Origin of the sequence: Streptomyces sp. NBC_00461 (genome assembly GCF_036013935.1) — a bacterium.
Lineage (GTDB): Bacteria > Actinomycetota > Actinomycetes > Streptomycetales > Streptomycetaceae > Streptomyces.
Genome location: NZ_CP107902.1, coordinates 3702176 through 3930816 on the forward strand (window position 1 = coordinate 3702176; position 228641 = coordinate 3930816).

The 228641-nt window shown below is 68.4% G+C and carries 208 protein-coding genes, 5 tRNA genes, 1 other RNA gene and 4 pseudogenes (2 of these 218 running past the window's edge); 95 read left to right on the forward strand and 123 right to left on the reverse strand.

Going from position 1 to position 228641, the window contains the following annotated elements; translation table 11 throughout:
• Positions 1 to 636, forward strand: partial view of a hypothetical protein gene (locus OG870_RS17345; protein ID WP_327691078.1) — the 3' portion only. Its footprint begins 90 nt before the window's first position; only the last 636 of its 726 coding nucleotides appear in the window; its start codon lies beyond the left edge, outside the window; its stop codon occupies positions 634 to 636.
• 493 nt (positions 637 to 1129) lie between these two features.
• On the opposite strand, the gene OG870_RS17350 is transcribed toward OG870_RS17345, so the two are convergent.
• The 6 genes from OG870_RS17350 to OG870_RS17375 all read right to left on the reverse strand — a co-directional run bounded on the left by OG870_RS17350 (position 1130) and on the right by OG870_RS17375 (position 5134).
• Positions 1130 to 1852 (reverse strand): hypothetical protein, encoded by a 723-nt coding sequence (locus OG870_RS17350; RefSeq protein ID WP_327691079.1) that lies wholly within the window; start codon positions 1850 to 1852, stop codon positions 1130 to 1132.
• 7 nt (positions 1853 to 1859) lie between these two features.
• Positions 1860 to 2477, reverse strand: a complete 618-nt coding sequence (locus OG870_RS17355; protein WP_327691080.1) for an RNA polymerase sigma factor — start codon at positions 2475 to 2477, stop codon at positions 1860 to 1862.
• A 699-nt stretch (positions 2478 to 3176) separates the two neighbouring features.
• Positions 3177 to 3359 carry a DUF397 domain-containing protein gene (locus OG870_RS17360; protein ID WP_327691081.1) on the reverse strand — a complete coding sequence of 61 codons (183 nt, stop codon included), beginning with the start codon at positions 3357 to 3359 and terminating at the stop codon, positions 3177 to 3179.
• Positions 3360 to 3368: 9 nt separating this feature from the next.
• Positions 3369 to 4223, reverse strand: coding sequence for a helix-turn-helix domain-containing protein (locus tag OG870_RS17365; RefSeq protein WP_327691082.1), 855 nt, complete (start codon positions 4221 to 4223; stop codon positions 3369 to 3371).
• Between the two features lie 7 nt (positions 4224 to 4230).
• On the reverse strand, positions 4231 to 4755 hold the full coding sequence (locus tag OG870_RS17370) for a DUF6879 family protein (RefSeq protein ID WP_327691083.1): 525 nt from the start codon (positions 4753 to 4755) through the stop codon (positions 4231 to 4233).
• The gene (locus OG870_RS17375; protein ID WP_327691085.1) at positions 4715 to 5134 is read right to left on the reverse strand and encodes a hypothetical protein; all 420 of its coding nucleotides are present in this window, start codon (positions 5132 to 5134) and stop codon (positions 4715 to 4717) included. Before OG870_RS17375 ends, OG870_RS17370 begins: the two co-directional genes overlap by 41 nt.
• A 191-nt stretch (positions 5135 to 5325) precedes the next feature.
• Between OG870_RS17375 and OG870_RS17380 the strand changes: the two genes are divergently transcribed.
• The 6 genes from OG870_RS17380 (at position 5326) to OG870_RS17405 (ending at position 10209) form a co-directional block, all read left to right on the forward strand.
• On the forward strand, positions 5326 to 5685 hold the full coding sequence (locus tag OG870_RS17380; RefSeq protein ID WP_327691087.1) for a hypothetical protein: 360 nt from the start codon (positions 5326 to 5328) through the stop codon (positions 5683 to 5685).
• 439 nt (positions 5686 to 6124) lie between these two features.
• Positions 6125 to 7252: a radical SAM protein gene (locus tag OG870_RS17385; protein WP_327691088.1), complete on the forward strand. Its 1128-nt coding sequence runs from the start codon at positions 6125 to 6127 to the stop codon at positions 7250 to 7252.
• Positions 7249 to 7416: a hypothetical protein gene (locus tag OG870_RS17390; protein ID WP_327691090.1), complete on the forward strand. Its 168-nt coding sequence runs from the start codon at positions 7249 to 7251 to the stop codon at positions 7414 to 7416. Before OG870_RS17385 ends, OG870_RS17390 begins: the two co-directional genes overlap by 4 nt.
• 82 nt (positions 7417 to 7498) lie before the next feature.
• Positions 7499 to 8365, forward strand: a complete 867-nt coding sequence (locus tag OG870_RS17395) for a GNAT family N-acetyltransferase (RefSeq protein WP_327691091.1) — start codon at positions 7499 to 7501, stop codon at positions 8363 to 8365.
• 192 nt (positions 8366 to 8557) lie between these two features.
• Complete coding sequence (locus tag OG870_RS17400) at positions 8558 to 9172, forward strand: hypothetical protein (protein ID WP_327691093.1); 615 nt, start codon at positions 8558 to 8560, stop codon at positions 9170 to 9172.
• Between the two features lie 5 nt (positions 9173 to 9177).
• Complete coding sequence (locus OG870_RS17405; RefSeq protein ID WP_327691094.1) at positions 9178 to 10209, forward strand: helix-turn-helix domain-containing protein; 1032 nt, start codon at positions 9178 to 9180, stop codon at positions 10207 to 10209.
• 65 nt (positions 10210 to 10274) lie between these two features.
• On the opposite strand, the gene OG870_RS17410 is transcribed toward OG870_RS17405, so the two are convergent.
• Together OG870_RS17410 and OG870_RS17415 are read right to left on the reverse strand one after the other, a co-directional pair.
• A complete protein-coding gene (locus tag OG870_RS17410) occupies positions 10275 to 10529 on the reverse strand; it encodes a hypothetical protein (RefSeq protein ID WP_327691096.1) in 255 nt (84 codons plus the stop codon).
• A gap of 435 nt (positions 10530 to 10964) precedes the next feature.
• Positions 10965 to 11708 carry a hypothetical protein gene (locus OG870_RS17415; RefSeq protein WP_327691097.1) on the reverse strand — a complete coding sequence of 248 codons (744 nt, stop codon included), beginning with the start codon at positions 11706 to 11708 and terminating at the stop codon, positions 10965 to 10967.
• A gap of 507 nt (positions 11709 to 12215) precedes the next feature.
• On the opposite strand from OG870_RS17415, the gene OG870_RS17420 reads away from it, so the two are divergent.
• On the forward strand, positions 12216 to 12548 hold the full coding sequence (locus OG870_RS17420; RefSeq protein ID WP_327691098.1) for a histone-like nucleoid-structuring protein Lsr2: 333 nt from the start codon (positions 12216 to 12218) through the stop codon (positions 12546 to 12548).
• A 210-nt stretch (positions 12549 to 12758) separates the two neighbouring features.
• Here OG870_RS17420 and OG870_RS17425 read toward each other — a convergent pair whose 3' ends face one another.
• The 3 genes from OG870_RS17425 to OG870_RS17435 all read right to left on the reverse strand — a co-directional run bounded on the left by OG870_RS17425 (position 12759) and on the right by OG870_RS17435 (position 14554).
• A complete protein-coding gene (locus tag OG870_RS17425) occupies positions 12759 to 12962 on the reverse strand; it encodes a DUF6417 family protein (RefSeq protein ID WP_327691100.1) in 204 nt (67 codons plus the stop codon).
• Between the two features lie 122 nt (positions 12963 to 13084).
• Complete coding sequence (locus OG870_RS17430) at positions 13085 to 13576, reverse strand: AbfB domain-containing protein (protein ID WP_327691101.1); 492 nt, start codon at positions 13574 to 13576, stop codon at positions 13085 to 13087.
• 486 nt (positions 13577 to 14062) lie between these two features.
• On the reverse strand, positions 14063 to 14554 hold the full coding sequence (locus OG870_RS17435; protein ID WP_327691102.1) for a hypothetical protein: 492 nt from the start codon (positions 14552 to 14554) through the stop codon (positions 14063 to 14065).
• 477 nt (positions 14555 to 15031) lie between these two features.
• Between OG870_RS17435 and OG870_RS17440 the strand changes: the two genes are divergently transcribed.
• Complete coding sequence (locus tag OG870_RS17440) at positions 15032 to 15703, forward strand: hypothetical protein (protein ID WP_327691103.1); 672 nt, start codon at positions 15032 to 15034, stop codon at positions 15701 to 15703.
• Between the two features lie 272 nt (positions 15704 to 15975).
• Positions 15976 to 16236 carry a hypothetical protein gene (locus OG870_RS17445; RefSeq protein WP_327691104.1) on the forward strand — a complete coding sequence of 87 codons (261 nt, stop codon included), beginning with the start codon at positions 15976 to 15978 and terminating at the stop codon, positions 16234 to 16236.
• Positions 16237 to 16657: 421 nt separating this feature from the next.
• On the opposite strand, the gene OG870_RS17450 is transcribed toward OG870_RS17445, so the two are convergent.
• Positions 16658 to 20824 carry a trypsin-like peptidase domain-containing protein gene (locus OG870_RS17450; protein ID WP_327691106.1) on the reverse strand — a complete coding sequence of 1389 codons (4167 nt, stop codon included), beginning with the start codon at positions 20822 to 20824 and terminating at the stop codon, positions 16658 to 16660.
• Positions 20825 to 20866: 42 nt separating this feature from the next.
• Positions 20867 to 21169 (reverse strand): trypco2 family protein, encoded by a 303-nt coding sequence (locus OG870_RS17455; protein ID WP_327691107.1) that lies wholly within the window; start codon positions 21167 to 21169, stop codon positions 20867 to 20869.
• A gap of 357 nt (positions 21170 to 21526) precedes the next feature.
• Between OG870_RS17455 and OG870_RS17460 the strand changes: the two genes are divergently transcribed.
• The gene (locus OG870_RS17460) at positions 21527 to 22204 is read left to right on the forward strand and encodes a hypothetical protein (protein WP_327691108.1); all 678 of its coding nucleotides are present in this window, start codon (positions 21527 to 21529) and stop codon (positions 22202 to 22204) included.
• A 415-nt stretch (positions 22205 to 22619) separates the two neighbouring features.
• Here the strand turns inward: OG870_RS17460 and OG870_RS17465 are convergent, their stop codons facing one another.
• Positions 22620 to 25676 (reverse strand): NACHT domain-containing protein, encoded by a 3057-nt coding sequence (locus tag OG870_RS17465; RefSeq protein ID WP_327691109.1) that lies wholly within the window; start codon positions 25674 to 25676, stop codon positions 22620 to 22622.
• Positions 25677 to 25844: 168 nt separating this feature from the next.
• On the opposite strand from OG870_RS17465, the gene OG870_RS17470 reads away from it, so the two are divergent.
• Together OG870_RS17470 and OG870_RS17475 are read left to right on the forward strand one after the other, a co-directional pair.
• Positions 25845 to 27302, forward strand: a complete 1458-nt coding sequence (locus OG870_RS17470; RefSeq protein ID WP_327691110.1) for a hypothetical protein — start codon at positions 25845 to 25847, stop codon at positions 27300 to 27302.
• Between the two features lie 619 nt (positions 27303 to 27921).
• Complete coding sequence (locus OG870_RS17475) at positions 27922 to 28200, forward strand: hypothetical protein (RefSeq protein ID WP_327691111.1); 279 nt, start codon at positions 27922 to 27924, stop codon at positions 28198 to 28200.
• Positions 28201 to 28266: 66 nt separating this feature from the next.
• On the opposite strand, the gene OG870_RS17480 is transcribed toward OG870_RS17475, so the two are convergent.
• Positions 28267 to 29910: a pentapeptide repeat-containing protein gene (locus OG870_RS17480; protein ID WP_327691112.1), complete on the reverse strand. Its 1644-nt coding sequence runs from the start codon at positions 29908 to 29910 to the stop codon at positions 28267 to 28269.
• A gap of 561 nt (positions 29911 to 30471) precedes the next feature.
• Between OG870_RS17480 and OG870_RS17485 the strand changes: the two genes are divergently transcribed.
• The 6 genes from OG870_RS17485 to OG870_RS17510 all read left to right on the forward strand — a co-directional run bounded on the left by OG870_RS17485 (position 30472) and on the right by OG870_RS17510 (position 35875).
• A complete protein-coding gene (locus OG870_RS17485) occupies positions 30472 to 30669 on the forward strand; it encodes a hypothetical protein (protein ID WP_327691113.1) in 198 nt (65 codons plus the stop codon).
• Between the two features lie 63 nt (positions 30670 to 30732).
• Complete coding sequence (locus tag OG870_RS17490; RefSeq protein WP_327691114.1) at positions 30733 to 31023, forward strand: hypothetical protein; 291 nt, start codon at positions 30733 to 30735, stop codon at positions 31021 to 31023.
• Between the two features lie 666 nt (positions 31024 to 31689).
• Entirely contained in the window at positions 31690 to 31893 is a 204-nt protein-coding gene (locus OG870_RS17495) for an acyl-CoA carboxylase subunit epsilon (RefSeq protein WP_327691115.1), read from the forward strand.
• A gap of 467 nt (positions 31894 to 32360) precedes the next feature.
• Positions 32361 to 33584, forward strand: a complete 1224-nt coding sequence (locus OG870_RS17500; RefSeq protein WP_327692318.1) for a PP2C family protein-serine/threonine phosphatase — start codon at positions 32361 to 32363, stop codon at positions 33582 to 33584.
• Positions 33585 to 33890: 306 nt separating this feature from the next.
• On the forward strand, positions 33891 to 35315 hold the full coding sequence (locus OG870_RS17505; RefSeq protein ID WP_327691116.1) for an FAD-binding oxidoreductase: 1425 nt from the start codon (positions 33891 to 33893) through the stop codon (positions 35313 to 35315).
• Between the two features lie 275 nt (positions 35316 to 35590).
• A complete protein-coding gene (locus OG870_RS17510; protein WP_327691117.1) occupies positions 35591 to 35875 on the forward strand; it encodes a hypothetical protein in 285 nt (94 codons plus the stop codon).
• Positions 35876 to 36073: 198 nt separating this feature from the next.
• Here OG870_RS17510 and OG870_RS17515 read toward each other — a convergent pair whose 3' ends face one another.
• The 10 genes from OG870_RS17515 to OG870_RS17560 form a co-directional block, all read right to left on the reverse strand.
• Positions 36074 to 37768, reverse strand: a complete 1695-nt coding sequence (locus OG870_RS17515; RefSeq protein WP_327691118.1) for a recombinase family protein — start codon at positions 37766 to 37768, stop codon at positions 36074 to 36076.
• A 117-nt stretch (positions 37769 to 37885) separates the two neighbouring features.
• A complete protein-coding gene (locus OG870_RS17520) occupies positions 37886 to 38101 on the reverse strand; it encodes a hypothetical protein (protein WP_327691119.1) in 216 nt (71 codons plus the stop codon).
• Between the two features lie 73 nt (positions 38102 to 38174).
• On the reverse strand, positions 38175 to 39158 hold the full coding sequence (locus OG870_RS17525) for a DUF932 domain-containing protein (RefSeq protein WP_327691121.1): 984 nt from the start codon (positions 39156 to 39158) through the stop codon (positions 38175 to 38177).
• 93 nt (positions 39159 to 39251) lie between these two features.
• A complete protein-coding gene (locus OG870_RS17530) occupies positions 39252 to 39434 on the reverse strand; it encodes a hypothetical protein (RefSeq protein WP_327691122.1) in 183 nt (60 codons plus the stop codon).
• Positions 39435 to 39546: 112 nt separating this feature from the next.
• Complete coding sequence (locus tag OG870_RS17535; protein ID WP_327691123.1) at positions 39547 to 40134, reverse strand: hypothetical protein; 588 nt, start codon at positions 40132 to 40134, stop codon at positions 39547 to 39549.
• A gap of 145 nt (positions 40135 to 40279) precedes the next feature.
• Positions 40280 to 40510, reverse strand: a complete 231-nt coding sequence (locus OG870_RS17540) for a hypothetical protein (protein ID WP_327691124.1) — start codon at positions 40508 to 40510, stop codon at positions 40280 to 40282.
• Between the two features lie 113 nt (positions 40511 to 40623).
• On the reverse strand, positions 40624 to 41439 hold the full coding sequence (locus OG870_RS17545) for a replication-relaxation family protein (RefSeq protein ID WP_327691125.1): 816 nt from the start codon (positions 41437 to 41439) through the stop codon (positions 40624 to 40626).
• A gap of 149 nt (positions 41440 to 41588) precedes the next feature.
• Positions 41589 to 43877 carry a type IV secretory system conjugative DNA transfer family protein gene (locus tag OG870_RS17550; RefSeq protein ID WP_327691126.1) on the reverse strand — a complete coding sequence of 763 codons (2289 nt, stop codon included), beginning with the start codon at positions 43875 to 43877 and terminating at the stop codon, positions 41589 to 41591.
• Positions 43878 to 44181: 304 nt separating this feature from the next.
• Entirely contained in the window at positions 44182 to 44334 is a 153-nt protein-coding gene (locus OG870_RS17555; protein ID WP_327691127.1) for a hypothetical protein, read from the reverse strand.
• A 6-nt stretch (positions 44335 to 44340) separates the two neighbouring features.
• Positions 44341 to 44616 carry a hypothetical protein gene (locus OG870_RS17560; protein ID WP_327691128.1) on the reverse strand — a complete coding sequence of 92 codons (276 nt, stop codon included), beginning with the start codon at positions 44614 to 44616 and terminating at the stop codon, positions 44341 to 44343.
• Between the two features lie 261 nt (positions 44617 to 44877).
• On the opposite strand from OG870_RS17560, the gene OG870_RS17565 reads away from it, so the two are divergent.
• The 3 genes from OG870_RS17565 (at position 44878) to OG870_RS17575 (ending at position 47631) form a co-directional block, all read left to right on the forward strand.
• Positions 44878 to 45660 carry a hypothetical protein gene (locus tag OG870_RS17565; protein WP_327691129.1) on the forward strand — a complete coding sequence of 261 codons (783 nt, stop codon included), beginning with the start codon at positions 44878 to 44880 and terminating at the stop codon, positions 45658 to 45660.
• Between the two features lie 244 nt (positions 45661 to 45904).
• Positions 45905 to 46150, forward strand: coding sequence for a hypothetical protein (locus tag OG870_RS17570; RefSeq protein ID WP_327691130.1), 246 nt, complete (start codon positions 45905 to 45907; stop codon positions 46148 to 46150).
• 89 nt (positions 46151 to 46239) lie between these two features.
• Positions 46240 to 47631, forward strand: coding sequence for a deoxyguanosinetriphosphate triphosphohydrolase family protein (locus tag OG870_RS17575; RefSeq protein WP_327691131.1), 1392 nt, complete (start codon positions 46240 to 46242; stop codon positions 47629 to 47631).
• Positions 47632 to 47727: 96 nt separating this feature from the next.
• On the opposite strand, the gene OG870_RS17580 is transcribed toward OG870_RS17575, so the two are convergent.
• Complete coding sequence (locus OG870_RS17580; RefSeq protein ID WP_327691132.1) at positions 47728 to 49002, reverse strand: J domain-containing protein; 1275 nt, start codon at positions 49000 to 49002, stop codon at positions 47728 to 47730.
• A gap of 93 nt (positions 49003 to 49095) precedes the next feature.
• Here OG870_RS17580 and OG870_RS17585 point away from each other — a divergent pair.
• Positions 49096 to 49193 (forward strand) — tRNA-Lys (locus tag OG870_RS17585).
• Positions 49194 to 49761: 568 nt separating this feature from the next.
• On the opposite strand, the gene OG870_RS17590 is transcribed toward OG870_RS17585, so the two are convergent.
• Positions 49762 to 51075 carry a M6 family metalloprotease domain-containing protein gene (locus OG870_RS17590; RefSeq protein WP_266584304.1) on the reverse strand — a complete coding sequence of 438 codons (1314 nt, stop codon included), beginning with the start codon at positions 51073 to 51075 and terminating at the stop codon, positions 49762 to 49764.
• A 283-nt stretch (positions 51076 to 51358) separates the two neighbouring features.
• Here OG870_RS17590 and OG870_RS17595 point away from each other — a divergent pair, with 283 nt between their 5' ends.
• Complete coding sequence (locus tag OG870_RS17595; protein WP_266515007.1) at positions 51359 to 53242, forward strand: putative bifunctional diguanylate cyclase/phosphodiesterase; 1884 nt, start codon at positions 51359 to 51361, stop codon at positions 53240 to 53242.
• Here OG870_RS17595 and OG870_RS17600 read toward each other — a convergent pair.
• From OG870_RS17600 to OG870_RS17610, 3 genes are all read right to left on the reverse strand, one after another.
• A complete protein-coding gene (locus OG870_RS17600) occupies positions 53221 to 54309 on the reverse strand; it encodes an LLM class flavin-dependent oxidoreductase (RefSeq protein WP_266584302.1) in 1089 nt (362 codons plus the stop codon). The genes OG870_RS17595 and OG870_RS17600 overlap by 22 nt on opposite strands.
• A 192-nt stretch (positions 54310 to 54501) precedes the next feature.
• Entirely contained in the window at positions 54502 to 55233 is a 732-nt protein-coding gene (locus OG870_RS17605; protein WP_266515011.1) for a maleate cis-trans isomerase family protein, read from the reverse strand.
• Complete coding sequence (locus OG870_RS17610) at positions 55230 to 56027, reverse strand: maleate cis-trans isomerase family protein (RefSeq protein ID WP_266515013.1); 798 nt, start codon at positions 56025 to 56027, stop codon at positions 55230 to 55232. The genes OG870_RS17605 and OG870_RS17610 overlap by 4 nt, the downstream gene beginning before the upstream one ends.
• 214 nt (positions 56028 to 56241) lie before the next feature.
• On the opposite strand from OG870_RS17610, the gene OG870_RS17615 reads away from it, so the two are divergent.
• Together OG870_RS17615 and OG870_RS17620 are read left to right on the forward strand one after the other, a co-directional pair.
• A complete protein-coding gene (locus tag OG870_RS17615; RefSeq protein WP_266515015.1) occupies positions 56242 to 57195 on the forward strand; it encodes a D-2-hydroxyacid dehydrogenase in 954 nt (317 codons plus the stop codon).
• Between the two features lie 23 nt (positions 57196 to 57218).
• On the forward strand, positions 57219 to 58628 hold the full coding sequence (locus OG870_RS17620) for an amidase (RefSeq protein WP_266584300.1): 1410 nt from the start codon (positions 57219 to 57221) through the stop codon (positions 58626 to 58628).
• On the opposite strand, the gene OG870_RS17625 is transcribed toward OG870_RS17620, so the two are convergent.
• Entirely contained in the window at positions 58609 to 59103 is a 495-nt protein-coding gene (locus OG870_RS17625) for a DUF3830 family protein (protein ID WP_266584298.1), read from the reverse strand. The two genes, OG870_RS17620 and OG870_RS17625, sit on opposite strands and share 20 nt — an antisense overlap.
• A 47-nt stretch (positions 59104 to 59150) precedes the next feature.
• On the opposite strand from OG870_RS17625, the gene ehuB reads away from it, so the two are divergent.
• The 6 genes from ehuB (at position 59151) to OG870_RS17655 (ending at position 63410) form a co-directional block, all read left to right on the forward strand.
• The gene (ehuB, locus tag OG870_RS17630) at positions 59151 to 60065 is read left to right on the forward strand and encodes an ectoine/hydroxyectoine ABC transporter substrate-binding protein EhuB (protein ID WP_266515021.1); all 915 of its coding nucleotides are present in this window, start codon (positions 59151 to 59153) and stop codon (positions 60063 to 60065) included.
• Complete coding sequence (gene ehuC / locus OG870_RS17635) at positions 60062 to 60784, forward strand: ectoine/hydroxyectoine ABC transporter permease subunit EhuC (protein WP_266515023.1); 723 nt, start codon at positions 60062 to 60064, stop codon at positions 60782 to 60784. Before ehuB ends, ehuC begins: the two co-directional genes overlap by 4 nt.
• Positions 60781 to 61431, forward strand: a complete 651-nt coding sequence (gene ehuD, locus OG870_RS17640; RefSeq protein WP_266515026.1) for an ectoine/hydroxyectoine ABC transporter permease subunit EhuD — start codon at positions 60781 to 60783, stop codon at positions 61429 to 61431. The genes ehuC and ehuD overlap by 4 nt, the downstream gene beginning before the upstream one ends.
• Before the next feature lie 7 nt (positions 61432 to 61438).
• Positions 61439 to 62218, forward strand: coding sequence for an ectoine/hydroxyectoine ABC transporter ATP-binding protein EhuA (gene ehuA / locus OG870_RS17645; protein ID WP_266588406.1), 780 nt, complete (start codon positions 61439 to 61441; stop codon positions 62216 to 62218).
• 232 nt (positions 62219 to 62450) lie between these two features.
• Positions 62451 to 63209, forward strand: coding sequence for an IclR family transcriptional regulator (locus OG870_RS17650; protein WP_266584296.1), 759 nt, complete (start codon positions 62451 to 62453; stop codon positions 63207 to 63209).
• 127 nt (positions 63210 to 63336) lie between these two features.
• Positions 63337 to 63410: transfer RNA gene (locus tag OG870_RS17655), tRNA-Lys, on the forward strand.
• 107 nt (positions 63411 to 63517) lie between these two features.
• Here OG870_RS17655 and OG870_RS17660 read toward each other — a convergent pair.
• The 5 genes from OG870_RS17660 to OG870_RS17680 all read right to left on the reverse strand — a co-directional run bounded on the left by OG870_RS17660 (position 63518) and on the right by OG870_RS17680 (position 69150).
• The gene (locus OG870_RS17660; RefSeq protein ID WP_266584294.1) at positions 63518 to 65143 is read right to left on the reverse strand and encodes an AMP-binding protein; all 1626 of its coding nucleotides are present in this window, start codon (positions 65141 to 65143) and stop codon (positions 63518 to 63520) included.
• Between the two features lie 40 nt (positions 65144 to 65183).
• Positions 65184 to 65699 carry a hypothetical protein gene (locus OG870_RS17665; RefSeq protein WP_266515035.1) on the reverse strand — a complete coding sequence of 172 codons (516 nt, stop codon included), beginning with the start codon at positions 65697 to 65699 and terminating at the stop codon, positions 65184 to 65186.
• Between the two features lie 157 nt (positions 65700 to 65856).
• Positions 65857 to 66462: a lytic polysaccharide monooxygenase auxiliary activity family 9 protein gene (locus tag OG870_RS17670; protein WP_266515038.1), complete on the reverse strand. Its 606-nt coding sequence runs from the start codon at positions 66460 to 66462 to the stop codon at positions 65857 to 65859.
• 143 nt (positions 66463 to 66605) lie between these two features.
• Positions 66606 to 67727 carry an SPFH domain-containing protein gene (locus OG870_RS17675; protein ID WP_266515040.1) on the reverse strand — a complete coding sequence of 374 codons (1122 nt, stop codon included), beginning with the start codon at positions 67725 to 67727 and terminating at the stop codon, positions 66606 to 66608.
• Between the two features lie 76 nt (positions 67728 to 67803).
• Positions 67804 to 69150 (reverse strand): peptidoglycan-binding protein, encoded by a 1347-nt coding sequence (locus tag OG870_RS17680; protein WP_266515043.1) that lies wholly within the window; start codon positions 69148 to 69150, stop codon positions 67804 to 67806.
• A gap of 190 nt (positions 69151 to 69340) precedes the next feature.
• Here OG870_RS17680 and OG870_RS17685 point away from each other — a divergent pair.
• The 4 genes from OG870_RS17685 (at position 69341) to OG870_RS17700 (ending at position 74552) form a co-directional block, all read left to right on the forward strand.
• Positions 69341 to 69414, forward strand: a tRNA-Lys gene (locus tag OG870_RS17685).
• Positions 69415 to 69558: 144 nt separating this feature from the next.
• On the forward strand, positions 69559 to 70275 hold the full coding sequence (locus OG870_RS17690) for a FadR/GntR family transcriptional regulator (RefSeq protein WP_266584292.1): 717 nt from the start codon (positions 69559 to 69561) through the stop codon (positions 70273 to 70275).
• Between the two features lie 318 nt (positions 70276 to 70593).
• A complete protein-coding gene (locus tag OG870_RS17695; protein ID WP_266584290.1) occupies positions 70594 to 72618 on the forward strand; it encodes a glycosyltransferase family 2 protein in 2025 nt (674 codons plus the stop codon).
• Positions 72615 to 74552 (forward strand): kelch motif-containing protein, encoded by a 1938-nt coding sequence (locus tag OG870_RS17700; protein WP_266515052.1) that lies wholly within the window; start codon positions 72615 to 72617, stop codon positions 74550 to 74552. The genes OG870_RS17695 and OG870_RS17700 overlap by 4 nt, the downstream gene beginning before the upstream one ends.
• Positions 74553 to 74798: 246 nt before the next feature.
• Here OG870_RS17700 and OG870_RS17705 read toward each other — a convergent pair whose 3' ends face one another.
• The 8 genes and pseudogenes from OG870_RS17705 to OG870_RS17740 all read right to left on the reverse strand — a co-directional run bounded on the left by OG870_RS17705 (position 74799) and on the right by OG870_RS17740 (position 82088).
• Positions 74799 to 75818, reverse strand: a complete 1020-nt coding sequence (locus OG870_RS17705) for a glycoside hydrolase family 6 protein (RefSeq protein WP_266584288.1) — start codon at positions 75816 to 75818, stop codon at positions 74799 to 74801.
• 473 nt (positions 75819 to 76291) lie between these two features.
• A complete protein-coding gene (locus tag OG870_RS17710) occupies positions 76292 to 76969 on the reverse strand; it encodes a class F sortase (RefSeq protein WP_266584286.1) in 678 nt (225 codons plus the stop codon).
• A 4-nt stretch (positions 76970 to 76973) separates the two neighbouring features.
• The gene (locus OG870_RS17715) at positions 76974 to 77621 is read right to left on the reverse strand and encodes a hypothetical protein (protein WP_266584284.1); all 648 of its coding nucleotides are present in this window, start codon (positions 77619 to 77621) and stop codon (positions 76974 to 76976) included.
• Between the two features lie 112 nt (positions 77622 to 77733).
• Positions 77734 to 78513, reverse strand: a complete 780-nt coding sequence (locus OG870_RS17720) for an HAD-IIA family hydrolase (protein ID WP_266515062.1) — start codon at positions 78511 to 78513, stop codon at positions 77734 to 77736.
• A 153-nt stretch (positions 78514 to 78666) separates the two neighbouring features.
• Positions 78667 to 79035 (reverse strand): annotated as a pseudogene (locus OG870_RS17725) (HAD hydrolase-like protein); the annotation flags it as partial.
• A gap of 51 nt (positions 79036 to 79086) precedes the next feature.
• On the reverse strand, positions 79087 to 79842 hold the full coding sequence (locus OG870_RS17730) for a GntR family transcriptional regulator (RefSeq protein WP_266584283.1): 756 nt from the start codon (positions 79840 to 79842) through the stop codon (positions 79087 to 79089).
• A gap of 56 nt (positions 79843 to 79898) precedes the next feature.
• Positions 79899 to 80744, reverse strand: coding sequence for a hypothetical protein (locus OG870_RS17735; RefSeq protein WP_266584281.1), 846 nt, complete (start codon positions 80742 to 80744; stop codon positions 79899 to 79901).
• A 171-nt stretch (positions 80745 to 80915) separates the two neighbouring features.
• Entirely contained in the window at positions 80916 to 82088 is a 1173-nt protein-coding gene (locus OG870_RS17740) for an ROK family transcriptional regulator (RefSeq protein ID WP_406349413.1), read from the reverse strand.
• 67 nt (positions 82089 to 82155) lie between these two features.
• On the opposite strand from OG870_RS17740, the gene OG870_RS17745 reads away from it, so the two are divergent.
• From OG870_RS17745 to OG870_RS17755, 3 genes are all read left to right on the forward strand, one after another.
• Positions 82156 to 83229: a Gfo/Idh/MocA family oxidoreductase gene (locus OG870_RS17745; RefSeq protein ID WP_266840226.1), complete on the forward strand. Its 1074-nt coding sequence runs from the start codon at positions 82156 to 82158 to the stop codon at positions 83227 to 83229.
• Positions 83226 to 83729, forward strand: a complete 504-nt coding sequence (locus tag OG870_RS17750; protein ID WP_266584277.1) for a heme-degrading domain-containing protein — start codon at positions 83226 to 83228, stop codon at positions 83727 to 83729. Before OG870_RS17745 ends, OG870_RS17750 begins: the two co-directional genes overlap by 4 nt.
• 90 nt (positions 83730 to 83819) lie before the next feature.
• A complete protein-coding gene (locus OG870_RS17755) occupies positions 83820 to 84719 on the forward strand; it encodes an LLM class F420-dependent oxidoreductase (protein ID WP_443063433.1) in 900 nt (299 codons plus the stop codon).
• A gap of 300 nt (positions 84720 to 85019) precedes the next feature.
• Here OG870_RS17755 and OG870_RS17760 read toward each other — a convergent pair whose 3' ends face one another.
• The 4 genes from OG870_RS17760 to OG870_RS17775 all read right to left on the reverse strand — a co-directional run bounded on the left by OG870_RS17760 (position 85020) and on the right by OG870_RS17775 (position 87859).
• Positions 85020 to 85877, reverse strand: a complete 858-nt coding sequence (locus tag OG870_RS17760) for a fumarylacetoacetate hydrolase family protein (RefSeq protein ID WP_266584273.1) — start codon at positions 85875 to 85877, stop codon at positions 85020 to 85022.
• A gap of 176 nt (positions 85878 to 86053) precedes the next feature.
• A complete protein-coding gene (locus OG870_RS17765) occupies positions 86054 to 86779 on the reverse strand; it encodes a YidC/Oxa1 family membrane protein insertase (protein ID WP_266840221.1) in 726 nt (241 codons plus the stop codon).
• A gap of 92 nt (positions 86780 to 86871) precedes the next feature.
• Positions 86872 to 87186: a DUF6412 domain-containing protein gene (locus OG870_RS17770; protein WP_266584272.1), complete on the reverse strand. Its 315-nt coding sequence runs from the start codon at positions 87184 to 87186 to the stop codon at positions 86872 to 86874.
• A gap of 91 nt (positions 87187 to 87277) precedes the next feature.
• The gene (locus tag OG870_RS17775; protein WP_266584270.1) at positions 87278 to 87859 is read right to left on the reverse strand and encodes a winged helix-turn-helix transcriptional regulator; all 582 of its coding nucleotides are present in this window, start codon (positions 87857 to 87859) and stop codon (positions 87278 to 87280) included.
• Positions 87860 to 87927: 68 nt separating this feature from the next.
• Between OG870_RS17775 and OG870_RS17780 the strand changes: the two genes are divergently transcribed.
• Entirely contained in the window at positions 87928 to 89346 is a 1419-nt protein-coding gene (locus OG870_RS17780) for an MFS transporter (RefSeq protein WP_266515095.1), read from the forward strand.
• A gap of 57 nt (positions 89347 to 89403) precedes the next feature.
• Here the strand turns inward: OG870_RS17780 and OG870_RS17785 are convergent, their stop codons facing one another.
• Positions 89404 to 90219, reverse strand: coding sequence for a class E sortase (locus OG870_RS17785; RefSeq protein ID WP_266840218.1), 816 nt, complete (start codon positions 90217 to 90219; stop codon positions 89404 to 89406).
• 233 nt (positions 90220 to 90452) lie between these two features.
• Here OG870_RS17785 and OG870_RS17790 point away from each other — a divergent pair, with 233 nt between their 5' ends.
• The 4 genes from OG870_RS17790 to OG870_RS17805 all read left to right on the forward strand — a co-directional run bounded on the left by OG870_RS17790 (position 90453) and on the right by OG870_RS17805 (position 97785).
• Positions 90453 to 91925: a beta-1,6-galactanase gene (locus OG870_RS17790; RefSeq protein ID WP_266840216.1), complete on the forward strand. Its 1473-nt coding sequence runs from the start codon at positions 90453 to 90455 to the stop codon at positions 91923 to 91925.
• A 60-nt stretch (positions 91926 to 91985) separates the two neighbouring features.
• On the forward strand, positions 91986 to 93194 hold the full coding sequence (locus tag OG870_RS17795) for an MFS transporter (RefSeq protein WP_266840214.1): 1209 nt from the start codon (positions 91986 to 91988) through the stop codon (positions 93192 to 93194).
• A gap of 178 nt (positions 93195 to 93372) precedes the next feature.
• Positions 93373 to 94383: an SEC-C domain-containing protein gene (locus tag OG870_RS17800; RefSeq protein ID WP_266840212.1), complete on the forward strand. Its 1011-nt coding sequence runs from the start codon at positions 93373 to 93375 to the stop codon at positions 94381 to 94383.
• 333 nt (positions 94384 to 94716) lie between these two features.
• Entirely contained in the window at positions 94717 to 97785 is a 3069-nt protein-coding gene (locus OG870_RS17805; protein ID WP_405626771.1) for a DUF3427 domain-containing protein, read from the forward strand.
• A gap of 5 nt (positions 97786 to 97790) precedes the next feature.
• Here the strand turns inward: OG870_RS17805 and OG870_RS17810 are convergent, their stop codons facing one another.
• A complete protein-coding gene (locus OG870_RS17810; RefSeq protein WP_327691135.1) occupies positions 97791 to 98006 on the reverse strand; it encodes a hypothetical protein in 216 nt (71 codons plus the stop codon).
• Positions 98000 to 98717 (reverse strand): annotated as a pseudogene (locus OG870_RS17815) (ATP-binding protein). Before OG870_RS17815 ends, OG870_RS17810 begins: the two are co-directional and overlap by 7 nt.
• 217 nt (positions 98718 to 98934) lie before the next feature.
• On the opposite strand from OG870_RS17815, the gene OG870_RS17820 reads away from it, so the two are divergent.
• The 12 genes from OG870_RS17820 (at position 98935) to OG870_RS17875 (ending at position 107147) form a co-directional block, all read left to right on the forward strand.
• Positions 98935 to 99783 carry a helix-turn-helix domain-containing protein gene (locus OG870_RS17820; protein ID WP_266924437.1) on the forward strand — a complete coding sequence of 283 codons (849 nt, stop codon included), beginning with the start codon at positions 98935 to 98937 and terminating at the stop codon, positions 99781 to 99783.
• 32 nt (positions 99784 to 99815) lie between these two features.
• Positions 99816 to 100001 (forward strand): DUF397 domain-containing protein, encoded by a 186-nt coding sequence (locus OG870_RS17825; RefSeq protein WP_266842178.1) that lies wholly within the window; start codon positions 99816 to 99818, stop codon positions 99999 to 100001.
• 225 nt (positions 100002 to 100226) lie between these two features.
• A complete protein-coding gene (locus tag OG870_RS17830) occupies positions 100227 to 100868 on the forward strand; it encodes an HAD family hydrolase (RefSeq protein ID WP_327691136.1) in 642 nt (213 codons plus the stop codon).
• A 188-nt stretch (positions 100869 to 101056) separates the two neighbouring features.
• A complete protein-coding gene (locus OG870_RS17835; RefSeq protein WP_266840202.1) occupies positions 101057 to 101266 on the forward strand; it encodes a hypothetical protein in 210 nt (69 codons plus the stop codon).
• Positions 101250 to 101783: a DUF6879 family protein gene (locus OG870_RS17840; protein WP_327691137.1), complete on the forward strand. Its 534-nt coding sequence runs from the start codon at positions 101250 to 101252 to the stop codon at positions 101781 to 101783. Before OG870_RS17835 ends, OG870_RS17840 begins: the two co-directional genes overlap by 17 nt.
• Entirely contained in the window at positions 101767 to 102597 is an 831-nt protein-coding gene (locus OG870_RS17845; protein ID WP_266840198.1) for a helix-turn-helix domain-containing protein, read from the forward strand. The genes OG870_RS17840 and OG870_RS17845 overlap by 17 nt, the downstream gene beginning before the upstream one ends.
• 561 nt (positions 102598 to 103158) lie before the next feature.
• On the forward strand, positions 103159 to 103383 hold the full coding sequence (locus OG870_RS17850) for a DUF397 domain-containing protein (RefSeq protein ID WP_266840196.1): 225 nt from the start codon (positions 103159 to 103161) through the stop codon (positions 103381 to 103383).
• Between the two features lie 90 nt (positions 103384 to 103473).
• Entirely contained in the window at positions 103474 to 103941 is a 468-nt protein-coding gene (locus OG870_RS17855) for a hypothetical protein (RefSeq protein WP_266840194.1), read from the forward strand.
• Between the two features lie 85 nt (positions 103942 to 104026).
• Positions 104027 to 104632 carry a DUF5753 domain-containing protein gene (locus tag OG870_RS17860; protein ID WP_266840192.1) on the forward strand — a complete coding sequence of 202 codons (606 nt, stop codon included), beginning with the start codon at positions 104027 to 104029 and terminating at the stop codon, positions 104630 to 104632.
• Between the two features lie 53 nt (positions 104633 to 104685).
• Positions 104686 to 105105: a pyridoxamine 5'-phosphate oxidase family protein gene (locus OG870_RS17865; RefSeq protein ID WP_327691138.1), complete on the forward strand. Its 420-nt coding sequence runs from the start codon at positions 104686 to 104688 to the stop codon at positions 105103 to 105105.
• A 136-nt stretch (positions 105106 to 105241) separates the two neighbouring features.
• The gene (locus tag OG870_RS17870) at positions 105242 to 105544 is read left to right on the forward strand and encodes a hypothetical protein (protein ID WP_266515128.1); all 303 of its coding nucleotides are present in this window, start codon (positions 105242 to 105244) and stop codon (positions 105542 to 105544) included.
• 157 nt (positions 105545 to 105701) lie between these two features.
• Positions 105702 to 107147 carry an alginate lyase family protein gene (locus OG870_RS17875; RefSeq protein WP_443063463.1) on the forward strand — a complete coding sequence of 482 codons (1446 nt, stop codon included), beginning with the start codon at positions 105702 to 105704 and terminating at the stop codon, positions 107145 to 107147.
• 123 nt (positions 107148 to 107270) lie between these two features.
• On the opposite strand, the gene OG870_RS17880 is transcribed toward OG870_RS17875, so the two are convergent.
• Positions 107271 to 108809, reverse strand: coding sequence for an MFS transporter (locus OG870_RS17880; RefSeq protein ID WP_266840186.1), 1539 nt, complete (start codon positions 108807 to 108809; stop codon positions 107271 to 107273).
• Positions 108810 to 109037: 228 nt separating this feature from the next.
• Positions 109038 to 110405 (reverse strand): DUF445 domain-containing protein, encoded by a 1368-nt coding sequence (locus tag OG870_RS17885; RefSeq protein ID WP_405624460.1) that lies wholly within the window; start codon positions 110403 to 110405, stop codon positions 109038 to 109040.
• 231 nt (positions 110406 to 110636) lie between these two features.
• On the opposite strand from OG870_RS17885, the gene OG870_RS17890 reads away from it, so the two are divergent.
• A complete protein-coding gene (locus tag OG870_RS17890) occupies positions 110637 to 111971 on the forward strand; it encodes an SGNH/GDSL hydrolase family protein (RefSeq protein WP_266840182.1) in 1335 nt (444 codons plus the stop codon).
• Positions 111972 to 112020: 49 nt separating this feature from the next.
• Here OG870_RS17890 and OG870_RS17895 read toward each other — a convergent pair whose 3' ends face one another.
• Genes OG870_RS17895 through OG870_RS17910 form a run of 4 tightly spaced genes read right to left on the reverse strand, consistent with a single transcriptional unit; the run spans position 112021 to position 115532 of the window.
• Positions 112021 to 112866 carry a DUF1707 SHOCT-like domain-containing protein gene (locus OG870_RS17895; RefSeq protein WP_266515141.1) on the reverse strand — a complete coding sequence of 282 codons (846 nt, stop codon included), beginning with the start codon at positions 112864 to 112866 and terminating at the stop codon, positions 112021 to 112023.
• A 44-nt stretch (positions 112867 to 112910) separates the two neighbouring features.
• Entirely contained in the window at positions 112911 to 113912 is a 1002-nt protein-coding gene (locus OG870_RS17900) for an ABC transporter ATP-binding protein (protein WP_266584212.1), read from the reverse strand.
• 5 nt (positions 113913 to 113917) lie between these two features.
• Positions 113918 to 114682 (reverse strand): ABC transporter permease, encoded by a 765-nt coding sequence (locus tag OG870_RS17905; RefSeq protein WP_266588400.1) that lies wholly within the window; start codon positions 114680 to 114682, stop codon positions 113918 to 113920.
• A 49-nt stretch (positions 114683 to 114731) separates the two neighbouring features.
• Positions 114732 to 115532, reverse strand: a complete 801-nt coding sequence (locus OG870_RS17910; RefSeq protein WP_266584210.1) for an ABC transporter permease — start codon at positions 115530 to 115532, stop codon at positions 114732 to 114734.
• A 203-nt stretch (positions 115533 to 115735) separates the two neighbouring features.
• Here OG870_RS17910 and OG870_RS17915 point away from each other — a divergent pair, with 203 nt between their 5' ends.
• Complete coding sequence (locus tag OG870_RS17915) at positions 115736 to 118189, forward strand: transglycosylase domain-containing protein (protein ID WP_266840179.1); 2454 nt, start codon at positions 115736 to 115738, stop codon at positions 118187 to 118189.
• A gap of 16 nt (positions 118190 to 118205) precedes the next feature.
• Here OG870_RS17915 and OG870_RS17920 read toward each other — a convergent pair.
• The 3 genes and pseudogenes from OG870_RS17920 to OG870_RS17930 form a co-directional block, all read right to left on the reverse strand.
• Positions 118206 to 118558, reverse strand: a pseudogene (locus OG870_RS17920) (DMT family transporter).
• A 200-nt stretch (positions 118559 to 118758) separates the two neighbouring features.
• Positions 118759 to 119061, reverse strand: a complete 303-nt coding sequence (locus tag OG870_RS17925) for a GroES family chaperonin (RefSeq protein WP_405626776.1) — start codon at positions 119059 to 119061, stop codon at positions 118759 to 118761.
• 70 nt (positions 119062 to 119131) lie between these two features.
• Positions 119132 to 119461 (reverse strand): DUF3618 domain-containing protein, encoded by a 330-nt coding sequence (locus OG870_RS17930; protein ID WP_266515152.1) that lies wholly within the window; start codon positions 119459 to 119461, stop codon positions 119132 to 119134.
• A 93-nt stretch (positions 119462 to 119554) separates the two neighbouring features.
• On the opposite strand from OG870_RS17930, the gene bcp reads away from it, so the two are divergent.
• Both bcp and OG870_RS17940 read left to right on the forward strand, forming a co-directional pair.
• Entirely contained in the window at positions 119555 to 120022 is a 468-nt protein-coding gene (gene bcp / locus OG870_RS17935; protein ID WP_266515155.1) for a thioredoxin-dependent thiol peroxidase, read from the forward strand.
• 523 nt (positions 120023 to 120545) lie between these two features.
• A tRNA-Leu gene (locus OG870_RS17940) sits at positions 120546 to 120630 on the forward strand.
• A gap of 52 nt (positions 120631 to 120682) precedes the next feature.
• Here the strand turns inward: OG870_RS17940 and rdgB are convergent.
• The 4 genes from rdgB to OG870_RS17960 all read right to left on the reverse strand — a co-directional run bounded on the left by rdgB (position 120683) and on the right by OG870_RS17960 (position 123000).
• On the reverse strand, positions 120683 to 121285 hold the full coding sequence (rdgB, locus tag OG870_RS17945) for an RdgB/HAM1 family non-canonical purine NTP pyrophosphatase (RefSeq protein ID WP_266515161.1): 603 nt from the start codon (positions 121283 to 121285) through the stop codon (positions 120683 to 120685).
• A gap of 88 nt (positions 121286 to 121373) precedes the next feature.
• A complete protein-coding gene (locus tag OG870_RS17950; protein ID WP_266584204.1) occupies positions 121374 to 121781 on the reverse strand; it encodes a hypothetical protein in 408 nt (135 codons plus the stop codon).
• A gap of 142 nt (positions 121782 to 121923) precedes the next feature.
• A complete protein-coding gene (gene rph / locus OG870_RS17955; protein ID WP_266515167.1) occupies positions 121924 to 122661 on the reverse strand; it encodes a ribonuclease PH in 738 nt (245 codons plus the stop codon).
• A gap of 105 nt (positions 122662 to 122766) precedes the next feature.
• Positions 122767 to 123000, reverse strand: coding sequence for a glucose PTS transporter subunit EIIB (locus OG870_RS17960; RefSeq protein WP_030666975.1), 234 nt, complete (start codon positions 122998 to 123000; stop codon positions 122767 to 122769).
• Positions 123001 to 123144: 144 nt separating this feature from the next.
• Here OG870_RS17960 and OG870_RS17965 point away from each other — a divergent pair, with 144 nt between their 5' ends.
• Positions 123145 to 124437 carry a PTS transporter subunit EIIC gene (locus tag OG870_RS17965; RefSeq protein ID WP_266515176.1) on the forward strand — a complete coding sequence of 431 codons (1293 nt, stop codon included), beginning with the start codon at positions 123145 to 123147 and terminating at the stop codon, positions 124435 to 124437.
• A gap of 212 nt (positions 124438 to 124649) precedes the next feature.
• The gene (locus tag OG870_RS17970; protein WP_266515179.1) at positions 124650 to 125966 is read left to right on the forward strand and encodes a PTS transporter subunit EIIC; all 1317 of its coding nucleotides are present in this window, start codon (positions 124650 to 124652) and stop codon (positions 125964 to 125966) included.
• Positions 125967 to 126037: 71 nt separating this feature from the next.
• On the opposite strand, the gene OG870_RS17975 is transcribed toward OG870_RS17970, so the two are convergent.
• Positions 126038 to 126790: an MBL fold metallo-hydrolase gene (locus tag OG870_RS17975; protein WP_266515181.1), complete on the reverse strand. Its 753-nt coding sequence runs from the start codon at positions 126788 to 126790 to the stop codon at positions 126038 to 126040.
• Positions 126791 to 127023: 233 nt separating this feature from the next.
• Here OG870_RS17975 and OG870_RS17980 point away from each other — a divergent pair, with 233 nt between their 5' ends.
• Complete coding sequence (locus tag OG870_RS17980) at positions 127024 to 127476, forward strand: type II toxin-antitoxin system PemK/MazF family toxin (protein WP_266515184.1); 453 nt, start codon at positions 127024 to 127026, stop codon at positions 127474 to 127476.
• 49 nt (positions 127477 to 127525) lie between these two features.
• On the opposite strand, the gene OG870_RS17985 is transcribed toward OG870_RS17980, so the two are convergent.
• The 7 genes from OG870_RS17985 to clpS form a co-directional block, all read right to left on the reverse strand.
• A complete protein-coding gene (locus OG870_RS17985; RefSeq protein ID WP_266515187.1) occupies positions 127526 to 128476 on the reverse strand; it encodes a PLP-dependent cysteine synthase family protein in 951 nt (316 codons plus the stop codon).
• A gap of 6 nt (positions 128477 to 128482) precedes the next feature.
• Entirely contained in the window at positions 128483 to 128761 is a 279-nt protein-coding gene (locus OG870_RS17990; protein ID WP_266515190.1) for a MoaD/ThiS family protein, read from the reverse strand.
• A gap of 88 nt (positions 128762 to 128849) precedes the next feature.
• Positions 128850 to 128945 carry a putative leader peptide gene (locus OG870_RS17995; RefSeq protein WP_323178087.1) on the reverse strand — a complete coding sequence of 32 codons (96 nt, stop codon included), beginning with the start codon at positions 128943 to 128945 and terminating at the stop codon, positions 128850 to 128852.
• Positions 128946 to 129024: 79 nt separating this feature from the next.
• Positions 129025 to 129447 carry a M67 family metallopeptidase gene (locus tag OG870_RS18000; protein WP_266515193.1) on the reverse strand — a complete coding sequence of 141 codons (423 nt, stop codon included), beginning with the start codon at positions 129445 to 129447 and terminating at the stop codon, positions 129025 to 129027.
• Between the two features lie 76 nt (positions 129448 to 129523).
• Entirely contained in the window at positions 129524 to 130951 is a 1428-nt protein-coding gene (locus tag OG870_RS18005) for an amino acid permease (protein ID WP_266584193.1), read from the reverse strand.
• Positions 130952 to 131296: 345 nt separating this feature from the next.
• Positions 131297 to 131899, reverse strand: a complete 603-nt coding sequence (locus tag OG870_RS18010; protein ID WP_266515199.1) for a DUF2017 domain-containing protein — start codon at positions 131897 to 131899, stop codon at positions 131297 to 131299.
• A 12-nt stretch (positions 131900 to 131911) separates the two neighbouring features.
• The gene (gene clpS, locus OG870_RS18015; protein ID WP_266515201.1) at positions 131912 to 132220 is read right to left on the reverse strand and encodes an ATP-dependent Clp protease adapter ClpS; all 309 of its coding nucleotides are present in this window, start codon (positions 132218 to 132220) and stop codon (positions 131912 to 131914) included.
• Positions 132221 to 132286: 66 nt separating this feature from the next.
• Here clpS and OG870_RS18020 point away from each other — a divergent pair, with 66 nt between their 5' ends.
• Complete coding sequence (locus OG870_RS18020; protein ID WP_266584191.1) at positions 132287 to 133633, forward strand: nicotinate phosphoribosyltransferase; 1347 nt, start codon at positions 132287 to 132289, stop codon at positions 133631 to 133633.
• Between the two features lie 97 nt (positions 133634 to 133730).
• Positions 133731 to 134321, forward strand: a complete 591-nt coding sequence (locus OG870_RS18025; protein WP_266515213.1) for a nicotinamidase — start codon at positions 133731 to 133733, stop codon at positions 134319 to 134321.
• A gap of 137 nt (positions 134322 to 134458) precedes the next feature.
• Here OG870_RS18025 and OG870_RS18030 read toward each other — a convergent pair whose 3' ends face one another.
• Both OG870_RS18030 and OG870_RS18035 read right to left on the reverse strand, forming a co-directional pair.
• Entirely contained in the window at positions 134459 to 134803 is a 345-nt protein-coding gene (locus OG870_RS18030; protein ID WP_266515216.1) for a hypothetical protein, read from the reverse strand.
• 121 nt (positions 134804 to 134924) lie between these two features.
• Positions 134925 to 137282: an immune inhibitor A domain-containing protein gene (locus tag OG870_RS18035; RefSeq protein WP_266584189.1), complete on the reverse strand. Its 2358-nt coding sequence runs from the start codon at positions 137280 to 137282 to the stop codon at positions 134925 to 134927.
• A 335-nt stretch (positions 137283 to 137617) separates the two neighbouring features.
• On the opposite strand from OG870_RS18035, the gene OG870_RS18040 reads away from it, so the two are divergent.
• Complete coding sequence (locus OG870_RS18040; protein WP_266515221.1) at positions 137618 to 137893, forward strand: hypothetical protein; 276 nt, start codon at positions 137618 to 137620, stop codon at positions 137891 to 137893.
• 35 nt (positions 137894 to 137928) lie between these two features.
• Here the strand turns inward: OG870_RS18040 and OG870_RS18045 are convergent, their stop codons facing one another.
• Positions 137929 to 138591, reverse strand: coding sequence for an RDD family protein (locus OG870_RS18045; RefSeq protein ID WP_266840171.1), 663 nt, complete (start codon positions 138589 to 138591; stop codon positions 137929 to 137931).
• Between the two features lie 89 nt (positions 138592 to 138680).
• On the reverse strand, positions 138681 to 140216 hold the full coding sequence (locus OG870_RS18050; protein ID WP_266515226.1) for an RDD family protein: 1536 nt from the start codon (positions 140214 to 140216) through the stop codon (positions 138681 to 138683).
• Between the two features lie 243 nt (positions 140217 to 140459).
• Between OG870_RS18050 and OG870_RS18055 the strand changes: the two genes are divergently transcribed.
• Positions 140460 to 140873: an SsgA family sporulation/cell division regulator gene (locus tag OG870_RS18055; protein ID WP_266515228.1), complete on the forward strand. Its 414-nt coding sequence runs from the start codon at positions 140460 to 140462 to the stop codon at positions 140871 to 140873.
• A 16-nt stretch (positions 140874 to 140889) separates the two neighbouring features.
• Here OG870_RS18055 and OG870_RS18060 read toward each other — a convergent pair whose 3' ends face one another.
• Positions 140890 to 142305 carry an FAD-binding oxidoreductase gene (locus OG870_RS18060; protein WP_327691140.1) on the reverse strand — a complete coding sequence of 472 codons (1416 nt, stop codon included), beginning with the start codon at positions 142303 to 142305 and terminating at the stop codon, positions 140890 to 140892.
• A 92-nt stretch (positions 142306 to 142397) separates the two neighbouring features.
• On the opposite strand from OG870_RS18060, the gene OG870_RS18065 reads away from it, so the two are divergent.
• Positions 142398 to 143918 (forward strand): tetratricopeptide repeat protein, encoded by a 1521-nt coding sequence (locus OG870_RS18065; RefSeq protein ID WP_266515234.1) that lies wholly within the window; start codon positions 142398 to 142400, stop codon positions 143916 to 143918.
• Here OG870_RS18065 and nthA read toward each other — a convergent pair.
• The 5 genes from nthA to hppD all read right to left on the reverse strand — a co-directional run bounded on the left by nthA (position 143881) and on the right by hppD (position 147193).
• Positions 143881 to 144462, reverse strand: coding sequence for a nitrile hydratase subunit alpha (gene nthA / locus OG870_RS18070; protein WP_266515236.1), 582 nt, complete (start codon positions 144460 to 144462; stop codon positions 143881 to 143883). The genes OG870_RS18065 and nthA overlap by 38 nt on opposite strands.
• A complete protein-coding gene (locus tag OG870_RS18075) occupies positions 144452 to 144748 on the reverse strand; it encodes an SH3-like domain-containing protein (RefSeq protein WP_323178400.1) in 297 nt (98 codons plus the stop codon). The genes nthA and OG870_RS18075 overlap by 11 nt, the downstream gene beginning before the upstream one ends.
• Positions 144741 to 145031, reverse strand: coding sequence for a hypothetical protein (locus tag OG870_RS18080; RefSeq protein ID WP_323178401.1), 291 nt, complete (start codon positions 145029 to 145031; stop codon positions 144741 to 144743). Before OG870_RS18080 ends, OG870_RS18075 begins: the two co-directional genes overlap by 8 nt.
• Before the next feature lie 9 nt (positions 145032 to 145040).
• Positions 145041 to 145919 carry a phage baseplate protein gene (locus OG870_RS18085; protein ID WP_327691141.1) on the reverse strand — a complete coding sequence of 293 codons (879 nt, stop codon included), beginning with the start codon at positions 145917 to 145919 and terminating at the stop codon, positions 145041 to 145043.
• Between the two features lie 128 nt (positions 145920 to 146047).
• Positions 146048 to 147193 carry a 4-hydroxyphenylpyruvate dioxygenase gene (gene hppD, locus OG870_RS18090; RefSeq protein WP_266515251.1) on the reverse strand — a complete coding sequence of 382 codons (1146 nt, stop codon included), beginning with the start codon at positions 147191 to 147193 and terminating at the stop codon, positions 146048 to 146050.
• 128 nt (positions 147194 to 147321) lie between these two features.
• Between hppD and OG870_RS18095 the strand changes: the two genes are divergently transcribed.
• The 7 genes from OG870_RS18095 (at position 147322) to OG870_RS18125 (ending at position 152509) form a co-directional block, all read left to right on the forward strand.
• Positions 147322 to 147816: an Lrp/AsnC family transcriptional regulator gene (locus OG870_RS18095; protein ID WP_266515254.1), complete on the forward strand. Its 495-nt coding sequence runs from the start codon at positions 147322 to 147324 to the stop codon at positions 147814 to 147816.
• Between the two features lie 86 nt (positions 147817 to 147902).
• A complete protein-coding gene (locus tag OG870_RS18100; RefSeq protein ID WP_266515256.1) occupies positions 147903 to 148550 on the forward strand; it encodes an ABC transporter permease in 648 nt (215 codons plus the stop codon).
• Positions 148543 to 149829, forward strand: a complete 1287-nt coding sequence (locus OG870_RS18105) for a betaine/proline/choline family ABC transporter ATP-binding protein (protein WP_405624464.1) — start codon at positions 148543 to 148545, stop codon at positions 149827 to 149829. Before OG870_RS18100 ends, OG870_RS18105 begins: the two co-directional genes overlap by 8 nt.
• A 53-nt stretch (positions 149830 to 149882) precedes the next feature.
• A complete protein-coding gene (locus OG870_RS18110) occupies positions 149883 to 150677 on the forward strand; it encodes an ABC transporter permease (RefSeq protein ID WP_266520305.1) in 795 nt (264 codons plus the stop codon).
• Positions 150674 to 151633 (forward strand): glycine betaine ABC transporter substrate-binding protein, encoded by a 960-nt coding sequence (locus OG870_RS18115; RefSeq protein WP_327691143.1) that lies wholly within the window; start codon positions 150674 to 150676, stop codon positions 151631 to 151633. The genes OG870_RS18110 and OG870_RS18115 overlap by 4 nt, the downstream gene beginning before the upstream one ends.
• 89 nt (positions 151634 to 151722) lie before the next feature.
• A complete protein-coding gene (locus OG870_RS18120) occupies positions 151723 to 152313 on the forward strand; it encodes an ArsR/SmtB family transcription factor (RefSeq protein WP_266584177.1) in 591 nt (196 codons plus the stop codon).
• Positions 152314 to 152326: 13 nt separating this feature from the next.
• On the forward strand, positions 152327 to 152509 hold the full coding sequence (locus OG870_RS18125) for a hypothetical protein (protein ID WP_266584175.1): 183 nt from the start codon (positions 152327 to 152329) through the stop codon (positions 152507 to 152509).
• Here the strand turns inward: OG870_RS18125 and OG870_RS18130 are convergent.
• From OG870_RS18130 to OG870_RS18140, 3 genes are read right to left on the reverse strand one after another with little or no spacing between them, the layout of a single operon-like run.
• Positions 152506 to 153297, reverse strand: coding sequence for a S16 family serine protease (locus OG870_RS18130; protein WP_266515268.1), 792 nt, complete (start codon positions 153295 to 153297; stop codon positions 152506 to 152508). The two genes, OG870_RS18125 and OG870_RS18130, sit on opposite strands and share 4 nt — an antisense overlap.
• A gap of 42 nt (positions 153298 to 153339) precedes the next feature.
• Positions 153340 to 154449 carry an o-succinylbenzoate synthase gene (gene menC, locus OG870_RS18135; protein ID WP_266584173.1) on the reverse strand — a complete coding sequence of 370 codons (1110 nt, stop codon included), beginning with the start codon at positions 154447 to 154449 and terminating at the stop codon, positions 153340 to 153342.
• Positions 154446 to 155222 carry a chorismate synthase gene (locus OG870_RS18140; RefSeq protein ID WP_327691144.1) on the reverse strand — a complete coding sequence of 259 codons (777 nt, stop codon included), beginning with the start codon at positions 155220 to 155222 and terminating at the stop codon, positions 154446 to 154448. The genes menC and OG870_RS18140 overlap by 4 nt, the downstream gene beginning before the upstream one ends.
• 173 nt (positions 155223 to 155395) lie before the next feature.
• Here OG870_RS18140 and OG870_RS18145 point away from each other — a divergent pair, with 173 nt between their 5' ends.
• On the forward strand, positions 155396 to 156934 hold the full coding sequence (locus tag OG870_RS18145; protein WP_266515277.1) for a PucR family transcriptional regulator: 1539 nt from the start codon (positions 155396 to 155398) through the stop codon (positions 156932 to 156934).
• A 158-nt stretch (positions 156935 to 157092) separates the two neighbouring features.
• On the opposite strand, the gene OG870_RS18150 is transcribed toward OG870_RS18145, so the two are convergent.
• Positions 157093 to 157734, reverse strand: a complete 642-nt coding sequence (locus OG870_RS18150; protein WP_266515280.1) for an IclR family transcriptional regulator — start codon at positions 157732 to 157734, stop codon at positions 157093 to 157095.
• 351 nt (positions 157735 to 158085) lie between these two features.
• Positions 158086 to 159876 (reverse strand): DEAD/DEAH box helicase, encoded by a 1791-nt coding sequence (locus tag OG870_RS18155; RefSeq protein ID WP_266515283.1) that lies wholly within the window; start codon positions 159874 to 159876, stop codon positions 158086 to 158088.
• A gap of 329 nt (positions 159877 to 160205) precedes the next feature.
• Between OG870_RS18155 and OG870_RS18160 the strand changes: the two genes are divergently transcribed.
• Positions 160206 to 160277 (forward strand) — tRNA-Cys (locus tag OG870_RS18160).
• A gap of 283 nt (positions 160278 to 160560) precedes the next feature.
• A complete protein-coding gene (locus OG870_RS18165; RefSeq protein ID WP_266584167.1) occupies positions 160561 to 160776 on the forward strand; it encodes a hypothetical protein in 216 nt (71 codons plus the stop codon).
• A gap of 114 nt (positions 160777 to 160890) precedes the next feature.
• Here OG870_RS18165 and OG870_RS18170 read toward each other — a convergent pair whose 3' ends face one another.
• From OG870_RS18170 to OG870_RS18225, 12 genes and pseudogenes are all read right to left on the reverse strand, one after another.
• Positions 160891 to 162051: an SUKH-4 family immunity protein gene (locus OG870_RS18170; RefSeq protein ID WP_266584147.1), complete on the reverse strand. Its 1161-nt coding sequence runs from the start codon at positions 162049 to 162051 to the stop codon at positions 160891 to 160893.
• A 198-nt stretch (positions 162052 to 162249) separates the two neighbouring features.
• Positions 162250 to 162812, reverse strand: a pseudogene (locus OG870_RS18175) (phosphotransferase).
• A 13-nt stretch (positions 162813 to 162825) separates the two neighbouring features.
• Positions 162826 to 162954 carry a hypothetical protein gene (locus OG870_RS18180; protein WP_266515292.1) on the reverse strand — a complete coding sequence of 43 codons (129 nt, stop codon included), beginning with the start codon at positions 162952 to 162954 and terminating at the stop codon, positions 162826 to 162828.
• Positions 162951 to 165260: a xanthine dehydrogenase family protein molybdopterin-binding subunit gene (locus tag OG870_RS18185; protein ID WP_266515294.1), complete on the reverse strand. Its 2310-nt coding sequence runs from the start codon at positions 165258 to 165260 to the stop codon at positions 162951 to 162953. The genes OG870_RS18180 and OG870_RS18185 overlap by 4 nt, the downstream gene beginning before the upstream one ends.
• Entirely contained in the window at positions 165257 to 167053 is a 1797-nt protein-coding gene (locus OG870_RS18190; protein WP_327691145.1) for a 2Fe-2S iron-sulfur cluster-binding protein, read from the reverse strand. Before OG870_RS18190 ends, OG870_RS18185 begins: the two co-directional genes overlap by 4 nt.
• Positions 167050 to 167943: an FAD binding domain-containing protein gene (locus tag OG870_RS18195; RefSeq protein WP_266515300.1), complete on the reverse strand. Its 894-nt coding sequence runs from the start codon at positions 167941 to 167943 to the stop codon at positions 167050 to 167052. The genes OG870_RS18190 and OG870_RS18195 overlap by 4 nt, the downstream gene beginning before the upstream one ends.
• Before the next feature lie 250 nt (positions 167944 to 168193).
• Positions 168194 to 169834 carry a beta-N-acetylhexosaminidase gene (locus OG870_RS18200; RefSeq protein ID WP_266927680.1) on the reverse strand — a complete coding sequence of 547 codons (1641 nt, stop codon included), beginning with the start codon at positions 169832 to 169834 and terminating at the stop codon, positions 168194 to 168196.
• 37 nt (positions 169835 to 169871) lie between these two features.
• Positions 169872 to 170711, reverse strand: coding sequence for a carbohydrate ABC transporter permease (locus OG870_RS18205; RefSeq protein WP_266927682.1), 840 nt, complete (start codon positions 170709 to 170711; stop codon positions 169872 to 169874).
• Between the two features lie 5 nt (positions 170712 to 170716).
• Positions 170717 to 171604, reverse strand: a complete 888-nt coding sequence (locus OG870_RS18210; protein ID WP_266515303.1) for a carbohydrate ABC transporter permease — start codon at positions 171602 to 171604, stop codon at positions 170717 to 170719.
• A gap of 4 nt (positions 171605 to 171608) precedes the next feature.
• Positions 171609 to 172901: an extracellular solute-binding protein gene (locus OG870_RS18215; RefSeq protein WP_266584143.1), complete on the reverse strand. Its 1293-nt coding sequence runs from the start codon at positions 172899 to 172901 to the stop codon at positions 171609 to 171611.
• A 229-nt stretch (positions 172902 to 173130) separates the two neighbouring features.
• Positions 173131 to 173415: a DUF3039 domain-containing protein gene (locus tag OG870_RS18220; protein ID WP_266515309.1), complete on the reverse strand. Its 285-nt coding sequence runs from the start codon at positions 173413 to 173415 to the stop codon at positions 173131 to 173133.
• A 30-nt stretch (positions 173416 to 173445) separates the two neighbouring features.
• A complete protein-coding gene (locus OG870_RS18225) occupies positions 173446 to 174018 on the reverse strand; it encodes a YqgE/AlgH family protein (protein WP_327691146.1) in 573 nt (190 codons plus the stop codon).
• A gap of 252 nt (positions 174019 to 174270) precedes the next feature.
• Between OG870_RS18225 and murA the strand changes: the two genes are divergently transcribed.
• Complete coding sequence (murA, locus tag OG870_RS18230; protein ID WP_266515314.1) at positions 174271 to 175617, forward strand: UDP-N-acetylglucosamine 1-carboxyvinyltransferase; 1347 nt, start codon at positions 174271 to 174273, stop codon at positions 175615 to 175617.
• Between the two features lie 280 nt (positions 175618 to 175897).
• On the opposite strand, the gene OG870_RS18235 is transcribed toward murA, so the two are convergent.
• The 6 genes from OG870_RS18235 to OG870_RS18260 form a co-directional block, all read right to left on the reverse strand.
• Positions 175898 to 176179: an HU family DNA-binding protein gene (locus tag OG870_RS18235; protein WP_007382399.1), complete on the reverse strand. Its 282-nt coding sequence runs from the start codon at positions 176177 to 176179 to the stop codon at positions 175898 to 175900.
• A 344-nt stretch (positions 176180 to 176523) separates the two neighbouring features.
• Positions 176524 to 177936: an NAD-dependent malic enzyme gene (locus OG870_RS18240; RefSeq protein WP_266515317.1), complete on the reverse strand. Its 1413-nt coding sequence runs from the start codon at positions 177934 to 177936 to the stop codon at positions 176524 to 176526.
• A gap of 300 nt (positions 177937 to 178236) precedes the next feature.
• A complete protein-coding gene (locus tag OG870_RS18245) occupies positions 178237 to 180609 on the reverse strand; it encodes a HelD family protein (protein WP_266584141.1) in 2373 nt (790 codons plus the stop codon).
• Between the two features lie 69 nt (positions 180610 to 180678).
• Positions 180679 to 181500: an anti-sigma factor family protein gene (locus OG870_RS18250; RefSeq protein WP_405624466.1), complete on the reverse strand. Its 822-nt coding sequence runs from the start codon at positions 181498 to 181500 to the stop codon at positions 180679 to 180681.
• Positions 181500 to 182021: a sigma-70 family RNA polymerase sigma factor gene (locus tag OG870_RS18255; RefSeq protein ID WP_010039908.1), complete on the reverse strand. Its 522-nt coding sequence runs from the start codon at positions 182019 to 182021 to the stop codon at positions 181500 to 181502. Before OG870_RS18255 ends, OG870_RS18250 begins: the two co-directional genes overlap by 1 nt.
• Positions 182022 to 182338: 317 nt before the next feature.
• Complete coding sequence (locus OG870_RS18260) at positions 182339 to 182938, reverse strand: CGNR zinc finger domain-containing protein (RefSeq protein WP_266515325.1); 600 nt, start codon at positions 182936 to 182938, stop codon at positions 182339 to 182341.
• Between the two features lie 175 nt (positions 182939 to 183113).
• Between OG870_RS18260 and OG870_RS18265 the strand changes: the two genes are divergently transcribed.
• The gene (locus OG870_RS18265; RefSeq protein ID WP_327691147.1) at positions 183114 to 183671 is read left to right on the forward strand and encodes an anthrone oxygenase family protein; all 558 of its coding nucleotides are present in this window, start codon (positions 183114 to 183116) and stop codon (positions 183669 to 183671) included.
• A gap of 210 nt (positions 183672 to 183881) precedes the next feature.
• On the opposite strand, the gene OG870_RS18270 is transcribed toward OG870_RS18265, so the two are convergent.
• From OG870_RS18270 to OG870_RS18285, 4 genes are all read right to left on the reverse strand, one after another.
• Complete coding sequence (locus OG870_RS18270; protein WP_266584137.1) at positions 183882 to 185042, reverse strand: uroporphyrinogen-III synthase; 1161 nt, start codon at positions 185040 to 185042, stop codon at positions 183882 to 183884.
• Positions 185043 to 185166: 124 nt separating this feature from the next.
• Positions 185167 to 186546: a nitrate/nitrite transporter gene (locus tag OG870_RS18275; RefSeq protein ID WP_266515334.1), complete on the reverse strand. Its 1380-nt coding sequence runs from the start codon at positions 186544 to 186546 to the stop codon at positions 185167 to 185169.
• Between the two features lie 281 nt (positions 186547 to 186827).
• A complete protein-coding gene (locus OG870_RS18280; protein WP_266584135.1) occupies positions 186828 to 187790 on the reverse strand; it encodes a hypothetical protein in 963 nt (320 codons plus the stop codon).
• A gap of 560 nt (positions 187791 to 188350) precedes the next feature.
• Complete coding sequence (locus OG870_RS18285; RefSeq protein ID WP_266584133.1) at positions 188351 to 188731, reverse strand: winged helix-turn-helix transcriptional regulator; 381 nt, start codon at positions 188729 to 188731, stop codon at positions 188351 to 188353.
• 142 nt (positions 188732 to 188873) lie between these two features.
• On the opposite strand from OG870_RS18285, the gene OG870_RS18290 reads away from it, so the two are divergent.
• A complete protein-coding gene (locus tag OG870_RS18290) occupies positions 188874 to 189281 on the forward strand; it encodes a RidA family protein (protein ID WP_266584131.1) in 408 nt (135 codons plus the stop codon).
• A gap of 285 nt (positions 189282 to 189566) precedes the next feature.
• Here OG870_RS18290 and OG870_RS18295 read toward each other — a convergent pair whose 3' ends face one another.
• The 4 genes from OG870_RS18295 to OG870_RS18310 all read right to left on the reverse strand — a co-directional run bounded on the left by OG870_RS18295 (position 189567) and on the right by OG870_RS18310 (position 195205).
• The gene (locus OG870_RS18295; protein ID WP_327691148.1) at positions 189567 to 190862 is read right to left on the reverse strand and encodes an acyltransferase family protein; all 1296 of its coding nucleotides are present in this window, start codon (positions 190860 to 190862) and stop codon (positions 189567 to 189569) included.
• Positions 190859 to 193066 carry a glycosyltransferase gene (locus OG870_RS18300; protein WP_266515352.1) on the reverse strand — a complete coding sequence of 736 codons (2208 nt, stop codon included), beginning with the start codon at positions 193064 to 193066 and terminating at the stop codon, positions 190859 to 190861. The genes OG870_RS18295 and OG870_RS18300 overlap by 4 nt, the downstream gene beginning before the upstream one ends.
• Complete coding sequence (locus OG870_RS18305) at positions 193066 to 193914, reverse strand: hypothetical protein (RefSeq protein ID WP_327691149.1); 849 nt, start codon at positions 193912 to 193914, stop codon at positions 193066 to 193068. The genes OG870_RS18300 and OG870_RS18305 overlap by 1 nt, the downstream gene beginning before the upstream one ends.
• Before the next feature lie 319 nt (positions 193915 to 194233).
• On the reverse strand, positions 194234 to 195205 hold the full coding sequence (locus OG870_RS18310; protein ID WP_327691150.1) for a LysR family transcriptional regulator: 972 nt from the start codon (positions 195203 to 195205) through the stop codon (positions 194234 to 194236).
• Positions 195206 to 195301: 96 nt separating this feature from the next.
• Here OG870_RS18310 and OG870_RS18315 point away from each other — a divergent pair, with 96 nt between their 5' ends.
• The 7 genes from OG870_RS18315 to OG870_RS18345 all read left to right on the forward strand — a co-directional run bounded on the left by OG870_RS18315 (position 195302) and on the right by OG870_RS18345 (position 206097).
• Entirely contained in the window at positions 195302 to 196648 is a 1347-nt protein-coding gene (locus OG870_RS18315) for an MFS transporter (RefSeq protein WP_327691151.1), read from the forward strand.
• 130 nt (positions 196649 to 196778) lie between these two features.
• Positions 196779 to 198074, forward strand: a complete 1296-nt coding sequence (locus OG870_RS18320) for an ABC transporter substrate-binding protein (RefSeq protein ID WP_327691152.1) — start codon at positions 196779 to 196781, stop codon at positions 198072 to 198074.
• Positions 198071 to 199030, forward strand: coding sequence for a carbohydrate ABC transporter permease (locus OG870_RS18325; protein ID WP_327691153.1), 960 nt, complete (start codon positions 198071 to 198073; stop codon positions 199028 to 199030). The genes OG870_RS18320 and OG870_RS18325 overlap by 4 nt, the downstream gene beginning before the upstream one ends.
• Positions 199027 to 199851 (forward strand): carbohydrate ABC transporter permease, encoded by an 825-nt coding sequence (locus tag OG870_RS18330; protein WP_266515369.1) that lies wholly within the window; start codon positions 199027 to 199029, stop codon positions 199849 to 199851. Before OG870_RS18325 ends, OG870_RS18330 begins: the two co-directional genes overlap by 4 nt.
• A 10-nt stretch (positions 199852 to 199861) precedes the next feature.
• Positions 199862 to 202120: an alpha-xylosidase gene (gene yicI / locus OG870_RS18335; protein WP_266584119.1), complete on the forward strand. Its 2259-nt coding sequence runs from the start codon at positions 199862 to 199864 to the stop codon at positions 202118 to 202120.
• Complete coding sequence (locus tag OG870_RS18340) at positions 202114 to 203121, forward strand: LacI family DNA-binding transcriptional regulator (RefSeq protein WP_266515374.1); 1008 nt, start codon at positions 202114 to 202116, stop codon at positions 203119 to 203121. Before yicI ends, OG870_RS18340 begins: the two co-directional genes overlap by 7 nt.
• Positions 203122 to 203178: 57 nt before the next feature.
• On the forward strand, positions 203179 to 206097 hold the full coding sequence (locus tag OG870_RS18345) for a glycoside hydrolase family 3 protein (RefSeq protein WP_327691155.1): 2919 nt from the start codon (positions 203179 to 203181) through the stop codon (positions 206095 to 206097).
• On the opposite strand, the gene OG870_RS18350 is transcribed toward OG870_RS18345, so the two are convergent.
• The 6 genes from OG870_RS18350 to ftsE all read right to left on the reverse strand — a co-directional run bounded on the left by OG870_RS18350 (position 206084) and on the right by ftsE (position 211560).
• The gene (locus OG870_RS18350; RefSeq protein WP_266584115.1) at positions 206084 to 207070 is read right to left on the reverse strand and encodes an extracellular catalytic domain type 1 short-chain-length polyhydroxyalkanoate depolymerase; all 987 of its coding nucleotides are present in this window, start codon (positions 207068 to 207070) and stop codon (positions 206084 to 206086) included. The genes OG870_RS18345 and OG870_RS18350 overlap by 14 nt on opposite strands.
• Positions 207071 to 207548: 478 nt before the next feature.
• Positions 207549 to 207935, reverse strand: a transfer-messenger RNA (tmRNA) gene (ssrA, locus tag OG870_RS18355).
• Between the two features lie 110 nt (positions 207936 to 208045).
• Positions 208046 to 208588 carry an SsrA-binding protein SmpB gene (gene smpB, locus OG870_RS18360; RefSeq protein WP_266520312.1) on the reverse strand — a complete coding sequence of 181 codons (543 nt, stop codon included), beginning with the start codon at positions 208586 to 208588 and terminating at the stop codon, positions 208046 to 208048.
• 76 nt (positions 208589 to 208664) lie between these two features.
• Entirely contained in the window at positions 208665 to 209846 is a 1182-nt protein-coding gene (locus OG870_RS18365) for a S41 family peptidase (protein ID WP_266584113.1), read from the reverse strand.
• 67 nt (positions 209847 to 209913) lie between these two features.
• A complete protein-coding gene (ftsX, locus tag OG870_RS18370) occupies positions 209914 to 210834 on the reverse strand; it encodes a permease-like cell division protein FtsX (RefSeq protein WP_266515385.1) in 921 nt (306 codons plus the stop codon).
• 36 nt (positions 210835 to 210870) lie between these two features.
• Positions 210871 to 211560 carry a cell division ATP-binding protein FtsE gene (gene ftsE, locus OG870_RS18375; protein ID WP_266515387.1) on the reverse strand — a complete coding sequence of 230 codons (690 nt, stop codon included), beginning with the start codon at positions 211558 to 211560 and terminating at the stop codon, positions 210871 to 210873.
• Positions 211561 to 211824: 264 nt separating this feature from the next.
• Here ftsE and OG870_RS18380 point away from each other — a divergent pair, with 264 nt between their 5' ends.
• Positions 211825 to 212016 (forward strand): hypothetical protein, encoded by a 192-nt coding sequence (locus OG870_RS18380; RefSeq protein WP_266515389.1) that lies wholly within the window; start codon positions 211825 to 211827, stop codon positions 212014 to 212016.
• A gap of 106 nt (positions 212017 to 212122) precedes the next feature.
• Here the strand turns inward: OG870_RS18380 and OG870_RS18385 are convergent, their stop codons facing one another.
• From OG870_RS18385 to OG870_RS18400, 4 genes are all read right to left on the reverse strand, one after another.
• Positions 212123 to 212755 (reverse strand): hypothetical protein, encoded by a 633-nt coding sequence (locus tag OG870_RS18385; RefSeq protein WP_266584111.1) that lies wholly within the window; start codon positions 212753 to 212755, stop codon positions 212123 to 212125.
• 299 nt (positions 212756 to 213054) lie between these two features.
• Complete coding sequence (gene prfB, locus OG870_RS18390; protein WP_266584109.1) at positions 213055 to 214161, reverse strand: peptide chain release factor 2; 1107 nt, start codon at positions 214159 to 214161, stop codon at positions 213055 to 213057.
• A gap of 174 nt (positions 214162 to 214335) precedes the next feature.
• A complete protein-coding gene (locus OG870_RS18395) occupies positions 214336 to 215574 on the reverse strand; it encodes a serine/threonine-protein kinase (protein WP_266584107.1) in 1239 nt (412 codons plus the stop codon).
• A 118-nt stretch (positions 215575 to 215692) separates the two neighbouring features.
• Positions 215693 to 217339, reverse strand: a complete 1647-nt coding sequence (locus tag OG870_RS18400; protein ID WP_266584105.1) for a serine/threonine-protein kinase — start codon at positions 217337 to 217339, stop codon at positions 215693 to 215695.
• A gap of 355 nt (positions 217340 to 217694) precedes the next feature.
• Between OG870_RS18400 and OG870_RS18405 the strand changes: the two genes are divergently transcribed.
• The 6 genes from OG870_RS18405 to OG870_RS18430 all read left to right on the forward strand — a co-directional run.
• Positions 217695 to 221333: an FHA domain-containing protein gene (locus OG870_RS18405; protein WP_327692319.1), complete on the forward strand. Its 3639-nt coding sequence runs from the start codon at positions 217695 to 217697 to the stop codon at positions 221331 to 221333.
• Between the two features lie 483 nt (positions 221334 to 221816).
• Positions 221817 to 223196 carry an ABC transporter substrate-binding protein gene (locus OG870_RS18410; protein WP_266584103.1) on the forward strand — a complete coding sequence of 460 codons (1380 nt, stop codon included), beginning with the start codon at positions 221817 to 221819 and terminating at the stop codon, positions 223194 to 223196.
• A 10-nt stretch (positions 223197 to 223206) separates the two neighbouring features.
• A complete protein-coding gene (locus OG870_RS18415) occupies positions 223207 to 224556 on the forward strand; it encodes a carbohydrate ABC transporter permease (protein ID WP_266584101.1) in 1350 nt (449 codons plus the stop codon).
• Positions 224553 to 225434, forward strand: coding sequence for a carbohydrate ABC transporter permease (locus OG870_RS18420; protein WP_266515409.1), 882 nt, complete (start codon positions 224553 to 224555; stop codon positions 225432 to 225434). Before OG870_RS18415 ends, OG870_RS18420 begins: the two co-directional genes overlap by 4 nt.
• A gap of 133 nt (positions 225435 to 225567) precedes the next feature.
• Entirely contained in the window at positions 225568 to 227775 is a 2208-nt protein-coding gene (locus OG870_RS18425; RefSeq protein ID WP_266584099.1) for a bifunctional glycosyltransferase/CDP-glycerol:glycerophosphate glycerophosphotransferase, read from the forward strand.
• Positions 227776 to 227931: 156 nt separating this feature from the next.
• A protein-coding gene (locus tag OG870_RS18430; RefSeq protein WP_266584097.1) for a bifunctional glycosyltransferase/CDP-glycerol:glycerophosphate glycerophosphotransferase crosses the window boundary here: on the forward strand, positions 227932 to 228641 show its beginning. Its footprint extends 1489 nt past the window's final position; 710 of the gene's 2199 nt are visible here — the first part of the coding sequence; the start codon lies at positions 227932 to 227934; the stop codon falls past the right edge of the window.

Sequence of the window (228641 nt, forward strand, 5' to 3'; positions counted from 1 at the left end):
CCACTCGTCGTGGAATTTGCAGGAAGCCCCAAGGCCGGTAAGTCCTCTACCATCGACACAGTGGTTCACTTCTTCAAGCGCACTGACTTCCGCGTCTTTGCGCCAACGGAAGGAGCCAGTAAACGTACTCCCGAGCAGCTCCGTCAAGACAAGGTTGCATTTAACGTCTGGACCATTAACGACGCTATTTCGCAACTTCTCGCCGCATACCATGAAGGTCAGTCAGACCTAATCATCCTAGATCGCGGCTGCTTCGACTCAATAGCCTGGTGCGATCTACATGTAAAACAGGGAAAGCTCAGCCCTGAAGAGGCAAAGGTAATTAAAGACTTCGCTATCCACCCACACTGGATAGGCTACATCAGTCGTCTATACCTGTTCACTTGCGCCCCAGGGGTGTCAATGCAGCGCGAGACAGCGGCCACATTGACAAGCCTGGAGGGGAGCACCATGAACTCGAATACGCTCGCAGCCTTGCTCCAGGAGTATGACGGGCTCGTGCAGACCTTGAGTGACGAGTATGAGGTGCGTAAGCTTGACACAACCAGCCCGGGTTCCCCACGAGCCTCTGGATACTTCATCGCGGATGACATTCTCAAGATCTGGGAATCAAATCTCCCAGGTGAACTAAATTGACCTAATTAGCCAGGATTGCATAATGCGACTCCGCGTGTTTTACTTGACAAGATGCATTACGCATCAATAATTGTCATGACTACAGCAAGGGATCTCTGGGTCTTATGTGTGTAGACGTTAAAGTCACGCGCCGTGCACTCCTCGTTAGGAACTTCGAGAGCTCCGTATACAGTCGAGTGCTAGCGGATGACCTGTCGGTACGAGCGCGATGCGAACAGATGATTTTCATCAGGCGCAATCGACTCCGTGAGGTTGGCTGGTCTGATACAGAAATTCTCGCGTTTGAGCTTGAGGTCGAAGAACGCGCTTGGGCTCACCGGAAATGGCTCCTCCATCTGGAGGGTTCGAAAGTGAGCTAGGATCTCCATCTCTTTTCTCCGCTTAGTTGTTTTGGCTAGGCGGATTTTTTTGTGATCGTTAACCCGACTCTTGGCAATGTGCAACTGCTAGTTGGCCTTGGAATTGGGCGCCATTGCAATGACGCCCAATTTTGTCAGCGGAAGGCGGTGACGAGGTCCTCCAGCTGGTGAGGCAGCTCAGGGCTGGGCTGGGGAATGGCACCGAACTCGTCTATGAGGTCGACGTCCAGATCCTCCAGTGCGTCTCTGACCGCGGCCTCCGGTACAGCTACTTGATGGTCCGGTAGGTCGATGAGGACAGTGACGCCCCCGGTGGCGGAGGACGTTTCGACGATCTCGTGGGCTATGGGCGAGTACTGCCACGGCTCGTGCTCGAGACGTGCCATCTGCCTCGCCCAGTGCTGGGCGTCGCGCCACTCACCTCGGCGCAAGTGGAGCAGGTACAGGCAGAGCGCTCCCGTAGCTTGGCCACCGCCGGCCGCAAACTGCAGCCAGAACTGAGCCCCCTCCTCTCGGTCGGCCAGCATGAGCAAGCAGGCAAACGCGAGGGCGCCACCAGGGTCGCGCGCGGTGTCGAAGCGGGCCAAGCGGCGGGCGGCATCGTCGTCATGAATGACGCCTTGGCACAGGGCTCGTAGGTCGTGAGCTGCACGCTCATGAAGCATCAGAGGTGCCCACGCCGAATGACTCCCAGAGCTTGGCATGGGGGACGCCAATGCCTGCATCCAGCGCAATTCGAGCAGCTGCTCGGTGATGCGTTGTCGGGAGCTGTCCAGGTCTGCTCGTGTGTACTCGCCAGCAAAGACGCGAGACCGCGCAAGGGCTTCTTCGATGGTGCGCGGGCGTTGCGAGCCCATGACTATGTCACTCCTCATCATCGACGTCCCCGATTTCGTCGATCTTCAATCCCAGGTCCGCGGCCAGCCGGCGTTTGGCGGCGCGACGGGTCGAGCGGACCGTCGCCTCGCAGATGCCCATCACCAGCGCAGTGCGCTTGGTGGGGAAGCCGAGGGCGAACTGGAGCACCATCACATCAAACTGGCGCTCCGGTAAGCGGGCCATTGCCACATACAGGCCCAGGCTGTCCTCAAGTTCGGTAACCTGCGCACGAAACTCCTGACGGAAGCTGTCCAAGATGGGATCGCAGGCCGCGCGTATGGCGCGTTCGAAGGCCAGTGTTTCCGAGGCTGCTGGATCACGGCCCTGCGCTTCCAGCTCGCTGGCGACCCGCTCCTTGAGCAGGGTCCAGGCGAATGCGCCGGGGTTCTCTTGGGCGGTTACCTGGTGCCAAATGACGGCCAGGAAGACGAACGTTGTGTCCACCAGCCGGTCAGCAGAGACCTTGTCGCCCAGCTGCACGTGGGCGTACTCGAAGTACGCCTGGTGGTACAGCTCATGGAAGGCCCAGAAGGCCGGAGGCATCACGTCGCTCGGTTCGCGCAGAGCGCGCTCGTCGCGATCATCCGGGGGCTGTGCGTTCATCGCCGGCCCCCTTCATCGAGCCCAGGCTGGTCAGGTTGGGCGACGGGCTGCTGCTGTTGGATGAGAGTCGCAGCACCGACCCGTACGCCAGCGCTCAGGAGGCGCCGGAAACCGGAGCGCACGTCGGGCGCAAACGCCCGTGCGGCGGCGGCCGAGGCCAGCCCAAGGCTGGCAACGTCGTCGAGTGTCACCTGGTGGTCCTCTTGATCTCACACGGCGCCAGTCTGCAGCTCGTCCCCGCTCGTCAACTCTCAGCGCCTGGAGCCTCGTTGCTCCTGCCGAGAAGCAAACCGTGTGAGGGGGCCGGTTCGTGCAGAGCACCTCACCACCACTTTTTAACGGATAGTAGCTTTCCGGTTACAGCAAATCCCGTACAGGGGTTCGCACCATCCCTCGCCCAGTCGCGCCACCCCATGCGCCACGCCTGCCACCTGCGGGACGGTCGGCACGACCTGTGATCTGCCATGATTTGCGCAAACTCTGAGTGACCACCCAACTACGCTGGTGTGACAGAGGTCACGGTCGGCGACTGGCTTGTGCGACCCTTCGGCCAGGGTTACGAGGCGTCGACCAAGCACGGCGAACGCGGATCAGGGGGCAGCGTCCCGGTCCCCCTCGGAGACATTGGCTGGCGGCGCCAGCGGTGACGGACGCAGCTGGCGCCGGACTCCCGTGAGGGCAGTCGCCTGAAGGCCTGCGCTATCCCCGCTTAGCGAAGGCCACGAACGCTGCCCAGGTGGTCGGCTGGACGGCCATGACTCCGCGGTTGCGTGCCTTCGTGTCCCGCACCATCACCTTCGTCGGTTCGTTGTCGGCCACTTCGATGCAGTTCTCGGTTCCGGTGTAGGTGCTGGTCCGCCAGTTCGGGGCGACACGCTGCATGGGGTTCTCCTAGTCGCTCGGCATCTGATCGAAGGACTGGATGGCGGTGAGGATGAGGTCGCGGACGGCGGTGCCGTAGACCGCGGACTGCTTCAGGAGGGCGAAGGCCTTGGTGTACAGCTCGATCTCTCGGGGCTGGGTGACGGAGAATTCCGCCGAGTAGGTCTCCACGAGGACGAGTTTGTCGTCGAACATCGAGAACCCGTGACCGAGCCAGATCTCCGTGGCCGCGGCACGCGGGACGATGCCCAAGCTCACCCGGGGCAACCCCATCAAGGCCAGCAGCCGGTCGAGTTGGGCCTTCATGACCTCTGGCCCACCGACGTTGGAGTACAGGGCCTGCTCGCCGAGGAGCACGTTGTAGATCCGGTTGCCCTCGTAGAGGTACCGCTGACGTTCGAGCCGCTTCCCGACGGCGGCCTCGGTGTCATTGGGAAACTCCAGGAAGCGAACGGCTTGTTGGAAGATTTCCGCGGCGTAGTCGGCCGTCTGGAACGTTCCCCAGATCAGGTTGGGGTGCCAAATCCGGAAGACCTTGGTCTTGGCATAGACGGGCAGGGATTTCTGCTGCCGACGCTCGGCGCCTGTCTGCACCTGCCGGCGCCACTCAAGCCATAGCTCGTCGATGTGGCGCACAGTGGCAATCAGGTCAGGGATGTGCTCGTCCTGCCGGGTCGCCATGCACCAGGCCCGAATGTCTTGCTCGCTGACGTTCTGCTTTCCGTGCTCGAGTCGGGAAACCTTCGATTCCTGCCAGCCGAGAGCACGCGCAAGGGCCCGACCGCTGGTGAATCCAGCATCCTTTCGGAAGCCGCGCAGCCGGGCACCCAGTGCCTCGCGCGTTTCTTGTGCTTGGTTGCTCACGGATGGTTCAGGGCTTGTACTCGCGGTGGGGGGTCGCCAGGTCCCACAGCAGATCCCGGACGCGGACACATTCGGCAACAGCGTCGGGAGCCTCAACCAGCTCTGATCCGAGCACCCGGCCGTCGCTATCGAAGTGCCCTACGGCCAGGAGCCGGCTGTCGAACAACCACCAGTCGTTGCCGCCGGCAGGGAAGACGAGCTCGCCGGGGAGGAAATGACGGGGCAGCCACCGGATCTGCTCGCCCGCCTCCTCGTTATAGCTGGTGGCAGCGTGCTCCCACTGGATGTAGGGCGTGTGCGGTTCGGTGACGACGCGGACGCGCCGGACGGTCTTGCCCTCCCCGGTGACCCGCTTGATCAGCTGCGTCCATGGCTCCATGTAGGAGTAGTCGACTGTTTCTCCGCGGAGCCAGCTCTCGTACGGACCGTTCTCATCGGGAACGGAGTAGTCGTCCCTCAGCTCCAGATGGAAGGCGTCCTCGGTGAAGGTCTCAAAGAGCCGGTTGCGCTTGGCGCTGGAGATCAACTCCACGCGGTTCCTCCAGTAGGGCGGTGATCGCGTCCTTGGGGACCTCGACCACGATCTCGTAGTCCGGAATCTCCATCTGGGCCAGGGCCTCGGGGTCGGTCACCTCCAGGCCCTGGACGACGTAGGTGCCGCCGGGCGTGAGGATCATGATCGGGTCCTCGATGCGCCTGAACTCGCCGACTGCCAGCCCGTCCCCCTTCAGGAACTCGAACAGCTCCGTCGGTACTTCCACTGCCGTCTGCCCCTCGGGGATGTCGAGCTGCATCAGCAGGTCATTGGCGAAGATCTTCCAGCCTTGGACGAGGTACGTGTCCCGATCCGTGGCGTACAGGGTCGGGCAGTCGCCCACGGTGGAGTTCTTACCAAGGAACCGTAGCTTCATGGCGCTCTCCTGTCTGCTGCCTTGCGCTTGTTTGCGCGACATCACGATGGTCGAGGGTCCGTTCAGGGTCGTCAATCGACTTGCTGCAAACTCGCGCAATCTCCTTGGGAGTTGAATAACGGCCGCTCTACGGTCGTCATCGAACCCAAGTCCGCGCAGGCAGCGTCGAGGGGAGAAGCGTGGTGGCGAGCGTGACCGAGGAACCCGAGGCCGGCGTCGACAGCTTGCCCATCGATGTGGAGCTGATCTCGGACGTCACGGATGACGTGCTGAAGATGGAGCTGAGCACGTCGACCCGAAAGGACATCGACTTCAAAACGACGAGGGTCGTTGGTCTCCTGAGTGTGCTCCTGGCCGAAGACCTGGGCGCGGACGCCGATGACGAAGTCTTGGAGCTGTTCCGTCGGGCGTACAAGCTGCTGGAGCTGACCAACCGTCCCGGCAGACAGACGCCGAGCTTCACGGCCTTCTTCTTCATGCGCGACGTAGCCAACCTCACCCGGCGCCTGCTGTGGGTCTACGTCGAGAGGAACGGCGGGGTACGGCAGTGACTGACAGACAACTGCCTGGCGTGGGTGACGAGGTCGAGTACCAGCCCGGATGCCGAGCGATCGTGACAGACGTCAGCCATGGCGTGCCCATCCTCCGGACCGCTGCTCGTTCCGAGTGGCCAGCCGACAATCCAGACCAACTCGTTGTGACGCGCACTCGGCAGAAGCGCACCGAGGCCGGAGCATGACCCCTCGCCAGTGGGTCAGGGGGACATGTCTGCTCTGCCGTCGCTCCGATCAACTCGTGATCTTCATAGGCCCGGTCGAGGTAGGCGGCTTATCGGCCCCGGCATTCGCTTGTGGCGACTGCTGCGAGTGGTGTCGCCACATCGTCTGCTCCTACAACCAGCGGCGGGACGCGCGTCCTGCCATATAGCTCCCACCCCGGCTCGGTTCCCCCGTACGAGCCGGGGTGGGGCTCAGCCCCAGGAGGTATCGGATGCACCAGCTGATCGTCAGCCCGTTCCTCGACGGCTACCTGGCCGTTCGACCGGGGGGTACCGCTTGCGTACGCCTGCCGGCCGAGCTCTACGAAGACGTACGACAACGTGCTGGCACCGACGACCCCGTGCCCGAATGGCTGGCCACCACCGCGGCTGAGGCGTGGGATCTCGACCTGGACGGCCAGACCGCTGGATCGGCGTTGCTCGTACGGGAGCCGACCGAACTCGCCTTCGCGCGGGCGAGTTGGGAGATCAACCTCTACTGCAACTTCGGCTGCAAACACTGCTATCTCGGCGAACGGCCCCTGGCCGGCTTGAGCTGGGAACAGAAGGTCAGGCTCATCGACATCTTCTGTCACTCAGGGGTCCTCTGGCTGCAGATCACGGGCGGCGAACCGACGGTCGATCCCGACTTCGAGGGCGCCTACCGATACGCCTACCGCCAGGGCATGATGCTCACGGTCTCGACCAACGCCTCGCGTCTGTGGAAACCCGAGGTGTTGCGGCTGTTCCGGGACTGCCCGCCGTATCGCGTCGTCGTCAGCATGTACGGCGCCACGGAGGAGTCCTTCGACGAACTCACGCAGCGCAAGGGCGCCTGGAAGAACTTCCACAGGGGCATGGTCGCGGCCCGCAACGCCGGTCTGCCCCTGCGGGTCTCCGTCGTGGTCACCGAGGACAACGCCCACGAGGTCGACGCCATGGTGGCCCTGGTCCGCAGCTGGGGCCTGGACCACCACGTCTACACCAACATGCAGCCGACCTTCTCCGGCACCGGCGAACCCCTGCTCGTGCAGTCCACTGAGCATCTGCGCAAGCGCCCGGTCTTCCAGGGCTGCAACGCGGGAGTGACCTTCTTCCACGCCGACCCGCACGCCAAGGTCTCGATCTGCAAGATCGGCCGAGACGACCAGATCGACCTCATAACGGAGGGCATCGACGGACTTCGCCGACTCGGAGCGATCTCCGATCGGCTGATGCTTCGCACCGGTGGCTGCTCGGGTTGCTCGCTTTCCGGCTCCTGCCGGGTATGCCGACCGCTCGCCAAGGTCTACCAGGAGGCGAAGGCACCACTGAACACCTACTGCCAGCACGGAGACACCAAGGAGATGGTCCACTCATGAGTTCTGTTCTCGTCGAGATCCTGACCCGCCGCCCGGCGGTCGTCCGTCCGGCTCTGCCCTCCACCCTCGTCGCGACCACGGCGGTCGTCATCGAGGCCGACGCCGACGCCCTGATGGAGGGCAGTGCCTGCTCCTGCGCGGCCGGCGACGACAACCCGAACTGACCCCTTCGGTCACCTGCGCTCAGGCCCTGGCGCGTCAGCGTCGGGGCCTGAGCTCTGAGCGCGAAATGAGTACCTTAAGCACATGCGATTCCGCTGGGACTGGCTACGTCCAGTGGTGCTGGCGCCCTACGTGCCGACGATCGGGCCGGTCCACCCGTCCGTCCTGACCGAGGACCTCTTCACTGACACCCTGATCGCGGCTTCCACCGACCGGAGGTTCTTGCGCTACGACAAGGACATCCGCTGGTCCGACAGCAAGGTCGAGACCGTTCTCGTCGAGGCCGTCGTTCACCGGCCTGGTGAGACGTTGATTCCCACGCTGTCCCGGCGAGGCGCCGGCATGGTCAAGGTTCATCTCTACGGCATCGACGACAGCGCCCTCGCGGCGACCGAACTGGCTCAGAAGCTGGCCGCCGAGCATGGAGCGGCGAAGGCACGCATCGTGCGTTTCCTCGGCCCCGAGGCACCAGACGGGCGCGGTACGCGCATCCAGCTTCAGGACTTCAGGGCGACCATCCGGCCGGCAGGCGATGGCCCCGTCCGCTCCTTTGACGAGTGGCCGGCGAATGCACGAGGCACCTTCGATGACTTCGCTGAGGAGATGGCCGCAGACGGCTTCGCCTTCCTCTACGAACAGATGCAGGCCGGAACGGTCGGCCCGGTCCTGACCGCCGTCTTGGGCGGCCGGGTGGCCGGTGCCATCGGCCCCATGGAGATCCGGCCCGACGCGATCGGCACCCCACAGCTGATGCCGCAGTACTTCGGTGTCCTCCCAGAGCACCGTGGCAGGGGTCTAGGCCGCCTGCTGTGGCGAGCTGCGATGCACTGGGGGCAAGCCAACGGAGCTGCCTACCAACTCCTTCAGACCGAGGTCGGTGGCGCTTCGGATTGCCTCTGCCGGTCCGAAGGGCTGATGTCACTCGGCTTCACGTACTGGCAGGCCAGCTGAACTTACCGCGGGCTGCTTCCGAGCAACGATCGCCCCGGGGAGTTCGATGAGAACCCGCTACCCGCGCCCTGGTAGCCCAAGACCTGACATCTCCGGGCGGCGAGGGTAGCTTCGGTCGAGTCGCACTGAACTGCGAAAAGAATAGCTCGTGGAATAATTGACAACGGTTGGTTAAGTCGGCAGGATGCCGGTGTGACGCAACCGATCTCGGCTGAAGCCGCCACCCGGATCTTGTCCCCACACCTCGACAGCATCGGTTTATGTATCGACCAGGGCTGGAAGCGCTGGCGGGCGCTACTTGCTCGCGATGCCGAACTGGGCGTCATCATCAGTAACCGCTCCCGCGCAAGCCTGGTCTACGACTTCATCCGCTACGAAGCGATGAACACCTTCGATGGGAACCCGAAGGTAACCGTCAGTGACAGCAGAGGGTTCCTTCTCCTCACGTTCGCCGACAAGATCGTGATGCGGTTCAAGAAGTTCCGCGACGGCAGTCTGCGCACCAGCAGCATCCCGACGCAGCAGAGCATCGAGTACGCCAACCAGGTGCTGCCTGGCATGGACGAGTTGACGCACCTGGTGGCTGGTTACTTGCCAGATGAAACGGGCCTTGACCTGCGCTTGGCGGCCATCACCTGCACTTTGGACAAAGATCAACTCTGGGTTCTTGACCTGGACCTCGGGATCGACCAGGCCGCGCCGGTCACCCCCATCCCGCTTGCAAGCACGCAAGATCAGCTGGATACCATCGTCCGGCCCAAGACGGCCGCAAAAGACACAGGCCAAACCGCTTCGGAAGAAAGGTAACCACCATGAACCCGCGCCTGCTCCAACTCGCGCGGGAGTCACGCGGACTGTCGCAGTCCAAACTGGCCAACCTGGCGGGCATTTCCCAGGCAGCACTGTCTAAAGCGGAGAACCAAGTCGGACCCTTGTCACCTGAACGGCTGGCTGCTCTCGCCGACGTACTGGGCTACCCCCAGGAGCTGTTCGACTGGCCTGATGAGCCCGTAGGCCTGGGACCATCGGGCTTCTACCACCGCAAGCAGTCGGGTCTGGGTAAAACAGCGCTGCAACGCATCGAGGCCGAGGTAAACCTTCTACTGATGCAGCTCCGTCGGCTGGAAGCCAGCGTGGAGATCGACCCGCCCTTCCGTCTCCCTGTGCTGGATGCCGAGGAACACGAGCCAGAGGAGGCCGCCGCGAAAGTACGCGCGAGCTGGATGATTCCAGACGGGCCGGTGCACGACGTCATCCGCACCGTCGAGCGGGCGGGCATCGTGGTGGTACGTCGGGACCTAGAATCCCTGAAGATCTCCGGCCTTAGCGTCCACCCGCCCAACGGCCTTCCGGTGATAATTCTCAACACGGGGATGCCACCCGCTCGGGAGCGGTTCACTGTCCTACACGAGCTGGGACATTTGATCATGCATCAGATCCCCAGTGACGATGGAGAGCGCGAGGCGGACCGATTCGCGTCTGAGTTCCTCATGCCGGCGCGCCTAATCGGTCCCCACTTGACCGGTCTGAACCTTCAACGTGCTGTTCAACTCAAACAGTATTGGAAGGCGTCGATGGCCGCGATCATCCAGACCGCACGCCGTCTCGACAAGATCGACGACCGCAAGTTCAAAAGCCTCCAGGTGCAGATGTCGCAGCACGGCTATCGCCGCAACGAACCGGCCGAGCCGGAGAGGGAAGAGCCCCGCATCCTGCCGAGCATGCTCGATCTACACCGCAGCGAGCACGGCTACTCGGATGCCGAGCTCGCGAAGGTGGTGGGCCTGCGAGTTCGCGAGTTCCATACCGAATACGGCGCGGCCCGCGGGCTTCGCGCCGTCTGACCCCGCGCACCCCCCCCGCTGCCTCCCTGGACGGCGAGGACCGTCGTCACGTCCGCGCGGTTTCCTCACGGAACAACCTTTGCGACCTCGGTGAGCGCTCTCTTGATCGGCAGCTTGGCGAAGTAACCAGCACCGAAAGCGACGCACATCAGGACGTACCAGAAACGCTCCGCCCCGGTCATCTCGCCGTATCCGAAGTCGGCAAGTGCTTTCTTGGCGGGGACCTTGGCGAAGTACGAGGCGCCAAAGGCGATGCAGCCGAGGACGTACCAGAAGCGCTCCGCTCCGGTCATCTCGCTGCGCGTGTGGACCTGGTTCATAACGTGTCTGCCTATTCATATCGCTGCGGATCAGAAGCGACTAGGGCACCTGGGATGGACCTTTGAGTCCGGCTCATACCGCCTGGTCGAGTCCCCTTGGAGTCTGACTGAAGTTGGGGCGAGAGCACAGACCTGCCTCACCGACCCACGCAGAAAGTCCGAGGAGCCCTTACTGAGGGCGGTCCGCAGGCCCTGGCCTCGAAGAGACCGGCCTCGCTGCCGCGCGCAATCGATCCCCGATATCCAGCTGAGACGTCTACGGGCTTCTCGTTCTCTCTTTCGCCACAAGTGACCACTTGATACTTGACTTCTTGAAGGGCCGCCACTTGGACAGCGGTGCGATTCTCGCTACCGTCCCATGCCTATGGTTCTACAGCACCTTCGATGGGCAAGAAAAGGCACTCCCACCATCGCTCAATCAAGTTCAGCAGCCACCTACGAATTCTCGCACTTGCTACCGTTTATCCGCCACACAGGGAACTGCCTAACGACAGTCGCCTTATCTGGCAACCATGTTAGATTCAGATTCAAGGTCTTGGGGATGACCATCCTTTCCATAGCACTGCTGGTCTGCTCCGAAACCAGAAACACTACGATCCAGAACGTGCGGCTGTCATTTGCTTCGCCGATCCAGAATTTATTGGTGTACCAACTCGCGGTTTCTTTAGTAGCCTTGCGCAAACTCATGAGCTGAGTCGCATCGGGATGCCCACCGCTGTCATAGGCATTCCCTATCCATAGCTCCAGGCCGTCAGGAACCCTCCCAGTGCCGGAGACAACTTGGCATGATTGCAGTCGATCTTTCGGCTGCGGATAGGTCACCTCCAAGGACGCAGAATCCGGCTTGGCATTGTCCCGCGAGGTGCGTGAAGTTTTATTGACGGCTTCCGCTTGAAGGCCGGCAAGACCAGGTCTCGCGTGCACAGCGAAGCCGCCCGCGGCAAGGATGCCAACGAGCACTAGGCAGATTGCCAGGGCTCTCTTAGTCGCCACGATGTGAGCGGCGGTGGTGCGTCGCAGCACCCACGCCGCAGCTAACACAGTAGCCACAACCACCAAGCTGACCGTGAGCCACTCAGGCAGAGAAGCAATAGCCAGGTAGACGGATACAGCGGCGGTTACGAGAGAAGCTACAAGATCAACGTTCTGCTTGATCCGATCCCAGGTCGGCGATGGCATGAACTAGCAATAACTCGCATAGCCCCACCAAACCTTCCTCTTTGCTCATTCATGGCCATTCTGAGTCAGATTTGACACATACCGACCATCATTCGTAGCGAATATATTGGACTTAAGTGGTACTAGGACTCACCCTCACCGAGGTCTGCTACAGCATGAACTGTGCTGTCGAACAGATCAGATGGTGTTTGCGGCGTCCGCTAGCACTTCCAATCGTTCAGCATGCTCAGCACAGGCCGAGTTATAGCCATCCCGCTGGGTTCGTAAGAAGAACGTCAGACGGTCCCAAATCGAGCTTGGGATGGCGAGGATGTAGCCCACCGATGTGTCGTGGGCGCCTACTGACGCACGCCCACCCGTTCAGTTCATAACTAACGGGGTTCTTCCGGCACGAACAAGTTGCGCAATATGTCAGCCTTGACGCCAAGGCATGCCCACGCCGATGGCGAAGCTCACCCCTCCAGGCTATTAGACTCCTTGCAGTCCAACTGGAAAGAGGAAATTTCTATGGTTCAGCGCACCGTAACCATCTTCACCGACGATCTGACGGACACCGAGGGTGAGGACATCGCAACCCACACTTTCAGTCTCGATGGCGTCAGCTACGACATCGACCTCAACCCTGACAGTTACCAGCAGCTGTTGGATGCCTTGGGACCCTTTGTGAAGGTCGGTCGCAAGAGCGGCGGCACCTCTCGTCGGGGTGGAGGCGGCAGGAAGGCTGCTGGAGGACCGGACCCCGTCAAGGTGCGTGAGTGGGCTCAGGGGCAGGGCATCGAGGTCAGCGCCCGCGGCCGTGTGCCGCGGACTGTCATTGAGCAGTACGAAGCAGCACATTGAGCATGGGGCACTCGCTCGGCCTGGCTCGGGCGACTTTGGTGAACGCCGACGGTTTCCTCAGCGCGAAATGGGCTTTCGAGAAGCGTTGAACGGGTGGACCCCTCTGTCGGCAACGTGTCAACCAAGCGACAGAGGGTGCCCGTCACCCTTGCATCTGGGTCTGGGCCTTGGAACGCCGAGACTCCGGAACTGCTGATCGCCGCGCGAGTTTCAGTCCTCCGAGGGGATGCGTGCGGCAATCTCTCGAGCCCACCGAGCGGCATCTGGCGATTCGGGGCCGCCTTCCTGCGCGACGGCGAGCAGCAGCCGGCGCAGATCGCGCGCTTCGTTCAAGGTGAGCAACGCGAGTCGGTCCGTCATGGGCTCCATGTCGAAGTCGATCTCATCCAGGTCGAGGTGGCCGTAGTCGTCCATGCCTGGCCAACGGCATCAGACACAAGCGGGTCACGGAACCAGACCAGAGGCAGGTCACGCCCGGCTACGGAGTGCGCCACCCAATCCGGCTCTGGCTCCGGTAGGGACCTGCCGGACAGTCCCTAATGCGGTCCCGGCGGCTCCGGGGACAAGCCGGGGACCACCGTGAACGTCGCGTCCTTCCGGCCTAGGTCGCTGTCCACCTCTTCGACGAAGAGGTGGAAGTCCCTGTGCCGCAGGAACCGGTTGGGGAAATTGAAGGACCGGAACGACACCGCGTTTGGGTTCGCGAGTCCCGGGACCATGGCGAACGTGGCGTCCTTCCGCATCAGCTGCATGTCCGGGGACTCGGGCGGGGGTGCCGACCCGGGGGGAACGAGCGGGGGGTTCGGGCCTTCGTGGAGTTTGACGCGGAAGTCCTGGTGCCGCAGGAAGTGGAGAGGGAAGTTGACGGACCGGAAGGACACGAGGTTGTGGTCCGCCAGGCCGTTCACCATGTCGAAGGTGGCGTCGGCGCGGTCCAGGTCGCTCGCAATGGCCGACAGCTCGCCCAGGAAGTTCGCGTGCCGGACGAAGTGATTGTCGATGTTGAAGGACTTGAGCGAGGAACCCATGGTGTGCACTCCCTTGCGGCCGTCGGAGGGAATCGCTTATCAGGGCAACGCCCTGAGGAAAGCGTCTCTCCGTCCGGTCGGTCCCACCAACCCGGATCGTCCTTTTCCTGCGAATGGTGGCGGTGAGAGTGCCTCTCTGCGGGTGCGGGCGTAGTATGCGGTCGCCCTGGACCCGCAGAAGCGCTACACGGTGCAGAAGCAGCCAGCTGCGGGCTCCTGCCACTATCGCTACGAGAAGGGGGAGCCACTGGCGTTCGAAATATTGGCCCACATCGCCAGGAATTCAGGACGCCCATCTGCCCGGTGGGGTGCCGATATTAACCTGGGCTGAATGTGACCCGCACGGTCGAATCAGTAGCTGCGGAACGTCGATCTGCTCGTTGAGGAAGTCCGGGTTGTAGCCCTGCAGGGGCTGTACCTCTTCGGGAGACGGCTGCTGCAGCCAGACCTTCCACGTGACCTTCTATGCTCGGCGCAGACGCTGCATCAGCCGTCAGCCGCCGCCTGGGCAGCCATCGCAGGCGTACCGGTTGCCAGCGTGTTCGCCAGTGCCGGATCGGGATCCTTGGTGGCAGCGCCGACGGCTGCAGTCCTAAGAAATCGCTTGTCGACTTCACTGGTAATGATTCGGGCACCTCCGACACCGGCCAGGAGCGCACCCATTAGCGCAGTAACTGTCAACGAAGCAGTGACCTCTCCTGATGGGCGCGTGCCGATTAGTACCGCATCCTTGAGGGGTCCGTAGAGACCCCAGGTTACAAGGGCCGCGAAAGCACCGAGGACCACGTTACCAAACACGCCGGGGCGGAGAATTCCTCTCTCCATCTTCGGCACAATGAAGCCGTTATCGGTGATCAGTGCGTTGATGATGCCACCCACAGCACCGGCGCCGACGACAGCGCCGAGGATACGCCAAACTTCGGGTGAGGTATTTCCCTGTGTAGCGGCCGCAAGCAGATCCGCAGTCTGAGTGGTCATCTCGCCCCTTCCAAAGGATGGTCATGGTTTAGCATCGGCTCGACCGTGCCCAAATGATTGACGTACCGCATGACGGAAATGCATTCATGTGGCAAGAATTCGACACACTAGGCGGACGGATTCTTCGGCTGGTTGAGCTGCAAACAGAATACTCCGCGCATTGCCACCAGCTTTGGATATCTCATCATCAGCGTGCCGCTGCGTGCGACTGGTTAGGTTGGCCACAACAACAAGGCGCGGCGCGTCCTCTACCGGCCAGGACGCCGAGGTGGTTGTGAGAGACCTGGTTGTCGTCGAACCGACCCGGCTGAACGACTTCCTCGCCCAGTTCGCCGTTGGGGCCCTGGAGTACGTGCCAGTTGCTCAGTAGCGCAGGCTGCACACGGGCGTGCCTCTTTGCGCGGTACCCCGCTCGGTAGGACTGGGCGGTCATGGGGGAGCATCTGCTCAATCATCGCCTGCCCGTGAAGGATCGTCATGCGTTCTGCCCGCCGTGCCGTACCGCCCGTCCTGCTCGCCTGCCTGCTGCTGGCGGGCTGTTCGTCCGTCAAGCTCGGCACGTCGACGTCGTCCGCAAACCAAAGCCCGGCAGAAGGAGCTTCGGGATCGGCCGCGCAGGCTGGGGCAGGGAAGCCGATCGCGGTGGGGGCGGGCCCGCAGAAGCACTACACGGTCCAGCAGCAGCCGGCCGCCGGCTCGTGCCACTACCGCTATGAGCACGGCGAGCCGCTGGAGGATCCGAAGTGCACTCCGGGTGCGATCTCCCCGGCGGTGACGCAGGCGAACCTGAAGTCGACGATCTGCCGCAAGGGCGGCTACACCTCCGGCGTACGCCCCTCTGCGTACGTGACGGGCAAGGAGAAGAAGCTGAACGCCGCATCCTACGGCTACACCGGCCGCATGGGCGATGCTGAAATGGACCACTTGATCAGCCTGCAGCTGGGAGGCGACCCCAACGACGCGCGCAACCTGTGGGTAGAGCCTGCCGACCCAGGCCACAAGAAGGGCGCCGGGGTGAACAACAAGAAGGACCCGGTGGAGACCAAGTTGCACACCGCGGTCTGCGCCGGCCAGGTATCGCTCTCCGCCGCGCAGAAGGCGATCGTCGCCGACTGGACCACAGCATTGACCGTTCTTCACCTCGGCTGAAGAGGCCCCGGCGCCACCGCACCAGTTGCGTCACACAGCTGTGGCACCTGTCCGGGACGGTGATGTGGGTGCCAGGCCTCGTCGGCAGTCTAGTTGTTAGCCATGGGAACTCCAAAGGAAGGAAAGGGGGGTTGGGGTGAGAGAGAGCCGGGGACTATGAGCCCTCCCCAGCAGAGGTGAGTCATTTGCATCTACGCCAACCGGGGTGAAGACTGGACGTAGAGCGCCCGATCAAGTAGGACGCGCCGTCTCGAACCAGAAGGGAGACGGCAATGACGAACTACAATGATCCAAAGTCCATAGAAGAGATGGCCCAGAAGAATCGGGAATTGGCCGATCGCCAGCAGGAAGCACTCGACGCTAAACGTCGGCGAGGAGAAAAGCCATCCGAGGGAGAAGAAAGGGGCATCAGGCGACTTCGGGAGCAAGCGGCGAGAGATGAAGAGGTAGCGCAGAGAATGCGCTACGGCCCTTCCGCGACGCATGAAAACCAAAGTTCCTTGCATCACCAGGCCGAGAGGTATCGCTTTTGACAGGCGAGGGCCCGGCTCGGCTGAACCCTCCCGGCAGGGACAGGAAATGTTGCCGCCGTACCAGCTGAAAGAGACACGGCTGCGTGGGGATCGAGTCTCTGGACACCACCTCCGGCCGAGAGCTCGGCCTCAATGAGGTCTGCTACAGCCTGAACTGTGCTGCCGAACAGATCAGATCGCATTTGCCGCGCCCACTAGCAATTCCAATCGCTCAGCATGCTCAGCACAGGCCGAGTTATAGCCATCCCGCTGGGTTCGTAAGACAGACGTCGGACGGTCCCTGAGGAATGCAACACTCACAAGACCCGTTTCCGTTGATCGGCGGGGATCTCTGCCCGCACTGTCCACGGCGCGGCCGGCCTTGCTTTGCACCTCGCCAACGGCGGCCGTCGCAAGCGTCAAGACCGTGTGAGGCGAGTAGTCACACACGGAACAACCTATCGGTGTGATCGACGAACGTGGCGAGGCAGAGCTGCGCCGACTCAGGGCTGATCAGAGTGGCCGCCAGCAGAAGGTCCGCAGTGATACCGCAGGCCAACCCTTTACCCAAGAGGCCGGGAGTACGCTCCGGAGCGGCTGTGGCGGCGAGACGGGCCAATGTGCCGAGAGCACGGGCACGCATCTCGGTCGGTAGCTGTTGCGCCGCGCGCTCTGCGGTGGTCCACAGTCCCGCCTGCGCTGCTGTCACGAGCAAGTCGTACGTCTGTTGTTGCTCGCCTTCCCATCTCCACCAGGCCGCAGCCCCGTACCCCGAGGGATTAGGCGGTGGCGGTACGCGCTCGACCAGCACAATCGCGCTGTCCGCGTCGACCTTGGCGACGGTCTCCACCAGGTGGCGAAACACCAGGGACAGGTCGTGGACGTGGGCCCACACCGGGCCGTCCTCCAGCAGCCCCAGATCCCTGGCCGGTTGCACGTTCCCCAGTTCGGCATGTAGCTGGGCGCAGGTGATCAGACCCTCGCCCTGGAGCCGCGGATCACGCTCGCATCGCACATGCGCGTCATAGGTGTCCAGCAGCGTGCGTGCTCTGTCCGTCTTCCCCGCTTCATGGTGGGTGCGGATCACCGAAGGGAGAAGTGCGCGCCAGGTTTCGCGGTGGCCGCGCAGAGCAAGGGCTTCGGCACCCGAGATCAGCTTGTCGTAGCGGACCGAGTCGCCCAGCAACAGCGCTGTGGACGCCAGATGGCACAGGATGCGGCCGGCACCGTCGGGGTAGACGACCCAGTCGCAGATACGTTCCGCGCGGTCGATCCCGTCGATGGCACCGGAGACGATGCGTGCCTGTGCGCAGTGTCGTGCATAGACGGACCAAGCCCATACCCGGGACTCCGGCAGCATGAGGCTGTCGGCGAGCAAGCGTGCACTCTCGTCGAGACCGGCATCGACACAGCCGGCCACCGCGGCGACGATGGCAGTCTCCACATGCGAGGCGAGATCCCGCTCCTCGCCTTCGCAGTAGGCCAGGTAGGTCTGCAGAAGCTCGAAACCCGCATCCTCCATGCCGGAGCCGAAGGCTGTGTCCAGCGCGCTGGCCACCACGTGTGCGGTCGTCAGCCTGTCCGGATGGGCGCTGGCCAGGAGATTGACTCCCTCCGCCCAGAGATCGGGGTCGTCGGCCCAGATCTCGGAGATCCTTTGCTGGCAGTGAGCGGACAGGACATCGTGTTTCACCTGACCAAGGAAGTGGCGCGCCAATTCCGTCTCCTTGGCGTCTGCCGCCCCCAGGGCTGCGGCAGACCTCCTCAGTACGCTCGCCTCGTGATCGAAGCCGTCATCGTTCCCTTGTGTGATGGTATGTCTGGCCGTGCTGCCGAACTGGTTGGTGCGGATCATGAGGCTGACAAGGTCGGCGAATGCATCCATCGCCTTTTGGTCGTCGCTCCAGCAGTAGGAGGGATCGTGCTCGTGCACGCTCTCAGCGCACCGACGCTGCGCCGCCTCCAGGACGTCGGCCACCTTGGGGTGCTCCGGATGTTCATGCACGAAGACCAGAGCGATCTCCGCGAGAGCCTCACGTTGGGCCTGTCCACCGATGTTGGTGACTCCGAGAACGCTGTACAGGTTGAGTGCCTCGATCAGGCCGAGGAGTGCGTCAACGTCACCTCGCTCCGCTGCCGCTCTGGTGAGCTGCCACAACTCCATACGGGCGGTGTCCTGTCCGGGTCGGCGCCGCCGCTCCCAGGCCGGCCTGTCTGCACGCCCATGTGCCAGGAACAAGAATTGCGTATGTAGGTCTTTGGACCACGTCGCTTCTGGAGGCATGGGCGCCGGATCCATCTGCGGGATCGCGAAACTGCCGTCCTGGAGTGCACCTAGAACCGACGACGCGGCACCCGCGCTGAGGACTCGATGCGCTGTTGCCGCCAAAAGCGCACGCAGATCAGTCGTGTCCTCCTCGCGGCAGTTCTTCAGCATTTCTATTGCCGTGTCCAGGAGGCGTCGGGCATGAGCGCGTTCCGCGCGCTGGTGTGTCAGGAGGCAGAGGTAGGTCATGAGCCGTACGCGGTGATCCGGCTCTTCCAGATGAAGCGCGATGCGCTCCGCTCGGGCCAGGTGCCCGGCCTCTGCCCACGCCCGCCCCAGGTCCGCAGGTAGGCCAGTCACCGGGCGTCGTAGTTCCTCCAGGTCCAGCGCCCGACTGGTCATCCGCAGCACGGGGGGATGGGGCGAGGCGGCCAGAGCGGACAGATAACGCTCGTTGTCCTCCAACAGCCGTACATGCGAACCTGTGCGCTGGTGCAGCAGGGCTGCCCACCGCTCGGACTCCAGTAGCTTTCCCCACGTGTCGAGTTTGCCGGAGAGTTTCAGATAGTCCGGGTACAGCTCGGTGACCCAGCGGGGTGTTGCATCGGGCCAAGCATCCGCCCACGTGCGGACCGCCGTCTCTATCGCACCGTCGAGAACCGTCCGCCGCTTCTTGTCCATGTCCTTCAGGAATGCCTCGCGCAACGTGTCGTGGGCGAAGGCGAACACCGTCGCGCCGCAACGATCGCTGGCGTGCACCAGACGCCGGATCGGCGGGGACGTGAGCACTCGCGTGACTTCACGCTTCGTCAGGTCGCAGTCCATGAAACCGCTCAGCGTGTGGAGGTCATCCGTATCCAACGGTCCTAGCACGGCTATCTGTCCGAGAAGTACATGAGCGGGAGTGGTGTCGCTTTGACTCAGGATATCTGCCATGTCATGGCTAGCTTGCTGCTCGGCTGTGCGGGCGTGATCCGTGGGAGACAGGACGACTTGCGCCGCTCTCAAATGCGGCGGAGCGAAGTCCACGCCTTCGTCCCGTGGTTCGGCGAACGGGAACGACTCCAGCGGTGTCCGGCTGAAGAGCAGTACGTGTGTGCCTTTCTGATGTCCGCCGGGAAGTGACGCCAGCAACGCATCGGCGTCCTCCATTTCGTCGATCCCGTCTATGAGCAGAACGAGATGGCGTCCTTGCTCACGGGACTGATCCAGCGCTCGTGTCCACAGTGAGTGGAACCGTTCCATCGTGGGATCCAGAGCGAAAGGATCACCCACGAGGGCCGCGAGTTGGTCGTTGACCGCGGACCACAGCTCGGAGCGTGGCATACGACGGACACGGGAGCAGAAGTACGACACGACGTCCACATCGGGCGGTGGGCCGCAGGCGAACGCCGCTGCCAGAGACGTCTTGCCCGACCAGGGCGGTCCGGTCCACAGCGCGAAGCGGCTCGACGAACGTGCCCAGTCGGCCAGGTCGTGCCACTCGTGCTCCCGGTCCTCAAGCCGTCCGGTCCTGCGCGTCAACTCCTCGACCGTTGCCGCGTAGAAGGACCGCCGCCGGGCGATCGGCAGCGTGCCCGCAGAATCGTCGTCCGCGGAGGGCACGACCCCTGCACCTGCCAGCAGCTGCCACAGGGCCACACTGTTGGACCGTGGCTCTCCCAATGGCCGTCCCTGATGCGTGACGGTGGGCTGTTCATGTCCCGTCGCGAGAGCGACGGGCACAGCGATCAGTTCCTGACGCCCGCTCCGGGTCACGGCCTCCACGACCACGGCGGTGAGGAACCCGAACGCAAAGACTGGCGCTCCCGACATGCCCTGCCAGGAGCCATGCCCGCCTTCTGTGCTCTCCACGGAGAGGCGAAGCCTGCCGTCGCGTACGGACGTCGCCAGTGGTACATGCGCCTGCACTTCGAACGCGTCGACATACGGAAGGGGAGGATCACGCAGCTGTCCGCGGGCAAAACGGGGGAAGCCCAACGCCGTGCACGGCATCGCGGCTCCGCCTCCGTCCCTGTGCACCCGGGCCAGGCGGACGTCGGGGGCGTGAGGGAGTGCCTCGCGATCCGCGTCGGCCAGTCGCAGCACCGCGATGTCGGTGAAGGTTCCCTGACCGCGCCAGCACACCTGTGCTGACACGGTCGGGCTTCCCGGCGCCAGCCCGAACTGGACCTCCGCCTCCTGGGAATCGCCCATCACATGCCGAGCCGTCAGGACCAAACCGTCCGCGATCAGGCAGCCGGTCCCGCGAAAGACGAAAGGGTCCTGTCGCGAAGCGCGGCAACGCACGGCCACTACGCAGCGCGCCGGGTAGTCGTCGAACGATTTGGTCCCATCGCTCATCTACTCACCCTCCGCAGGACAGGGACCACCGGCCAGAAGGCGTCAGAGGCTCTCCTCGGCGTCGGGGTACCGCACGAGAGTCCCCTCCTGAGGCAGCAACGTCATACGAACCCGCTGGGTGCGCGCAGAACTCCTCCTGACACCCGTCCCCGCTTCCGTCACCCAGAACCGCAGCCCGGCCCTGCCGTCGACCTCACGCGTGGTGCAGACGTCAAACTCAAGGTCAATCGGCCCCAACTCGAACTTCAAGGACTCGTCCTCGGCCGCCTCCTGAGCCGCACGCAGCTCAGCACGCAGGGCCGTCAGCCAGTCCGCGAGTGGTATGTCCCCCGCGCTCTTGGCCACAGTTCCCCCTCCGCCTCTGCCAGGCCCCCAAGATGTCTTTCACTGCTCGCTACGGACATACGCCAAACCTCGCACGAACGTAAATACGCCGTGACTCAGCCGAGCCAAGCGTCCGGCGAGCCGTGCACCACAGCCTCTCAGAGCCAGTCCCGATCATCTGTCAGCGCTCCCGAACCAACCAGCCGCAACAGCTGTTGCTTCTGGGGCAAAAGGGCTGTTGGATCAGGTCCCCGGCGTGATCGACTCCGCTGGGCGAGCGCGTGGCGCCAGGCGGCCGCAACTGCCTTTGGAAACAATCATCCAGCTCAACACCCAGATGAGGTTGCCCCAGCCGAACGTCGGTCGGACTATGGCCTCATGGACTACCGTCCTCTAATCGCTCAGCACGCTGTCGAGCTCACGCACGACGTACCGCGATGGGACGAAGCCGCACGTGTCACCGGGCTCGATCCCTACGTGTGCAAGGCGTCGTACATATGTGGTGCCATGCGCGAGCTCATGCAGGCCTCCGGGCTCAACTTCGAGGCCGACTACCACCTGGGGTCGCTCTTCCTTGCCCTCGATGCCACCGAACTGCTGGGCCGGGTCGTCAGCGGTAAGCGTGGAACAGACCACGTCACGGAAGTACTCCGGACAGGCGTGAGGTACCTGGAGGGGCACGCTGAGCCGGAGACGGCGCCCCTGCCGCACTCCCAAGCTCAGTACGCGAAGCTAAGGAACTTTGCTGGGCACGGCGCGTCTCAGCTCCCGCGAAGCGTGGTCTTCGGCCCCGACTCAACCCAACTACTCCTCCGTCACTTGGCCTACGTGCTGAACACGATGTGGAAAGACCTGGCTCTGCCGGCCAAGCTGGCTGAGGCTGAGATCCATCCGGTGTTCTCGGCGATCAAAGGGAGTCGGCAGCCGGTATACGTGAACGAGATCCAAGAGCATCTCAAGACACGACAGCCCGCCGACGGTCTAGATCACGAATCCTGGCGATACGACATCGTGCGCATGGACAACTCCTCTCCTCCGGTAAGCGGTACCGGGTAGCCCGGGCATCTGCAAGGGGAGGCCACAAGAAATTTCGCTCACGATCATTTTGCGAGCTCTTCGCTAGCCCCAGATGATCGCAGTTCATCAAGTCGAATCTGTAACTCAGCCGGTAACTCAACTTTTGCGTGGATCGCTCTCCCTCTTTCAATCTGCTCCCCAACGAGGTCTGCGACAGTCTCTATTCTCGTGCACCAGGCACGAGATCACTCTCTCAAGTCCCCGAGTTCATTCCACTCGGGCAGATCAACGCTTTCAATATTGACGTCCAGGATAGTTCGAACATCGTCTACTATGGACTGGGCAGAGAAAAGACGATTGGCAAAATAGTCAACGTTTAGCTGTACAGAGCCAAAGTCTTCGGAGTTTCGGGGTTCTAACCCTAGGACTTGATTCGATCCCTAAATATGCCGTCTCATGGGGTTGGTGTCGCGTTCTCAGGTGGGTGTGGCAGTTCGTCGAGCAGAGGGTCGTACCCCGCGTTGTCCGAGTGCGCGTCGATCAGGTTGTGCGCCCGATCCACCCAGTCTTCCGGTACGGGATGTCCGGCCAGCTCCCATTGGTGCAGCACCACGGCCAGATAGCGTTTGATGAAGTCCGTCGCGTCCGGGTCGAAGCAGAGCAGCGCCGCGCGCACGGCGTCCCGGTGCACGGGCGAGAAGTGGCCGCCCGCGCTCCACAACCGGAAGAGCAGCCGGGCGCCGGATACCGCCTCTCCGTCGGGCAGTACCCCGTAGCCGGTGAGCGCCAGTTCGAGGTCGAGCTCTTCCAGACCCTGGGCCAGGTGCAGCAGTGCGTCGGTTCCTGTGTCGCACCGCAGGTGGGCGTCTCGCGTCACCGTATCGGGGCTGGCGGTCTGCCAGCCGATGTAGCGGCGCTGTTCCTCACTGCCGTGGCCGTGGGTCCAGTGTGGGTTCACCGCGTGGGGATCCTCCGGGTTCTCTCCCAGCCCGATTGTGATGGCGCGCCTCTCCCCGTCCCACACCCGCTGCAGCCGCAGCCGGTCCGCCAGGGCCCGCCACTCCTCCGCGTGCAGCTGTGACTCCAGCAGCAGCATCGTGCCCCGCCATGCGCTGACCGGGTCGGGGTCTGTGGGGAACAGCTCTCGTCCTGACACCGCCTCCTCCGCCACTATCAGCAGAAGCAGCAACAAGTTCGCGCGGTAGAAGGCGGGAGCGGCCGGAGCAGGGTGCCGGCGCGGCTGGTAGGAGGCGTAGGAAGAGACGGGGCGATCATCCAGGGAATCGTGGAACAGTCTCAGGAGCAACTGGCTCAGCTCCTCGCGGTTCCGCGTCGGCAGCGGGCGCAGCGCCTCTGTCAGGAACGCCACCACCGGCCCGCGCCCCGCGCACGCGGCGAACGACAGCAGCGCGTACAGGAACGAGTCATCGGTACGGGAGCGCCGGGCCCGCTGGGTCTCCGCCCGCTCGGCCGCCAGCAGGTCCTGAAGTTCGTGTGCGACAAGCCGGGCGACAAAGAACTCGCCGAAGGTCGCGTGCAGAAATTCGTACGAGTGCAGCCGCACGCCGTCACGAAATGCTTCCGCGCGGTGGATGAAGAAGAACCGGCCGATGGTCGTTTGTGCCCCGCTCAGCGTTGCCCGCAGCCCCGTAGGCAGGGATGTCTGCTGAGGCAGCAGCTCCTGCAAGTCGGACTCCAGCTCGTCTTCGGTGACCCACTGCTGGCGCCGGTTGAACATCCCGAAGGCGGCTACCGACAGCCGCAGCAGCTCGTACTCGATCGCCTGCGCCATGTCCTCGTCGGTCAGCCGCGCGTCGTGCTTGAGTACTTCCCGGAGTGCGAACCGGGCGAGCAGCCGCTCGTACAACTCGTACCCGGCGAGCGTGCCCGCCTCGCGCTGGTAGAGGTTGTCCTGGGCGTCGTACAGGGCCAGCATCAGCAGCAGGAGAGGCTGGCTCGCGAGGTCGGGCTGGGCAAGGGCCTGCTCGGGGGTGAGCGGGCGCAGGCCGTGGCGGCTGAAGTAGGCGGCGTTCTTGCGGTTCCACAGCTCCAGCCACTGTCCGGTCTGCGTAGCGCTGAAGGATTCGAGCCGGATAGCGATCCCGCCGGGCGTCAGCCGGGCCCGGTCCGCGACGACGGTGCGGCTGGTCACCACGATGGCGAGCGGTCGGCCGAGCGCGGCTTCGCGCTCCTGGAAGACCCCCACCCGTTCCAGGTAGTCGGACTGGTGCAGCCCGGTCGCCTGGAGCAGCTCGTCGAATCCGTCGAGGAGGACGACGGGCAGGGCATGGCCGGCCGCGCGGACGACGTCCGCCCAGTCCATGGTTCGCTCGCCAGTAGCCTGCCGGATCGCCGCCTCGATCTGGTCCTGTACGCCTGTGTCAGCGGGCACGTCCCGCAGCGGGACCCGCACGACCAGGAAGTCCTCGGTAGGAAGCCGGGCCGCGAGCACCTTGGTCAGGAGCGACTTGCCGGAGCCGGGAAGTCCCAGCAGCAGGATCGGCACCTCAACCGCCTTGGGCGCGGTCAGGAAACCCTCCAGAAACGTGTCCAGGCCACCGCGCACCTCGTGCTGCCGCCACCATGCCTCGCTGGTCAGCCGGTCCGCCTTGCCGAACCCCGCCACCCGGAAGTCCGCGCTCACGTACGCCTCGCGCAGGCTTGGGATCGCCATCCCCGCGGCGGTCTCCTCCGCGCCCAGGATCGGCCCGTCGAGCAGCAGGGCCCCGGCGCGGCGCAGTGCGGTCAGTCGGCCGGCCGGAAGATCTCCGTCCGCGAGCCGCGTGACCGTCTCCTCCAGACGGCGGACCGCGAAGCGGGTCGCCCGGTGGTCAACCCTGTCGGCCCAGATCCCCACGTCCGGGAAATCCACGGCCAGTTGGCGGAACATCTCCTCGTAGAAAGTCAGGGCGATGTCTGGGACGTGATCGTGGAGGGTCGCTCGCACCTCCTCGCACGCTTCTGTGGTCAGCCGGTCCCAAACCGCCAGCCCAGACACGTATGCCTCCATGTGCCCGGACATGGAGGCATAGAAGCCACGCAGCGCGGTCAGAGTCGTCTCGTACGGCTCGTGCGGCGAGGGCAGGGGCAGATGCGAACCCAAGAGGTGATCGGCGACAGCGGCAAGACGGCGAGACTCAGGGGCGTCACCGGTGGCGAGCCGCACTGAATCGGTCCGGGTCGTGGCCAGTTCTCGCACCTCGAAGGGCAGTTGTGCCTGCGCCATCGCGTCACCGTAGGCGGCCACCACGATCACCGCGTGGGCGGCGGCCAAGCGCTCGGTGCGCTCGAACCGGCCCAGGCCCTGAATCCGTTCGGCGGCCCTCGAAACCAACGAGCGGCTGAGAGCGGCCAGTTGGGCATCGGCCCCGAAGAGCGAGAGGATCAATTCCGGCGCGGGTCCGACGGCGGTCGTGAGGGCACCGCCCAAAACCCGGTCCAGCGCGTCAAGAGCCGGTCCGTTCCCTCCGAGCAGTTGAACAGCATCGGCGTAGCGCAATGGTCCTGGCATCCCCGCACCCCCTCGGGAGCCAGAATGCCCACACAGACGCCATGCGGAACCACAGCCCGGTCGTCTCTACCGGGGGAAGAGGACTGGCCCCGTGTGCGCGATTCGGCTGTGCTTGATGGGCTTTCAAATGCGGTGCGGTACCCACCTGGGTTAGGGGATCATCGAGGCATGGGCGCTGCCACATCATCAGGCGGCTGGATCCCGTTCGAGCCGCCCGCACCATTGACCCCCTCCATCACCGCCTACCTGTCGGTTGCAGGCTGGCAACACCGTCGCGATGGGGCGGTATATAGGCTGCGCACGCAGGAGTCCTACACCCGGCAGACGCCGGTTCTACTCGACGCGAGGCACATCCCTGCCAGAGGCACGGACGCTTTCGGGCACCTCGCTTCTCTTTCGGAGCAGCCGCCGAGCTGGGCGCCGCCCGCTGAAGCACTGCGGCGGTTGCACGAGCAGGATGATCTACCGGCGCGTGCCGCCGAGTTCCAGCTGAACTTCCTGACGACACGACCCGACGGCCTTCCCCATGCGATGCGAACGTTCTTCGCCGACCGTGCGGTGCCGGCCTTCCCGGACTCCCAACTCCTGGTCGTCGCCATGGCCCAGGAACTCGCCAGCCGGTACGCGCTCGTCAGGGGCCTGGTATCCCTGGAGAACGACCCGACGATCGCCCTGGGTAACGGGCACGAACTTCCCGCAGGCCGGGCGCTGGCCACCAGTGGCATCTTCGGGGCGCAGTCCTACCTTGGCGCCGCGCTGAACGTCCTCGCCCCCTACGTCTACGCCGTACCGGCCCCGCGGATGCGCGCCGTCGGGATCTGGGTTTTCGGCGACCTCACACCCGGTGCCACCTGGCCGAGCAACCAGCTCGTCGACGCCCTCAAAATCAGCGACGACCGCTTTACTGGGCCGTCTCTACGCGGCGGCCAGAACCGCCCGAACCTCACGAGCAGCCAACTCCACACCTTCCTCACCTGGTGGATCGCCCGGGTCAACGATGTCCTGGCGCTCGCCACCGACCCGGCGCGTTTCTTCCTGGACAAGTCCACCCCCACCTACGACCCGGGGCTGCACTGGCAGTACCTGGCCAGCATCGAACGCGTTCTCCGCGACGTTGCCGAGACTATGCTCGACTCCGAGCAGAACGAGACCGCCCGGCTCCGCGCCGCCTACGACGCGCTGGACGCCATGGAAGGCATGAAACTGGTGGGCTTCGATGCGGCCGTCACGCCAAGCAACGCGCGCAAGGCTTACGACTGGCTCAACCAACAGCTCCCCGCCGATGTTGCCGCAGTAGCCTTGCCAGCTTGTCTCCGAGGGGTCGAAGCCCTCGACCGGGTCAAGGACGGCTTCAGTCCTGGGAGATACGTCGGTACGGACGGCCTGGTCAACCTCCCGGGAAAGAACGGACCAGTCAAGCGCTCCTGGGACGGGGCGACCGCCGGGTACCTGCGCCTGGACCGCAACAGCGCGCACTCCTTCTTGAACCAGACCGCCGAGCAGAAGGCCGTCCTGTTGTCTCACAACGGTCACCTGCCGCGTGGCCTCGCCAACATCGCCCTGCTGTGGCTGATACGGCTACTCGCTGACCCGACGCAGCTTGCGGTCAAGTTGCCCGTGGTGTGAACGTGCCGTGAGGTGCACAGTGCAGGCCTGCCTGACGCTGCGTCTACCACCAGGACCGCATTGCGCAAGTCGCTGACCTGGCGTGGTGAGTTCCCTCGGGATCTCACCACGAGTCAAGGAGAACTCACCACGGTCTGGAAGGGCAATTACTACGCCGCAGAGGAGGGTAGGCGCCGGTGCGGGCCCCCTTCCTCTTTCGTCAAGGGGCTAGGCTGTTGATTTGTTATACAGCTTCGTCAGCCATGAGCCCTGCCCCAAGGTCCTTCAAAGCATTCAGTCGACTTTGCAGCTCAGGCGGCAGCTCAACTGCTATATGGACTGTCCGACCGCTCTTGACTTCTTCACCAACAAGGTCTGCGACAGTCTCCATTCTCGTGCACCAACTGCAAGGCAGTAGAAAGATGCCCAGGCCTGGCCACCACCGAATCCGGCGGGGGATACGGATCCGAGTGATGACAAGCCAAGAGGTATCAACAGATACGGACTATTGACTTTCGATTGAGAAGAGAGTTCGCATACTGTCCCTCAGCCCCAGCAGTTTCAGCAGGCGATTCCACGGCTGCACTCGACAGGATTCGCGGGTACCACGCGGGTCTCAGCGGAGCGGGTAGCGGTTCGCGTGGAGAAGTCAGGAAGCACCGTCTACGCACTTGATATCTACCCCGGTGGCCTCAGCGACGGCACGCTTGCCTTCAGCCTGGATCAGCACCGTCTGGGCGGGAGCGGTATGCACGCCTTCGCCACTCCCCTCTACGATCGCGAGGCCGGTGGTCCGAGGCTGGAGCTCACTAACTTCTCGCTCCTCGACATGAGCGGAGGCGTCAGCCGAACCATGACCAAGGAGGAGCTGTTCACTGCCATTTGGGATCGTCTGATTGAGCAGATCGAGCGGCGGTGATGAACTCGACTCTCTCCATGCCTGCTCGTCGAAAGCGCGGTCCTCAGAGAACCGGCGAGGTGGTACCTACCGCTTCACCCGGCTGCGGACCGCGAGGACTACCAGACCGAGGAGGACTGGCTCCGTCAGCCGGGAGAGCACTGTGATGTAGGCGCCGGCGGTGGTGAGGTCCTGGCCGGATGAATGGAAGACGACCGAGTTGATCACCACGCGCAGGCTCTTCTCGAACCGCCCGCTCGATATTCGCTCGTGTAGCGGGCTGGTGGGGTTGGTTGAGCCGGGGGTGTCGGTGATGAGCCGGATCTCCTGGCCGGTCACCTTCCCGGTTGAGACCGACTTCGGGTCGTCGGCGGGAAGGCCCCACAGCATCATCGCCAGCAACGTTGCGGTCATGGCCAATAGCAGCCACACCAGAGCGCGGGTGGCCCTTAACCCGTAGCCGGACAACGCCCAGTAGGCCACGAGCAGGCCACGTTCGGCGCAGGGGGTAGCGGAGTCATGGCGGCGCATCTCCATCTCGCCGTAGTAGAAGTCGGCGGCCCCCGGCTCGTTCTTGCTGTCTTCGAAGGATTTGCGCAACGCCCGGTACACCGGCGCTACTTGCCCAGGCTCGACGTGTCCGACGCCGAACACGGCCGTGTTCCATCCCCGGATCGCTGTTGGACGGCTCGCTCGCCAATGATGCTCCTCGGCCAGGGTGCGGCGCTGTGTGAACCACACTGGGCGCCCGCGTCGCCAGTGCGTACCGGGCGGAATCACTTCGAACAAGCAGATACCTTCCAACCGCAGCTGATCCAGGTGAACGGTGCCGGTGAACAGACAGCGCGACAGGTCGACGTCCGCGAGGACGAGATGTGCAGCATCCACGCCTCGAAGCGAGGCCATCCAAACCGTGGCATCGGGCTCGCTAGAGAGAACCTGTTCATCCACCAACATTCCGTCAGAGAGACGGAAGAGGCCGGGTTCCGCAGCGATCGTGAGCGGGTGTTCGAAGACCGAGTGGGCGAAGTCGACTGTGGCGTACCGCAGCTGCAACACGGCCGTTGACGACCAATGCGTCCGCCAACACTCCAGACGTCTCGCGGCGATCGTGATGGTTACAGGACTGCTGAACACTGCCCCGGACAGCGTCACCTGCCCTGCGCACACCAGCGGTCCCAGACCAGCCGACCGTTTGAAAACCGTTGACGTGAACCGGACGTTGCCCTTGAAGACTGCCGCTCGAAAGTCGGCATCGGCCTTGAAGGTCGCTGATCCGAATCGAGCGTTGCCCTCGAAGACTGCCGACCTGAACCGGGCGTTTCCCTCGAAGACCGCGGACTTGAAGGCAGCATCTTTGAAGAACACTGACCTGAACCGGGCGTCGCCCGTGAAGGTGACCGACGTGAACCGGGCGTCGCCTCTGAAGATCGCCGACCTGAAGTCTGTGTAGCCCTCGAAGGTCGCCCACTCGAACGAGGCAACGTCTTCGAAGGCCGGCGATACAAACGCGGCGTCTCCTTTGAAGATCGCCGCCGCGAACCCAGCGGCTCCCCTGAAAGTGGTCAACTCGAACCAGGCGTTGGCCTCGAAGGTTGCCGACCCGAACCAGGCGGCGCCCCCAAAGGTCGCCAAAACGAAATTAGCGGTGCCCTTGAAGGTTACCGACCGGAAGTCGGCATCGCCCTCGAAGGTCACCGACCGGAAGTCGACGGCATCCTCGAAAGTCACCCACCGGAAGTCGGCATGACCGAGGCGCACAGCTCTGGTGACAGGATCGCGCAAGGCATCTAGCAGCTGTACAAGCAAGGGCGCGTCCAGCTCAGTGCCGCGATGGTCCAGGGCGTTGCCGGGGCCAAGGCCACTAAAATAGTCTGCGCGTTCGCCATCGCTGAGATGACGCAGGCACCGCCCGTAGGGCTCGGTCCTGTGACCGCGGCAGCCGACCGGATCATCCGAGCCTCCGCCCTGAGCGCAGTGCGGCCATGACGGCTGGGCGGCGGCAGGCAGGAGCGGGGACGTCATACCAAGAAGAGACGGCGGAGAAGGCTAAAGAGTTGCGTACAAAGGTCGGGGCGAGCCAGCGAAGCGCGGGCTTCAGCTGCTACCCACCTCAGCCGCCTCGCTCGGCCATTCCAGCACGCCGCGACCCGGTGGATTCGGGATCAACCACCTTCCTCACTGGGTAACCGTAGTAGCTCACCCATTTGCCTTTCATGAGTGGCATAACTGGTCTCCGATCATCAATCTTGAGAAGCATGCCTCAGTGACTCCAAGCGATAGGTGCTGCCAATGAACGAGGAACAGGCCATTGAGGCCGCCAAGCAGATCGGCTTGAATATCGGCGAGCATGTGATTATCCAGAACGATGGACAGATCACGCATCCGCATACCAGCGACTCTAGCGACTTTCGTCATGTAGACGGCTGGAGAGTCGAGCGTACTGGCGAGGACGAGTACGAGGCAGAAAAGGTCCACGGGCCAGCCTAAGAAGGCTTACGCTGGACGCATTACAACCCGCTCTATATGATCTGATCATGAAAGGCGGGCTGTATGGCCAAACTGAATCTCGCAGATGCGCACTATAACGATGAAGCCAACTTCCTAGATGGCCTCCTCGCTTTCCATCCTGAGTTGTTCAAACATCTCAGTCCAGAATCACGCCAAGCCCTAAATGACTACTATTCGCTTGATCGAGAGCTGAAGGTTGATTTTCGTCGCTACCGCCAGGAAGCTATCACACGGGACGCCACCCTGGAAGCAACTGCCAAGCTAGCTTTCTCCGAAGTGCTTCGGTTAGCCGAGATCGACAGCTTCATATACACAACACCCGCCGAAGACTAGCTGACGCCAAAAGCAATCGGCCGACCCCTCTTCCAGACGGGGAATACTGGAAGGGATCAGCCGAGCTAGGTCCAGAGTGCGGCGTTAGCTATTGACGCCAGTCATGAACAATGTTCGAATATTGGCCCACATGGCCAGGACTTCGGCGTACTCGCATGACACCCGGTTCGTGATCATCCGAGGCCGAGGAGTGCGAGGGGGCGGCGAGGGTCGCGGGCGTTGCGGCGGAGGCCGGCTGCCGTGTTCTTCAATGCGGCCATGCGGAGGGCTCCGATAGCGAGGTTGCGCCAGGTGGCCATCGCGCGGGGCGTGTTGCCGGTCCGCAGCTGAGAGGCGTCCAGGATCGTTCGGGCGCCTTGATGCGCATGCGCGAGGCAGAGAAACCACCTGAACGGCCCACGTTCCCGGTCGGCGTGCGAGATGACCCATTCGGCCGCACGTTTAACTCCACTGCCGGTACGCGACAGGTGTGATCACGCTCCGTCCGGGAGGCATCGTGATCCTCATAGCTCTTCTTGTCCCGATGGCGCTGCTTCTGGTGATGGTCGCACTCGACGCGTTCGAAGACCATCTGTTCCCTCCACGCCAACCTCCGCCGCTGGAGAACACCATTCCCGAGCAGTCAGAACTCGACTGAGCAGTCCATCGAAGACGGGAGAAAGAACCATGAGCACTCCTTGCGGAAACCTGCTCCGCGTCGAGAAGGGTCATGCCGAGGCCGAGGAGCTGGCCGCCATCGTCGCGGTCCTGATGGCCCGTGCTGCCACCCTGCCCTCAGCCGCCCCGACCCGCCGCGGCCGCTCCAGGGCCGGCTGGTGTCGTCTTGAGCGCACCCCGGGCTTCCGCGCCCCGCACAGCTGGCAGGACTGACCAAGGCGCTCGATCACGCGCCCGGGTGAGGTCCGTCTCGGTCGGCGTCGGAGTCCGGCTCCGGTTCCGGTTCTTCGCCTGGCTCGGGCCACCGCCCGAAGGGGCCGATGGGCTGCTCAGGGTGACACCGAGCACGCCGGGTCCCTTTGTACGGTGCGGTGGCATCGGGATCACGAGTCCTCACCTTCATGTCGGGCCTGCGCCAGCAGCGCTGTCACGACGTCGTTCGCTTGGTCCGCGGTCTGCTCATCAACCGGGGTCAGGAACCTGGAACCCCCGGCGGCTCGGAGCGGGCGGCACGAGCCCGCTCCGGCCGAGAGGACAGCCCGCGTGAGCTCCGCAACTGCGGATGGCGCGGGCCGACATGCCACGCCTGGCGTAATGAGTCGCTCCGGCTGCTTGACCAGGTCACGTTGTGCGCAGGCAGTATCCGGAGAGGGGGCAGGAAGGTGGTGGCGTACCGGGCCATGGACGAGGAGAGCGTGGACCGGTCGGAGGGTTTCGGGGAGCGGCTGCTCGGTGTGCTGCTGGACAGAGCGCGGGTGTTGCCGCCGCAGCTGATCGCCCCGCTCATCGCGGAGGAGGTGGCCAGGATCGGCGGCCGTGACGTGTCCATCCTGCTCCAGGACTATGCGCAGGAGCTGCTGGTGCCGCTGCCGGGCAGGAAGCTGCACGTGGGCCAGCCCGAGCCAGTGGTCGACTCGCCCGCTGGCCGGGCCTTCCAGCGAGCGGAGGCCGTCGAGGTGCCACAGGCCGGCGGCGTGCGAATGTATCTGCCCCTGCTGGACGGAAGCGATCAGGTAGGCGTCATCGCCCTGACGCTGGACACGGTCGGCGACGATGACCGGCGCCTGCTACGCCGGTTCGCCGGACTGGTCGCCGACATGTTGGTCACCAAGAACGCCTACACCGATCAGTTCTTTCTGGCCCGGCGTCGGGAGCCGATGAGCGTGTCCGCGGAGATCCAGTGGGGCCTGCTGCCGCCGCTGACGATGACCGTGCCGCAGGTCGAGGTGGCAGGCATCCTGGAGCCCGCCTACCGCGTCGCCGGTGACAGCTTCGACTACGCCCTCAACGACAACATCCTGCACATGGCCGTGATCGATGCGATGGGCCACGACCTGGATGCCGCCGCGATGGCGACCATCGCCATCGGCGCCTACCGCCATGCCCGGCGCGTGTTCGTCAGCCTGGCCGAGAAGTACGCGTTCATGGACAGTGCCATCTCCCGGCAGTTCGGCGCCGACCACTTCGTCACAGCGCAGCTGATGCACCTGAACATCGCTACCGGTGAGATGGAGCTGGTCAACGCGGGCCACCCGGCGCCCCTGCTGATCCGCGACGGCCAGGTCGTGCGGCAGTTGGAGACCGCGACGACGCTGCCCGTCGGCTTCGGAGGTGAGACGCCCCGCGTCAGAGAGCACACGCTCCAGCGGGGCGACCGGGTGCTGTGCTACACCGACGGCATCATCGAGGAGCGCGTCGACGGCGGGGAGCCGTTCGGTGAGGATCGCCTCATCCGCTGCGTCAACCGCCTGGGGCAGGAGCCGTCAGAGGGGATGCGGGCGGACCTGCGCCGGCTCTCCCACACGCTGAAGAAACAACGGGGCGGGCGCACTAGCGACGACGCCACCCTCTTCATGATCGAGTGGCACGGAGGCGCCGCCGACCATCTCGTAGTCCTTGACTGAACACCTGGGACGTCGACCGGGACGCTTGAGTGGACGTCCAGGAGCAGACAGAACGCAAGTCGATCTCGCTTTTCGAGCGGGCCGTTCCGATCCAGTTCGATGAGCTAATTTTCGCCGTGGCCTCCGTCTGAATTGCGAGGAATGGTGGCCGGAAGGAAACTGAAAGGTGGGCAAGGCCCTGTCCGGCGGTATGGATCTGAAGCGCGAACGGATTCACAACCATGCCCTCTCCGGGGGATCCGCTCGGATGTCGCGCGCCCTCATCCGTCCGTGAGTGTCCCCGTTCTTCCCACAGGGGTGTCAGCCATGGGCGGTTTCAATGCATCGATTCTTGACGGGCTTCGCGAGGCGCTGCGGGGTCCCGTCCTCGCTCCCCAGGATCCGGGCTACGACGAGGCCCGCAGCATCTACAACGCCATGATCGACCGACGTCCCGCCGCCATCGCGCAGTGCGTCGACGCCGCGGACGTGAAGGCCACGATCGCCTTCGCCCAGGACACCGGGGCGGAACTCGCCGTGCGCGGCGGCGGCCACAGCGGGCCGGGCCTGTGCCTGGTGGACGGCGGACTCGTGCTCGACCTGTCGCCCATGCGTTGGGTGCGCGTGGACCCGGCGACGAGCAGCGCACAGGTGGGCGGCGGCAGCCAGCTGGGGGACGTGGACCACGCGACCCACGCCTTCGGCCTCGGCATGCCGGCCGGAATCATGTCGACCACCGGCGTCGGAGGTCTGACACTGGGTGGCGGCCACGGCCACCTGACCCGCAAGTACGGGCTCACCATCGACAACCTGCTGGCCGCCGACGTGGTCCTGGCCGACGGGAGGTTCATCACCACGTCGGAGAAGGACTACCCGGACCTGTTCTGGGCGCTGCGGGGCGGTGGTGGGAACTTCGGTGTGGTCACGTCCTTTACGTACCGGCTGCACCCTGTGCATACGGTCGGGGTCGCGGTGACGGTGTGGCCGATCGACCGGACGGCGGAGGTGCTGCGGTGGTACCGGGAGTTCCTGCCTGGCGCGGACGAGGACCTCAACGGCTTCTTCGCGGTGCTGGTCGTGCCGCCCGGGCCGCCGTTCCCGGAGCCGATCCACGGGCAGAAGATGTGCGCCGTGGTGTGGTGCTACACCGGCGACCTGGACGCCAACCGCCTCGAAGAGGTACTGGCCGTCGTCAACGAACCGGCTCCGCCCGCCTTCCACTTCGCCACCCCCATGCCGTACCCCGCCCTGCAGACCATGTTCGACGAACTGATCCCCAAGGGGCTGCAGTGGTACTGGCGCGGCGACTTCTTCGACGCCATCTCCGACGAGGCGATCGAGGTGTTCCAGCAGTACGGCGAGAACATCCCCACCGACCTGTCGACGATGCACCTGTACCCGGTGGACGGGGCCGCCCACCGGGTGAGTGCCGACGACACCGCCTGGGCCTACCGCGACGCCGTCTGGTCCGGCGTGATCGGCGGAATCGACCCCGACCCCGCGAACGCCGATCTGATCCGGCAGTGGTGCGTCGACTTCTGGAACGACCTCCACCCGCACTCCATGGGCGGCTCCTACATCAACTTCCTGGGCGAGCAGGAAGGCCCTGAGCGGGTGCGGACCACCTACCGCGGGCACTACGACCAACTCTCCTCGATCAAGAGCACCTACGACCCGGACAACTTCTTCCGCGCCAACCAGAACATCCCGCCATCAGCCGGGCAACGCGGCGCAGCGTCACAGACGGCCTGATGACCGACCCGCCAGCTCACGAACTGCTTCGGTGTGAGTTAGACAGCCCGTGCGGGGGACGTCGGCTGGCTCATATTTCCGATGTAGTGGCCCGCGTTCTATCTGTTGACTGTTGTAGTCAAAAGTAGTCCGAATAGATCGGACCAGTCCCAGCGTGCATCAGTCCCAGGCCAGTCATTACTGGTCAGCAGCTAGCCCACACAGACATGTTTTACGCTCAACCTTGCATTCGATTCGGAGTTGCGCAATAGTTAACACACTAAGCGGAGATTCCCATGAAAGAGTTCGATGACGCCGCCCTGCAAGAGCTGGACGAGCAACTTCCCGAATGGATAGGCGACGTGATAGCCGCCCGAGAAGCCGGAACCGGGATACAGATAGATGTCTGGGGTTTCGGTGAGCCCGATCTTCTCTATAGCGCGCTGATGCTTGCCGCCAGTGCGGGAGTCCCAGTATCGACTGCACCAAGCCAGGAATGGTTAAATAAGCGCTACGACATATCGAATTTGGAGATGCGCGACCAAATTCGCCTGGACAGGGAACTATGGTCCTCTAACTAGAAGCAGAAAACGCTCCTAGCCGTCTTTCAGGCTGCCGCGCAGTGCATCAAGTCGAGCTTGCAATTCTGTGGGCAACTCTACCTCCGCATGGACTGTCCGGCCGCTCTTGACTTCTTCTCCAATAAGGTCTTTCATAGTGTTTAGCCTCGTGCGCCACAGCATACGCTCAAGCGCCAGGCAGGTCTCTCGCATCTATTTCTAAGTGACATTGCCAAAATCGGGATGATCATCCTCTATGAGCCGAGGAATGGAGCCGCCCGAAGAAATCTCCGCCTCGATAAGGTCTGCCACAACGTTGACTGTGGTCCACCAATTTGGAATCATCAACGCCAAAGAGCCAGGTCTTTGCTCTGTAGAGCCTTTTTCAGAGGTTCTAGCCTGAAGATATATAGCTTCCTCGGGTGAGTAGCCTTCCCGGATCTTGTGGTACCACTTTTTAGCTTGCAGAACCACTTTTCTGTCATGCAGCAAGAGGTTCGAGCCAAGGGTGAGCAGCATACGCCTTTTCACGGCTGGGGTCGCACGACGGAACGTATCGTCAAGTTGAGTAAGATCTTCGAACAGCCCCATGGCGGCCTTAAGAACTTGACCTCGAACGGCAATATCCCCAGTCTCCATACGCTTCTGTAAGCTTTCCATCGAAGTCTGGTACTCATCCTTTCGAGCCATGAACTCCTCAGAGGTAATCTCCCCGTCGGCTCTCATGTCAATAAGTCGCTGTATTCTGCCTCTCATCCTCTCTAGCTCCCGCCGTTGTGAAGCCTTGACAGCTTCAACCTCGCCCACCTTCCCAACATAGCGATCCTCTAGAATTTCGAGGGCTACGTCACGAAACTCAGGTATGAGCCGGTATTTTTCGACCTCTTCCTCAAAGGAGGAAACGAGACCCGCGTTAGTGACGGCGGGTTCATGACATTCAGTAGACCTCTTCTTGTGAGTACAGTGGTAGTACAGATACAGGGCATCTCGATTCGTCCCGCTGTAGTGCTTCCACTTCTCAGTGACAACAACCGCACCGCCACAAGTAAGACAACGTAAGAGGCCCGTATAGTTGACGTAGCTGCGTTTCGTGTAACGGCGGTATTTTCCTTGGCTGTGCCTCGCCATGATGTCCAGCAAGCGCCTGTGCTCATCGAGAGTGATGACAGCAGGATACGTACCCTTGTTGTGGTAAATTCGGCCGTTCCACTTGAAATATCCTGTGTAAAAGATACTCCTGAGCATATCGCTGACCTGGTTGTAGCTCAGTGGTCGGCCCTTGCGTCCAGTGAAGCCCCAACTGTTGATGGTTCGCCGAATCTCGGCAACTGTATAGTCGCCGGTTAACGCGAGCCTCAGAGCACGCTCCACTAGAGGCAGCCGTTTCTTATCGGCATAGACGAACCTCTCTCCCTTGTTGACTGCTGGTCCTGAATTGAGGTATCCGGGAGGCGCTTGGGCCGGAAAATGCCCTAGCTCAGCTTTGTCCGCCATACCTTGTTTACAAATCTGCTGAAGTTTGCCAGATTCATACTGAGAGTGGGACATGAGGCCCTGCAGTGCCATCAGCCCCTCGATGGAGTTTTCAAAGTTGTAGGCGGTGAACTTAAGGTTTGCCAACTCTCCGGTCCGCAACATGTAACTAATGGTCGCAGCGTCGATTTCGTTTCGAGAGAGACGATTTGGGTGCCAGGCTACGATGCCATCGGCTTCACCCGCCTTAATGCGGGCAATCATGTCCTCAAAGATCGGCCGGACGTAAGGTTTGAACGCACTCTTACTCTCTGCGGGAAGAAAAGTAATGTCCAGATCGGGAAACGAATCCTGGATGCGCCTAATCTGCCCCGGAAGGGATAGGATCTGCCGCTCCTTGGACTCGGTGGACTTGCGAACATAGGCAAAATATTTTGGCACTGCATTGAATCTCCGTTTAGCTCAAAGGCGGCCGACCGCGTTCGGTTCCCAGGGTCAGCGACTGTTGAACTACACCGAGAGACGCGCCTCAGTCAAAGGTCCCCATTTTATATTACATTATAAACCCTTCACGCTTCTCTTCCGAGAAGGCTTTTCTTTCAAGGCTGAATTTTCCACGTCGATGCGATCCTGAAGTTCGGGGTGATACATCAAGCTCACCATAAAGATGAGCTCGTTTAGCTCTTCGGCGGCTTGGCCGGGCTCAACATCCTCGTTAAAATACTTCTGACACAGATCCTGATACCTCTTGATATCTTCATCGGTATAGGTCATGGGGTCCTCCTCGGGGTTTGATGGCTAAAGAAAATGGGGTGCACGGTATAGCCGTGCACCCCTGGCGGACAAGTCAGGCAGCCACCAGCTCCCGTGCCAGTTTCAGGGCGCGGGCTTTCAGCGGCTCCGGCTTGATGAGCGTCCGATTGAGTTTGGTTTCCCAGGTGCGGGAACGTCGGACGTGGTCCAGGTACTCTCCTGCGGCCTGTACGAGCCCGTAGGCAGTGTGGGCGATGGGAGCGGCAGTCGGGGAAGCCAGGATGGCGCGGACGGCCTGGCGGGCTTCCTCGACGTTGTTGGCAACTCGATCCGTGACGAGGCCGGCGGGCGGCATGGGAATGAACTCCCTGACGAACAGCTCACGTTGCCGGGTAGAGATGGGCAGCGTCAGCAGTTCGCGGGCCAGTTCCTCGTAGGCCCTCATCTCGCGGCGTGCGCCAGTGACGGCGTCGCGGGCTTCGTCGACGCGGTTGCGCCAGCCGTGCTTGTGCACGAACGAGAAGGTGGTGCCGGTGCGGTCGCCTTCCAGTTCGGCGGCGCGGAAGGTGTTGCCACAAACGATGCGCACGGCGGTCGCGCGGGCCGTGCAGCCTCCGGGTAGTCCGTGCCGGTTGGTGATGCCGAGGTACGGCAGTGTGACGGTGTCGTCGCCGGGCAGGACTATGGGCTCGTCCAGCAGGGCCAGGCACCAGACGGAGCGGCCTTCGTCGAGAACGCCCGCAGTTTCCCAGGTGACGTTCGGCTGGGCCAGAACGGCTTCGACAATCTCGCCCATCTCCCCGTGATCGATGACGGCGTAGGAGTCCCGGTTGATCCACAGGGTGGCGCTGGTGTCGGAGCGGGCTATGCGCTGCCAGCCCTTGATGGGCTCGTACAGCGGTTGGCCGGCTTCGTCGATGCCGCGGAGCTCATAGACGGCCTCGGTGATGGGGTCCCAGGTGAGGCCGGCGAGTTGCCGTGCCTCGTCCCAGGTTGTGGGGTGCTGGTCGAGGACCAGGCCCTCGCGGTGCCAGGGCATCTCCCTGACGGAGAACATCGACTCGACGTTGGCAGGCATTAGTGCCGTCCTTTCGTAGGCCGAGAAATGGGACCGGGGAGCCTGAGCACCTGGTGGTGCCCGGACTCCCCGGATGGGATGTGGAAGGTGCGGTCAGTCGGTGTCGACGTATGTCAGCTCGGTGATGTGGAAGCTGGCAGCTGGATGGAGGGCGTTGGCGTAGCCGGTGATGGGCAGGCCGGTGAAGAACCGGATCTGCTCAGCCAGCCAGCACCGGGCGAGCAGTACGTCTGACCCGTCCTCAGGCTCGAAGGTGATCTTCAACGTGAGGTCCATGGCATGGCTCCTCTCTGTGGGGATGCCAAGGGACTGGGGGAGACACCAGCGACAGGCGGGGCTTCCCGCCGCTGATGTCAGAGGGGCCGCCTCAAGAGCAGCCCAAGGCGGGCTACACCTCCGAGACCTGGATCCCTGAGACCTCGTACGTGGTGGTGTCGTCATCGACGTCGTCCAGGCCCGACAGGTCAGGCTGGAGGCACTTCAGGGCGTCTTCTTCCGCGGCGGCCTCGCTGCTGGGATCGACCTCGTAGCTGCCCGTGATCGTGTACTCCACCCGAACCCGGGTCACGTATGAGGCGAGACCGAAACTGGCCAGGAAGTCGTCCAGGCCGTCGCGGCAGATGTCTCCCTCTTCGTGCCGGTCGACGGCGTACTGCCGGATGGCGTCCATCACCAGCTCGTTGGAGCGGTGCTGCTCGGCGTGCTTCTCGATGGCCACCTTGCGGCAGATGGCCAGGGCCTCGATGGCTTCGCGCAGCGTGGCCTCACGAACGGCCGGGTCGGTGATGGGCTGGATCTGGAGCACCTGGGTGCTGTACGTGGTGATGCGGCCGGCGAAGTAGAACTCGATCAGGTCGGTATCGACGAGTCGTAGGAGGACTCCAGCCCGCTCCCCGGTGTAGACGGGGGCCGGCAGATGGGTGGCGAGATCCTGCGGCGCGAGGCTGCGCAGCATCTCAACGGTCAGCTCTGACATGGCTGACCTCCTTTGTGACAGGTACGAGCGCTGATTTCGGTAATGAGGCTCAAGCGCTCTGGGGCCCCGGGCAGACGCCCGCCCGACCAGCCAGCAGATGAATCACATGCGGCTGGTCGAGTGGACGTCCGCCCACCGAGGCTCGTTAGAGCTTTCTGTGGCAGAGGCCGCAGCGTTCGCTGTCGAGTTGTTCCTCCGGGCCGATGGGCTTGGGGAACTGGTAGGCGCTGAAGCTGTTCTCGTCGTAGCGGTTGATGCCTCGCTCGCGAGCTACGAAGTCGAGGACCTGCTCGACGGTCGGATCGTCATCGATCAGGTCGAAGGGTAGGAACAGGTCGCGGATGCAATCGGTGCAGTAGGCCTGCTCGCCGAACATGTAGCCCGTGATGTCGCTGGTGGAGACTGAGGGTCGTTCGCGGGTGGAGGTGTGGGAAGAGATGGCAGTCTCCTTTCGTGGTTGCTGCTTGATGGGTGCGGACTGGGACGCGATCAGCTGATGGTGGTTCCCAGGACGGTCGGGGCATCGGCATCGGTGGCGACCATGAACAGTCCTTGGGCTTCGGCCGGCTGGTGCTCGATGACGCGCTGGATGACGCGAGCTCGGGCGCTGGTGGGGACGACGAAGAGAACCCCAGGGAAGACGCCATGCCGCCGCTGCTCGACGTCAGCCAGCTCGTAGGCGGTGTAGGCCCGGCACTTGGCGGTAATGTGCGACGGCCCTTCCGTGCCGCGATCGATCTCGACGAACCAGGACAGTTCCTGGCCGCCCGAGATCAGTCGCACGAGGGCATCCGCCTTGATCACGAGGGACTCGCCGGCGTAGCCGGTGTAGTGCCGCCAGCTGTCGGGTTCCGACCTGAACTCCCGCACGGTAGGGCCGCCTGCACGAGCCTGCTCGACCAGCCGGACGTACAGCTCGGAGATGGCGAGCCGATGAGCGAGGTAGGCGTCGTTGGGCTGCCAGCTGCCGCGCTGGCGTCGGCGCGGCGTGCCGTCCACGCCGCTGAGCGACAGACCAGCGTCGGTGAGCTTCAGGATGAACCCGGGCGGTCCGACCTTGCGGTCACGGGATCGGTTGACGAAGCGGTGCATGAGTCCGAAGCGCACCAGGCGTTGCGTATGGCGTTGTCCGAGTCGTCTGGCTGAGGCGGGCTTGTATTCGCCGAAGACCAGCCGACTGAGTTGCCCGGTGGTGGCGAGGTGGAGTGTGGCCAGTTCGCGGAGCATCTGGTGTTCCCGCGCGGTGAGGTCGACGGCCAGCTGGGCCAGGCGACCGCCGGTGAAAGGGCGTTGGACAGCAGGCATGACATGGGGCTCCTTTTGGATGAGTCAGGAAAGCAATGAGTAATGAGAGGGACATACATTCGTACACACGAATGGCCCAAATAGCAGGGTTGACCAGGTGTGACGTGCAGCGGGGCCGCGCCACGTTGCGACAGGGTCGATGACAGGCGTCATTGGGCGGCTCGGGACTGCCGAGGGCCGGAGCGAGGGTGGCCGGCTGGTCGCCGGGCGGCAATCTCTTGCTCGACTTCGGTCCGGTCTCGGCCGTAGGTCAGTCGGGATGCTGCTCGGGCCAGTCCGCCCCAGCCGGTCGGTATGGGTGGTGGGCTGGTGGTGATCGTGACGGGCGGCGTGACCCGTCCACCGACCACCACGGTGGCCACGGCGGTGCGGGGCTCCAGGGTCAGCAGGTCTTCCGGGTTGACCGTGGGTCCGAGGGCCCGAGCCAGGGTGGTCGCATCGTCGGCGCCGGGCTGGAGCACGATCTTGGTACGGGCCTCGCTGAGCAAGGCCGCTCGCAGATGCGGTGGTACCTGGGTGATGTGCTGGAGGGCCGCGATGATGCCGAGGAAGTGGCCGCGGGCGCGGGCCAGCATGTCGGTCAGATCGGCCCCGCTGCGCAAGAAACGAGCGGCTTCGTCGATGTAGAGGAACGTGGGCCGGCGCTGTTGACGCTCAACGGCGGCGCGGCGCATGACCGTGTTCCAGACCATGCTGACCAGCAATCCGCCGAGCAGGTCGACGGCGTACGAGCCGGCCAGACCGGAGGGCAGCGCTACCAGGAGGATCTTGTTCTGGTTAATGACCTCCTGCATGGTCCAGGCGGGCTTGGCCTGGCCGAGCATGGCGCGCAGCTGGCGCCGGTCCGTCAGGGGCGACACCTTGTTGATGACGGCCGAGACGGCCTGGCCGCGTTCGCCTTCGCTCCAGCTGTTGAAGCGTGAGAAGAAAGCTCCCACAGTCGGGGCGAAGGCAGGGTTGAGCCGGTTCAGGAGCGAGGCGCGGAAGCTCTCGTCAATCAGGACGGCCGGGAGTTCCACCAGCGTCATGCCGGGCGTGGCCGCCAGCAGAACGAGGCTGGCCTTGAGGACTTCCTCCAAGCGAGGGCCCCAGTTGTCGGCGCTGGCGCGGATGAGTTCCAGAACCTGGTCGGCTACCAGCTCGGCGTCTTCTACGGCGCAGGCCAGTGGGTTGACGCCCACTGGGCGCTCGTCGGCGGCGTCGAGGTAGATCAGGTCACCGATGCGGTCTTCCGGAATGCGGTCGGCCACGTCGCGGGCCAGGTCGCCGCCGGGGTCGAGCAGGATGACACCGCGGCCGGCCTCGATGTCCTGCGTCAGCTCATTGAGCAGCAGCGTCGACTTCCCAGAGCCCGTAGGTCCTGTGACTAGTTGGTGCATCAGCGCATCGACGGGCGTGATGGCGACCGGTCGACCGAGGCCTTCGTACGCAGCCTGGCCGAGAATGCGCCCACGAGTGGGCAGCTCAGCGACTGGTGGAAAGGTCCGGCCGCCTTTGAGGATCAGCCCGGGCAGGGTCGGGCCGCTCAGGGGCCAGGCCACCAGCGTGGCAGCCTCCCGGGCATTGACGTGCACGGGTGGTACCGATGAGCCAGTGGCGGCACGAGCCAGCCAATCGGCGGCCCGGCTCGGCAGCCAGCGAGGAACGAGGGCAGCCCCGTTCTGATCCAGCTGGTGCAGGGTGGCCATGAGCCGACCCACTAGGAAGTGGGCCCGCCGATGGTCAGCCGCGTGAGCGCCGACGGTGCCGACGACGCCGAACCAGGGCTCGGCAATCTTGGCCTTGAAGTCGGCTGCAGCCTGCTTGTCCAGCGTGGCTGGGGGCGCGGTAGTCAAGAGCCGGCCCAGCTGGCGGGCCCACGCTGGTAGGGCTCCGTCGAGGAGGCCGGAGCGCTGCGGTCGTGGCAGCTCAGGCGTCCGGACGGGATAGACCACCAGTTGGTAGAGCAGCAGCTCCTCCCGGCCGACTGGCTGGAGCGTGCTGAGCAGACCCGTAGCGAATGTTTCCGGAGCATCCGTCCGCAAAGGGCGGGCGGTGGTCGTCAGACGGATACGCCGGAGCCACTGTGCCTTGGGCAGTGCTGGGCTCTCAATGGGGGTGGTGCGCAGATTGGGCACGATGCCGCGTAGCTGCCGGAGCAGTACGTCGGCCTGGTGCTCCGGAAGGCGCAATCGATACTCGATCCGGCCAGGTCGACCAACCCACTCGAACACCACGCTGTCGCGACCGTAGAGCCAGCCTCGCGACGGCCGCAGCCGGGTGAGGGCGTGCATAAAGGCCGTCACCTGTTGGATGGTCAGGTCACGTGGGAAGTCGAGCCGGTAGGTTACGCGGCTGCTATCTCGGACAAACTGGTCGCGGGAACGAAGATAAAGAATGAGTCCCATGGTCGCGCTAAAGAGCGCGGTGCTCGCGACGAGCAGGGTGCTGTCTGTCATGGACGTCCTCCGGCAAACGGAGAACCCGGACGAGAGACAGTTACCGAGACGGTTCGAAGATTGTGTGGAGCTTCATCGAGCATCCACCCCCCTTGGCCACGCCAATCTATGACTACAGATTGGGTGACAATTACACTGTGCACAGTTTCTTCCACTGCAACTCAGCCCACTAAGTTTAGCATGGCAGAGCCAAAAAGTCAAGATCTTTAAGGCCTGCTATCTGTTGGCTGGCGAGATTTTCAAGCCTTCCGGAGCGGATTATGTGGGATTAGCGAATGCGCCCCGGACTTGCGCCCCACACCGCTTAGCGGCGACCACCGAAGACTCGGATGGCTAGCAGGTACACGATGACGAGGCCGACGAAGTAGCCGTAGACGCCGCGCAAAAACTGCCCGGCCAGGATGACGGCGTAGCCCGCTGCGAGGATGCGTATAGCGGTCTTTTCGTGCGGTGACATAGTCGTTCACCCCTCGCTGTCGAAGTCAGCCAGTGTCTCTGCCAGATCTTCGAGGAGGCCGAGGATGATCGTGACTTCGTCGAACGCCGCCTCCAGCAATTCGCTCGGCTCCGCACTGATGAGCTGCTTGGTCATGATGACGGCCCGCAGTCGGCAGCCGGCCATCGTGAGGGCGGCAGTGCCAAACTGCATGTTGCCGCGCAGCTCTTCGTACCGGGCGATGGTCGCCTTCAGCTCAGCCACGTGATGGTCGTGGTTAGCGAAGGCGGGATGTTCTTCCATGACGTGCATTCCTCTAACAGACGGCCCAAGGCGCACGGGTAGTGCGGACAGGGACCAGGATGGGAATCGAGAAGGATGGCGGCGGAGGTACACCGGCCACCTCTCCTACCGAGAATTCGGCAGGACCAGGATGACCAAATCTGCTAGCGGAAACCAGTAGGTAAATCCATCAATTCGCCTCCGGACCGGCACGGCTGTGCCCGTCACACGGCGAACGGGCAAGATCTTGCCGAGTCAGTCCGGCAGCCTCACGATGAAGCTGTGTCAGACGAGCTTCGTGTCCTGGTCGCTTCCGCGCTGGGCAAACTTCTCGGCCAAGTCCTGAAGGAAGCGCTCCCCCACGCCACCATCGTCGTGGCCACCGACCCCTCAGCTGTCCACCACGCCGTCGTAGGCCGGGTCCGCTTCGACGCCGTCGCAGCCGACCTGATCTGGATGGACCCCACCTACGAATACGACTTCGACGGCCTGGACGTTCTCAAGCTCCTGCGGGACAGCAACCGCAGCGCACCCATGGTCGTGGCTCTACACGGCCACGGCATCGAGCGGGACCATCTGGAGGAAGCCGTCACCCAACCCGAAGTCGTCGGCGTCGTCCAGAAAGCGGCAGGCTTCGAACCACCGGTCGAGGCCGTCCAGATCGCGGCGGCCGGCCGCACCCTGCCGAAGACGAAGTTCCCGATCGGCCAGCGCTTGATCTCCCCGTCACTCGACAGCTACTTCCGCAGTAGACGACGCGGCCACACCGCGGCCCTCCTGGCTGGAGCCATCGCCGCCGGACGAGCCACCGATTACCAGTCCCTCGCTGCTGCCACCGGTATGCCGCTCAACACGGTCAACAAGCTCGTGAGCTACCTCGGGCCTCTCATCGAGGCGCGCGGCGAACATGATCCTGGACTGCCGATGAACTCGCAGGCTGTGTACCGCTGGTGCGGCGAGCATTCGCGCTATGTCTCTAGCTGGTGTCGCCGGGCAGGGGTGGAAATCGCGCGAGGACCATGTGGGACTCGACGAGTGAGGGACAAGTCGCGTAGCTCACGTTGAACGGGGCAACCAACTCATCCTGTGCGAGGATGCACCACTGATTCCCCAATACCAGATGTGATCTTGTTTTTCAAGATCACATGACATATCATCAAAACATAGGTCTAGACCACCTTGCACCTTGCGCGAGCCCCCCGTGCCGAGTTGCGCCAGCCCTGAAGCTGTGGCGCACTTGCAATAAAGGGCAGTCAGACCAACCTCAAGCGCACTAAGCGCGATAGACAGGACAATCCGAAAGGTCGACATGTCCGAGATTGCCAACTGCCTTACAGACGAGATCATCGAGCGGCAGCATTTCGGCCAAGCCGTAGAAGCGCTTCGCAATATCATCCGAGAAGAATCAGCTCCGTGGCTGTTCTCTGACCTCCAGGAAGAGATTATGAGGCGGACCGGTTTGGAAAAATGGCCTGCTCGTCAAGCCATTTGGAATCTCGTGAGCCGCGGCGAACTTTCGTCCACCCAACAGCACGGTTACCTCGTGCCACGATAAATAGCCCCCGAAACCCCTCGAATTTAATCAAGGGGTTTTCTATAGGGCACCTTTCCCTTCTATAGGGCACCTTTCCCTAGGAGTGTGAGATGTCTGCTCCGAACGAAAACAAGGAATACTTTGAGTCGTCTCAGCACCGACGCCGTCACGATACTCAGGGAAAGAGCGAGGGTGGATATGCTTGTAGGTATGACGAAGACCGAGATCGAATATTCTACTCGTCTGCTTTCCGCAGGCTCGCCGGTGTAACCCAGGTTGCCCCGGCAACTGAGAGTCGGCTGCTCCATAATAGGCTCACTCATAGCGTCAAGGTCGCGCAGGTTGGGCGACGATTGGCGGACCTTCTCATAAACGACCCAACGCTTGGCAAGAAAAGCCACAAAGACATCATCATTCCCTCAATCATTGAGACAGCTGGACTCGCACACGATCTCGGCCATCCGCCGTTCGGTCATGTGGCCGAGACAGTGCTGGATGATCTTATGTCCGCCGTTGAAGGGCTCGAAGGATTTGAGGGAAACGCTCAAACATTCCGTATCGTCACAAAACTGTCGGTCCGGAATGACGAAGAGGGTGGGTTGGACCTGACTCGGGGAAGTCTCGACGCCATCCTCAAGTACCCGCGCCTCAAGGAAAATACTTCCGACGAGGAAGCAGGTAGCGGTAGGGAGTGGTCTAACCGCGAGTACGGCACCAAGTGGGGCTGCTATGAAAGCGAGGCTGATTACCTCGACTGGGTACGAGGCGAGAACACGGACGACAGCCGCTGCGCCGCTGCCATGCTGGTTGACTGGGCAGACGACATCACCTACGCGATTCATGACGTAGAAGACTACTACCGCGCAGGTTTGATCCCTCTTCACAAGATCGAAGATGACCTCGGAAAAATCGCAACTCACGGCGCCGCACGCCTCACAAAGGCAGGCCATAAGGGTTTTAATGACCAGAAATTCCATAAATCACTTGAGAGCCTGCTTCAAGACCTCCCATTCAAGCGCCCCTTTACTGGAACTCGATATGACCGTCAACGCCTATACGACTTCATGGACTCAAAAATGCGCCATTTTGTCTGTGGAGCCGTCGCCATCAAGCAAGCACCCTATGTGAAAATTCGCGAGACTTTCCAATACGAAGTAGAGGCCTTGAAGGAGCTAACCTGGTACTACGTGATCCACCATCCCTCTCTCGCTCTGGCGCAAGAAGGACAAAAGAAGGTAATCCGTGAGCTCTTTAACACTCTGGCGGACTGGCTCACGTCGGACGTAGAAAGTCCCCGGATTCCACGAGATCTAGCTGATCTCTATTCGGCCATCGGAGACGATCACGAGGTTGGCGCAAAGATCTCGAAAAGCAAGGATGCGAAGATCGCGCGGGCCGTGTGTGATTATATCTGCACCCTAACCGATCAACAAACATTCGACATGTATGAACGGTTGCTCGGAATTTCACGAGCTTCAATATTCGGCTCCATGATCAACTAGAGCTTGGGCCCTTTACACCGCCATGAGTAGGCGTCATTCGAATCTCCCGCCGCCACCCTCCTCCCCGGATACTGCTCCTGACATGCGGCGTCAAAGTCACGTCAGCTTGGGGCCATGTCGTCCGCAGGACCAGGTGAACGCGGCCTGCGGAGCGTGGATGCGTCGGCCGGATAGGCCGCTGGCGGAGCGCTGACCAGGGAGCCACGCCACTTTGGGCCAGCAGTACGTGTCCAGGTTCACGCTGTAAGTAGTCGGTGGATGCTGATCGTGCCCCTGACTCCATGGGGCTGCATTCAGCAGCTCGTACGCGCCAGCGAACAAGAGCGATCCCAGTAGCACCAAAACACTGAGGAGCATAAACAAGCCCAGGACCGTCAGTCGAAAGTCGCGCCAGTTGGCGAAGGTCAGTGGAGGCGCCGGCGGCTTCGTGATGAAGGCGGTCACGCCGACGGTTTCGGTGACACCGTCCAGGTGGATCTGCAGCCGCTCGGTGAACCGGCCTTGAGCGCGGGCGGGTGCAACCGGTCCACCCTTGATACAGATGATGAGGCAGGCCGTGTCACGCACGACAGGCTCGGACACCACATGCCAGAACGAGCCCGTCGTGTTGAGGACTCGCGCAATGCCAATGGGTGAGCCGTCAGCGAAGCGGGCCTCTACTACCTGCTCCTGCGCCTCGGCACCAGTCCAGACCGACCCCAGGTTGATGTACCGGTGATTCAGGACGATTGTGCGGGGCTTCGGTGGTGGCGCCGGAGGAGGGGGCTGCGGAGGCGCTGTCACCACGTTCAAACAGACCGGCACCACCGCCATGAGATCGTCAACCATGATCTTGAGCCGGTCGCTGCGGAGCCCAGGCACCTCATGCGCTGACAGCGGCCGGACTCGAAGCCGCAGCCTCACGGATGAGACGTCGCGGTATGGCTGCGGCTCGACCACCTGCCAGAAGTCTCTGCGGTCCGTCAGTGCCCACGCGTAACGGATGATCGAATTGTCGCTGAGCCTCACCGTGATGACCTGGTCGCGCAGCATTCCGCCGATGAAGACGGACCCGAAATCCACAACCTCGGGATCGACAACGATGACTCGCGGCGGAGGAGGCGGTGGTGGTTGACGGTGCTGCTCGCGCTTGGCGTTACGTGCTGAACGGCGGTCGAGGTCATAGACAGCACGTTTGCCAGGGTCACTCAGCGTCTCGTACGCCAGGTTTAGCAGAACCATCTCCTCATGGGCCGCTGCGGCCTCCGCAGGCGGACGACTGTCTGGATGGGTCTGCCGTATGCGGGCGCGGAAGGCTTTGCGGATGGCGGCCCCGTCCGCAGCCTCCGCGACCCCGAGCACGGCGTACAGATCGATGGACGCAGTGTTCACGAGCGCCCCCGTGCTAGCGCGGGGCTAACGGCGCCGCCGGACGATCCTGAACTACCTCGGATGAGGCTGGCACAGTCACACCGCTGCTGACCTGCGAGAACGAACGATTCCGGACTCATTCGGCATCATCCGGCTCGTCGTCCGGCTGACTCTTAATCAGCGGGTCCGGGGTTCGAGTCCCTGGCGGCGCACGTTGGCGATGGCGAGGCATGTTCGCGGAAAGCGCGAACCGGCCTCGCCATCGTTGTTTTTGCGCGGCTTCGCCGCGCGTTGCGGGGGCTTCGCCACCCACACCCCCCAACCCCGTCGGCCGGCGTGAGCGTCGGCCCGGGGGCTGGACTCTGGGGTGGAACGGGGCCCCTTGGCGGGGTGGGCCAAGGATCACCGGGGTGCGGGGCCGGGCCCGTCATGACCGGGGCCTCTCTCTTGCTCACCGCGGAGGCGATCCGTCACGGGCCACGGGCCAACGCTCGCCATAGACACGGATCCATCGCGCCCACGGGCTCGCACTCACCATGGACGTGGACCCGTCGTGACCGCCCACCCGCTCACACCGTGGACGCGGGCTGCCGCTTGCCGTGGATGTCGACCCACCATGACCACCCTGGCCGCCGTGGCCGCGGCGGCCCTCATCGCCGTCGTGGCCATCGCCCCCATGACCCCCGTGACCCCCGTGACCCCCGTGACCCCCGTGACCCCCGTGGCCGGCGGCCGCGGCGGCCGCCGTGGCCGCCGGCCGAAGGATGCCCTCGCCGTGGGCTACTGGCCGTCTGCGGTGATCTTGACCCTCCAGGCGCCCGTGGACGTTCGGGCCTCCGCCTGTACCCGGAGGTTCTCGCCCGGGACCGTGAAGGTCTCGCCCAGGCCGATCGGGGCGTCGGCGAGGGGTGGGTAGACGGAGTTCTCCCAGCAGGCCTCGGTGTGCGGGTGGGCGTCCAGCACCTCGATCGGGCCGTCGCCCGACTGTGCGCCGCCGCGCACCCGGTAGACGAGAATCCCCGCCCGACAGGACCCCGTGTCGTTGCCGACCGGTCCGCGCGCCTCGAAGGCGATCACGCTGTCCCGGCCGGTGCGCACCACGCCGAGCTTCACGCCCTGCCCGATCCCGAGGGCCGGCGGCCCCGCCACGCCCGTCTCCGAAACCCCCGGCCCGGCACCCAGCGGCTCCAGCGTCAACCGCGTGACGCCCGACTCCCGCACGCACACCACCTGCCGCGGCGCCAGCCACCCCAGCTTCCACTTGTGCCAGCCGAACAGATCGGGGGCCAGTCCGAACTGGCTGCCCATCAGGTCCCAGTCGCCGACGTACGTGTCCCAGTCGCCCTTGCCGTCGTCGGGCCGGTGGTACAGGTCCGGCAGGTCGAAGACGTGCCCGGTCTCGTGGGCCAGCACGAGTCGGTCCGGCGGGTGCTTCTCGAACACGGTGACGACCCGACGGAGGTCCGTGCCGTCGGCATGCAACGGGGTGTCCAGGTTGACGACCTTCGTCGCGTCCGAGTCCACGCCGGGCGCGTCCGGGTCGGCGACGAAGTACACGACGTCGTAGCGGGAGAAGTCGACCTGCGGGTCGGCGGCGGCCAGCGCGTCGTGCAGGTACGCGGCACGGCGGTCGGCGCTCCAGTCCCGCTGTATGGCGTACGCCGTCGACGCCTTCGGCATCCGGATCCAGTGCCGCAGCGGATGCGCGCGGAGGGTGAACTTGCCGTAGGAGGCCTGTTCGAAGAAGCGGCTGGTGGCCGGGAAGTGGTCGGCGGCCAGCTGGGCGGGCGTGGTCCGCGGGACCGCGTCCGGGAAGGACAGGAAGACCATCACCGCGTTCAACGAGCGGGTCGGCCGCGGGTACGCGGCGTTCCAGGTGTCGAGGCCTTCCGAGTGATGGACGCCCTTGCGTTGCAGCGCGCACGGCACCGCCGAGAACGGTTCGGCCACCGAGGGCCCGGTCACCAGCGAGGTCGCGGCGACGGCCGACAAAGTGGTGAACACGGCGGCGGTACTGCGCAGTCGGGGACCCCTGAATCCCTTGAGGGGAGACGGTTGCAGCACAGGGACCTCCGGGAGCGGTACACGGGACACCGCACCCAGCCTGTGTGCATTTGTAGTACTACGCCCTGTTTGCCTGCCCCAGACGAGTGAGGCAGCCGAAGGTCCGTCAGTGCCGACACCCCCGAAACGCTCACGGAACGTCACAAGTGATCGGCAGCCTCAAGAACCCGTCCAGCTGCGGGCAGAAACGATCTGTCAGAAGTGCCGCTCGATCCGGGACACTGGACAGTGGCTGGAAGGCCCTTGGGTCTGCCTCTATGATCGGCACACTTTCCTGCACGGACAGAGATCGAGTGCACTGCGGGAGCGAGCGGTGAGCGGAACGTCCGAAGGGCCGGCGCCCACGGCAGACCTCGACCGGGGCGCCGTAACAGAGAGTGACGCCTGTGCGTCTCCTCGTACCGAGCCGTTGACGACTCGAACAGAGCCGCCGGCGTACCACTCGGTCTTCACAGCTGCCCCCCTGGCCATGGCGGTCGTCGACCGCGAGGGCCTGGTGGTCAGCGCCAACGACGGGTTCGGGGCCCTGCTCGGCAGCCCCCCGGACACCCTGGTCGGCCGGATCGCCGCCGACCTGATGGACCTGGCGTCCGACGCCCGCACCTGGCACGCGTACCGCGAGATGCTGCGTGGCCGCGAGGCCAGACTGCGTTGCACACGCCGTCTGAAGCACCCCGACGGCCAGTCGGCCTGGGTGCAGGTGACGGTCTCGCCCCTGACGACCCACGACGAGGGGCTCCTGATGTCCGTCACGGACATCAGCGCCCATCGCGAACTCCAGGGCCGGCTGCGGCACTTGCAGATGCACGACCCGGTGACCCGGCTGCCCAACCGCACCCTCTTCTTCGAGCGCCTGACGGCCGCGCTGGAGGCGGAGTCGTACGAGGAGAACGGCACCGGCCGGATCGGCCTGTGCTATCTCGACCTGGACGGCTTCAAGGCCGTCAACGACACCCTCGGCCACCGGGTCGGCGACCGGCTGCTGGCCGCCGTGGCCGAACGCCTCACGCGCTGCGCCGACGAGGCGGGTTACGCCAGAGCCAGCGCCCCGCTGGTGGCGAGACTGGGCGGCGACGAGTTCGCCCTGCTGGTGGAGGACTCCACGGGCACGGACCAACTGGCCGATCTGGCCGAGTCGGTGCTGGAGGCGGTCCAGGCACCCTTCGACCTCGCCGGACAGCGGGTGTCGGTGTCGGCCTCCATCGGCGTCGTGGAGCGGCAGGCGGCCGGCACCTCCCCCACCGCCCTGATGCAGGCGGCCGACACCACCCTCTACTGGGCGAAGGCCGACGGAAAGGCCCGCTGGACGCTCTTCGACCCGGAGCGCAACGCCCACCGCATGACCCGTCAGGCTCTCGCCTCCACCCTCCGCCCGGCCATCGAGCGCGGCGAATTCGTCCTTGAGTACCAGCCGTTGGTGGGCATGGACAACGGGCGGCTGCGGGGTGTCGAGGCGCTGGTGCGCTGGAACCACCCGCAGTTCGGTGTCCTGACGCCGAATCGGTTCATCGGATTGGCGGAGGAGGACGGTTCGATCGTCCCACTGGGCCGCTGGGTCCTCGTCACGGCCTGCCGGCAGGCGCGCCGCTGGCAGTTGGAGCACCCGGACGAGCCGCCGCTGTTCGTGAGCGTCAACGTGGCGGTGCGTCAGGTCTGGGACTCGGATCTCGTCGCCGACGTGGCCGAGACCCTCGCTGAGACGGGCCTCGCCCCCCATCTGCTGCAGCTGGAGCTCACGGAGTCGGCGGTGATGGGGTCCTCGGGCCGCCCGCTGCAGGTCCTGCAGGCCCTCAGCGAGATGGGTGTCGGCATCGCGATCGACGACTTCGGCACGGGCTACTCGAACCTGGCGTATCTCAGCCGGCTTCCGGTGTCGGTGCTGAAACTGGACGGCTCCTTCGTGCGCGGCTTCCAGTACGAGAGCGACAAGGAAGGGGCCGTTCCGCCGAACCCGGCCGACGAGGTGGTGGTCGAGGCGATGATCCAGCTCGCCCACCGGCTCGGCCTGACCGTCACCGCGGAGTGCGTGGAGACCTCCGCCCAGGCCTCCCGGCTGCGGCGGATCGGCTGCGACACCGGCCAGGGCTGGCTGTACTCACGGCCGGTGTCGCCGGATCGCATCGCCGAGCTCCTCAGTCCCGGGACCGACAGGGCTCAGAGCCCACGCGCCGGGGATCAGGTGGTCGGCAACCCGTAGGCGTCCGCGACGAGTTCGTACGAGCGCAGTCGCACATCCGCGCTGTGGGCGTTGGCGGTGATCATCAACTCGTCGGCGCCGGTGCGCTTTTGCAGGTCGTCCAGGCCCGCGCGGACCTCGTCGGCGGTGCCGTGGATGACGTTGGAGTTCCAGGAGGCGATGAACTCCCGCTCCATCGGGCTGAATTCGTATGCCTCGGCCTCCTCGGGGGTGGGGACGAGACCGGGCCGTCCGGTGCGCAGCCGGACCATGTTGAGCGCGGCGGCCAGGACCTGGCGGCGGGCCTCCTGCTCCTCGTCGGCGGCGAGGGCGGAGACGCCGATGAGGGCGTAGGGGGCGTCCAGGACGGCGGAGGGCTGGAAGGACTCCCGGTAGAGGTCGAGCGCCGGGACCGTGTTCTGCGCCGAGAAGTGGTGCGCGAAGGCGAAGGGCAGGCCGAGCACGCCTGCCAGGCGGGCGCTGAAGCCGGAGGAACCGAGCAGCCAGACCGGCGGGCGGTGCGGGGACTGGACGCCGCCGGGGGACGTCGCCTGGATCGGGCCGGGTACCGCGTGGATACGGCGGTAGGGGTGCCCGTCGGGGAAGTCGTCGTCCAGGAAGCGGGTGAGCTCGGCGAGTTGCTCGGGGAAGTCGTCGGCGCCCTCGTTCAGCCGGTCGGTGCGGCGCAGGGCCGCCGCGGTGGCGCCGTCCGTGCCGGGGGCGCGGCCGAGGCCGAGATCGATGCGGCCGGGCGCCATGGCCTCCAGCGTGCCGAACTGCTCGGCGATGACGAGGGGCGCGTGGTTGGGGAGCATGACGCCGCCGGAGCCGAGCCGGATGCGGCCGGTGTGGGCGGCGAGGTGGGCGAGGATCACGGCGGGGGACGAGGAGGCGACCCCCGGCATGGAGTGGTGCTCGGCGACCCAGTACCGGTGGAAGCCGCGGCGCTCCGCGAGGCGGGACAGGGTGACGCTGGTGCGGAGGGCGTCGGTGGCCGTGCGGCCCGCTCCGACAGTCACCAGGTCCAGTACGGACAGGGGTACGGGGGCGGTGCCCTGTGCGGTGCCCCGGATCTCGTCTGCCGTCACGTGCTGCCTCCGTCGGTTTCGCCGTGTGCGTGGTCCGTCAGGCGCTAACAGGAGGCACTCTCCGCTTTATTCCCCGGGGCTCCGGCCCCAGGCCCCCCGTCGGCCTGAAGGAACCTCGTCCTCAAACGCCGGACGGGCTGATTTCAGCCCCTCCGGCGTTTGAGGAGCGGGGGTCCGGGGGGCGAGGAGGAATCAGACTTGGACGAGCGGCTCCCTCGTGAACAGCGACCCGAGCATCGGCGCGTTCACCCTCCGGTCCACGAGCCGCAGCGCCTCCCACACCGTGACCTGGTTGGCCGTGAGGACCGGCTTGCCCAGTTCCTTCTCCAGGGCCGGGATGTGCGCCGCCGTGTGCAGGGCCGTGTCCGGCAGGAGGAGGGCGTCCGCCTCGGGGCGGTCGGCGTCCCGTGCCAGCAGGAACACCTCCGCCTCGCCCCAGGTGCCGACCTCCGCCGCCGTGATGATCCCGGCGCCCCGGACGGAGGTCACCTCCGCGCCGCCCGCCCGCAGAAACTCCGCGAACAGCCCGGCCACGTCGTCGGGGTAGGTCGCGCCGACCGCCACCCGCCGCACGCCCAGCTCCTGCAGCGCGTGAGCGAAGGCGAAGGACGTCGAGGACGCCGGCAGCCCTGCCGTAAGGGCGAGGGAGCGCACCTGCTCGTGGGCGCCCTCCCAGCCGTAGACGAAGCTTCCGCTGGTGCAGGCCCACACCACCGACTCGGCGCCCGCCATGCGCAGTTCCGCGACTCCCGCTGCGAGCCGCTCGGCCGAGCCCATCTGCAGCAGGGCGTCCACCCGGTGCGCGTCCTCGCCGATGTCGGTGTGCACGACGTCCAGCCGGATATCGCTGCCCAGCAACTGCTCGATGCGTGGGTAGTCGTCCTCCGCGGAGTGGCCCGGGTAGAGGAATCCGAGTGCGGTCATGGCCTGCCTTCCTGCTGCTGTTCACCGTCCGGGAGTTCCGGCAGTACGGGGCCGGAGCGCGCCGCCGGATCGATCAGCGCCTGATACGGCCCCACTGCCCGGGTACCCAGCCGGGACAGCGCGGCCCACATCGTCACCTGGTTGGCCGAGATCACCGGGATGCGCAGTTCGGCCTCCAGCTGGGGGATGACGTCGTACGTCGGAAGGTTGGTGCAGCTGATGAACAGCACATCGGCGTCACCCTGTACCGCCTGGTGGGCCATGTCGACCACATCGCGATACGGCACCTTCCAGATGTGCCTGGTCAGGCCCATGTACGCGCATCCGGTGACCGTGACGCCCGCCTCGGCGACGTACTCCTCCAGTGCGCGTGTCACCGAGACGGTGTACGGGGTCACGAGAGCCACACGCCGCGCGTCGAGCGCCACCAGGGCCTCAAGGAGTGCACCCGAGGTGGTGACCGACGGGACCTCGCCGGCGCGTGTCATCGCCGCGCACATCGCCCGCTCCCCGGCGATCCCGGCGACGAAGCTGCCGGACGTGCAGGCGTACGCGACGACTTCCGGGGTGATCGCGGTCAGGGTGCGGACCGCGTTGTCGAGCGTCTCGTGCTCGCTCACCAGACGGGCGAGGTCGAGACTCACCTCGACCGGCACGAACGGCGTGCGCGTCAGATGCAGTGAGACCTCGTCCGGAACCCAGCGCCACAGCTCGCGGTCCAGGGCGAAGTCGAAAGGGGCGACGACACCGACACCGCGTTGCGGGCGGGGTCCACCCAGAAACGACACCTCCATACAGGCACCGTCCTCACAGCGAGAAAGGGGTGGGCAACGGACTGTCAGCACGCCCGTGTTGACGAAGGTAGGTTCTGGTGCGAGCGTGGTCAATCCGCGCATGTCGACGCTTGTGTCACGTCCGTGTTCCGCCCGTGTCAACGCCCGTGTCCGCCCATGTCACGGGCGGTGCGGTGCCCTCCCAGGACAGCCGGCCCCCGGAGAAAATATCCGTATGAGCGACCCCGCCCCCACCCTTCTCGTCCTGGATGCCGACCCCCCGCCCCGTCTCGGCCGGCTCACCGGCCGCGCCCTGATCGAGCACGCCGACGAGGCGAGCCTCGCCGAGCGTCTGCCGCACGCGGACGTGCTCCTGGTCTGGGACTTCACCTCCCGGGCCGTGCGTTCCGCCTGGCCGGGCGAGGGTCCGCGGCCGCGCTGGGTGCATACGGCGAGCGCGGGCGTGGACCACCTGATGTGCCCCGAACTCGCCGCGTCCGACACGGTGGTGACCAACGCGCGCGGTGTCTTCGACCAGCCCATCGCCGAGTACGTCGCCGCCCTCGTCCTGACCATGGCCAAGGACCTGCCGGGCACCTGGGAGCTGCAGCGGGAGCGGACCTGGCGGCACCGCGAGACACAGCGGGTCGCGGGCACCCGCGCGTGTGTCGTCGGATCCGGGCCCATCGGCCGGACGATCGCCCGCACGCTCAAGGCGCTCGACGTGACGACGGCACTCGTCGGACGCACTCCGCACACCGGCATCCACGGCCCCGACGACCTCGACCGTCTGATCGCCCGCGCCGACTGGGTGATCGCCGCGGCCCCGCTGACGGAGCAGACGTACGGCATGTTCGACGCGCGGCGTTTCGGCGTCATGCAGCCGTCGGCCCGCTTCATCAACATCGGGCGCGGCGGGCTGGTCGTCGAGGACGCGCTCGCCCAGGCGCTGGCCAAGCGGTGGATCGCGGGTGCCGCCCTGGACGTCTTCGAGCACGAACCCCTCACCCCGGACAGCCCGTTGTGGGAGGTGCCGGGCCTGATCGTGTCCCCGCACATGAGCGGCGACACGATCGGCTGGCGCGATCAGCTCGGCAGCCAGTTCGTGGAGTTGTACGAGCGCTGGGCAGCGGGCAGACCGCTCCTGAACGTGGTCGACAAGAAGCGTGGGTACGTACCAGGACGCTGAACCGCTCAAGCGATGGAGGGCAGATGACGGACCCCGGCCTGACCGAGCTGACCGCCGCACGACTCGTCGAGGGCTATCGCAAGGGCGAGTTCAGTCCGGAGGAGGTCACGCGGGCCGCGCTGGAGAGGTCCGAACGGATCCAGCCGAAGGTGAACGCGTTCGTGCGCCTGCCGGCCGACGAGGCCCTCGCGCAGGCCCGGGAGTCGACGGAGCGCTGGCGGCGCGGCGAGCCGAAGGGGCTCGTGGACGGGGTCCCGACGACGGTCAAGGACATCCTGCTGCTGCGCGGCGCACCCACACTCAAGGGCTCCAGGACGATCCCGGAGAGCGGTCGCTGGGACGAGGACGCCCCCTCGGTCGCCCGGCTGCGTGAGCACGGCGCCGTGTTCCTCGGCAAGACCACGACACCGGAGTTCGGCTGGAAGGGCGTGACGGACTCACCGCAGTCCGGTGTGACCCGCAACCCGCACGACCTCACCCGCACTTCGGGCGGCTCCAGCGGCGGGGCGGCGGCGGCCGTGGCGCTCGGCGCGGGCCCGCTCGCCCTGGGCACGGACGGCGGCGGCAGCGTCCGCATCCCGGCGGCCTTCTGCGGGATCTTCGCGCTGAAGCCGACGTACGGGCGCGTGCCGCTCTATCCGGCGAGCGCGTTCGGCACGCTGGCGCATGTGGGCCCGATGACCCGGGACGCGGCGGACGCGGCGCTGCTCCTCGATGTGATCGGGGCGCCGGACGAGCGCGACTGGTCGGCGCTGCCGGCCGCGCCCGGGTCGTTCGTCGCCGGGCTGACGGGCGGGGTGCGGGGCCTGCGGGTCGCCTACTCGCCGTCCCTCGGCGGACAGGTGGCGGTGCAGCCCGCGGTCGCCGCCGCGGTGCGCCAGGCGGTGGAGCGGCTTGCCGAACTCGGCGCGTACGTCAGCGAGACCGACCCCGACTTCACCGACCCGGTGGACGCCTTCCACGCCCTGTGGTTCTCCGGGGCGGCCCGGGTGACCCAGCAACTCGGGCCGGAACAGCGGAAGTTGCTCGATCCCGGGCTGCGGGAGATCTGCGCGGCCGGCGCGCGCCTGAGCGCCCTCGACTACCTCGCCGCGGTCGACGTCCGTATGGAACTCGGCCGCCGCATGGGCCGCTTCCACGAGTCCTACGACCTCCTCGTCACGCCGACGCTGCCGATCACGGCGTTCGAGGCGGGCGCGGAGGTGCCGAAGGGCTCCGGGCACCGGCGCTGGACGGGGTGGACCCCGTTCACGTACCCGTTCAACATGACCCAGCAGCCGGCGGCGACCGTCCCGGTCGGACGCGACGGGGACGGTCTGCCCATCGGCCTGCAGCTCGTGGCCGCCCGGCACCGGGACGACCTGGTGCTGCGGGCGGCGCACGCGCTCTACGAGGCGGGGATCGCCTCCCCCGTCACTTCCGGCGGAAGCTGAGCGTCTCCCCTGCCGCCCCCGACCGCCACAGGTCGTTGCATCCCTCGGCCATCTCCTCCAGTCCTTCGACGATCTGGCCCCAGACGATGCCGGGTACCCAGCCCACGTCGGCGTTCAGAAGGAGGTTGTTGCGCTCGTAGAAGAGGGCGAGGTCGACGAGCGTCGTGCCGGCGCGGACCTCGCGGTCGTAGCCGTACGCCTTGGTGCCGAGTTCCGATCCCGCGAAGGAGAAATAGCAGAGATCTCCGGGAATCGGGGTGACTGTCGGATTTTCCAGGGGTGGCTCTGATGTCGCGAAAGGAGAGAAGAGGGCATAGATCTCGTTTCGGGCGTATTTCGCGTGATAGACGTCGCTGCCCAGTGGAAGAGCGTCCCACACGGCCGCGCAGGTGAGCGGAGCGCGGTCGTCCAGCAGTTTTGCCGTGCAGGTGATTCCACGCTTGACCAGCGAGACTTCGATGTAGCGGTCAGCCATGCATCCCATGGTGCATACATCGCATGCTCTCGGGTAGCCGCGCCGCCATGGCTCCACCTTTTGGGAACGACAGACACACACCCGGGTCACCCGGACCCAGCCGCCGATCGCTGCTCGCGGGGGTGGCGGCGCTCGGTGCGCTGGGCGCCGCGGGATGCAGTCGGGTGGCCACCGCGTCGACGACGAAAGGCGGTGATCTCCTCGACCGGCTCAGGGCGTCAGGCGTCGTACGGCTGGGCATCGCGGGTGAGATCCCGTTCGGCTACATCGACAAGAACGGCGATCTGACCGGCGAGGCACCGGAATTGGCCAAGGTCGTCTTCAAACGGCTCGGCGTGGACCGGGTGCAGCCCGTGCCCACGGAGTTCGGCTCGCTGATACCGGGCCTGAACTCGCAGCAGTTCGACGTCGTGGCGGCCGGGATGTACGTCAATCCCGAGCGGTGCGCGCAGGTCATCTTCGCCGACCCGGACTACCAGATGCTCGATTCCTTCATCGTGCGCAAGGGCAATCCGAAGGGTCTGCACAACTACAAGGACATCGTCGCGAAGAAGGCCAAGTTCGCGACGGGGACCGGCTATGCGGAGCTCCAGTACGCCGTCGAGGCGGGGTACAAGGAGAGCGACATCCTGGTCGTGCCGGACCAGGTCGCCGGACTGAACGCCGTCGAGGCCGGACGCGTCGACGTCTTCGCCGGTACGGCGCTCACCACCCGGGAAGTCGTCAAGAAGTCCTCCAAGGCCGAGGCGACCGCGGCGTTCGCGCCGCTCGTCAAGGGCAAGCCCCATGTCGACGGGGGCGCCTTCGCCTTCCGGCCGACCGAGACGAAGCTGCGCGACGCCTTCAACGTCGAGCTGCGCAAGCTCAAGAAGAGCGGCGAACTGTTCCGCGTCCTGCGGCCGTTCGGCTTCACCAAGGCCGAGATGACCGATCTGACCGCGAAGGAGCTCTGCGGCGGATGACCTCAGGACTCTGGGAACTCGTACTCAAAGGGATCTGGATCACCATCCAACTCCTGGTCCTCAGCGGACTGGTGGCCGCGGCGGTCGCCTTCGGAGTCGGCATGGCCCGCACCCACCGGTTGTGGATCGTCCGCTTCCTCGCGGGCTTCTACACCGAGGTCTTCCGCGGGACCTCCGCCCTGATCATGATCTTCTGGGTGTTCTTCGTGCTGCCGATCGCGTTCGGCTGGCAGCTGGTGCCCTTGTGGGCGGGCACGCTCGCGCTCGGACTGACCTACGGTGCGTACGGCGCCGAGATCGTGCGCGGCGCGCTGAACTCGGTCGACCCGGCGCAGCGCGAGGGCGGCGTCGCCCTCAGCTTCACACCCTGGCAGCGGATGCGGCTGATCCTGCTGCCGCAGGCGGTGCCGGAGATGATCCCGCCGTTCTCCAACCTGCTGATCGAGCTGCTCAAGGGCACCGCGCTGGTGTCCGTGATGGGCATGGGCGACCTGGCCTTCAGCGCCAACCTGGTGCGCCTCGCGCTGCAGCAGAGCGCGGAGATCTACACGTACGTCCTGCTGATCTACTTCGTCATCGCCTTCCTGCTCACGCGGGGAATGCGCGGACTGGAGCGCAAGCTCAAGGCGGGCCTGGGCAAGTCGGTCGGGCGCACGCCCGAGCAGGAGCTGCGTCGTCCTGAGACGACCGGCGTGGGCGCGGGAGGTGCTCTCGGATGAAATGGGACTGGAGCGCTGTCGCCGACTTCATGCCGAAGTTCTGGGACGGTCTGCTGGTCACCCTGCAGATCCTCGCCATCGGCTCGCTGATCTCGTTCGTGCTCGGGCTGGTGTGGGCGCTGCTGATGCGCACGCCGTCGCGCTGGGTACGCTGGCCGGTCGGTGTGGTCACGGAGTTCATCCGCGACACCCCGCTGCTGGTGCAGCTTTTCTTCTTCTTCTACGTGCTGCCCGAGTGGGGCCTGACCTGGTCGGCACTGACCACGGGCATCTGTGCGATCGGACTGCACTATTCGACGTACACGATGCAGGTCTACCGCGCCGGCATCGAGGCGGTCCCCGCCGGCCAGTGGGAGGCGGCGACCGCGCTGAACCTGCCGGTGCGGCACACCTGGACCGCGGTGATCCTGCCGCAGGCGATCCGCCGGGTCGTCCCGGCCCTCGGCAACTACGTCATCGCGATGCTCAAGGACACCCCGATCCTGATGACGATCACCGTCATGGAGATGCTCGGCGAGGCGCGGCTGTTCTCCCAGGAGCACTTCCAGTTCACCGAGCCCCTGACGGTGATCGGTGTGGCCTTCATCGTCATCGCCTATCCGGCCTCCCTTCTCGTACGAGCCCTGGAGCGACGCCTTGTCCGCTGACACCCCATTGACGAAAGAACCCGACGCGAGCACCAACCGGCCGGTGGACGGCAGCGAGCTGATCCGGTTCGAGCAGGTCACCAAGCGGTTCGGGTCGAACACGGTCCTCGACCACCTCGACTTCTCCGTGAACTCCGGCAAGCACGTCACCCTGATCGGCCCGTCCGGCTCCGGCAAGACGACGATCCTGCGGCTGCTGATGACTCTGGCCAAGCCCGAGGAGGGCACGATCACCGTCGGCGGGCTGCAGCTCTTCCCGGCCCCCGAGAAGCAGATCCGCGAGGTCCGCAAGAACATCGGGATGGTGTTCCAGCAGTTCAACCTGTTCCCGAACATGACCGTCCTGCGGAACATCACTGAGGCCCCGGTCACCGTCCTCGGCCTGTCCAAGGACGAGGCGGAGGAGCGGGCGCGCGGGCTGCTGGACCTGGTAGGGCTCGCCGACAAGTGCGACGCCCGCCCGACCCAGCTCTCCGGCGGCCAGCAGCAGCGGGTGGCGATCGCCAGGGCGCTGGCGATGCGGCCGCAGGTGCTGCTCCTGGACGAGGTGACCTCCGCTCTCGACCCGGAGCTGGTCGCGGGCGTCCTCGACGTGCTGCGCGACATCGCCCGCACCACCGACATCACGATGCTCTGCGTGACCCACGAGATGAACTTCGCCCGGGACATCTCGGACCAGGTGCTGATGTTCGACTCCGGCCGGGTCATCGAGTCGGGACCGCCGGAGAAGATCTTCAGCGAGCCGGAGAAGGACCGGACGCGAGAATTTCTCAGCGCGGTGCTCTGACGTCAGGAGTTGAACGCGGTTCAACCTTCGAGGTCCGGGCGCCGGGTCAGTCCGCTGGCATATGCCAGCGTGCCTGCGCTCCTGTTGAGAGCGGTGGGCGGGGGTCGGAATCTCGTCAACAGCCGCTCACAACAAGCCTCTTGACCGCTATCGTGGAAGGGATTCGCTGTCCGGATTACGGCCCAGTAGTAGTGCCAGCAGCAGTGCGACCGAGCGAGCGCAGGGGGACACCGTGGCGCTGAAGCACGAGCCGACCGCGCCGTACCACTCGGCCCAGGACGCCCTGCGCGTCCTGGAGACCGTGGCGCGGCACACCACCGGAGTCACCGACACCGAGCTCGCCCGGCTCACCGGCCTCACCCCGGAGCGGCTGACCACCCTCCTGAGGATGCTGCGCCGCGAGGGCTACGTCGAGCAGATCACCGACGGGGCGTACATCACGGGCGACGCCCTCACCCGACTCGGCTCCGCCGAGGGCCGTGAGCAGGCCCTGCGCGAGAAGCTCCAGCGCACCCTCGACCGGCTGCGCGACTCGGTGGGCGCCGCCGTGTACCTCAGCCGGTACGTCGACGGCGAGGTCAGGATCTCCCAGTACGCCGACGGGCCCACCACCCCGGTCGTCAACGAGTGGGTCGACTTCCGCTTCTCGGCGCACGCGACCGCGATCGGCAAGAGCCTGCTTGGCCAGCTCGACCACAACAGCAGGCGCGACCACCTCTCCCGCCACAAGCTGGCCCGCCTCACCTCGCGCACCATCACCAGCGACAAGCTTCTGCTGTCCCGTCTGGAGACCCAGCCGCCCACCGTGCCCCATCTCGACCTCCAGGAGTACGCGGTCGGCACGGTCTGCGCGGCCGTCCCGATCAGCGCCGGCTCCGCGGTCGGCTGCCTCGCCCTCTCCCTCCCGGTCGAGCACGCCCACCGTCTCCGCCAGGCCGCGGACACACTGAACCGGAGCGCGGCGCCGGTACTGCTGTCCATGGCGATCTAGCAGATCCAGTCGATCCAGGGGCGCTCCGGACGGCACCGGCCGTTGGTCCGGAGCACCCCTGGAGACCGGGTAGTATTTTCTTCGTCGCCGCCCGCGAGACACAGATCACGCGGTCGGCGAGAGTCATGCGCCGCTAGCTCAGTTGGTTAGAGCAGCTGACTCTTAATCAGCGGGTCCGGGGTTCGAGTCCCTGGCGGCGCACGATGTCGATGGCGAGGCGTGTTCGCGGACAGCGCGAACCGGCCTCGCCATCGCTGTTTTTGCGCGGCTTCGCCGTCGTTGTGGGGACTTCCGCCACCCACACCCCCTCAGGACGAGCCTCGCGTGGGAGCCGGCGCCCCCTCGACGTCCTCCCGGGTCAGCCTCCGGTACGCGTACCCCTGCTCGCCGGGCGGGCGCCACCACACCGGATCCGCGCACCGGACCCCCTCCCGTCTGAGCAGCGCCCGGTGGATCTTGTTCGTCGCGGTCACCGGCATCCGCCGCACCACCCGCACGAACCGCGGCGCCATCTTGGTGCCCAGGTCCGGCTGGGCGGCCAGGAACGTGCCGAAGTCCTCCGGGTCGAACCTCCCCGCGACCGTCGCCATCACCTGGTCCCCGGTCACCGGATCCGGCACCGCGTACACGGCGACCGCGTCGGCACCCTCGTACCGGGCGAGGATGTTCTCGATCATCGCGGCGGCCAGGTTCTCGCTGTCGACGCGGATACGGTCGTCGGTGCGGCCGGCGAAGTAGAGATAGCCGTCGGCGTCCCGGTAGAAGAGGTCGCCGGTCCAGTAGGCGCCGTCCCTTCGCCGCTCGGCCTCCGCCTCGGGGTTGCGCCAGTACCCCTCGAAGGGGTTCGGGCCCCGGTTGACCAGCTCGCCTATCGCCTCGTCCCCGTTCAGCAGCCGCCCCGCCGCGTCGAAGCGGGCCGGCCGGCGGTCCTGACCCGTGTCCGGATCGAGTACGACGAGACCGGGCGCCGCCTTTCCCACCGCACCGCGCGGCGTCCCCGGCGACCACTGCACGGCGGCCCCGCCCTCCGAGGACCCGTACCCCTCCACCAGCCGAACCCCGAACCGCCGCTCAAAGGCCGCCGCGTCCACCACTCCCGCCTCCGTGCCGAAACCGAGCCGCAGCGGGTTGTCCCGGTCGTCGTCGCGCGCCTCGGTGGCCAGGATGTACTGCACGGCCCGCCCCACGTACGTGAAGTAGGTCGCCCCGTGTTTCCGTACGTCCGCCAGGAACCCCGACGCCGAGAAGCGCCGACGCAGCGCCACGCCCGCCCCGGCCGCCAGCGCGGGTGCCCAGTCGGCGATCACCGCGTTGCCGTGGAACATCGGCATGCAGATGTAGTGCACGTCGTCGCGGCGCACCCCGAACTGGCCGACCAGGGACGCCCCGGCGGCCGCCAGCCGGCCCTGGGTGCAGATCGCGGCCTTCGGGGCGCCGGTCGAACCGGAGGTGAAGTACAGCAGCAGACGGTCGTCGGGGGTGGCGCGGGAGGCGTCCGGCTCGGCCGTCGTATACGGCGCCAGCAGCGCGGCGTACTCCTCGGTGTCGGTGACCAGGAGGCGTACGCCGGGGAGTTCGAGGCCGGCGAGGAGGGGGAGGTGGGTGCGCTCGGTGACGACGGTCCGGCACCCGGTGTGCAGGATGTCGCGGGCCAGCTCCGCGCCCCGGCGGGTGGGGTTGATGCCGGCGACCGCCGCTCCCGCCAGCGCCGCGGCTCCCAACCACAGGGGGTATTCAGGGGTGTTGTCGAGCAGGACGCCCACATGCGGCTCGGCGCCGGGCGGCAGCAGGTCGGTCAACAGGGCCGCCCTGGCAGCGGCGCCGGCGGCCACCTCGTGATGGGTGAGGACCAGGTCCTCGCACCACAGGGCCGGACGGTGGTCGCCCCACCGCCGGGCCACGAGTTCAGCGACCGTACTCCTGTCGGACTCCATGGCGGGGCACGGTAGTTGATGGACCGTCAGATGTGGAGGGTCAGGGGGTGATCGTGACGCCGTCGACGACGACGGTGTTGGTGGTGTCGTCGGTGCCCTCGCCGAAGCCGAACTCGTCGGACATCTGGCTGAACGTGACCATGAAAGCGACGCAGAACACGACGATCACCCCGAGGAACGTCAGGATGGCGATGGTGGACGCCGCCAGCCCGGCGCGGCGCGGCGCCTTGGCCGTGGCGATCACTTCGCGGCCCTCGGCGTAGTAGACGGTGACGAAGTCCCCCTCCAGGATCGTCGCCGGGCCGTTCTCCTCCTCGAAGCGGACGAGGCGGCCGTCGCGCGCGGTGAACTCGAAGACGTGGTGCAGCGTGGTGCTCACCGACGTGTCATGGCCGCCGCCGTGCGTCGTCGTGAACATCCGCAGACAGCGCGCCTCGGCCGTCAGCCCGCTGTTCCAGGCGCTGCGGATCTGCAGCGAACGGCGCAGCACGCGGTACGCGCCGAAGAGGACCAAGGCCATGATCAAGCAGGGCACGAGGTAGAACAGCACGTCCATGGGGTCCCCCGGATCTCAGGTCACCGCCCTACCCATCGGTAGGGCGGTGACAGGAAGGTACCCGCAGGCGGCGCCCGGTTCGCTCAAGTAAGGCTCAGAGTTCGGGCGCGTGCGCCGGGACCGAGCCTCCCGGCGCACGCACCCTGTCCGGCGGGGGTCAGAACGTGACGTCCGAGCAGGCGTAGAACGCGTTGCCCGTGTCGGCGATCGTCCATACCGCGAGGATGACGTGGTGGCCGCTCAGCCCGGACGGCAGTGTGCCGCTGTGGGAGAGGGTGGCCGGGGGGCGCTGTCCGTTGTACGGCACCGTCAGGAACGGTGTCGTGTTGAGGTCGGAGCGGGCCAGGTTGTGGTTCTGGTTCCAGCCCTGCCGGGTGACGTAGTACTTGAAGTCGGTGGTGGCGTGCATGGCGGTGAACTGCCAGCGGAACGTGTAGCTCTGACCACCCGTCACCTTCGTGGTGGGCCAGGCGCCACCGGACGGCGTCCTCGCGCTGTCGAGCTGGGAGAAGCGGGAGTTGCCGCCCGAGCACAACGAGCCGTCGGCCGGTCCGGCCGCGGGGAAGCCCTTGGGGCCCTCGACGCTCTGCGGCTCCCACTGGATGTCGCCGCAGTTGGTCACGGTGCCGTTCTGGCAGAGCTTCTGCCGGCTGATGGGGAGGTCGGTGTAGCCGTGGCCGCTCGCACCGCCGGCGGAGAGCACGAAGGCTCCCGCCGTGGTGAGTCCGAGCACGGCGGCGTACCACTTGGTCTTTTTGCGCATGCTGCCGCTCCTGAAGAACGTGGGGGAAGTTCCATGAGGCGTGCAGGTCTAGACCAAGTGTCAGAATATTGCCGTTACTTGGCTGTGTCCATATCAAAAGCTGGGTCCTTAACCGGTCCATGGCCATCGGAGAGCGACAGCGATTACGGCCCCTGGTCTCCCCGCCCCGCGCAGAACGCCACCGTCAAGTCCTTCACCAGCGCATTGCGTTCGTAGTCGTCCAGCTCCACAAGCCCGCGCACGGTCAGCCGCGTCACCGTGTCCTCCACCGAGTCCACGACCGACGTGAGCACACTCGCCCGGTGCTGGGCGTCCAGCGCGGCGATCCGACGGCGGTGCATCGCGGCGGCGACCTCGGGGGCGTACTCCACCCGGACCGGCTGCACCGAGAACACCTCGATCCCGACCGGCGCCACGTCCGCCGCCGTCAACCGGGTCAGCGCCGCGGCCGTGGAATCGGCTGCCTCCACCGGTCCCCGTCCCCCGCCGGGCGTCTCCACCGCGACCCGCGCCAGGGCCGCCTCCACGCACTCACGCAGATAGGTCTCGTGGTCCTCGATGCCCAGCAGCGCCCGCGCGGTGTCCCGCACCCGCCACACCACCAGCACCACCACGCGCAGCGCGACGCCGTTGCCGTCGGCCGCGGGCATCGGCTCGCTGCGCCAGTGCCGCAGCCGTACATCGACCCGGCGGCGCAGCAGCAGGGGGTTGACCCACATCAGACCGGTGCGCCGGACGGTCCCCCGGTAGCGGCCGAACAGTCCGAGCACCCAGGCCCGTCCGGTCCGACCCCGGGCGAGCCCGCCGAACCCGAACATCCCGAGCGTGCCGGCGCCCGCGTAGGCCGCCCACTGCGCGGGACCGAGCCCGGCCCCCGCGTACGCCGGCAGCCGCAGCGCCGCCGCCGCGAGCGGGGGCAGGACTCCCGCCCACCACGAGGTGGCCACGCACCCGGCCGCCCCGCAGGCACCGGCGAGCACGCCCGCCGCCCCGGGCAGCACCCGGGCGGGCCGCTCGGCCAGGTCGGGGTCGGCCTGCGGTGCGGACCTCGGCTTCGCCGGGGTCGGCCGCCGGAAGCGCGGCTGTTCACCCGTCCCCTGCCGGCGGCCGACGACGGTGGGTCGCAGCGGCACGGACACCGGGTCCGGGTCGTCGCGGAACAGCAGATGGACGGGGATCTCGGTGGTCGCCTCGTTCTGGATGAGGCGAGCCGGTCTGCCCGGTCCCTCGGACTCGGGCGTCTGTGAAGTGGTCGTCGTACTCATGCGTGCCTCCAGCCTCCGCGCCAGATGCGTCACAACAGGTGGGTCGAGTCACAACAGATGGGTCGGGCAGACCCGCTCAGGAGAAGAGGCGCCTCCAGGTCTCCGGCCCCGGATAGCCGTCCGCCGCGCCACCGCGCCACCCCTGGGAGCGCTGGAAGGCCTCGACGCTGCGCCGGTCCGCCTCGCCCCAGTGCGGCCCCGGCCCGGTCGTGTAGTGCTTGCCGAACCCCTTCTTCACCAGCTGCCTGCCCAGCCGGGTGACGTACTCGTTGTTCGCACCGGGCCTGAACAGCGCCCGGCCCGGATAGCCCCGCACCCCGTGGGACGCGGGCGCGGGCGGACCGGCCGCCCCGTCCGCCGGGACCGACTTGCCCTTGCCGGAGACCAGCAGTTCCCAGGTCCGCGGCCCCGGCAGCCCGTCCGCGTCCTGGCCCTGCCAGCCCTGGGCCTGCTGGAAGGCCTGGGTGGCCAGCCGGTCCGCGTCCGACCACCGCGGCGCGGGGCCCGACGGGTAGAAGCGCCGGGCACCCCGCTCGATGAGCAGCTGCCCGAGCTGGGTGACGTACTTGTTGTTCGCACCGGGGCCGAAGTACGCCGCTCCCGGGTAGGGCGTCGCGGGTTTCGGATCGGCGGGCGTGCTCGGCTGGGCCGCCCCCGGCGGGTCCGCCGCGAGCCCCTTGTACCGGTAGGGGATATAGCGGTCCGAGTAGCTCCAGTAGGCGTACGGGGTGGCCTGCCGGCGGGTGTGCGGGGGCGTCTGCTCATAGGCGATGTACGAGGCGTGCGTGTAGTCCGTCCAGCCGCCGAAAATGACGACGTGCGAGCCTTTCTCCGGGTTCTCGGGATTGTGGAACAGCAGAATGTCGCCGGGCTGCAGTTCCTCCTTGGTGATCTGCTGCGCGTACTGGCCGAGGCTGCCCGTCCATTCGTTCCCGGGCAGGCCCCAGGCCATCGAGACATAGCCCGAGCAGTCCTGCCGGTAACCATCGGACCAGTACAGGCTCATGCTGTACGGCACCTCCGCGTCGACCCATTTCCTGGCCCGGTTGATGATCTCCGCGCGGGTGGTCGCGGGCGCCCTGAGCGCACCCGCGAACTTGGTCGGCCCACCCCTCCCGCCGTGCAGCGGGGCCTTGTGGCCCTGCGGGGTACCAGGCCCCTCACCTGCGGGAACACCTGGGCTGGGCGGAGCGTGCGGGGCCGCGAACGCCGGCGCCGCACAGGCCGCGCCAAGAGCCGCGGAGGTGGCCGCCGCCACGATCACGGCCATCGGGGTGCCCCCGCCCGGCCGAAGCCGGGAGTGGGTGTGGGCGGCCGGATGGCGGCCGGTGCCCGAATACGGCAGGACGCGGCGCCAGTGCGCGCACCCGGGGCAGTCGCAGTCGCCCGCCGGATCGAATTCCTCGAATACCGGAGTCGCCATGCGATTCCCCTCACACTCCAGATGAAAAAGACCGCGCCTGTCCACGTTGATCAGTTTCCCAACCGTCTTCCCGACGCGCATGTTGACGGTCCGAATGATGTACAAGGACCGCCCGGGACCGGTGCCTGGCACCGGGCACCGTGTGGTCGAAGGCACCCCTGGGCGTCCGGTAGAGTTACGACGTCAGCGCGCGCCGCTAGCTCAGTTGGTTAGAGCAGCTGACTCTTAATCAGCGGGTCCGGGGTTCGAGTCCCTGGCGGCGCACGATGGTGATGGCGAGGCGGTTCGCAGAGAGTGCGGACCACCTCGCCATCGTCGTTTCCGAAGGCGCAGCGCGACGGCGTCGGCGGGCGAGGCCTCTCGTGCAAGCGAGGCCCTTACCCCTGTTTGGCCGGATACTCTCTGGCCATGGCAGCGCGTGACCTCCAGGAGCGGATCAAGAAGCTCATCATCGACCGCAGACTGCCCTCCGGGGCCCCGCTGCCGACCGAGCCCGAGCTGATGGAGTTCCTGGGCGCGAGCCGGAACTCGGTGCGCGAGGCGCTGAAGGCGCTGCAGGCGATGGGCATCGTGGAGATCCGGCACGGCTTCGGGACGTACGTCGGCCCGATGTCGCTGGCCCCGATGATCGAGGGCCTCGCCTTCCGCACGGTCGCCGGGCACTACCGGGGAGAGGACTCCCTCCTGCAGCTGCTGGAGCTGCGCGAGGCGGTGGAGACGGGGCTCGTCTCCCGGCTCGCGGGGCGGATCCCGGATGCGGACCTCGTTGAACTCGACACGCTCGTGACCCGTATGGAACAGCAGGCCGCGCAAGGAGGCGCCGGTCTCGCGGACACCGACCGCGCCTTTCACGCCACCCTGTACCGGGGGCTGGACAACGTGCTGCTAGGCGAGGTCCTGGAGGCGTTCTGGGACGCGTTCCACCGTGTACAGACGGACCTGGGAGGCGCATCGCCGGACCACCAGGTCACCTGCCGGCAGCACCGGGACATCCTCGACGCGGTGCGGTCGGGCGACTCGGCCAGGGCGGAGGTGGCCATAAGGGAGCACTTCGACAACCTTCGCGTACGGCTGTCCACAACGCATCCACAGGACCCCCACACGCGCCACAATGAACGCGTATGACCGGTAAACACCGCGTTTCGCATCTTGCGATCATGATGAACGCCGTAGAACCCTGTTTTCCAAGATGCTGCGGATACGCGGCAGTTGGGGGTCAAGTAAGCGGTTGCCGGTTCTGTGGGGATAGGGGGCCCCGTTCACGGGACGATGCCGAGGGGGGCATCATGCAACCGGAAGGTCGCGGTTCCATGTCTATGCGTGTGCGAGCTGTGGTGACTGCGGCCCACCAGTGATACGTCTGTGAAGAGTCGAGGGGGCTCGACACGGGCGGAAGGAACCGACACAACACGCGGGTGGCCTCGCGTGTGGGGGGAATGACTCATGACGTCGACGCCGACGGGCGCCCGGCACAACTTCGACTCGTCAGAAACGACCCAACTCAGAGTGCCGTCCCACCGGAACAGCCAGACGGGCCAGTTCCGCCGGATCAAGAAGAACCTGCCGAGATACGACTACGAGCACTACAGCCGGCTGGCCGGTCCCCTCACCCAGCCCGACCCGAACAAGCCGTACAAGGTGCAGTACCGCTCGCTGCTCTCGCAGGAGCCGCACCGCCTGCGCGCCGCCCTGATGCTGGGCGCCGCTCCGCTGCTGTCGCTGGTCCTGCTCGGCTGGCTGCTGCAGCCCGAGCACTGGACCGAACGCGAGTACCCCGCCTTCGACTTCCTGCCGGCGCTGGACGTCGTGATGCTCGTCTCGATCGGTCTGATCGAGTTCTTCCGCTGCATGAACGTGCTGTCCAACGCGCACGCCACGCTGGTCGCCCGCGACCCGATCCCGGTGGTGCCCGAGACCGGCACGAGAGTCGCGTTCATCACGACGTACGTGCCCGGCAAGGAACCCCTGGAGATGGTGACGAAGACCCTGGAGGCGGCCATACGGCTGCGCCACCGGGGGCTGCTGCACATCTGGCTCCTTGACGAGGGCGACGACGCGGAGGTGAAGGCGGTCTGCGCGCGCCTGGGCGTGCACCACTTCTCCCGCAAGGGCGTCGAGAAGTGGAACCGGCCCAAGGGCCCGCACCGCGCCAAGACCAAGCACGGCAACTACAACGCCTGGCTGGACGCCCACGGCGACGACTACGACTTCTTCGCCTCCGTCGACACCGACCACGTGCCGCTGCCCAACTACCTGGAGCGGATGCTCGGCTTCTTCCGCGACCCGGACGTCGGCTTCGTCATCGGCCCGCAGGTCTACGGCAACTACGACAACCCGATCACCAAGGCCGCCGAGTCCCAGCAGTTCCTCTTCCACGCGCTCATCCAGCGTGCGGGCAACCGCTACGGCTCCCCGATGTTCGTCGGTACGTCGAACGCCGTACGGATCAGTGCGCTGAAACAGATCGGCGGCCTGTACGACTCGATCACCGAGGACATGGCCACCGGTTTCGAGATCCACCGGCACCGGAACCCGGCGACGGGGAAGAAGTGGCGCTCGGTGTACACACCGGACGTACTGGCCGTGGGTGAGGGCCCGGGCGCCTGGACGGACTTCTTCACCCAGCAGCTGCGATGGTCGCGGGGGACGTACGAGACGATCCTGAAGCAGTACTGGAAGGGCTGGTTCTCGCTGCCTCCGGGCAAGCTCTTCAACTACACGATGATGATCATCTTCTACCCGATGTCGGCCCTCAACTGGATCCTGGCGGCGCTGAGTTGTGCGCTGTTCCTGGGCCTGGGCGCCTCGGGTGTGAACATCGACCCGACGGTCTGGCTGATGCTGTACGGCAACGCCTCCGCGCTGCAGATCGGCCTGTACATCTGGAACCGCCGGCACAACGTCTCGCCGCACGAGCCGGAGGGTTCGGGCGGTGTGGCGGGCATGGTGATGTCCGCCCTGTCGGCGCCGATCTACGCGCGCTCGCTGATGGACACCGTGCTGCGCCGCAAGAGCAAGTTCGTGGTCACGCCCAAGGGCGACTCGGCCAGCCCGGACACACTGTTCGGAACCTTCCGCATCCACCTGTTCTTCATCCTGGTCTTCGCCGGCTCGATCGCCGCCGGCATCACACTCGGGCACTCGCACCCGGCGATGCTCATCTGGGCCACGTTCGCCCTGCTGATCACCGCGTCGCCGATCTTCGCCTGGCGGTACTCGCTGCGGCAGGCGAAGAAGAGGCCACCCGCGCCGGCCGCATCGGAGCCGCAGAACCCGGCGGCGCCCGGGACGGCGTACCAGCCGCAGCCGCTGCCGGCACAGGCCGCGCCGCACTCGCCGCACGGCTCGGGGCACAAGCCCAGCTGGGCCGCGGCGAGCGGGGGCACAGCCCAGAGCGGGGACCCGAGCGCAGGTAACGACCAGACGATGCAGATCGCCCTGGGTGGATTTGGGGGACGTAAGGAATGAACGACCGTGCAGGCCACCGCCGCGCCCGTCGACTCGCGATCGGTACGGCGGTGGTACTCGCGCTGGCCGGGATGAACGGGCCTTGGCTCTACCGGGTCGGGACAGAGAAATACCACGAGTACCAGATCAACAGACCCGAGTACAAAGCGGACAACGGGCACTGGGACATCGTCGAGTTCCCGAAGGAATACCGCCAGGACACCATTCACGCGGCGCTTCTGCGCACCGGCAAGGTGCTGCTGATCGCCGGTTCGGGCAACAACCAGGACAACTTCGACGCGAAGAGGTTCGACACCCGGATCTGGGACCCGGTGAAGGGCACGATCAAGAAGGTGCCGACCCCGAAGGACCTGTTCTGCACCGGCCACACGCAGCTCGCCAACGGCAATCTGCTGATCGCGGGCGGCACCAAGCGGTACGAGAAGCTGAAGGGCGACGTCACCAAGGCCGGCGGCCTGATGGTGGTCCACAACGAGAACCCGGACAAGCCGATCACTCTGCCCGCGGGGACGAAGTTCACGGGCAAGGAGAACGGCAAGACGTTCGTGTCGAAGGACCCGGTTCTCGTCCCGCGCGCGAAGAAGGTCTTCGACAAGACGACGGGGAAGTTCCTGCGCAACGACCCGGGGCTCGGCCGCATTTACGTCGAGGCGAAGAAGAGCGGCACCAAGTACGAGACGGGGACCCAGGACAACTACCGCATCCAGGGCCTGACCGGCACCGACGCGCGCAACACGTACGGCATCGCGCAGAAGCTCGCCCTCGACAAGAAGGACTTCCAGGGAATCCGGGACGCCTTCGAGTTCGACCCGGTCGCCGAGAGGTACATCAAGGTCGACCCGATGAACGAGGCCCGCTGGTATCCGACGCTCACCACCCTGAGCGACGGCAAGATCCTCAGCGTCTCCGGCCTCGACGACATCGGGCAGCTGGTGCCGGGCAAGAACGAGGTCTTCGACCCGAAGACCAAGAAGTGGACGTACACGTCGACGATCCGCCAGTTCCCGACGTACCCGGCGCTGTTCCTGATGCAGAACGGGAAGATCTTCTACTCGGGTTCGAACGCGGGTTACGGGCCGGACAACGTCGGCCGTATTCCGGGTATTTGGGACGTCGACACCAACAAGTTCAGCAAGCTGCCCGGGCTCAGCGACGCCAATGAGATGGAGACGTCGGGGACGGTGCTGCTGCCGCCCGCGCAGAACGAGAAGTTCATGGTGATCGGCGGTGGCGGGGTCGGTGAATCCGCGGCGACCAGCAACAAGACGCGGCTGATCGACCTCAAGGACAAGAACCCGAAGTTCACGGACGGGCCGACGCTGGAGAAGGGGACGCGTTATCCGCAGTCGTCGATCCTGCCGGACGACTCGGTGCTGGTGTCGGGCGGCTCCGAGGACTATCGCGGGCGCGGTGACTCCAACATCCTGCAGGCGCGGCTGTACAACCCGGACACCAACTCGTTCGAGAAGGTCGCCGATCCCGAAGTGGGGCGCAACTACCACTCGGGGTCGATCCTGCTGCCGGACGGCCGGGTGATGTTCTTCGGATCCGACTCGCTGTACGGCGACAAGGCGAACACCGAGCCGGGGAAGTTCGAGCAGCGGATCGAGATCTACACGCCGCCCTATCTGTACCGGGATTCGCGGCCGTCGCTGTCGGGCGGGCCGCAGACGATCGCGCGGGGCGGGTCGGGGACGTTCACGTCACCGCAGGCCTCCGCCATCAAGAAGATGCGGCTGATCCGGCCCAGTGCGTCGACCCACGTCACGGATGTGGATCAGCGGTCGATCGCACTGGACTTCACGACGTCCGGGAGCAAGATCACTGTGACGGTGCCGAAGAACAAGAACCTGGTGCAGTCGGGGTGGTACATGCTGTTCGCGGATGACGATCAGGGGACGCCGAGCAAGGCACAGTGGGTGAAGGTGCCTTAGCGCTGCCGCTGGGTGCGTGGTGGGGTGCGGGTGCGGGGATGTGGGCGCGGTCGGGTGCGGGTGCGGGTGCGGGTAAGTGGGCGCGGTCGGGTGCGGGTGCGTTGGGGCTGGTCGCGCCCACGCGGCGGAGCCGCATATTGACACAGTCCCGCGCCCCTCAGGATGTCGAGTGCGGGTGCGTTGGGGCTGGTCGCGCCCGGGCGGCGGAGCCGCGTGTTGACGCAGCTCCGCCGCCCCGCGCCCCTCTCAGGGCGTTGACGCCTTGGCTAGTTTCAGTGCGTAGGCCGGCCACCAGTCGCCCGCCTTGGGGCCGCCCTTGCAGGTGCCGTCCGACTCTCCCGGGCGCTTGACCCAGAGGTACGCGTCCACCAAGGGGTCGGCCGTCTTTGTCGTCGGGCTCTCCCCCAGGGCCCGGCCGGGCGGGTTGCACCAGCGTTCGCCCTCGTCGCCGCCCGTGTAGGGGCCGTTGCCGTTGCGGCTGGTGTCGATGACGAAGTGCTTGTTGCCGACCTTCGCGGACAGCTGCTTGCCGTACGCGATGGAGTCCTTGGTCGAGTAGAAGTTGGAGACGTTGACCGCGAAGCCGTCCGCCCGGTCGATGCCCGCCAGTTGGAGGGGCTGGAAGATCTGGTCGGGGTGGCCCCAGCCGGCGTTGCCCGCGTCCAGGTAGACCTTGGTGTTCTTCAGGGACTTGAGCTTGGTGACGGCGCCCTTGAGGAGGTCGTAGCGCTCCTCGTGGAACTCGTCCTGGGTGCAGCCGTCCACCAGGTGCAGGATGGCGTCCGGTTCGAGGATCACCGTGGCCGCGCGGTCCCCGATGCCCGCAGCGACGCCGTCGATCCAGGTGCGGTACGCGTCGCCGTCGGCCGCGCCACCCTGCGAGTACTGGCCGCAGTCGCGGTGCGGGATGTTGTAGAGGACGAGCAGGGCGGTGCGGCCCGCCTTGTCGGCGGCCTCGGTGAAGCCCTGCGCCTCCTGCTCGGGGTTCTCCGGGCCGATCCACTCACCGGTCGGCTGCTCGGCGATCTTGCGGATCTGCTCGGCGTCGTCGCCCTTGCCGGACTTGTCGTATCCGGCGACCTGGTGTGCCGCGTTGCCGTCCGGGTTGACCCAGAACGGGTCGCTCTCCTTGGGCTGCTGGGTGATCTTCGCGCCGGCGTCGTCGTTCTTGTCGCCGTCGCCCCCGGAGGAACATCCCGCGACGAGAAGTGCCGCCCCCAGCACCGCCGCGGAAGCCCTCATCCCGGCCCCCCTCATGCCGTACATCCAACTCCCCCTTGGGTGCACTGGTCCGAGGCTCAATCCTGACATACGCCTCGTGGCGCCCACGAGATCGCCCGAACCTTGTCGGCGAGCTGTTACAGCCCTTGGTGATCGAGCGGGGGCGGGCGGCACCGAGCTGCGCCGTCAAGCACCGGGAGGCCGGCCCCGGGAGCACCATGGCCGTCCGGAGGGCGTCGTACAGCCCTGAATCACCAGTGGGTATGACGGAGAGCCACCGGAGCGGAACCTGGCGTCATTCAGCCCCTAGGCTCTGGCGCTCATCCGTTCTAGAGTCGTCCCAGACGGCCCGAGTCCCCGGCCGCTTCTTGTCTCTGTGGCCCCCTGAACCTCCCGCGCCGGTCGCCGGGTTACTCCCGCAGCCCGTGCGCCCGCGGTTGAGGACCAGCCCGGTCGGCGGCTTCGGGGGGAGCAGGCCGCCGACCGGGCCCGGTACGGGCGGCCCGGTGGTGACGGGTTCACAGGCCGGTACCGGTGAGGTAGGCCGAGACGATCACGTTCGCCGTGTAGCTGCGGCTGACCCGGTCGAAGGTGCCGCCGCAGGTAATCAGCCGCAGTTCGGCGCGCCCCGACCGGCGTTGCCCGTAGGCCTGTCGGGCGTCGAAGCGGTCGCGGTCCTGCACCTGTACGTCGTCGACGGTGAACTCGGCGACCTTGCCGTCGTCGCGGACGACGCGGACGCTCTCGCCGGGCCGTATGGTGCTCAGTTTGTAGAAGACGGCGGGCCGGGTCTCGGTGTCGACGTGCCCCACCATCAGCGCGGCCCCGGCGGCCCCCGGTCTGGCCCCGGCCGCGTACCAGCCGACGACGCCCGCCTGGTCGTAGGGCGGCGGGTCGATCGCGCCCTGCCGGTCCAGGCCACGGGCCACCACGGGCGCCTGGACGCCCAGGTCGGGAATGTCGATGCGCTGCGGCAGCGCGTCGCCCAACGGGCGGGCCGCGGGCGGAAGTTCCGCATCCGGCGGCCGTCCGACCGAGGCCAGGTCGCCGGCGCCGGGCGCGGTGGCGGCGCCCTGCCGTATGTCGGTCACCTGCCGCCCCCACAGCCACAGCCCGAGCAGCAGCACCGCCCAGGCCGTACCCATCAGCACGCGGGCAGAGCCGGAGGAACGCTCGTGGTCGGCGTGCTCGGACATCGGCTCAATCCGTCCCGCGGCTCCGGCGCGCGCTCAGAAGCGCCACGGCGGCCGCGGCGACGCCCGCGAGGACGAGTCCGGTGACGGCCTGCCCGGTGCCGGGTCCGGCCGCACTCACGTCCACGGTGGCGAAGTGCGCGGTGCCGCCACCGCCCGCGTGAACGGGGGCGACGGGGGATGCCGGGGCGGCGGGCGAAACCGGGGCGAGGGGCGCTGCCGGGACGGCGGAAGAGTCGTCGGACAGCGACTCGGCCTCCGGCTGCGACTGCGCCTGCCCCTGGGACTCGGGCTCCGACTGCGACTGCGACTGCGATACGACGGTGATCCTGCTCTTGACCAGGAAGCTGCCGCACGTGATGTTCACGTCGTACGGGCCGGGCTCGGCCGAGGCACGGACCCGGGTGTCCCCGGCGAGGGTGCCCTCGGTGCCCGCGAGCCGGGCGTCCGCGACGAACGCCGTGGAGTGGGCGGTGGCCGTCCTTTCGGCGCAGCCGGTCACCCGGAGCGCGAGGTCGGCGCCGGGAGCGGGGGCCGACGGGGTCACCGAGAGGCCCGCTCCGCCCCCGTCCGCTCCGTCCGCCGCGTGCGCCGTCGGCGTGAGGGCGCAGGCGGCCAGGAGCCCTGTGCAGAGAGTGAGACGTAGTGAGCCCATCGTGAACCTCCAGATACCTGGAGGCTCCCCCTCGGGCCCGGGCCCCGCATCCTCAGCGGCGCCGCACTGCTCCAAACGGGTTACGAAGGGTTTCGGAACCGCCCTGACCAGGTCAGATCCGGTCGACCAGATCCGCGATCGAGTCGACGACCTGGGACGGCCGGTACGGGAAGTCCTCGACCTGCTCGGGCCGGGTCAGCCCGGTGAGCACCAGGAACGTCTGCATCCCGGCCTCCATGCCGGCCAGCACGTCGGTGTCCATGCGGTCGCCGATCATCGCGCTGGTCTCGGAGTGGGCGCCGATCGCGTTGAGCCCGGTGCGCATCATCAGCGGGTTGGGCTTGCCGGCGAAGTACGGCTGCTTGCCGGTCGCCTTGGTGATCAGCGCGGCCACCGCGCCGGTCGCGGGCAGCGCGCCCTCGGCGGAGGGGCCGGTCTCGTCCGGGTTGGTGCAGATGAAGCGGGCGCCGGCGTTGATCAGCCGTACCGCCTTGGTCATGGCCTCGAAGGAATACGTCCGCGTCTCGCCGAGGACGACGTAGTCGGGCTCCTGGTCGGTGAGGATGTACCCGATGTCGTGCAGTGCGGTGGTGAGCCCCGCCTCACCGATGACGTACGCCGACCCGCACGGCCGCTGGTCGTCCAGGAACTGGGCGGTGGCGAGCGCCGAGGTCCAGATGGACTCGACCGGCACGTCCAGGCCCATGCGCCGCAGCCGGGCGTGCAGGTCGCGCGGGGTGTAGATCGAGTTGTTGGTGAGGACCAGGAAGGGCTTGCCGGACTCGCGGAGCTTCTTCAGGAAGGCGTCGGCGCCGGGGATCGGAACGCCCTCGTGGATGAGCACACCGTCCATGTCGGTGAGCCACGACTCGATGGGCCTGCGGTCTGCCATGTGCGGGATCTCCTGCCGTACGCGGTACTGCGTGGCCCCAGCCTAACGATCAGCTGTCGGTCGCAGACTTCCATTCCTCAACGTAACTCTGACTGTTTCAGGCGATCTCGGTCCAGTGCGGTTCGAAGAGTGACACGCCGTCCATCAGCCTGGTCAGGGCGCGAGCAGTCCCGGCAACCGGCCGACGGAGTCGAGCACATGGGTCGCCCCGGCCACCCGCAGCGTGTCGGCGTCGTGCGCCCCGGTGCGGACCCCGGCGACCACACCGGCGCCCGCGCGGACACCGCTGAGCATGTCGTACGAGGTGTCGCCCACGACGGCGATCTGCCGTACGCCGTCCGCGGCCGCCGTACGCAGGAACGCGGTCAGCACCATGTCGGGGTACGGGCGTCCGCGACCCCCGGCGTCGGCGGGGCACAGCGTCAGGGGCACCAGGTCCTGCCAGCCGAGCGCGGCCAGGATCGCGTCCTGTGTGGTGCGCGCGAAGCCGGTGGTCAGCACGACCGTACGGCCCTGGGCTAGACCCGTTATGCTTTTGTGATGCGACGGGGAGGTGGTGACAGGGAGCGCGACTCAGCCTTGGAGGTGCGCGGTGAACGAGAACCGGTCCCCGCGGTACAGCGTCCGCACCCGCTCCAGCGGCTGCCCCTCGGTGTCCCGCGAGATCCGGTGGATCAGCAGCATCGGAAGGGCCGGCGGGGTCCCGACGAGCAGGGCCTCGCGGGGCGTGGCAAGCACCGTCTCGATCCGCTCGTCGGCGTCCCCGAAGGCGATGCCGCGGTCGAGGAGGTAGCCGTAGAAGGAGGAGTCGGGCGCGAAGTCGGTGTCGAGGCGCGGGACGCGGGACGCGGCGACGTAGGTGCTCTCCAGGCCGATCCGCTCGTCGTCCGCGAGCAGCACGCGCTCCAGGTGCCAGACGGGTTCGCCGCGTTCGAGGCCGGTCTCGGCGGCGAGCGCGTCCGGGCAGGGGAAGCGGTCGAGGGTGACGAGGCTGCGGCCGGGGGTGCGACCCTGCCGCCGTACGCCCTCGGTGTAGCTGGCGAGGGAGAGGGGCTGTTCGAGCTTGGGGCCCGCGACGACGGTGCCGCGTCCCTGCCGGCGCAGCTTGCCCTCCAGCACCAGCTCGCGCAGCGCCTGTCGTACGGTCTCCCGCGCGACCCCGTACTCCTCCGACAGGTCGCGCTCGGTGGGGATGGCGCCGCCCTCCCCCAGCTCACCGACGAGGCGGTCGATGCGCGCCTTCACCGCGTAGTACTTCGGGATGCGGCCGTGTTCCGGGATGCCGGAGCGGACGGGGGCGCCGGGGGCCTGGTCGTTCGGGTAGTCCACGGGAGGGATCGTCGCAGACGCCACGCCACGCCGGGTACGGCCTCGAACCCGGGCCGTCAGCGCCGCCGCCGCACCCGTGGCCTGAGGGCCAGGAGTACGGCGCCGACGGTGACGAGGAGGACGGCCGCGGCGGCGAGGAGTCCGCCCGCGGTGCCGAGGCCGGTGCTGGCCAGCTCGTCGGCGAAGGGGAGGCCCGGGACGCGGTCGGGTGAGGGGGTGGCGGAACCGGAGGTGGCGGGAGAGGCACTGGAGGTCCCGGAGATGCCGGAGGTGCTGGAGGTGCTGGAGGTGCTGGAGGTGCTGGAGGTGCTGGAGGCGGGGCTCTCGGACGGGGCCTCTGTGGGGTCGTCCTGGATGCGGAAGGGGTAGTCGTTGGACTGCCCGACCCAGTCGCCGTCGTCCTTGTGCCGCTGGATGACGGCGGCGTTGACGGTGACCTTGTTGGGCACGGCGTCCGCGGTCAGGGCGAGCCGGACCTTCACGGTGACGGTCTTTCCGGGGCCGACGGTGAGGCCGGGGGAGCCGTCGTCGAAGGCGCCGACGAGCTCCTCCTCGTCGGTGGCCTCGAAGCGGACGGGGTGCGGGTGGCCGCCGTCGTCGTAGAACTCCAGGCGGGGCTGGGCGGGCTTCAGTGCGCGCTTGTCGTCGACGAGTACGACGACCGGGTGGATGTCTCCGCAGGTCCGGCGGGTGGTGTTGGTGACATCCAGGTACCAGGTGCCATAACCGCCGCCCGCCTCGTACGCGTCCGGGCCACCGTGGATATGACTGGTGAGGGGGAAGCGGCGGTCGTCCGGAGCGGCGCAGGCGGGACCGGGGGCCGCGTGCGCCGGGGTCGCCACGGAGACAAGGGCGGCTGCTGCCAGGCAGAGGGAGACGGGCGTGCAGAGTCGCATGAACATGTGACTGTGCCGGGTGGGGACGGCCGCGATACGGCGCCGCTCCGCACGACCCCACAAGACCCCTCGATCAGCGCACCCACGCCCACGTCCGCCGCCTCAGCCGTCAGCCGTCGGCCGTCAGCCGCACAGCCATCGGCCCGCCTGCACCAATCCGCCCGCCCGCCCGCCGCCTCAGCCATCGGCCCGCCCGAACAGCGGTGCCAACACCAGCTGCGCCGCGCCCTCGGCGACCCCACCCGCGGCAACCCGCACCGACACCGCCGGCTCGCCCACCCGCCGGGCACGCTCGTCGAGGACGGTGCCCACCCCCCGTACGAAGACCTCCGGGGCGGCGGTGATGGTGCGACCGCCGAGGAGGACGAGGTCGATGTCGAGCAGGGCGACCAGGTTGCCGGCCGCGGTGCCGAGCACGCGTGCCGCCTCGTCGACCCGGCCGCTTGCCACCGCGGTCAGACACAGCGCCTCGACGCAGCCGCGATTGCCGCAACCGCACAGCGGTCCGTCCAGCTGGACGACCTGGTGCCCGAACTCACCGGCGCCGGTGCGGGCGCCCCGGTGCACGGTCCCGCCGAGGACGAGCCCGGCACCGAGTCCCGTACCGAGATACAGATAGGCGAAGGACCCTCCCTCGCCCTCGACGGCCAGCCGGAGCGCGGCCGCGTTGGTGTCCTTGTCCACGACGACCGGCACCCCGAGCCGCCGCGCGAGCGCGTCCCGCAGCGGGAAGCCGTCCCACTCGGGGAATCCCGTCACCCGGTGCAGAACACCGCGGGCGTGGTCGAGCGGACCGGGCAGGGCGACACCGGCACCGAGGAGGGACCCGGCGCCCAGGCCGCCCGGCACCGCGCCCACCAGCGCGTCCGTCTCTCCCGCGACCGCCGCCACCACGGCCTCCGGCCCCGCCCCCAGGTCCAGCGAGGTACGCCGCTCCCCCACCACGGCACCCGTGAGATCGACCAGCACCGCCCGTAGTTCGTCCCGGTCCAGATGCAGCCCGACCGCGCACCCCGCCTCGGGCACCAGCCGCAGGACCGTACGGGGCTTGCCGCCGGTCGAGGCGCGGCGGCCTGCCTCCGCAGCGAGCCCGTCGGCCCGCAGCCGGGCGGTGATCTTGCTGACGGCCTGCGGGGTCAGCCCGGTCCGCTCGGCGAGTTCGAGCCGGCTGATCCCGTCCGCACCGGCCGTGCGCAGCAGGTCGAGCACGAGCGCCATGTTGTGGCTGCGCAGCGCCGGCAGATTCGCGCCGACAGGCCAGGACGCACCGGCCACCCCGCCGGTCACCCCAGCCACCTCGGTCACTCCGGTCGCTCCGGTCACTCCCACTGAACCTGCCGCCCCACTCATCCTGTCCTCCACGCCGCCATTGTCCCCCGCGCTTGCACTTTGGCAACAGCGTTGCGAAAGTGGAGGCATGACTCGTACTCCTCTCCGTGTGGGCCTCATCGGCTACGGCCTCGCGGGCTCCGTCTTCCACGCGCCGCTGATCGCCGCCACCGAGGGTCTCGCTCTCGACACGGTGGTCACCTCGAACCCGGAGCGGCAGAAGCAGGCCCGCACCGAGTTTCCGGACGTGGGCGTGGCGGCGACCCCCGACGAGCTGCTCGACCGCGCCGCCGAGCTGGACCTGATCGTCATCGCGTCCCCGAACAGGACGCACGTCTCGCTGGCGACGGCCGCCCTGAAGGCCGGTCTCCCGGTGGTCGTGGACAAGCCCGTTGCCGGTACGGCGGCCGAGGCGCGCGAGTTGGCCGCCCTCGCCGAGGAGCGCGGCCTCCTCCTCTCCGTCTTCCAGAACCGCCGCTGGGACAACGACTTCCTGACCCTCCGCAAGCTGCTCGCCGAGGGCGAGTTGGGCGACGTATGGCGCTTCGAGTCCCGCTTCGAGCGGTGGCGCCCGCAGACCAAGGGCGGCTGGCGCGAGTCCGGCGACCCCGCAGAGATCGGAGGTCTGCTCTACGACCTCGGCAGCCATGTCGTCGACCAGGCGCTGGTCCTCTTCGGCCCGGCCGCGCAGGTGTACGCCGAGTCGGACATCCGCCGCCCGGGCGCGGAGGCCGACGACGACACGTTCATCGCGATCACGCACAAGAGCGGTGTGCGCTCCCACCTGTATGTCTCCGCGACGACCGCCCAACTCGGCCCGCGTTTCCGGGTGCTGGGCTCGCGGGCGGGTTACGTGAAGTACGGCCTCGACCCGCAGGAGGCGGCGCTGCGCGAGGGCAGGCGCCCGGGCACGGCAACCGACTGGGGCACGGAAGCGGAGTCCCTGTGGGGCCGTGTCGGTGCCGGTGAGTCCCCGCTGACCGGCGGTGGTCGCCCCGAGCCCACCCTCCCGGGCGACTACCCCGCGTACTATGCGGCCGTGACCAGGGCTCTCACCGACGGCGGTCCCAACCCGGTGACCGCTGTCGAGGCGGCCACCGCCCTCGACGTACTGGAGGCGGCCCGCCGTTCGGCCCGCGACCAAGTGGCGGTGACGCTGTGACGCGCAACCAGGAGATCACCCCGAAGTTCCACCCGGAACTCACCCCGCCCCTGGAGGAACTGGAGGCGCAGGAACGGCGCCTGGTCTTCAGCCAGTTCACCCACGACGACGCGTGGGCCCTGGGGTCGCTCCTCGTGGAGCTGGCCCGGGAACGCCAGGCGCCCGTCGCCGTCGACATCCACCGCTCGGGCCAGCAGCTCTTCCACGCCGCGCTCGCCGGCTCCACTCCCGACAACGACGCCTGGATCGCCCGCAAGCGTCGCGTGGTCGAGCGCTACGGCTCCGCCTCCTACCTGGTCGGCGCACGCTTCCGCGCCAAGGGCAGCACCTTCGAGGACTCCTCCCGCCTGGACCCGGACGTGTACGCGGCCCACGGTGGCTCCTTCCCGATCAACGTCCTCGGCGTGGGCGTGATCGGCGCGGTCACCGTGTCCGGCCTGCCGCAACTGGCGGACCACCGGCTCGTGGTGGAGGCGCTGGAGGAGTTCCTGAAGCGCTGAGCGCCGTGACGGGGACTACGGAGATTGCGGAGACTGCGGAGACTGCGGAGACCACGGGGATTATCGCGAGGCACCCTCCGGTTGGCACCGATGGACAGCGCACCGACCGGAGGGACCGAACCCGTGAGTGACACCTTGAAGGCAACCGTCGGCCGGTACGGCATCTGGAGCGTGGGTCTGCGCTCGGAGGACCCGTCCCGGCGCTCCGAACTGGCCGACGCCGCCGCGGAGTTGGAGCAACTCGGGTACGGTGCGGCCTGGCTGGGCGGCAGCAGCGCCGCCCGCCACGCCGCACCGCTCGTCGCAGCGACCTCGCAGCTCACCGTCGGCACCAGCATCCAGTCCATCTGGCAGTACGAGGCCACCGAGAGCGCGGCCGCCTTCGCCGAGCTGGAGTCGGCCCACCCCGGCCGTTTCGTCCTGGGCCTGGGTGTCAGCCATGCCAAGTTCGCGGACCAGTACCGGCGCCCGTACTCGGCCCTGGCCGCCTATCTCGACGCCCTGGACGGGGCCGGTGTCCCCGCCGACCGCCGCGTCCTCGCCGCCCTCGGCCCGAAGACCCTGGAGCTGGCCCGCGACCACGCGGCCGGCTCGATCCCGTACCTGGTCACCCCCGAACACACCGCCTACGCCCGCGAGATCCTGGGCGAGACCCCGCTCCTGGCCCCGGAGTTGAAGGTCGTCCTGGAAACGGACCCGACCCGGGCCCGCACCCTGGCCCGCGACTATCTGGCCATGTACCTGGCCCTCCCGAACTACACCAACAACTTCCTCCGCCACGGCTTCACCGAGGAGGACCTGGCGGAGGGCGGCAGCGACCGCCTGGTGGACGCGGTGTTCGCATGGGGAGACGAATCCCGGATCCGCGCCCGCATCGACACGTTCTTCGAAGCAGGCGCAGACCACGTGGCCCTCCAGGTGGTGGACGGCGCCGACCGCGATTCCCTTCCGCGCGAGGCCTGGCGCAGGCTGGCTTCCCTGCTCTCTTAGGGGCGCGGGGAACTGCGCACCTCTCAGGGGCGCGGGGAACTGCGCACCTTTTAGGGGCGCGGGGAACTGCGCACCTTTTAGGGGCGCGGGGAACTGCGCACCTTTTAGGGGCGCGGGGAACTGCGCACCTTTTAGGGGCGCGGGGAACTGCGCACCTTTTAGGGGCGCGGGGAACTGCGCACCTTTTAGGGGCGCGGGGAACTGCGCATCTTTCAGGGGCGCGGGGAACTGCGCGACAAGCCACAGACGGCCCGCAGCCGACAAACGACCGCAGTCCCCCGGCTCTCCCCAGCGGAGCGCCTACGCGTCCTTGAACTCCTGCCGCTGCCGCCCGAGCCCCTCGATCTCCAGCTCCACGACATCCCCGGCCCGCAGGAACGGCTTCGGCTCGGGCTCTCCCAGCGCGACCCCCGCCGGCGTACCGGTGTTGATGACATCGCCCGGGTACAGGGTCATGAACTGGCTGACGTACCGCACCACTTCCGCCACCGGGAAGATCTGCTCGGCCGTGGTCCCGTCCTGCTTCAGCTCCCCGTTGACCCACAGCTTCAGCGACAGGTCCTGCGGATCGGCGATCTCGTCCGCGGTCACCAGCCACGGCCCGAGCGGGTTGAACGTCTCGCAGTTCTTCCCCTTGTCCCAGGTCCCGCCCCGCTCGATCTGGAACTCGCGCTCGGACACGTCGTGCGCCACCGCGTACCCGGCGACGTGGCCGAGCGCGTCCTGCGCCGACTCCACGTACCGGGCCGTACGCCCGATGACGACCGCCAGCTCGACCTCCCAGTCGGTCTTCACCGACCCTCGCGGGACCAGCACCGTGTCGTGGGGCCCGACGACCGTGTCCGCGGCCTTGAAGAAGATCACCGGCTCGGCGGGCGGCTCGGCCCCGGTCTCGCGGGCGTGGTCGTGGTAGTTCAGCCCGATGCACACGATCTTGCCGATCCGCGCGAGAGGCGGCCCCACCCGCAGCCCAGCCGCGTCCAGCGCGGGCAGCTCGCCGGCATCGGCCGCGGACCGGATCCGCCCCAGCGCCTCGTCGTCGGCGAGCAGCGCTCCGTCGATGTCCGCGACGACACCGGAGAGGTCCCGCAGCACCCCCTCGGCGTCCAGCAGCGCAGGCTTCTCCGCTCCCGCCGTACCGACTCGCAGCAGCTTCATGATCACACTCTCCACTCGATCGCGGGCGCCCGCCCGACGGGTGCAGCCATCGGAGGACTGGTCGATCCTCCAAGGTCGCAGTCCAGTCCGCAATACCCGGTTCACGGACTGGACCGTAACCTCGCGCCCTCGCGCCCTCGCGCCCTTCGGGCGCCAAGCGATCGGGGCCTCGGCGCCTAGCGGTAGAGCACGGCCCGTTCCACCGCGCTCCACGTCGTACTGGTCACCACGTACAGCGCGGCGGCCAGTGGCACGACGGCCACCGTGAACAGCGTGAAGAAGGACATGAACGGCATCACCTTGCTCACGGCTCCGAGCCCCGGCACCTGCTGCTCGCCGTCGCCCACGGGAAGCGGGCTGTTCGTGGCCATCATCCGCTTCGTACGCAGGTAGTTGAAGGTCACGACCCCGGCGACCAGGGCGAACAGCGCGAGATAGACCAGCCCCGCCGCCCCGAAGGCCCCGCCGGCGCCCAGGGCGTCGGCCCACCGTCCGGCGAGCGGGGCGGCGAACAGCTGGTGGGCGAGCAGACCGTTGCTCCGGCCGCCGATCGTCGTGTTCGAGAACAGGTGGTAGAGGAGAAAGAAGGCGGGCAGCTGCAGCAGCCCGGGCAGGCACCCGGACACCGGCGACACCTTCTCCTCGGCGTGCAGCTCCAGCACCGCCTTCTGGAGCTTCTCGGGTTCCTTCGCGTGCTTCTTCCGCAGCTCGGTGATCCTCGGCTGCAGGGCGGTGCGGGCCTTCTGTCCGCGCGCGGACGCCCGGGACAGGGGATGGACGAGCAGTCGTACGAAGGCGGTGAACAGGACGATCGCGGCGGCGGCCGCGGTGGCGCCGAACAGCGGCTGGAGCAGGTCGGCAAGGTGCTCGACCAGATCGGCGAACACGGAGAAGACGGACATGGGTGAGCCCTCCGGGGGTCTCGTCGTGCCGGTATCGGGACATGGCGGCATGACGACCCGCGTGGGGTCACCGAGGTGTGTGTGGGTGAGCCCTACGCGACGGTCGCCGGGAGGGCGGATCCGGGGGCTCGGGGGCGGGTGCGTCCCTTGGCGTCGGGGTCGCGTTGCGGCAGGAAGGCCGTACGGCGGGCCCGGTCGCGGATGGCCGTACGCACCCGGGTGGGCGGCACGGCGGGCGCGCAGCGCGCGGTGATGACCGAGCAGAGGGCGAGCGCGGAGCCGGCGGCCGCGGTCGCGGCGAGCGCGACGGCGGCGGTGAGGCTGCCGTTGTCGACGAGCAGCACGGCCTGAAGGACCAGGAGCAGCAGTACGGCGGCGGGGCGCAGGGACGTCCGGTTACGGATCATGACTGCTGCTCCCCCTCCTCGCACACGCTGGTCCTCACACACGCTGGTCCTTACACATACTGGTCCTCGCGCATGCCGGTCCTGCTGTCGGTTATACAGGATCCGGCTGTACGACATCCGGCTGTGCGAGCTGTACGAGATCCGGCTCGGCCGTCGGCTGTTCGATGGGCTCCAGCAGTCGCTTGGGCCTGAGCAGCGCCCGGCTGACCGGATTCGTCGGGTTCGGGTCGGCTCCCGGCCCCGGCTCCACGAGGACGTCCTCGACGGGTACGACGGCACGGCAGGCGGGGCATTCGCCGTACGGCCCGAGTTCGGTGCCGCAGTCGACGTGCCGGAAGTAACGCAGCTGACTCTCGGAGAAGTGCTCCCGGCCCCATACCCCGAGCGAGCGCAGCGTCGGCCACAGGGCGATGCCGCGCTCGGTGATGACGTACTCGTCGCGCGGCGGCGACTCCTGGTACCGCCGCTTCTCAAGGATCCCCTCCGCTGTGAGCGTCTGGAGGCGGGCGGCCAGGACCGCGCGCGGGATGCCGAGATGGACCAGGAAGTCGTTGTAGCGCCGCACGCCGTAGAGCGCGTCGCGCACGACGAGCAGCGTCCAGCGCTCGCCGATGATCTCCAGCGCGCGGGCGATGGAGCACTCCTGTGTCGCGTAGTCCTTGCCCAGTGCCATGCCGCCCACTGTAACCATTTACCTGGCATCGGTTCAATGACCGAACCTACTATGTTACGGTGCCGCACATGACTAGGTTCAATGAACGAACCCTCCCCGAGGTCGACGCCGCACCCCCCGCGCCGCACGCCCGGCCGGCATCCCTCGCGCAGGCGCCCCCGCACCCACGCGCCACCCTCGCCCTGACCAGCGCGGCCACCGCCGTGACGCTCATGACGTACACCGCGCCGGTCGTCACCCTCCGCGACACCGCGCTGGCCCTGCACACCCCGCTCTCCGCGCAGGCCTGGCTCATCAACGGCACTCCGCTGGGCCTGGCCGCCGTCCTCCTGGTCGCCGGCAGCCTCGCCGACGACTTCGGCCGCCGCCGGATCTTCCTCCTCGGCACCCTCACCCTCGGCATCACCACGGCCCTGGGCGCGCTGGCCTCGTCGACCCTGCTGTTCACGCTGGCCCGTATCGCGCAGGGCGCGGCGAGCGCGGCGATCCTGGCGAGCAGCCTGGGCCTGATCGTGCACGCGTTCCCGACCCCGCGCGGCCGGCTGCACGCCACCGGCGTGTGGGGCGCCTTCGTGAGCGGCGGTATCGCGGCCGGGCCGCTGGTGGCGGGCGCGATGCCCAACTGGCGGATGTCGTACGGCGTTCTGGGCGCGGCCGCGCTGGTGGTGGCGGCCCTGTCGACGCGTGCGTTGTCGGAGTCCCGTTCGCCGAGAGGCGGACGCCCCGACATCCTGGGCGCGCTGACCTTCGGCCTGGCGCTGGTCTCCCTGGTCGCCGCACTGACCCTGGGCCGGGACGGCTGGCTGCGCGGCGAGGTGGGCCTGCTGTTCCTGGCGGCCGTGGTGCTCGTCGGCGTGTTCGTCCTGGTGGAACGCCGAACGGCGACCCCCATGATCGACCTGGGCCTGCTGCGCCGCCCCGGCTTCCTGGCCTCGTCCGCCGGCGGCCTGTTCACGGGCCTCGCGGTGATCGGCCTCTTCAGCTTCCTGCCGGTCCTGTTCCAGCAGGTGCTCGGCCTCTCGCCGATGGACACCGCCTGGCTGTTCCTGCTCTGGTCGGGCCTGTCCTTCGCGGTCGCCCTCCAGGCCAAGCGACTGGCGGGCCGCGTCCCGCCCCGCCACCAACTGGCCGTGGGCTTCGCCCTGCACGCGGCCGGCGTCCTGACGATGCTCGGCGCGATCGACTCCGGCTCCTGGCACCGCCTCCTGCCGGGCCTGATCCTGGGCGGCATCGGCAGCGGCCTCCTGAACGCCGCCCTGCCCCTGCTGTCGGTGGAGTCGGTACCCGCGGCCCGCGCGGCCATGGGCTCGGGCGCCCAGCAGACCTTCCGCTACATCGGCTCCTGCGCCGGAGTCGCCCTGACGATCGCCATCGTCACGTCCTCGGGCAGCGGTCTGGGCCACGGCGCGAACATCGCGCTGGCCGTGTCGGCGGGCCTGGCGGCGCTGGCGGCGGTGGCGGTACTGGCACTGCGGGAGCGGGCGTGACCGCCGGGGCGCGTCTCACGAGGCGCGTTTCGACGCACGCGCCTCGACGCACGCGCCTCAACGGGGCCGCATGGACACCAGCTTCCCCCACACCACCAGCCGATATCTGGACGTGTACTCAGGAGTGCAGGTCGTCAGCGTGATGTAGTAACCGGGCTCGCTGTACCCGTAGCGCGGCTTGACGACGGAGCGCGGAATCGGACGTACGACACCGGAGTCGCGAGCCGAGGTCTGCGGCAGGGTCCGGTCGACGGCGTACGTGTACGTCGCGCTCCTGGTCTCCACCTCCACGACGTCCTTCGCCCGCAGCCGGTTCAGGTACCGGAAGGGCTCGCCGTGGGTGTTCCGGTGCCCCGCGAGGGCGAAGTTGCCCGCCTGGCCGGGCTGCCCGGTGCCGCGGTAGTGGCCCACGTACCCCTTGTTGAGGACGTTCTGCTTGCTGACGCCCTCGGCGACGGGGACGCGGAGGCCGAGGCGGGGGATGCTGAGGACGGCGTAGGCCTGGGACCAGGTGGGGCGCGACTGCCGAGCGGTGACGGCCTGTTGACCGGTACGGGTGTCTCGGGTGTCAGGGGTGTCAGGGGAGCCGATGCCGTCGCGCGGCCGGGCCGGCGTCGACGGGACGGACGTAGCGGAGTCGTCGCCGTCGCCCGTCCGGTTACCCGCCCCGCCGCCGCCCCACTCCCGTTCCAGCGCCTCCACCTTCCGCTCGGCGCCGCGCCGGGCCTCGCGGTTGGTCCACCACAGCTGGTGGACGACAAGGAGCAGGAGTACGAGGCCCACGGTGACGAGGACCTCGCCCCCGGCCCACCACACCCGCCGGCGCCGGGCCAGCCGCCGCCGACTGCTGTGCTGCACGACCGGAACGCGCATCCGTACGCCTCCTTCGCTTCCGTACGCCTGCTTCGCGGGCGTACGCCCGCTCACCAGGCCGCCCGCACGATAGGGGTCGTGGCCTGAAGTAACCAGCCGTAAGCGCTGTTCGGTACTTCGTACATAGGTTTTAGAAAGCGCTGTCACAACTCTCGACAACCCCACGCGCCACACCCGATGCTTCGTCGTGGCACGAGTGGCATACACGGGACATGCAGCGAAGCGGAGTAGCCATGATCCGACGCAGAACCCTGCTGACCGCAGCGGGCGGCACCCTCCTCGGCAGCGCGCTGGCGACCGGCACCGCACGCGCGGATGCCACGATCAGCATCAACCCCCGTACGTCGTACGGCACTTGGGAGGGCTGGGGCACCTCCCTTGCCTGGTGGGCCAATGTGTTCGGCGCGCGTGACGACTTCGCCGACATCTTCTTCACCACCAAGTCGACGACGTACAACGGCACCTCGCTGCCCGGCCTGGGCCTGAACATCGCCCGCTACAACCTGGGCGCGTGCAGCTCGAACACCGTGTCCGGCGATAAAATGGTCGCCTCCCCCAACATCCCCGCCTTCAAGCAGATCGAGGGCTACTGGCAGGACTGGAACAACGAGGACCCGACGTCCTCGGCCTGGGACTGGACCGCGGACGCCACACAGCGCGCGATGCTGGTGAAGGCGGCGAACCGCGGCGCCACCACCGAGCTGTTCGCCAACTCCCCCATGTGGTGGATGTGCCAGAACCACAACCCCTCCGGTGCCTCCGGCGGCGGCAACAACCTCCAGACGTGGAACTACCGCCAGCACGCCTCCCACCTCGCCGCGGTCGCCCTCCGCGCCAAGAACAACTGGGGCGTGAACTTCGCGACGGTCGAGGCCTTCAACGAGCCCAGCTCCAACTGGTGGACGGCGACCGGCACCCAGGAGGGCTGCCACATCGACGCGACGGTCCAGTCCGCCGTACTGCCGTTCGTGCGCAGCGAGTTGGACAAGCGGGGCCTGACGGGAACCAGGATCTCGGCCTCGGACGAGACCAGCTACGACCTGGCCCGTACGACGTGGAACTCCTTCTCGTCGACGACGAAGGGGTACGTGAACCGGGTCAACGTCCATGGCTACCAAGGCTCGGGCGGCCGCCGGGACCTGCTCTACACGGACGTGGTGACGACGGCCGGCAAGGCCCTGTGGAACTCGGAGACGGGCGACAACGACGGCACGGGCCTCACGCTGGCGAGCAACCTGCTCTCCGACTTCCGCTGGCTTCACCCCACCGCCTGGGTCTACTGGCAGGTGATGGACCCGTCCTCGAACTGGGCGATGATCGCGTACGACGCCAACACCCTCCAGGCGGGCGCGGTCCAGACGAAGTACTACGTGATGGCACAGTTCAGCCGCCACATCCGCCCGGGCATGAAGATCCTCGACACGGGCGTGAGCAACGCGGCGGCGGCCTACGACGCGAGCGCCAGGCGCCTGGTGATCGTGGCCGCGAACACGTCCTCGTCGGCCCAGACCCTGACCTTCAACCTCTCCAACTTCACGACGGTGAGCGGTGGTTCGGGCGGCCTCGTACCCCGCTGGAACACGGTGACGACGGGCGGGGACACGTACAGGTCGTACTCGGACACGCACCTGAGCGGGAAGACGGTCGCCGTCCCCTTCGCGGCGAAGGCGGTGCAGACGCTGCAGATCGACGGGGTGGTGATCTAGCTGGAGCCGCGGGCCGCGACCGGCACGGGCGCCTCCCACGGCCCGGACCCCGGACACCCCTTGACCCCCGGCCGCGGCCCCGGACTCGCCCTGGGTGCGCTCGCGCTCGGCGGTTTCGGAATCGGGCTGACCGAGTTCGTGATCGCCGGGCTCCTGCCCCAGGTGGGCCGCGGTCTGCACGTGTCCGAGGCCGCGGCGGGCCGCCTGATCTCCGGGTACGCGCTGGCGGTGGCGGTCGGCGCGATCGCGCTCACCGCCGCCACGGCCGGCCTGCACCGCAAGGCCGTCCTCGTAGGCCTGGTGGCCCTGTTCGTCGCGGGCAACCTGCTGTCCGCCGTCGCTCCCGGCTACGAGGTGATGCTCCTCGGCCGCATCGTGGCCGCCCTGTGCCACGGCTCCTTCTTCGGCATCGGCTCGCTGGTGGCCCGCCGCCTGGTACCTCCTGAACGGGCCTCTCGGGCGGTCGCGACGATGTTCGCCGGCCTGACCGTGGCGAACGTACTGGGCGTTCCCTTCGGCGCCCTGGTCGGCGAACGCTGGGGCTGGCGCGCCACGTTCTGGGCGATCACGGCGATCGGGCTGGCCGCGCTGATCGCCATCGCCGTACTGGTGCCGTCCTGGGCGGGCACGACCCCGGCGGCGTCCAGAAGCGACCTCCGCGCCCAACTGCGCGCCTTCCGCTCCGCCCAGGTGTGGCTGACGCTGGCGGCGACCGCCCTCGGCTACGGCGGAATGTTCGGCGCGTTCAGCTACATCGCCTACACCCTCACCCGGGTCACGGGCTTCTCCGACACCGACGTGGCCTGGCTGCTCGTCGTCTACGGCACGGGTCTGGTCGCCGGCAACGTGGCGGGCGGACGCGGAGCCGACCGCAACCGCGACCTCACCCTGATCGTGTCGCTGACCGGCCTGACCACCACACTCACCCTCTTCGGCCTGCTCGCCGACAGCGCCGCGGCCTCCGTGATCCTGATCTTCCTCCTCGGCCTGTTCGGCTTCGCCGCCGTCCCGGGCATGATCACCCGCGTGACGGACGAGGCGGGCGGTGTCCCCCTCGCCGCAAGCGCCAACGTCTCCGCCTCCAACATCGGCAACGCGCTCGGAGCCTGGCTGGGCGGCCTCGCTATCAGCACCGGTCTCGGCTACACCTCTCCCCTCTACGTCGGCGCGGGCATCGCCCTGACGGGCCTGGCGGTAATGGCCTGCGCGGCACGCGGCCGCGCCCGACCAACGCCCAAGGACCGAGCGCCCCACAGTGAATCGTCCTGACGGTCCCGACAGTCCCGACAGTCCCGACGGTCCTGGCAGTGACGGCGCACTCGGCACGCAGCTCCGCCCGGCTGACACCCCAAGACCGGGCGACGCCACGGTGACGGGACCGCCGGACCTGCGCATATCTCACCCCTTGTCTCCGCCTCCGTAAGCCATCGGCAGTACGGTGTCGTCCATGCGCCCCGACACGCCCGCCGAGAACGTCGACCACACCGCCGAAGCGGCACGCCTGGAGCGGACCGCCGACCGGTATCCCGAGGACGCCGAAGCCCTGCTCCTGCAGGCCGCGGCCCACCTGGAACTGTCCGGCGACCGCCCCGCCGCGACCGCGCTCTACGACCACCTGCTCTCCTCCCGGACCGACCTTGAGGACCCCTACCTGGTACGAGCCCTCAAGGCCTCGAACCTGTGGGAGTACGGCCACGAGGCCGAGGCCCGCGCGATCATCGACGGCGTCCGCGCCGCGGCCCCACGGGACCCGGCTCCCTGGGTGATCGTGGCGGAGTCACTGGAGTCGCACGACGAGCTGGAGGCGGCCCAGGAGACGTTCACGGAGGGAGCCCGCGTCCTCCTGACAGACGTGGACGAGCCCCCCTACGCGACACATCCGCTGCTCTTCGGCCGCCACCGGGTGAGGCGGATGCTGGGGCTCGCCCACGACGAGTGGGACACGGTGGCGGACCTCCTGCACTCGTCCCCGGTCTCCCTGGACGAACTCCACGACCCCAAGCGCGTGTGGTCCCTGGGCTCGGACAACCCGGCGGAGCTGGCGGCGGAAATCTCGCGGCTGCGGGCGGAGTTGGGCACCTTCCGCGAGGCCCTCTCCCGCCCGTTCCCGGTGGCGGTCCTGCACTGGCCGCAGGAGGAACTGGCTGAGCTGCTCGCGGGCTACCCGACCCTGGCCGACGAGTACCCGTCCCATGCCGACCACCTGGCGACGATAGAGGGGTCACTGCGGGAACTGGCGGCCAGCGGAACGCCGAACCTGGGAATCGTGACGGGCACGGTCCCGTCATACGAGGCCTTCGCAGCTTCGGAAATGGCCTCCCCCGGGGAGACGGAACTGCTGCCGCAGTATGCGACGACGCTGGCGGCGAGGGGGCGGGCTGCGGAGTGGCCGCCGCAGCGGGGGGCTGGGTGTTGGTGTGGGTCGGGGCGGGAGTATGGGGAGTGTCACGGGGTGTAGCGGCCACGCGGGCCCATTTCTCACCAGTCGAAGTGCCCCCACTCAGCGGACGACATAGCCGACCCGGCCGGCCTCCGAGTTCTGAGGGCCACGCAGGGCGCTGACGGCTTTCGCGCCAGCTCAGGCCTGGTTTCCCAAACTTGCCTGTCCGAAAACGATCACCTTGCAGCAGAAGAGCTTCGATTGTCGGTGGCTGCTGTTAGAACAGATCCGTATCGACGTGAGAGATCAATCGCGAGGGATCAGGGAGCAGCCGTGGCGGAATCGGGGGACCGGGCGCAACCGGTGGCGGGTGTTTACGAGCAGCTGATCACGCGGACCCTGCACGACCGGATGGAGCGGCTCGAAGCCGCTGGCTGGAAGGCAATCGACGAGGAAGTCAGCGAAGAGTCCGCGCCCCACGTGCTGGCACGCCACATCGGAGAGGCCGTGGGGCGCAGGCTCAGTCAACTGCCGCAGAACAAGCAGGTGACCGTTGCCAACCAGATCCTGGAGTCTCTGGCCACGCATGCACCGGATCCGGACTCGGATGAGGTCGTAGGCGCCATCGCCGATGGCCCCCGGCAACTCCTGGCGCTCGCTGAGCAGGAGGCTCCCGGCGTCTACGCGATTCGCCCCCTCACGCCCCTCTCCGAAACCGCGCTGATCACCAACGCCCCGGACGACCCCAACCTGGGCGCCGAACTGCGGGCGGAGCTGGCCACGGCCGATCACATCGACCTGCTGTGCGCGTTCGTGAAATGGCACGGAATACGAGTACTCGAAGGCTCGCTCCGCGCGGCCAAGATGCGCGGAGTCCCCATCCGGATCATCACGACCACGTACATCGGGGCCACCGACAGACATGCCTTGGACCGCCTGGTCCGCGAGTTCGGCGCCGAGGTGAAGGTCAACTACGAGATCCGGTCGACGCGTCTGCACGCAAAGGCTTGGCTGTTCCGCCGCGAGACCGGCTTCAACACGGCCTACGTGGGCAGCTCCAACCTGTCCAAGGCCGCGCTCCTCGACGGCCTGGAGTGGAACGTACGGCTCTCATCCGTCGCCACGCCCAGAGTGCTCGAAAAGTTCGAGGCGACGTTCGAGGCGTACTGGGATGACCCAGCCTTCGAGTCGTACGACCCCGATGAGGACGGGGAGCGCCTCGCCGAGGCACTGGCCCGAGCAGGAGGCAAGGGGTCGGGCGACGACCTCAAGATCAACCTATCCGGCCTCGAAGTACAGCCCTTCCCCCACCAGCGGGACATGCTGGAACGTCTCCGCGTCGAGCGCGAGATCCGCCATCACCACGAGAACCTCCTGGTCGCCGCCACCGGAACGGGCAAGACCGTCATGGCCGCCTTGGACTACCGCACCATGCGCGACCAGCGCGGTGGAGAGCTCCCTCGGCTGCTCTTCGTCGCTCACCGCAAGGAGATCCTGAGGCAGTCTCTGCGCACCTACCAAGAGGTGCTCGCCGACGCTTCGTTCGGTGAGCTGCTCTACAACGGCCAGGAACCCCGTGACTGGACCCACGTCTTCGCCAGCGTCCAGTCCCTCAACCTCCAGCGGTTGGAGCAGCTCGATCCCGGCCACTTCGACGTCATCGTCATCGACGAGTTCCACCACGCCACGGCGAACACGTACCGCCGCGTACTCGAGCACTTCGCGCCAACCGAACTGCTCGGCCTCACCGCGACGCCGGAGAGGATGGATGGGCTCAATGTGCAGGACGAGTTCTTCAAGGGCCGGATCGCCGCCGAAATGCGGCTGTGGGAAGCCCTGGAGGCCGATCTGCTGTGCCCGTTCCACTACTTCGGTATCCCCGACGGCACGGATCTGACACGGCTCAAGTGGCGATCGGGCAACTACGACCGAGACGAACTCGCCAACGTCTACACGGCCGACGACGGACAAGCCCGCATCGTCCTCAAGCAGGTCAACAACAAGATCTCCAACCCTGCAGCCATGCGCGCCCTGGGCTTCTGCGTGAGCAAGGAGCACGCCCATTTCATGGCGCAACAGTTCAACAAGGTGGGACTCCGGGCTGCGGCCCTGGACAGCGACTCGTCTCCCGCGGAGCGAGAACAGACACTGGGCGACCTGAAGAACGGCAAGGTCCAAGTCATCTTCTCCGTCGACCTGTTCAACGAGGGCCTGGACATCCCCGACGTCGACACCCTGCTTCTCCTTCGCCCCACGAACAGCGCGACCCTCTTCCTCCAGCAGTTGGGACGCGGTCTGCGCCGTACGCCGAACAAGCCGGTACTGACGGTGCTGGACTTCATCGGCCAGCACCGGGCAGAGTTCCGCTTCGAGGAGCAGTTCCGCGCTCTGACGAACCTGTCCCGCAACCGCCTGGTCGACGGCATCGAGCGCGGTTTCCCGCAGTTGCCCTCCGGCTGCCAGATCATCCTGGAGGGCAAGTCCAAGGACCTCGTCCTCGCCAACATCCGCACCCAACTCAACGCCACCATCAACACGTTGGCGAAAGAGGTCCGGGACTACAGCACGCCCAAGCTGGAGGCGTACCTGCGCGAAAGCCGGCGGGACATCAAGGAGCTCTACAAGAGCGACAACTCCTGGACCAAGGTCCTCCGCAAGGCGGGGGTCATCAAGGAGGCCCCGCTGCCGAGTGAGGAGGACCTCCTCAAGCGCGTCCACGCCTTCCTCCACGTGGACGACCGGGACAGGGCCGACACGTACCTCCGCCTCCTCGCGGACGACGCCCCCGGCTACGGCTCCCTCTCCCCAACCGAGCAGGCGTACGCACGCATGCTCTTCTTCAACCTCTGGGACAAGGCGGGCGGCTTCTCCAGCTACCGAGAGGGTCTCGAATCCCTCCGCGCCCAACACCTCGTCCGCGACGAACTTCAACAGGTCCTGTCGTACGTCCTCGACCGCACCGACCACTACCCAGTCCCCGTGGACGGGCTACTCGGCCACCTTCCGCTGAAGATCCACAGCGCTTACAACCGCTCCGAGGTCTTGTCAGCGCTCGGGGTCGCGCGGTTGGGCGGACAGATGCCCGGGGTGTTCGCGCAGGGGGTGACCTGGGTCGAGGAGATCAAGACCGACGCGTTGCTGATCACCCTGGAGAAGAACGAACGGGACTTCTCCCCCAGCGTCCGCTACAAGGACTACGCGATCAGCCCCACCCGCTTCCACTGGGAGTCGCAGAGCACCACCCCGGAGAGCTCCAAGACCGGCCTGCGCTACCAACACCACGCCGAGCGGGGCAGCCATGTCCTCCTGTTCCTGCGCCGCTACAAGTCCAACGCCATCGGCAAGTCAGAGCCCTGGATGTTCCTTGGCCCGGCGACCTATGTGAAGCACACGGGCAGCAAGCCGATGGCGATCACGTGGGATCTTCAGCACGAGCTTCCGGCTGATGTGTGGACGTATTCCGCCATCGCGGCCGGATAGCCGATTCAGCCGAGCAGTTCTCGGGCGAGGGCGGAGGCGACTGTCCAGGCCATCCGCGCATAATCGGTCTCGACATCGTCGTACGGAGACAGAAGAGGAACAGGCACCTCACCCCGCTCGCCCGTGAACTCCTTTGACTCCTGTGCCCAAGCCTCATCGATCTCCTGCACTTCGAGAGCGAGCTCTCGAATCCGGGCCATGCGATGCGAGTCGGTCACCATGCCGCCGTGGTCGGGGCCGTCCCTCCTTTCGCTGAGCCGTTCCGGAGGGCTCCCCACCGCAGAACTTGGCATGGCGCGCCTCCGTTTCGCGAAGCCAGCACCTCGAAGCCGGTCTGAGCACTGTCCAGAACCTCGTCCTCGTCGCAGCCATGCCCGAAGACGACGGAGGAAGTTCGTGATGACATCGATCACCACCTCTTGAGCCACCGTCCTACTCAACCTGCTCAGGTCCGCTTCGCAGGAGCGCTTCGCCTCTGCGTGGAGGTTCGACAACGCTTCTGCCCGCATGACACCGGCTCCGTCCACATGGCCGTTCGGCCTGGTGAGCCCCGTCGCCAGCTCACACCAGGTCACCTTCCGATCGGGGTGAAGCAAGACGCCCCAGCGGTCGGCGACCCCGGCGACCAGAGCCATGCCTCGTCCGCCCTCGGAGTCGGAGCTCGCGTCGACGAGGGTGGGTAGGGCTCGCGTATCGGGATCGTGGACCTCGATGCGCAGGTGGGTGCCGTTCATGGAGACGACGAGCATGGCCGGGGTGCCGCGGCCGACGTGCGTGATGACATTGGCCACCAACTCGCTTACGCAGAGCTGCGCTTCGTCGGCGACGTCATCCAGTCCCCACATCCCTAGGTGCAGCCGCATGATGCGCCGCAAGGCACCCACTTCCTCGGGTTCGGCCGTGAAGGCCAGGTCCCAGGGCTTTCGAGACATACACGGTTCCTGGACCACGCAGACCCCTCTCGTTGCACGCCCACTCCACGCGATGAGCGGAGCGTTACGCACCCTCACGGTGAGTGGCGTTATGAATCAGGGTGACGCGCGCCTATCCCGTTGTGCAATGTGCAGGAAGAGATTCCCACTTCTGAGTGATTGGCAGGCAGACACCTTGGCGCGAGACTGAACACCCGCTAATCAATGGAGGGTTGAGATGGCCGGATCACCCACGGCACGCCGTCGCCGTCTCTCGATCGAGCTCAAGAAGCTCCGCGAGATGAACTCACGCACCTGCGCGCAGGTCGGCGAGGCCCTGGACTGGAGCGGCTCCAAGGTCAATCGCATGGAGACGGGCAGCGGCCGGGTCCAACCCTCGGACATCGATGCCCTCTGCCGTTTTTACGACACCACCGACGAACTCCGCGACTTCCTCAAATCACTCGCTCGGGAGGCCAAGACGCGTGGCTGGTGGCAGGTGCACGGCTCCGGTGTCCCCGAGTGGTTCAACATCTACATCGGGCTGGAGCAGGAAGCCTCCACGTTCCGCCAGTACCAGTGCGAGCTGATCCCCGGCCTCATGCAGACCGAGGCGTACACGTGTGAGCTTCACAAGACGGGGGCTCACATGTCGGCCGAGGACATCAACAGGGCAGTCCGTGTACGCATGGAACGCCAGGCCCTACTGACGCGGGCCGGAGCGCCCGACGCCTGGTTCATCGTGAACGAGGGCGCCTTGCGCAACGTCATCGGGGACCCGGCGCTGATGCGTGAACAGCTTGAACGCGCTTTGGAGACGGCCGAGTTGCCAAGTGTGACCTTGCAAGTCCTCCCCTTCGACTCAGGAACCTATCCGGCCACCGGCTCCTTCACGATGCTCGGCTTCCCCGACCAGGAAGACCCTGACCTGGTGTACCGGGACGGCATCACCGATGCCGTCTACTTGGAGGGCGAGCATCATGTTCGTGAGTACACAAGGGCGTTCGACGGCTTGCGAGCCGCTGCCCTCAGTCCTCAGCGTTCCACCCAGCTGATCAACTCCATCCTGAAGGAACACACAAGGTGAGCATTGCAGAGCCCCCGGACGACGGCCGCCTGATGTGGTTCACGTCTACGTACAGCAATGGCGCGGGGGGTGAGTGCGTCGAGTGCGCCCTGGTCGATGAGAGCGCTCTTGTACGCGACTCCAAAAGCGCGAAGGATCCTGTGGTGCCGGTGGTCACGATCCGAAGTGGTGCGTGGTCTTCCTTCGTGCAGGCCTTGAAGGACTTCAAGTTGACCTAGCCGCCAAGACGCCCCGCACTTTCGCAAACCTGACATTCGGTCGATCGTTCCTGCCCGGCACGCCGGTTCAGTCTGACGTGAGATCGGACCGCATACCGTGCGAAGGACGTTGAGTGCGCTTGTGCAGCAGCATTCGTGACACACAACCGAAGAAGCCGAACCAACAACCAACAAGGCAGTCGGATTGCCCTTTGCCCGGAGCATGGCCTCCGTAGGCTTCCGCAGGTGATTGAGACCATCGTCCTCGACATCGGCGAGACCATCACCCACGACGACCGCTACTGGCACTCGTGGGCCGACTGGCTAGATGTTCCCCGGCACACGCTCTCTGCCCTCGTCGGTGCCGTCGTCGCTCAGGGGCGTGACAACGCCGACGCTGTACGACTCGCCCGACCCGGTATCGACATCGCTACCGAGTACAGCGCTCGCGAAGCCGCGGGACAGGGTGAGTTCCTTGACGAGTCGGATCTGTACGACGACGTCCGGCCGGCGCTGTCCGCGCTCCGCAAGCTCGGCGTCCGCGTCATCGTCGCCGGAAACCAGACGTCCCGCGCGGGCGAGCTGCTGCGCGGGCTGGACTTGCCCGCCGACCTCATCGCGACCTCGGGCGACTGGGGCGTGGCGAAGCCGCAGCCGGAGTTCTTCGCACGGGTATTGGAGGTTGCTCAATCCACGCCAGAAGGGGCCGTTTACGTCGGTGATCACCCAGCCAACGATGTGTTTCCCGCGAAGGCGGCCGGACTGCGTGTGGCGCACATCCGGCGTGGGCCGTGGGGGCACCTCTGGGCCGACGCCCCGGAGCTGCCGGGCGGGGCGGACTGGCGGATCGGCAGCCTTATGGAACTCGTTTCGATCGCTGGGGGCTGACGGAACCCGACGGCAGGATCGTGGAGCACTCCGTGACGGCCGAACCGGACCCGGATCCTGGCTTCCGCTCGCGAGATCATTTATGCCAGATCGGGAATAGTTCAGAGTTCACGTGGACGAGCAACGACGTGCTCCGTAGCGTCATCCATGAAGGCCGCCCATCTGGGGCGGAACCAGAAGGGGGCTCCATGGCGCGCGAGGATCTGACTCGACTCACTGGGACTGTCAACGGGCCCAACTGCGATGACGACGATTGTCCGAACGTCTACCGCACGGCAACCGGATCTATCGTGGTCCAGGGGAACGTGACGGCGGCCTTCCGGACTCCGGAGGGTGAGGCCCTGGTGGAGATCCCTGAGTCGGTGCTCAAGGAGGCCGTACGTGCTCTTGGATGGTGACGAGTGGCGGAGGACGTTTGACGCCTACGAACGTGACGCGTGGCGATTCGAAACCCAGCCCACGTACACCATGCCCAGAGAAGCTGAGAACGTCGCCCGCTTTCTTCGCGGTGAGCCGAAGCCCGATCAGCACAATGCACGCTGGCATGAGCGGGTACGCGGATACGTGGCGTCGGGCCGCACGATTGGGCGCGTGCGGGTCGTGCGGCAGCCATTGACGGACTACCAGCGATACCAGTTCGCATGGGGAATTCCCGCAAACATAGCGGCTGGCGAGGATATCCGGATCCTGGATGTCACGCGGGAGGACTTCGAACTCCCTCTGTCGGAAACCGACTGGTGGATGTTCGACGAGATGCGCATCGTGCAACTGAACTACCGACCGGACGGCACGCAGATCAATCGAGAGATATTCACGGGTGACACTGCCCCGTACTTGGAGTGGAAACGCATTGCGATAGCTCACTCGGCGCCGTTCTCCGAGTACGTGAGAGAATTCGGTGACCTTCGAACCTGAGCAGCTGGGGCAGTCGAGAAGCGACCTAGCACAAACGCTCCGCGAGTTGCGAAAGCGAGCCGGTCTCACGGGGGACCGGCTCGCTCGGCGTTGCAACATGTCGCAGAGCCAGATCAGTAAGTTTGAGACCGGCAATAAGACTCCGAAGCTCGTGGACGTCGAACGCATCCTTCGAGCTCTCGACGCTCCCGCCGGCATAGTTGCGGAAGTTACCGCTCTCGCACGCATCGCGAATACCGAGTGGCAGGACAAACGCTCATCCTGGCGCCGCGGCAAGGAGAAGCGACAGACAGAACTTGCCTCGCTGGAGAGTGAGGCAACAGAGCTGAGATATTTTCTCCCCGCCATGATTACGGGTCTGCTGGCCACGCCTGACTATGTTCGGGCCAGCCTGATTCACACACCGGGTGACTCGTCGAAGACGGTGGCGCGCAAGCTGGAGCGCCAGGCTGTTCTTTACGACACGTCAAAGGCCTTCACCTTCGTCCTAACGGAACAGGCAGTGCGGTGGTCGATCGTGCCGACGCCAGCCATGGCCTTGCAGATCGATCGTCTGGTGTCGCTGTCCCATCTGCCAAATCTACGCATCGGCGTCATTCCAGTGGGAACGGTCATGCCACGGGGACCGATGAACACGTTCACGGTCTACGACAATCGGCTGGCTACAGTCGAGAACTTCACTGGCCGTATGGTGTTTCGGGATTCTCGTGATGTCTCGGAGTATCTTGCCGTGTTCTCTTCTTTCGAGGAGCAGGCTCGCTTCGGTGATGAGGCAAGGGCCTTGCTGCTCCAGTGGGCAAACGCCTGCCGGTGATCTTTAGTCCGTAACAGGAATATTGCTCGAACCCCGCGCTTCTCCGGTGGATCATAGATTCGCAATGAAGCCGGGGAGGATTAATGACGAGCCCGCAGAAGCCTCAGGAATACGGCCTTACGGAACTTCCTGTGGAACCAACAGCAGTGCCCGCTTGTAGCGCCTGTCTCGGCATTTGCGTCCGCCGCAGTAACGCGCGTTCCGGAGGCGACTACAGCGCTGCATCTGACGCGAATGTGGATCTGCGTCGACACCAGGCAGAGGTTCACCCGGCATGAGCAAGGGAAAGGAACCAGGCCTCTTTGCCGACCGTCCGTTGATGACCATACGCGTCTCTCGTGATGCCGGGCGGACCTGGGGATCTGAGCGGGCCATCTTCCCTACGGATGATCTGGCCCCCCTGGTCACCACGGAATGGCCTCCGTGCGAGTGCCCGCGCTGTACGTGACGCCGGGTGCCCTTCAAACACGAGGCGCTGGCTTCACCCCCATGGACTCCCGCTCTGTACGGGGCGGCGGCGGTCGGCACTGGCCGCGACAGTTGAACAGAAAGGTGCCGTAAATGCTGGACGGAAGCGATCTGTACGGGCTGGACATCAATGGGGCCTCCTTCGTGAAGGCATGCGGGGGGCCCTGCACGGAAGGGTGCGTGACCCTGGCCCGTATCGGCGACGATGCCTGGGCCTTGGGCGACAGCAAGCGGCCGGACGCGGAGCCGCTCCGGTTCACCACGGAAGAGTTGGACTCGGCCGGCATCGACCCGGCGAGGTTCGGCCTGCCTGTCTGACCAACTCTCCCCTCCCCAACCGGTCCCGCTTCCACTGAAGGAACCGGGACCGGTTTCCCCTCGATCTCCGACACCAGATGGGGACGACCGGTGCACCATCACGGATATCTATGGGCAGGCCCGAAAGAACGCTTCGACAATGAAGCACTGCGGCGCCCTCCACATCCTGAACCTCCCCCGACCGGGGGCAAGCCGGAAGCGGTCCAGCGCTATCGCGAAGTGGCGGCAGGGTTCCAGACCGTGGACCTTCCACCTCTGGAAACGGCGTACTGGCTCGTCAAACCGCGTGCTTTGGTTCGCGGCACATGGCATGAGGCCAAAGAGGCTGCGGCCTGGCTCGCCGAGACCTTGGCCGAGTACGCGTTCCGTTTCGCTTCAGAGGCGGACCGCGACGTCGCCCGTCTGGCTTCCCTCGTCAACTCCGCTGCTGCGAGGTTGAATTCAGGAGCCGACGTCGCCTTCGGTTACTACCTCGAACGACCCTCGTATCTGTCGCTCGCAGTAGTGACCTGCTCTCCAAACCGCTCGATGCCCGAACTGCCCTGCCCAGTACGGTAACTGGGGCTCCAAGGGGGCCTGCGCCCGGGTACTTCAGTGTGCGGCGTACGCCCACCGACGCACTCTGCCCAAAGGAAGGAACTCAATGACAAGCTCGATCCCGTGGCAACAGCGGCTGTCCACCGGTACGGAAGACATTCAGGACGAGGTGATCCGCTGGTACCAACAGACCCGGCACGGCAAGTCGTACGTCCCCGAAATGATCTGGGGCACGCTTCAGACCGAGGCGTACGCGGCCGTGATCCTCGGTCGAGTCGTCGCGTTTCTCGGCGTCCCGGACGACGTACCCGCGGGGGTGGCGAAGCGGATGGAGCGCCAACAGGTCCTGCACGACGGCGAGCACCACTACGACGTGATCCTCGGCGAACAAGCCTTGTACGCGAACGTCGGGGGACCCAAGGTGATGAGCGAGCAGTTGGAACGACTCCTGCGCGATATCGACCTCCCCTCTCTTCGCCTGGGAATCGTGCCCGCCACCGCCGAAATGAGCCTGGTTCCGAAACCCGGCTTCAGCCTGTACGACGGAGGCCGAGCCCACTACGAGCTCGTCTCCTCCAGCGTGGACATCACCGACCCTGCGGAACTCGCCCTTCATCACCGGGCATTCGACGCCATCAGCGACGCAGCGCACTACGGCGACGCCGCCAAGGAGCTGATCAACAAGGCCCTGGCGTTCTGGAGCAACGCGTAGGAGAAGGCGAACGCGTCCGTTCGTGCGCCGCGCGGTGCCGATACCTTCGGCGAATGGACCGAAATGCCCTTATTCAGTACGTCCGCGCCCGTCGGCTCGCCGTCCTGGCCACCCTCTCCGCCGACGGGCATCCGCAGGCCGCGGTGGTCGGGATCGCGGCCACCGATGCGGGCGATCTCGTCTTCGATACGACGCGGGGTTCCCGAAAGTTCGCCAACCTCAGTCGGCAGCCGCGCGTCGCGCTGGTCGTCGGGGTCGACTGGGGAGACGAGCAGACCGTTCAACTCGAAGGCACCGCAGCCGAGATCCCCCAGGACGACCCGGCCGTGGCCGCGTACTACGACCAGATCCCGACCGGGCCGGAACGGGCCGTGTGGCCGGACATCGTCTACGTCCGGGTACGGCCGGACTGGGGGCGCCACAGCGACTACCGCCCCGGCAGTTTCGGAGTGCAGGAGATCCCGCTGGCCTGAGAGGAGGCGTGGGGCCAGATCGCCCCATTCGCCCACGTGACCGGCCAAACTTGACACTCCTCGACTCAGGTTCGGGCCGGCCGTTGCCGGGAGGGTTAGCCTCGGGGCAGATCAGTCAAAGCGGTAGGAGGCAGACATGGCCAGGGTTCCCAGCGCGGTGGTCGCCGCGGGTGGGCTCGTCGGTGGGTACGGCGTGGCCCGCTGGACGAAGAAGCGGCAGCTGGGCGGGGTCGTGCTGGCCGTCGCGGGAGCCACGGCCGCGACGCGGTGGCGGCAGCAGGCCGGCGGGAAGGCGGCCGGGGCGCTGACGGCCGCGTATGTCGCCGCCTTCGGGGCGTCCCATCCGCTGGCCAAGAAGGTGGGCTCCTGGCCCGCCGTGTTCGGGGTGGCCGGTGCGGTGGCGCTGGCGTCCTGGGCCGTCGCCGACCGGCACGCGTAGCGCTCACGCGTGGAACGCCGGCGTAGAAACTCACTCGTAAGCCGGCACGGGGCGCACACCTCGACGTGCGGAATGGGTCCCCCCAGTTTGTGTTATCGGGGCGGGTCCCGCCCGTCTCCTGGGCATGCATGCGACACGACAGATCAGCCGCCGCACCATGCTCAAGGCCACGGGCGCCGCAGCCGGGACCGTCGGGGTCGGGGCGGGCGTCGGTGCGGCCCCCGCAGCGGCCGCCGGTACGTCCTTCGCGCACCCGGGGCTGCTGCACACCGGCGCCGACCTGGCCCGTATGGCCGCCAAGGTGAAGGCCGGCGCGTCCCCCTACACCGCCGGGTACGCGAAGCTGACCGCCAACCGGCATGCGCAGAGCGGCTGGACGGCCAATCCGCAGGCCGTCGTCTACCGCGGCGGGGCGGCTCCGCAGAACTACCCGACCCTCTACAACGACATCCACGCCGCGTACCAGAACGCCCTGCGCTACCACGTCAGCGGCGACAGCGCCCACGCCGACACCGCCGTCGCGATCCTCAACGCCTGGTCGGCCAGGCTGACGGCGGTCCAGGGGTCCGCCGACCGGTTCCTCCTGGCCGGACTCCAGGGCTACCAGGCCGCCAACGCCGCCGAACTCGTGCGCGACCACGGTGACTTCGACCTCGGCCGCTTCCAGGAGATGCAGAGCAAGGTCTTCGGCAAGGTCAGCGACAACTTCCTGGCCCAGCACAACGGCGCCTTCACCTCCAACTACTGGCCCAACTGGGACCTCGCCAACATGGCCTGCGTCCTGGCCACCGGCATCTTCTGCGACGACAAGGCCCAGGTCACCCGCGCCGTCGACTACTTCAAGCACGGAGCGGGACTCGGGGCCGTCAAGAACGCCATCCCCGTCGTGTACGACGACGGGCTCGCGGAGTGGCTGGAGGCCGGCCGGGACCAGGGGCACTCGCTGCTCGGCGTCGGGCTGATGGGCACCTTCTGCGAGATGGCCTGGAACCAGGGGATCGACCTCTACGGCTACGACGACAACCGCTTCCTCAAGGGCGCGCAGTACGTGGCCAAGTGGAGCATGGGCGGGAAGGTGTCGTACACCGCCAACACCCGCAGGAAGGGCGCGCCCGGCGTCTGGTCCGGCAGCGAGACCGCCGCCGCCGCGGCCGGGGTGGACCCGAACTTCCAGCGGCCGATCTGGGCGATGATCGCCAACCACTACACGAAGCGGCGCGGGCTGTCCGCGACCTACCTCACGCAGATCGCCGCCAAGTCCGCGCCCGAGGGCGGCGGCGGGGACTTCGGGCCCAACAGCGGTGGATACGACCAACTCGGCTTCGGGACACTGGCGTTCACGCGCGACAAGTCGTCGACCCCTACGCCCGCGCCGAAGCCCGGCGCTTCCGGCTCGGCCCCGGCATCCGGTGGCGGCTCCGGCCCGCGGCCGCAGACCGCGGCGACCGCTTCGGCCTCCGTGTCCCCGGCCGCCGGCGGCGACCTTGCCGCGACCGGCTCCGAGGACGTCCTCGGGTGGGCCGCCGCCGGAGTCACCGCCGTCGCCGGTGGGCTGCTCCTGCTGCGACGCCGTGACCGGGTCCTGCGGGACGGCGCTCAGTAGGAAGGGAGCAGGAGGGGAGCAGGAGGGGAGCTGGAGCCGAGTCGCAGGCTTGCATGTCGGCTCACTGCACGACCGCTGCTCATGCACGGCTGGCCGAGGCCGGGCCCGGCCGTCAGGCCACGTCTACGCCGTGGCCGTCCGCGACCGGTCCCGCCCCTCCTTCGCCGACCGCCCCTCCTTCGCCGACCGCGCCCGCTCGCTCACCGCCGAGGCCGCTGCCGTGAGCGGCTTCGCGATGTCCTCCAGGGAGCGGCGTTCCGCGCGTACGGCCAGGAATGCCGCCACCAGGCCGGCCGCGCACATCAGGCCCGCGCCGATCTGGAAGGCGAGGACCGTGTCGCCGACCTTGCCGGTTCCGGTGAGGTCGGCGAACAGCAGCGGGCCGCTGATGCCGCCGGCCGCGGTGCCGAGAGCGTAGAAGAAGGCGATGGACATGGCGCGCGTCTCCATCGGGAAGACCTCGGAGACCGTCAGGTAGGCGCTGGACGCGCCCGCGGACGCGAAGAACAGGACGGCGCACCAACAGGCCGTCATCGTCGTCGCGGTCAGCGAGCCGCGGTCGAACAGCCAGGCCGTACCGAACAGGAGCAGCCCCGACAGCAGGTACGTCGACGAGATCATCACCCGGCGGCCCACCGTGTCGAAGAGCTTGCCCAGCAGGAGCGGGCCACAGAAGTTGCCCACCGCGACGACCGCGAAGTAGTAGCCCGTGTTGCCCGTCGGGACATCGAAGAACTGGGTCAGGATCGCGCCGAAGCCGAAGGTGATCGCGTTGTAGAGGAAGGCCTGGCCGATGAAGAGGGAGAAGCCGAGGATCGACCGCTTGCGGTAGGTCGAGAAGACCGTGCGGGCGATCTCCAGGAAGCCGATGCTCTTGCGCTGGTGGATGGTGATCTCGGACTCGGGTTCGCCGAGCCGTTCCCCCGTCTCCGACTCGACCTTCTGCTCGATGGAGGAGACGATCCGTTCCGCCTCCTGCTCCCTGCCGTGGATCAGCAGCCAGCGTGGGCTCTCCGGGACGTGGCGTCGTACGAGAAGGATCACCAGGGCGAGCACGGCGCCGAGTGCGAACGTCAGTCGCCAGCCCACGTTCTTGGGCAGGATCGCCTCGTTGAGCGCGACGATCGACAGCAGTGAGCCGAAGACCGCGCCCACCCAGAAGCTGCCGTTGATGGCGAGGTCCACGCGGCCGCGGTACTTCGCCGGGATCAGCTCGTCGATCGCGGAGTTGATGGCCGCGTACTCGCCGCCGATGCCGAAGCCGGTCAGGAAGCGGAAGGCGAAGAACCACCAGGTCGAGAAGGAGACGGCGGTCAGCGCGGTGGCCGCCAGGTACACGACCAGCGTGATCATGAAGAGTTTCTTCCGGCCGAAGCGGTCGGTCAGGCGGCCCCAGAAGAGGGCGCCGATGCAGGCGCCGGCCACGTAGAGCGCGGCTGCGAGGCCGGTGATCTGGCCTGAGGTGATCGGCAGTCCGCTGCCGGGCTCGGACAGGCGGCCCGCGATGTTGCCGACGACGGTGACCTCCAGGCCGTCGAGGATCCACACGGTGCCGAGGCCGATCACGATGGTCCAGTGCCAGCGCGACCACGGGAGGCGGTCCAGGCGGGCGGGTATGCGGCTGGTGATCGTGGCGCTGCCGCTGGGCTGGGCGGTGGGCATGGGCTCCCTCCTCATTGAGCGAACCCGTGCCGGGTATCCCCGACCGGCGGCCCTACGCCCCGGCGTTGATGAGTCACCCAGCGTTGGTGCCGCCCTCGCTGGGGGCTACCGCCCCCGGGCCCCCGCTTCGGCCTGAACGGCCTCGTCCTCAAACGCCGGACGGGCCGGCTGATGTCGGCCGACGCCGGACGGGCCGGCTGATGTCGGCCGACGCCGAGAAGTGCGCCCCTACGCCCCCAGCACCCGCGTCACCGTATAGATCAACAACCCCGCCAGCGAACCCACCACCGTGCCGTTGATCCGGATGAACTGCAGGTCGCGGCCGATGTGGGCCTCGATCTTGCGGGTGGTGTGTTCGGCGTCCCAGCCGGCCACCGTGTCCGTGATCAGGGAGGTGATCTCCTTGCGGTAGGTGGTGACCACGTACACCGCCGCGCCCTCCACCCAGCCGTCGACCTTCGCCTGCAGCTTGGGTTCGACCGCCATCCGCGCCCCCAGCGACAGCAGCGAGGCCCGCACACGCAGTCGCAGCTCGCTGCGTTCGTCCTCCGCCGCCGAGACGATCATGGAGCGTACGGCGGTCCAGGCGGAGGCGATCAGGTCCTGGACCTCGCCGCGGCCCAGCACCTCGCCCTTGAGGCGCTCCACTCGCGCGCGGGTGTCCGTGTCGGACTGCAGGTCGGAGGCGAAGTCGGTGAGGAAGCGGTCGAGGGCGCCGCGGGCCGGATGGGAGGGCATGTCGCGCATCTCGGTGACGAAGCGCAGCAGTTCCTTGTAGACGCGCTCGCCGACCTTCTTGTCGACGAACCGCGGGGTCCAGCCGGGGGCGCCGCCCTGCACCGCGTCCATGATCTCCGCGTCGTGCCACACGAGCCAGTCGTGCGCCCGCGTGACGATGAGGTCGACGACCCGTCTGTGGCCGCCGTCCGCGACGATCTTGTCCAGCATCTTCCCGATGCCGGGCGCGATCTCCTGGGCGTCGGCCCGGCGGGTGATGGCCTCGCCGACGACCGCCTGCACGTCGGAGTCGCGCAGGACGGTGAGGGCGCCCCGCAGCGCGGCCGACAGCTCGGCGGTCACCCGGTCCGCATGCTCGGGATCCGCCAGCCACGCGCCGAGCCGGCTGCCGATGCCGACGGCGCGCAGCCGCTGTCGTACGACGTCCCCGGAGAGGAAGTTCTCGCCGACGAACTCGCCCAGTGACACCCCCAGCTGGTCCTTCTTGGTCGGGATGATCGCGGTGTGCGGGATCGGCAGGCCCATGGGACGGCGGAAGAGGGCCGTGACGGCGAACCAGTCGGCGAGCGCGCCGACCATGCCGGCCTCGGCGGCGGCGGCGACATAGGACGCCCAGGCGCCGGCACCGGAGTTGTCCGCCCACTTGGCGAGGACGTACACCAGCGCCACGAACACCAGCAGCCCGGTCGCCGTGAGCTTCATGCGGCGCACTCCGCGCTGCTTCTCCTCGTCGGCGGCGCTGAAGGTCGTCATCGTGCGTGCGGCCGCCGCGGGGGCGGTGCGGTTACCCGATCCGCCCGGCCGGGAATGCTGAACCACGTCGCCGCCACCCGCTTCATCCGGATTCGTGCGTTCCATCCACTCCACCCGTTCGTGATCCCCTGCACACATTGTCCCTTCCTGACCGACTCCTGGAACGGAACAAGAGTTCCCGGCGTCTGTCGGAAGGGGAGAGCTGAGCGTGAACTCCGGCGGCCCAAAGGGCGGCCCACAGGGGGTCCTGTTCAACCACCCATCACCCCATGACGCATCATGGGATGATCACATCGGAGCCTCGGGCTCCCATTCGTCCGAGGAGACCCGCACCGCATGACCAAGCGTCATGGTTATGCCCTGCTTTCCGCGATCATCGCCGTGATCGTCGGCCTTTCCGCTGCGATATACGTCGGCGTCGCGGCCGGCGACGGCAACGCCGGCACCAACGCCCTCGACAAGGGCCGCGCCCGGCACAACTCCGCCGCCCCCGCCTCCACCGGCATCTGGGTCGGTTCCTGGTCCGCGTCCCCGGCGGGCGCCGAGCCCGGCACCGAGACGAGCGGCATGGCGGGGCGCTCGGTGCGCAACGTCGTGCACGCGAGCGTGGGCGGTACGAGTGCCCGTATCACGCTGTCCAATCTCTACGGCCAGTCGGCGCTGACCGTCACCCACGCCTCCATCGCCGTCGCCGTCGCCTCCGACACCGCGGCGGCGAGCGCCGACACCATGCGGCGGCTGACCTTCGGCGGCAACACCGCGATCATCATCCCGGCCGGGCAGCAGGTGCTGAGCGACGCCGTCCGCATAGTCATCCCGCAGGGCAGCGACGTACTGGTCACCACGTACTCGCCCAGCCAGTCCGGCCCGGTCACCTATCACCAGCACGCCCGCCAGATCTCCTACGTCGCCGAGGGCGACCTCACCGAGGACGTGACCGGCGCCGGGTACACCGAGCAGACGCCGTACTGGCGCTACCTGACCGCGCTGGACGTGCTGAGCAACGAGTCGGACGGCACCGTCGTCGCCTTCGGTGACTCCCTCACCGACGGCATAACGTCCACCCAGAACGCCAACCACCGCTGGACGGACATCCTTTCGGAGCGGCTGCGCACCGCGATCGAGTCCGGCCAGGACCTGCCGCGCTACAGCATCGTCAACCAGGGCATAAGCGGCAACCAGATCCTCGCGGGGGGCCTCGGCCGCCCGGCCGACAACCAGAGCGGTCTGCTGCGCTTCTCCCGTGACGCCCTCGCCCGTACGAACGTCAAGGTCGTCGTCATCGACCTCGGCGTCAACGACATCCTGCGCAACCCCCGGCTCGCCGACCCGGACAAGATCCTCGACGGCCTGCGCACCATGGTCGGCCAGGCCCACTCCCGCGGTATCAAGGTCATCGGCGCGACCCTGATGCCCTTCCAGGGCCACCGCGGCTACACCCCGGCCCGCGAGGCGGTACGGGAGGAGATCAACGCGGAGATCCGCTCCGGACGGGTCTACGACGCCGTGGTCGACTTCGACCGGGCGCTCCGGGACCCGTACGACCCGCGCAGGCTGCGCTCCGACTACGACTCCGGCGACCATCTCCACCCCAGCGACAAGGGATACGCGACGATGGCGCAGATCTTCGACCTCAAGGGCCTGAAGGGCTCGGCGCCGGCCGAACTGTAGGGGCCGAACGGTGAGGGCCCAACCGCAATGGCCGCGTGGGCGGTTCGGGTCAGTAGTCGTCGCGGCGGCGCCTGTCCCGATCCTCCCGGCGCTCCCGGTGCCGCTCGCGCCGCTCGTCGTGCCGCTGCCGACGCTCCTCGTGCAGATCGCGCCGCCACTCACGGTGGCCCTCAAGCATCCGGCGGTGATCGGCGAACCCCTCCCCCAGCGCGTGCCCGGACCTGCCCTCCAGCCTCTCCTGGCGGCGCTCCTCCTTCAGACGGCGCCGCTCCTGCCGGGTCAGCTTCCGCTCGACGCCGACGCCGCCCCAGAAGGCGAAGCCGGTGATGATCACGCGCGGGGCGCCGGGCTCGGCCGGCACGCCCTCCTCGCGGTGGTCGAACCCGCCCATGATCCCGATGCCGCGCACGACGACCTCGACGCCGGGCGGCACGATCACGTTCATCCCGCCCATGATCGCCACGCAGTTGATCTCGACCTCGTGGTCCGCGAAGTTCGCCTCGCGCAGGTCGAGTTCCCCGCCGCCCATGAAGGCGAAGCAGTTGAACCGCTTGGGCACGGTCCAGCGCCCCTTGCGCTCGAAGCCGGACATCACGGCGACCGCCCACGACGAGGACCCGTCGCCGCCGACGACCCGCCCCGCCCAACTCCCGCTCTGCTCAGGCTCCTTGACCAGCGAGATGGCAGGGGGCGGGGTGATCCCGGCGACCGGCAGATCGCGGGTGATCGGCGTCAGCTCGCCGTACGTCCGTGCTTTGTAGGTGGCCTCAAGGCGCTCCTCGAACTCCTCCATGTCGAGACGGCCCTCCGCGAGGGCGTCCCGCAGGACCTCGGCGACTCGTTCACGATCGGCGTCGGATGCGCGAAGCTCCGGGACTGCGGCGTCGTCCGTCATGGACAGCAGCCTACGAGTTCCCCCGGCAAGAGGCTACGAGACGTCTACGAGACCGCTTTCTCGGCCTCGCCGGCAGCCCCGCCGGCGGCCTCGCCCGCGTACATCTTGGCGATCACCGCCTCGATGTCCGGCTCCCGCACCGAGAGGTCCGCCAGCGGGTACTCCGCCGCGATGCGCGCCACCAGCGCCGCCGCCGACTGTCCCGCCGGGAACGCCAGCCACTGCCGCGGCCCCTCCACCTTCACCACCCGGGCCGGGGCCACCTCGATCGGCGCCGTCTCCCGCTCCAGGTCCACCACCAGGGTGCGTTCGCTCTCGCCCACCTCGTGCAGACCGGCGAGCGCACCGTCGTACATGAGCCGCCCGTGGTCGATGACCATCACCCGCGAGCACAACTGCTCGATGTCCTGGAGGTCATGGGTGGTCAGCAGCACCGTCGTGCCGCGCTCGGCGTTCAACTCCCGCAGGAACTGCCGCACCTTGGCCTTCGAGATGACGTCCAGGCCGATCGTCGGCTCGTCGAGGTACAGCACCTCCGGATCGTGCAGCAGCGCCGCCGCGATGTCCCCGCGCATCCGCTGCCCGAGCGACAGCTGCCGCACCGGGACGTCCAACAGGTCGGCCAGCTCAAGGAGTTCGACACACCGGTCGAGGTTCTCGCGGTAACGGGTGTCCGGGATCCGGTACATGCGGTGCATCAGCTTGTACGAGTCGATCAGCGGCAGGTCCCACCACAGCGTCGTACGCTGCCCGAACACCACCCCGATGCGATGCGCGAGCCGCGTTCGCTCGCGCGCCGGATCGATGCCCGCCACCCGCAGCCGCCCGCCGCTCGGGGTCAGGATGCCGGTGAGCATCTTGATCGTCGTCGACTTCCCGGCGCCGTTCGGACCGATGTAGCCGACCATCTCGCCGCGCGCCACGGTGAAGGAGAGAGAGTCCACGGCCCGCACCTGCCGCCGCTCACGCCTGAGGAAGCCGGTCTTCCTGCGCACGTCGAAGACCTTCTCGACACGGTCGAGTTCGATGAAGTAGTCGCTGTCCACTGCCGCTAGCTCCCTGTACTCCGATAAGTCCGCAGCCCTGCCCGCCAGGCCAGCCCCGCCAGCGCACAACACCCCACCGCCACCAGCGGCGAGGCGAAGGCCACCCACCGCGGCAGGTCCAGCGGGAGCGGCCGGTCCAGCACATAGGCCGCGGGCAGCCAGTTGACGAAGGCGAGCGGCAGCAGGAACGTCACCCCGCGCACCAGCTCCTTGCCGAACACCGTCGGCGGGTACTGCAACATCGTCGTCCCGCCGTACGTGAACGCGTTCTGCACCTCGGACGCGTCCTGCGCCACGAACTGGAACGCCGCACCGGCCACGAACACCGCGCTGAAGATCGCCGCGCCGCTCACCACTATCACCGGCATCAACAGCACCTTCAGCGGCGTCCAGTCGATGTCGACGGTGGCCAGCGCATACCCGAGCACCAGCGACCCCTGGGTGATCCGGCCGAGCCGGCGCAGCGCGAACCGGTCGGCCGCCACCTGCGCGAGGACCGGCGCCGGACGCACCAGCAGCGTGTCCAGCGTGCCGTCGCGCACCCGCTGCCCCAGCCGCTCCATCGAGCCGATCGCCAGATCCGCGAGACCGAACGCCACGCACGACAGCCCGTACAGGAAGGCCACTTCGGGCAGCGGCCACCCGCCGAGCACGTCGATCCGCGAGAACATCAGCAGGATCGCCACGAAGTCCAGCCCGGTCACCGCGAAGTTCGCGAACGTCGTCATCGCGAAGGACGCGCGGTACGCCATCGTGGAGCGCATCCACATCGCCCCGATCAGACGGTACGCGCGCAGCCCGTCCGCCAGCCGGCTCACCTCAGCCACCCTGTACGACCACCCTCCGCGTCGCCACCGACTGCACCAGCCGCCCGGCCGCCAGCAGCGCCACGGCCCACGTCCCCTGGAAGGCGAACGTGCTCCACGGATCGGCCTCCCCCAGCAGCACGTCCGCCGGCTTCTGCAACAGCGCCGACCACGGCAGATCCCGTACGACATCGCCGAGCGTGCCCGGGAACACGTTCAGCGGCAGCACCATCCCCGAGCAGAAGAACCCCGCCAGCATGGTCATGTGCGTCACACCCGTGCCGTCCATCAGCCAGAACGTGAGCAGCGCTACCAGATACCGGATGCCGAAACTGACCGCCATCCCCAGCAGCACGGCCACCACGAACGCCGCCCATTTCGCCGCGTCCCCCGGCAGCGCCACGTCGAAAACCAGCGCGCCGAACAGGAACGGGATCACGCCCCGCCCCAGCAGCTGGAACAGCGCCCGCCCCAAGTCGGCCGCCAGCCACCACAGTTGCAGATCCGCCGGCCGGTAGAGATCGATCGCGATGTCCCCGGTCCTGATCCGCTCCATCAGCTCGACCTCGACACCGCTGCCGCCGATCGCGAGCGTCGACAGCAGCGCCTGCCCCAGCCACACATAGGTGACGGCCTGCGCCTGGTCGTAGCCCCCGAGGTGGGGTTTCTCGTCCCACAGCGCCAGATACGTGTAGACGAGGATCAGGCCGAAAACGGTGTTGGTGAACACTCCGGCGGCAGTGGCCGCCCGATACGTCGCGTACCGTCTGAAACCACCCGCCGCGACGGCCCCGTACAACCGTCCCGCGCCCACGTCAGTCAACCTCCCGAACCGCCCGACACCGAAGCGCAGGAGCCTAGTCCGCAGGCAGTGACGTACGCCACGCATTTTCCAGACGGGACGCGTGCCGTGATCCGGGAACGGAACGCATGGTGCGAGAGTCTTCAAGAGGGGGCGCAAATGGCGTACGAGGGCGTACGGGAACGTACGACGCGAAACAGGAGTCCGTGCACGAGATGAGCGACCAGCCGCAGCCGCAGCAGCCGAACCAGGGCTGGGCACCGAGAGAGCCGCAGGGTGCTGCCGAGCCGGCCGCTCCTCAGCCGGGGAGTCCTGGGCCCGGCGTTCCCGAGCCCGGGGGGAAGAAGCCGAAGCGGCCCAGGCGCACGGGCTGGCGCCGGCTGATCCCGACCTGGCGCATGGTCCTGGGCACCTTCATGATCGGCGTACTGCTGCTGATCGGCCTGTTCTACCTCGGCTACTCGATGGTCAACATCCCGCCGGCCAACGCCCTCGCCACCAAGCAGTCCAACGTCTATCTGTACGCCGACGGCTCCCAGCTCGCCCGCGACGGCGAGATCAACCGGGAGAACGTGTCACTCGCCCAGGTCTCCAAGGACGCCCAGCACGCCGTACTGGCCGCCGAGGACCGCGACTTCTACAGCGAGTCCGCGATCGACCCCAAGGCGATGCTGCGCGCCGGCTGGAACACCGCCACCGGCAAGGGCAAGCAGTCCGGCTCGACGATCACCCAGCAGTACGTGAAGAACTACTACCTCGCGCAGGAGCAGACCGTCACCCGCAAGGTGAAGGAGTTCTTCATCTCGATCAAGCTGGACCGCACGCAGTCCAAGGACCGGATCCTTGAGGGCTACCTCAACACCAGCTACTTCGGCCGCAACGCCTACGGCATCCAGGCCGCCGCCCAGGCCTACTACGGCCGGGACGCCGCCGACCTCGACCCGGCCCGCGCCGCCTACCTCGCCGCCCTCGTCAACGCCCCCAGCGAGTACGACGTCGTCGCGCACCCCGAGAACAAGGCCCCGGCGCTGGCCCGCTGGAACTACGTCCTGGACGGCATGGTCAAGAAGGGCTGGCTGACCGAGGCCGAGCGGACCGGCCTGAAGTTCCCGATGCCCAAGGAACAGACCGCCTCCACCGGCATGTCCGGGCAGCGCGGCTACATCGTCACCGCGATCAAGGACTACCTCACCAAGAACAAGATCGTCACCGCGGACGAGCTGGAGGCCGGCGGCTACCGCATCACCACCACCCTGCAGAAGAGCAAGCAGGACGCCTTCGTGAAGGCCGTGAACGACAAGGTGATGGCCAAGCTCGACAAGAAGAACAACAAGGTCGACAACTACGTCCGCGCGGGCGGCGCCTCCGTCGACCCGAAGACCGGCAAGGTCGTCGCGATGTACGGCGGCATCGACTACGTCAAGCAGTACACGAACGGCGCGACCCGCGGCGACTTCCAGGTCGGCTCCACCTTCAAGCCCTTCGTGTTCGCCTCGGCCGTCCAGAACCACTCCGAGACACAGGACCGCCAGGTCATCACCCCGAACACCTACTACGACGGCACCAACAAGCGCCCCGTACAGGGCTGGTCGGGCGGCGCCTACGCACCGGAGAACGAGGACCAGACCTCGTACGGCAACGTCACCGTGCGCACCGCCACCGACAAGTCGGTCAACGCGGTGTACGCGCAGATGGCCGTGGACGTCGGCCCCGAGAAGGTCAAGCAGACCGCGATCAGCCTCGGCATCCCGTCCAGCACCCCCGACCTGACCGCGACCCCGTCGATCGCCCTCGGCGTGAACACCGCCAGCGTCCTCGACATGGCGGAGGCCTACGCGACGCTCGCCAACCACGGCAAGCACGGCGTGTACACGATGATCGACTCGATCACCAAGGACGGCAAGGACGTCGTCGAGCTGCCGAAGGACACGAACTCCCAGGCCATCAGCCGCGAGGCCGCCGACACCACCACGTCGATCCTGCAGAGCGTCGTCGACAACGGCACCGCGACCGCCGCCCAGGGCGCCGACCGCCCCGCCGCCGGCAAGACCGGCACCGCGGAGGAGGACAAGGCCGCCTGGTTCGCCGGCTACACGCCCGACCTCGCGACCGTCGTCTCCGTCATGGGCCAGGACCCGGTGACGGCCAAGCACAAGTCGCTGTACGGCGCGATGGGCCTGCAGCGCGTCAACGGCGGCGGCCCGCCCGCCGAGATCTGGGCGCAGTACACCAAGGCCGCGCTGAAGGGGAAGCCGGCCACGGACTTCGACCTCCAGCTGCAGCCCGGCGCCGAGGTCACCCAGCCGCCGCCGGCCACCGGGACCCCGCAGCAGCCGGGCACGGGCGGCCAGGACAACGGCGGCACCACGACCACCGGCGGCCAGGGCGACCAGGGCCAGACCCAGGGCCAGGACAACGGCGGCACCACCGACGGCGGCACGAACACGACGGGCGGCACGGCGAACGGCGGCACGACGGGCGACCCGACGACGGGCGGAACCACGTCCGACGGCGGGACGACCACGGGCGGCACGACCGGAGACCCGACGGACGGCGGAGCGACGGGCGGCACCGACGCCGGAGGCACGGACGGCGGCACGACAGGCACCGACACCGGAGGAGCGACCACGGGCGGCCCGGCAGGCCCAGGGTTGACCAGGAGACAGTGACGGGCGGGGCTGCCTCTCAGTGACCGGAGGTCGCCTTCAGCCCCACCACGGCGATCAGCAGCAGACACACGAAGAAGATCCGGGCGGCGGTGGCCGGCTCACCGAGCACCACCATGCCGAGCACCGCCGCACCGGCCGCCCCGATCCCGACCCACACGCCGTAGGCGGTGCCGATGGGGAGGGTCTTGGCGGCGTGCGACAGCAGCATCATGCTGGCGACGATTCCGGCACCGGTGAGCAGACTGGGCACCAGGCGCGTGAACCCGTCGGTGCACGGGGGGTCTGGGGGTGTCCCCCAGATGAGCACAGCATCCCGATCGACCAGCCGACCTCAAGCAGACCGGCGACAAGCAGCAGAACCCAGGCCATGACGGCACCTCCGAGAACAGGCGTTACAGGGGGTGCGTCGTCTTTGCTGTTACCGCTGACTACTGCTGACTACTGCTGATGACCGATGTCCCGGTACGGCGCGTCTCGTCGGGCTCAGGCTTGGACTTGACTCCAAAACTAGCAAAGAAACGACAAAAAGGGCTGGTGACGATGGCCACCAGCCCTCTTCGACCGTTGATTCAGAGGTACAGGCCCGTCGTGTCCTCGGACCCCTCGAACCGGTCGGCGGCCACGGCGTGCAGATCACGCTCGCGCATGAGCACGTAGGCGACACCCCGCACCTCGACCTCGGCCCGGTCCTCCGGGTCGTACAGCACCCGGTCGCCCGGCTCCACGGTCCGGACGTTCTGCCCCACGGCGACGACCTCGGCCCAGGCCAGCCGCCGCCCGACCGCCGCCGTGGCGGGAATCAGGATGCCCCCGCCCGACCGCCGCTCACCCTCACCGGTCTCCTGCCGCACGAGAACTCGGTCGTGCAGCATCCGGATGGGCAGCTTGTCGTGCTGGGTGCTGTTCTTGTTGGCGCTCACGCCCCGAACCTACAGCTCTCCCTCAGCCTTTGCGCCGCCGGGTACCTAGGGCGAGCAGCCCCACGAGCCCCACGGCGACGACCGCCACGGGCACCACCCGCTCCAGCCGGGGCGCCCCCTCCTCGTCGACGAACTGCGCCTTCACATCGGTCACAACCTTGTTGATCCCGACGTAGGCCCGCCCCAGCGTGTGGTCGATGTTCGACACGACCTTGGCCTTGGCGTCCCCGACGATCGTCTTCGGATGCACCCGCACCCCGATCTCGTCGAGCGTCTCGGCCAGCACCTCGCGGCGGCGCTTGATGTCCGCCTCGATCTGCGCCGGGTTTCTGGTGTCCGACGTGTCCGCCACGGTAGGGCCTCCGAAGTGGTTGCTGCTTGTTGCGGACAGTCTGTCAGTTCTGCCCGGGCCTGCACTGTCAGGACCCCCGGTTACGCTAGCGAGATGAGCGAGCGACTCCAGCCCGGGGACGTGGCCCCCGACTTCACCCTGCCGGATGCCGACGGCAATGACGTATCCCTGTCGTCCCACAAGGGCCGCAAGGTCATCGTCTATTTCTACCCGGCGGCCCTCACGCCCGGCTGCACAAAACAGGCCTGCGACTTCACGGACAACCTGGAACTCCTGACGGGCGCCGGCTACGACGTCCTCGGCATCTCCCCCGACAAGCCGGAGAAACTGGCCAAGTTCCGCGAGAAGGAGTCCCTGAAGGTCACCCTCCTGGCCGACCCGGAGAAGACCGTCACGGAGTCCTACGGCGCATACGGCGAGAAGAAGAACTACGGCAAGACCTACATGGGCGTCATCCGCTCCACGATCGTCGTGGACGAGGAGGGCAAGGTCGAACGGGCCCTGTACAACGTCCGCGCGACAGGCCACGTGGCGAAGATCATCAAGGACCTCGGCATCTGAGGCCCACCTGCTTCCGCTGCTGAGCGGCTCGCACCGGGGTGACCCGGTGCGGGCCGCTTTACGTTTCGGGCGTGACTGTCCGATTAGCGGTTCGTTACTCCGTGCGAGATCACGAACTGTCAGTCGAGACGGGGGAACACGTGGGCGTGCGGAGCGCATCGGAACGATCGGGCACGTACAGCAGGGAACGGCTTGCGCCAGAGGTGGCCAGGGCGCACAACTGGACCGACCTGATGCGACGTCTCGGACTCAGCCCGAGTGGTGGCCAACGGCGGGTGCTGCAGCACCAGGTGACGCGTCACGGACTTGATACCAGAGTGGCGGGGACACCTCATCACTTTGCAGATCGACCATGTCGACGGAAACTGGCGGGACAACCGCCGGGAGAACCTGCGGTACCTGTGCCCCAACTGCCATGCGCTGACAGAGACGTGGTGTCGCCAGAAGGGCAGAGTCGCCTCGCCGGGTGAGCCGACTGTCCGTACACTGAGTGCTGCCGGTCGAGCGTGATGACCGTTTTTGAGCGGCCGTGATGGAATTTGGCAGTCATGCTGGGTTTAGGTCCCAGTGGGTTAACACCCGTGTGGGTTCGAGTCCCACCGGCCGCACGCGAACGGAACAGAGGGGGCCGCCCGGCCGGGCGGCCCCCTCTTCCACACCTCAGCCCAACAACTCCCGCACCACCGGCACCAACGCCCTGAACGCCTTCCCCCGATGGCTGATCGCGTTCTTCTCCTCCGGGCTCAGTTCCGCGCAGGTCCGCGAGTCGCCCTCCGGCTGGAGGATCGGGTCGTAGCCGAAGCCGTTCGTGCCCACGGGCGCGTGCCGCAGCACACCCCGCAGCCGGCCCTCGACCACCCGTTCAGTGCCGTCCGGCAAGGCGAGTGCCGCCGCGCATGCGAAGTGCGCGCCCCTGTGGGTGTCGGCGATGTCGCCGAGCTGGGCCAGGAGCAGGTCCAGGTTGGCGCGGTCGTCGCCGTGCTTGCCTGCCCAGCGGGCGGAGAAGATGCCGGGGGCGCCGTTCAGGACGTCGACGCAGAGGCCGGAGTCGTCGGCGACGGCGGGCAGGCCGGTGGCCTGGGCCAGGGCGTGGGCCTTGAGCAGGGCGTTCTCGGCGAACGTCACGCCCGTTTCCTTGACGTCGGGGATGTCGGGGTAGGCGTCCGCGCCGACCAGTTCATGGGGCAGGCCCGCGTCGGCGAGGATGGCCCTGAGTTCGGTGATCTTTCCGGCGTTGCGGGTGGCGAGGATCAAGCGCGTCATGGGGTCCAGTATTCCGGTCCCCGTCCCCGTCCCCGTCCCCGTCCCGGACCCGGTCCCGGACCCCGTTCCTGTCCCGTGGGACGGGCTGCTACGAGGTGCACACCTTGGTGAGTTCGCCGGCCGCGTCGGTGACCGGGCTGATGTCCGGGGTGTTGTCGCCGTTCTTGACGGCCGTACGGACGTTGCCGACGGCCTTGTTCAGGTCGTCGACCGCCTTGTTGACGTCGGCGTTGTCGGTCTTGTCGCCTATCTTGTCGAGGTTCTTGTCGATGGAGGCGAGGGATTCGTCGAGCTGGCCGGGGTCGTTCGAGGCGTTCTCGACTGCCTGTTGGAGGTCGGTGACGCTGTCGGCGATGGTGTCGGCGGTCTGGACGCAGTCCAGGGCCTTGTCGACGGCGTCGCAGCCGGTGGTGAGGCCCACGGTCAGCCCGATGGCTGCCAGTGCTGCGACGGTGGTGGAGATGCGGCGACTGCGGCGGCCTCGGCTCGCGGCCATGACTGTGGTCCTCCCGTGTCCAGGCCCGTAGGCCCCCCGTGCTGGTCGGGCGCACGGTGGTGTGCCGTGCGCCCGCATCCGTACAGACGCGGGGGCGGGCGTCGGGGTTGCCCCGGCTGCCGCCCCTTTCTTGGTGCGTCCTTTACTTTTCGAGGACCGTATCAAGAGCCTTGCGCTGAAGGACAGCGAGTTCTTCGCAGCCCGAAACGGCCAGGTCGAGAAGGGAGTTGAGCTCCTCGCGGGCGAAGGGCTCGGCCTCGGCGGTGCCCTGGACCTCGACGAAGCGGCCGTCGCCGGTGCAGACGACGTTCATGTCGGTGTCGGCCTTCACGTCCTCCACGTAGCAGAGGTCCAGGAGGGGGACGCCGCCGACGATGCCGACCGAGACGGCCGAGACCGTGCCGGTGAGCGGCTGGCGGCCGGCCTTGATCAGTTTCCTGCCCTGGGCCCAGGCGACGGCGTCGGCCAGGGCCACGTAGGCGCCCGTGATGGCCGCGGTGCGGGTGCCGCCGTCGGCCTGGAGGACGTCGCAGTCGAGGACGATGGTGTTCTCGCCGAGCGCCTTGTAGTCGATGACGGCGCGCAGGGAGCGGCCGATGAGGCGGCTGATCTCGTGGGTGCGGCCGCCGATCTTGCCGCGTACGGACTCGCGGTCGCCGCGGGTGTTGGTGGCGCGGGGAAGCATGGAGTACTCGGCGGTGACCCAGCCCTCGCCGCTGCCCTTGCGCCAGCGGGGGACGCCTTCGGTGACGGAGGCGGTGCAGAAGACCTTGGTGTCGCCGAAGGAGACGAGGACGGAGCCTTCGGCGTGCTTGCTCCAGCCGCGTTCGATGGTGATCGGGCGGAGTTGTTCGGGGGTGCGACCGTCGATTCGAGACATGCGCCGAGCCTAGTCGCAGTAGCGGAAAGGGCCCCTCCCGCGGTGGGAAGGGGCCCTTTCACGTGAAACGGGGGTTCACGAACCGGGGGTTCACGAACCGGGGGTTCACATCATGTCTTCGATCTCCGCTGCGATGGGGTCGGCGTCGGTGCCGATGACGACCTGGATCGCGGTGCCCATCTTGACGACGCCGTGTGCGCCGGCGGCCTTCAGGGCTGCCTCGTCGACCTTGCCGGCGTCGACGACCTCGGTGCGCAGGCGGGTGATGCAGCCCTCGACCTCTTCGATGTTGTCGATGCCGCCGAGCCCGGCAACGATCTTCTCAGCCTTGGTGGCCATTTCTGTCTCCTTACGCAACGCACGGTTGGCTCAACTTCGCGAGCGATTGCGTCGTGCGTACCGAAGGATGACGTCACAGCAGCCGTATCGCCCGTAACTGGTCTACACCACCTGACAGGCGGTCGCCAACCCATGAGCGAGTCCATGAGTGCCGGCACCGGGGTCACGCCTGCACGCAGACGCTGGAACGCCTTGTTCCAGGGGCTGCAGAAGATGGGTCGCAGCCTCCAGCTCCCCATCGCGGTGTTGCCGGCCGCGGGCATCCTGAACCGGCTCGGTCAGCCGGACGTGTTCGGGGCCGACGGGCTGGGGTGGACGAACGTCTCGAAGGTGATGGCCGGTGCGGGCGGCGCGCTGCTCGACGGTCAGCTGGGTCTGCCGTTGTTGTTCTGCGTGGGCGTGTCCATCGGCATGGCGAAGAAGGCGGACGGGTCGACGGCGCTGGCGGCGGTGGCGGGGTTTCTCGTCTACTACAACGTGCTGCTGCAGTTTCCGAAGGACTGCCCCGCCGGTTCGACGGCGGTCACCGGCATCGGCTGCCAGGCCACGGTCGACCAGTCGGTGGTGGCGTTCACTTTCCAGAACCCGGGTGTCTTCGGCGGCATCGTCATGGGTCTGCTGACGGCCTTCTTCTGGCAGCGCTATCACCGCACCAAGCTGGTGGACTGGCTCGGGTTCTTCAACGGGCGGCGGCTGGTCCCGATCATCATGGCGTTCGTGGCGATCGCGTTCGCGGCGTTGTGCCTGTGGATCTGGCCGCCGATCGGTGACGGGCTGGAGAGTTTCTCCGACTGGCTGAGTGATCTGGGCGCCTGGGGCGCGGGCGTTTTCGGTGTCGCGAACCGGGCGCTGCTGGTGATCGGCCTGCACCAGTTCCTGAACGTGCCCATCTGGTTCCAGTTCGGCAGCTACACGAAGCCGGACGGGTCGGTCGTCCACGGCGACATCAACATGTTCCTGGCGGGCGATCCGAACGCGGGCCAGTTCACCTCGGGTTTCTTCCCGATCATGATGTTCGCGCTGCCGGCGGCGGCGCTGGCGATCACGCACTGTGCGAAGCCGAACCGACGGAAGGAGATCGGCGGGCTGATGCTGTCCGTCGCCCTGACGTCGTTCGTCACGGGGATCACCGAGCCGATCGAGTACTCGTTCCTGTTCGTCGCGCCGGTGCTGTACGCGATCCATGCGGTGCTGACGGGTGCGTCGATGGCGGTGACGTGGGGGCTCGGGGTGCACGACGGCTTCAGCTTCTCGGCCGGTCTCATCGACTACATCATCAACTGGAACCTGGCGACGAAACCGTGGGCGATCATCCCGATCGGCCTGTGCTTCGCCGCCGTGTACTACGTGATCTTCCGTTTCGCGATCACGAGGTTCGATCTGAAGACTCCTGGGCGGGAGCCGGAGGATGAGCGGGAGGACGTCACGAAGGCCTGACAAGGGCCGTACACCAGAAGGAAGTTGGGCCCTCGGACCGCCGGTCCGGGGGCCTTCGTCATGCCGTGCGAGGGCTGAGGGAAGATCGTTCGAGCTGCACGGCGCGTAGCGCTCCGGTTGCAGAATTCGCGGGTTCCTTTATGCGGACTTCATCTGCTACAACAGGTCTACACCACTGAGTGGTGTAGACCACCACCCGATGGAGGAAGTCTATGAGCACCGCCACCGCGCCAACGGCGGCCCCCACGAAGAAGTGGGGATCAGGCCTGATCCAGGGCCTGCAGAAGGTAGGCCGCAGCCTGCAGCTTCCGATCGCCGTGCTGCCGGCGGCGGGTCTCCTGATGCGCCTGGGCCAGCCCGACGTCAAGGAAAAGCTGCACCTCCCGACTGACGTCGCGAAGGTCTTCGCCGGAGCCGGCGGCGTCCTGTTCGACAGCTCCTTCGGGCTTCCGCTGCTGTTCTGCATAGGTGTGGCCATCGGCTTCGCGAAGAAGGCCGACGGCTCGACGGCACTCGCGGCCGTGGTCAGCTTCCTCACCTACTACGCGGTGATCCACCAGTTCCCGATCAAGGACGGGCACGAGGGCGCCACCTACACGCCGGTCGCTCCCTTCGGCGGCTTCTGGCAGAAGGGCCACGAGGCCGCCACGGCCGCGACCTTCCAGAACCCGGGCGTGCTCGGGGGCATCATCATCGGTCTGCTGACCGCCGTTCTGTGGCAGCGCTACCACCGCAAGAAGCTCGTGGACTGGCTCGGCTTCTTCAACGGCCGCAGGCTGGTGCCGATCATCATGGCCGTCGTCGGAGCCGCCCTCGGTGTTCTGGTCGTCCTCGGCTGGCAGCCCATCGGTGACGTCCTCACCAGCTTCGGTGAGTGGATGACCGGGCTCGGTTCCTTCGGCGCGGCCCTCTTCGGTCTCATCAACCGTGCGCTGATCCCGATCGGCATGCACCAGTTCGTGAACTCGGTGGCCTGGTTCCAGATCGGCGACTACACCAACTCCGCCGGCACCGTCTTCCACGGCGACCTGCCACGCTTCTTCGCGGGCGACCCGCACGCGGGTATGTTCATGACCGGGTTCTTCCCGATCATGATGTTCGGCCTGCCGGCCGCCGCGCTGGCCATCGCGCACTCGGCTCGCCCCGAGCGCCGCAAGGCCGTGATGGGCATGATGGTGTCGCTGGCGCTGACGTCGTTCGTCACCGGTGTCACCGAGCCGATCGAGTTCTCGTTCATGTTCATCGCCCCGGTGCTGTACGCGATCCACGCGGTGCTCACCGCACTGTCGATGGCCGTGACGTGGGCGCTGGGCATGCACATGGGCTTCAGCTTCTCGGCCGGTCTGACCGACGTGCTGATCAACTGGGGCATCTCCACCAAGCCCTGGCTGCTGATCCCGGTCGGGCTCGCCTTCGGCGCGATCTACTACGTCGTCTTCCGCTTCGCGATCACCAGGTTCAACCTCCCGACCCCGGGCCGCGAGTCCGACGAGGAGTTGGCGGAACTGCAGAAGGCCGAGGCCAAGTAGTCCCGCCCCGCCCAGCACGCACGAAGGCTCCTGGAACACTTCGTTCCGGGAGCCTTTGTGATGTTCGGCCTCTAGATCTCGTACGACCGCCTCGGCGCCGCCAGGTCAACCGGTCCGGCGAACACCGAGCGGGCGTCGGCCAGGTTGGTCTGGGGGTCGGTCCACGGGGGGATGTGGGTGAGGACCAGGCGGCGGGCGCCTGCTCTGGCCGCCGTCTCTCCCGCCTCGCGGCCGTTGAGGTGGAGGTCGGGGATGTTCTCCTTGCCGTGGGTGAACGCGGCCTCACACAGGAACAGGTCCGTGTCGCGGGCGAGTTCGTCCAGGGCGGGGCTGATGCCCGTGTCGCCGGAGTACGTCAGGGACGTCCCACCGTGCTCGACGCGGATGCCGTACGCCTCGACGGGATGGGCCACGCGTTCCGTGTGCACCGTGAACGGGCCGATCTCGAACGTGGACGGCTTGACCGTGTGGAAGTCGAAGACCTCGCTCATCGAGGAGGCGGTGGGGGTGTCGGCGTAGGCCGTGGTGAGGCGGTGCTCGGTGCCTTCGGGGCCGTAGACCGGGAGGGGGTCGCAGCGGCCGCCGTCGTGGCGGTAGTAGCGCGCGACGAAGTACGCGCACATGTCGATGCAGTGATCGGCGTGCAGATGGCTGAGGAAGATCGCGTCGAGGTCGTAGAGACCGCAGTGGCGCTGCAGCTCGCCAAGGGCGCCGTTGCCCATGTCGAGGAGCAGCCGGAAGCCGTCGGCCTCTACGAGGTAGCTCGAACAGGCCGATTCCGCGGACGGGAACGACCCCGAGCAACCGACGACGGTGAGCTTCATAAAGCAGAAACCTCCGCTGGCGGGAACTTTTCCGGGAAGGAGACGGGGGTCGTGCGGTTTGTCGAGCGTAAGGCGCAAAACCCTGGGTCGCTCCTCCGGCAAGGGCTGTTGTGGGCGAACTCACCTGTGGTGTCACCGGTTCGGCTGGATGCGGGGCGGGTGAGGCGCGAGTTGGGGTGCACGGGTTTGAAAGGGGGCGCGCGTCGCTGATTGCGCGCCGGTACGGTCTCCGTATGGACACGTCATGGTGGTTGGCGCTGGCGGCGGTGGTCCTGCTCGCGCTGGTCGCCACGCTCGTCGACGGCTGGGGGCGGGGGCGGCGGCCCGCGGGGCGGCGGACGCGTCCGCCGGGGAGGCCGGAGGCGCGGAAGGCGACACGGCCGCGGCCGGCGGAGATCTGGTGGGCGAACGTGCCCTACGAGGACGGGCCCGGTGTCAAGGACCGGCCCTGTCTGGTGCTGGTGGTGCACGGGGAGCGCGCGGTCGTCGCGAAGATCACCAGCAAGTACCACGACGAGCGGCGGGGGGTGATCCCGCTGCCTCCCGGTGCCGTGGGTGACGCGCAGGGGCGCGCGAGCTTCCTGGAGACGGACGAGCTGCGCGAGGTGCCGGTGTGGGACTTCCGCCGGCGGGTGGGTGTGGTGGACCCGGTCCTGTGGGACCAGGTCCGTCACCTGGCGACATAGCTCCCGGGCACGGAATCCCCGTCAGGACATCGCGCTCAGGAAATCCCCGTCATGCCCAGAGCTGGCCCTGCAGCGTCTCGATCGCTTCCTCTGTCGTCGCCGCGGTGTAGACGCCCGTCGAGAGGTACTTCCAGCCGCCGTCGGCGACGACGAACACGATGTCCGCGCTCTCGCCCGCCTTGAGGGCCTTGTGGCCGACGCCGATCGCGGCGTGCAGTGCGGCGCCGGTGGAGACGCCCGCGAAGATGCCCTCCTGCTGGAGCAGTTCGCGGGTGCGGGTGACCGCGTCCGCCGAGCCGACGGAGAAGCGGGTGGTGAGGACGGAGGCGTCGTAGAGCTCGGGTACGAAGCCCTCGTCGAGGTTCCTGAGTCCGTACACCAGGTCGTCGTAGCGCGGTTCCGCGGCGACGATCCGGACGTCCGGCTTGTTCTCGCGCAGGTAGCGGCCGACGCCCATCAGCGTGCCCGTCGTCCCCAGACCCGCGACGAAGTGGGTGACCGAGGGGAGGTCGGCGAGGATCTCCGGGCCCGTGGTCGCGTAGTGGGCGCCCGCGTTGTCCGGGTTGCCGTACTGGTAGAGCATCACCCAGTCCGGGTGCTCGGCCGAGAGCTCCTTGGCCACCCGCACCGCCGTGTTGGAGCCGCCCGCGGCCGGGGACGAGATGATCTCCGCGCCCCACATGCCCAGCAGGTCACGCCGCTCCTGCGAGGTGTTCTCGGGCATCACGCACACCATCTGGTAGCCCTTGAGCTTCGCCGCCATGGCCAGGGAGATGCCGGTGTTGCCGGAGGTGGGCTCCAGGATCGTGCAGCCCGGGGTCAGGCGGCCGTCCTTCTCCGCCTGTTCGATCATGTGCAGGGCAGGACGGTCCTTGACCGAGCCCGTCGGGTTGCGGTCCTCGAGCTTGGCCCAGATCCGCACGTCGGAGGACGGCGAGAGCCGCGGCAGGCGCACCAGAGGGGTGTTGCCCACCGCGGCCAGCGGGGAGTCGTAACGCATCCGGGATCAGGCCATGCCGCCGGCCACGGCCGGCAGGATCGTCACGTTGTCGCCGTCGGCGAGCTTGGTGTTGATGCCTTCGAGGAAGCGGACGTCCTCGTCGTTCAGGTAGACGTTGACGAAGCGGCGCAGCTCGCCGGCGTCCACGATGCGGGCCTGGATGCCCGCGTGCCGGGTCTCGAGGTCGGCGAAGAGCTCTGCGAGGGTGTCCCCGTTGCCCTCCACCGCCTTCTGGCCGTCGGTGTAGGTGCGGAGGATGGTGGGGATGCGGACCTCGATGGCCATGGTGGCGGGCTCCTGTCGGGAAGTGTTCTGGTCGGTGGGCGCACGACGACGCGCGCCGCGGCTCACGGCCGTACGGCGGCAGGGAACGTCAACAGATGGCGCTGTTCAGCCTGCACAGGTCGACGTGCAGCCGCGCCACGAGCAGCACGCTCGGCGCCTTGTCGCTCACGTCGTCCACAACCATGGGCTCATCGTATCGATTCCCGATCCCGGTCCCGGAGTGTGATCTCGCATGCTGGATGAATTCTGACCGAATTGCGAGATCAGTACCCCTCTACGACCGTGACCTCCTCCTCCGTGACCTCGCCCTCCACGATGCGGTACGAGCGGAACTGGAAGTCGCCGAGGCCGTCGGTGTCCGCCGTCGACACCAGGACGTAGTGGGCGCCCGGCTCGTTGGCGTACGAGATGTCGGTGCGGGAGGGGTAGGCCTCGGTCGCCGTGTGCGAGTGGTAGATGACCACCGGCTCCTCGTCGCGGTCGTCCATCTCGCGGTAGAGCTTGAGCAGATCACCGGAGTCGAACTCGTAGAACGTGGGCGACATGGCCGCGTTCAGCATCGGGATGAAGCGCTCGGGGCGGTCCGAACCGGCCGGGCCCGCGACGACGCCGCACGCCTCATCGGGGTGGTCCTTGCGCGCGTGCGCGACGATCTGGTCGACGAGGGCCTGGGTGATGGTCAGCATGTTCGCCAGGATATGCAGAAGGGCCGTCCCGTACCGAGGGGTGGTACGGGACGGCCCGGATGCCGGACGTGACCTGTCAGCCGACCTTCTCCAGCGTCGGCTCGCGGCGCTGGGTGACCTCCGGGTTGCGGGCCTTGAGGATCGCCCAGCCGATGCCGAGGGCGACCGCCCAGCCCGCCATCACGTACAGGCAGACGCGGGAGTCGGCGTCGTAGGCGATCAGGCCGGTGACGAAGAGCAGGAACGCGATGGCGATGTACGAGCACACCGCGCCGCCCGGCGCCGGGAAGGACGAGGCGGGCAGGCGGCCCGCGACGACCGCGCGGCGGTAGAGGACGTGGCTGATCAGGATCATCAGCCAGGTCCAGATCCCGGCCGCGGTGGCCACCGAGGTGACGTAGCCGAAGGCCTTCTCCGGGACGACGTAGTTCAGGATCACGCCGATGCCCATGAAGAGCACGGAGACGGTGATGCCGAGCGCCGGGGTCTTGGTGGCGGACAGCTTGCTGAAGGCCTTGGGGGCCTCGCCGTTGTCGGCCAGGTTGCGCAGCATGCGGCCCGTGGAGTACATGCCCGAGTTGCAGGAGGACAGGGCCGCGGTCAGCACGACGAAGTTGACGATGCCCGCGGCGGCCGGGATGCCGATCAGCGCGAAGGCCTTCACGAAGGGGCTGACGCCCTCCGCGAACTGGGTCCACTTGACCACGCACAGGATGACGGTGAGCGCGCCGACGTAGAACAGCGCGATGCGCCAGGGCAGGGTGTTGATCGCCTTCGGGAGGGTCTTCTCCGGGTCCTCGGACTCGCCGGCCGTGACGCCGACCAGCTCGACGGCGAGGTAGGCGAACATGACGCCCTGGAGGGTCATCAGGGACGAGCCGACGCCGTGGGGGAAGAAGCCGTCGAACTGCCAGAGGTTGGCGACGGAGGCGGTGTCACCGGCGGCGCTGAAGCCGAAGGTGAGGACGCCCAGGCCGATCACGATCATGCCGATCAGGGCGGTGACCTTGACCATCGAGAACCAGAACTCCAGCTCACCGAAGAGCTTCACGGAGATCAGGTTGACCCCGAAGAGGATCACCAGGAAGACCAGGGCCGTGACCCATTGCGGGACCGACGGGAACCAGTAGTTGACGTAGATCGCGGCGGCCGTCAGTTCGGCCATGCCCGTGACGACCCACATCAGCCAGTACGTCCAGGCGGTGAAGTAGCCGAAGAACGGGCCGAGGAACTCGCGGGAGTACTCCGCGAAGGAGCCCGAGACCGGGCGGTACAGGAGCAGTTCGCCGAGCGCCCGCATGATGAAGAAGATGATCACGCCTGCGAGGGCGTACATGAAGATGAGGCTGGGGCCGGCCTTGGCGATGTTCGCCCCGGCGCCCAGGAAGAGGCCGACGCCGATGGCGCCGCCGATCGCGATCATCTGGACCTGACGGCTGCCGAGCCCGCGCTCGTACCCCTCTTCGGAACCCTGCTCCGACGTGTCGACCTGAGCGGAGGTCATATGTGGTCTGCGCCTTTCTCCATGGCCGAACCGGGCCTGTCGTCGGCCTCGGATCGGTTCTCGATCCCCCCGGATGGATGGAGCTGGGCGGGTTTTTGCGGACCCGCCCGTGCCTGGCCGGCGATCCGCCGGCTGGTGGCGCACCCGGCCGAACATGGGTGGTGTTCGGCGGGCGGTCGTGAAGATTTATCACGGCCGCAACATGCACGAACGGCGCGACATGTGGCGCAGGCCACAGGAAGAAGCAGACAAAAGGGCACCCAGGGATGCATAGAAGGCCGCGGCGGTGACGGGATCGTTATCCGGATTTGAGCGTCCTCTGAGCGAACGAAGAACCGTCGCGGATCAGGGCATAAGGGTCGAGACGAGCGTCTCCTGGAGACCGCCCAGCCACAGGTACGCCATCACCATCGGCTTGCGCGGGTCCTCGTCGGGGAGCCGGTAGAGGAGATCGGTGTCGTCCTCGTCGGTGATCTCCAGCCGGGAGCCGATCGCCAGGCGCAGGTCATTGAGGGCGCCCAGCCACTGCCGGGACTCCTCGGCCGACAGCTTGAGGACCGCCCCGCCGTCGACCGCAGGTGTCAGCGCGTCGAGGCTGCGGACCACCGCGAGCGCGCTCTCGCGCTTGCCGGCCCGCAGGTCGTTCTCGGTGAAGCGGCGGAACTCGGCGGAGTGCGCCTGCTGTTCCTCGGCCTCCGCGGGGCCGGGAGTGCCCTCCGGGTCGCTGTAGGCGTCCGGGAAGAGCCGCCTGAGGACGGGGTCCTTGGGGGGCTCGCTGGGGCCCTCGGCGAAGAGTTCGGCCAGCGGGTCGTCCGGGGCGTCCTCGCCGGGGCCGGGCCCGACGAGCTCCAGGAGCTGGACGGCCAGCGACCGGATGATGGAGATCTCGACGTCGTCGAGCGCGACGGCCGCGCCGCCGCCGGGGAGCGGTTCGAAGTGTCCGGGCATCAGGGGGTATCGCTACTTCCGGTCCTGCTGGAGGGTGGCCCACAGACCGTAGCCGTGCATCGCCTGCACGTCGCGCTCCATCTCCTCGCGAGTGCCGCTGGAGACGACCGCCCGGCCCTTGTGGTGGACATCGAGCATGAGCTTGGTGGCCTTGTCCTTGCTGTAGCCGAAGTACGCCTGGAAGACGTAGGTCACGTAGCTCATGAGGTTGACCGGGTCGTTGTGCACGATCGTGACCCAGGGGACGTCCGGCTCGGGTACGGCGAAGACCTCCTCCGCCGACTCGGTTCGTTCGATCTCAAGGGGAGCGGGTGACGTCACACAGCCATGCTGCCATGCCCCCCACAAATCGTCACACTGACGCGAAGGGGTGTAGCATCACCTGCCATGAACACAGCGGACCTTGGGCTGCCGGTGGATGTTCCGTCGACGGCGCTCTTCACTGATCAGTACGAGTTCACGATGCTGCAGGCCGCCCTCAAGGCCGGTACCGCCGAGCGGCGGAGCGTCTTCGAGGCCTTCACCCGGCGGCTGCCGGACGGGCGGCGCTACGGCGTCGTGGCGGGCACCGGGCGAGTCCTGGACGCCGTCGAGAACTTCCGTTTCGACGCGGACGTCCTGGGCTTTCTGCGGGAGCGCGGCATCGTGGACGAGGCGACCCTGCAGTGGCTCGCCTCCTACCGCTTCAGCGGTGACGTGTGGGGCTATCCCGAGGGCGAGGTGTACTTCCCGGGCTCGCCGATCATGCGGGTCGAGGGGTCGTTCGCCGAGTGCGTGCTTCTGGAGACCGTGATCCTGTCCATCCTCAACCACGACTCCGCGATCGCGGCCGCCGCCTCCCGGATGTCCTCGGCCGCGGGCACCCGCCCGCTGATCGAGATGGGCGCCCGGCGCACGCACGAGCTCGCCGCCGTCGCCGCGTCCCGGGCCGCCTACCTCGGCGGTTTCGCCTCCACCTCCGACCTCGCGGCCGGCTTCCGCTACAACATCCCCACCGTCGGCACCTCCGCCCACGCCTTCACCCTGCTCCACGACCGGGAGCGGGACGCCTTCCAGGCACAGGTGAACTCGCTGGGCCGGGGCACCACCCTGCTCGTCGACACGTACGACGTCACCGAGGCCGTCCGGATGGCCGTCGAGGTCGCCGGGCCCGAGCTGGGCGCCGTGCGCATCGACTCCGGTGACCTGCTGCTGGTCGCGCACCGGGTGCGGCACCAGCTGGACGAGCTGGGTGCCACCGAGACGAAGATCATCGTGACTTCGGACCTCGACGAGTACGCCATCGCCTCGCTGGCGGCGGCGCCCGTGGACGCGTACGGCGTCGGGACGCAGCTGGTGACCGGCTCGGGGCACCCGACCTGCTCCATGGTGTACAAACTGGTCGCCCGCGCCGAGTCCGCCGACCCGAAGGCGCCGCTGGTGCCGGTGGCGAAGAAGTCCAGCGGCGGCAAGACGTCCGTCGGGGGCCGCAAGTGGGCCGCGCGGCGGCTGGACGCGGACGGGGTCGCGGAGGCCGAGGTCGTCGGCACGGGAGCCGTGCCGGGCGAGCTGGCGGACCGGCAGCTGCTGGCCGAGCTGGTCAAGGGCGGCACCGTGGTCGCGCGCGAACCGCTGGACGTCGTACGCGAGAGGCACGCGGCCGCACGTGCCAACCTGCCGCTGTCGGCGATCCAGCTCTCGCGGGGGGAACCGGTCATTCCGACGGAGTACGTCGTGGGGCGCACGGGCAGCTGAGTCGGGTGCCCGGCCGGGCGCCCCCCGACGCCCTCTCCCGCACGGCCCCCGAAGTCTCTAGGCTCGTAAGTTCACTCTTAGTCGAAGGACACCCACCATGCGCCGCGCCTTGATCGTCGTCGACGTGCAGAACGACTTCTGTGAGGGGGGCAGTCTCGCGGTGTCCGGCGGGGCCGACGTGGCCGCCGCCATCACCGAGCTGATCGGGCAGACGGGCGGCTCCGGCTACCAGCACGTGGTGGCCACCCGCGATCACCACATCGCGCCCGGCGGCCACTTCGCCGACAACCCCGACTTCGCCCGCTCCTGGCCCGCGCACTGTGTCGCTGGCACGGAGGGCGTCGGCTTCCACCCGAACTTCGCACCCGTCGTCGCCTCCGGGGCGATCGACGCCGTCTTCGACAAGGGGGCGTACGCGGCGGCGTACAGCGGCTTCGAGGGCGCCGACGAGAACGGCGTGAAGCTGGCCGACTGGCTGCGGGCCAGGCAGGTCGGCGAGGTGGACGTCGTGGGGATCGCCACCGACCACTGCGTGCGGGCCACTGCCGTGGATGCCGCGCGGGAAGGCTTTCGGACTCAGGTGCTACTGGACCTGACGGCCGGGGTGGCGGCGGAGACCACGGAGCGGGCGCTGGAGGAGCTGCGCTCGGCAGGCGTGGAGCTGTCCGGAAAGCCCGTGGTTGCCTGAGCCTGCGCGGTCCGGTGTGCCGCGATGGGCTGTCGGGCGTGCACAGGTTCGGCGTGGCTTGTCGCGCCCGCGCGGCGGAAGCCGCGTATTCAACGCAGCCCCGCGCCCCTCTCGGGGGCGCGGCCGTGCGCGTCCGGTCATGCCGGAGCCGTGGGGCGCCTCAGCAGGGCCCTGATGGGGTGCCACAGCTCCTGCGGGAGCTCCGGGCCGGGGACGACACCGATGTCAGGTGCCGTACGCCATATGAGGCCGTCGGGATGGTGCAGGACCGCGGTGATCTCGTCCGGAGTCGGCGGGGCGCCGTTGCCGCGCAGATACACGGCCCGCATGCCGACGTTGCGCAGCCTGGTCAGGGCGCGCGCCCGGTTGCGGGCGTGGACGAGTACGCGCACGCAGCCCGTGCCGTCGGCGGTCGGGCTGGGCAGGTTCAGCGCCACCACCACGCTGCCGGTCGGCAGCTTGCAGAAACCTCCTGCGGCCATGCAGTCACACCCCCGTGCGAGTCGGTGTCAATAAGAGAAGCACAGGACGCACCTAAACACGATCGGCGGCGACCCGCCAGGGGGTCACCGCCGATACGCTTCTGACCTGCAGAAATGCCGACTACTTCGCCGCGGGGCCGACCTCGACCTTGATCGTCGAGCCGTCCTTGGCCTCCCGGACGATCTTGATCTTGGTGTTGGTGTCAGTGACGCGGACGCCTGCCAGCGGGTCCGACTCGTCGTAGTAGGTGCTCGTGTGGTCGTTGAAGACCGGCACACCCTTCGACGACTTGATCCGGGTCGCGACGTCCGCGTTGTGCAGCGTCATGCCGTCCGTGCCGTACAGGCTGAACGGCGAGTCGTACGACTGGATGCGGCCACGCATCAGCGTGCCGTCGGACCACTTCAGCGCGGCCGGGTGGGAGTCGATCGGCAGGACCAGGCCGGCACCGGGGTGCTGGCTGGTGTTGTTGTCCTGCTGCGACGTGTCCCACTTCCAGATCAACAGGCCGTTCTGGTACGGGTAGTGCTCCACCCAGCCCGGACGGGTCGTCGAGAAGCCGAAGTTGTACGGGCCGACCTTGAGGGTGTTGTCGTACGACACGTACTGGCGGTTCTCGGCGAGGTAGTACTGCTTGTAGTCCTTGGTGAAGGACGCGCCGATGCGGGAGAAGCCGGCGGCGGTCCACGCGGCGTCGGCGGCCTCGGCGTTGTCGGAGAAGAGCGCCGTGCCGTCCGCGGTCACCGTGATCTCGTCGGCCGCGAAGCCCTTCTGGGCCACACCGCTGTCGGTCTGGTAGCGGAAGCGCAGGCCGATCTTCTTGCCCGCGTAGGAGTCGAGCGAGTACGACAGCTTCTTGTAGCCGTCGACCGTGCCCGTCAGCGCGGGCTTGTCGCTGCCGTCGCGCGGGATGGCCTGGCCGTCCACCGTGCCGTCGAGCGCGGTCCAGTTGGCGCCGCCGTCGGTCGACACCTCGGCGTAGAGGTAGTCGTAGTTGGCCTCGATGTCGTAGTAGCCGTCGAGGGTCAGCGTCGCCGCCGACTTGCCGGTGAGGTCGACCGACCGGGTCAGGGTGTTCTTCAGGTCGTTGCCGCTGCCGCTCCACCACTGGGTCGCGCCCTGCGCCGGGTTGACGACCTCGGTGGTGACCGCCTTGTCGGGCAGCGAAACCACCAGGGCCTGCTTGTTCTTGGTGTTGTAGGCGGAGACGCCCAGCGTGAGCTTCGACTTCGTCCCGGCCTTCGCCGTGCCGTAGTTCAGCCAGCCCAGCTGCAGCTTGTCCCAGGCGCTGAAGCCGCCGGGCAGATCGCCGATGGCGTCCTTGCCCCGGCCGAGCCACGAGCCGGAGGACATCAGCGTCCAGAAACCGGTGGAGTTGTCGCCGCCGCCGGTCGTGTCGTAGTGGTCCGGCAGGCCCAGGTCGTGGCCGTACTCGTGGGCGAAGACGCCGAGTCCGCCGTTCTCCGGCTGGATGGTGTAGTCGCCGACCCAGATGCCGGTGTCGCCGATCTGCGCGCCGCCCAGCTTGTTGCCCGTCGGGCCGGTGGCACCCGCGTCGGTGCCGAACGCGTACCAGCGGTGCGCCCAGATCGCGTCCTTGCCCTGGGCGCCGCCGCCCGCGGACTCGTCCTCACCGGCGTGCACGATCTGGAAGTGGTCGATGTAGCCGTCGGGCTCGTTGAAGTTGCCGTCGCCGTCGTAGTCGTAGCGGTCCCACTGGTCGAACTTCGCCAGCTCCGTCTTGATGTCGGCGTCGGACCTGCCGGCCGCCTTCTGCCCGGCGACCCAGGCGGTGACGCCGTCGCTGACGACGTTCCACACGCTCGGGCAGTTGGTGGAGCCGCAGGCGTTGTTTCCGTAACGGGCCTCGTTGTAGGGGACCTTGACCCAGTCGGCGACCGCGCCGTCCACCGAGTAGCGGCCCGAGGACTGCTTCTCGTAGAACTTCTTCATCGACTCGGTGTTCTTGCCGGTGCCGAAGTAGAGGTCCTGGAAGTGCTTCTGGTTGTAGTCCGCCTGCCAGGCCGTCGAGTTGTCCTTCTTGCGGTCAGGCTTGGCTATCTGGTTGTGCGCGGGGCCGGCCGTGCCACCGTAGGCGGGGTCCGTCTTGTCGCCGAACTCGACCAGGATCGTGAAGATCTTGTCGGTCTTCTCCCGGCCCAGCTCCACGTACTTGCTGTCGCCCTTTTTGCTCTTGAGCTGGACGACCCGCGAACCGTGACGGTCCTTGACCTGGGCCTTGCCTGATATGACCTGGTTCAGGGCCTCCTGGCGCTGGGCCTCCTGGGTCTTGGAGAGCGGACCGTCGAGGTCGTGCTTCTGCGTGCTCTCGATCGCCGCCGGGTCGTGGCGGTCGATGGTGGCGGACTTGGCCGGGTCTGCGGCCTGGGCCACGGCGAACGTCGAGAACGTGGCGGTGGCCGCCGCGAGCGCGACACCGACCGCGGTCGCTCTGAACGTCCAGGGTCTAAGGGTCACTTGAGTTCCTCTTGGTCAAGGTGGCGTGTCAAGTGACGCAATTTGACTAGAGGACAGTAAGAAAAAACAGACCTTGACTTGTGCAGGTCAAGTGCACTATGCGGAAGCGGGATCCGGTTTGCGGACACTCCCCACCGGCGCGTTCACCCGTCCACGTGCTGGACGCCATGACTCCGTGCGCCCCCTGTGCACCGGCACTGTTGGTTAGGTCACGCTTACTGTTCGTTCCAGTCGGGCATGCACGCGATTAGAGTCGATTGGCGGACTGCCCCGATATCGGCGGAAAGCCAGGCCGACGCCCCCAGTGGACCCCCACTTCCGAGGACACGATTGCCATGCCTCGTCCGACGCCCGCCCAGCTCGTCTACGGTTCCTGCACCGTGATCTTCTCGACGCTCGCCATGCTGCTGCTGTCACAGACGAGTTCGGGCGTGGGGATCGCGGTCATCGCCTTCGCCGCACTCGCCCTCGGACTCCTGGTCGCCATGACGGCCCCGCAGCCCAGGCCCAGGATCGTCGCCGTGCAGCAGCCGGCGGAGCAGGAAACGCCCGTACCGGCCACGATCGCCGCGGTGGCGTCCGAGCCGGTGCATGAGCGAGCGGCTTCCTGAGCCACCTCGGTCGTTGTCGCTGACGCGCGCTCGCGTCAACTGGTGCTGACGACGACCGTCTTGGCGGCCTTGTCGTGCAGGCCCTGCTTGTAGGGCCGGTCGAAGTAGCTCCAGCCGCCCGAGATCGCGGTCCAGATGCACGCGCAGCAGAACGCGAACGGGATCCACAGCACCGCCGCGCGGGCCAGGTTGGTCTGCACGGAGGGGGTGGAGCCGTTGTCGAGATTGGCCACGCGCATGTTCAGCCACTTCTTGCCGAGCGTCTGCCCCGACTTGCTCATCATGATCGTGTCGTAGCCGATGTAGAGCACGGCGGCGACGAGCGACTGCGTGAACCCCTTCCCGTACTCGATGTGGTTGCCGTTCACGCTGTACTCGTGCACATCGAGCGGCCAGGTGATCAGCCAGACGACGATGCCCACCAGGATCATGTCGATGATCCGGGCCAGCGTGCGCCGGCCGCTCATCGCGAGCGGAGGCATGCCGGCGAGCGGATCGGTGGGGTACGAGCCGCCGCCGTGGGGAGCGCCACCGTAGGGGTCACCGCCGCCGTGAGGAGCGCCGCCGTAGGGCGGCGGCTGCTGACCGCCTCCGGGGGCGTCGTACGGTGAGCCCGACCCCTGGCCAGGCGGGGGCTGCTTCCTGAACGGGTCGTCTTCCGGCGGCCGGCCGGAACCGGGGGGCGGTTCGGTGCTCATGGCCCGAGTGGACCGCGTTCCTGGCGGCTCCGCATCCGGCGGACGGCTGTCCGGAGTACGGAATCAGCTGGTGCGTACGACGTACGCGGTCAGCCCGCTACGAACGTACCCGCGGCCTTGTCGTGCCAGCACTGGCGCCACGGGCGGTCGAACAGGCACCACGCGACCCCCACGACACCGACGACGAGCAGACCGGGCACGCTGTACACGAGCCAGCGGCGCAGGGCTCCACCGAACGACGGGGGTTCGTGCCCCTGGATGTCCCGCACCTCCAGACCCAGCAGCTTCTTGCCCAGGGTGCGGCCCCACCTGGCGGTGGGCAGCGCCTCGTAGAGCACGCCGAAGACGAGCAGGACGGCCAGGATGACGCCCAGGTACACCGCCGTCGTGCCGTCCAGCAGCCAGACGGTCACGGTCTCGCCGGAGAGCTTGGCCGCGTCGATCTTCTCGTTGACGTGGTCGAGCGCCTTGGTGCCCAGCGGTACGGCGGCCACCGCGGTGACGCCCGCGAGGACGACCGTGTCCAGCAGCCGGGCGGCCAGTCGCCTGCCGAGTCCCGCGGGGCGAGCCTCGGACTGACGCCGGGCGGCCGCCTGGAAGATGTCCTCGACGGGCGGCTTCCAGGGGACGACGGGCTGGTCCTCGTCGGCGCCCGCGAGCCGGTGCACCTGCTGCGCCCAGGAGGGCTGACCGCCGCCGGCGCCGCCGGCCATGGGGGCGGGGGCTGAGACGGGCGGCTGCCCGCCGGGAGACTGGCCTGCGGGGCTCTGGCCTACGGGGCTCTGGCCGACCGCGGCGGGCCGGGCGCCGCCGCTCTGCGGAGGGACCGTCCCGGAAGCCTGCTGGGGGCCCGAGAGCGGGGTCGGCGCGGGGCCGGCGGCGGGGGGCGGTGCCTGCGTCGCGGCGGCACGGTCGGCGGCCGCCTTGCCCGCGCCGAAGCCGGGCCTGTCCGTGTCCCCCGTGTGCGCCCCACCCTGCCCGCCCGTGCGCGGGGAGAGCGCGCGGAACGTCATGGTCCCCTCGTCACCCACGGGACCACCGGGGCCGGGGATGCCGGGAGTGCCGGTGCCGGTGCCCGCAGCTGCGGAGCCGCCCGCGCCCGCCGCGTCCGCTCCCCCGGGATTCGTCGGCCTGCGGAACACGAAGGTGCCGCCGGAGACCACGTCGTCCGCGCCCGTGTGGGTGGGCGGGATCGTCGCCGTGCCGTCCGTGCGGGACGCCTGGCCGGCCGGCTGGGACGGCGGGTCGGCGGGGAGGCGCGGGTCCGCGGCCGGCGGGGAACCCCAGGACACGCGGCGGTCCTGGTCGCCGCCGAAGCCGGACTGCTGGGAGCGATCGGCGCTCCAGGCGGACGCGGGTTCGGGGCGGCTGCCGTGCTGGGCGTCGGACGGAGAGGGCCGGGGGTCGGGGTCCTCGTCGAAGAAGTGCGGTCCCGTCTCCTCGACCGGAGCCGGACCGGAGCCGGACGGCGGGGCGAGCGGCACACCGTCCGTCGGCGCCGGGCGGCTGGTGCCCGGGACCCAGGACGCGCCGTTCCAGTACCGGACATATCCAGGAATGGACGGGTCCGGGTAATACCCTTCGCGGGGCCTGTGGTCACCGGGGGCCGGGGTTGGGGCGCTCATGTCCGTCGTCCCGTATCTGCTCGGGGGTCAATAGAGGGGTCTCCACATCTATCAGACCGGCGCAACCCCCACCGCCAGTCCCTTACTACCCACCCCTTTCCGGGCAACCTCGCGCACCGGCTTCACACCTTCGGAAAAAAAGTTCTCCCAACCCGCGTAATGGTCGGGCACCCCCCGCTCTCTCCACTCGTACGGACCCGACACAGGGCCCCGTACACCTGCCCGAGAGAGGAACCGCACGCCATGCACTACACCGTGGTGGAACGAGAACTGGAACTCAGGCTGATCCTGTCGCCGGAACGCAGCGTCCCGGTCCCGGCCCGGCTGAGCTACCGCACCGACGACCCGTACGCCGTCCACGTCACCTTCCACACCAACTCCGAGAACCCCGTGTACTGGACGTTCTCCCGCGATCTGCTGGTGGAGGGGGTGTTCCGGCCGTGCGGGACCGGGGACGTACGGGTGTGGCCGAGCAAGTCGGAGGGGCGCAGCGTCGTCCTGATGGCGCTGAGTTCACCCGACGGTGACGCCCTGCTGGAGGCACCGGCCGCCCAGGTGTCCGCCTGGCTGGAGCGGACGCTGCGGGTGGTGCCCCCGGGGACTGAGGGCGAGCAGCTGGGGATCGACGACGCGCTCCACCAGCTGCTCGCCCAGTGACCCCGGCGGGGCCGGATCAGAACAGCTTGCCCGGGTTCAGGATGCCCAGCGGGTCGAAGACCTGCTTGACGGCCCGCTGCATCTCCACCCCCACCGGGCCGATCTCGCGCGCCAGCCACTCCTTCTTCAGGACCCCGACGCCGTGCTCGCCGGTGATCGTGCCGCCGAGTTCCAGGCCGAGGGCCATGATCTCGTCGAAGGACTCTCGGGCGCGCCGGGACTCGTCGGGGTCGGCGGCGTCGAAGCAGACCGTCGGATGGGTGTTGCCGTCGCCGGCGTGTGCGACGACCCCGATGGTGAGCTGGTACTTCTCGGCGATCCGCTCGGTGCCTTCGAGCATCTCGCCGAGCCTGGAACGGGGCACGCACACGTCGTCGATCATCGTGGTGCCGCTGACGGCTTCGAGGGCGGTGAGGGACAACCGCCGCGCCTGGAGCAGGAGTTCGGACTCGGCGAAGTCGTCGGCGGGGACGACCTGGGTGGCGCCCGCCGCCTCGCACAGCGCGCCGACGGCGGCGAGGTCCGAGGCGGGGTCCGGGGTGTCGAAGGCCGCCAGGAGCAGGGCCTCCGTGGTCTCCGGGAGTCCCATGTGCGCCAGGTCGTTGACCGCCTTCACCGTGGTGCGGTCCATCAGCTCCAGGAGCGAGGGCACGTGGCCGCCCGCCATGATCCGGCACACCGCGTCGCAGGCGGCGGCGCCGGACGCGAACTCGGCCGCCAGCACGAGCTGCTGCGGCGGCTGCGGCCTCAGGGCCAGGATCGCCCGTACGACGATGCCGAGTGAGCCCTCGGAGCCGACGAACAGGCGCGTGAGGTCGTACCCGGCGACGCCCTTGGCCGTACGGCGGCCGGTGGACATGAGCCGGCCGTCGGCCAGTACCACCTCCAGTCCGAGCACGTACTCGGCGGTGACCCCGTACTTCACGCAGCACAGGCCGCCCGAGGCCGTCCCGATGTTGCCGCCGATCGTGCACATCTCCCAACTGGAGGGGTCCGGCGGGTAGTACAGGCCGTGCTCGCCGACCGCGCGGGAGAGGGTCGCGTTGATGACGCCGGGTTCGACCACGGCGATGCGGTCGACGGGGTTGATCTCAAGGATCCGGTCCATCTTCGTCAGGGACAGCGCGATGCAGCCCTCCGACGTGTTGGCGCCGCCGGACAGGCCGGTGCGGGCGCCCTGCGGGACGACCGGGACATGCAGCTCGGTGGCGACGCGCATGACGTGCTGGACTTCCTCGACCGTGCGCGGCAGCACCACCACCGCCGGGGCACCGGCCGGGCAGAAGCTCGCCATGTCGTTTGCGTACGAGGCCGTGACGTCCGGGTCGGTCAGGACGGCCTCGGCGGGCAGACCGCCCAGCAGACGGTCGACGAGGTTACTGGTCACTGCGGTGTCATCCTCGCGACGCGCTTCGATACGGCTCATGATCACAGCCTCGCACCCGGGGCCATCGGTGTGAACCCCGTCTACGGCACTGGACGTATGCCGGGATGTGCTCGTCGTATTGACGCACAGTGATCGCCATGGAGAAGCAAGCGGAGGCCGGCGGGCGGGCGCGCGGGGGCACGGGGGCAGGCCTCGGCGGACGGCGGGCGCTGGTCGCCGCCGTCGCGGGGTGTGCCGTGCTCGGCGGGGCGGTGGCGCTGTGGCCCTGGGAGCGGGCCGCGCCGCGGCCGGTGGCGCCGGCGGCGGCGCCGGGAGCGCAGGCGCTGACGGCGGTCACCTCGGGGGTGCCGGCCGCGCTGCCCGACCTGGCGATGCTGATCGACGAACGCGAGGCCCGGCTGCGGACGCACCCCAGGGACGCGCTGACGTGGGCGGTGCTCGGCACGGCCTACGTCGAGCAGGGGCGGCGTACGGCCGACGCGACGAACTATCCGCGGGCCGACAAGGCGCTGCGTACGTCCATGACGGTGCGGCCGAAGGGGAACACCGCGGCGCTGGACGGCATGGCGGCGCTGGCGAACGCCCGCCGGGACTTCCGGGCGGCGCGGACCTGGGGCGAGGCGGCGCTGAAGCTCGAACCGAAGCGGTGGACGACGTATCCGCCGCTGATCGACGCCTACACCGGGCTCGGCGACTACAAGGCGACCAAGCGGACCCTGGACCGGCTGCTGAAGTTGCGTTCCGGGGCGGCCGTGCGGGCGCGGGCCGCGGGCGTCTACCGCGACCGGGGCCGGCGCGAGGACGCGGCGGCCGCCCTGACCGACGCGGCGGCGGGCGCGGGCCTGCCTGCCGAGCAGGCGGCGTATCTGGAGCGGGCCGGGCAGCTGGCCTGGGAGCGCGGGGACCTGGAGGAGGCTCTGCGGCGCTTCCAGGCGGCGGTGCGGCTCGACCCCGACCAGCGGGCCGCGCAGGCCGGGCAGGGGCGCACGCTGGCGGCGCTGGGCCGCACGACGGAGGCCCTGAACTCCTACCGGGTGGCACTCGACAAGCAGCCGTGCCCCCAATATGCCCTGGAACTGGGCGAGTTGTACGAGTCACTGGGGCTGGGGCAGGCCGCCCGGGTGGAGTACGACCTGCTGCGGACCCGGGTGACGGACGAGACGGCGGGCGGTGTCGACGACGACCTGGTGCTCGGTGTCTTCGAGGCGGACCACGGGGATCCGCAGGCGGCCGTACGCCGGCTGCGCGTCGAGTGGCAGCGGCAGCCGGGCATCCCGGTGGCCGACGCGCTGGGCTGGGCGCTGCACCGGGCCGGGGACGACAAGGAGGCGCTGAAGTTCGCGGCGGCGGCGACGGACCAGGCGCACGGGGGCGGTGTCCGCAGTGCCCTGTACGCGTATCACCGGGGCATGATCGAGCAGGAGTCGGGGCTGGCCGGGCCCGCGCGCCGGCATCTGCAGGAGGCGATGCGGATCAACCCGTACTTCTCGCCGCTCGCGGTGCCGCTCGCGAAGCAGGCGCTCGCGGCGCTGGGTGAGCCGCCGGACGAGCCCGTGCCCACGGTGGCCCCGGTGTCCACGGACGACGAGGACAACAAGGCCGGCCAGAAGACGCGCCGGGTCACACCGCCGCGGTTCCGATCAGCGCGTTACGGGTGACGAGCGCTGCCAGCTGTTCCTCCCCCAGGCCGTCCGTGCCCTCCGGGCGGCGCGGCAGCACCATGTAGCGCGTCTCCGCGCTGGAGTCCCACACGGTGATCTCCGTCGAGTCGGGCAGTTCGAGGCCGAACTCGGCCAGCACGGCCCGGGGTTCGCGGACCACGCGGGAACGGTAGGCCTCGGACTTGTACCAGCTCGGGGACGGGCCGAGCAGGCGCAGGGGATAGCAGGAGCAGAGGGTGCAGACGATGACGTTGTGCGTCGTCCCGGTGTTCTCGACGACCCTCAGGCGCTGGAACGAGCCCTCCATGAATCCCAGTTCCCGGACCGCGCCGGTGCCGTCGGCCAGCAGCCGCGCCCTGAACTCCGCGTCGGTCCAGGCGCGGGCGACGACCCGTGCGCCGCTCGCGGGGGACGCCCCGGAGAGGGAGGCGTCGATGATCTCGTCCAGCCTGGCGCCCGAGAGCACGCCCTTGCGCTCCAGCAGGGTCTCCAGCCGCCGCACCCGCTGCGCGATCGTCGCGTCGGAGTGATCACCGCTCATCGACTGCACCCCCGTAGCACTCTTCCAAGTAGCTTTCCCACAGGTCCAGTACGACGTGGTGGTCGCCCTCGCCCCACAGGTCGCGGGCCGCGAACCGGACCGCGTACACCTGCTCGACCGGCGCGTCCCCGCGCCCCTGTGCGCTGACGTCGGCCAGTTCCGCCCGCCCCTCCGGCTCGACGACGACGCCGCGCTTGCCGCGTGCGTACCGCGGCAGGCGGGTGTGGTGCGCCGGGTCGTGGTGGAAGGTGCGCACGGTCGTGCCGGGCGGGAAGCGGTCAGCCATCGAGGCCGTCCAGCTCACCGGGCCGGATGACGCCCTTGCGTTCCAGCAGGGTGCAGATCGCCTGGAACCAGCGCTCGTAGTAGGACGTCGACAGGTACTCCGTCGGCGGCATCGACTCGATCGCGTCCCGGAACTCGTTCGTGTTGAAGATCCCTTGCGCGCGCAGGGCGCCCAGGAGCCCGACGACCCTGGCCTCCCAGTCCGCGTGGAAGGGCTCGGCGTCGTCACGGATGTCGACGGCGCCGAAGCCCTCAGTGCCGCCCACGTCGTTGATCCTGGCCATGCGGCCAGACTACGACGCGGCTCGGGCGCTGTCGTCCTTGACGAAGATCGAGAAGCGGCGTGCTCCCAGCTCCCCGGAGGCGAAGCCGAGATACACCCTCGGATGCGAGCCGCCGCGCACGGCGACGCCCTCCGGCTCGCGGTGGCCGAGTGTGAACCCGGCCTCGGTGCGCTGCTGCTGCAACAGCTTGCCGGTGGTGATGTCGAGGCTGGAGACGTAGGCGTTGCCGTGCTTCGCGGCCGGGTTGGTCTTCGCGTCGTAGGCCGTGCCCGCGAGCTGGTAGATGACGTCGTGGTGGAGGGCGTAGCCCTGGAAGGGGACCTTCGGGTCGGGGTGGGCGCCGACCTGGGCGATGTCCGCGACCGGGTCGTCGTAGTCGCGGGCCACGAAGGCGTCGAGGTCCCAGACGCGGTAGCGGGGCCTGCCGGCCGGGTCCCGGTAGCGGACGGCGACGCGCCCGGACTCCGTGCACACCGTCGGCTGGTTGTTGGAGGAGCCCGCGACGGGGCGGCGGATGGTGACCTGCGCGCCGGTGCGGACGGCTCCGTCCCTGAAGTGGAAGCGGGTGACGCCCTGCCCGTAGCCGTTCTCGGCGGCGGCCTCGGTCCAGATCCAGGTGCTGCCATCCTTGGCGTCGCGCTGGACGCCGATGCTGACGCCGTGGCCGAAGCGCCTCAAGTACATGTGGCCCAGCAGCTTGCCCTTGTAGTCCAGCTTGTTGAGGCACAGGTCGCCGGCCGCGTGGCCGGTGGCGGTGACCTGCAGGGCGTACACGTGCTTGTTCGGCTCGTCGAAGGCGAACGACTGCAGCACCGTGGGCTCTCTGAGCGTGCCCTTCCGCCAGAGCCAGCGCTCGGACGGCACGGCAAGGTCGATGCGCCTGGTCAACTCTCTCCCCCGAGTCCTGTGGGGCTCCTTCGGCACCCACAGGACATGAGAGCGTCAACTGCCGTTGAGCGGTTGCATGTTCTACGAAGTCACAGGCATCGCACAGGCCTCACAGGTCGGTGTCGGCCTCACAGGTTTCCGCGCTTCTCCTGTTCCCGCTCGATCGCCTCGAACAGGGCCTTGAAGTTGCCCTTGCCGAAGCCCATCGAGCCGTGCCGCTCGATGATCTCGAAGAAGACGGTCGGGCGGTCCTGGACCGGCTTGGTGAAGATCTGCAGGAGGTAGCCGTCCTCGTCGCGGTCGGCGAGGATCTTCAGCTCGCGCAGGGTCTCCACCGGCACGCGCGTGTCGCCGACCCACTCGCCGAGCGTGTCGTAGTACGAGTCCGGGGTGTTCAGGAACTGCACGCCGGCCGCGCGCATCGTCCGTACCGTCTCGACGATGTCGCCCGTGTTGAGCGCGATGTGCTGGACGCCCGCTCCGCCGTAGAACTCCAGGTACTCGTCGATCTGGGACTTCTTCTTGGCGATGGCGGGCTCGTTGATCGGGAACTTGACCTTGAGCGTGCCGTCGGCCACGACCTTCGACATCAGGGCGCTGTACTCGGTCGCGATGTCGTCGCCCACGAACTCCTTCATGTTCGTGAAGCCCATGACCTTGTTGTAGAAGCCGACCCACTCGTTCATCCGGCCGAGCTCGACATTGCCGACGCAGTGGTCCACGGCCTGGAAGGTGCGGTGGGCGGGCGGCTCGACGATCGGCTCGGCGGCGGCGAAGCCGGGGAGGTAGGGGCCGTCGTAGCCGGAGCGGTCGACGAGGGTGTGGCGCGTCTCGCCGTAGGTGGCGATCGCGGCGAGGACGACCGTGCCGTGCTCGTCCTTCAGCTCGTACGGCTCGGCGACCGAGCGGGCGCCGTGCTCGATCGCGTAGGCGTACGCGGCACGGGCGTCCGGGACCTCGATGGCGAGGTCGACGACGCCGTCGCCGTGCTCGGCCACGTGCCGGGCCAGGAAGTGGCCCCAGGTGGTGGCGGGCTTGATGACGGAGGTGAGGACGAAACGGGCCGAGCCGTTCTCCAGGACGTAGCTCGCGGTCTCGCGGCTGCCGTTCTCCGGTCCGGAGTAGGCGACCAACTGCATGCCGAAGGCGGTGGAGTAGTAGTGCGCCGCCTGCTTGGCGTTGCCCACGGCGAAGACGACCGCGTCCATTCCCTTGACCGGGAAGGGGTCGGCCTGCCGAGCGGTGTCGGGAGTGTGGTGTGTGGTCTGCGTCATAGCGGCCAGCCTGGTCCTGTACCGCAAGGTGCGCAATAGTTTGGGTTTTCGCTGTGCAATCTGTGCAGTCATGAGGCCGTGCATCCGGGCTTTCTGTACAGGATGACCACCCCACTGAGGAGGCTGATGTGGCGATCGACCAGCTGGACGGCCGGATCATCGTGCTGCTGGCACGGGAGCCGCGGATCGGGGTGCTGGAGATGTCCCGGCGGCTCGGGGTGGCCCGCGGGACGGTGCAGGCGCGGCTGGACCGGCTTCAGTCGAATGGCGTCATCCGCGGATTCGGCCCACAGGTGGACCCGGCCGCCCTCGGATACCCCGTCACCGCCTTCGCCACCCTCCAGATCCGGCAGGGCCAAGGACCCGACGTACGGGCGCACTTGGCGACCGTCCCCGAGGTGCTGGAGCTGCACACCACCACCGGCAGCGGAGACATGCTGTGCCGGCTGGTGGCCCGTTCCAACGCCGATCTCCAGCGGGTCATCGACCGGGTTGTCGGTTTTGATGGCATTGTCCGGGCCGCCACCGCGATCGTGATGGAGAACCCCGTTCCGCTGCGGATCATCCCGCTGGTGGAGCAGGCGGCCAGGGCCAGTCCGGCGGATCGGGCCGGAGGAGAGTGACGGTGCCTCATGAGCGTGGGTGAGCGGAGCCTGATGCGTGCGGCAGCACCGCGCGGGAGGGCGGCCGGCCCCGGGGGTGAGCGCGGGTGAACTTCTGGGACTACCTGAGCAGCCGCCACCAGCAGCTGCTCACGGACGCCTACCAGCACGCGAGCGTCGTGTTCCAGTGCATGGTCGTGGCGACCGTGGTCGGCGTACTGATCGGGGTCGCCACCTACGGCAGCGAGTGGGGCGGAAGCCTCGCGACCACGACGACCTCGACCATCCTGACCGTTCCCTCGCTCGCCATGATCGGTCTGCTCATCCCGATCGTGGGCCTGGGCGTGCCGCCCACGGTGATCGCGCTGACGCTGTACGGGCTGCTGCCGATCGTGCGGAACTCGATCGTCGGGCTGCGCGGGGTCGACCCCTCGCTGGTCGACGCTGCGACGGGCATCGGCATGTCCCGGCTGATGCGGCTGCTGCGGATCGAACTGCCGCTGGCCTGGCCGCCGATCCTGACCGGGATCCGCGTCTCGACCCAGATGCTGATGGGCATCGCCGCGATCGCCGCCTACGCCTCTGGGCCCGGCCTCGGCAATGAGATCTTCCGCGGCATCGGCTCGCTGGGCAGCAAGAACGCTCTCAACCAGGTCCTCGCGGGCACGCTGGGGATCATCGTGCTGGCGCTGCTGTTCGACGCCGCGTACGTCCTGATCGGACGGCTGACCATTCCGAGGGGGATCCGTGCCTGAGGCTTCCACCACCGGGGCGACGACCGGGGCGACCACTGCCCCGACCACCGGCGCGGCCACCGGCGCGACCATCGAGTTGGACAACCTCTCCAAGCTCTATCCCGGCAGTCCCACCCCCGCCGTCGACAACGTCAGCATGGAGATCAAGGCGGGCGAACTCGTCATCTTCGTCGGCCCGTCCGGCTGCGGGAAGTCCACGACGCTGAAGATGATCAACCGGCTGATCGAACCGACCGGCGGCCGCATCCGCATCGGCGGCGAGGACGTCACCGACATGGACCCGGTGAAGCTGCGCCGCAAGGTCGGGTACGCGATCCAGTCCGCCGGCCTCTTCCCGCACATGACGGTCGCGCAGAACATCGCCCTCGTACCGAAGATGATCGGCTGGCCGAAGGCCCGCGTCTCGGCGCGCGTCGAGGAACTGCTCGACCTCGTCGGGCTCGACCCGGGCGAGTTCCGCGACCGCTATCCGCGCCAGCTGTCCGGCGGTCAGCAGCAACGCGTGGGCGTGGCAAGGGCGTTGGCCGCCGACCCGCCGGTCCTGCTGATGGACGAGCCGTTCGGCGCGGTCGACCCGATCACCCGCGACCACCTCCAGGACGAGCTGATCAGGCTGCAGCGCGAACTGCATAAGACGATCGTGTTCGTCACGCACGACTTCGACGAGGCGATCAAGCTCGGCGACCGCATCGCCGTCCTGCGCGAACGCTCGCACATCGCGCAGTTCGACACCCCGGAGGCGATCCTCAGCAACCCGGCCGACGACTTCGTGTCCGGGTTCGTGGGCGCGGGGGCCGCCCTGAAGCGGCTGAACCTCACCCGCGTACGGGACGTCGAGATCACCGACTATCCGACCGTCAGCCTCGACGACCCGCTCCAGGAGATCTTCAACCGGCTCCGGGGCAGCGGCACGAACGAGATCCTGCTGCTCGACAAGCGCAGACGGCCCTACAAGTGGCTCAGGCGCGGCGACCTCATGCGCGCCCGCGGCTCCCTCGCCCGGGCAGGCACGCTGGTGCACGGCACGGTGACCAGGGACGCGACGCTGCGGGACGCGCTGGAGGCCGTGCTGACCGACAACGCGGGCCGGGTCGCGGTCACCGGGCGGCGCGGCGAGTACGAGGGTGTCGTCGACATGGAGATCCTCATCAACTCCGTGCACGAGCTGCTGGAGGCCGACCGGCTCGAAGCGATGGAGCACCAGCACGAACTGGAGGAGCTGCGGGCCGCCCGGACGCACGCCGAGCAGGAGGGTCCCGGAGGAGGGACGAAGGCGTGACCGCCCCCGAGCTGGAGGAACAGGAGGAGCTGGAGGAGGGCCTGGAGGAGGGCCTGGAGCCGGGCCTGGCGGAGGACACCGCCCCGCCGCCCCCGCCGGGTCCCCCGAGGCCGCGCCTGACCTGGCAGAAGCTGACGGTACTGCCCGCCGTGCTCGTCGCCGTCCTGCTCGCGACCTGGCTGTGGTTCCGGCAGGCCGACCTCGACCCGATCTCCGAGAACGCCCTCTCGAACGGACAGGTCTCCAAGGCCCTGTGGCAGCAGATCGAACTGACCGCGATCTCCACCTTCTTCGTACTGATCATCGCGATCCCACTGGGCATCCTGCTCACCCGCAAGGCGTTCCGGAAAGGCACCCCGGTGGCGATGGCCCTCGCCAACATGGGCCAGGCGACCCCGGCGATCGGCCTCCTCGCGCTGCTGGTGATCTGGCTCGGCACGGGGATGAAGGCCGCCCTGATCGGCATCACGATCTACGCCGTCCTGCCGGTGCTGTCGAACACCATCGCCGGTCTGAAGGCCAACGACCCGACGCTGCTGGAGGCGGCCCGCGGGATCGGCATGTCCCCGCTGGGAGTGCTGTCCAGGGTCGAACTCCCGCTGGCCGTCCCGCTGATCCTCGCGGGCGTCCGCACGGCGCTGGTCCTGAACGTCGGCACGGCGACCCTGGCGACCTTCGGCGGGGGTGGCGGCCTCGGTGTGCTGATCCAGACCGGCATCACCACCCAGCGGATGCCGGTGCTGATGCTGGGCTCGATCCTCACCGTCGTACTGGCCCTGCTCGTCGACTGGCTGGCCTCCCTCGCCGAACTCCTGCTCAGACCGCGCGGGTTGGAGGCGGGGACATGAGACGGCGTCCGGGTCTGCTGCTGGCCTTCGTCCTGGTGGCCGGGTCCGGCTGCGGTCTGCAGAGCGGCTCCCCCATGGTCGACGACGTGCAGCCCGGCTCTGTCGGGAAGGGCGAGCCCCTCAAGGGCGCCCATCTGACCGTCACCTCGAAGGAGTTCACCGAGCAGCTCATCCTCGGCGCGATGATGGGCATCGCCTTCCAGGCGGCCGGTGCCGACGTCCTCGACCGCACCGGCATCCAGGGCTCGATCGGCGCCCGCGAGGCGGTCAAGAGCGGCGACGCGGACGGCATGTACGAGTACACGGGCACCGCCTGGATCACCTACCTGGGCAACAGCAAGCCGATCCCCGACCCGGAGAAACAGTGGCGGGCGGTGCGCGACGCGGACCTCAAGAACGGCCTGACCTGGCTGCCGCCCTCGAAGCTCAACAACACCTACGCCCTCGCCATGAACCAGGCCAACTTCAGGAAGTACGGCACGAAGACGCTGTCCGACGTGGCCGCGCTGTCGAAGAAGGGCCCCGGCGCCGTGACCCTGTGCGTGGAGAGCGAGTTCGCCAACCGCGCGGACGGACTGCCGGGCGTGGAGAAGGCGTACGGGATGAGCGTGCCCGCGAAGAACGTCACCCAGATGGACACCGGGATCGTCTACACCCAGGTGAAGAAGGGGAGTTGCACCTACGGCGAGGTGTTCACCACCGACGGGCGCATCAGGTCGATGAACCTGGTGGCGATGAAGGACGACAAGAAGTTCTTCCCCAACTACAACGCGGCACCGGAGATCAACACCAAGGCCCTGAAGAAGTGGCCGGCGATCGCCGGGGTCCTCGCCCCGGTGACGAGGAAGCTCAACAACACGGTGGCACAGACGCTGAACGCGAAGGTCGACGTGGAGGGGGAGGATCCGCATCAGGTGGCGCTGGACTGGATGAAGCGGGAGGGGCTGGTCAAGTAGGCCCGGGGGACGGGGGGACGAGGGGGGACGGGCCAAGACTTACAAAGAAAACGTTGCAAAGGATTCTTTGCAACGATACCTTTGTACGCATGCCCGAGCCAGCACGCCAAGACCGTCACGTCCGCCACCTCGACGCCCGTTCGCTGCGCGGACTGGCCCACCCCCTGCGTATGCAGCTGCTCGACTCCCTGCGCTTCAGCGGACCCGCCACGGCGTCCCAACTCGCCGAAAGGCTGGGCGAGTCGAGCGGGGCCACCAGCTACCACCTGCGCCAGCTCGCGGCACACGGCTTCGTGGAGGACGACCCGGAGCGGGGCAAGGGGCGGGAGCGGTGGTGGCGGGCCGCCGTCCAGGCGCTCGATTTCGACGAGAGCCTCCTCACCGATACCAGCCCTGCCGTACGAGGCGCCGCCGAGACGTACCTCCACGAGGTCGCCACCACGCAGGGCCGGGAGCTGTCGACCTGGCTCGGCACCCGCCAGGACTGGTCCGAGGAGTGGAACAGCCGGTGGGACATGAGCAGTTGGACGCTCCGCCTGACGCCCGACCTCACGCGCGAACTCGTCGAGAAGATGCACGCCCTCGTCGGCAGCTACCGCGACCTGCCCGCCACCGAGAACGACCCGCAGGCGGAGACGGTCCGTGTGCAGGCCCGCACCTTCCTCCTGCCCACGGATTGAGAGGCTCCCTCCGATGCACCCCGAGACCCACCTCGCCCTGCACCACACCCGCGCCGCGGAACTCCGCGCCGAAGCCGCCGGGCACCGCCTCGCCGCCGTCGCCAAGCGCCCCCGCGACCTGCGCACCCGCCTCGGCTGGACGCTGGTGGAGGTCGGTCTGCGGCTCGCCGCCGCTCCCAGGCCGGCGATCGCCTAACAGCTCGGTACGGAACTCTTCCCCGACTCCAGCGCCACCAGCGAGTTCACCGCACCCTTCAGCGTGGTCACCGGAATCAGCCGCAGCCCCTTCGGCAGCTCGGACTTGGCGTCGGAGCACTCGGCCTTCGGCACCAGGAAGACGGTGGCGCCGTCCCGGCGCGCGGCTTGCGTCTTCAGCGCCACGCCGCCCACAGCACCCACCGTGCCGTCGTCGTCGATCGTGCCCGTACCGGCGATGGTGCGGCCGCCGGTGAGGTCCCCGCCGCTGCCGTTGCCGTCCAGCTTGTCGATGATGCCGAGGGTGAACAGCAGGCCGGCGCTGGGGCCGCCGACGTCGGCGAGCTTCAGTGTGACCTTGACCTTCTTGTCGCTGAGGTGCAGGTAGTCCAGCGCGGCCTGGGCCGCCGCGTCCTGCGACTCCTTCATCTGCGCGCTGTTGTGCTGCTCGATCTCCTTGGTGGACTCACCGCTCGGATAGACCGAGTCGCGCGGCATCACGGCCCGGTCGGTGGCGAACCAGGCACTGAGTACGTCGCCCAGTGCCACATGCGTGTCCGGGTTCGTCGCCTCGATCGTCGTCATCCGCAGCTGACCGCTCGTCTGCCGGGTCTTCGCCCCCGAGATCGTGATCACGGCGGTGCCCTGGTTGTCCCCGAGCACGTTCGCCGTCATCCCGGGCTGCGCCAGCGAGAACGGCAGCGGCGCGAAGGCCGCGGTGGCGACCAGCGCCACGACGGGCAGGGCGCATACGGCGAGGGCCTGGGGGCGTGTGAGACGAGAGAGCACGGGATCAATCTAACGTGGCGGTGACTTCCGGCCAGGTGCCGGTCAGCTCACAGTCAAGTCTCGCCGCTCCCTGGTGAACCGCCGCAGCGCGTCCGGCAGCGGTTCGATGCCGATTCCCGGGGTGGTCGGGACGGGCAGGTGGCCGTCCCGCAGGACGAAGGGCTCGGTGATGTCCTCGGCGAAGTAGCGCGAGGAGGCCGAGGTGTCTCCGGGGAGGGTGAAGCCGGGGAGGGCGGCCAGGGCGAGGTTGGGGGCGCGGCCGATTCCGGTCTCCAGCATGCCGCCGCACCACACCGGCACCCCGTGCGCGTGCGCCACGTCGTGGATGCGGCGGGCCTCCAGGTAGCCGCCCACGCGCGCGGGCTTCACATTGACGACCCGGCACGCCTCCATCGCGATGGCGGAGGCGGTGTCCCGAGCGCTGTGGAGGGATTCGTCGAGGCAGACGGGGGTGGCGATGCGCTTCTGGAGCCGTGCGTGCGCGTGCAGGTTGTTCTCCTCCAGCGGCTCCTCGATCAGCAGCAGCCCGAAGTCGTCGAGGCGGCGCAGGTGCTCGGCGTCCGCGAGGCTGTACGCCGTGTTGGCGTCGACCTGGAGGGGCAGGGCGTCCCCGAAGCTTTCGCGTACCGCCCGTACGGGCTCGATGTCCCAGCCCGGCTCGATCTTCAGCTTGATGCGGACGTAGCCCTCGGCGAGATAGCGCTCGACGTCGTCCAGGAGAGCGGGCACCGAGCCCTTGATGCCGACCGACACGCCTGCGGGGACCCGGTCGCGCACCGCCCCCAGGTAGGTGGCGAGGGACATGCCGTACGAACGCAGCTCCGCGTCCAGGACGGCCGTCTCCAGGGCCGCCTTCGCCAGTTCGTGGCCCTTGATCCTCGCCACGGCGGGGGCCACCGCGGCGGCGGTCGGCTCGGGGAGGGCGGCCACGCGTGGCAGCAGGAAGTCGCGCAGTACCAGTTCCGCGCCGGCCACGAACTCGGAGCAGTACAGCGGTTCGGGGTCGGCGGCGAACTCCGACCAGCCCTCGGCCTCGTCCGTGACGACGTGCAGGAGAAAGGTGTCCTTCGTCGTCATCGTGCCGAAGGAGGTGCGGAAGGGGGTGACCAGGGGGATCGCGACATGGACGATCTCGGCGCGTTCGAGCTTCACAGGGCTGCCTCCGGTGTGCGGGCGAGGGTGTACCAGCCGTCCCGCGTCATCCCGGTGGCCGTGAACCCCTGCGCGAAGGCCTCCGTGAACACCTCGCGGACGGCGTACCGCCAGCGCAGGGCGAGGGCGGGATCGGCGGCGCGCAGCCCCACGACGTCCTCCGGCACCCGGCACCAGACGTGCCGGTCGGCGAGATCGCGGCGGGCCAGGACATCGCCGTCGGGCCCCTTGTGCGTGGCGGGCGCGGCCTCGCGGTCGCCGGTCTCGTACGAGGGTGCCGGCGCCGTCAGGTCCCAGGTCGCCGTCAGCCGGTCACTCTCGTCGCCGCCGTTCACGCCGTCCGCCATGGGGCCGTAGAAGTCGACGAGGTACTCGGTGCCGGCGGCGCCCAGTTTGGCCAGGTTGAAGCGGGCGTTGCGACCGACCAGCGGGTCGAAGGTCCAGCGCATGATGCGGGCGCCACGCTCCACGGCCCAGGCCCGCTGCACCTGCTTCACGGCGTACCCGAGGCCCCGGTCGGCGGCGGCGACCAGGGAGTACGTGTCCTGCCCCGGCCCGCACACGGCGACCGCCGCTCCCGCGAGGCGCGTCCCGTCGTACGCGGCGTGCACGGCGCCGCCCGCGTGGACCAGGCTGTGCAGCACCTCGGCCGGGTAGGGCGGGGCGGCGCGGGGGGTCTGCCAGACGTGGCTGAAGTAGTCGGCGACAGCCGCGAGGCCGGCGACATCTTCCACGGTGCGGATGCTCACTCCGGGCGGGCGGTCGAGAGTCATGGGTGGAGTCTCGTCGGCGGACGGGTGCCCCCACATTGTGCGAGCGGACAAGACCCGCGTACGTTCGTTTCGGAATCGGCCAATAGGCCAATAGGCCGCCCGGCTTTCTCCCTTTCTTCCGTTCCTCATCTTCTTCCGTCCCGCATCTTCTTCCGTCCCGTATCGAGGAGCCCATGGACGTCTGCACCCTCGGCGACCTCCTGGACGTCGTCGGCGGCCCCTCGCTGCACCTGCGCCTGCACACCGCGCCCGCCGGGCTCGCCGCGCCGGTGACCGAGGTGTTGCTCTACGACGCCCAGGCCTCGCTGCCGCACGCGCCGGGCGCGCTGCTGCTGGCCGTCGGGGTGCGGGCGGCGGACACCGGACCGCTGGTCCGGCTGGCCGCGGAGGCCGCGATGACCGGGGTCGTGGTGCGCGGCCCGGACGGGCCGGTCGGCGAGGCCGAGGCGCGAGGCGTGGCGCTGCTGTCGGTCGACGAGGAGGCGGCCTGGCATCACGTGCACCTGCTGCTGTCCTCGGCCATCGGTGCCCGGCCCGCGCCGTCGGCCGGGGGCCTCGGCGACCTGTTCGCGCTCGCGGACGCCGTCGCGGCGGCGACCGGTGGGGCGACGGCCGTGGAGGACCCGCGCCAGCGGATCCTCGCCTACTCCACCGTCCCCGGCCAGCCGGTCGACGAGGACCGGCGGCAGGGCATCCTCGGCCTCCAGGTGCCGGTCAGTCCGGCCAACACCGAGCAGTACCGGCTGCTGTTCGCGGCGCCGGGGCCCGTACGGCTGCCCGCGCTGCGCGAGGGCGACCTGCCGCGCCTGGCCCTCGCCGTGCGGGCCGGCGGCGAGACGCTCGGCTCGGTCTGGGTGGTCGACGGCGGGGCGCTCGCGCCGGACGCCGAGGAGACCCTCGTGCAGGGCGCGTCCACGGCGGCGCTGCTCCTGCTGCGGGCCCGCGCGGCGCAGGAGCTGGCCCGCCACCAGAACAGCGATCTGCTGCGCCGTCTGCTCGACGGCACCGCCGACGCCGCGACGGCCGCTCAGCGCCTGGGCCTTGAGGGGCCGGTGCGGGTGGCCGCGTTCGTGCTCGACGCGGCGAGCCTGCCCGACGCCGAGCAGACCGGTCTGCGCCTGCTGGACGTCGTACGGCTGCAGTGCGAGGCGCGTTACGGGCGACCTGCGTGTGTGCTGCTCGACGGGGTGGTGTACGCGGTCCTGCCGGCGCCCGGGGCGCGCCACAAGCGGCTGGCCGAGGACATCGTGGCGCGGGCGGGGCAGGCGTTGCGGGTGCCGGTGCGGGCCGCGCTGGGCGAGGTGGTGGCGGGGCCGGCGGAGGTCGTGGGGTCGCGGGAGGACGCTGAGTTGGTGCTGCGGGTGCTCGGGCCGGAGCTGCCGGTGGCGACGGTGGACGAGGTGCGGCCACGGGTGACGCTGCTGCGGCTCGCGGAAGTGCTGGGTGAGCGGCGGGAGTTGAGCGCGGGGGCGTGGCGGCGGGTGCTGGCGTACGACGAGGCGCACGGCACCGACTACGCGCGCACCCTGGTCAGTTGGTTCGACGCGGGCTGCGACATGGGCGGTGCGGCAAAGCTCCTCGCCGTGCACGCGAACACCTGCCGCTACCGCCTGAAGCAGGTGCAACAGCACACCGGAATCAACCTGGCCGACCCCGACGAACGCCTGATGCTGTGGCTACAACTGAAAACCCTGGCCAACCGCACCCCATAGGAGCGCGGGGAACCGCACCCCATAGGAGCGCGGGGAACTGCGCTGCGCCCCATAGGGGCGCGGGGAACTGCGCGACCAGCCACAGCCGACCCGCAGCCGCCCAACCCCCCAGCCACACACCCGCACCGTACGCCCCGTCCCCCCAACCCAGCGGAGCGCTACCGCAGGGCCTCGGCCACCTCCCGTGCCGCGTCGACCACGCGCGGACCCACCCGCTCGGGCACCGCGTCGGCCAGCATCACGACTCCGACGCTGCCTTCGACGCCCGTGACCCCGAGAAGCGGCGCCGCGGCTCCACTCGCCCCGGCCTCCAGCTCCCCGTGGGTCAAGGTGTATCCGGGCTCCGCAACCGGCCTCGCCCGTGCGGCGAGGATCGCCCTGCCCGCGGCACCCCGGTCCAGCGGGTGCCGGAACCCGGCCCGGTACGCCACGTGATAGTCCGTCCAGGTCGGCTCGACGACGGCCACGGCCAACGCGTCCGCCCCGTCCACGAGGGTGAGATGCGCGGTCGCGCCTATGTCCTCGGCCAGCGACCGGAGCGCCGGCAACGCGGCCTCCCGCACCAGCGGATGCACCTGGCGGCCCAGTCGCAGCACTCCGAGCCCGACCCGGGCACGGCCGCCCAAGTCCCGGCGCACGAGCGCATGTTGTTCGAGTGTGGCGAGCAACCGGTACACCACGGTCCGGTTCACGCCCAGTCGGTTGGAAAGCTCGGTGACGGTCAGCCCGTGGTCCGTATCGGCCAGCAGCTTGAGGACTCGCAGTCCCCGGTCGAGCGTCTGAGAGGTCTCCGCGGTCACGACGCCCACTCCTCCAAGTGGTGAGGTCGGCGACCTCCGCGCGACAGTGCGACACCGAGTCCCGTCGGTGACGCGCAACAGAGGCCGCCGATCGGCCGGCGGCCCGGCCTGTACCGAGCCGCGTCGCTTCACGGCTGCGCTCCGCGGCGGCGCTGCCACGGGGCGTGTGCGTAGCGGGACAGTAGCGAAGCGGGTTCGCTCAGCGGAAGGCTCCGTCCAGAATCCGGGCACCTGGAGGGAGGGACTACCTCCGTTTGTCCTGATTCGCACGGCGCGCGGCGCGGCCCGTGCACCACACCCGCACCCGGCGCACACGCCCGGCGTCCGCCTGGCGGACGCCGGTACCGGGCGTCACCGCATGCGCGTGGCCCACTCCTGCACCTTGGCGATCCGCTGCCGCAGCTGTCCCGCCGTGGCCTCGGCGCTGGGCGGGCCTCCGCACACGCGCCGCAGTTCGGTGTGGATTACCCCGTGCGGCTTGCCGCTCTGGTGGGAGTACGCCCCGACCATCGTGTTGAGCTGCTTGCGGAGCTCCATCATCTCCTTGTGCGAGACGACCGGCCGCCGCTCTGCGGGAAGCTCCAGCAGGTCGGCCTCGGCATCCGGCTTCTTGCGGCTGTGCGCGATCTGCCGGGCCTGCCGCTTCTGCAGCAGCATCTGCACCTGATCCGGCTCCAGGAGGCCGGGAATCCCGAGGTAGTCCTGCTCCTCCTCGCTTCCCGGATGGGCCTGCATACCGAACTCGGCGCCGTCGTAGAGCACCCGGTCGAAGACGGCCTCGGACTCCAGGGCCTCGAAGGAGAACTGCTCCTGCTCGCCGGTGTCCTCGTCCTGCTCCTTGTTCGCCTCCTCCATCTCCTTCTCGGATTCGGCGTACGGGTCCTCCTCGCCCTCCTTCTTCGGCTTGTCGAGGGCGTGGTCGCGCTCGACCTCCATCTCGTTGGCGAAGGTGAGGAGGTCGGGGACGGTCGGCAGGAAGACGGAGGCGGTCTCACCGCGCCGCCGGGACCGCACGAAGCGGCCTACGGCCTGGGCGAAGAAGAGCGGGGTGGAGATGGTCGTGGCGTAGACACCGACGGCCAGCCGCGGGACGTCGACCCCCTCGGACACCATCCGCACCGCGACCATCCACCGGTCGTTGCTGCCGCTGAACTCGTCGATCCGGTTCGAGGCGCCGGCGTCGTCGGAGAGGACGAGGGTCGCCTTGCTGCCGGTGATCTCGCGGATGAGCTTGGCGTACGCGCGGGCGGAGTCCTGGTCGGAGGCGATGACGAGGGCGCCGGCGTCCGGGATGGCCTTCCTGACCTCGGTCAGCCGCTGGTCGGCGGCGCGCAGCACGCTGGGCATCCACTCGCCGCGCGCGTCGAGGGCGGTGCGCCAGGCCTGGCTGATCGCGTCCTTGGTCATGGGCTCGCCGAGCCGCGCGGCGATCTCGTCGCCCGCCTTGGTCCGCCAGCGCATGTTGCCGCTGTAGGAGAGGAAGATGACGGGCCGGACGACGCCGTCCGACAGCGCGCTGCCGTACCCGTAGGTGTAGTCGGCGGAGGACCGCCGGATCCCGTCGTTCCCCTCCTCGTACGTCACGAAGGGAATGGGGTTGGTGTCGGACCGGAAGGGCGTACCGGTGAGCGCGAGCCGGCGCGTGGCGGGCTCGAAGGCTTCGAGGCAGGCCTCGCCCCACGACTTGCTGTCACCGGCGTGGTGGATCTCGTCGAGGATCACGAGGGTCTTGCGCTGCTCGACGCGGTTGCGGTGCAGCATGGGCCGCACGCCGACACCCGCGTACGTCACCGCGACGCCCTGGTAGTCACGGCCGAGCGGACCGGCGCTGTACTCGGGGTCCAGCTTGATCCCGATCCGGGCGGCCGCCTCGGCCCACTGCTTCTTCAGGTGCTCGGTCGGGGCGACGACGGTCACCTGCTGCACGACATGGTGGTGCAGCAGCCAGGAGGCGAGGGTGAGCGCGAAGGTCGTCTTGCCGGCGCCCGGGGTGGCCACGGCGAGGAAGTCGCGCGGCTGCTCCTGGACATATCTCTCCATCGCCCCCTGCTGCCAGGCACGCAGCTTGCCGGCGGTGCCCCAGGGGGCCCGGCCGGGGAAGGCGGGAGAGAGGTGGTGGGAGGAGGCGGCGGTGGTAGTCACGATCTCCGTGGGGTGGTCGGGCGGCCTGGGTATGACAACCGGGCCACCCTACCGGCGGCTCGCAGCTGTCAACGCGCGGACAAGGCCGGCTCACCCCGGGGTGCGACTCACCTCACATCACTTCACGTCACTTCGCATCACCTCACCGCACCTCGCCGCACCGAAGCAGGGACGCCGGGCGGCGACGCGAGGCCGGCCCTGCCTGCCCTTACATGAACGGCGTATGGCAGTCCCGTTGCAGCCCCCCTGGCTCCCTTGAGCCCCTCCCCGCCCCGCCGTACGGTCGTCTCACCGAGTTCGGAACGGCGCCCAGCACTCCGACCCGACCCGGCCGTGTGCCCGAGTGGCTTAGGGACTCGCCTGCAAAGCGAGTTACGTGGGTTCGATTCCCGCCACGGCCTCAACCTGCCGTACCAGGCAAGACGAACGAGAGGGCGGCACCCCCGAGGGGGTGCCGCCCTCTCGTTCGTCCCCCTCGGCCCTTTTCCTTGTGATCCTTCGTAACCCTTCTGGACCCTTCTGATCCTTCTGGATCCTTCTGAAGTGCCGCCATCGGGCCAGCTGTTGGATGCCGCGGATTCCGGAGGCGTCACCCGGTTGGCCGCGCAGGAGATGAAACCCGCCGTGGGGGCAGGCAGATTGATCCACGTGACCGCAACTCACGAAACTCGAACGGAGATATCCATGTCACGAATATGCGCGATCAGTGCCGCCCTCGGTCTCGCTCTCGCAGCCGGACTGGCCACGGCCTCCAGCGCGGTGGCCGCTCCCGAAGCCCTTCACACCGCCACGACGGTCCAGTCCATCCCCGTCGCCTCCGACCACGGAGGCTGGGACGGCTGGGACGACGGCTGGGGCGGCGACTGCAACGGCAACGGCAACATCAACATCTGTGCGTGACAGCTGAGAGCTGAGCCAGGGCAGGCAGAGGAGGAGCGCCAGGCGCCTGTGCGGTTCCTCCTCCGTCTCCCCCGCGACTTTCCCGCGTGCCATTTCCGCGCCCGGACGCGCCGACTACAGCACCCCGCCCGCCTCGTCCCGGAACGCCTCCGTCCAGTAGTGCCAGTCCGCGTGCGTCGTGATGGCTGTGGGGTCGACGGAGGAGAGGACCTGGAGCATGGTCGCGGCCAGTTGGTCGTAGGCCCGGGTGGTGAGTTCGTGGGACAGGGCCTCGTCGATCGTCCGCTCCCGGTGGTGCAGCCAGAGGGTGAAGGCGAGCGTGGAGACGTCCGTGTTCAGGGGATACAGCTTCGCCTCGGGCTCGCTCCAGTTCAGGACCTCGCCCGTCGCGCCGTCCACCACCAGGCTGTTGTCCTCGACCAGGTGGCCCAGACGTATCAAGTGATCGGCCCTGGCCGGGAGTTCGAAGAACGAATCCGTACCGGAGCGGTCGTCCGCGGCGTACTCCGCCTGCGTCTGCAACGGTACCTCCGTGTCGAGCTGGAACAGGACCGTGTCCTCCGGCAGGCCCGTCTCACGCAGGAAGCGGCGGGTCGGCTCGTGCGTGAGCGCGGCCGGGAAGTCGACGTCCTCGAAGCGGACCACGCGCCCGAGTCCGAACTCCTCGTCCAGGAGGCGGGCCGGGACGTCCAGAGTGAGGCCACCCGACGTGCCGGGACCGGTGGCGAGGGACAGGGGGCGGATCAGGGCGGCAGCCTTCCAGTACGGCGGGACCTCGCCGTCCGTGCCCTCCTCGAACAGTGCCAGGAGCTGCCGTGACGCCTCGGCGGCCGCCTTGCTGCCGTGTCGGCCCGCGAAGGACGCGAACTGCCCCCGCAGGTCGGCCAGTTCCTCGGTGACCGCGGCGAACCGCACCAGCGCCTCCAGGGAGGGCGCCAGAGGGCGGTCGCCCAGCAGCTCGAACAGGTACGCGGTGCTGATCTCACCGGTGCCGCCGTCCAGGAGGATCGACTCCACCGGCATGCCCGCCGGGGCCGACAGCTCCCCTATCACCAGCCGGTCCCGCAGCCCCTCCGCCAGGCCGGCGCCGCCGTCCGTGGCCTGCGCCTGCGTGTGCAGCCCGCCCGTGCGCGGTGCGGCGAACGTCAACAGGGCGCTGTCGCCCGGCAGTCCGGGTCCGGTCAGCCGGCGCCGCGTCGGCATGTGCGTCACAAAAGGATCGAGTTGGTCCTCGGTGAAGGTGATCGCCAACGTGGCGACATCGGTCGTGCTCATTGCTTCCCCCGAATGTTCCCGCTCACAGTCCCCGCGCGGGGACTGCCGGCCGCGTGGCGCGACCCCGTGGCACGATCGTCCGCCGCATGGTCCCGCGGGCCGTTCCCCACTGCCCAGAACACTACGCCCCGCCACCGACAATGCCCCGGATCGCGCCGCACCGCAGCTCCGCGCCGCAGCTCCGCACCACAGGAACGTTCAGCGCGCCCTCGCCCGTTCCCGCCCGGCGAGGACGCCTCAACCGCTCCCCCACCCTCAGCTCCGAGCTGTCCAGCCACAGCCCGAGCCGGGAAGTGTCCGCCCGCAGCGCCCCGTCCAGGTCCTCGACCGTCCACGCGCCGTACCCCGTCTTCGCCCGCCCCGCCTCCCGTGCCGTGACGGCCTCGGGGCTCGGGGCTCGGGGCCAGGACGACGACGTACAGAGGACGGGTGCGCACCAGGTCGACGTACGCCGTCAGCTCGTTCCCGAGGAGCACGTCCTGGACCACCGCCGTGAACCCGGACTCCGCGTACGCGTCCGCCGTCGCAGCCGACAGCCGGTACCGCAGCCGGAGTTGGGCCTCGCCTCGCCGTCGGCCCCGGGGACGTGGTCCTCGCGCCCGGAGACGATCATCCGCCGGAAGAGGTCACCGCGGACGTGCGCCGCACGGGCAGCCTCCCCCGCTGCCTCAGGGGCGTGGGGGTACCCCCATCGCCGGCGCCTGCGCGACCGTCGGCTTACCGGCCGCCGTCACGCCGGTGATCAGCACCACTCCGCGCAGCACGGGTCAGGTCCTAGGTGAGGTACACGCCACCGAGGACGACCGCCAGTGCCGCCACCATGAACAGCAGCACCCACACCAGCAACTTGCCGACGCTGGGCGGCGGTTCGTAGCGCGACTCCTCGGGCTCGGGTGCGGTCATCGGTCCGTCACCACCGCGGCCTGCGGCCTTATCGGCAGCCGGTTCACCGGGCGGCCGGTGGCGGCACGTACGGCCGAGGCGACGGCCGCCGGGGAGGTGACCACCGGCGCCGCGCTGACCGCCTTCGCGCCGAAGGGTGCGACCACGTCACGCTCCTCCACGAGCTTCACGATCCGGATGTCGGGTGCGTCCAGGGCCGTCGGCAGCGCGTAACCCGTCAGATCCGGGTGGCGGATCAGCCCGCGCGCGGTGCGCAGGTTCTCCGTCAGCGCGATGCCCACGCCCTGGGTGACGCCCGCCTCGATACGGGCTGCCAGCTGGGCCGGGTTGAGCACCCGGCCGACGTCCTGGGCGAGCGCCAGCTCCACGACCCGTACCGAACCGAGTTCGATGTCGACGTCGACGACCGCACGGATCGCGCAGAAGGCCATCCCCACGAAGGCGTCGCCCTGGCCGTGCTCGCCGAGCGGCTCGGTCGGGTGCGGTCGGCACTGGGCCGTCGCCCACAGTTCCTTGCCGTCCATCGCCTCCGTGACGGTGGTCGACAGGACGCCGTCGTACGAGGTGATCTTGCCGTCGGTGATCTGGAGCAGTTCGGTCGACATGCCGAACTTGTGGGCGAGGGGCTGCAGGAGCTGGGTGCGGACCATCTTGGCCGCACGCTCCACGGCGCCACCGGACACCCAGGTGTGGCGGCCGCGGCAGCCCGCGCCGGCCGGGGGCTGGTCGGTGTCGACGGGCGCGACGTGCACCTCGTCGATGCCGAGGGTCTCCTGGACGATCTGGCGGGCCAGCGTGGTGAATCCCTGGCCCGTCTCGACGGCCGCGCACAGCACCGTCGCCACGCCGTCCTGGACCTTCACGGTCGCCGTGGAGACCTCGTCCGCGCCCTCCGCGCCGAGCATGTGCACCATGCCCAGGCCGTAACCCACGCCCCGGCGCACCGCGCCCGGTTCGCCCGCACCCTCGGGGCCGCCGGGCAGCAGCCACTCGTCCTCGGGTGTGTCCTTGGGCAGCGCGGGCAGCGGGAAGTCCCGTACCGCCTGCAGGAGTTCGGCGACCGGCGCCGGGCAGGTCACCGTCTGGCCGGTCGGGAGTACGTCGCCGGTGGCCATGGCGTTGCGCAGGCGCAGTTCCGCCGGGTCGACGCCCAGCTTCTTCGCGAGCTTGTCCATCTGGGCCTCGTAGGCGGCGCAGACCTGCATCGCGCCCTCGCCGCGCACATGGCCGGAGGGCGGGTTGTTGGTGCGTACCGCCCAGCCCTCGATGAAGGCGTTCGGGACGACGTAGGGACCGCAGGCGAACCCCACGGCGGCCGCCAGTGCCTCGGAGGAGGTCTCGGCGTACGCGCCCCCGTCGAGCAGGATCTGCGCCTCGACCTTCACCAGCCTGCCCTCGGCGTCGGCGTGGTGGCGGTAGCGCAGGAGGGTCGGGTGCCGGTGGGTGTGGCCCAGGAAGGACTCTTCGCGCGTCGCGGTGAGTTTGACCGGGCAGCCCGTCTTCAACGCCAGCAGGCCGAGCGGGAGTTGGAAGCCCTGGTCCTCGCGGTCGGCCGTGGCGCCGGGGACGCCGGTGACGACGATCTTGACGCGCTCGGGTTCGAGTCCGTAGCAGGCGGCGGCGGTGTCGCGGTCGTTGTGCGGGTCGGTGGAGGCGAGGTAGAGCTCGACGCCGCCGTCGGGCCGGGGCACGGCGAGGCCCGCCTCGGCGCCGATCGGGGCCGGGTCCTGGCGGCCGATGCGGTACTGGCCCTCGACGACGATCTCACCGACCGCGTCCGGGTCGCCGTGGCGCAGCGGGATGTGCCGGATCAGGTTGCCGTCGGGGTGCAGCGGTTCGGCCTCGAAGGCCTGCTCGGGGTCGGTGACCGGGTCGAGTACCTCGTACTCGACGCTGATGGCCGCCGCCGCCATGCGCGCGGTGTCGGGGTGGTCCGCGGCGACGGCGGCGATGGGCTCGCCGTGGTGGCGCACGATCTCGGAGGCGAACACGGGCCGGTCGGCGATGCCGCGGCCGTAGCGGGCGGCGCCCGGCACGTCCTCGTGCGTGACGACGGCCCGTACTCCGGGCATGTCGCGCGCGTGGGAGGCGTCGATGGACACGATGCGCGCGTGCGGGTGCGGGGAGCGCAGGACGGCGGCCCACAGCAGGCCCTCGGCCCACAGGTCGGCCGCGTACGGGAACGTGCCCTCGGTCTTGGCGCGGGTGTCGGCGGCCGGCAGGGAGGCGCCGATGCCGTGCGGCAGCTGCTCGGGGGCGGGTGCTGCCTCCGCGGGGGTGGTCGCGGTGGCGGCTTCGTTGCTCACGCCTGGCCTCCGTCCTGTCCGTACGCCTGGTCATGCGGCCCAGGCGTCGCGGGGAAACCGGGTGACTCGAACGCCGACGGGTTGACACCGCCGGCTCCCGGACCCGCCTGGTGAGGGATACGTGCCTCGTCGCCGTCCTGTTCGGAAGCGTCGCCTTCGGAGTGCGCCTCGCGTTCGGCGACGACCTCCTTGACGGCGTCCACGACGCCCCGGTAGCCGGAGCAGCGGCACAGGTTGCCGCACAGGGCCTGGCGGGTCTCCAGCTCGCTCGGCGCCGGATTGCCCTCCAGCAGGTCGTGCACGGTCATCGCCATGCCGGGCACGCAGAAACCGCACTGCACCGCGCCGCAGCGGGCGAGCGCGCGCTGCACGTCGGAGGGCTGCCCGTCGACGGCCAGCCCCTCGACCGTACGGACCTCGCTGCCCGCGGCGGTCACGGCCGGCACCAGGCAGGAGGCGACGAGCCGCCCGTCGACCTGTACGTTGCACGCCCCGCACTCGCCCTGCGAGCAGCCGTCCTTGGCGCCCGCGAGCCCGAGCCGCTCGCGCAGCACGTACAGCAACGACTCGCCGATCCAGGCGTCGGAGACGGGACGCTCCACGCCGTTGACGCGCAGGACGTAGGCGGCGAGGGGGTGCTCCTCACCGGGAGGCGGCGGGGTCTCGTCGGCGGCATCGTCGGTGGCGTCGGCGTCCGGGGCGGTCGAAGTGTCCGGTGCGTCGGGCGCGTTGGCGGCGAGGGGCCCGGCGACGGCATCGACCGGGGACTCCGCGAGCGGCTCAGCGAGCGGCTCCACGGGCCCCTCAGGCGCCTCCACGGCCCCCTGGGCATCCTCCGCCGCCCCGATGGCCTCATCGGGCCCGAGAGCGGGCTGTGAGGCGGCTACGGCGGATTCGGCGGGCGCTTGCGCGTACGGGTCGGTGGCGTGCCGGCCGTCGTGCGGCCGGGCGGGCCGCTCGGCGGTGTGCGCCGACGCGCTCTCGGGCTCGTGCACGGCCGGGTCCTGCCGCACGGGCGCGTGGTCGGCGGACCCGAGGTGCTCCGGCATCCGCTCGTCGGGCCGGGCACCAGGATGCGCCGGGGGCTGCTCGTAGGTGTGACCGACCGTGTGGCCCGCCGCATGGCCCGCCGTGTGATCCGCGTCCGCCGGCGACTCGGCCGCGTGGTCGTGGTCGTACTCGTGCCCGGGTTCGTCACCGGGCGCCGTCGGTTCCTCGGTCTGCGGCTGCCCCCACGGCTGTCCCGCACCCTCCGTCGCCCAGGGGGCGGGGGCGCCGCCCGGGAGCGTGGCAGGCGGTGTGCCGCCCCACTGCTGGACCAGGGACGACGTGGTGAACTCGCCCGATTCGTCCGGAAGGTCGCCCCCGGCCACGGGGATCGACCATTGCCCGGTCACGTCGTGACCCGGCGCGGGGCCGGACTCCTGGGGCGCCGTCTCCCCGAAGTTCCACTGCTGCGTGGCCGCGGGGTTGTACGTGAACCGGTCGTTGCCGGTGTCCTGGGGCACGGCGTTCGGGTCGGGCCACTGGGCGCCGTCGGCGGGCACGGCCCAGTTGCCGGTCGCCGCCGGGTCGGTCCCCGCGGTCGTGCCGGGCGTGGCCGTTATCTGCGGTGGCACATAGCCATGGCCGGGCGCGGCGAGCGGACTGTCCGCGGCGGCCAGGAGGGCGTCGATCCCCCCTTCCGGCAGCTTCACGAAGGCGGTGGCGCCGTCGTCGTAGTCGCCCTGGGGCAGCGGGTCCCAGCGGCCGCCGCTGCGGGGCGTTCCCTCTCCGTGCTGGTCGTCGGTCACGACAGCGCCCTCCCCAGTGCTCGTCGGGCCAGCGCGGCGACGGTGCGCCGCAGGTGCAGTACGGCGGGCGGAAGCTGTGGGACGGTGCCGTCCCCCTCGGGTACGGGGTCGGGGATGCAGGCCGCGGCGACGTACTCGCCGAAGGCGGTCAGCGCCTCCGGGACGATCGCCCGGCCGTTGTCCCAGTCGATGAGCCGGGCGACCCACTGCTCGGCGTCCAGGGGCCTGAGCGGCATCGGCGCTATGGCACCGACGGCGCACCGGACTCCGCGCCGGGCGGGGTCGAGGACGAGCGCGACGGACGCGACCGAGCGCCCGGGGCCGGTCCGGCCGGTCGCCTTCAGGAAGACCTGCGGCGCGTGCAGCAACGGCACGCGCACGAAGGCGATGAGTTCGCCGCCGCGCAGCATGTCCACGCCGGCCAGCAGGTGCGACACCGGGATCTCCCGGCGGGCTCCGCCCGGGCCCGCGATGATCAGTGTCGCCTCCAGGGCGGCCAGTACCGGCAGCGCGTCCCCGGTGGGGGCGGCCGTGGCGATGTTGCCGCCCAGCGTGCCCGCGTTGCGGATCTGCGGCGGGCCGGCCGCACGCGCCGCGGCGGCGAGCGCCGGGATCAGGGCGGCGAAGTCGGGACGGCCCATGCGCGCGTGCGTGAGTCCGGCGCCGAGCAGGGCGTGCCCGTCCTGGTACTGCCAGCCGCGGATCTCGCTGATCCTGCCGAGGCCGACCAGTGCGGCGGGCCTGAGCTGTCCGGAGTTGACGGCGGCCATGAGGTCGGTGCCGCCCGCCACCGGGACGGCGGCGGGCACGGCGGCGAGCGCCGCCACGGCCTCGTCCAGCGTCGTGGGCAGCGTGACGGCCTGCGCCGCCTGCGGTGCGTGCGTGGTCAAACCGGCTGCCCCTTCCCGCTGCCCCACCTGGTCCCAGCTGGTCCCGCCTGTTGCTGCCGTACGGTACGTGCTGACAGGGCGGACGTGGCAACTCTGGCACATCTTCGCAGGGGCCGAAGACGGGGGTCCGCTAGGAGGCATTCGCCCACCTCACCAGCGAGATGGTCCGTTTTCTCACGGCTTCACCGGTGCGCACCGATTGCCACTCTTCGTCGATTCTCACGACTTTTTCGCCTGTTCGAGAGTTCAGCTATCTGTTCGGGGGTGCCCCCTCGGCCGGCCGCCCGAGCACCCCGGGGCGCCGCTGCCAGGGCAACGGGCCGGCCGGCGGCCGGTAGCCCACGCCCAGGGCGTCAAGTCGCCGGTAGTGGACGGCCATCCTCCGCTCGAAGTCGGCGAAGTCCCGCTCCGCCGGGGCCGGCAGGGAACTCCAGGCCACCTCCGCGAAGGCCGAGAGCCTCGGATACGTCTGGTAGTCCACGCGCGCCTGGTCCTCCATCACCTCAGTCCACACGTTGGCCTGGGTGCCGAGGACATGGCGGGACTCGGCCTCGGTGAGCTGCGGAGGAACCGGCTCGAACCGGTAGACGTCCTCCAGGGTGCGCACGTAACCGATCGGCACCGGCTCGTCCTCGCCCGCCGCCTGACGGTGGTCCAGATACACGTACTGCTCGGGGCACATGACGACGTCGTGGCCGGCCCGGGCGGCCGCGATGCCGGCCGCGTAGCCGCGCCACGAGGAGACGGCCGCGCCCTCGGCGAGGCCGCCCTCAAGGATCTCGTCCCAGCCGACGAGCCTGCGCCCGCGCACGGAAAGCCACTTGTCGAAATGGCCGATGAACCACGACTGCAACGCGTCCTCGTCGGCGAGCCCGAGTTCCCTGATGCGCGCCTGCGCGGTCGGCGACTGCCGCCACTGGTCCTTGAGGCATTCGTCACCGCCGATGTGAACGAACTCGGAGGGGAACAGGTCCAGCAGTTCCTCGAACACTCCCTCGTAGAAGCGCAGGGTGTTGTCAGTGGGGGCGAGTACGTTGGCGGAGATCCCCCAGTTGTCCCAGACGGAGAGCGAGGTCGTGTCGATGACGTCGGTGTTTCCGAGTTCCGGGTACGCGGCGATGGCCGCCTGCGAGTGGCCGGGTACGTCGATTTCGGGGACGACGGTGATATGCCGCTCGGCGGCGTAGGCGACGATCTCCCGGATGTCGTCCTGGGTGTAGAAGCCTCCGTGCGGCTTCTCCTCCCACAGCAGTGAGGCCCGGTGGCCGAATTTCGTGCGCGCCCGCCAGGATCCGACCTCGGTCAGCCGGGGGTACCTCTTGATCTCGACGCGCCAGCCCTGGTCGTCCGTCAAGTGGAAGTGGAAGACGTTGAGTTTGTGCGCGGCCATCAGGTCGAGATGGCGCAGGACACCGTCCTTGGGCATGAAGTGCCGGGCTACGTCGAGCATGAGGCCGCGCCAGCGGAATCGGGGCGCGTCCTGGATGCTGACTGCGGGCACTTCCCAGTCCCGCTCGGGAGTGACCGGTGCGCGGCGGAAGGCGTCGGGACCGAGGAGCTGGCGGAGCGTCTGGGCGGCGTAGAACAAGCCCGCTTCACCGGCTCCCCGCAGATGGACGAGGTACCCGTCGGCCACGAGGGTGTACGCCTCCGGGTCCTCGCCGTCCCGCGGTTCGATGCGCAGCATGATGCGGTCGCCGCTGTCGGTGTGCGGTCGCAGCGGCAGCCCGGTCGCCGCGCCGACCGTGGCCCGCAGCCACTGCGCGACCCGCTCGGTCCCGGGGCCGGCGTCGATCTCCGTCCCGGCACGGAGGACGTAGCCCACTCCCCCGCCGGGCAGCGCCGCCCGCACGCTGCCCGGGGCCGGAACCAGTGCTGTCTCGGAAGCCATGCCGGCCATGTGCATCACGTCGGTCACGTCGGTCACCTCAGTCTTTTACCGCTCCGCCGAGGCCGGAGACCAGCCGTCGCTGTACGAGTACGAAGAACACCAGCACCGGAATCGTCATCACCGTGGAGGCGGCCATGATCCCGCCCCAGTCCGGATCGTCCGGCTTGTAGAAGACCAGCAACGCCATCGGCAGGGTCGACTGCGAAGTGTCGCTGATGATGAAGGACTTGGCGAAGAGGAAGTCGTTCCAGGCCGAGATGAAGGAGAACACGCTCGTGGCCACAAGGCCCGGGAACACGAGGGGGAAAAGGATCTGCCACAGGAATCGCCCGCGGCTCGCCCCGTCGATGTACGCGGCCTCCTCCAGGGCCTCCGGGACCGCCTTCACAAACCCCCGCAGCATCCAGATCGCGAACGGCAGCGAGAAGGCGATGTGCGGCAGGATCAGCGAGCCCAGTGTGTTCAGCAGACCGAAGTCCCGCATCTGGAAGAACAAGGGGATGGTGAGCGCCTCCACCGGCACGGTCTGGGCCACCAGAAACATGATCAACAAGGTGGTCCGGAAGCGGAAGCGGAATCGCGTCACGGCGGTCGCGGCGAGAAACGCGATCAGTGCCGAGACGATGACGACACTGCCCGCCACCACAAGGCTGTTGACGAAATACCGACCGAAATCCTGCTGCCCGAACACGCGCCGGAAGGAATCCAGGGAAGGCGCCGTGGTCCACGGCCGCGGCTCGGCCGACTCGATCTCACCGGCCGGTTTGAAGGCGCCCAGCACCATCCAGTAGAGGGGGAAGGCGACGACGACCGCGATCAGCAGGGCCGAGGCCTCCGCCGCCAGCCGCCACGGGCGGCGCACGCGCGCGCGGAGCACAGGATTCACAGCTCCTCCCCCTGCCGCCGCAGCAGCCGCAGGTAGCCGAGCGTCACGCCGAGCAGGATGAGCAGCATCACGATGCCGATCGCCGAGCCGAGGCCGTACTGCGAGGACGCGAACGCCTGCTGGTAGGCGTAGACGTTCAGGACCAGGTTCTGGCCCGCGATGCCGCCGCCGTTCGTCATGACGTAGATCTGCGTGAAGATCTTGAAGTCCCAGATGACCGACTGGATGGTGACGACGGTCAGGATCGGGCGCAGCATCGGCGCGAGCACGGACCGCCAGATGCGCCACTGCGAGGCTCCGTCCAGCGCGGCGGCCTCCAGCACCTCGGCCGGCACGGCGCGGATCCCCGCGTACACCGTGATCATCACGAACGGGAAGGAGCACCACACCACTTCGAGCAGTACGAGGAAGAAGGCGCTGAAGCGTCCGTACGTCCAGGAGTGGTCGCCGAGGCCGAGGATCCGGTTCACCGGCCCGAAGTCGGGGTCGAACAGGAACAGCCACACCGTCGACCCCGTCACCGCCGGCGTCGCCCAGGCCCCGAGTGCGGCCAGCATCAACGCGAGCCGCGGCACCGCGCGTACCCGCGTCAGCAGCACGGCGAGCGCGCAGCCGACGGCGAGAGTCGACACGACACAGGCCCCCGCGAACAGCACGGTCGCCAGCAGCACCTGCCAGAACTGCCCGTCGGAGAACAGCTCGGTGTAGTTGCCGAACCCTTTGAAGGTGGTCGGCTCCCCACCACTGACCTGGGCCTGCGTGTACTGGAAGAACGAGATCAGCCCGAGCTGGTAGATGGGGTAGACGAGCAGCCCGCCGAGCACGACGACGGCGGGAGCGAGGTAGAGCCAGGGGGTCCAGCGGGGATTGGTACGGAGGTTCACCGGCTCAGCCCGCGGAGCCGAACGCGTCGTTCATCTTCGTGGCCGCCTCTTTGGAGGCCGCCGCCACACTCTTCTTCCCGCTGATGATCTCCTGCAGCATCGTCGGCAGCACCAACTGCGAGTCGATCTGGGACCACGCCGGCGAGGCCGGCACGAACTTGGTGCCGGCGGAGAGGGTCCGCGCGAACGGCTTGACGTACGGCTCCTTGGCGGCGGCCCGGTCACGCACGTCCGAGAACGTCGGCAGGAACCCCATCGCGTCGAACATCCGGGCCTGCGTCTTCTTGGAGGTGAGCCGTTCCATCAGGTCGACGGCGAGCGTGCGACGGGACGTGCTCTTCAGGACGCCGATGTTGTTTCCGCCCGCGAAGGCTGGGGCGATCGACCCGGACGTCACACCCGGCAGCGGTACGACCGCGTACGCGCCCTTGACCTTGCCCGCCTCGACCGCCGTGTGGCTGAAGTCGCCGCCGATCGCCATGCCCGCCTTGCCGGCCGCGAACGCGGTGATCGTGTCGTTGCCGCCCATGCCCGCGCACTTGGCCGCCGGACAGTTGTCGTCGCCGAACAGCGAGGTGTACGCCTTGGTGCCCTGCTGGGCGGCCGCGCTGTCGATGGCGGAGGCGTACGAGCCGCCCTTGCCGGTGGCGAGTTCGCCGCCATTGGCCCAGACGAACGGCATCGCGCCGTACGTGTACGCGCCGCCGACGACGAGCCCGTACAGGTCGGGCCTGGCGGCGTGGATCCTGCGGGCCGTCGTCGCCAACTCGGCCATGGTCTTCGGGGGTTGGAGGCCCAGGTCCCTGAAGACGTCTGTGCGGTAGTACAGGGCGCGGACTCCGACGTAGAACGGAGAGCCGTACAGCTTGCCGTCGACGGTCACGGACGTCTTCGCGGTGGGGTCGGTGTCCTTGGACTCGCTCCAGTCGCCGAACTCCCTGGTGACGTCGAGGAGTCCGCCGTCCTTCACATAGCCGGCGGTGTCGGTGTTGCCGAACTCCATGACGTCCGGGGCGGACTTCGGGTCGTTGAAGGCGGCCTTGACGCGCTGGGCGCGGGTGTCGATCGGGATGTACTCGACATGCACCCTGGTCTTGTCGTGCGCCTTCTCGAAGGCCGCCACGACGGAGTCGACGACCTTCTCCTTCGGCTGGTTGCCGACCTCCTGGAAGAGCCAGACCCGCAGGGTGCCGGTCTTCTCGTCCTTCTCGGAGGAGGAGTTGGAGGACGTCTGTGGGGCGCAGGCGGTGACGGCGAGGGCGGTGAGCAGTACGGCGACTCTGGGGGCGAGCTTCATGGAGCGGTCCTCCGAGCGTGCGTTGCAACATATGCAATGGCAGTTTCACTCTGCACAACACCACGGAGGCTAAGGACTTCATTGGCATGCCCACAAGAGGTCTCAACCACTCTGTGACCGTCCGACGCACCCCGTGCAACGGCAGACAGCACAAAGGCCCCCGAGGCGCGTCAAAACGCGCCCCGGGGGCCTCGCACAGGTCAGGCCGGACCGGGCTGGGAGGCCGGTCCTACTTGTCGCCGCCCTTGCCCTTGTCGTCGCCGCCGGCGCCCATGGACTCGTAGATCTCCTTGCACATGGGACACACGGGGTACTTCTTCGGGTCGCGCCCCGGTACCCACACCTTGCCGCACAGCGCCACGACGGGGGTCCCGTCGAGGGCGCTCGCCATGATCTTGTCCTTCTGGACGTAATGGGCGAAGCGCTCGTGGTCGCCGTCGCCGTGGGACACCTGTGGCGTCGGCTCTACGAGGGTCCCCGTACCAGTCCCGCGCTCGGGCTCAAGAGTGCTCATAAAATCCAAGGGTACTGAAGCTCACACGCATCAGTTGAGCGAAGGGTCGTCCGGGTAGGTGGCCACCATCGCCAGTTCGTTGCGCTGGCGGCGCAGGACCTCGCGCCAGAGTCTCTCCGGGGACGGCGAGGAGACGTCGCCGGGCTCCGACTCGACGACGTACCAGGCGCCCTCGACCAGCTCGTCCTCCAGCTGGCCCGGGCCCCAGCCGGCGTATCCGGCGAAGATCCGCAGGCTGCCGAGGGCCGAGGCGAGCAGCTCGGGCGGTGCCTCCAGATCGACCAGACCGATCGCGCCGTGCACTCTGCGCCAGCCCAGCGGCGCCCCCTCGACGGCTCCGCCGCCGGGAATGACGGCGACCCCCAGGGCCGAGTCCAGGGACACCGGGCCGCCCTGGAAGACGACGCCCGGTTCACCCGCGAGGTCCGCCCAGCCCTCCAGGATGTCGCCGACGTCCACCGGGGTGGGGCGGTTGAGGACGACGCCGAGGGAGCCCTCCTCGTCGTGGTCGAGAAGGAGCACCACCGCACGGTCGAAGTTCGGGTCCGCCAGGGCGGGCGTTGCCACGAGCAACCGCCCTGTGAGCGAGGACACCTCGGTCATGGCAGACATGATCCCGCATCTACCCCTGGTGTGGGGAGGCAATGGGGGAAGGGGGTGAGTGCAGCTCAGGAGCGAAAGAGGCACCTCGGGGCGCACGACGGCGGCGGTGACCCCATGTGCCCGTCGGGGAACGCTTCGTGTTGTGACACAGCTATGACGTAGCTGGACCGTGCTTGGGCTTACTGAAGGGGGGTGGGCGGCGATTACCCTTTCCCTTCTGGCCCCTGCCCGACTCATCGGAACGCGAGATACATGACCGTCAACGGCAATGACGACGTACTGCTTGTCCACGGCGGAACCCCGCTGGAGGGCGAGATCCGTGTCCGCGGTGCGAAGAACCTCGTACCGAAGGCCATGGTCGCCGCCCTGCTGGGCAGTGAACCGAGTCGACTGCGCAACGTTCCGGACATCCGTGACGTGCGTGTCGTACGCGGACTCCTGCAGCTGCACGGGGTGACGGTCCGTCCGGGTGAGGAGCCGGGCGAGCTGGTGATGGACCCGTCCCACGTGGAGAGCGCGAACGTCGCGGACATCGACGCGCACGCGGGTTCGAGCCGCATCCCGATCCTGTTCTGCGGCCCTCTGCTGCACCGCCTCGGGCACGCCTTCATCCCTGGTCTCGGCGGCTGCGACATCGGAGGCCGGCCGATCGACTTCCACTTCGAGGTGCTGCGGCAGTTCGGCGCGCGCATCGAGAAGCGGGAGGACGGACAGTACCTGGAGGCTCCGCAGCGGCTGCGCGGCACGAAGATCCGGCTGCCGTACCCGTCCGTCGGCGCGACCGAGCAGGTGCTGCTGACCGCGGTCCTGGCGGAAGGCGTCACGGAACTCTCGAACGCGGCCGTGGAGCCGGAGATCGAGGACCTGATCTGCGTCCTGCAGAAGATGGGCGCCATCATCGCGATGGACACCGACCGCACCATCCGCATCACCGGTGTGGACAGCCTCGGCGGCTACAACCACCGCGCGCTCCCGGATCGCCTGGAGGCCGCCTCCTGGGCGTCCGCGGCACTCGCCACCGAGGGCAACATCTACATCCGCGGCGCCCAGCAGCGCTCGATGATGACGTTCCTGAACACCTATCGGAAGGTGGGCGGTGCCTTCGAGATCGACGACGAGGGCATCCGTTTCTGGCACCCCGGCGGCCAGTTGAAGTCCATCGCACTCGAAACGGACGTGCACCCCGGCTTCCAGACGGACTGGCAGCAGCCCCTGGTCGTCGCCCTGACCCAGGCCACGGGCCTGTCGATCATCCACGAGACGGTCTACGAGTCCCGCCTCGGCTTCACCTCCGCGCTCAACCAGATGGGTGCTCACATCCAGCTGTACCGCGAGTGCCTGGGTGGTTCCGACTGCCGCTTCGGCCAGCGCAACTTCCTCCACTCGGCCGTCGTCTCGGGCCCCACGAAGCTCCAGGGCGCCGACCTGGTCATCCCCGACCTCCGCGGCGGCTTCTCGTACCTCATCGCCGCCCTCGCGGCCCAGGGCACGTCCCGCGTCCACGGCATCGACCTCATCAACCGCGGCTACGAGAACTTCATGGAAAAGCTCGTGGAACTCGGGGCGAAGGTCGAGCTGCCCGGCAAAGCACTCGGCTGACCTCTGCCTCGTGGCCCCGGCCCCGGGGCAACGCCGCTTCCGGCTGGGGGTCCGGGGGTCAGCCCCCGGATAGACACAGCATGGAGAAGCTCGTGGAACTCGGGGCGAAGGTCGAGCTGCCCGGCAAGGCTCTCGGGTAACTCCAGCCAAATCCAGCCCGGCCGGCGTTTGAGGCCATCGGTAGGCGCGACAACGATGGGGCGGCACCTGGAAGTCCAGGTGCCGCCCCATCGCTTTGCCTACGTGGCCTGCACCGTCCCGTGAGGTGCAGACGGCAGGGTCACTTGCCCTTGGCGGCTTCCTTGAGCTTGCTGCCCGCGGAGACCTTGACGCTGTAGCCGGCCGGGATCTGGATCGGGTCGCCGGTCTGCGGGTTGCGCGCGGTGCGAGCGGCACGGTGGGTGCGCTCGAAGGTCAGGAAGCCGGGGATGGTGACCTTCTCGTCGCCCTTCGCGACGATCTCGCCGACGGTCTCGGCGAAGGCAGCCAGAACGGCGTCGGCGTCCTTGCGGGTCACCTCGGCGCGGTCGGCCAGCGCGGCCACCAGCTCACTGCGGTTCATGTCGTTACTCCCGTGTTCTTCTTGCCGTTGAGGCGTGCCACGCGGCGGAGCCGCATATCGGGCACGGTGAAGCCGATGCTGCCAGGGTCCTCGGTGAGGCCCCGGACCCGGGTCCGTGGCCAGAGCCCTCGCGCCCCGGGACGCATCCTGCCCCCACCTGCGGCGCGAAAGCCAATCCGGCACCCGCAGGAGTCGTGAGAACACCCTTGGGAGTCACACGAAAAGAGGGTCTGAGCCTGGCCGACACGATAAACGTCGACCAGGAGGGCCGGGTTCCACGACGCGCCGATGCAAGGCCTTGCCGTGGCGATCCTCACAGCCTTGGCACATGCCCCGCCCCAGCCCTACGACGCTGCCGCCGCCTTGGCCGCTTCCCGCACCGCACCGGCGACAGCGCCCGCGACCTTGTCGTTGAACACGCTCGGGATGATGTAGTTCGGGTTCAGCTCGTCCTCGGTCACCACGTCCGCGAGGGCGGTGGCGGCGGCCAGCATCATCTCGGTGTTGACCGTGCGGGACTGGGCGTCCAGCAGGCCCCGGAACACACCCGGGAACACCAGCACGTTGTTGATCTGGTTCGGGAAGTCGGAGCGGCCGGTGGCCACAACCGCCGCCGTCTGCCGGGCGATTGCCGGGTCCACCTCGGGGTCGGGGTTCGCGAGCGCGAACACGATGGCACCCTCGGCCATGGCGGCCACATCGTTGCCGTCCAGCACGTTCGGGGCGGAGACGCCGATGAAGACGTCCGCTCCGCGAACGGCTTCCTTCAGCGTGCCGGTCAGGCCCTCGGGGTTGGTGTTGTCGGCGATCCAGCGCAGCGGCGAGTCCACGGCGGCCTCGCGCAGGTCCTCGCGGCCGATGTGCACGACGCCGTGGATGTCGGCGACGACGGCGTTCTTGAGGCCCGCCGCGAGCAGCAGCTTGAGGATGGCCGTACCGGCCGCGCCGGCGCCGGACATGACGACCCGGATGTTCTCGATCGCCTTGCCGGTGACGCGCAGTGCGTTCGTCAGGGCGGCGAGGACGACGATCGCGGTGCCGTGCTGGTCGTCGTGGAAGACGGGGATGTCGAGGGCCTCGCGCAGGCGCGCCTCGATCTCGAAGCAGCGGGGCGCGGAGATGTCCTCAAGGTTGATACCGGCGAAGCCCGGGGCGATCGCCTTGACGATCGCGACGATCTCGTCGGTGTCCTGGGTGTCGAGGCACAGCGGCCAGGCGTCGATGTCGGCGAAGCGCTTGAAGAGGGCCGCCTTGCCCTCCATGACCGGCATGGCGGCCATCGGGCCGATGTTGCCGAGGCCAAGCACGGCCGAGCCGTCCGTCACGACTGCGACGGTGTTGCGCTTGATGGTGAGGCGGCGGGCGTCCTCGGGGTTCTCGGCGATCGCCATGCAGACGCGGGCCACACCCGGCGTGTAGACCATGGAGAGGTCGTCACGGTTGCGGATGGGGTGCTTGGACTGCATCTCGATCTTGCCGCCGAGGTGCATCAGGAACGTACGGTCGGAGACCTTGCCGAGGGTGACGCCCTCGATGCCGCGCAACTGCTGGACGATCTCGTCCGCGTGGGCGGTGGAGCTGGCCGCGATGGTGACGTCGATACGGAGCTTCTCGTGACCGGAGGCGGTCACGTCGAGGCCGGTCACCGAGCCTCCGTGGGACTCTACGGCCGTGGTGATCTGGGAGACCGCGGTTCCGCTCGCGGGCACCTCCAACCGGACCGTAATCGAGTAGGAGACGCTGGGCGCCGTTGCCATGTCCGACTTCCTCCGCTTTCACCGTGACGCTGGGTATGCCGTCCGATGGTCGCACCTACCGTCGGGTAAGCGTTAGTCACTCTGGATTGCGAACGTTTTGTTCACGGCAAAAAAAGTCCCGCGTCACGATGTGACGCGGGACTTGCAGGTCAAGTGGCACCGACCCGCCATGCTCGCCTCGCGGCAAGTGGTCGCTCGTAGCGACGAAGGTTGGGCCCGGGGGCTTGGATCGAGCCGGTGCCACACCCAGGCTAACAAACAGATCCCGTAAGGCCATTCCCGTACCGAGAGTTCATCCGGTTACTCGTCCCGGAGCAGGTCTGGAACTCCGTTCGGGTCCGGTTCGTCCCGGTCCGCCGAGACGATCGTCAGCTGCTGGGTGGCCCGGGTGAGGGCCACGTACAGCACGCGCAGGCCCGCCGGGGACTCGTCGGCGATCTCCGCGGGCGAGACCACGACCGTCGCGTCGTACTCCAGGCCCTTCGCCTCCAGGCTGCCGAGGGCCACCACCCTCTCGCCGAGTCCGGCGAGCCAGCGGGCCGCCTCTTCGCGGCGCTGCATGGCGACGACGACGCCGACGGTGCCGTCGACGCGGTCCAGGAGGCGGGCGGCCTCCGCGCGGACGGTCTGTGGGAGGGAGTCCCGTACGACGCTGAAGCGGGGTTCGACGCCGGTGGAGCGTACCGCCGACGGGGACTTCGAACCGGGCATCGCGAGGGCCAGCACCTTGGCCGCCAGTTCGGCGATCTCGGCCGGGTTGCGGTAGTTGACGGTGAGCTGGAAGCGGCGGCGGGGGCGGGTGCCGAGGGCCTCGTCGCGAGCCTCGGCCGCCTCGTCGGGGTCGGACCAGGAGGACTGGGCCGGGTCGCCGACGACCGTCCAGGTGGCGTGCCGGCCGCGGCGGCCGACCATGCGCCACTGCATGGGCGTGAGGTCCTGGGCCTCGTCGACGATGACGTGGGCGTACTCGGTGCGCTCCTGAGCGAGCCGTTCGGCCCGCTCGCGCTGCGACTCCTCGCGCACCGGCATCAGTTCGTCCAGGCCGGTCAGCTGGTCGAGCGGGTCCAGCTCGCGCTTCTTCTTCGGGCGGACCGGACTGCCGAGGATCGACTGGAGTTCGTCGAGCATGGCGATGTCGTGCACGGAGTGGCCGTCTCGGCGCAGCGAGCGGGCGACCCGGCGGACCTCGCCGGGGTTGAGGATGCGGCGGGCCCAGCGGCCCAGGCGCCGTTCGTCGGACATGGCGGCCAGGACGGCCCCGGGGGTCAGCTCCGGCCACCAGGCGTCGAGGAACGTGATGAAGCTGTCCTCGTCGCAGATGTCCTCGTCGAAGGAGGAGCGCAGCTCGGCGGCCAGCTCCGGGTCGGTGTGCCGGCCGGCCGCGCCGGACTGTGCCCACAGGGCGTCGAGGAGGAGCTTGCGGGCGCGGGGGCGCAGCAGGTTGACGGGCGCGGTGCCGCCGAGGACGGCTCTTCGCACGCGGTCCAGCTCCGGTGCCTGAAGCTCCAGACGCCGGCCGAAGGCGACGACACGCAGGCGGGTGGGCTGGGCGGCAGGGGTGGCGGCGTCGGTGTCGTCGCCGAGGGCGAGCTGACCGGAGGCGGGGGCGGCCGACCCGAGCTCCAGCGCCCCCCGCGCCGCCTTCCGCAGGACCTTGAGCATGCGGTACGAGCCCTTGGCGCGGGCGATGGCCGGGGAGTCGTACAGGGTCGCCTCGGCGCCGACCGCGTCCACGGCGAGTGAGCCGATCGCGCGGATGGCGACCTGGCCCTCCTCGCCGAGGGAGGGCAGGACGCCCTCGGTGTAGGCGACGAGCAGCGGGGTCGGGGAAACGATGAGGATGCCGCCCGCGTACCGGCGCCGGTCCTGGTAGAGGAGGTAGGCGGCACGGTGGAGCGCCACGGCCGTCTTGCCCGTGCCCGGGCCGCCCTCGACGTAGGTCACCGAGGCGGCGGGGGCGCGGATGACCATGTCCTGCTCGGCCTGGATGGAGGCGACGATGTCCCGCATGGTGTGGCTGCGGGCCTGGCCGAGGGCGGCCATCAGGGCGCCGTCGCCGATGACGGGCAGCTGGCGGCCGTCGAGGAATGCCTTGAGCTCGGGGCGCATCAGGTCGTCCTCGACACCGAGGACCCTGCGGCCCTTGGAGCGGATGACGCGCCGGCGCACGACCCGGCCGGGGTCGACGGGGGTGGAGCGGTAGAACGGGGCGGCCGCGGGGGCCCGCCAGTCGATGACGAGGGGGGCGTACTCGGAGTCCAGTACGCCGATGCGGCCGATGTGCAGGGTCTCGGCGATGTCGGCGGTGTTGTCGTCCCGGACCGCTCCGTCGGCGGGCTCTATGGCGGTGTAGGCGCCGTCCGGCCCCTTCTTGCCGTCCTTGCCGGGCAGCAGATCGATCCGTCCGAACAGGAAGTCCTCGAACTCGTTGTTGAGCCGGTTGAGATGGACCCCCGCCCGGAAGACCTGTGCGTCCCGCTCGGCGAGCGCGCCGGGCGTTCCGACGTGGCCTCGCTTGGCGGCGTCGTGCATGAGGAACTCCGCCTCGTGGATCTTCTCCTCGAGGCGCCGGTACACCCGGTCCAGGTGTTCCTGTTCGACGCTGATCTCCTGGTCGCGACTTGAGTCGTGATCCGGGTCGAGCGCGGTTTCCTGTTGAGCCTGTGCGGCCACCGGGCCCCCTTCTGACGTGCTCGGCAGCCGTCAACCGTACGCGAAAGGGACCCGGCAAAGCTACGTACGCTACGCGTCGATCTCCACGAGCTTCTTGCCGTCGAAGGTCATGACCTCGAAGTGGTCGATGTCATTGGGCTGCAGAGCCGCGCCGCCCTGGGCGTAGAGAGGCTCCTTGGCCTCCTCGGACTTGGCGTTCGCGATGCCGTAGCCCCACTTCGGGACCGACCAGGAGGACATCGTCTCGCGCTCGCCGTTCTTGCCGACGGCGATGAGCGAGCACTTCAACGGGCCCTTGACGTTGCTGAGCTCGACGACACCCCAGGTGCCCCACTCCTTCTCCTGCATCGCCACGGTCGCCTTGACCTTGGTGGACGGGTCCGTCGCCGTCACCTTGTCGGAGAGGGTGCTGAAGGCCGCCTTGGCGCCGGCCGCGAGCGGGGTGGCGGTCTTTCCGGAGTCGCTGCCGCCGTTGACGGCCATGACGGTCAGCGGACCGCCGATGATCAGTGCCGCCGCGGCCGCGACCAGGTAGAAGCCCTTGCGCCGCTTCTGTGCCCGGCGTTCGGAGACCTCGTCGACCAGCCGCTCCGCGAGCCGCGGGCTGGGCCGTGCCGACAGGGATTCCCCGATCGCGGGTGAACCGGTTCCGGGCAGGTCCGCGAGCGCGGCCATCATCGGTTCCATCCCGGCCAGCTCGTCGAGCTGCTGGGCGCACCATTCGCAGGTGGCGAGGTGTGCCTCGAAAGCGGTTGCCTCGGCATCGTCGAGGATCCCGAGGGCGTAGGCACCGACCGTTTCGTGCTCGCTCGGGCCCGGAGATCCCATCATGGAGCCAGACATACCCGAACCACCTGTACCGAATCCTTGGTTTCCCCCGTAAACACTCATCACGCCGTCACCCCCCGCTCCTCCAGTGCCAGCTTCATCGACCGCAGGGCGTAGAACACCCGGGACCGCACCGTGCCACTGGGAATGCCCAGCGTCTCGGCCGCCTCGTTGACGGTACGCCCCTTGAAGTACGTTTCGACGAGTACCTCCCGGTGGGCAGGGGTCAGGTCGTCGAGCGCATCGGACAGCGTCATCAGCCACAGCGCCTTGTCGATCTCGTCCTCCGCGGGGATGACCTCCAGCGGCGACGGATCGACCTCCTGCGGCCGGGCCTGCCGGCTGCGGTGGCCGTCGATGACGATGCGGCGCGCAACCGTCACCAGCCAGGGGCGTACCGATCCGGTCGCCCGATTGAGCTGACCGGCGTTCTTCCAGGCACGGATTAGCGTCTCCTGAACCACGTCCTCGGCACGCTGCCGATCTCCGGCGACCAGCCGGAGTACGTACGCAAGGAGAGGTCCGGCGTGCTCGCGATAGAGGGCACGCATCAGCTCCTCATCTGGTTCCGAGGGCTGGGACATGCGATGTCGGGCCCTCGATCCACGTTCATTGGCCACGACGGAATCCTTGCGCACGCCCACCTCCGATGTCCGGGGGTTCCCCCGTTCGGTCGCTCGTGCACAGGTACGGATGTGGTGCGCGTCATGTTCAAAGTGGGATGACAGTTTTCTTCTGCGTGACGTGACGAGGGGGACATGGGTGCACATTCCCCCCGTGCGATCTTTACATTTCCGACACACTGGCAAGATCGCAACAGCTGCCCGTGTCACGCGTGGGGTAAACGATGTGTAATCGAAATCACTTCGACGATCGATTCACATAAGGAGCATAACGGGCGTCAGGCGCGGGCGAGGGCCGCCCGCCGACGGTGCCGGGCCACCCTTTCGCGGTTCCCACAGACCTCACTGGAGCACCAGCGCCTCCTGCGCCCCCGCGATGAATCGACGTAGACGATCGGGCAGTTGTCCCCTTCGCACTGCCGCAGACCGGCCCGCGCGACGGGGTCCGTGAGCAGTTCCACGGCGTCCCGGGCGATCGCCCCCAGCAGCGCCGCGCACTGGGGCACTCCCTCCAACTCGCGGACGAGCGAGCCGTCCTCGCCCCGTACGGCCCGTGGCGCGGGCGGCGAGACGCGGGCCAGCTCGTTGACGCGGCCGAGCGCGAGGTCGTAAGACGGCCGGGGCACGGTCGGCGTCAGTCCACCGCGCACCAACTGTCCTATCTGTCCGCGCAGTTCACGGAAGGCGACCAGCCAGGACGGGTCGGCGTGGGCCAGCGAGGTCGTCGCCGGGACCAGCCCCGCCCCGGTGACCCAGGCGCACAGCACCCCCACGGAGTCGAACCGCTCCACGGGGTGGGTGGTGGCGAGGAGGTCGAGACAGATCCGACCGGCGTCGAATCGCAGCTCGTACGCGACCGTGACCGTACCCAGTGCCATGTGCCTGTCACCGCCTGGCTCGGGAAACCTGAGGGCTGAGGAACCGATCCCTCATACAGTGCCTGCCCGTTCGCGCGGCCGGAACCCCTCGTACCGGCGGCTGGTGGACGAGCGCTTATGCGGGTGCGCGTCTCGGCGATGTCCCGGCCGCCGCGCCGCCCGTTGACTTGAGGGCATGACGCAGAACAAGCAGAACAGGCAGAGCGGGCAGAGCACCGGGAGAAGGCAGAACACCAGGAGCCCGGGATACGTACTGGGTGCGGCCACGGTCGCGATGGGCCTGATCGCCGGGGTCTACTACATCTTCGCCTGCTGTGTGATGCCGGCCCTGGCCCGCAGCGACGACCGGGTCTACGTCGAGGTCATGCGCAACATCGACGACGTCATCCAGAACCCGGTGTTCTTCCTCAGCTTCGCCGGCGCACTGCTGCTGACGGGCGTCTCCTCGTGGCAGCTGCGCGGGCAGCCGTACCGCTGGTGGGTGTGGGCGGGCCTCGCGGCGTACGCCCTCGGCTTCCTGACCACGGTCGTCATCAACATCCCGCTCAACAACGACCTGGCGAGCATGACCGATCCGACGGCGGCCCGGGAGCACTTCGAGGACCCGTGGGTGGCCTGGAACGTGGTGCGCGCGGTGCTGTCGACGGTGGCCCTGGGGTGCCTGGCGCGGGCGCTGGTGCTGTACGGAGCGCTTCGGCGCGGGTCACGCGAACACAGCCCGTACGGTGTGTGAGCCCGTCCGGCGTATGAGGACGTCAGGCGTATGAGGACGTCAGGCGCGTGAGGCCGCCCGGCGTGTGAGGGCGAGGCCGTTCAGGCCGAGGCGCCCGTCCCGGAGAACGCGGCCCCGGCAACGGCAACGTCACCGCACGGCCCCGAAGCCCCGAAGCCCCGAAGCCCCGAAGCCCCGAAGCCCCGAAGCCCCGAAGCCCCGAGAACAGCCTTACGCGTCCGAGTACTTCGCGTCCGCCGCCGGATCCAGCGCCAGCCGGTACCCCCGCTTCACCACAGTCTGGATCAGCTTCGGCGCGCCGAGTGCCGTACGCAGCCGGGCCATCGCGGTCTCCACCGCATGCTCGTCGCGGCCGGCACCCGGCAGGGCCCGCAGCAGCTCCGCGCGGGCCACCACCCATCCCGGCCGCCGGGCCAGCGCACGCAGCAGCGACATCCCTGCGGGCGGTACGGGCCTCAGGTCGTCGTCGACCAGGACCGCGTGGCCGCGGATCTCCACCCGGTGCCCGGCGACGGGCAGGGTGCGCGCCCGGCTCGGCAGTTCCTGGCAGAGCAGCTGGACGAGGGGGCCGAGCCGGAAGCGCTCGGGCTGGACCGTGTCGACGCCGTGGGCCTGCAGCGGCAGCGCGGTGACCGGTCCGACGCAGACCGGCAGCACGTCGTGGTGGAGGGCGGCGAGCAGCTCGGGCAGCAGACGGCGCTTCTCCGCCCGGTCCAGCAGGGACACGGCGGCGGGCGCGCTGGTGAAGGTGACCGCGTCGAGGCCCCGGGAGACGGCCGCGTCCAGCAGCCGGTCGAGCGGCGCGATGTCCTCCGGCGGCATCCACCGGTACACCGGCACCCCGACGACCTCCCCGCCCGCGGCCCGCAGCGACTCCACGAACCCGGGCAGTGGCTCGCCGTGCAGCTGTACGGCGATACGGCGCCCGTCGACCCCCTCCTCCAGCAGCCGGTCCAGCACCTCGGCCATGGACTCGCTCGACGGCGACCAGTCCTCCGTCAGCCCGGCGGCCCGTACCGCGCCCTTGACCTTGGGTCCGCGCGCGAGCAGCTCCGCGGCCCGCAGCCGTTCGAGCAGGGGCTCCCCGAGCCCCCACCCCTCGGCGGCCTCGATCCATCCCCTGAAGCCGATGGCCGTGGTCGCGACCACGACGTCCGGCGCCTGGTCGAGCAGATCCTTCGTCGCCGCCAGCAGTTCGCTGTCGTCGGAGAGCGGCACGATGCGCAGGGCGGGTGCGTGCAGGACGGCGGCTCCCCGTCGCTGCAGCAGCGCGCCCAGTTCTTCGGCCCGGCGCGCGGCGGTGACGCCCACGGTGAATCCGGCGAGGGGCCCGTGTTGACCGGTGTCCGGTCGCTGCTGTTCGTCGTACATGGCTGGCTCTCGTCCCGAGCTCGATCGAGTCGTCGTACATGAGGTACGGCGGTACCCACATGCCGAACGAGCCTGTCAACGGTCCGTGACAGGCTCGGTTCGGCTTGATGTCGCCGGTGTTACGTCACACCTCGGCGTAGCTGAGCTGCGGCTTCGTCTCTGCGGCAGTCGTGGCCTGGGAGACGGCGGCCGGGCGGCGAAGGTATACGGCCCAGGTCACCGCGAAACAGGCGGCGTAGAAGACGAGGAAGGCGACGAAGGCGCCGGTCCCGGAGCCGTAGGAGAGGAAGGACTGCCGGAAGGCGAGGTTGATGCCCACGCCACCGAGCGCGCCGACCGCGCCGATCAGCCCCATGGAGGCACCGGAGAGACGTCGGCCGTAGGCCGCGGCCTCCTCGCCCTCCAGCCCCTTGGCCAGGGCCTTGGTCTGGAAGATGCCGGGGATCATCTTGTACGTGGACCCGTTGCCGAGGCCGGCCAGCGAGAACAGCACGACGAAGACGGTGACGAACAGGGGCAGCGACTTCTGCATGCTGGCCACGACCAGGACGGCGGTGGCTGCGGCCATGGCGACGTAGTTGTAGAGGGTGATCTTCGCGCCGCCGTACTTGTCGGCGAGCCAGCCGCCCACGGGGCGGATCAGCGAACCGAGCAGCGGGCCGATGAAGGTGAGGTACGTGGCCTGCAGCGGCGTCCGGCCGAACTGGTTCGTCAGCACCTGCCCGAAGGCGAAGCTGTAACCGATGAACGACCCGAACGTCCCGATGTAGAGGAAGGACATGATCCAGGTGTGGCCGTCCCTGGCGGCGTCCTTGGCGGCACCGGTGTCGTTCTTGACGTGTTCCAGGTTGTCCATGAACAGGGCGGCGAGGACCGCTGCGACGACGATCAGCGGGATGTAGATCCCGAGCAGCACGCGCGGACCGCCGCTCGCGCCGATGACGGCGAGGGCCACGAGCTGGATCGCGGCGACGCCGATGTTGCCGCCGCCGGCGTTGAGGCCGAGCGCCCACCCCTTCTTCCTCAGCGGGAAGAAGGCGTTGATGTTGGTCATGGAGGAGGCGAAGTTGCCGCCGCCGATGCCGGCGAGCAGCCCGATCAGCAGGAAGGTGTCGAAGGACGTGCCCGGCTTCATCACCGTGAACGCGGCGATCGTCGGGATGAGCAGCAGGCCGGCCGAGACGATCGTCCAGTTCCGCCCACCGAAGACGGCGACGGCGAAGGTGTAGGGGACGCGGACGACGGCGCCGACCAGCGTGACCATCGAGGTCAGCATGAACTTGTCGGCCGGGGTCAGCCCGTACTCCGGGCCCATGAAGAGCACAAGCACGGACCACAGGGTCCAGATCGAGAAGCCGATGTGCTCGGAGAGGACGGAGAAGAAGAGATTGCGCTTGGCGATCTTCTCTCCGGTCTCGTTCCAGAAGGTCTCGTCCTCAGGATCCCACTGCTGGATCCAGCGACCTCCCCTGCTCGATGCGGGGGCTGTGCTAGGGGCTGTCATGACGCCTCCACGGTGCTCCGGGGCTCGGTCGTGCTTGGGGCAGATGACCGGTGATGAGTCCCGAAGGTAGGGAGGCGGCGTTTCCGGTCTGTGGCGCCGGGTGACCGCGAAGGAACTTTGCTCTCACCCGGCCCGGGGGCGGGATGAGAGGTACCGCGTCGGTACGTTACGAACAGCTCTCCGGCTGCGTACGGCTCCGTGTGAGCCGACCCACCAGCGCCTGCCCGGGCGGCCCGCCGAGCACGGTGGTCAGTGACCGGGGAGCAGGGGGCAGGGGAAGTTCAGCGCTGCGGGGACTGCCAGTTGGGGTTCTGCTGGGGGTAGGGCCGCTGCGGGGGGTACGGCTGGGGCGGTTGCTGTGGGGGGTACGGCTGCTGGGGGGCGGCGTAGGGGCCGGGGGCGGGGGGCTGCTGGGGCGCGGCGTACGGGCCGGAGGCCGGGGGCTGCTGCGGGTAGCCGTAGGGCTGGGGCTGTGGCTGGTACTGGGGCTGGGCGGCATACGGCCCCGGGACGTGCTGTCCCGGCTGTCCCGGCTGTCCCGGCTGTCCGTATGGAGCGTGGGCCGGGGTGGCGGGAGCGCCCGGCGCACCCATCGGCGGCTGGCCGGCACCGTACGGTCCGCCCGCGAAGGGGTTCGCCTGGCCCGGCATCTGCAGCCCCGGCGGCAGATAGCGCACCCGCCCCGTCTCGTCCGTCATCGGCATGAATCCGGCGGCCTGCAGCCGGCGTGCGAACTTGGCGTTGCGCTTGCGGGTCACGAGCAGACCGATGCCGAAGATCGCCATGAAGATCAGCCAGACGATGCCCGCCACGACGAAGTCGAGGGCCTCACCGCCCGCCCGGTACCCGGCGATCCCACAGGCGACGGTGATGCCCAGCGCCGCGTACCCCATACGCTTCTCGGCGTTCTTGCCGGTGAGGTCGAACTGGATGCGGGCCTTGAGGAGTTCGAGGGCGTCGGGGACGAGGGGCGGCAGCGAGACCCCGTCGTGCGCGTTCGGATACTGCGCCCAGTTCTGCGCGGCCCGCGCCCTGGCCTGCGGGTTCGGGTCGGGCACGATCAGCATCTTCAGCGCGTTGTTGCGCGAGCCGGTGTGCCGCGCGTCCATGTACTCGTACCCGAACTGCTGGGCGACGAAGGCGAGTCGGGACAGCTTCTTCACAGAAGCCATCGGACTGGTGAGCTCGACGGGCTCCCCACCGGCCATCAACCGCAGCATGTTCCGAACCTGCCGCTTACTCATCGCTCCTGCTCCCCCGCGCCACTCTGTTCACTTACGCAACTGGGGCAGTGTGTCATGGGGTTGCGGGGGCAGTGGATCGAGGGCGGGGTGCTTGACCGGGGTTTGACCGTCGTGGACGCCGTCACCGACCGCGCCATCCTGGAACAGGGCGTCGACCTCGCAACGCAAGGCCATCGACGCCCTGGGCGACGCCCTCGGCCTAACCGACGACGAACCCAACGACCCACCCGGCGCCCGCTGACGTTGCCGTCACCGTTGCCGTCAAACGACCGGAGGGACCCTTCAATACGCGCACCCAATCAAGTGGGGATATCGGAATACCGTTTCCGAGTGCCGCACGCAGCCTGCCGCATTGGTCGAACAGGTCCTGCACACCTTCGAACCCCATACCAGCTCATCGCCACATCGAGCCGGACCACCCCATTCCAGGAGTCCGCGCCGTAGCCAGGCAACCACCAGGAAAGTTGCTGGTGGGGCACTCTGGAAATTCCTGACCACCCATAAGTGGCCATACTTGTTGTCTATTACTCCAGCTGTAGATCGTGATCAGGTGTCAGGTGTCAGGTGTCGAAGCGGTGGCGGGCGGCCTCGATGTGCCCGAAGTAGCGGTCCGTCCAGTCGCACATTCCGTCGACGGTTGCGCGTAGGCCCTGGCCCGGCTCGGTGAGGGTGTATTCGACACGCGGTGGGACGGTGGGGTGCACGTTTCTCTCGACCAGGCCGTTGCGCTCCAGCATGCGCAGGTTCTGGGTGAGCATCTTGTGGCTGATGCCCTCGATCTCGTTCCGCAGTTCGCTGAAGCGCAGGGTGCGTTCACCGAGAGTCTCGATGATCAGGAACGCCCACTTGTTGGCAACGTCGGAAAAGATCTCTCGCGCCAGTGAGTCCGCGCGCCTGAGGTCTGCTTCCTCGGATGGGCCCTTGATCTGTTTGGTCACCATCGGGTTCCCCAGTCACTGGAAAGTGCGTTCTTCCATGTCAGCGTCCACTCTCCTATGGTTCCTGAGTAACCACAAGAGACCGAAGGTGCCTTGGTTGGGCGGACACGAGACCACAGGCGCTCAGGACAAGGAGGCAGGCAGCATGGCCATCAACCTGGTAAACCCGAGTGGATTGCCCAAGATCGATGTCTACCGGCAGGTGTCGATCGCAACGGGGTCGAAGCTGGTCTTCATCGCCGGCCAGGTCGCCTGGGATGCCGAGGGGATCACGGTCGGCGAAGGCGACCTCGCCGCGCAGGTCGAGCAGTGCTACCTCAACATCGGCACTGCTCTGGCCGAGGCTGGCGGCTCCTTCGACGACGTGGCGAAACTGACCTTCTACGTCGTCGACTGGACCCCCGACAAGATGCCCCCGCTCCTGGAGGGCATCTCCCGGGCGTCCGCAAAGCTGGGCATCACCCCGGTCCCGCCGGCCACGCTGCTGGGTGTTGCGGCCCTGGACGTCCCCGACCATCTGGTCGAGATCGAAGCCACCGCAATCCTCGACTGAACAGATGCCCTTTCTGCGGCCCACGCGTCGGCGACGATCGCGACCTTGGCTGCCGAAGCCTGACCTGACGCTCGACGGCCGCGCCTTCCCATTCGTCTTCGGCAAGGAGCTGGACGTCAAGGTCATCCGGTCCGCCGCCTTCCAGGACGGCACTTCGGGAAGGACTCCCCGTCCGCGACTCGAAGAGCACCGACGGCCCTCACCTGGCCGTCGGTGCTCTCCGTCCGGACGGCCTTCCTCCCGTACGCGGTTCGGTGTCGGCCCCGCCCCTCCGCGTGGATCCGATCAGCCCTTCCGCCGCCCCCTCCCCCGCTTCGCCCCGTTGGGCCAAAGGCGTGGGCTCCGTTTCGCCGCCAGGTCCTCGATCCAGCCGAAGGTGAGGATCGCGAGGCCGATCAGGGGCCAGACGAGGACGAACATCCAGAGCGTGTAAGTCGAGTCCAGTGCCGCCGACGCGCGGTCGCTCTCCATGAAGGGGAGGCTGTACGCCTGGTCGATGATCGGGACCGTCGCCATGATCAGCAGGTTGTGCCAGAGGTAGATGGTGACGGCCCTGTTGTTGGCCAGGGTCACCAGCTTGTCCCACCGGGCGAGGCGGCCCGGCAGTTCCTGCCACGACGGCGAGTACTGGAGCAGGATCACCACGAAGCCGAAGGACCAGGCCGCCTGTGCCAGCGGGATGTCGTTGAGGTCCCAGCCGTCGGGGCCGAGGTGGCCCGAGGCCCACCACAGGCCGAACGCCATCAGCAACGCCGAGCAGGAGACGGCGACATAGCGCGGGACCCGCTGGAGCATGCCCTCGTGGTGCGCGAAGCCCAGGACCCAGCAGCCGCCGTAGACCGCGAAGTCGGTGATCGCGTTGCCGGTCTCGCCCGGGATGGTCACCAGGCCCGTGCCGACGATCGCCGTCAGGCCCAGCGGGGCCAGCAGCGTCGCCCACGGCAGGCGCCGGAACGCCCACAGCAGCAGCGGGGACGCGACCACGAACCACAGATACGCCCGCAGGTACCACAGCGGCCCGGCCGCCTGGTCGGCCCAGGTGGAGTCCAGCAGGCCTCCCTCGTTGCCGAGGTGCCAGGGGTAGGGCGGGGCGCCGATCGGGATGACGTAGTTGATGATTTCGACGATGCCCCAGGTGCCGCCGTTGTCCGGGTCCTTCGCCGGGTTCCAGCCGGCCACGAACATCATGACCAGCACCACCGCGCTGAACGCCCACAGCGGTGGCAGCAGACGGCGGATCCGGCCGCGGATCACGCTCATCGCCGGGCGGCTCAGCGAGCGCGCCATCAGGGAGCCCGCCAGCGCGAACATCACGCCCATGGAGGGGAAGAGGACCGACAGCCAGGCCCAGCCGAACAGGTGGTAGACCACGACGCGGACCAGGGCGATCGCGCGCAGCAGGTCCAGGTAGCGGTCGCGGCCCGGTTTCTTCGGCGCGGGCGAGGACGCGGATGCCGGTGTCGGGGTCGGGGTCGGGGTCGACACCTCAGGGCCGGCCACCGGACCTTGCCGCGGGATGCCGTACGACGGCGTCGACTCCGGGGTCCCGGCACCGGTCCCGGTCGTGTATCCGTGGGTCATGCCACGGGCCTCCGATCACTGCTGGCGGCACGGGGCCGCTGGCTGGGTACCGGCCCGCCGGGTGCCTCCACGACACCCGTGCGCCGCAGCTTCTGCCAGCGCAGGCGGCCGCCGGTGAGCGCCGTGATCCAGGACTGGAGCAGCACGACGTACATGAGTTGGCGGTAGAGGATCTGCTGCAGCGGCAGCGAGATGAGGTGGGTCATGCGTTCGCGGTCCAGGCGGAAGGCGTAGGCCGCGCAGACCACCTGCACCGCCAGGACGCCGAACCAGGCCACGATCGTCCTCTGCGTCGGGCCGAAGACGACTCCGTAGAGGAGGAAGACGTCGATCAGGGGGGCCAGCAGCGGGGCCACCACCATGAACAGGGATACCAGGGGCAGGCCGACGCGGCCGAAGCGGCCCGAGGGGCCCTTCTCCACGAGGGCGCGGCGGTGTTTCCAGATCGCCTGCATGGTGCCGTACGACCAGCGGTAGCGCTGCGACCACAGTTGTTGGACCGTCTCGGGCGCCTCCGTCCAGGCCCGCGCCTTCTCGGCGTAGACGACCCGCCAGCCGTCGCGGTGCATGGCCATGGTGATGTCGGTGTCCTCGGCGAGCGTGTCGTCGCTCATGCCGCCCACCCGCTCCAGCGCCGAGCGCCGGAAGGCCCCGACGGCCCCCGGGATCGTCGGCATGCAGCGCATGATGTCGTACATACGGCGGTCGAGGTTGAAGCCCATCACGTACTCGATGTGCTGCCAGGCGCCGATCATCGAGTCCCGGTTGCCGACCTTCGCGTTGCCGGCGACGGCTCCCACGCGCCGGTCGCCGAAAGGCTGCACCAGTTCCCGTACCGTCGCCGGTTCGAAGACGGTGTCGCCGTCCATCATCACGATGATGTCGTAACGGGAGTTCGCCAGGCCTCGGTTGAGGGCGGCCGGCTTGCCCGCGTTCAGCTGGCGGACGACGCGGACGTTCGGCAGGCCGAGCTCCTCGACGATCCGCGCCGTGCCGTCGCTCGAACCGTCGTCGATGACGATCACCTCGATGGGGTGCTCGCTCGCCATCAGTGAACGGACGGTGTTCTCGATGCACTTGGCCTCGTTGTACGCGGGCACCAGCACCGATACCGGTTCGGTGACCGGCAGGCCCCAGCTGAAGCCCCGGCGCCGCACCCTGCGCGCATGGGCCCCCGACAGCAGGAGCATGAGCACGAAACGGCCGATGACCAGGCCGCCGATGATCGCGAGGGCGACGACCATCACGCCGGTGATGTCGTCCGAGGCCTGGACGAGGAAGATCCACGCCCTGCCCTTCCACAGGCCGACGCCCGTGACCTCGGTGTGTGCGCTCGGTGCGTCGAGGGCCTCGGTGAGGTTGTCGAACGCGTAGCCCTGCTTCTGCAGCATGGGCAGGAACCTGTCCAGCGCCTGCACCGTCTGGTGCCGGTCGCCGCCCGAGTCGTGCATCAGGACGATCGCGCCCTTGCCGCCGTGCGGGGTGGCGTTGCGGATGATCCGGTCGACGCCGGGCTTCTGCCAGTCCTCGCTGTCCGTGTTGTTGACGACGGTGATGTAGCCGCGGGTGCCGATGTACTGGGTGACCGGCCAGGACTCGTCGTCCATGGCGTCGGCGAAGGAGGAGTACGGCGGCCGGAACAGGGAGGTGCGGATGCCCGCGGCCCCCGAGATCGCCAGCTGGGTCTGCGACAGCTCCCAGTCGATGCGCTTGTGGGACTGGAAGGAGAGGTCGGGGTGGTTGAAGGTGTGCACGCCGACCTCGTGGCCCTCGGCGACCATGCGCCTGACCAGGTCCGGGTAGCGCGAGGTCATGGTGCCGGTGACGAAGAAGACCGCGTGCGCGTGGTGCCTCTTGAGCACGTCCAGGACCTTGGGGGTCCAGGTCGGGTCCGGGCCGTCGTCGAAGGTGAGGACCAGGCGGTGGTCGGGCACCTTCAGGCTGGTGGTGCGGCCGCTGCGGGTGTCGATGACGGGGCCGCCGTCCAGGATCTTCTCCGGGACCTTGTCGGTGGCGGCCTCGGGCTGGATGCGATGGTCGGCGAGGATCTCGCTGTGCACGTACCCGCGCAGCATCAGCATCGCCATCATGGCGACGAGGACGAGCATGGGCAGCAGCAGGCGCATGGGCAGGCGGCGACGCGGAGAGCCGTCACGAGCTGGGAGCGAGGTCGCGGGCCCGTGACGGCGGGTGCGGGATGCCATCAGAGGGTGGGCTCCGGGGACGGTGCGGACGAGGCGGCGGGCGTGCCCGGCTCCTCGGTGACGGGCGAAGGGCTGCTGGGACCGTCGGCGACCGGGCCACTGCCGGAGCCGGTGCCGGTACCGCCCGTGCCGCCCGGGGACGGCGACGGCGCGACGGAACTCACGCTGGGGCTCGGGGCCGGTGAGCTGGACGTCGGCGGGTTCACCGAGGTCGAAGGGACCGGGTCGACCACACCGGGCCCGGGCTTCGTCGCGGACTTGGACGGTGTCGGGCCGGGGTCGGCGGACGCACCCGGACCGGCGGGGCCGGTGGACTTGCCGTGAGCCGTGCCGCTCGCGCCCGGCGACGGCGTCGTACCGTCACCGGCCGTCGGCGTCGAACCCGGCACGACGGCACCGATGCCGGTGCCGGTGCCGGAGGGCTGGGCCGAGTCCGCGGGCCGTGAGGTCGGCTCGACCTGACCGGCCGGCTTGTCGTCCTGCTGGCCCGGCACGGGCAGCCAGGGCGCGTCGGAGCTCCCGGACAGCAGCGTGACGACGATGACGACGGCGTAGACCGCGCAGGCTATGCCGACGGCTATGCCCAGGCGGCGGAAGCGCCGGCTGCGGCGGCCCGACTCGTCGACGAAGACCGGCGCGTCGGAGCTGTCGGGGCCACCGCCGGTCTCCCCCTCGGCCTTGCGCAGTCGCTGGTCCTGCTGCAGGCAGACGGAGTCGAGCTGGACGGTCACCTCGTGCGGATCGTGGGACTGGGCGATCTCGCCCGACGCCTCCCACGGATCGCGCAGGCCGGCGGCCCGGCCGTGTTCGGCAAGGCGTTTGGAGCCCCCGCTCAGTACGTCGGTCACGTCGAGGTCCGCGGAGCCCCCACGAGGGACTCCGGTTCTCGCCGTGTCCGGAAACGACTGGGTGATGCCGCTCCTTCTGGTTTCCCCCGTTGTTGGAACGACCTGGGCCTCTGATGCCGCTTCGGGCCATTCCGGTTGGGCGTCTTCCCGCCACTTTTTCACGTGCACGCACATCCCCCCACGGGACAGTTCTGGGTGCGCGTACGACACGAGCACAAGTCGGCCGAACCCGGCCCCCACCGGATTCGAGCGCCCCCCTTACCACAACGTGCTCGGGCCCCGAATGTAGCGTACGGGGAGGTTCTGTGTGCGCAGCGTGTCAGTTGTGACCCTGGATGATCTCCGAATCGATGGCTGGAATCCATCCGTTGGAGGGCACTCGAAGCCACCGCTCCTCGACAGACAGTTCGACCGCAGCCCGTCGAAGCGCACCGAATCCGGGGTGGACCAGACCCTTCCGCCACACAAGTGACACCGGCGACAAAGGAACGGGATCGATCAAGGGACGCAGCACCCTGCCAGGCATGGCCGGAAAATCCACGACGGCGAGAATCGGGTTCCGCATCTTGGCCATGAGCCTTTGGAACTCCTCGTCCCCGACGGCCAGCGGAACGGGCTGTGCGATTTCGATGCCACGGCCGTCGAACAAGCGACGTGCGAGATCGGTCCATTCCGGCGTACGCGGATTTCCGGCGCCCGCGTACACCGTCTCCCCCTTCAGCGCGGCGAGCGGCACCGCCTCCAGGGACGCCAGCCGGTGGTCCTCGGGCAGCACGACCGCCATCGGCTCATACCGCACGGGCTGGTGCTCAAGGCGGGCCCGCAGCACCGGGTCCAACCCCGCGAACCGCCCGAACGAGGCGTCCAGCCGCCCCGCGAGCAACTCACCGGCGGCGCCCGTCAGGCCGCTCTCGTAGCGGGCCATCAGCTCGTGCTCCGGGGCGAGTTCACGGGCCCGGTGCAGGACGCGGCGCGCGGTGACCTGGTCCGGGAAGTTGAGGTCGACCAGCAGGGGCCGGGCCTGCCCGAAGGCGGCAAGCAGCGCATCCTGCGCCTCCAGCACCCGGCGCGCGTACGGCAGCAGCCGCTCGCCGTCGGCCGTCAGCGTGACCTGCCGGGTCGATCGCACGAACAGGTCGACGCCGAGTTCTCGCTCCAGCCGCCGCACATCCCGGCTGAGCGCCTGCTGGGCGACGTAGAGCCTGGCGGCGGCGCGGGTGAAGTGCAGTTCCTCGGCGACGGTGAGGAAGGCACGCAGAAGGCGGGGGGCGAGATGGCCGGGCGCGGGCATCCGGCGAACCTACAACAGGACTTACAACACAGGTGCGTGAATCGGTACGGAGAAGGTGTTGGACCCCTTGATCGGGTACGGGCGACGGTGGTGCACATGCCCCAACCGACCCCCAGGAAAGCCCCGCTGCTCACCGTCACGGCCGACACCCTCGTCGCCGTCGACTTCACCCCCCGTACCTTCAACTCCCCTACCGGCAACCGCCCCCGCCCGCCCGGCCCCTACCGCCGCCTCTTCGCCACCCCCGGCTCCCGCGCCTTCACCCTCGGGAATCTGCTGGCCCGCCTCCCCATGGGCATGTTCAGCGTGAGCGCGGTCGTGATGATCGCCGGTGCGCATGGCTCGTACGCCCTCGCCGGTGCCGTCACCGCGACCGGCCTCGCGGCGACGGCGGCAGTGGCGCCGTGGACCGCGCGGCTCGTCGACCGGTACGGGCAGGCCCGGATCGCGGTACCCGCCACGGTGATCGCGGCCCTCGGCTCCCTCGCCCTGCTGCTGTGCGTGCACTTCGACGCCCCCGCCTGGACCCTCTTCGCCTCGTACGCCGCCACCGCGACGACCCCGAACACCGGCGGCATGTCCCGCGCCCGCTGGGCCCACCTGCTCAAAGGCGACGACGGCGCGCTGCACACCGCGAACTCCTTCGAGCAGGCCGCCGACGAGCTGTGCTTCATGCTGGGCCCGGTGCTCGCGGCCTTCCTGTGCGGGACGTTCTTCCCGGAGGCGGGCACGCTGGTCGGGGCGGTGCTGCTGCTGACCGGCATGCTGCTGTTCGCCGCGCAGCGCTCGACCGAACCGCCGGTGCTGGGGGGCGCCCGGGCCAAGTCCCCGCTGCGTACGCCCGGAATGCTCCCGCTGCTCGCCGTCTGCCTGGCGATGGGCGCGGTGTTCGGCGCCATGGAGGTCGTCACGATCGCGTTCGCGGACGCACAGGGACACCGTTCGGCGGCGGGCGTCGTCCTCGCGCTGCAGGCGGCAGGTTCGTGCGTGGCGGGTCTGCTCTATGGGGCGCTGCGACTCACCGGCCCCGCGTCCGCCCGCCTGCCGTGGTGCATCGCCGCCATGACGACGCTGTTGGCCCTCCCCCTCATCGCCGCCTTCCTCACCGGCTCGCTCCTGCTGATGGCCGGCGCGCTGCTGGTCGCGGGCATGGCGACCGCCCCGACCATGGTCACGACCATGACGCTGGTGCAGCAGCGCACCCCCGAGGGCCGCCTCAACGAGGGCATGACCCTCGCGGTGACCGGCCTGCTCGGCGGGATCGCCTGCGGCTCCGCGACCGGCGGCTGGATGGTGGACCATCTGTCCCCGACGGCCGGCTTCGGGGTGCCGGTGACAGCGGCGGCCGTGGCGCTGACGATCGCGCTCGCACACCAGATGCTCACGGACCCGAACAGCAGTCACCGTCCGCATTCCCGCCCGAATTCCCGTCCGATGCATTGACGCGCCCACGACCCTCACATACCTTCGCCCGTCGAAGCGCTTCGACGTCACGCATCGAATCGATTCGACGGCACAGCGTTCGCCGCGTGACGCCCCGATACCCACCCATCGGCTCTCCTGGAGGCACGGGATGTTGACGGCACGAAGGCGTGTGATGACGGCCATGGCCGCGCTCCTCGGCGGATCGCTGCTGCTCACCGCTTGCGGCGGCTCGGACGGCGGGTCCTCCGACGCCAAGACGCTCAAGCTCTGGCACTACGAGGGCCCCGACAGCGCGATGGGCGTGGCCTGGAACGAGGCGATCAAGGAGTTCGAGGCGAAACATCCGGGGATCAAGGTGAAGTTCGAGGAGAAGGGCTTCGAACAGATCCAGAAGACGGCGCCCATGATCCTCAACTCCTCGGACGCGCCCGACCTCATGGAGTACAACAAGGGCAACGCCACCGCGGGCGCGCTCGCGAAACAGGGCCTGCTGACCGATCTGACCGCCGAGGCCACCAAGCGCGGCTGGGACAAGAAACTCAGCGCGGGCGTCCGCACGACCAGCATGTACGACACGAGCGGGGTCATGGGCTCCGGCAAGTGGTTCGGCGTACCCAACTACGCCGAGTACACGATGGTCTTCTACAACAAGGCCCTCTTCAAGAAGTACGGGATCACCGAGCCGAAGACGTTCGACGAACTGACCGCCGCCATGGACGAGTTCGTCGCCAAGGGCGTCACCCCGCTCGCCAACGCGGGCGCCGAGTACATGGCCCAGCAGTACCTCTACCAGCTGGCCCTCTCCAAGGCCGACCGCTCCTGGGTCGACAAGTACGAGCTGTACAAGGGCAAGACGGACTTCCACGACGCGGCCTGGACCTACGCGGCGAACACCTTCGCCGACTGGGTGAAGAAGGGCTACATCAGCAAGAAGTCCACCAGCACCAAGGCCGAGGACGCGGGTGTCTCCTGGATCCAGGGCAAGGCACCGATCCTGTTCTCCGGCAGCTGGTGGTACGGCCGCTTCCAGACGGAGGCCAAGTTCGACTGGGACACCACCCTGTGGCCCGGCTCGACCATGTCACTGGGCTCCGGCGGCAACATCTGGGTGGTCCCCAAGAACGCCAAGAACAAGGACCTGGCCTACGACTTCATCGACATCACCATGTCGAAGAAGATCCAGAACCTGCTGGGCAACAAGGGCGGCATCCCGGTCGCGGCCGACACCTCCGCCATCACGGACCCGAAGTCCAAGCAGCTCATCACCAACTTCAACACCCTCAGCGGGCGTGACGGCCTGGCCTTCTACCCGGACTGGCCGGTGAACGGCTTCTACGACGTCCTCGTCTCCGAGACGCAGAAGCTGATGACGGGCAGCGAGAAACCGGACTCCTACCTCAGCGCACTGCAGCAGGCCTACGACAAGGGCGCACCGACGAAATGACGGTGACCGTCGAACGGGATGCGCGGGCCGTCGGCAAGCGCCGACAGACCGGCCCGCGCCGCCCCCGTACCCGCGACTCGTACGCCCTGTTCCTGCTCCCCGGCATCCTGGCCTTCACGGCGATCATCGTCGTCCCGTTCCTGATGAACACGGGCGTGAGCTTCACGGACTGGCAGGGCATCGGCAGCCCCAAGTGGACCGGCCTCGCCAACTACCGGGAGCTGATGGACGATTCGGAGTTCTGGGCGTCGTTCCGGCACAGCCTGTTCATGGTCGTCGCGATGGCGGCCGTACCGACGATGACCGGTCTCGTCCTGGCGGCGGCGCTGTTCGACTACATCGGCAAGCACTTCGGATCGAGGTGGGCCGCGATCCTCCGCGCCTGCTTCTACCTCCCGCAGGTGCTGCCGATCGCGGTCGCCGGCATCGTCTGGAGCTGGATCCTCGCCCCCGACAACGGCTCCCTCAACGAACTGCTGAAGGCGATCGGGCTGAGCTCCTGGCAGCAGGACTGGCTCGGCGACCCCGACATCGCGCTGTACAGCGTGATGGGCGTGATGGTCTGGGTCCAGATCGGCTTCCCGCTGGTCGTCTTCATGGCGGGACTGCAACGCGTCGACCCGCAGCTGTACGAGGCGGCCGAGCTGGACGGCGCCGGCTGGTGGCGCCGTTTCTGGCACATCACGCTGCCGCAGATCCGCCCGGAGATCTACGTCGTCCTGACCTGGTGCACGATCGCCGCGCTCAAGGTGTTCGGCGCGGTGTACGTGCTGACCAAGGGCGGCCCGGGCGGCGCGACCGACGTCCCCTCCTACTTCTCGTTCTCCACCTTCTTCGAGAAGACCCAGGTCGGCTACGGCGCCGCGATCTCCACGCTCCTCACGGTGATCATCCTGGCGCTCTCCGTCGTCTTCCTGAAACTCCAGACCCGCGCGGAGGAAGGGGACCGCACATGACGACCGCCCTGCGCCGCTACCCGGTGCTGATCGCCCTGTGCATCGCCGCCCTGTTCATGGTCGTCCCGTTCCTGATCGTCGCGGTCAACGCCGTCAAGTCGCCGGCCGAGTACTCCCAGAACGGCCCGCTCAGCCTCCCGAAGGGCTTCTACCTCGACGGCCTCAAGGACTTCTGGCAGCGGGTCGACTACGGCCAGAAGCTGTTCAACTCGGTGCTGATCAGCGGCTCGGTGGCGGTGCTCGCGGCGATCCTGTCCGTCCTCAACGCGTACGCGATCGGGATAGGCCGGATCAAGGGCCGCACCTGGGTCCTGGCCTTCTTCGTCCTCGCCAACATGCTGCCGCAGGAGACGCTGGTCTACCCGGTCTACTACCTGAGCAAGCAGGCCGGCCTGTACGACACCAGGCTGAGCGTGATCATCGTCTTCACGGTGATCCAGGCGGCCTTCGGCACCTACCTGCTCTCCTCCGTCCTGGGCCAGTTCCCGCGCGAGATCATCGAGGCGGCCCGTATCGACGGCGCGAACAAGTGGCAGGTGCTGTGGCGGATCGTCGTCCCGGTCAGCCGCCCGACCATCGGCGTGCTCCTGGTCTTCTTCTTCATCTGGACCTGGAACGAGTTCCTGCTCCCCCTGGTCATGCTGATCTCCAACGACAACCAGACGGTGTCGGTGGCCCTCGGCGTCCTCCAGGGCCAGCGCCTGATGGACGCCACGATGACCAACGCGGCGGCCCTGCTCGGCGTGCTCCCGGCGATCGTGTTCTTCCTCGTCTTCCAACGGACCCTCACCCGCGGCATCGCCGTGGGTGCCGTGAAGTAAGGACCCCCACGTGAAGTTCACCGATGGTTACTGGCTGCTGCGCGAGGGCGTCACCGCGGCCCACCCCGTCGAGGTCCTCGACGTCACCGCCACTGGGGGAGGCTCACTGGACATCCATGCGCCGACCCGGCCCATCCGCCACCGCGGCGACCTGCTGAAGGGACCGGTCGTGACGATCAGCGCGCACACCCCGATGCCCGACGTCATCGGCCTCACCTTCACCCACTTCGAGGGCGAGCAGCCGCGCGGCCCCGAATTCGACCTCGCCGCCGAGGAGTTCACCCCCCAGGTGGGGTACGACGACGAGCACGCGACCCTCACCTCCGGCGCCCTGTCGGTCCGGGTGGCCCGCACCGGCTCCTGGCACGTCGACTTCCTCGCGGACGGCCGCATCCTCACCTCCAGCGGCCCCAAGGGCATGGGCATCCTGCGCAACGCGGAGGGGGCGCACTACCTGCGGGAGCAGCTGGGCCTAGGGGTCGGCCACTCCGTCTACGGCCTCGGCGAGCGCTTCGGCCCGCTGGTCAAGAACGGCCAGGTCGTCGACATCTGGAACGCCGACGGCGGCACGGCCACCGAACAGGCCTACAAGAACGTCCCGTTCTATCTGACCGACGCGGGTTACGGCGTCTTCGTCGACCACCCGGGCAAGGTGTCCTTCGAGGTCGGCTCGGAGGCGGTGTCCCGGGTCCAGTTCAGCGCGGAAACACAGGAGTTGACGTACTACGTCATCTACGGCCCGAGCCCCAAGGAGATCCTCCGCAAGTACACGGCCCTCACCGGCCGCCCGGCGCTTCCCCCCGCCTGGTCCTTCGGCCTGTGGCTGTCGACGTCCTTCACGACGTCGTACGACGAGGAGACGGTGACGTCCTTCATCGAGGGCATGCGGGAACGCGAACTGCCGCTCTCCGTCTTCCACTTCGACTGCTTCTGGATGCGCGAGTTCAACTGGTGCGACTTCCGGTGGGACCCTCGGGTCTTCCCCGACCCGGAGGGCATGCTGACGCGGCTCAAGGAACGCGGACTGCACGTCTGCGTCTGGATCAACCCGTACATCGCGCAGCGCTCGCCCCTGTTCGCGGAGGGCAAGGCGCTCGGTCATCTGCTGAAGCGGCCGGACGGCAGTGTCTGGCAGTGGGACATGTGGCAGCCGGGCATGGCGCTGGTCGACTTCACCAGTCCTGGCGCCCGCGACTGGTACGCCTCGAAGCTGGAGGCGCTGCTCGCGCAGGGCGTCGACTGCTTCAAGACCGACTTCGGCGAGCGGGTGCCGGTCGACGTGGCGTGGTCCGACGGCTCCGACCCGGAGCGGATGCACAACTACTACACGTACCTCTACAACCGCACCGTCTTCGACGTGCTGCGCAAGCACCGCGGCGAGGGTGAGGCCGTGCTCTTCGCACGCTCGGCGACGACCGGGAGCCAGAAGTTCCCGGTGCACTGGGGCGGCGACTGCGAGGCGACCTACGAGTCGATGGCCGAGTCGCTGCGCGGCGGACTCTCGCTGGGCCTGTCCGGCTTCGGCTACTGGAGCCACGACATCGGCGGCTTCGAGGGAACCCCGACACCGGCGCTGTTCAAGCGCTGGCTGGCCTTCGGGCTCCTCTCCTCCCACAGCCGCCTGCACGGCAGCTCCTCCTACCGCGTCCCGTGGCTGTTCGACGAGGAATCCGTCGACGTGCTGCGGCAGTTCACCCGACTGAAACTGCAGCTGATGCCCTACCTCTACGAGGCCGCACGCACCGCCCACGCCGAGGGCGTGCCGATGATGCGGGCGATGGTGCTGGAGTTCCCGGACGATCCGGGATGCGCACATCTTGAGCGGCAGTACATGCTCGGGCCGGATCTGCTGGTCGCCCCGGTGTTCGGCGACGAAGGGGATGTGTCCTACTACGTGCCCGAGGGCACCTGGACGCACTTCCTGAGCGGGCAGACGGTGACCGGGCCGCGCTGGGTGCGCGAGCGGCACGGCTTCCTGAGCGTGCCCCTGCTGGTACGGCCGGGGACGGTGATCCCGGTGGGTTCGGTGGCCGACCGGCCGGACTACGACCATGCCGACGGGGTCACCCTGCGGGCGTACGGCCTGGAGCGGGGCGCGCAGGTGACGGTGCCGGTGGGGGACGTGACCTTCACCGTCGTACGCGAAGGGGACACGCTACGGGCCTCGTGCAGTGAGCCGGTGGCGGAGTGGGGTCTGGCGGTCGGGGAGCGGACGGCGCGGGCGCAGGCGGGTACCGGATTCCTCTCCCTGGAGCCGGACCGATGGTGAAGATCACCGATGTGGCGCGGCACGCCGGTGTCTCCCCCAGCACCGTCTCCTACGCGCTCAGCGGCAAGCGCCCGATCTCCGAGGAGACCCGGCAGCGGGTCGAGGAGGCCATCCGCGAGCTGGGCTACCGGCCGCACGCGGGCGCCCGCGCCCTGGCCAGCAGCCGGTCGAACGTCCTGGCGCTCGTGATCCCCTTACGGGCGGGCATCCACGTCCCGGTGGTGATGCAGTTCGCGATGTCGGTGGTGACGACGGCCCGCAAGCACGACCACGACGTACTGCTGCTGACGCAGGAGGAGGGCGAGGACGGGCTGCGGCGGGTGGCGGACACGGCGCTGGTGGACGCGCTGATCGTGATGGACGTGCAACTCCGGGAGCCGCGCCTGCCGTTGCTGCGCTCGCTGGAACGGCCGTCCGTGCTGATCGGTTTCCCGGCCGACTCCGAGGGCCTGACCTGCATCGACCTCGACTTCAAGGCGGCCGGTGAGGCATGCGTGGAGCATCTGGCGCGGCTCGGGCACCGGGTGGTGGCGCTGGTCGGTTCGCCGCCGGAGGTGTACGTGCGGCAGACCGCGTTCGCCCAGCGGGTGGTCCAGGGCTTCACGGCCGCCGCCGACCGCAGCAGGCTCTCCTCCTCCGTGTACCCCTGCGAGGCCTCGCCCGCGGCCGCCCGCCTGGTGGCCGAGCAACTCCTGTGCGAACACCCGGCGTTGACGGGAGTGGTCGTCCACAACGAGCCGCTCCTCGAACCGCTGATCGAGGCCTTCGAGCAGCTTGGCCTGCGCGTCCCCGGCGACCTCTCCGTCACCGCCATCTGCCCCGACGAACTCGCCGAGTCCGTCCGTGTCCCCGTCACCTCCGTCGCCGTGCCGTCCGCCGAGGTGGGCGAGCGAGCGGTGGAGCTCCTGATGAAGAAGCTGGGCGGCAGCGCCGTACCCGAGGCCACGCTGCTCCCGCCGCGGCTGACGGAGCGAGCGAGCACCGCGCCGCGCAACGCCTGAACAACTCCCGTGTGCAAGGCCCTGTTTGTGCAAGGCCCTACGTGAAGGAGCCGTCACATGAAAGGCAGCAAGATACCCCCGCTCACAAGACGCAGAACCCCCTACGTCTTGGCTCTGGCCCTGATCGCGGGCCTCGGCGCCACCGTCCCCGCCCACGCCGCCGACCCGGCCTACCCCTTCCGCAATCCGGACCTCCCCGTCTCACAACGCGTCGACGACCTGCTGAACAGGCTGACCCTCGACGAGAAGATCTCCCTCCTCCACCAGTACGAGCCCGCGATCCCCCGCCTGGGCATCCAGTCCTTCCGCACCGGCACCGAGGCCCTGCACGGCGTGGCCTGGCTCGGCAAGACGACCGTGTTTCCGCAGGCCGTCGGCCTTGCCTCCACCTGGGACCCGTCCCTGCTCCGCCAGGTCGGCTCGGCGGTCGGCGACGAGGCACGCGGCTTCCAGCAGCAGCGCCCGGCCGGCTGGGGCCTGAACCTGTGGGCCCCCGTGGTCAACCTGCTGCGCGACCCCCGCTGGGGCCGCAACGAGGAGGGCTACTCCGAGGACCCGTACCTGACCGGCGCGATCTCGACGGCGTACGGCACGGGTCTGACGGGAGGCGACCCGGACCACCTCAAGACGGCCCCGACAGTGAAGCACTTCCTCGCCAACAACAACGAGGTGCACCGCGACACCACGAGCTCCGAACTGCGCCCGCGCGTACTGAAGGAGTACGACGAGCAGGCCTTCAGGCCCGCGATCGCGGCCGACGCGGCGACGGGCGTGATGACCTCGTACAACCTGGTCAACGGCCGCCCGAACACGGTGGATCCGGCCCTCGACGACACCGTCCGCGGCTGGACCTCGAAGGACCTGCTGAACGTCACGGACGCCGCGGCGCCCGGCAACCTGGTCGGCAGCCAGGCCTACTACGGCACCCAGTCCGAGGCCGACGCGGCCGCGCTCAAGGCGGGCGTCGACAGCTTCACCGACAACGACGCGGACTCCGGCCCGACGACCACGGCGGTCAAGTCGGCGCTGTCCACCGGCCTGTTGAAGGAGTCGGACGTCGACAAGGCCGCGGGGCATGTGCTGAGCATCCGCGTCCGCCTCGGCGAGTTCGACCCCGGCGGGGGCAAGTACGGCTCCATCGACGCCTCCGTCATCGACAGCCCCGCCCACCGTGCCCTGGCCCGCAAGGCGGCCACCGAGTCGGCGGTCCTCTTGAAGAACGACGGGTCGCTGCCGCTGAAGAAGACGGGCAGTGCCGCCGTCGTCGGCCCGCTCGCCGACACCCTCTACACCGACTGGTACTCCGGCACCCTCCCCTACGCCGTCACCCCGAAGGACGGCATCGAGTCGAAGCTCGGCACCTCGGTCGCGAGCACCGAGGGCGTGGACCGGATCGCGCTGAAGGACACGGCGACCGGCAAGTACGTGACGGCGGGGACGGGCGAGGCGGGCGCGCCCCTGAAGGAGACGGCGGATTCCGGTACGGACGCCCAGTTCGACGTGTTCGACTGGGGCTCCGGCGTCGTGACCCTGCGCTCAGCGGCGAACGGCAAGTATGTCGGCTACAACTGGTCGAACTTCGTCAACGACCAGACACAGCCGAACGGCTGGTACGTACAGCAGCAGTTCAAGCTGGAGCGCCAGGACGACGGCACGTACCTGCTCCGCTACGCCGGCTACGAGACCTCCGAGTCCTGGTGGTCGAACCCGGTCTACCTGGGCCCGACCGGCACGGACGGCACCCTCGGCCTGGTCGCCAAGGACCAGGCGGCCCACTACACGAAGGACGTGGTCCGCAGCGGTGTCGACGAGGCGGTCGCCGCGGTCAAGGGCAAGGACCAGGCGGTCGTCGTGGTCGGCTCCGACCCGTCGATCAACGGCCGCGAGGCCCACGACCGCACGGACCTGGCCCTGGCACCCTCACAGGAGACCCTGGTCAAGGCGGTGCGGGCGGCCAACCCGCACACGGTCGTGATCGTCGAGAACAGCTACCCGACCACGCTGGGGTCGTTGCAGAAGGATGCCCCCGCCCTGCTGTGGACCACCCACGCGGGCCAGGAGACGGGCAACGCCCTCGCCGATCTCCTCTACGGCGACGCCAACCCGTCGGGCCGCCTCACCCAGACCTGGTACCGGTCGGACTCGGACCTCCCGCCGATCCTCGACTACGACATCATCAAGTCGGACCGCACGTACCAGTACTTCAAGGGGCAGGCGCTCTATCCCTTCGGCTACGGACTGTCGTACACCTCCTTCCGCTACGGCGAGTTGAAGCGGGTCGGAGACGGCTACGAGGTCGCGGTCACCAACACCGGCGGCCGGGCGGGCGCGGAGGTCGTCCAGCTCTACACCCACCAGCGCACCTCCCGCGACAAACAGCCGCTCAAGCAGCTCAAGTCCTTCCAGCGGGTGTCGCTGAAGCCGGGTGAGACGAGGACGGTCCGGCTGAAGGTAAGGCCGTCGGACCTCGCGCACTGGGACGTCACCCGCTCCAAGTGGGTGGTGGAAAGCGGCACTTACGACGTCCTGGTGGGCTCGTCATCCTCCGACATCCGTGCCCGGACGGCCTGGCAGGTGAAGGGCGAGACAATCCCGCCGCGGAACCTGTCGAAGGTCACCCGCGCCGAGAACTTCGACGACTACTCGGCCGTCCACCTCGTCGACGAGTCCAAGGCGAGCGGTACGGCGGTGTCGGCGGCCTCGGACGGGGCGTGGCTGAAGTTCGCGGACACCCAACTGGCAGCAGATGCAGGCGAGTTCGGTGCACGCGTCGCCGGGACGTCGTCCGGCACGGTCGAGGTGCGCCTCGGCTCACCGACCGGCACCGTCGTCGGCACCGCGCACTTCGCGGGCACGTCGTCGCCGTACGACTACGCGACGGTGACCGCGAAGCTGTCGGGCGCGGCGAAGGGCCGTACGGACGTCTACCTGGTCCTGAGCAAGGGCGTACGCCTGTCGACGTTCACCCTGCGCTGAGCCCCCAGGCGAGCCCGAGCCGGTAGGCGGCGCACAGGTTCACATCGAGGAGGTAGGCCCCGGCGGCACCGCACTGCGCGGTGCCGCTGCCGGGGTCGACAGGCTGCCCATGCCCCATGCCGGTGATGCTGTAAGTCTCCACGACGGCCTTCCCGGCGGGATCGCGGAAGACCTGGTGGGGATAGCCGGAGACGGTGTCGCTGACGTCCGCGGCCTGGTCGGCGCCGTGCACATCGGTCCACTGCTTCATCAGGTCGGTCATGTTGACGGGCTTGACCGTGTAGTCGGCCGTTCCCTGGAAGACGGTGAGCGTGGGCCAGGGGCCGCCGTACCCGGGCCGGGCGGCACGCACCCGGTCGCCCCACTGTTTCGCCGTCTGCGTGGCACCGACGTACATGCACACATACGGCGACCCGGCGGCCTGCGCGCACCCGTACGGCAGCCCGGCGACGATCCCGCCCGCGGCGAACTTCTCCGGGTAGTCCGCCATCATCACGGCGGTCATGCCACCGCCGGCGGACAGCCCGGTGACGTACACGCGCGAGGTGTCGCCGCCGACGTCGGCGAGCTGCCGGTCCACCATCTGCGCGACGCTCGCGGCCTCGCCCTGCCCCCGCTCGATGTCCCCGCTCTGGAACCAGTCGAAGCAGTTCGAGGCGTTGTTGGCGCTCTGCTGCTGCGGCAGCACGACGGAGAATCCCCACCGGTCGGCGAGCTGGAGCCAGCCGCTGCCGGTGCCGTAGCCGGACGCGTCCTGCGTGCAGCCGTGCAGGGCGACGACGACGGGGCGCCCGGCAGGCAGCCCGTCGGGGACGTAGCGGAACATGCGCAGGGCACCGGGGTTGGAGCCGAAGCCGGTGACTTCCTGGAGGGAGGCGGCCTCCGCCCGGGCCGGGGTGAGCACGGCGGCGATCAGGGCGATCAGGAGGGTCGCGAGGACTGTGCGGTGGCGTGCGGCTCTGGTCTGTGTCATGGGGAGGGACCGTAGAAGCGTGAACGACTCCCGGACATGTCGCCGGACACCACATCCCGCAGCGCGCCCGTGTGGCCCACTGGACAGAAGCCCCGCCGCTCGAAGGCGACGGGGCATTCGCTCCTAACCGGGAGGCCGCGCCAGAGGACGAGGAGGGCAATCTCCTCCGCGACAGCTTCCCCGCGCTGTCCGGCAGGATCGGCCGACTACGCCGAGAACCATGACGACTACATCCGTGCCCGTACGGAGCGGCCGGGGAGCACCAGCGAGTGATCACCACGACCCTCGACACCGGTCCGCTGATGGCGTTCTTCAACGCCAAGGACAAGTACCACGCTCCCTGCTTCTCCCAGTTTCGCGGCCGAAAGCTCCTGCCCCACGTCGTCCGCTTCGGTATCGCTTCACCACCGGAAGGCTTGACACCGCACACGGCAAAGGCCCCGCCGCTCGCAGCGACGGGGCCTTGCCCACATGGGATGAGTGGAGATGGCGGGAATCGAACCCGCGTCCAACGGTGCAGAATCAGGGCTTCTCCGTGTGCAGTTCGCTGTGATTTTCTCGGCCCCGGCGATCACGCGAACAAGTCGCCGACGGGCCCAGTCACTGTTTGATTTCCCATCGAACCCCGTGACCGGGCTCGATGGTTTAGTCCCCTAGATTATGCCAGGGTCCGGGTCGGGAACACCCCCGGGCTGACACCCGTTAGGGCCTTCACTCACTGCTTATTAGGCAGCGAGGGCGAAGGCGCGGGAATCGCTCTTGGAATTGGCGATTATTGGTTGCGACATATGGTTAACGAGATCATTGCCGCTTCCTCGACACGCTTCCCCTGCTTCAACAGCCGCTGTCGAAACCGATCATCCCCATGTTATTTTTTCAAATCCCTCCGAAGAGGGGGGTGCACCCGCTGTGAGGTGCAGTGCCATCGTACGTGAACAACGAGCGACGATGCCACCGTATTCCCGGCCGGCCGGGCTACTGGCCCCGCTGCTTCCGCTTCGCCGCCGCGATCGCCCGGTCCGACTCCCGCCGGTCCTGCTGCTCGCGCAGGGTCTGGCGCTTGTCGTACTCCTTCTTGCCTCGTGCGAGGGCGATCTCGGCCTTCGCGCGGCCGTTGCTGAAGTACAGGGCGAGGGGCACGATCGTGTGACCCGTCTCCTGGGACTTGGACTCCAGCTTGTCGATCTCCTCGCGGTGCAGGAGCAGCTTGCGCTTGCGGCGCACGGAGTGGTTGGTCCAGGTGCCCTGGTGGTACTCCGGGATGTGGGCGTTGTGCAGCCACGCCTCGCCTTGGTCGATCTGGACGAAGCCGTCGGTCAGCGAGGTCCGTCCCTCACGCAGCGACTTGACCTCGGTACCGGTGAGGACGATGCCGGCCTCGTAGGTGTCGACGATCGCGTAGTCGTGGCGGGCCTTCTTGTTCTGGGCGACGATCTTGCGCTTGCCGCCCTTCTCGCCGTCCCTGGCCTTCGCGGCCGTTCCGCCCTGCTTGGGCTGGGACTCTTTCGGTACGTACATTCCCTTGCTCATAGTGCCGTCCATTTTCGCACTAAGGAGGGGGGTCGGGGCCAGCCCTTAATCGGCGGCGGAGCGCTCAGTCCGCGTCGCCCAGGCCGCTGAGCACGGTCTCGGCCCGCTGGAGGGCGCCCGGCCCGTCGGCCTGCTCCACGTCCAGGTCCGGCGTGATGCCCCTGCCGTCGACGCTGCGGCCCGACGGGGTGCGGTAGTGCCCGACGGTCAGCTCGGCCACGGAGCCGCCCGGCAGCCGGCTCGGCATCTGCACGGAGCCCTTGCCGAAGGTGCGCGAGCCCACGACGACCGCACGGCCGCGGTCCTGCAGGGCGCCGGTGAGGAGCTCGGCCGCGCTCATCGTGCCGCCGTCGACGAGCGCGACCAGAGGTCTGGTGGTGTCGGCGCCGGGATCGGCGTGCAGGGCCTGCTGTTCGCCGTTGACGTCGTAGGTGGCGACGAGACCGCCGTCGAGGAAGGCGGAGGCCGTGGTCACGGCCTCGGTGACCAGGCCGCCGGAGTTGCCGCGCAGGTCGAGGACGATGCCGGCGCCGGCCGGGGCCTGCCGCACGGCGGTGCCCACGACATCGCCGGAGCCCTTGGTGAACGCGGCGATCTTGATGACCGTGACCCCGTCGGCGAGCCTTCGGACGGTGACCGAGTCCGTGGACAGCAGGGCCCGGCGCAGGGTCTCGGTCCACGCGCGCGTGCCGCGCTGCAGGCCGAGCCGCACCGCCGTACCGGCGGGCGCGTCGGTGGCGTCACCGCGCAGCAAGGAGACGACCTCGGTGACGGGCTGACCGTCGACCCGCTCGCCGTCGACGCTGCGCAGCCGGTCGCCCGGGTGGAGCCCGGCGGCGGCCGCGGGCGAGCCGGCGGCCACCTTGGTCACCTCGATACGGCCGTCCCGCTCGCGTCGCGCCCACAGGCCGACGCCGGTGTACTGGCCGTCGAGGGCCTCCTCGAACTCCTCGTAGTCACCCTGGGAGTAGACGGCTCCCCAGCGGTCGCCGCTGCGGCTGACCGCGCGTTCCGCGGCCTCCATGGGGGACTTGCCGTCGGCCATGGCTTCCTCGGCCGCCTTGGCCACGTCCTCGTGATGCCCCGCGGGGACGGCCGAACGGGCCGTGCCGGACGCGGATTTCCGGTCGGACTCGGAAAAGGAGCCGGTCGCCGCGCCGGCCACGAGCACGCTCGCGAAGACCAATGTCAGGGCGGCCCCGCGGCGGATACGGCGGGGCTGGCACAACAGGTCTCGGCCGGACATGACGGTGAGTCTAGGACAACGCGAAGGGCCGTACGGCTGGTTGCCCGTACGGCCCTCTTGGCATGCGTCACACCTTCAGGTACTTGCGCAACGCGAAGAACGCGGCCAGCGCGGGCATCAGCAGGCTGGTGGCGAGGATGAGCGGCAGCTTGGTCAGAACGGCGTCCCAGCCGATGAAGTTGATCAGATTCAGCTTGTGGGACAGGTCCAGGCCGTGGTCGATGATGAAGTACCGCGCGACCACCAGGAATCCACAGGCGACCGTCCCGCCGATCAGCCCGGCGACCGCCGCCTCCATGATGAACGGCGCCTGGATGTAGAACCCGGAGGCGCCGACCAGCCGCATGATCCCGGTCTCCCGGCGGCGGCTGAACGCGGACACGCGCACGGTGTTGACGATCAGCATCAGCGCGACGACGAGCATCAGCGCCATGACGGCCCGGGCGGCCCAGTTCATGCCGTTCAGCAGCCCGAAGAGGTTGTCGAGGATCCCCTTCTGGTCCTGCACGGACTGCACGCCGTCGCGCCCGTCGAAGGCGGTCGCGACGACCTGGTACTTCTCCGGGTCCTTCAGCTTGATCCGGTACGACTCCTGCATCTGGTCCGGCGTGAGGGAGCTGGCCAGCGGGGAGTCGCCGAACTGCTGCTTGTAGTGCTTGTAAGCGGCGTCCTGCGACTCGTAGGTCACCTTCTGGACGACCGACGTCATCTTGTCCAGGTCGCCGAGGATGTCCTTCTTCTGGTCCTCGGTCACCGCGCCCTTGGCGCAGTGGGGATCGGACGTGGCGTCGCTCTTGTTGCAGAGGAAGATCGAGACGTTGACCTTGTCGTACCAGTAGCCCTTCATCGTGGTGACCTGGTCGCTCATCAGGAGCGAACCACCGAACAGGGCGAGCGACAGGGCGACGGAGACGATGACCGCGAAGGTCATGGTCAGGTTGCGGCGGAGACCGACACCGATCTCGGAGAGTACGAACTGGGCGCGCATGGCGTCTTCTTCAGGCCTTTCCGTGGACGGTCGCGGTCAGTGCTGGTAGCCGTAGACGCCGCGTGCCTGGTCGCGGACGAGGCGGCCCTTCTCCAGCTCGATGACGCGCTTGCGCATCTGGTCCACGATGTTCTGGTCGTGCGTCGCCATCAGCACGGTCGTGCCCGTCCTGTTGATCCGGTCGAGCAGCTTCATGATGCCGACGGAGGTCTGCGGGTCGAGGTTGCCGGTGGGCTCGTCGGCGATGAGCAGTTTGGGCCGGTTCACGAAGGCGCGCGCGATGGCCACACGCTGCTGCTCACCACCGGAGAGCTCACCGGGCATCCGGTCCTCTTTCCCGCCCAGCCCGACGAGGTCGAGCACCTGGGGAACGGACTTGCGGATCTCGCCGCGCGACTTGCCGATGACCTCCTGCGCGAAGGCGACGTTCTCCGCCACCGTCTTGTTCGGCAGCAGCCGGAAGTCCTGGAACACCGTCCCCAACTGGCGCCGCATCTGCGGCACCTTCCAGTTGGAGAGGCGCGCGAGGTCCTTGCCCAGGACGTGCACCTGACCGTGGCTGGTCCGCTCCTCGCGGAGGACCAGCCGCAGGAAGGTGGACTTTCCGGAGCCGGAGGACCCCACGAGGAACACGAACTCGCCCTTCTCCACTTCCAGGGAGACATCCCTGAGTGCGGGGCGGGTCTGCTTGGGGTAGACCTTGGAGACGTTGTCGAATCGGATCACGGATGCACCACGGGTCGCCGGGGGTAGATGAGCGTGACCATACGCGAGTCGGGTGGGCGGGCGCAGGCGGCGGTTGGGGTTGCGTACCGGATGTGCGTTTTGTGTGTGCCCGGCCCACCTGTCCACGGCCACGTGACCACCCCCACGTACCCCTTGAGAGCGACCCCCGCGCACCCTCCGGGGGAACCTGGCACAGTAGAGAGGGGAACGTTCTCGCCCCCGAGGGCGTTCACTACGTGGAACCGGTGCAAGGAGGGCGAGCGCATGACGTACGACCGGCTGGTGTGCGCGAACTGCGCGGCGCCCGTGAGCGAGGGCCGGTGCCCCGTGTGCCGCGCGAACCGCGAGCGGCTGCAGCAGGAGAACTTCTTCGCGGGAGTCAACCCCATGACGCTGATCGCACTGCTGGCGGTGCTGATCGCGGCGGTGGCGCTACTGGCGCACCAGACCGCGTAGCGCGCGGTACAGCAGGAGCGAGGACGCCCGAGGGGCCCGGAGCGATGCACGCTCCGGGCCCCTCGTCGTACGTCGTCACACACGTTCCGTGTGCGAGCGGCCACCGTCAGGCAGCCGCACCGCCCCGGCCGCCCACGAGGCGCGGCAGAGCGCGGAAGCCGATGCCACCGGCGATCATGGTGGCGGCGCCGATGATCAGGAAGGCCGTCTGGCCCGCACCGGTCTCGGCGAGCTGGGCGCCCTTGCCCTGGGCCGAGGTGTCGGAACCGGTGTCGGTGAGGGCCGAGGAGCCCTCCTCCTGGGCGGAGGTGCCGGAACCGCCGTCGGGGTCGGTGTTGTTGTTGCCGCCGCCGTTGTGCCCGGTGCCGCTGGTGTCGCTCGGGGCCGGGGCGGTGGGCTGACCGGTCGGGTCCGTCGGGTCCTCGGTGGGCTCGGTGGGCTCCCCCGTGGGCTCGGTCGGACCGGTGGGGTCGTCGGTGGTGGGCGGGTCCGTCGGGACGGTGGGCGGGTCCGTCGGCAGGCCGGTGGGCGGATCCGTCGGGTCCGTCGGGAGGCCGGTGGGCGGGTCCGTCGGGTCGTCGCCGAGGCCGGTGTCCACGTTCACACCGACACCGCTGCCGTCGACGCTCACGCCGATGTCCAGCGCGGAAGCGGCACCGGCAGCGGTCAGCGAGGCACCCGCGGCGATCACGGCGCCGGCGGCGATCCGCGCGACACGGATGCGCGTCTTCTTGGTCATGTGGTTGCTACCCCCAGTAGCTCATCGTCAGTTGGGCGGCGCTCGGGGGCAGTGATCGACGGAGTCAGCTACGCGAAAGCCCCCGGTTCACATGCGCCCCAGAGATACGCATGCCACGCTTTACCCTTCCCATTTTTCAAAGCAACGTCAAGGCCGTTGCGTGCGCAATGTCCAACTACGGGTTCTATGCCAGGCATTGAAGCGTGTGAGTGTGATGTAAAACCCAGACATCGCGCGCGGAAGCGGGCACGAAAAAGGCAACTGCCGCCCGGCGGGCGACAGTTGCCTTGTCGACAAACTTACTTCTCCTGCTGCTTGCGCCAGCGAATTCCGGCCTCGAGGAACCCGTCGATCTCGCCGTTGAACACGGCCTCGGGGTTGCCGACCTCGAACTCGGTGCGCAGGTCCTTCACCATCTGGTACGGGTGCAGGACGTACGAACGCATCTGGTTGCCCCAGGAGTTGCCGCCGTCGCCCTTCAGGGCGTCCATCTTGGCCTGCTCCTCCTGCCGGCGCCGGTCGAGCAGCTTGGCCTGGAGGACGTTCATCGCGGACGCCTTGTTCTGGATCTGCGACCGCTCGTTCTGACAGGAGACGACGATGCCGGTGGGGAGGTGGGTCAGCCGCACCGCCGAGTCGGTGGTGTTCACGCCCTGGCCGCCGGGGCCCGAGGAGCGGTACACGTCCACGCGCAGCTCGGACTCGTCGATCTCGATGTGGTCGGTCTGCTCGACCACGGGAAGGATCTCGACGCCCGCGAAGGAGGTCTGGCGGCGTCCCTGGTTGTCGAAGGGCGAGATGCGCACGAGCCGGTGGGTGCCCTGCTCGACCGAGAGGGTGCCGTAGGCGTACGGCACCTGCACGGCGAAGGTGGTCGACTTGATGCCGGCCTCCTCGGCGTACGACGTCTCGTAGATCTCGGTCTTGTAGCCCTTCTGCTCCGCCCAGCGCAGGTACATCCGCTGCAGCTTCTCGGCGAAGTCGGCGGCGTCGACGCCGCCGGCCTCGGCGCGGATGTTGACGAGGGCCTCCCGGGAGTCGTACTCCCCGCTCAGCAGCGTCCGGACCTCCATCTCGTCCAGCGCCTTCCTGACGGACACGAGCTCGGACTCGGCCTCGGCGCGGGTGTCCGGGTCGTCCTCCTCCTCGGCCATCTCGAAGAGCACGGCGAGATCGTCGATCCGCCCCCGCAGCGCCTCGGCCTTCCTGACCTCGGCCTGCAGATGGCTCAGCTTGCTGGTGATCTTCTGCGCCTCGTCCGGGTTGTCCCACAGGGACGGCGCGGCCGCCTGCTCCTCGAGCACGGCGATGTCTGCCCTCAGCTTGTCGAGGTCCAGAACGGCCTCGATCGACTCCATGGTCGAGGAGAGGGACTTGAGCTCTTCGGATACGTCGACGACTGCCACGCCTCCAGCGTAACGGCTCCGCCAAGCGGGCAGAGCCGGGCCGCTGCCGTTCCGCTGCGCCGGGCTGTGCCGGGGTCTTGGGCGCCGCGGGCCGGGGACTGCCGCCCCCGCTGAATATCAGCCCCTCCGGCGTTTGAGGAGCGGCGGTCCGGGGGCGGAGCCCCTGGGGATGGGTTACGGAGACGCCGGGGCCGAGTTCTTCGTGTCCTGGGGGGACCCTCCCGCGTCGTCCGACGTCGCCAGCCACGTCCCCACCCCGGCCGCCGCCACCAGCGCCACCGCGGCCGCGCCGAGTGCCAGTCGCCGTCGGCGCGTGACCGCGCGGTGCCGTGCGGACCCCGGCCGCGGCGCACCCGCCGCCCGCGGTGCCCGGGCCGTCCCGCGCGCGCCGCCCGCCAGCTCGTCGGGTGCCGGCACCCTCATCGACGTGTGGGTGTCCCGGTTGGAGTCGGCCGGCTTCGCACCCGGCACCAGCGGCACCGCGCCCCGCCGTATCCGCTCACGCGTCGGCGCCGCCGTGTCCGCGGGCGCGGCCTGCGACTCCTCGGCGGGTTCCGTGTCCGGCTCGTCCACGTCCAGCGGCGGCATCCCCGCGACCAGCGGCAGCAGCTCCCGCAGCCGCGTGCCCAGCTCCGACGCCCGCAGCCGGGAGGCCGGCGCCTTGGCCAGGCACTGCACGAGCAGCTGCCACAGCTCGTCCGGGATGCCCGGCAGCGGCACCACGGTCTCCGTGACGTGCCGTCGCAGCACGGCGCCGGGGTGCCCGCCGCCGAACGGCGTGAAGCCCGCCAGCAGCTCGTACAGGACCGTCGCGAGCGCGTAGATGTCCACCGCCGCGCGCGGGGGCAGGCCCTCCACGATCTCCGGGGCCAGGTAGTCCGGTGTACCGATGATCTTCGTCGCGCGGGTGCGGCGCGGGGAGTCGATGAGCTTGGCCACACCGAAGTCGGTCAGCAGCGCCGGGTGCGAGCCGCCCGGACCGAGCGGACCCTGCATGTCCAGCAGCACGTTCTCCGGTTTCACGTCCCGGTGCACGACCCCTGCCGCGTGCGCGGCCGCGAGCCCGTCGGCGATGTCGGCCACGATCGCCACCGCCGCCGCGGGCGCGAGCCGCCGGTCGCGGTCCAGACGGGTGCGCAGGTCGGTGCCGCGGACCAGGTCCATGACCAAAGCGAGGTCGTTGCCGTCCACCACCAGGTCGCGTACGGAGACGACGTTCGGATGGTCCAGGCCGAGCAGCGCCGTGCGCTCCTGCACGAAGCGCCCGACCAGCTCCTGGTCGGAGGCGAGATCCTCACGCAGCAGCTTGATGGCGACAGGCCCCTCGGGGCCCTCGCCCAGCCACACCGTGCCGGCGCTGCCCCGCCCCAGGATCTGGTGCGCGGTGTACCGGCTGCCGATCTTCCGTGCCAAGACTGCTCCTACCGACCCGACGCGTGTTAGTCGCTAAAACTACGCGTCCGGAGAGCCAACCTTCACTGCGGAGACGGAAATCACCCGCCAGGTGTCGACAAATCACCAAGCTCGCTGCTTATTTGGCGGAGCCCAGCTTCCCGATCCACCCGCTCACGGTGTTGTACATGTGGGTCAACTGCTGCCAGTAACCCCTGGTCGTGTGGAGCCAGTCCTGCAGCGGGCTCAGTTCCCAGACCAGCCAGCCCGCGACGAACAGGATGACGATCGTGAACAGGCACCCCTTCAGACAGCCCAGCCCGGGGATCTTCATCGGGTTGGCGCTGCGCTGCCGAGGCTGCCGAGGCTCACGCGCGGGCTGCTGCGGCTGCTGCGGAGGCGCGTACCGCTGGGGCTGCTGGTGCTGCGGCGGGGCGTACTGCTGCGGCTGTTGCTGCTGCGGGTAGCCGTACCCCTGCGGCGGCCGCTGCTGGGGTCGCCGCTGCTGGGGCTGCTGTTGCGGGGGCTGCTGCGGGCGGGCGGCCTGCCGCTGGGGGCGGCGGCGCAGCGGGTCCTCGTTCGGGTCGAGGTACTGCTGGACCTGCGTCTGTTCGTTGCGGTCGCGGGCGGCGCGCAGCTGGTTCTGCCAGGGGTGCGGCTGCTCGGGCCCCGGCTGGCCCTGGGGCACCGGGGGCATGACGGCGGTCGGGTCGGCGGCCCCGGTGCTGGGGAGTACGGCGGTGGGGTCGGCGGCGCCCGCCGGGCCCGGTGAGCCGGTGTGGGGCAGGAAACTGGTCGCCGCGTTCGGGTCGTACGCACCCGCGCCGTGCTGCATCACCTGCGTGGGGTCGGCCGAGCCGGGGACGGCGGCGGGCGTCGGGTCGGGGACCAGCAGGGCCCCCACGGCCTCCGCGGCGGCGATCTGCGCGGAGTTCGCGTGCACGCCGATGCCCTCGGCGACGACCCGCAGGCCGCTCGCGAGGTTCTCGGCGCTCGGCCGCTCGTCCGGGTTCTTGCGCAGGCAGCGCTCGATGATCGTCCAGAGCGGGTCCGGGACCGTGGAGGGGCGGCGCGGTTCGGCGCTCAGGTGCTGGTGCAGCACTTCCAGGGCCGAGCCGCCGCCGAAGGGGGGTCGGCCGGTGACCAGCTCGTACATCAGAATGCCGGCGCCGTAGATGTCGACGGCGGAGGTCTGCGGGCGGCCCTCGGCGCTCTCCGGCGCGACGTACGCGGGCGTGCCGACGAACTCGTGCGTCCGTGTCAGGCCCGGGGAGTCGGCGAGGCGCGCGATGCCGAAGTCGGTCAGCATCGGGTGCATCTGCCCGCCGTTCTGCCTGAGCAGGACGTTGGCCGGCTTCAGGTCGCGGTGCACGACCCCGTCGGCATGGCTGGCGGCGAGCGCGTCGGCGATCTGGGCGGTGAGCAGGGCGGCGCCGACGGGTGAGAAGGGGCCGTTCTCGCGCAGGTAGCGGTGCAGATCCGGGCCCTCGACGAGGTCCATGACGAGCGCCAGCAGATCACCCTCGACCACCAGGTCCCGGACGCGGACGATGTTCGGGTGGGTCAGCCGCAGCAGGACGGAGCGCTCGCGCAGGAACCGCATCACGATGTCGGGATCGCTCGCGAGCTCCTCCTTGAGGACCTTGATCGCGACGGTCTCGCCGGGCTGACCGGCCACGGCGGCCTCGGCCCCCGCGGTCTCTCGCTGGCGGGCCCGCCAGACGGTGCCCGTGGCGCCGCGACCGAGCGGCTCCTCGAGCAGATACTTGCTGCCTACCGGCCGCACGTCATGTGCTCCCTGCTGCTTGCTTACCGTTCCGACCCACTGTAGTGCCGCGGTGCGCGGCACCCACCTGTCGCCGTCCCAGCGTCTTACGTACACGTCCCGGGACATGTTCGAAGGAAAGACGCTCGACTCGGTTCCCCGGTTGCCCGAAAGCGGACGTGACCGATCTCAAGCGGACGCGGGTACGTCACCTGTCAGGCACTTTTGCGGGCAGAGCCGACCAATCAAGATCACTTGTTCCGGAGCGGCGGGCGCGTTGTCAGTGGCAGATGCGAGGATGCCTGCAGTACTGGCCGATGTGCTCGGGTGGGGGTGGGGGTTGTCCGCGTCCGCGCAGAAGGGACCGCTGGCGGCGATGCAGATCCGGCTGACCGTCGTAGACCCGCTGGGCCCGCCCGACCGGGCGCGGGGCCGCACCGCGAGCTGCGACGTGCTGGTCACGGCGCCGGCCGGCACGGCCCTGGCCGCGGTGGCGTCGGCTCTGGCCTCGGCGGTCGCGGGTGACGGGGGCGCCGCTCAGACCGAGCGCGGCCGCGAGTCCGGCGGCCCGGTGGTGCTGTACGCGGGCGCGGAGCGCCTGGACGACCGCCGCTGCACCCTTGGCGAGCCCCCGCTGACCGACGGCGCCGTGCTCTCCCTGGGCGCCCCGGCCGAGCCCGAGCCCCACCCGGAGCTGGACGACGCCCCGACCCAGCTGCACGTGGTCGCGGGCCCCGACGCGGGCGGCGTCCACCTGCTGCACGGCGGCGAGATCCGCATCGGCCGCTCCGCCGACGCCGACGTCCCGCTCGACGACCCGGACGTCTCCCGCCTGCACTGTGCGGTCATGGTCGCCGCCGACGGCCAGGTCTCGGTCGCGGACCTCGCCTCGACGAACGGCACGACGCTGGACGGCACCCGCGTCGGCACCCGCCCGGTGCGCTTCGCACCGGGTGCGCTGCTGCGCATCGGTGAGTCGGCGCTGCGGGTCGCTCCGGCCGGGGGGCCGGGGGCGCGGGTGCCGACGGCTCCGGACGGGGAAGGGCATGTGCGGGTGCCGTGCGCGGGCGAGCAGGCGGCCGAGGGCGCCGGTGGGCCACGGGGCACGGTCCCGGTGGCCTCCGCAGGTGGTGACACAGCGGCGACGCCACACGCACGCGTGGCCGACGGCGGCCCGGACGCACCCTCGCGCGGCGCCGCCCTCCAGAGCCACGGCTCCGTCGAACCGGCCGTGGTGCCGGTCCAGGGCAGTGCGCCCCGGATCGAGAACAGGCCGGCGGACCGGTTCACAGGGAGCGAAGGCACTCCCCCGCCCTCGCCCGAGCGGGGGGACACCCATGCCGGACGCTTCGGCGCGGTCGCGTGGGACACATCTACTGCGGGGCCGTCCGACCACGACGCGGCGGGCGGCGGCGAACCCTTCGGCACGCGAGCGCGGGGCGACGACGGCACGGAGGCCCCCGGAGCGGGTCGGCGCAAAGGAACACCCCTGCGCGGCACGGACATACCGCCGGGCCTGCGCAGGCGCGGCGGGCTCACGGCGTGGGCACGGCGACTGGCCGGCGGACGCGGCGAGCAGCTGCCGCCCGAGGACGAGGCGTACGACGAGGAAGACCGTGCCGACACGACGGCGGGGCCCGCACCGCTCGCCGGCCCCCAGCTCCCGGAGGCCTGGCCCGACCCGGCGTCGCTGCTGCTGACGGCGCTCGGCCCGGGCCCTCGGTTGTGGGAGCGCGGTCCGGGACACCCGGAGGCGCTCACGGTGCGGCTCGGCACGGCGGACCGGGCGGCGCCCGACGGCTCGGGGCTGCTGCCCGCGGTGCCGGTGACGGCGGATCTGCGGGAGGCCGGGGCGTTGGGCCTGGCCGGTCCCCGCGCCCGGCTGTCCGGGCTGGCCCGCGCGGTGGTGGCCCAGCTCGCCGCACTGCACTCCCCCGAGTCCCTGGAGATCGTCCTGATCACCGCGGACCGCTCCCGCCCGCTTCAGGAGCGCACCGCCGAATGGTCCTGGCTCGGCTGGCTCCCCCATCTGCGCCCGGGACACGGCCAGGACTGCCGCCTGCTGCTCGCCTACGACCGCGAACAGGCCACGGCCCGCACGGACGAGCTGCTCAGACGCCTGGAGGACCAGCAGGCGGAGACACGGCACGGATCACGGCCGCCGTCGCCCACGTCCGGTGCCCGGCCCGCATCACGCGGCGCCGTCCGCAGGCCCTCCTGGGCCCGTGCGGACGAGGGCGCGGAGGAGACGGACGGCTTCGCGGGCCCGTACACCGTGGTCGTCGTGGACGGTGACCCCGGCGGCGCCGATGTGCGCGAGGCGGTGGCGCGGCTCGCGCTGGAGGGGCCGCGGGCCGGCATACACGTCGTCTGCCTCGCCGAGACGGCCTCCGCCTCGCCCGCGTCGCCGGTGACGGAGACCTACGAGGCGGCGTGCGCGGTGGCGCCGGCGTTCCGCGAGTGCGGCGCGGTCGCGCTGCTGAGCGGGGACGTGGCGACGGCACTGCGGCTGATGCGGGTGGCGCGGACCGGTTCCGGGACACCCGTCGGTCCCGGGAGCGGGTCCGCGGGCCGGGCGCCGGGAGCGGAGGAGCACGGCGGACCCGCGGACCCACCCGCACCGACCGAGACCCACACGATGCCCAGGCCCACCCCGACAGCCCGGGCGACCACCACTCCCGCACCGCCCACACCCGCCGACACTCCCGCGCCGTCCTCGCTCACCGGCCCCATAGGCCCCGGCACCGTGGCCGCCGTGGACGCCGTCTCCCTCCCCTGGGCGGAGCGGTTCGCGCGGGCACTCGCCCCGCTGCGGACCGACGGTTCCGGGACCGAGCGGCAGGCGCGCGTCTCGGTGCCGTTGCCCCAAGCGGCGCGGCTGCTGGACGAGTTGGGGCTGGCCAGGGCCACCCCGGCGTCGCTGATGGCGCGTTGGGCGGACGCGGCGGACGACACCCAGGTGCTCGGCGGCCGGGCCTGGGCCGTGCTCGGTGCCGGCCCGCGCGGCCCGGTCTGCGCGGATCTCGCGGCCGACGGCCCGCATCTGCTGGTCGAGGGCCCTGCGGGCAGCGGACGTACGGAGCTGCTGCGGGCCCTGGTCGCCTCGCTGGCCGCGGCCGAGCGCCCCGACCGGCTGGGCATCGTCCTGATGGACGGCCGGGACGGCGTGAGCGCCGGGGGTGGTGCCCCCTCCGGGGGAGGCGGCCACGGCGACGGACTGCGCGTGTGTACGGACGTCCCGCACGTGACGACCCACCTCACCGCCAACGACCCCGTCCGCATGCGGGAGTTCGCCCAGTCCCTCAGCGCCGAGCTGAAGCGGCGGGCCGAGTTGCTCGGCCGCAGCGAGTTCACCGAGTGGCACACGGGCCGGGAGCTGTCGGGCCGCATCGTGTCCCAGCGGGCGACCGGAGCGAGTGCGACCGGCGACCTGGACACCGCGTCCAGCTCGACGATGCGGCTGCGCCCGGGGGCGGCACGCCGGCAGACGGAGGCGGCACCGCCGCTGCCCCGGCTGGTCGTGGTCGTGGACGACCTGGACGCGCTGGTCTCCCCCGCGCTCGGCTCACCCGGCCGCCCGGCCGCGGGTTCCGTCATGCGGGCGCTGGAGGCGGTGGCCCGCGAGGGCGAGCGACTCGGCGTCCACCTGGTGGCCGCGACCGCCCCGGGCGGCCGTACCGCGGACACGGAACCGGCACGGAGGGCCACCCTCCGTGTGACCCTGGACGCCCCCGCCACCGGCCCTGACGAACCGGCACCGGGACGCGGCCACCTGACCTGGTCCGACGGCCGCTCGACCGCCTTCCAGGGCGGCCGCGTCACGGGCCGCATCCCGCGCACGGCGACCCTGCGCCCGACGGTCGTCCCCCTGGACTGGCAGCGCATGGGCGACCCCCCGACACGCAGACCCGTACGCGAACTGGGCAACGGCCCGACGGACTTGGCGTTGCTGGCCAGCGCTCTGGAGAGAGCGGCACGAGAGGTCTCGGCGACAGAGGTCCCGTCGCTCCTGTAGGTCCGGTGGGTCCGGTAGGTCTTGTTCGCTCAGCATCCGCAGGTCCTGTTCCCTCGGCACTCCACCGGTCCTGTCCCTTCGGCATCCGCAAGTCGTGTTCCCTCGGCACTCCGCAGGCCCCGTTCCCTCGGCACTCCGCCGGTCCTGTCCCTTCGGCATCCGCAAGTCGTGTTCCCTCGGCACTCCGCCGGCCCCGTTCCCTCGGCACTTCGCCGGCCCTGTCCCTTCGGTACTTCGCAGCTCGGTCCAGGCATTCCCAGCCCGTCCGGCGTTTGAGGACGAGGCCGTTCAGGCCGATGGGGGGTCTGGGGGCGCAGCCCCCAGGGCCGGTCGGTCACACCAACGCCGCACACCTGGTCACGAGGCGGTCACGATCCCCCGGTTGACACAGGACGCGCACTTGCCGACCCATACGGACGGGCGTAGACCAGATCGCACGGGACAGCGCTCGACGTTCGACGTAGATCGAAGAACGGGGCAGTAATGCGCAGCACGAGCAGCACGAACCGGACACACAGGGCCGCCAAGCCCGCAGCCGCCCTCCTCGCGGCAGCACTCGCGCTGGCACTCACGGGATGCGGCGGCGACGACAAGAAGAGCGACAACGGCGGAGGGGGCTCCAGCGCGAGCGGCAGCACCGTCACGCTCCCCAAGCTCAACGGCCAGACTCTCGAGGTCGCCGCCGTCTGGACCGGACCCGAGCAGGAGAACTTCCTGAAGGTCCTGGACGAGTTCAAGAAGCGCACCGGCGCGAAGGTCAACTTCGTGCCGACGGGCAACAACACCTCCACGTTCCTCGGTACCAAGATCCAGGGCGGCAAGCCGCCGGACGTCGCTTTCCTGCCCCAGGTCGGTGTGTTGCACCAGTTCGCGGACAAGGGCTGGCTCAAGCCCCTCGGCGCGGACGCCCAGGCCCAGCTGGAGAAGAACTTCAGCAAGGGCTGGGCCGACCTCGGCGCCTGGAAGGGCAAGCAGTACGGCGTCTACGCCAAGGCCGCCAACAAGTCCCTGGTCTGGTACAACACCAAGGCCTTCGACGCGGCGGGCATCTCCCAGACGCCCAAGACGTGGAAGGACTTCCTCACCACCGCGCAGACACTGTCGGACGCCGGCTCGCCGGCCGTCTCGATCGGCGGCGCGGACGGCTGGACGCTCACCGACTGGTTCGAGAACGTCTACCTGTCCCAGGCCGGGCCCGAGAAGTACGACCAGCTGGCCGCGCACAAGATCAAGTGGACGGACCCCTCCGTCAAGGAGGCCCTCACCACGCTCGCGCAGTTGTGGGGCAAGAACGACCTGATCGCGGGCGGCACCAAGGGCGCGCTGAACACGGAGTTCCCGAAGTCGGTCACCCAGACCTTCTCCGGCTCCACCCCGGCCGCGATGGTCTTCGAGGGCGACTTCGTGGCCGCGAACATCAACGCCGACACCAAGGCGAAGCTGGGCACGGACGCGAAGGTGTTCCCGTTCCCGGCGGTCGGCAGCGAGTCACCCGTGGTCAGCGGTGGTGACGTGGCCGTGGCGCTGAAGGACGGCAAGGGCGCGCAGGCGCTGCTGACCTTCCTGGCCTCGACGGACGCCGCCGAGATCTGGGCGGCGCAGGGCGGCATCCTCTCCCCCAACAAGGAGATGGACCAGTCCGCGTACAAGGACGCCATCACCCGCCAGATCGCCAAGGCGCTGATCTCGGCCGGTGACAACTTCCGGTTCGACATGTCCGACCAGGCACCGGCCGCCTTCGGCGGTACGGCGGGCGTCGGCGAGTGGAAGGACCTGCAGGACTTCCTGCGCAACCCGAAGGACGTCGCCGGCACCCAGCAGAAGCTGGAGGCCGACGCGGCCAAGGCCTACGCGGCCGGCTGACGGCGGGGCCATGACGTCCGTAGCGAACTCGACGGGGGGCGCCGGCGCACTGCCGACGCCCTCCGTCTCGCCGCGCAAGAGCGTCACGGGGACTCGGCTGTGGGTGGCGGTGCTCTTCCTGCTGCCCGCGTTCGTGCTTCTCGGGGCGCTCGTGGTCTACCCGATCGGGTACTCGGTCTGGCGCAGTCTCTACGATGCCGACGGCTCCGGTTTCGTGGGTCTGAAGAACTACGGCGACATCTTCAGCAACGAGGCCACCCTGACCGCCGTACGCAACACCGCGATCTGGGTGGCGGTGGCGCCCGCGGTGGTCACCGCCCTCGGTCTGATCTTCGCGGTGCTGACCGAACGGGTGCGCTGGGGAACGGCGTTCAAGCTGCTCGTCTTCATGCCGATGGCGATCTCGATGCTCGCCGCGGGCATCATCTTCCGCCTGGTGTACGAGCAGGATCCGGCGCTGGGCGCCGCCAACGCGGTCGCCAAGTCGGTCCATGACACGTTCGTGTCGTCCTCGGTGTATCCGGGCGCCCGGCCCGGCGGGACGGCGAGCGGCCTCAAGCCGTCCGGCGGCGGCTCGTTCACCACGACCGGCACCGTGCACGCCGGCACCCCGGCCCTGCTTCCGCTGGTCGGCATCGCGCCCAACAAGCTCCCGGGCACCCCCGAGAACGCGAAGGCGGCGGGCGGTTCCGGCGTCACCGGCACCGTCTGGCTGGACTTCAAGCTGGGCGGCGGCGGCACGAAGGGCAAGGTCGACCCGGGTGAGAAGGCGCTGAAGGGCGTGAAGGTGGAGGCCGTGAAGGGCGGCAAGGTGGTCGCCTCCGCCAAGAGTGGCGCGGACGGCACCTTCAGCCTCCCGGCGCAGGCCGACGGGTCCCAACTGCGGCTCCCCGCCTCGAACTTCTCCGCTCCCTACAACGGCATCGACTGGCTCGGCCCGACCCTCGTCACCCCGGCCATCATCGGCGCGTACGTGTGGATGTGGGCGGGCTTCGCGATGGTGCTGATCGCGGCGGGCCTGGCGGGCGTGGACCGCAACCTCCTGGAGGCGGCCCGCGTCGACGGCGCCAACGAGTGGCAGGTGTTCAGAAGGGTCACCGTGCCCCTTCTCGCGCCCGTCCTGATCGTCGTGCTCATCACGCTGATGATCAACGTGATGAAGGTCTTCGACCTGGTCTACATCATCGCCCCGCAACCAAGTCAGGACGACGCCAACGTCCTTGCCCTGCAGCTGTTCCTGTCGTCCTTCGGCGGCGGCGGCAACGAGGGCGTGGGCAGCGCGATCGGCGTCCTCCTGCTGCTGCTCGTACTGCCGGTGATGTTCGTGAACATCCGCCGGCTGAGGAAGGAGCGTCGGTGACCACCCTCGACACGACCGTGCGCGCCAAGCGCTCCTTCGCCGCCCGGGTGGCGAGCAGCGCGGGGGGCGGGGTGATGCGGGTCTTCCTGATCCTGGTCGCCGTCTTCTGGCTGGTGCCCACCTTCGGGCTGCTCGTCTCGTCGTTCCGCGACCCGACCGACATCGCCACCTCCGGCTGGTGGAAGGTGTTCACCGCGCCGAGCCAGCTGACCGCCAAGAGCTACAAGTCGCTCCTGGAACAGGACGCGATCACCCACGCGCTGTTCAACACGGTCTGGATCACGGTGCCGGCCACCCTGCTCGTGGTGCTGCTGGGCGCGATGGCCGGGTACGCCTTCGCGTGGATGGACTTCAAGGGCCGCGACTGGTGGTTCCTGGCCGTGGTCGCGCTGCTCGTCGTACCGGTCCAGGTGGCGCTGATCCCGCTGGCCGATCTCTTCGGCAAGATCGGGATCTTCGGCGACATCATCGGCGTGGTCCTCTTCCACGTCGGCTTCGGACTGCCGTTCGCCATCTTCCTGTTGCGGAACTTCTTCGCCGAGATCCCGCGCGAACTGCTGGAGGCGGCACGGCTGGACGGCGCCGGCGAGACACGCCTGTTCCTCACCGTGGTGCTGCCTCTCGGCGCACCGGCGATCGCGTCCCTCGGCATCTTCCAGTTCCTGTGGGTGTGGAACGACATGCTCGTGGCGCTGGTGTTCTCGAACGCCGAGTCGCAGCCGCTGACGGTCGCACTGCAGCAGCAGGTACGGCAGTTCGGCAACAACATCGACGTGCTCGCGCCCGGCGCGTTCATCTCGATGGTGATCCCGCTGGTCGTGTTCTTCGCGTTCCAGCGGCAGTTCGTGTCCGGCGTGATGGCGGGCGCGGTCAAGTAACCCCACAGCAAGGGAAAAGGGGGGCGCCGTTCACCCGGTGTCCCCCTTATGCCGTACGAAACCGTAACCAAGTCACTCCATCGGCCGTTCCCGGGCAAGGCCCAGTCGTCCGCGCCGACCCCATGGATGTGCCTTGCCCAGGTTCAGTGTCATCGTCCCCGCGTACAAGGTTCAGGCGTATCTGCACGAGTGCCTGGAATCGGTGCTCTCGCAGTCGTACCCCGATCTCGAACTGATCGCGGTCGACGACTGCTCGCCGGACGGATGCGGCGCGATCATCGACGAGTTCGCGGCCCGCGACCCGCGCGTACGCCCCGTGCATCTGGCGGAGAACCAAGGCCTGGGCCGCGCCCGCAACGCCGGCATCGAGCAGGCGAGCGGCGACTACCTGGTCTTCCTGGACAGCGACGACACCCTCACCCCGCACGCCCTGCGCTCGATCGCGGACCGCCTGAAGGAGACGGGCGAACCGGACGTCATCGTCTACGACTACGCGCGCACCTATTGGTCGGGCGAGTCCGTCCGCAACGTGGTCTCCGCCCAGCTCGCCGAAGACGGCCCGGCCCCCTTCCGGCTGGAGGACCGCCCGGGCCTGCTGGCCCTTCTGATGGTGGCCTGGAACAAGGCGTACCGGCGGGAGTTCGTCGAGCGCGAGGGCTTCACCTTCCCGCCCGGCTACTACGAGGACACCCCGTGGACCTTCCCGGTCCTGATGTCCGCCGAGTCGATCACGACCCTCGACCGGGTGTGCGTCCACTACCGCCAGCGCCGCCAGGGCAACATCCTCGGCACCACCAGCGTCAAGCACTTCGACCTCTTCGAGCAGTACGACCGTGTCTTCGCGTTCCTCGACGAGCGCCCCGAACTCGCCTGCTGGCGGCCGGTGTTGTTCCGCCGCATGGTCGACCATCTGACGAAGGTCTTCGCCCGCCGCGACCGTCTGCCCCGAGGCTGCCGCGCCAAGTTCCTGCGCAAGGCCCGCGCCCACTACCGCCGTTACCGCGTTCCCGGCGCCCAGGTCCCGCCGCGCTCACGCCTGCGGCACACCCTGATCCGCTGGGGCCTGCACCGCACGTACCGGGCGCTGCAGGGCGCGGCGGCCCTGCGCCGTCTGACGGGCAAGCTCGCCGTCAAACTCCTGCGCACGGCCAGGACGACGGCCCTGCGCCTGCACTACCGCATCCAGCTCCGGCTCCCGCTGCGCGCCGACCGCGCCGTCTTCGCCGCCCACGACGGCCGTGAGCACAGCTGCAATCCTGGCGCCCTGGAGGACGCCTTCCGCGCGCTCGCGCCGCACATCCGCACGGCGTGGCTCGCCCGCCCCGACACCGCAGCCCACTGGACGGCCCTGGCCCGCTCCAAGTACCTCGTGAACGACACCGACTTCGAGCCCGGGATGGTCAAGCGACGCGGCCAGATCCTGATCCAGACCCAGCGCGGCACCCCGCTGGGACACATGGGCCTCGACCTCCAGGAGCGCCCGGCCGCGGCACGTGACCTGGACTTCGAAAGGCTCCTCGACGGCGTCGACACATGGGACTACCTCCTGTCGGCCAACCGCCACTCCACCCTCGTCTGGGAGCGCGTCTTCCCGGGCGGCTACACCACGCTCGAATACGGCCACCCCCGCAACGACGTGTTCCAGAAGGCGACTTCGACGGACGTGGCCCGGTTGCGCGCGTCCCTGGGGATCCCCGACGACACCGTCGCGATCCTCTACGCCCCCGCCCACCGCGACCACCGCCGCACCCAGCGCTCCGACGTCGACCTGGAACGCCTGCTGCGCCGCCTCGGCCCCCGCTTCGTCGTCCTCGCCCGCACGCACGGCCCCGTCCAGCAGGGTGCGCGGATCATCGACGTCACCGGGCATCCGAGCGTGGAGGACCTCTGTCTCGCCTCGGACGTGCTGCTCACGGACTACTCGTCGATCATGTTCGACTACGCCAACCTGGACCGCCCGATCGTGGTCCACGCCGCCGACGACGACTGGGCGGCGTACGAGGCGGCTCGCGGCACCTACTTCGACCTGCGGTCCTTCGCACCCGGCGCGGTCGGGCGCAGCGAGGACGAGCTGATCGACATCTTCGCCACCGGCCACTGGCGCGGCTCCCGCTCCACCCAGCTGCGCACCGCCTTCCGCGAGCGTTTCTGCCCGTACGACGACGGACGCGCCGCCGAGCGGGTCGTACGCAAAGTCGTCCTGGGCGAAGAAGACGTCCCGGCGTTCGTCCCGCTCGACGAGCGCCACCCCGTCCCGTCGGTGGCCGCGACCCTCGCGCGCTCCCCGCAAGCCACCGTGCCGCAACCCACCGGGCCCCTCACCGTCACCGACAGCCTCTGAACGCCGTTCTCACTCCGGGGAGTTCGCATGCCCTCCAGCCCGTCGCGGCCCACACCGAGCCGGCCGTCCACCTGGCGTCCCACCGGGCGGCCGGGTCGGCGCCGCACGGGCTGAGACGCACCCCGGGCCCGCAGGAAAATCGACAGAAAGAGCAGAATGCCCCGCTTCAGCATCATCGTCCCGTCCCATGGGGTGACAGGCCGGCTGTCCCAGGCACTGGACTCCGTGCTCGCCCAGTCCTTCGGCGACTTCGAGCTGATCCCGGTCTGCGACGCCCCCGAGGCGCCCGCGGCGGACGTCGTCGCCGGATACGCCGAGCGGGACTCCCGGGTGGCCCCGGTGCACTCACCCCCGTCGGGCGGGCTGGCCGGGGCCCGCAACAGCGGGATGCGGGCGGCGACCGGCGCGTATCTGCTGTTCCTCGACTGCGACGACCTCCTCGTCCCCGGCGCCCTGGCGGCACTGGACGCACGCCTGGCCGAGACCGGTGACGTCGACGTCCTGTACGTCGAGCACGAGCGCGTCCCCTGGTGGGAGGGCGAGCCGAGCAACCCGGCCGCACCGCTCCTGGCCGGGACACCGACAGGCGCCTTCTCCCCCGACCAGGTGCCCGCGCTTACGGGCGTGCAGCTGCCCGCGTGGAGCGCGGCCTACCGCAGGACCTTCCTCGTCGAGCAGCAACTCACCTTCCCCGAGGGCCACTTCACCGATGTCGGCTTCGGAGGATCGGTCACGCTGAAGGCCGAGAAGGTCGCGGTTCTGCGCCAGGCCGTCGTACGGCATCTGGTGCGCAGGCAGGGCAGCCGGCTCGCGCTGCCCGGTGAACACCATCTCGAACTCCTCGCCCAGACCGACCTGGTCCTCAC

Bases quoted from the DNA above. Each gene is read 5' to 3' on its own strand.
- OG870_RS18220 (WP_266515309.1), bottom strand. From the start codon at position 173,415: ATGAGCACTCTTGAGCCCGAGCGCGGGACTGGTACGGGGACCCTCGTA.
- OG870_RS17825 (WP_266842178.1), top strand. From the start codon at position 99,816: ATGTGGTTCACGTCTACGTACAGCAATGGCGCGGGGGGTGAGTGCGTC.
- ehuD (WP_266515026.1), top strand. From the start codon at position 60,781: ATGAAATGGGACTGGAGCGCTGTCGCCGACTTCATGCCGAAGTTCTGG.
- OG870_RS17980 (WP_266515184.1), top strand. From the start codon at position 127,024: ATGGACACGTCATGGTGGTTGGCGCTGGCGGCGGTGGTCCTGCTCGCG.
- OG870_RS18005 (WP_266584193.1), bottom strand. From the start codon at position 130,951: ATGACCTCCGCTCAGGTCGACACGTCGGAGCAGGGTTCCGAAGAGGGG.
- OG870_RS17415 (WP_327691097.1), bottom strand. From the start codon at position 11,708: ATGCCATCGCCGACCTGGGATCGGATCAAGCAGAACGTTGATCTTGTA.
- OG870_RS17535 (WP_327691123.1), bottom strand. From the start codon at position 40,134: ATGTCAGAGCTGACCGTTGAGATGCTGCGCAGCCTCGCGCCGCAGGAT.
- OG870_RS18165 (WP_266584167.1), top strand. From the start codon at position 160,561: ATGTCACGAATATGCGCGATCAGTGCCGCCCTCGGTCTCGCTCTCGCA.
- OG870_RS18415 (WP_266584101.1), top strand. From the start codon at position 223,207: ATGACGTCCGTAGCGAACTCGACGGGGGGCGCCGGCGCACTGCCGACG.
- OG870_RS18240 (WP_266515317.1), bottom strand. From the start codon at position 177,936: ATGGCAACGGCGCCCAGCGTCTCCTACTCGATTACGGTCCGGTTGGAG.
- OG870_RS17670 (WP_266515038.1), bottom strand. From the start codon at position 66,462: ATGCGCAAAAAGACCAAGTGGTACGCCGCCGTGCTCGGACTCACCACG.
- OG870_RS17880 (WP_266840186.1), bottom strand. From the start codon at position 108,809: ATGCCCACCGCCCAGCCCAGCGGCAGCGCCACGATCACCAGCCGCATA.
- OG870_RS17560 (WP_327691128.1), bottom strand. From the start codon at position 44,616: ATGGAAGAACATCCCGCCTTCGCTAACCACGACCATCACGTGGCTGAG.
- OG870_RS17495 (WP_327691115.1), top strand. From the start codon at position 31,690: ATGAGCACTCCTTGCGGAAACCTGCTCCGCGTCGAGAAGGGTCATGCC.
- OG870_RS17850 (WP_266840196.1), top strand. From the start codon at position 103,159: ATGCTGGACGGAAGCGATCTGTACGGGCTGGACATCAATGGGGCCTCC.
- OG870_RS17975 (WP_266515181.1), bottom strand. From the start codon at position 126,790: ATGAAGCTCACCGTCGTCGGTTGCTCGGGGTCGTTCCCGTCCGCGGAA.
- OG870_RS17905 (WP_266588400.1), bottom strand. From the start codon at position 114,682: ATGTGGATGCGCTCCACGATGGCGTACCGCGCGTCCTTCGCGATGACG.
- OG870_RS17360 (WP_327691081.1), bottom strand. From the start codon at position 3,359: ATGCAGCGTGTCGCCCCGAACTGGCGGACCAGCACCTACACCGGAACC.
- OG870_RS17550 (WP_327691126.1), bottom strand. From the start codon at position 43,877: ATGACAGACAGCACCCTGCTCGTCGCGAGCACCGCGCTCTTTAGCGCG.
- OG870_RS17785 (WP_266840218.1), bottom strand. From the start codon at position 90,219: ATGCGCGTTCCGGTCGTGCAGCACAGCAGTCGGCGGCGGCTGGCCCGG.
- OG870_RS17990 (WP_266515190.1), bottom strand. From the start codon at position 128,761: ATGGCCATCGAGGTCCGCATCCCCACCATCCTCCGCACCTACACCGAC.
- OG870_RS17390 (WP_327691090.1), top strand. From the start codon at position 7,249: ATGAGTTCTGTTCTCGTCGAGATCCTGACCCGCCGCCCGGCGGTCGTC.
- OG870_RS17490 (WP_327691114.1), top strand. From the start codon at position 30,733: ATGGCCAAACTGAATCTCGCAGATGCGCACTATAACGATGAAGCCAAC.
- OG870_RS18055 (WP_266515228.1), top strand. From the start codon at position 140,460: ATGCACTACACCGTGGTGGAACGAGAACTGGAACTCAGGCTGATCCTG.
- OG870_RS17525 (WP_327691121.1), bottom strand. From the start codon at position 39,158: ATGCCTGCCAACGTCGAGTCGATGTTCTCCGTCAGGGAGATGCCCTGG.
- OG870_RS17620 (WP_266584300.1), top strand. From the start codon at position 57,219: ATGACGGACCCCGGCCTGACCGAGCTGACCGCCGCACGACTCGTCGAG.
- OG870_RS17680 (WP_266515043.1), bottom strand. From the start codon at position 69,150: ATGGCGACTCCGGTATTCGAGGAATTCGATCCGGCGGGCGACTGCGAC.
- OG870_RS18080 (WP_323178401.1), bottom strand. From the start codon at position 145,031: ATGGCCAGGATCAACGACGTGGGCGGCACTGAGGGCTTCGGCGCCGTC.
- OG870_RS17925 (WP_405626776.1), bottom strand. From the start codon at position 119,061: ATGCTGCACGACCGAGTTCTCGTGCGGCAGGAGACCGGTGAGGGTGAG.
- OG870_RS17765 (WP_266840221.1), bottom strand. From the start codon at position 86,779: ATGTCCGTCTTCTCCGTGTTCGCCGATCTGGTCGAGCACCTTGCCGAC.
- OG870_RS17865 (WP_327691138.1), top strand. From the start codon at position 104,686: ATGGACCGAAATGCCCTTATTCAGTACGTCCGCGCCCGTCGGCTCGCC.
- OG870_RS17485 (WP_327691113.1), top strand. From the start codon at position 30,472: ATGAACGAGGAACAGGCCATTGAGGCCGCCAAGCAGATCGGCTTGAAT.
- OG870_RS17355 (WP_327691080.1), bottom strand. From the start codon at position 2,477: ATGAACGCACAGCCCCCGGATGATCGCGACGAGCGCGCTCTGCGCGAA.
- OG870_RS17915 (WP_266840179.1), top strand. From the start codon at position 115,736: ATGAGCGACCAGCCGCAGCCGCAGCAGCCGAACCAGGGCTGGGCACCG.
- OG870_RS18365 (WP_266584113.1), bottom strand. From the start codon at position 209,846: ATGTCCGGCCGAGACCTGTTGTGCCAGCCCCGCCGTATCCGCCGCGGG.
- OG870_RS17405 (WP_327691094.1), top strand. From the start codon at position 9,178: ATGAACCCGCGCCTGCTCCAACTCGCGCGGGAGTCACGCGGACTGTCG.
- OG870_RS17810 (WP_327691135.1), bottom strand. From the start codon at position 98,006: ATGGTGACCGACTCGCATCGCATGGCCCGGATTCGAGAGCTCGCTCTC.
- OG870_RS18050 (WP_266515226.1), bottom strand. From the start codon at position 140,216: ATGAGCGCCCCAACCCCGGCCCCCGGTGACCACAGGCCCCGCGAAGGG.
- OG870_RS17575 (WP_327691131.1), top strand. From the start codon at position 46,240: ATGTCTGCTCCGAACGAAAACAAGGAATACTTTGAGTCGTCTCAGCAC.
- OG870_RS18265 (WP_327691147.1), top strand. From the start codon at position 183,114: ATGACGCAGAACAAGCAGAACAGGCAGAGCGGGCAGAGCACCGGGAGA.
- OG870_RS17395 (WP_327691091.1), top strand. From the start codon at position 7,499: ATGCGATTCCGCTGGGACTGGCTACGTCCAGTGGTGCTGGCGCCCTAC.
- OG870_RS17690 (WP_266584292.1), top strand. From the start codon at position 69,559: ATGGCAGCGCGTGACCTCCAGGAGCGGATCAAGAAGCTCATCATCGAC.
- OG870_RS17505 (WP_327691116.1), top strand. From the start codon at position 33,891: ATGGGCGGTTTCAATGCATCGATTCTTGACGGGCTTCGCGAGGCGCTG.
- OG870_RS18215 (WP_266584143.1), bottom strand. From the start codon at position 172,901: ATGAAGCTCGCCCCCAGAGTCGCCGTACTGCTCACCGCCCTCGCCGTC.
- OG870_RS17950 (WP_266584204.1), bottom strand. From the start codon at position 121,781: ATGGCCGCGAGCCGAGGCCGCCGCAGTCGCCGCATCTCCACCACCGTC.
- OG870_RS17770 (WP_266584272.1), bottom strand. From the start codon at position 87,186: ATGATCCGTAACCGGACGTCCCTGCGCCCCGCCGCCGTACTGCTGCTC.
- murA (WP_266515314.1), top strand. From the start codon at position 174,271: ATGACCGTCAACGGCAATGACGACGTACTGCTTGTCCACGGCGGAACC.
- OG870_RS17460 (WP_327691108.1), top strand. From the start codon at position 21,527: ATGGACTACCGTCCTCTAATCGCTCAGCACGCTGTCGAGCTCACGCAC.
- OG870_RS17425 (WP_327691100.1), bottom strand. From the start codon at position 12,962: ATGGACGACTACGGCCACCTCGACCTGGATGAGATCGACTTCGACATG.
- OG870_RS18180 (WP_266515292.1), bottom strand. From the start codon at position 162,954: ATGACCGCACCCGAGCCCGAGGAGTCGCGCTACGAACCGCCGCCCAGC.
- OG870_RS17710 (WP_266584286.1), bottom strand. From the start codon at position 76,969: ATGTCCGAGCACGCCGACCACGAGCGTTCCTCCGGCTCTGCCCGCGTG.
- OG870_RS17500 (WP_327692318.1), top strand. From the start codon at position 32,361: ATGGACGAGGAGAGCGTGGACCGGTCGGAGGGTTTCGGGGAGCGGCTG.
- OG870_RS18145 (WP_266515277.1), top strand. From the start codon at position 155,396: ATGGACGTCTGCACCCTCGGCGACCTCCTGGACGTCGTCGGCGGCCCC.
- OG870_RS17610 (WP_266515013.1), bottom strand. From the start codon at position 56,027: ATGGAGGTGTCGTTTCTGGGTGGACCCCGCCCGCAACGCGGTGTCGGT.
- OG870_RS17805 (WP_405626771.1), top strand. From the start codon at position 94,717: ATGGAGCGGCTCGAAGCCGCTGGCTGGAAGGCAATCGACGAGGAAGTC.
- OG870_RS18040 (WP_266515221.1), top strand. From the start codon at position 137,618: ATGCCTCGTCCGACGCCCGCCCAGCTCGTCTACGGTTCCTGCACCGTG.
- OG870_RS18410 (WP_266584103.1), top strand. From the start codon at position 221,817: ATGCGCAGCACGAGCAGCACGAACCGGACACACAGGGCCGCCAAGCCC.
- OG870_RS18275 (WP_266515334.1), bottom strand. From the start codon at position 186,546: ATGACAGCCCCTAGCACAGCCCCCGCATCGAGCAGGGGAGGTCGCTGG.
- OG870_RS18170 (WP_266584147.1), bottom strand. From the start codon at position 162,051: ATGAGCACGACCGATGTCGCCACGTTGGCGATCACCTTCACCGAGGAC.
- OG870_RS18325 (WP_327691153.1), top strand. From the start codon at position 198,071: ATGACGGTGACCGTCGAACGGGATGCGCGGGCCGTCGGCAAGCGCCGA.
- OG870_RS17740 (WP_406349413.1), bottom strand. From the start codon at position 82,088: ATGAGTGGGGCGGCAGGTTCAGTGGGAGTGACCGGAGCGACCGGAGTG.
- OG870_RS18320 (WP_327691152.1), top strand. From the start codon at position 196,779: ATGTTGACGGCACGAAGGCGTGTGATGACGGCCATGGCCGCGCTCCTC.
- OG870_RS17860 (WP_266840192.1), top strand. From the start codon at position 104,027: ATGACAAGCTCGATCCCGTGGCAACAGCGGCTGTCCACCGGTACGGAA.
- OG870_RS18315 (WP_327691151.1), top strand. From the start codon at position 195,302: ATGCCCCAACCGACCCCCAGGAAAGCCCCGCTGCTCACCGTCACGGCC.
- OG870_RS17820 (WP_266924437.1), top strand. From the start codon at position 98,935: ATGGCCGGATCACCCACGGCACGCCGTCGCCGTCTCTCGATCGAGCTC.
- OG870_RS17445 (WP_327691104.1), top strand. From the start codon at position 15,976: ATGACGAACTACAATGATCCAAAGTCCATAGAAGAGATGGCCCAGAAG.
- OG870_RS18340 (WP_266515374.1), top strand. From the start codon at position 202,114: ATGGTGAAGATCACCGATGTGGCGCGGCACGCCGGTGTCTCCCCCAGC.
- OG870_RS17960 (WP_030666975.1), bottom strand. From the start codon at position 123,000: ATGGCCACCAAGGCTGAGAAGATCGTTGCCGGGCTCGGCGGCATCGAC.
- ftsX (WP_266515385.1), bottom strand. From the start codon at position 210,834: ATGCGCGCCCAGTTCGTACTCTCCGAGATCGGTGTCGGTCTCCGCCGC.
- OG870_RS18115 (WP_327691143.1), top strand. From the start codon at position 150,674: ATGAGACGGCGTCCGGGTCTGCTGCTGGCCTTCGTCCTGGTGGCCGGG.
- OG870_RS17440 (WP_327691103.1), top strand. From the start codon at position 15,032: ATGCGTTCTGCCCGCCGTGCCGTACCGCCCGTCCTGCTCGCCTGCCTG.
- OG870_RS17625 (WP_266584298.1), bottom strand. From the start codon at position 59,103: ATGGCTGACCGCTACATCGAAGTCTCGCTGGTCAAGCGTGGAATCACC.
- OG870_RS17570 (WP_327691130.1), top strand. From the start codon at position 45,905: ATGTCCGAGATTGCCAACTGCCTTACAGACGAGATCATCGAGCGGCAG.
- OG870_RS17430 (WP_327691101.1), bottom strand. From the start codon at position 13,576: ATGGGTTCCTCGCTCAAGTCCTTCAACATCGACAATCACTTCGTCCGG.
- OG870_RS18030 (WP_266515216.1), bottom strand. From the start codon at position 134,803: ATGGCCGCAGGAGGTTTCTGCAAGCTGCCGACCGGCAGCGTGGTGGTG.
- OG870_RS18125 (WP_266584175.1), top strand. From the start codon at position 152,327: ATGCACCCCGAGACCCACCTCGCCCTGCACCACACCCGCGCCGCGGAA.
- OG870_RS18385 (WP_266584111.1), bottom strand. From the start codon at position 212,755: ATGACCAAGAAGACGCGCATCCGTGTCGCGCGGATCGCCGCCGGCGCC.
- OG870_RS18290 (WP_266584131.1), top strand. From the start codon at position 188,874: ATGGCCATCAACCTGGTAAACCCGAGTGGATTGCCCAAGATCGATGTC.
- OG870_RS18310 (WP_327691150.1), bottom strand. From the start codon at position 195,205: ATGCCCGCGCCCGGCCATCTCGCCCCCCGCCTTCTGCGTGCCTTCCTC.
- OG870_RS17450 (WP_327691106.1), bottom strand. From the start codon at position 20,824: ATGAGCGATGGGACCAAATCGTTCGACGACTACCCGGCGCGCTGCGTA.
- OG870_RS17465 (WP_327691109.1), bottom strand. From the start codon at position 25,676: ATGCCAGGACCATTGCGCTACGCCGATGCTGTTCAACTGCTCGGAGGG.
- OG870_RS17780 (WP_266515095.1), top strand. From the start codon at position 87,928: ATGACTAGGTTCAATGAACGAACCCTCCCCGAGGTCGACGCCGCACCC.
- OG870_RS18345 (WP_327691155.1), top strand. From the start codon at position 203,179: ATGAAAGGCAGCAAGATACCCCCGCTCACAAGACGCAGAACCCCCTAC.
- OG870_RS17895 (WP_266515141.1), bottom strand. From the start codon at position 112,866: ATGACGGACGACGCCGCAGTCCCGGAGCTTCGCGCATCCGACGCCGAT.
- OG870_RS18000 (WP_266515193.1), bottom strand. From the start codon at position 129,447: ATGCTGACCATCACCCAGGCCCTCGTCGACCAGATCGTCGCGCACGCG.
- OG870_RS17665 (WP_266515035.1), bottom strand. From the start codon at position 65,699: ATGGACGTGCTGTTCTACCTCGTGCCCTGCTTGATCATGGCCTTGGTC.
- OG870_RS17420 (WP_327691098.1), top strand. From the start codon at position 12,216: ATGGTTCAGCGCACCGTAACCATCTTCACCGACGATCTGACGGACACC.
- OG870_RS17745 (WP_266840226.1), top strand. From the start codon at position 82,156: ATGACTCGTACTCCTCTCCGTGTGGGCCTCATCGGCTACGGCCTCGCG.
- OG870_RS17410 (WP_327691096.1), bottom strand. From the start codon at position 10,529: ATGAACCAGGTCCACACGCGCAGCGAGATGACCGGAGCGGAGCGCTTC.
- hppD (WP_266515251.1), bottom strand. From the start codon at position 147,193: ATGACGCAGACCACACACCACACTCCCGACACCGCTCGGCAGGCCGAC.
- OG870_RS17835 (WP_266840202.1), top strand. From the start codon at position 101,057: ATGGCGCGCGAGGATCTGACTCGACTCACTGGGACTGTCAACGGGCCC.
- OG870_RS17720 (WP_266515062.1), bottom strand. From the start codon at position 78,513: ATGGCAGACCGCAGGCCCATCGAGTCGTGGCTCACCGACATGGACGGT.
- OG870_RS18140 (WP_327691144.1), bottom strand. From the start codon at position 155,222: ATGACTCTCGACCGCCCGCCCGGAGTGAGCATCCGCACCGTGGAAGAT.
- OG870_RS18065 (WP_266515234.1), top strand. From the start codon at position 142,398: ATGGAGAAGCAAGCGGAGGCCGGCGGGCGGGCGCGCGGGGGCACGGGG.
- OG870_RS17675 (WP_266515040.1), bottom strand. From the start codon at position 67,727: ATGAGTACGACGACCACTTCACAGACGCCCGAGTCCGAGGGACCGGGC.
- nthA (WP_266515236.1), bottom strand. From the start codon at position 144,462: ATGAGCGGTGATCACTCCGACGCGACGATCGCGCAGCGGGTGCGGCGG.
- OG870_RS17695 (WP_266584290.1), top strand. From the start codon at position 70,594: ATGACGTCGACGCCGACGGGCGCCCGGCACAACTTCGACTCGTCAGAA.
- OG870_RS17995 (WP_323178087.1), bottom strand. From the start codon at position 128,945: ATGGTTGTGGACGACGTGAGCGACAAGGCGCCGAGCGTGCTGCTCGTG.
- rph (WP_266515167.1), bottom strand. From the start codon at position 122,661: ATGTCTCGAATCGACGGTCGCACCCCCGAACAACTCCGCCCGATCACC.
- OG870_RS18350 (WP_266584115.1), bottom strand. From the start codon at position 207,070: ATGACACAGACCAGAGCCGCACGCCACCGCACAGTCCTCGCGACCCTC.
- OG870_RS18225 (WP_327691146.1), bottom strand. From the start codon at position 174,018: ATGACCGAGGTGTCCTCGCTCACAGGGCGGTTGCTCGTGGCAACGCCC.
- rdgB (WP_266515161.1), bottom strand. From the start codon at position 121,285: ATGACGCGCTTGATCCTCGCCACCCGCAACGCCGGAAAGATCACCGAA.
- OG870_RS17800 (WP_266840212.1), top strand. From the start codon at position 93,373: ATGCGCCCCGACACGCCCGCCGAGAACGTCGACCACACCGCCGAAGCG.
- OG870_RS17470 (WP_327691110.1), top strand. From the start codon at position 25,845: ATGGGCGCTGCCACATCATCAGGCGGCTGGATCCCGTTCGAGCCGCCC.
- OG870_RS18270 (WP_266584137.1), bottom strand. From the start codon at position 185,042: ATGTACGACGAACAGCAGCGACCGGACACCGGTCAACACGGGCCCCTC.
- OG870_RS17970 (WP_266515179.1), top strand. From the start codon at position 124,650: ATGAGCACCGCCACCGCGCCAACGGCGGCCCCCACGAAGAAGTGGGGA.
- OG870_RS17605 (WP_266515011.1), bottom strand. From the start codon at position 55,233: ATGACCGCACTCGGATTCCTCTACCCGGGCCACTCCGCGGAGGACGAC.
- OG870_RS17870 (WP_266515128.1), top strand. From the start codon at position 105,242: ATGGCCAGGGTTCCCAGCGCGGTGGTCGCCGCGGGTGGGCTCGTCGGT.
- OG870_RS18405 (WP_327692319.1), top strand. From the start codon at position 217,695: ATGCAGATCCGGCTGACCGTCGTAGACCCGCTGGGCCCGCCCGACCGG.
- OG870_RS17890 (WP_266840182.1), top strand. From the start codon at position 110,637: ATGACCAAGCGTCATGGTTATGCCCTGCTTTCCGCGATCATCGCCGTG.
- OG870_RS18010 (WP_266515199.1), bottom strand. From the start codon at position 131,899: ATGCCCGGACACTTCGAACCGCTCCCCGGCGGCGGCGCGGCCGTCGCG.
- OG870_RS17530 (WP_327691122.1), bottom strand. From the start codon at position 39,434: ATGGACCTCACGTTGAAGATCACCTTCGAGCCTGAGGACGGGTCAGAC.
- OG870_RS17510 (WP_327691117.1), top strand. From the start codon at position 35,591: ATGAAAGAGTTCGATGACGCCGCCCTGCAAGAGCTGGACGAGCAACTT.
- ehuB (WP_266515021.1), top strand. From the start codon at position 59,151: ATGGCTCCACCTTTTGGGAACGACAGACACACACCCGGGTCACCCGGA.
- OG870_RS17790 (WP_266840216.1), top strand. From the start codon at position 90,453: ATGATCCGACGCAGAACCCTGCTGACCGCAGCGGGCGGCACCCTCCTC.
- OG870_RS17700 (WP_266515052.1), top strand. From the start codon at position 72,615: ATGAACGACCGTGCAGGCCACCGCCGCGCCCGTCGACTCGCGATCGGT.
- OG870_RS18045 (WP_266840171.1), bottom strand. From the start codon at position 138,591: ATGAGCACCGAACCGCCCCCCGGTTCCGGCCGGCCGCCGGAAGACGAC.
- OG870_RS17520 (WP_327691119.1), bottom strand. From the start codon at position 38,101: ATGACCTATACCGATGAAGATATCAAGAGGTATCAGGATCTGTGTCAG.
- OG870_RS18075 (WP_323178400.1), bottom strand. From the start codon at position 144,748: ATGGCTGACCGCTTCCCGCCCGGCACGACCGTGCGCACCTTCCACCAC.
- OG870_RS17985 (WP_266515187.1), bottom strand. From the start codon at position 128,476: ATGCGTTACGACTCCCCGCTGGCCGCGGTGGGCAACACCCCTCTGGTG.
- OG870_RS17875 (WP_443063463.1), top strand. From the start codon at position 105,702: ATGCTCAAGGCCACGGGCGCCGCAGCCGGGACCGTCGGGGTCGGGGCG.
- OG870_RS18295 (WP_327691148.1), bottom strand. From the start codon at position 190,862: ATGACCCACGGATACACGACCGGGACCGGTGCCGGGACCCCGGAGTCG.
- OG870_RS18300 (WP_266515352.1), bottom strand. From the start codon at position 193,066: ATGGCATCCCGCACCCGCCGTCACGGGCCCGCGACCTCGCTCCCAGCT.
- OG870_RS18285 (WP_266584133.1), bottom strand. From the start codon at position 188,731: ATGGTGACCAAACAGATCAAGGGCCCATCCGAGGAAGCAGACCTCAGG.
- OG870_RS17715 (WP_266584284.1), bottom strand. From the start codon at position 77,621: ATGGGCTCACTACGTCTCACTCTCTGCACAGGGCTCCTGGCCGCCTGC.
- OG870_RS17885 (WP_405624460.1), bottom strand. From the start codon at position 110,405: ATGGAACGCACGAATCCGGATGAAGCGGGTGGCGGCGACGTGGTTCAG.
- OG870_RS17705 (WP_266584288.1), bottom strand. From the start codon at position 75,818: ATGTACGGCATGAGGGGGGCCGGGATGAGGGCTTCCGCGGCGGTGCTG.
- OG870_RS18330 (WP_266515369.1), top strand. From the start codon at position 199,027: ATGACGACCGCCCTGCGCCGCTACCCGGTGCTGATCGCCCTGTGCATC.
- OG870_RS17545 (WP_327691125.1), bottom strand. From the start codon at position 41,439: ATGCCTGCTGTCCAACGCCCTTTCACCGGCGGTCGCCTGGCCCAGCTG.
- OG870_RS17660 (WP_266584294.1), bottom strand. From the start codon at position 65,143: ATGGAGTCCGACAGGAGTACGGTCGCTGAACTCGTGGCCCGGCGGTGG.
- OG870_RS18260 (WP_266515325.1), bottom strand. From the start codon at position 182,938: ATGGCACTGGGTACGGTCACGGTCGCGTACGAGCTGCGATTCGACGCC.
- OG870_RS18235 (WP_007382399.1), bottom strand. From the start codon at position 176,179: ATGAACCGCAGTGAGCTGGTGGCCGCGCTGGCCGACCGCGCCGAGGTG.
- OG870_RS17965 (WP_266515176.1), top strand. From the start codon at position 123,145: ATGAGTGCCGGCACCGGGGTCACGCCTGCACGCAGACGCTGGAACGCC.
- OG870_RS17540 (WP_327691124.1), bottom strand. From the start codon at position 40,510: ATGTTCGGCGAGCAGGCCTACTGCACCGATTGCATCCGCGACCTGTTC.
- OG870_RS18025 (WP_266515213.1), top strand. From the start codon at position 133,731: ATGCGCCGCGCCTTGATCGTCGTCGACGTGCAGAACGACTTCTGTGAG.
- OG870_RS18020 (WP_266584191.1), top strand. From the start codon at position 132,287: ATGAACACAGCGGACCTTGGGCTGCCGGTGGATGTTCCGTCGACGGCG.
- OG870_RS17755 (WP_443063433.1), top strand. From the start codon at position 83,820: ATGGACAGCGCACCGACCGGAGGGACCGAACCCGTGAGTGACACCTTG.
- smpB (WP_266520312.1), bottom strand. From the start codon at position 208,588: ATGTACGTACCGAAAGAGTCCCAGCCCAAGCAGGGCGGAACGGCCGCG.
- OG870_RS17760 (WP_266584273.1), bottom strand. From the start codon at position 85,877: ATGAAGCTGCTGCGAGTCGGTACGGCGGGAGCGGAGAAGCCTGCGCTG.
- OG870_RS17615 (WP_266515015.1), top strand. From the start codon at position 56,242: ATGAGCGACCCCGCCCCCACCCTTCTCGTCCTGGATGCCGACCCCCCG.
- OG870_RS18280 (WP_266584135.1), bottom strand. From the start codon at position 187,790: ATGAGTAAGCGGCAGGTTCGGAACATGCTGCGGTTGATGGCCGGTGGG.
- OG870_RS18120 (WP_266584177.1), top strand. From the start codon at position 151,723: ATGCCCGAGCCAGCACGCCAAGACCGTCACGTCCGCCACCTCGACGCC.
- OG870_RS18250 (WP_405624466.1), bottom strand. From the start codon at position 181,500: ATGAGTGTTTACGGGGGAAACCAAGGATTCGGTACAGGTGGTTCGGGT.
- OG870_RS18255 (WP_010039908.1), bottom strand. From the start codon at position 182,021: ATGTCCCAGCCCTCGGAACCAGATGAGGAGCTGATGCGTGCCCTCTAT.
- OG870_RS18200 (WP_266927680.1), bottom strand. From the start codon at position 169,834: ATGGCTTCCGAGACAGCACTGGTTCCGGCCCCGGGCAGCGTGCGGGCG.
- OG870_RS17735 (WP_266584281.1), bottom strand. From the start codon at position 80,744: ATGTTCATGCGACTCTGCACGCCCGTCTCCCTCTGCCTGGCAGCAGCC.
- OG870_RS18380 (WP_266515389.1), top strand. From the start codon at position 211,825: ATGACGTACGACCGGCTGGTGTGCGCGAACTGCGCGGCGCCCGTGAGC.
- OG870_RS17375 (WP_327691085.1), bottom strand. From the start codon at position 5,134: ATGAAGCTACGGTTCCTTGGTAAGAACTCCACCGTGGGCGACTGCCCG.
- OG870_RS17350 (WP_327691079.1), bottom strand. From the start codon at position 1,852: ATGGGCTCGCAACGCCCGCGCACCATCGAAGAAGCCCTTGCGCGGTCT.
- OG870_RS17775 (WP_266584270.1), bottom strand. From the start codon at position 87,859: ATGGCACTGGGCAAGGACTACGCGACACAGGAGTGCTCCATCGCCCGC.
- bcp (WP_266515155.1), top strand. From the start codon at position 119,555: ATGAGCGAGCGACTCCAGCCCGGGGACGTGGCCCCCGACTTCACCCTG.
- OG870_RS17435 (WP_327691102.1), bottom strand. From the start codon at position 14,554: ATGACCACTCAGACTGCGGATCTGCTTGCGGCCGCTACACAGGGAAAT.
- ehuC (WP_266515023.1), top strand. From the start codon at position 60,062: ATGACCTCAGGACTCTGGGAACTCGTACTCAAAGGGATCTGGATCACC.
- OG870_RS17385 (WP_327691088.1), top strand. From the start codon at position 6,125: ATGCACCAGCTGATCGTCAGCCCGTTCCTCGACGGCTACCTGGCCGTT.
- OG870_RS17555 (WP_327691127.1), bottom strand. From the start codon at position 44,334: ATGTCACCGCACGAAAAGACCGCTATACGCATCCTCGCAGCGGGCTAC.